Raw genomic sequence first — 230686 nt, 5'->3', positions numbered from 1 at the left:
GTTGCCGGCGTCCGACGTCGAGCGGATGTCCATGTGCAGCGGGATTTCACCAAGGAACGGCACGCCGAGCCGCTCGGCCTCGTGGCGCGCGCCGCCATGGCCGAAGATGTCGGACCGGGTGCCGCATTCCGGGCACTGGAAGTAGCTCATGTTCTCGATGATGCCGAGCACGGGCACGTTGACCTTGCGGAACATCGCAAGCCCGCGGCGGGCGTCGATCAGCGACAGGTCCTGCGGCGTCGACACGATCACGGCGCCCTTCAGCGGCACGTTCTGCGCCAGGGTCAGCTGGGCGTCGCCGGTGCCCGGCGGCATGTCGACGACGAGCACGTCGAGCGTTCCCCACGCGACGTCGCGCAGCATCTGGTTGATCGCCGACATCACCATCGGGCCGCGCCAGATCATCGGGCTGTCCTCGTCGACGAGAAAGCCGATGGACATGATCGACAGGCCGAACCGCGACAGCGGAATCATCTTCTTGTCGTCGGTGAGCTTGGGCTTTTCCTGCAGCCCGGTCAGCCGCGGCACCGACGGGCCGTAGATGTCGGCGTCGAGCAGCCCGACCTTGAGGCCGAGATCGCGCAAGCCCAGCGCGAGATTGATCGCGGTGGTCGACTTGCCGACACCGCCCTTGCCCGAGGCCACCGCGATGACGGCCGCGATACCCGGGATCGCGGCCTGCCGGGACATCGGCGAGTCCGCCGGATGCTGGTGCTGATGCGGACGATGCGCCGCGACCGGCTGCACGCCGCCCTGTCGCGGCGGCGGGGCGGCAGCGCCCGCCTTGCGCTCCGCGGTCAGCGCGATCATCGCCATGGTCACGCCGGGTATGGCGCGCACGGCGGCTTCGGCTTTCGCGCGGGTGTCTTCCCAGGCGCGGGCCTCGCTGGCCTCGACATTGATCGAGAAGAACACCTTGCCGTCATTGGCCGTGATCGGCGACAGCACGCCGGCGTCCGGCAGCGCCACGCCACGTGGCGAGCGGACCCGCTTGAGTGCCTCGATAACCTGCTGCTGCGTCACGCTCACGGCGCGTCTCCTGAAGAAGTTCAGAACGCGCCACATCGTCGCGCCCTATCCCGTTGGCCGGACATGATCTTCCGTCATCTGCGACGGTACCGCTCCGGCCCTGCGTTGCGCTGCTTCATAAGGCCGACCGGCTCAAAACGCCACCATGGTTCCGATGTCGGAGGCGGTCTCGACCGGCGCATCCTCGGCCCGCTCCTTCGCTGCCTCGTAATTGAGCTCGATCATCACGCCGTTGGGGTCGCGCACGAAGATCTGCCACAGCTCCCCGCCCGGCACCTGCCGCGCCTCGAACGGCATGCCCTTGGCGGCGAGCCGCGCCTTCATGCCGGCGAAGCCGCGGCTGACGAAGGCGACGTGGTGGACGACGCCGGAGTCCGGCTTCTGTGCCTCTGAGGTCGGCGAGATGTCGACGAGGTGCACCACCGGGCGGCCCTCGCTGTACATCCAGGCGCCAGGAAAGGCGAAGTTCGGCCGGGCGCCGTTCTCCAGCCCGAGCACGTCTTCATAGAAGCGGACCGTCTCGGCGAGGTTGCGGGTCCGGATGTTGAAATGATCGAGCACGCCGACGCTGACGCCCATGCGAGACACTCCCCTGGCTGGTTCGTTGGTTGACTGGATTTCGTTGCGCGATGACGGCTTTGCAAGCCGTCATGATGATGCCTCTTTAGCACGCGGCGCCGCTTTCGCATCCGTCACGAAGCCGTTGCCCCCGCCTCTCAAGCCGTTATGGTGCGGCGTCCAGCACCGCCGCGACCCGCGCCGGATGCTGATGTGTTCCTTTCAAGAACAGCCCGGCCCTCTCAAGGCTGTCGGCAGAACCCCAAGGTCAAGGTAGCTCATATGGCTAAAGTCGCTTTCATCGGTCTCGGCGTCATGGGTTTCCCCATGGCAGGACATCTCGTGAAGAAGGGCGGTCACGAGGTCACGGTCTACAACCGTACCGCGGCCAAGGCGAAGGAATGGGCCGACAAGTTCGGCGGCAAGGCAGCCCCCACGCCGAAGCAGGCCGCGGAAGGCCAGGACTTCGTGATGTGCTGCGTCGGCAACGACAACGACCTGCGCGCGGTCACGATCGGCCCGGACGGCGCATTTGCCGGCATGGCGAAGGGCGCGACCTTCGTCGACCACACCACCGCCTCGGCTGAAGTGGCACGTGAGCTCGACGCCGCAGCCACCAAGGCCGGCTTCAAATTCATCGACGCGCCAGTGTCCGGCGGCCAGGCCGGCGCCGAGAACGGCGTGCTGACGGTGATGTGCGGCGGCACCGCCGACGCCTATGCCGGCGCCGAGCCGGTGATCGCGGCCTATGCCCGGATGTGCAAGCTGCTGGGACCGGCCGGCAGCGGCCAGCTGACCAAGATGGTCAACCAGATCTGCATCGCCGGCCTCGTGCAGGGCCTGTCCGAGGGTATCCATTTCGCGAAGAAGTCCGGCCTCGACGTTCCCGCTGTCATCGAGACCATCTCCAAGGGCGCCGCCCAGTCCTGGCAGATGGAGAACCGCTACAAGACCATGAACGACGGCAAATACGACTTTGGTTTTGCGGTGGAATGGATGCGCAAGGACCTGTCGATCTGCCTCAGCGAAGCGCGCCGCAACGGCGCCCATCTGCCGGTGACCGCGCTGGTCGACCAGTTCTATTCCGAGGTCGAGAAGCTCGGCGGCAAGCGCTGGGACACGTCGAGCCTGCTGGCCCGGCTGGAGAAGTGATCCCGCCGCTCTCCGACTGATCGATCTGCCGCTGCGCGTGTGCTGCGGCGGCAGATTTCCGATCCGGGACCTTGGCAGGCCCCGGCTCATCTGCCTTCCCCCATGTATTGCCGCAGACACGCGGCGGGATACGTCCGCCGCGGACGGGCGCCATTGCGCCATCTGCGACTCGCTGATACCCCTTGCAATCGCTAATCGTTCGCATGTGTTGCCCGATCGAGACACCCACTCAGAGAAAGATGGATATGTAATGTTATAACATTACATATCCGTTGGGCTGGGCTAACTCTCGTCGTGGTGATCATGAACGTTGGCGGGGGGCGCAGATGGCCGGGAAGCCGGCTGCTGCGATGGGGGGCGGAATGAGCGTGCGCGACGTCTGGGGTTCGATATCGCTCGCGGGGCTGCTGGTGGCAGGCTGGTCGGCGGTGCCGGCGGCTTATGCCCAACAGACCTCCCCTCCGGACGGGAGGCAGGCCGCCGCAGACACCCTGCTGCCGGACGTGACGGTCGATTCGCCGCGGCAGCGCCCGGCGGCCGGCCGCGCGCCCTCCTCGACCCAAGCCGCCCGTCGGACCACACCTCCAGCGTCCCGGCGCATGGCCGCGCCCACGCCCGCAGCAGCGCCGACGCGGCCTTCGTCCAACACGGCGGCCACCACGCCGCTCAACAGCAATGCGACGCCCGCGAGCGGGAGCCGGCTCGGCCTCAACGTACGCGAGCTGCCGGTCTCGATCGAGGTGGTCGGCGCCGAGACGCTGCGTGAGCAGGGCTACCACACGACCGTCGACGCGGTGAAAGGCGCCGCCGGCGTCAGCGCGGGTGATGCCCCGAACGATGTCGGCTTCGCGATGCGCGGCTTCCAGGGCAATCAGGTCAACGTGCTCTACAACGGCATCAACATCGGCCCGACCGGCTTCACCGCGCTGACGATGGAGACGTTCAACCTCGACCGCGTCGAGTTTCTCAAGGGCCCCTCCTCGCTGATCTCGGGCCAGGGCGCGGTCGGCGGCACCGTCAATTTCGTGACCAAGACCCCGCACACCGGCCCGATCGAGAGCGAAGCCTTCGTCGGCTTCGACCAGCGCGGCACGTTCCGCAGCGGCTTCGGCTCGGGCGGCAGCACGACCGTCAAGGGCCTGGACTATCGCTTCGACATCAGCCGGACCAGGGAGGTCGGCTTCATCGACGACACCGAGTTCAAGAATATCCATGTCTCAGGCCAGCTCGACTACCGGCTGTCCGACAGCTTCAAGACCTTCTTTGCCGCCGAGTTCAAGGACTACAAGGCCAAGCCCTATGAGGGCACGCCGCTGGTGCCGGTCACCTTCAGCGGCGCCAACGCGACCAGCGGCATCGTCTCAGGCACCAAGGTGTCGGCCTACAACGGCACCGATCTCGGCGCCGTCACGATCGACGGCCGCACGCTGTCGACCAACTACAACGTGGTCGACGGCCACAAGACGATCAAGGAATCGTGGGTCCGCAGCGGGTTCGAATGGGACCTGAGCAACGACATCAGGCTGCGGAGCCAAGTCTACAACTACAACGCCAGCCGCGACTGGTACAACAACGAGGTCTCGGCGTTCAACGCGACCACCAACACCGTCGATCGCGAGCGGTTCTTCGTCCACCACAACCACAACATGGTCGGCAACACCACCGACCTCACCTGGAACGCCAACCTGTTCGGTCTGGCCAACCGGCTCGTGACAGCGGTGGAAAGCTCGCATACCGACTTCACGCGGCCTGGCGCGGCGATCTTCCCGGGTGACAGCGTTCCGCTGACCGGCTTCGACCGAGGCGTCTATGGTCCGCTCGGAACGCAGTTGCAGACCGCCACCATCGACAGCGTGGCACTCAATCTCGAAGACCGGCTGAAGCTCACCAACAATTTCGCGCTGGTCGGCGGCCTGCGCTACAACCCGTTCTCGCTCGACCGCAACTCGATCGACAAGAACGGCGTCGTGAAGAGCAGCTTCCCCTACTCGAAGAGCTGGCAGCCGGTCACGGGCCGCATCGGCTACACCTGGGAAGCGCTGCCGGGCACCACCTTCTACAGCCAATATGCGACCGCCACCGACATCTCCGCCGACAGCATCTTCCTGCTGAGTCCGACCCAGAACCTCACGCTCTCGGACTCCCGCAGCTATGAGACCGGCGTCAAGCAGCTCGCGTGGAACGGCCGTGCGGAGTGGACCTTCTCCGCCTTCGACATCGAACGCAACAACGTCTACAGCGCCCAGGCCGGCCAGCAGCTCAACCTGGCCGGCAAGGTGAAATCTCAGGGCATCGAGGTCGCAGCCGCCGTACGCCCGACACCCGAGAGCAGGCTCTGGGGCAACGTCGCCTATGTCCGCGCCCGCTATGCCGATTATGATCTCGCCGGCGGCGGCTCGTTCTCGGGCAACACGCCGCCCAACATTCCCGCCGTCATCGTCAATGGCGGCGGCTCCTACCGCTTCCTCAATCCCGGCTGGTGGCCGGTCGAGCTTGGTTTCTCCGTGCGCCACGTGGGCGATCGCTGGAGCACCGATGCCAACACGGTGAAACTGCTCGCCTACACCACCGCCGATCTGTTCGCGTTCGTCGACCTGCCGAGGGTGCCGCTGTTCGCCACCGCGACCAGCACGCGGCTCGCCTTCCGCGTCCGCAACGTTGCCGACAAACGTTATGCGGCTTGGAGCGATCCGTTCTATCCCGACCAGATCTTCCTCGGCGCGCCCCGCACCTACGAGGTCGAAGCCTCGTTCAAGTTCTGATGGCCGCATGATCCGGGCGCTGATCCTCACGCACCGCTGGCTGAGCATCCCGCTGGGTCCGCTGTTCGTGCTGTGGTTCGCGACCGGGATCGTGATGCACTACGTGCCGTTCCCGGCGCAGACCGAGAGCGAGCGCTTCGCCGCGCTGCCCGTGCTCGACACCGCCCTGTCGCTGCACGGTCCCGCGGAGGCCCTCGTCGCAGGTGGCATCGATCATCCCGACCGCATCCGGCTGATGCAGCGCGTGGATGGTCCGGTCTATGTCATCTCGGCCGCCGGCCGCAGCGCGGCCATTCGTGCAGACACGCTGGCCGCGGCCGATGTGAGCGCCCCCGACCTCGTGCTGTCGATCGCGCGCACGGCAGCCCGGCGGCGCGGGCTCGAGGCCGATGGCGCCACCATCGCCTCACTGGACCACCACGACCAATGGACGGTGCCGAACCGTTTCGACGTGCATCGTCCGCTGCACCGGATCGCGCTCAACGATCCCGATGGCACCGAACTCTACGTGTCCTCGATCACCGGCGAGGTCGTGCTCGACACGACACGGTCCGAACGCGCCTGGAACTACGTCGGCAGCGTCGTCCATTGGATCTATCCGACCGTCCTGCGCAAGGACTGGGCGGCCTGGAACGCCGTCGTGTGGTGGCTGTCGCTCGCGGCGGTCATCGCCGCCGTGAGCGGCGCGCTGCTCGGCCCGATGCGGCTGAGATATCGGAAGGCGCGGCTGTGCTCGCGCTACCACGGCTGGCACCTCTGGCATCATTGGGCCGGCCTGATCTGCATGCAGTTCGTGCTGACCTGGATGGTCAGCGGCTGGCTGTCGATGGACCATGGCAGGCTATTTGCGACCGGCCATCTGACGCCGTCCGAGCAAGCCATTCTCGTCGGCGCACCGGATTGGACCGGCCTGGCGACGGCGGCGCTCGCGGCGGTGCATGGCGAGGTCCGCGAGATCGAGTGGTTCGCCTTCGGCGGCCGCCTCTATCAGCGCATCCGGCGCGCGCCGAGCCAGCAGCAGATTTCGGTGCTGGACGGCGCATCAGCACGCATCGTCGGCCGTTTCCTGCAGCCGGCCGACGTCAATGCCGCGGTGTCGCGCCTGCGCGGCGATTGCGGGCGCTCGACCGAAGTCGAGCCGGGCGACGACTATCCGTTCGTCTCCGATGTGCCGGGCGCGCCGGTCCATCGCGTGATCTGCGGCGACACCTGGTATCATGTCGACGCCGCCTCCGGCGCGGTGCTCGAGAAGCTCGATCCGTCCCGACGCGCCTATCGGTGGCTCTATCAGGCGCTGCACACGCTCGACTTTCCGGCCCTGCTCGCCCATGCGGCGCTGCGCACGGTTTTCATCGTCGGCCTCTGCGCGATCGGCCTCGTCTTCAGCGTCACGGGCGTGGTGATCGGCTGGCGCCGCCTGCGAATGCAGCTCCGCTGAGCCTCGCCACAATCGTTAATTTAACGCGCGGTTAACGCAAATTTTTCGTTGTCTATAATCCGTCTTAAGGATTTGGGCCCAGTTATAGACAATGCAGAAAGCAGCCCGTGCCTCGCGGGCAGGATTTGTGTTGTTTGATGAGTAAACCCGCTGAAAAGCCTGAGGTCGTCGAGCTTCCGGCAGATCCGCCGGCGCTTGCACCAGCAAGCCAGCGCCGGGCCGCGCAGCAGCGGGTGCGCGAGGCGCGCGACCGGTTAACGTCGACGTCGGGAACACGTCCGGCCTTCGATCGCGAGCTGCTGCGCCAATACGCACAGACCCGCATCTCCGCCTCCTACATCGTCGTGCTGCTGGTGGTCGCAACCGGCCTGATGCTCAGCGTCTGGCTGCATACGATCGCGGCTGGCGCATGGACGCTCGGCGTGCTCTGCATTCATGCCGCGATCGTGCGCAACTGCTCGAACTTCCTCGCCGACCAGCCGTCGCTGGCGGCGACGCGGCGCTGGCGCACGCGCTTCGTGCTGCTCGACTTGCTCTACGGCGTTTGCTGGATGGCAATCCTGATCCATCCGGCGCTCGCGGCGGTGTCGGGCACGCTGATGATGTTCCTGATGCTGCTGGTGATCGCGGTCTCGAGCATGCTCGCCGCCAACCTGCCCGTCGCCGCCGTCGCCGTCACCGCACCGATGACGGTCGCCATCACCCTCAGCCTCGCGCTGTCGGGCACGTTCGACAACTACCTGCTCGCCGGGTTCGCCGTCGCCGCCGAAGGCTACTTCGTGCTGCTCGCCCATCAGCTGCATGCGACGACGCTGGCCACGCTCGAAGCGCGCGCCGAGAAGGACGCCTTGATCGGCGAACTCGAGCAGGCCAAGGCGATCTCCGACGAGGCACGCTACCGCGCGGAGGCCGCCAACGTCGCCAAGTCGCGCTTCCTTGCGCAGATGAGCCATGAGCTGCGGACGCCGCTGAACGCCATCCTCGGCTTTTCCGAGGTGATGAAGAGCGAGATCTTCGGCGTCCATGCGGTGCCGGTCTACAAGGAATATTCGGCAGACATCCACAATTCGGGCGTCCACCTGCTCAACCTCATCAACGAGATCCTCGATCTCTCGCGCATCGAGGCCGGCCGCTACGAGCTGAACGAGGAAGCCGTGGCGCTGGTGCACGTGATCGCCGACTGCCACCATTTGCTGAAGCTGCGCGCAACGAGCCGCGGCATCACCATTCACGAGGTGTTCGAGCAGAAGATGCCGCGGCTGTGGGCCGACGAGCGCGCGATCCGCCAGGTCGTGCTCAACCTGCTCTCCAACGCCATCAAGTTCACGCCGCAGGGTGGCGACATCTGGCTGAAGGCTGGCTGGACGGCCTCGGGCGGACAATATCTCAGCGTCAAGGACACCGGCTCGGGCATCCCCGAGAACGAGATTCCGATCGTGCTCGCGTCGTTCGGCCAGGGCTCCAACTCGATCAAGTCGGCCGAACAGGGCGCGGGACTAGGCTTGCCCATCGCCAAGAATCTGATCGAGATGCATGGTGGCACGTTCACGCTGAAATCGAAGGTCCGCATCGGCACCGAGGTGATCGTCACCTTCCCGCCGGAGCGGGTGATGTCGGCGCTCGCTCCGCTGTCGGACGAGGCACCGCCATTGCAGCCGGAGCATGCGATCGCCCCCGCTCAGGAGAAGCGCCGGGTGCGCAAGCCGATCATGAATGCCGGAACGGGACTGTGAGATGATTGCACTTGCACGACAGTGGCAGAACCTTTCAAACTCGCGCCATGAGCCAGGATACGCCCTGCATCGCCGTCTGCATGATCGACCCCAAGACGAAACTCTGCTTCGGCTGCGGACGCACGCTGCCGGAGATCGCCCGCTGGGGCCGCATGTCGACCGACGAGCGGCTCGCGCTGATGGACGGGCTGCCGTCCCGCATGCACGACGCCGGCCTGCCCGCGCTGGCGCGTCGGCGCGACTGAGCGCCTCCGTGCCGACGGGAGGCGCGGCATGAACAAGGTCGTGCTCGTTTTCGTCACCATGGTGCTCACCGCGGGCGCCGTGATCGTCTACAAGGATCCCGAGCAGGCGGCGCTCGCGAGCGACACAGTGTCGGAGGTTCTGCGCAGCCGCGCGCTCAGGGCCAAGGCGAGTCCTCCGACCAACGCGGTCGAGATCGAGCGCACCAGAGGCGGCGAGTTCGCGTTGCGCGCCAAGATCAACGGCGTCACCGCGCCGATGGTGGTCGACACCGGCGCCACATCGGTGGTTCTGACCTACGAGACCGCCAAGGCCGCAGGCCTGCCGCTCGAACTGCTCGCCTACGACGTCGACGTCGAGACCGCTGGCGGCCACACCAAGGCGGCGCGATTGACCTTGGACCGGCTCGCGATCGGCAAACTGGTGGAACGCTCGGTTCCGGCGCTGGTGGTACCGCACGGCCAGATGAAGACCAACTTGCTCGGCATGAGCTTCCTCGACCGGCTGGAGCGCTGGGAAGTGCGCTCCGACCGGCTGATGCTGCACGGCTTTCCCGATCGCAGCTGAGGGGCTGAGCCTCGTGGCAGCCTGCAATCCGGTCGCGCGACAGGCCGTTGTCGAACTGCCGCCGCTGGCCTGAGCCGCTCAGGCCAGCGCAGCAACCGCAGGGCGCTCCTCGACCATCGCGACCGCCTCGCGCAGCACCTCGATGCCGGCGCCCGGCTTGACGCCGCGCTCGGCGAGATGGCGGCGGAACGCGCGTGCGCCGGGCACCGCGTGATAGGCGCCGACGAGATGCCGCGTGATCGCGTGCAGCCGCGTGCCCTGCCCGAGCTGGCGCGCGATGTACGGCTCGAACGCCGCCAATGCGCCCTTCATGGTTCGATGCGGCGCGACGTCGCCGAACAGGACGGGATCGACATCGAGCAGCCGCCACGGCTCCTGATAGGCCGCTCGCCCGAGCATCACGCCATCGACATGCGCGAGATGACCTTGCGCAGCTTCGATGCTGCCGATGCCACCATTGATGATGACGGGCACGTGCGGCAGCCTCGCCTTCAGCCGGTACACCCTGTCGTAGTCGAGCGGCGGGACGTCACGGTTCTCCTTCGGCGACAAGCCGTCCAGCCACGCCTTGCGCGCGTGCACGATCAGCGCGTCTGCGCCGCTGTCGACGACCGCGTCCGCCAGCATATCGAGTGCGATTTCCGGATCCTGATCGTCGATGCCGATGCGGCACTTCACCGTGACGGGAATGCGAACGGCGTGCTTCATCGCGGCGACGCAGGCGCCGACGAGCGCAGGCTCGGCCATCAAACAGGCCCCGAAGCGGCCGTCCTTCACCCGGTCCGACGGGCAGCCGACATTGAGATTGATCTCATCGTAGCCGAACTCCTCGCCGATCTTGGCTGACGTCGCGAGATCGCCGGGATCGGAGCCGCCGAGCTGCAGCGCCACCGGATGCTCGCTTCGATCGAAGCCGAGCAGCCGCTGGCGGTCGCCATGTATCACGGCACCGGTCGTGACCATCTCGGTATAGAGCAGCGCCCGGCGCGACAGCAGCCGATGGAACACCCGGCAATGCCGGTCTGTCCAATCCATCATCGGCGCCACGGAGAAGCGCCAAGTCGTTGATTCCACTGTTTTATTCGAGACATCAGCCATTGGAAGTGTACCAGAGCCACCCGATCACCGCGCATTTACACCGGTTTCCACCGATTTCGACCCGTTTTTCGTGCGCAGCACAACAATGTCGGATCGGAGAGGATCGATGGTTTACCGAATTCAACCACAACGTTCCGCAGATCGCGGCTGCGTCTGGTCATCGCTCCCTGACGGGTCTCATGCGATACAACCATCTGCGCCGAGCCGCGTGCTCCCACAGCTTCTGTCAAACCACCGTCACGAAACACGAACACAAGGAAACGATCTCGACCTTGGCGGCCCATGCAGCCGAGCTTGATCCCGCGCCCGGAGCAGTATCCCGCACGGCGCGCTGCATCCGAAGACCGATCACGGGAATTGCAGGTACCAAATCTTGACCGAGGCACGCCACGCAGACCCGCGCGACAATGATCTGGTCGCGGAGAAGCAAGGCGCCCGGTCTTCCGGCGTCGATCTCGTCGCCCGCCAGAGCATGGCTCAGCTGAGAACGCTGAAGCTGCTGATTGCAGCATCCGGCCTCGCCGGGCTGGGCTATGAGATCGTCTGGACGCGCCAGCTCGCCCTCGCCTTGGGCACGGAGATGATGGCCGTGCTCGGCGCCATCGCAGGATTCTTCGCCGGGCTGGCGGTGGGCGCCTTCGTCCTCGATGGCCGGATCCGCCGCGCCGCCAATCCGCACCGGGTGTATGCCGTCCTCGAAACGGTCATCGGCGTGTGGGGGCTGTGTGCGGTCTGGCTGCTTCCCGCGTGCGCGCGCGCCCTCGCGCCGCTGCTCGGCACGGCGCCTTCCCCCGTCTTGTTGTGGAGCGCGAGCTTCCTGCTGCCGACGCTGGTGCTGTTGCCGGCGACGGTGGCGATGGGCGGGACGCTGACCGCGCTGGAACGCATGATGTCCGCGGCGCATGGCACGCGGCCGGTCAGCGCCGGCGTCTATGGCGCGAACACCGCCGGCGCCGTCGCCGGCACGCTGCTGTCCACCTTCGTGCTGATCCCCGCGCTCGGATTGTCGGCGACGCTGCTTTGCCTGGCAGCCGTCAACGCAGCCTGCGCGCTCGCAGCGCTTCGCCTCGACCGAGCCCCAAAGGTCGACGCTCGCGCGCGCGACGATCGCAGGCGTGCTGTCGCCGGCCTCCGCCTGACAGGAACCCTGTTCGTCACCGGCCTGCTCGGCATCGTGTTCGAAGTGCTGGTCGTGCGCCTGGCCGCGCAGATGATGCAGGACACGGTCTATAGCTTCGCCTGTCTGTTGGCCGCCTACCTGCTGGGCACTGCGATGGGCGGCATGATCTGGCAGCGCGTGGGGCACACGGTTGCGCGCGGCAGAACCGCGTTGATCAGCGGCACCGCGCTCGTCTGCCTCGGCACGGCGCTCGTGACGCCCTTGCTGGGCGGCCTCGCTGACAGCGCTGCGAGCCTCGGCGTCGTCGGCGAGCTCGGCATTGCGCTGGCGCTGTTCCTGTTGCCTGCGATGGCGATGGGCGCCTTGTTCGGCCAGCTCATGCAGGATGTCCGCAACGTCAGGGGATCGGTCGGCTGGGCCGTCGGCATCAACAGCCTCGGCGCAGCCATTGCGCCGCTGGTCGCGGCACAGCTGCTGATTCCCGCTTTCGGCACTTGGAGAGCATTGGTCCTCGTTGCCGTCGGATATCTTCTGCTGCTGCAGCCCCGACGCGCTGCGCTGCGCTGGGCGGCGGCGCCCGCTCTGCTTGCACTCGCGCTGTTGTGGCTTCCCGCCCCACTGCTCATCAGGGTCCCGCCGGGCGGCAAGCTTCTGGCCGTGCGCGAGGGATCGATGGCGACCGCGAGCGTCGTCGACGACGCCTCAGGAGCACGCTATCTCGAGGTGAACGGCCACTTTCGCATGGGCGGCACCAGCTCGGTCCGATCCGATTTCCGCCAAGCCATGCTGCCGCTGCTCTTGCATCCAGCGCCGCGCAAGGCCCTCTTCCTCGGTGTCGGCACCGGCGCGACCGTGCTCGGCGCCGCGCAGATGCCGGATCTCGACGTGCGCGCGGTCGAACTCTCTTCCGAAGTCGTCGCGCTGCTGCCCTGGTTCGACAACCCCGGGGCCGAGAAGGAAAGGCCGCCGATCTCCGTTGCCGATGCCCGGCGCTTCGTCATCGCCGATGACGGACGCTACGACGTGATCGTGGCCGACCTGTTCCACCCGGCGCTCGATGGCAGCGGCGCGCTGTACACGGTCGAACATTTCGCGGCCGTCAAGCGGCGACTGGCGGCCGAGGGCGTGTTCTGCCAGTGGCTGCCGCTCTATCAGCTCGATGCGCCGTCGCTGCGTGCGATCGTCAGGAGCTTTCTCGCAGTCTTTCCACAAGGGTCCGCCTGGCTGAACCATTACAGCGTGCGCACGCCGATGCTGGCTCTGATCGGATCAGGCGCCCCGAGCCCGATCGCCCCCGAACTCGTCGCCGCACGGTTCTCCGACCGGAAGCTTCACCCGATCATTCAACCTCTCGGCTTCGATCAGCCGATCGACCTTCTGGGCCAGTATGTCGCCGGCGCGAAAGCACTCGCGAGCTTCGCCGGTCCGGGACCGCGCAACACCGACGATTTCCCATTCGTCACGTTCGACGCGCGCAGCAACGTCCACGCTCTCTCGGCGGCCCCATGGCAATTGCTGCTGACGGTCCTGAGCCAGACAAAGACCGACGCGGCCGATTTGCTGGAAGACTCGAAACGCGGAATGTGGGAGCAACGACTCGGCGCCTATTGGCGGGCTCGCAACCAATTCATCCAGGTCGGCGCGGCGCTGACCGGCGAACCGCGCGGGCCAGCGCTCATCGCAGCCGCCGCGCCCGGTCTCCTCGATTCCATTCGCGCCAGCGCCGAGTTCGAGCCGGCCTATGCGCCGCTGATGAGCATGGCAAAAGCGCTGCTTGCATCGGATCGCGCGGCTGCTGAACGCCTGCTTCGGGCAATCGACTCCGCCGCGCCGTCGCGACGCGAAGCGCGCGACCTGCTGTCGCGCGAGTTCGAACGATAGAGCGTCAGGACGCGAAGCTGACGCGGTAGCCCCAGCAATCCAGATGATCAGGAATCGCGTTGAAAGCGATCGTGATACGTTGGTCGCCCTGATTGCGCGGCACCTCGTGGTAGAGATAGCTTGGGAACAGCACGAGATCGCCGGGCTCCGCCTCCGGCAGCACGTATTTGCCGGCATTGAACGGGCCGACCGCGGCGCTGCGCGTATGATGGCGGAACGAGAAGTCGCTGCCGCCGGGCGGCCGCACGAACACGGTGCGGCTGCCGGGGTGAGACGGCGTCAGATAGAAGATGCCGGAGATGAAGCTGTTGGCGTGGGCGTGCAGGGTCTGGTTGCCGCCGGTCTCCAGCATGTTCGTCCACATCTCCTTGACCGTCCAGCGCAGCTTCTCGCCGAACAGCAGCTCGCCGAAATCGATCAGCTTGGGCACGGCGAGCTCGGCGATGGTCTGAAACAGATTATTGGCGCGGGGATCGGCGACCTCGGTGTGGAACAGTTGTCCGGATCGCAGGTTGTTCTCGATCTTCGAATTGCGGATGGCTGCCACCGCCGCGTCCTTGAGCTCGGCGCTCAAGAGCCCAGGCGAACGCAACAACGGTATCGGAAAAAGAGCTTCGATCTGGTCCATGTCTCAAGGCCTTGCACGCGCCGCAACGGGACCGACAATTTGCCGACTTGCATGACAGCCGGATGACGAGAGTGGAGAAGCGGTGCGCGCCCGTCAGCGCGTCGGCATTTCGTCGGCACTGAGAATGTTGAGCCGCTCGCCGGGCCTCAGGCTGTGAGGCCGGTCGCGCACTTCCAGCACGGCCCTCTCGGCCTTCTCGACACAATCATCGAACTCGCCATTGCCGGCCTCGACCAGCGCCTGCTGAATGTCCCGCTCGGCGAAATAGCGCGACACGTCGTCCGTCGGCAGGGTCGCCGCCTGTGCGCGGGCCTCCGCCACTGCGGCGTCGCAGACCTCCTGCGTCGGCTCCTCGTCATGCGCCGATGCGACTGCGATCGTGAGGACTAGAACGGCGAGACTCACGGCGGACAAACGCGACATCACCTCGACGAACCCCAGGGAAAGGCAGGTTTCAAAGACGAAGCGCCGGTTCGCAAACTGGCGCTCGGAGTGAGCAGGATCCGACGGGACGATATGTCCCGCCGGATTGGTGCCGATCAATCAGTCGCGGTTGAACGCCCAGCGACCCCAGTGGCCCCAGTGACCCCAGTGGTCCCAATCGTGCCAGTGGTGATGCTCGTGAGCCAGCTTGCGGGCCAGCTCCTGATTCTTTTCGACCAGCAGCTTGGGCGTGCTGTAGGTTCGGACGAAGATCGGGTTCGCGTAGAACCAGACGTTCGACCAGGCCTGCACGTCGTTGGTCACCTTCTTAAGGCCGCCGACCGTGCCGAGGTGCGAGGGACATGCCGGATCTGTGCAACTGACGGTGGCGTTGTTGGCATCGAGCAGCGGATTGCCGGCGCTGTCGGACACGTTCGGAGTCGCCGGCGGGATGTTGGTGCCGCGGGCGCGGATGTAGAACGGTGTCTGGCCGGCGATGAAGGTGGTCGTGAAGCTGAGGCGGGTCGAACCGTCGCGCAGCTTGTGGCTCCGCATCTTGGTCGCCTGGATCTGCTTCGCGATCTTGGCCGACGGGTTGTAGACGATGGCCGCACCATCGACACCCTTGGCATTGGCCACCGCATAGCCAGGGGCGCCCGGCGCGATCGGACCGGTGATGTCGCCGGTAATCAGATCGACGTGGTCGAGATAGGGCTTGTTCAACGGCTGCTTGATGCCGACCGGCAGCAGCAGCGGGTTGTTGAAGCCGTACGGGCTGTTGTTGGAGGCCGGAACGGTCATCTCCATCTCGAGCGTGACCTTCTCGCCCGGGCGCACGACGAGCGTCTCGCCCATCGTCTTCCAGTCGTCGTCCCACTCACCCTTCGCACGGAACTCCATGTCGGAGCCGATGATGTCGGCGTTGACCGAGTAGGAATTACCCGAGCGCATGCCGTCGATGATCGACTGCTGGGAGAAGCGCCGCTCGTTCGGCACGTACAGCCTGGTGTACTCGCCGGGGATGAAGTCCGCCGTCGTGCCGGGATCGCGCGCGCCATAGACGCCGCGGCTGTGCCAGTCCGAACTCTGGAACAGGAAGAAGTTGCGGCCTTCGCCGAGCAGACCGTCCCACAGCCCGCCGACCTTGGCGGTGTAGACGCCCTGCATGCCGTAGGTGCCGCCGCCGACTGCGCCCGAGCCATAGGAGCCCGAGCCGCCGTTCACGCCGCCCTCGGCCATGTGACCCGGGGCTTCGATGCCGAACGCGACCGTCGGGCCGGCGTTGTTGAAGTCACGGAAGTGCTCGATGTTGTAGCCGGCCGAGCCGTTCGGATTGAACGGTCCCTGCCGCTCGGTATGGGTCGGCACAGCATAGGATTGCAGCGGGTGGTTCGCCTGCAGCCAGGCGATGCCGGCGACGGCCTTCTGGTGACCGGCCGTGCCGGAATTGTTGACATTGTCCTTGCCGGCCCAGACCGGGTTGTTGCTGGCATCGACCGGACCGATGGCGTCGGTGTCGGCGCGGTCGAAGCGATATTCGAACTCGGCCATCTTGTCGGCATTGCCGTAACCGCGCGGGTTCTGGCCGGCGATCACGGCGACGTCGCCATGCTCGTGACCGGGCAGGATCCACTCCAGGCCCTCGACCAGCACCTTGTTGTAGGTCGCGGTGCGATTGACGATGGTTGGGTACTCGATCTCTTTGATCGACTGCCAGCGCCACATCTTGGCGCCGGTATCGGTGCCGTTCGGCGTGCCCTTCAGGCTGGTGATCGTAATGCCGTCGATGGTCTTCCCGAGCGTCTGGCTCCAATACGTCGTCGTATTGTCGCCCGGGATGTTGGCGCTCGCATCGCTGAAGCGGCAATCGCGGTTGCCCGAACCGCCGTGGTTGCCGAGCGTGAACCAGTCGAGATCGAAATTGTTGCCGCCAGCCGCCGCGGTGCCCTTGCCGACCGAGCGGTCGATCGCATAGCCGGCAGCAACCGAACCGTCGGTGCAGGTGTTGTGGTTGTGCATGTCGCCCGCGACATACGGATTGTTCTTGGTCGTTTCCCCCCAACGCTCCCCAGCGTCGGCGCTCTGTGACAGGGCCAGCGAGACCGAGGCCGCTGTCAGCAGGATTGTCTTGGTAGATGGAACCATTATCGTCGCCCCTAAAGAATTCGATCGATCTCCAAACCGAGATGACAACGCGACCGATGCGCCGTCGTCATTCGCGGCGCGACCAAACCAAAACTCGGAGACAGTTTGTTGAAGGATTTATTTTTGCTGGCGTCTTCCCCACGAACATCGCGGTCGGCCGTCGTTGCGAAATTTTTGTGACACTGACGTTTGCCCGGTGACAACGGCAAGTGTGCCGTTGCATATACGCGCCGCGCAACGAGCGCGGTCCGAGTTGTAAAGAACGTATGTCAGCCCCTGCCATGTCGAATGCGGCGCAGACCTTCGAGAGCGCCTCTGCACGCTCCAATCAGCAAGATGGCAACAGCTCTTCCCCTGCGCGATCATCATCCGTGACCGCCCTGCGCGGGCTCAGCAGGGAGCCACTCCTGCACTTCCTCGTTCTCGGTGGCCTGATCTTCGCGGCCGATGCCATCATCCACCCGCCGGCGAAGGACGAGAAGGTCATCACCGTGACCAAGGCCCTGCGCCAGTCCTTCATCGACACGTTCGACGAGGACAAGCAGCGGACCCCGAGCGAGGCCGAGCTGCAGAAGATGGTCGAGGCCTGGGTCGCCAGCGAAATCCTCTATCGGGAAGGCAAGACGCTCGGCGTCGACCGCGGCGACGAGATGATCCGCGACCGTGTCGCGTTCAAGCTGCAATATCTGATCTTCGATCAGGTGCGCGTGCCACAGCCGAGCGAGGAGCAGTTGCGCGCCTGGTTCGCCGACAATCATGCCCGGTTCGACGAGCCCGAGCGTGTCAGCTTCTTCATGACGCCACCCAGCGACGAGGCGACGGCGCGGCGCTATCTGGACGACATTCGCGAGCAGCGCGAATCCGAGGAGCTGCGCGATCAGACGCGCGCGATTCTCGACCGACCGGTGCCGAGCCTGGCCGCCGGCTTCGGCGACGGCTTCAGCGACGGCCTGCTCAAGGCGCCCCTCCAGGAATGGACCCTGCTGCAGTCGAAGGACGGGTGGCACGTGGTTCGTCTCGACGCCCGGAAGCCGGGCGCTCCGGCGAAGCTCGAGGACATCCGCGCCGAGGCGGCCAAGATCTGGCACACCGAAGAGACACGGAAACGGGCCTGGGAGGCGGTGAGCCGGCTCAAGGCCAACTACACGATCAGGTACGAGCCGTGACCGGCGCGCGCGCCCTGATCGCCATCGTGCTCGCGCTCGCAGCGCTGCTGCCCGGGCGGCCGGCGGCTGCGCATCAGGCGACGATCGCCGTGCTCGAGTTTCGCGAGATGCGCCCCGGCGCGTATATCGGGCGATGGACGACCTTGCCGAAGGATGGCGTCAACCGCATCGATCTCAAGATGCCCCCGCATTGCTACCTGCGCCTGCCGGAGCTCAATTGCGGCGACAAGGGCCTCGTCGGGCAGATGACGATCGCCAATCTCGGCGAGGACATGTCGGCCGCCATCATCCGCGTGACGTCGCTCGCTGGAGAGACGCGCAGCTACACGATCTCTGCGGCCAATCCGGTCGTGACCGTGCTGGGCACCGATGCGCCGACGCTCGACACCTGGCTCGAGCTCGCCAAGACATACGTCAATCTCGGCATTGACCACATCCTGCTCGGCGCCGATCATCTGCTGTTCGTGCTCGGGCTGATCTGGATCGTCCAGGGCGGCTGGCGCCTGCTCAAGACGATCACGGCTTTCACGATCGGCCATAGCGCCTCGCTGGCCGCAACGGCGTTCGGATGGATCGGCGTCGCCGAAGGGCCGCTCAACGCCTGCATCGCGCTCAGCATCGTGTTTGTCGGCGTCGAGATCGTCAAACAGCAGCGCGGCGAGACCGGGCTGACCGCCCGCTACCCATGGGCTGTCGCTTTCAGCTTCGGTCTGGTGCACGGCATCGGCTTCGCCAGTGCGCTCGCAGGCCTCGGGCTCGAACGACGGATCCTGCCTGCGGCATTGCTCTTCTTCAATGTCGGCGTCGAGATCGGACAGGTCCTGTTCGTGCTGCTGGTGCTGGCGCTGATCTGGGCACATCGCCGCCTCGGCGCGGCGCTGCCGCGCTGGGGCGCCGAGCTGCCGGCCTATGCAATCGGCTCGGTATCGATGTTCTGGTTCCTGGGCCGCCTGGTGCGGGTTCTGGCGGCCGCATGATGACGAATGGGACGAACATGATCGCGCGCAAACTCCTGCACGCCGTGTTGGGTGCGGCGCTGCTCTCGCTGCTGACAGCGAATCCGAGCCTTGCCCACGAGCAGACGGGCGTCGGCGGCGGGCTGGCCAGCGGCCTGCTGCATCCCTTGACGGGGCTGGATCATCTGGTCGCGATGGTTGCAGTCGGCATATGGGGCGCGCAGCTCGGCGGCGCGGCGATCTGGATCCTGCCGGTCGTCTTCCCGCTGGTGATGGCGTTCGGGGCCATCCTAGGAATCCTCAAGGTCGGATTGCCCGTCCCGGAGCTCATCATCGCGCTGTCGGCGCTGGTGCTCGGGCTCGCGGTCGCGATCCGCATCCGTGTCCCGTTTGCAGTTGCGGCCATCATCGTTGCGATCTTCGCCATCTTTCACGGCCACGCGCACGGCGTCGAGCTTCCGACGGCGGCAAATCCCCTGGCCTATGGCTGCGGCTTCGTGGTCGCGACCGGTCTTCTCCACGCCTGCGGCATCACCATCGGCGCGCTCGCGCGCTGGCCCGGCGGCGAGCGCATCATCCAAGGCGTCGGAGCAGCCATCGCCGCGCTCGGCGGCTACTTCCTGGTCGCGAGCCTCGGAGTCGCGGCATGAGCACGTACCGCCGGACCGCCCTGCTCGCATCGGCGCTGCTGCTGACGCAAGCGCAGCTCGCCGATGCCCATATCGTGTCGGCCCGGCTCGGCGACTTCTACGCCGGCGCCCTGCACCCGCTGCTCGCGCTGCAGGACGTCGTGGTCTGGGTCGCCCTCGGGTTGCTGGCCGGCTCGCTCGGTACGGCGAGCGGACGCTGGCTCGTCGTGGTGTTCCCGCTCGGCTTGTGCACGGGGCTTGCACTCGCCGCCGGCTCTGGCGCAACGGCGGTGTCTCCACTCGGCGATGCCGCGACCATTCTGATTCTCGGGCTGCTGCTGGCGGCGGCCTTGCGCATTCCCGTGGTCCTGCTGAGCGTGATTGCATTCGTGCTCGGCGTGATGCGCGGCGCCGCCAATGCCGGCGAGCTCGTGCCGCAGACCGACCGCCTCCTCTACGCCGCCGGTCTCGCCAGTGCGGGCTACGTCACCATCACCCTCGTGATGGCGCTGGCGGTCACCTTCAGGCGTCCCGAGACCGAGCCGGTATCGAGCTGGCGCGGGATCGCGGTGCGCGCAGTCGGTGGCTGGGTCGCCGCAATCGGCCTGATGATGGCGGGACTATCGCTCGCAGCCTGAGCTGGCCTATGCTCGGGCGATCCGACCCCGCGAATTCCAGGGCTGCGTGACCGACGCCATCAACATCGTTACGATCGTCGTGCTGCTCCTGACCTGCGCCGGACTGATCTGGACAGATCTGCGCAGCGGGCTGCTGCCGGACTGGATGAATGCACTGGTCGCCGCCAGCGGCTTCGCAAGACTGGCGACGCTTGTCGATCTCCCCGAGGCACTGTGGAATTGCGCCGCAGCCCTCGCCCTCGGCTCGGCGCTGCTGCTGCTGCGGCTGCTCTACGCAATGGCCCGCGGCCGCCAAGGATTGGGCCTCGGCGACGTCAAGTTTCTGATGGCTGCGACGCTTTGGGCCGGCCTGCCAAATATGCCGATCCTGCTGCTCATCGCCGCGACGACGGCACTCGCCGCAGCGCTCGTCCTCTTCATCATGGGCCGCCGGCTGACAGGCCAAACGGCGCTGCCGTTCGGCCCGTTCCTCGTCCTCGGCCTGCTTGCCGTACTCGCTCTGCAGGCCACCGGGAGCGAATTGCTCGTGACCTTCTGAATGCGGTAAGCCGTGACCTCAACGCGCCCGCCGCGCCATCCGCTCGCGTCCGCCCGGCGGCGCAGGCGGGGTCATCGGTCCCGCCTGCACGTCGCCGCTGCCGGCTGTGCCGAGCTGCGGCATTTGCAGCGTGACGGTCTCCGGCGCCTTCAGCAGCGAGGCCTCACGCGGTCGCAGCGACTGCAGCACCCATCCCTCATGCGAGGCGCCGACCCGCAAGCGCAGCGACGCCTGCGACGAGGCATCGACGAAGATGCCGAAGCTCTCCTCGTCGCCGATCACCGTGCCGACGAGCTGCAGGTTTGGTCGTTCCGGCTCTTGCTGCGGCGGAGGCGGCGGCGCTCGCATGACCATGACGGGTGCGGCAACCGGTGGCGGCCGGCGCGAGGCCGAGAAGATCGGACGGTCGCGCGTCGCCGAGAGAGCACTGATCGGAACATCCCACAGCGGGTTGGCACTCCTGCGCCCCGGGACTTGCGCGCTGGGCGCCTCGGAAACGGCCGGCGGGTCGGAGGCGCCGGGCGCGGCCTGCGCGGGCGCAGCGGGCTCGAGACCATCCGCCGTCTCACCCCAGGCACGGCCGAGCGAAGCTGCAAGCACGCATACGGTCGCAACGGTGACGAGACCTGAACCGACGAACGATCGCATCACATTTTTCCCTGCCATTGGCCCGACACGGTGACCAGCACCGTCAGCCGCCCCACACCGCCGGCCGCGGCCGCCAGCGGTTGCTGCACGTGCAGCTGATCGACGAAGAGAAACGGCAATCCCGCTTCGAGATCATAGAGCAACTGCTGCAGCGCCGGCTGTTCGAGCTCGCAGCTGGCGACGACGCTGATCAGGTTCTCGTTGCCGCGCGCCGCCGGTAGCTCGACCTGGGTCGACAGCACGCTGCCGCCGGCCTTGCTGATCGCCTCCGTGAGGCGCTGCACCAGCGCCGCGCCCGCGATGGTGACCGTTCGTCCCTCGACGAACACCGATCCGCCCGGAGCCGTCGCGCTGTCCGAGGAGGAACTGCTGGCCGGCCGTTTGCGTCCCGAAAACTGCGCCAGTTGCGCGTTGGTGTCATTGAGCTGGTCGCGCTTGGCGACGAGATCGGCGACCGCTGCAGCACCAAGCCAGAGCAGCGCGACGATGGTCGCCGCATAGAGGATCGCAGAAGCGGCCGGCGAGTTCACGAAGATCCGGCGCAGCGATGTCGACCAGTTCATGCCCGGTCCCCGAAATAGGCGTTGATGCGCGCCTCGATATGGAAACGCTCGCCCGCTTCCCCGGCGGTGCGCGTCGTCGGCGCATAGAAGGTGGCGCGGCTGAACTGCGGCGACTGCTCGATCAGCCGGATCAGCGCGGGGGCGTCCTGGGTCAGGCCGGAGATCTGCAGCCGATCGTTCTCGACATGCATCTCGACGACATACGTCCCGTCGGGCAGAATCTTCGACAGCGTGTCGAGCACGATGACGCTGGCGGGACTGGTCTGCTTGCGCTTGGCGAGCAGCCCGTCGGCGGCGGTGGCGCCCATCGCGGGCCGCAGCGCCGCGCGCAGCCGCGTGACCTGCGCCTGCGCATCTTCGAGCTCGCCATCGAGATATCCGCCGATCAATGTCGTCGCGATCAGCAGCACGGCCGTGGTCGCAGCAACCGACAGCCAGCCGAGCTTGAGCACGCGCCCGAGATCGCGCCCGCCGGCAAGCGACGAGCGCAGCGACGTCTTGAAGATCTGGATCTGGCCGCCATCGGCTGAGTCGACATCGGCGGTGATGACGAGCCTGGCGGCGCCGACCTGATCGGCCAAGGCAAGCAAGGGCTGGACCAGAGCGCGCGGCGTCGCCGCGAGCGTCAGCGCGATCCGATCCCCGACTGCGCGCGGGGCGCTGCAACCGTAGAGGACCTGATCGAGATTCCACGGCGTCAACCTGCCGATCTGCGTCCGGATCATGCCGTCGAGAAACGGCTCGGCCTGCTTCGGAAAGTCGAGCGGGCGGACCAGGACGCTCTCGGCGGCCAGATGGATTTCCAGCGCGGCGCCGCGCAACGTTCGCAGCCACTCCGGCGAGAGCCCGGCCTGCGCAGCGCCGGCCGCCGGATTCACCCTTGCCGGCGCCGGCATCGGCTTCGCCTTCGGTCGCGCCTGAATCGTCAAGACGACGCTTTCTGTTCGGTCATGGCGGACCAGGACCTGCGGACGTCTGAGCTGCCGATCGGCCACGGCTTCGATCGCTGTCGCGACGCTGGCCGTCCACGCCGTCAGTCCGCGCTCGATCGCTTCGGTCAGCTTCATGGCATTCCCCGCGCCTGAAGCGCTCCCCTCGGTTGCGGCCCCTCGTCCTGGCGCGCCAGCACCCGATAAGGCTCCTCGCCTTCGCCGGGAACGATCACCGCCGTCGCCGCATGACGAAGCCCGCCCGCCGGACCGACGACGATGCGCAGCCGATAGGCCTTGCTCTTGCCCTTGGCGGCATCCTTCGCAACAGGACCGAGCGTCTTGGCCAGCGTATCGGCATCCTGTGACAGCGACGCCCTTGCGTTGAGGAAATCCTTCAAGATCAGCGGCGTCATTCCCGGCAACGCTGCAACGACCTCCGGCGCAGCGATCGTCGGATCGATTCCGGGAGAGCCGTTGAAGACGGTCACCAGCGGAAGGACCCGATCGACGAGCGATGCGGGAATGCCGAGGACGAGCGACAGCTCGCCGACATGCGCGAACGGCGCCAGGCGCGGGACACGCTTGAGACCGGCCGCCGCATAGCGCGCCTCCTCCGCCTGGGCCCTGGCTGCATCGGACGGCTTGGAGCGCCACGCGACCACCCGCTCAGCATGATCCTTGGCAGCATCCCGGTCGACGCCCAGCGTGACGAAGAGGTTTTCGAGCATGTCCTTCGAGGCCGTGTTGAGATCGATCCGCGCCGCTTCGTTGACGAACGAGACTGCGATGTCGTTGCCTGCAAGGGCCAGGCGGAAACCGCCCTGCCGCGGCCGCTCCTCATCCTTGGACAGCAGCAGACGATAGGCCGACAGTTCGATGGCCGCCGAGATCAGCGCATCGGCCTCGACCGCCTCGTCTTCGAGCCGCAGCAACCGCGCCGAGCTGCCCAGCTGCTGCGAGACGACCACGACGAGGGCCGCCAGCGCCGCGAGCATCCACAGCGCAGCGATCAGGATGAAGCCATCCTGCGCGCCGCGCCTGTCGGCAGAGCCATAGCTGAAGAAGCGAACGGGCATCAGTCGACCGGCTCGCTCTTGTTCGGTTGGGCCGGCTCGGCCACGGCTGGCTGGTTCGCGGTGCCGCCCGCTCCCGTATCGGCAAAACCGCCCCCCGGCGCATCGACCTGAATACGGACTGCGCTGACGAGTACGGCCGCGCCGCCACGGCTGTCGTCGTAGATCGTCATGCGGACGGCGGACGGCAGCTTGGTCGCATCGCGCCATTCCGTCGTCCAGGCCATCGTCCTGTCGGCATACGCGAACGACATCCGGAACGGCGCCGACAGCAGCACCACGGGATCGACGAATTTGAAATGCTCGGTCACGGGCTGGCCGACCGACACGGGCTCGAACGCGGCACGCGATCGCCGCAGAGCGCGCTCGCCCCTGCCCCCTTCCTCGCCGATGCGCACGATATCTAGGCCATGTCCCGCATTCGGACCAAACTCGGCGCGCACGAACATCGCCGAGACCTCGTCGCCCACGAACAGCGGTCCCTTCTGCTCGCGATTGGCCGAAACAAACTGCACGGCAGCGAAATCATCGCCGACCCGCCGCAGCGCGGCGGCCACCATCTCGGCGCGCTGCACGCGATCCAATCCGCGCTTCCATGCCGGCAGCCATTGCGACGTCACCGCAGCCAGCGCCGACAACACGATTCCGGCAATCGCGAGCGCGCCCAGCGCCTCGATCAGCGCAAAGCCCTGCTGTTTCGGTCGATCGGGTGGGACGCGCATCAGCGCGCTCCTCGCGCGAGGCGAACCGTCTGCACATCGGCGACGGCGCCCGAGCCGGTCTTCACACGCAAGGTCACTGCCTCCGGAATCCACCCGGTCTGCCCGGCCGGCTCATTCCAATCACCACCGAGCGGCCTGACTTGCAGCACCACCGCCCCAGAGCCGGAGCGCTGATCGATCCTGCCCGGCTGCAGCCGGCTGCGATCAGCCAGCACCGTTGCCAATGCCAGCCTCATGTCGGTGACCAGGGTGACATGCTGTTCGAGCTTGCGAACACTGGCCGCGTTGCGCGACACCACGGCGCCGATGGCGATGATCGACACGCTGACGATGGCAAGCGCGACGAGCACCTCGATCAGCGTGAAGCCTGCGTCACTCCGGTCGCCTATATCAACCATTGGCAAGCGCGCGCGAGACAATGTCGATCCTCCCCGTCAGCCAGTTCACCCTGATCTCCAGGCTCAGATCGGCGCGCGACAAGGTAATCGCGCCGCCGCAGGACAGGCCATCAGGAAAGAAGCTGATCGTCGCCAGCACCGGCCGATGCTGGCAGCTGCGCGGCAACGTCGCCAGGAACGCGACGTCGTCGGGCAGCTTCAACGCAGCCGCGCCGCTACCGGAGCGGATCAAGCGGCGCGACGTGTCGATCTCAGTGTCGACGCGCGTACCTGTCCGCATCGACGAGGCACGATCGGACTTCAGGAGTACCGCAGCTTGCAGCGCATAGGCCTGCAGCCGAGGCCGCGACGTCTGTCGCGGCAGATAAGGCAGCGCGACGGACGCCAGCAGCGCGACGATCGCGAGCACGCAGACCATCTCGAGCAGCGTGAAGCCGCGCTGGCCGTCGTCACTCACTGCGCGCGCTCGTCTGCGTCGGCGTTCCCAGGACGATGTCCGCCGCCGTTCCGCTGCCGCCCTCCTGGCCATCGGCACCGTAGGACAGGATGTCATACGGGCCGTGGTCGCCCGGCGCGCGGTAGACATAGGCCGTATTCCACGGATCCTTCGGCACGGCACCGCCCTTGAGATAGGGGCCGTTCCAGGCGCTCAGTCCGGCCGGCCGTTGCGCCAGCGCACCGAGACCTTCCGAGGTCGAGGGGTAGCGGCCGGCATCGAGATAGAACAGATCGAGCGCCGCCGAGAAGCTCTGCAGTTGGATCCGCGCCGCCTTGGTCTTGGATTCACTGAGATAGTTCAGAACGCGCGGACCGATCAGCCCCATGATCAGTCCGATGATCGTGATCACGACCAGCATCTCGACCAGCGTGAAGCCGCGCTCCTGCTCGCGCCCGGCCCTCGTGGCCGGCTCGATCTGCGTATCTGATCTCATATCGTTCTCCTTGATGTCGGTCAGCCGACCAGTTGCGTCACCGAAAGCAGGGCCGTCATGATCGAGACGATCAGGCCCCCGACGACCACGCTGATCAGCAGAATGGCGGCGGGACCGACGATGCCGACGACACGGTCGAGTCCCCGCTGCAGCTTGGCTTCGTAGAATTCGGCGATCCGAGTCGACAGCGTCGGCAACTGGCCGGTCTCCTCGCCGAGCCGCAGCATGCGCAGCGCCATCGGCGGCAGCATGTTGTCGGCCGACAGCGCCTGGGACAGCTTGCCGCCGTGACGGACGCGATCCGCCGCCGCCGACCATGGCGCGCGCGACGACGTCACCGCCATCACGTCAACGAGGATGCGCAGGGCGGCGCTCAGATTGACGCCGCAGCCGAGCAGCAGGCCGAGATTGCGGCAGAACAGGCTGGTCCGATAGAACAGCAGGAGGCTGCCGATGCCGGGCGTCACCGCCAGCACACTGGTCAGGCCGGCGCGAACCGCGGGCTGACGCAACAGCCACCAGCCTGCCGCAAGCAGCGCCGCACAGCCGAGCGTGATCGCAACTGCATTGGCGCGCAGCAGATCCGACATCGTCATGAAGAAGCCGAGCGCGGTATCGGCACGGCCGCCGAAGTCGCGCAGCACGGCGGAGAAGTTCGGCAGCACGGCCACGAGAAAGAACAGCATCACGCCGATCGCCGCGAGGAAGACGAAGGCGGGATATTGCATCGCGTCGGTCAGTTTGCGTCGCGTCGCCTCGGAACGCTCGCGTTCGCCGGCCAGCGCAGTCAGCACGTGGTCGAGCGTTCCCGACGCTTCGCCGACGCGCATCAGCGCGACATACATCGGCGAGAACAGCTGCGGCTGGGCAGCCGCCGCGTCGGCGAAGCTTTCGCCGGCCATGATCGCCGCGCGCAGCCGCGCCACCACGGGACGGAGGCGGCCGATGTCGGAGTCGCCGGACAGCAGGTCGAGCGCGTCGTCGAGCCGCGCGCCGGCCTTGAGCAGCAGGGCCAGGTCGCGCGTGAAAGTGGTCACTTCAGCCGCGGACGGAGCGCCGAACGAGAACCCGGACGCAGCCCCCGTCCGCTCCTTCTTTTCCTCCACGGTTTCGATCGGCAGCAGTTGCAGATACGAGATGCGCCGTTCGACCTCGCTGCGCGACGGCGCGACGAGAGATCCCACGACGATTTCACCGGACTGCGTCAACGCGCGATAGCGATAGCTCGGCACGATCCACCTCACCGCGCCACGAGGACACGAAGCAGCTCGGAGGCCGACGTGACACCCGCACGGCACTTGGCGACACCGTCATCGAGCATAGTCGTCATGCCTTCCCGGATCGCCAGCCGATCGATCGCGAGGCCGTCGGCACGATCCGCGATCAGCTCGCGCAGACCGCTGCTCAGCTCGAGCAGTTCGAACACACCAACCCGGCCTCGATAGCCGCTCTGGCCGCATCGCTCGCATCCCCTAGGGTGCCAGGTGATGTCGCCGGGGACGAGGCCAAGATGACCGAGGCGTGGGTCCTGGCGACAGGTGTCCTCATCGAGCGGCTTCGGCGTCTTGCAGTGATCGCAGAGCTGGCGCACCAACCGCTGCGCGATCACCGCGCGCAGGGTCGACCGCAACAAGAAGCCTTCGACGCCGAGGTCGAGCAGGCGCGGCACCGCCGCCGCGGCGGTTTCCGTGTGCAGCGTCGTCAGCACCAGATGGCCGGTCAGCGCAGCATGGACGGCGACATGCGCCGTCTCGCTGTCTCTGATTTCGCCGACCATGATGACGTCGGGATCCTGACGCACGAAGGAGCGCAGCGCGCTCGCAAATGTCAGCCCGATCGCCGGCTTGATCTGAGACTGATTGATGCCGGGGATCTCATATTCCACCGGATCCTCGACAGTGAGGATCTTGCGCTCCGGCGTGTTGAGCATGGACAGGATCGTCGCCAGGGTCGTGGTCTTGCCGCTGCCGGTGGGCCCCGTGATCACGATCATGCCGTGCGGCAGCGTGATCAGGCGCCGGAGTGCAGCGTCGTCGCGGGTCGCGAGGCCGAGGCGGCTCGCAACCAGCTGGGAGCGATCCTTCGGCAGGATGCGCAGCACCGCCGATTCCCCGTGCTGGGTCGGCATGACCGCGACGCGGACGTCGATTTCGGCCCGGCCGGCGCGAATGCGCGCCGCGCCGTCCTGCGGCAGGCGCCGCTCGGCGATGTTCAGACCGGCGACGATCTTGATGCGCGAGATCACTGCCTGCGGCAGCACGCCGGCCGGCGCCGCGATCGGACGCAACAGGCCGTCGACACGCAGCCTGACCACGAGGCCGGTCGAGAACGGCTCGATGTGGATGTCGCTGGCGCGCATCTCTACCGCCTTCTCGATCAGATCGTTCACCGCGCGGACGACCGGCGCGCCGCTGGCGAGATCGCGCAGACTTTCGATGTCGTCGTCACGGATCTCCTGCGCCGGCGAGATCTCGGCGTCGTCGGAATCGCCAAGCCGCTGGTCGAGGACGACGGCGATATCCTCGTGCGAGGCGACCTTGAAGAGAGTCTGCGGGCCGAGTACCAGTTCGGCGGCCCGGCGCACGGCCTGATCGGTCGGATCGGCCATCGCGAACACGGCGGCGCCGTCAGAATCTTTGTATGGATAGCCGAGCACCTCGCGGAGGAAGCGGTCGGAGAACTCGCTCACCGCGGGCAGTGCCGCCATCAGTTCGCGCAGCGCGACGCGCTCCAGTCCGGTGAAGCCGGCGACCTCCTCCGCGAAAACGTCAGCGGTCAGGCCGAACCTGTCCCAGAGCGCGATCTGCGTTTCGCCCGCAGCTCCGCCTTCGCCCGCCGCCTGGGGATGGCGCTCGCGAAGATAGGCATGAAATTGGGTCGACAGTGTACCGCTCATGGCGTGATCCGGGTGGCGCCCGTGCCGGCCCCAACGTCTCGGCACGCCGCTACTGGTGACCCACGTTATTGATCGCGAACATGACGGCTGTACGAATGCCGGAGGCGCCGACATTTCCGACACACATGCGGCGCAAAGGTCGGGCGGCAGCCGCCAATTATACATAAGTGTCATATTGGACCGCTATGCAGGCTGCGCGGTCTAAACGAGGCGCTGCTGCGTTTCGGCCGGTCAACACGAGTAGATCGGTAAGTCCATGTTTCGTATCGGCAATCGAAGCCAGTCCGCTGCGGTTGTCAGACCTGCCTCGCTGCTGGCGATTGCGGTGCTGCTCGCCTCCTGCAACATGGCAACGCTCAATTCCCAGGCGAGCGCGCCGGCCGATGTCGACGTCATCGACAAGGTGCGCTCGCTCGATATCCTGCCGCGCGACAGTGGACCGGTCGCATCGATCCAGGGACGCCCCGAGGTCGAGCGCGCGAGCGCTCGAACCTATCAGGGGACCACGGTTCAGGAGGTCGCCGAGGTCAGGCCGCTTCCGGCGGCCGATGGCAAGGGCTATGACCTCAATTTCGAGAACACGCCGATCGCAGTGGTCGCGAAGGTCGTGATCGGCGACATCCTCGGCGCGGGCTACGCGATCGATCCCCGCGTGCAGGGCAGCGTCAGCCTGGTGTCGGCGCGGCCGGTGCCGAAATCCGACATCCTGTTCGTGCTGGAGAGCGCGCTGCGCCTGTCCGGCGTCGTGCTGGTCCGCGAAGGCGGCGGCTACAAGCTGACCCCGCTCGGCGACGCCATCGGCGCCGGACGCGTCGACGGCGAGGCCGGCCGCGCCGAGCCCGGCTACGGCGTCTCCGTCGTGCCGCTGCAATATGTCGGTGCGCAGACGATCCTCAAGCTGATGGACAGCTTCGCGACCCGCGCCGGCAGCGTGCGCGCCGACACCACCCGGAACTTGCTTCTGATCCAGGGCACAGGAGCCGAGCGACGCTCCGCGATCGAAACGGTGATGAGCTTCGACGTCGACTGGATGCGCGGCCAGTCCGTCGGCATCTTCCCGGTCAGCAATTCGGCGCCAGAGCCTTTGATGGCGGAGCTGGAGAAGATCATGGACTCCGGTGAGAACGGATTGAGCCAGAATCTCGTCAAGCTGCAGGTCGTCAATCGCCTGAACGCGATCATGGTCGTGACGCGCAAGCCAGCGCTGCTGCAGAGCGCGGCAACCTGGATCCGCCGGCTCGATCAGGCCGACTCCGGGCGCACCAGCGTCCACGTCTACCGGGTCCGCTACGGCGATGCGCGCCAGCTCGCCAAGGTGCTCACCGACATGTTCGGCGGCGCCGGCTCGTCCTCCACCGACGGCGCCGACGGCCAGACCGCGCCGGGGTCCGACGGCACGACGACATCGGTCGCCGATCGGCTCTCCTTCAACACAAATGCAGCGGGATCATCGGGTTCGAGCGCCAATCCGACGAGCCGGTCCCAAGCCGGTGGTCTCTCGAGCATGTCATCTTCGAGCACATCGTCCTCCAGCAGTACGCCGTCCTCGACCGGGCTGGAGCCACGCAGCAGTGGTGCTGGCGGAGGCCAGGCCATCATGCCGAATGTCCGGATCACCCCGGACACGGTGAACAACTCGCTGCTCATCTATGCCGACCGCGAGAACTACCGCATCATCTCCAACACGCTGCAGCAGCTTGACCAGCCGGTGCTGCAGGTCGGGATCGACGCCACGATTGCCGAAGTGACGCTCACCAACGAGCTGTCCTACGGCGTGCAGGCCTATCTTTCGAGCAAGGTGCTCGGCCTCGGGACCGACAAAGGATCGATCACCAATACGCAAGCCACGTCGGTGGCCACAGCGACGACATCCGCGGCGACGACGGCCTTGATCAACCGCGCCCTGCCCGGCTTCAACTTCCTGATCGGACACGAAGCCTCGCCCAACATGATCCTCGACGCACTCCATACTGTCACCAGCGTCAAGGTGCTCTCCAATCCCTCGCTGGTCGTGATCAACAACCAGACCGCCACCCTGCAGGTCGGCGACGTCGTGCCGGTATCGACCGGCAGCGCGACCGTACTGTCGTCGAGCAATACTGTCGTCAACACCATCGACTATCGCAACACCGGCATCATCCTGCGCGTCGTGCCGCGCATCGCCGCCAACGGCAATGTGCGGCTCGAGGTCGAGCAGGAGATCAGCAACGTCGCGGCCCAGACCGCCACGAGTCTCACGCCGACGGTGTCGCAGCGCAAGGTCAAGAGCGCCATCTCGGTCGCCAACGGCCAGACCGTGCTGCTCGCGGGCCTGATCAGCGAGCAGCAGACCGGCAATCGCAACGGCATTCCGGGCTTCGACGAGATTCCGGTTCTTGGCGATGCGTTCTCGCATCAGGGGAAGAAGGGCACACGCACCGAGCTCATCATCTTCATCCGGCCGCAGATCATTCGCGACGGCAGCGATGCGCATCAGGTGGCAGAAGAACTCCGTTCCAAGCTCCGCGGATCAGTCGGAGCGAGCATCACGGATGATTTGCGTGTCCGCACCACCCGTTGACCCCAGCCAAGTGATCCGGCCGACGATGGGGCGCCTCACCATCGCCTGCACCGCAGCCATCCTGCTGCTGGGAGCACTCGCCTCGCCCGTTCGCGCCGATTCGGTCAGCACCGCACGCATCGCCTATGCGCGCGGCGACTTCGTCCGCGCCGTGCGCGTGCTGACCCCGCCTGCCTTGCGCGGCGATCCACGCGCTCAGGCGATGCTCGGCTTCATGTATGAAAACGGCTTTGGAACCCCGCAGGCCTACGAGGTCGCCAGCGATCTCTATTGCCGGGCCGCCGCAGCCGGCAATCCGTTCGGCCAAGCGATGCTCGGCCTGATGTACGACAAGGGTCATGGCGTTCCACAGGACGTCGTGCTCGCCTACAAATGGCTGAACCTTGCTGCCGGACATGCCAAGTCGACCCAGCGCAGCTACTTCCTGCGGCTTCGCAACGCCGTCGCATCCAAGATGTCGACCAGCCAGATCGCGCAAGGCCAGGCCCTCGCGCTGAGCTGGGTGCCCGGCCAGCTCTGACCAGTATCACCGGTCCATAGCCCGGCGAGCGCTGGCTCCCGACAACAACGGAGTCAAACCCCGGCGGCACACGCGCTGCCAAGCTGGTGCTGTGACGTGCGTGTCCAGTATCCGCGCTGCTCGGCGCATTTCACAAAACCGAAGCAAGACCGACACCACGTTGCAATTTGTTGCCGCGATAGATCGTCGCAGGCAAGCGGCCATCAGCATGCGCGCGCCACCACCCTCCTCCGTCCGGAGATCTCATGACCAGAACAGTCACACGGTCCAAGGCGCTCGCCCTTGCGACCACCGCCGTCTTCACCGCGACCAGCGTCGCGCCAGCCTTCGCCGGAGCGGCGACGAGCACGCCGATCGAGCATGTCATCATCATCGTCGGCGAGAATCACACCTTCGACAATCTGTTCGGCACCTACAAGCCGAAGGCGGGGCAGACGATCGACAATCTGCTAAGCAAGGGAATCGTCAACGAAGACGGCACGCCGGGCCGGCATTTCAGGAAGGCGGAGCAGCGGATCGGCCGCGACGAGGTTCGCTACACTGCCGAGACCGCGTCCACCGGCGCCTACGCAACGCTGCCGCAGCCATACACCACATATGGAATCGGCCTGCCGCAGAACGTCCTCGACACCCGCTTCCCGGCCAATCTTCCCAATGGCCCGTATCAGATTTCGAAATACGTCTCCTACGCCGCCTATACCGGCGATCCGGTGCACCGCTTCTTCCAGATGTGGCAGGACATCGACGGCGGCAAGCACGACAAGTTCGTGTGGGTCGAGCAGACCATCGGCACCGGCTCGAACGGACGGCCCTATCCGGCCGGCGGGTTCAACCCGATGGAAGGCGCCATCTCGATGGGCTTCTACAACATGAACCCGTTCACCGACGCCGCCGGCAAGGCCCAGCCCGGTGACGCAGCGTTCTTCAAGCAGCTGGCCGACGAGTATGCGATCAGCGACAACTATCATCAGGCGATCATGGGCGGCACCGGAGCCAACTTCCAGGCGCTCGTGACCGGCCACGCCGCGTTCTTCACCAATCCCGAGACGCTGAACGGCGCCCCCGCCGTGCCCTACGCCAACCAGATCGAGAACCCGGATCCGGTTCCCGGCACCAACAACTACTACAAGCAGGACGGTTATAGCGGCGGCTCCTACGTCAATTGCTCGGACCCCAGCGCGCCTGGCGTCGCCGCCGTCAACGAGCAGCTTTTCAAGAACGGCGTCTATAGCAACAACTGCGCGCCGAACCACTATTATCTCGTCAACAACTACAGCATGTTCTGGAACCAGACCAGCGCCAAGCCGAATGCCCTCGGCTCGGACAAGTTCGTGCTGCCGCCGCAGAGCGCGCCGACCATCGCCGACGTGATGACCGCAAAGGGCGTGTCCTGGAAATACTACAGCGCCGACCGTGGCGACGATGTCACCACCTTCGCCAGCAGCGTCGACGGCGTGCCGCTGCTGTTCCACTCCTATTGTGGCATTTGCGATCCGCTCACCGGCTTCAACAAGATCATGAAGAATCCGGCGGAGGAAGCCAAGCTGCAGAACTACGGCGCCTTCGTGAAGGACGTGCAGAACAATACGCTGCCCGCAGTTTCATTCGTGCGTCCGTTCGAGGCGCTCGCCGGGCATCCCGCCGATTCGACCACCGACCTCTACGAAAAATTCCTCGAGGCCCTGATCAATCGCGTCAAGGCCAACTCCCAGCTCTGGGCCAAGACTGCGATCTTCATCACGACGGACGAAGGCGGTGGCTACTACGACTCCGGCTATGTCCAGCCGGTCGACTTCCTCGGCGACGGCACCCGCATTCCCTTCGTCCTGGTCTCGCCGCTGGCCAAGAAGGGTCATGTCGACCACACCTATTACGATCACGTCTCGCTGCTGAAGTTCATCGAGCGCAACTGGCGGCTTCCCACGATCTCCGCCGTCAGCCGCGACCGGCTCCCCAATCCGATCCATGACCGGGACGACAACCGCTATGTGCCGAAGAACCGTCCCGCGATCGGCGACCTGATGAATCTGTTCGCCTTCGGCGATAACGATGGCGATCACGATCACGACGGCGGCTTGCATCATCACGACCACGGTGAGCACGGATACGGCGACGACCGCTGATCGACCGGGAGTCTGCCGCTGTCAAGAACAGCCCGCCGCACACGTTGCGGCGGGCCATCTGCGCATTGTGCGCGGCGACGACATTGATGGTGCACCGAATTGCAACATCGTGACGCCGTCAGCGGATTGTCAGCCCATCGTCACGCCCCGGTTATCGAGCCTCCGCATCGTCCCGCCGCCGCTTGAATGAAGCGGCGCGGTGCAACCGAGGTCTTGGGGGATCTTGCAGAATGTCACTTCGATCATCTTTCAAATCTGCCTTTCATGAATTGCTCGCATTGTCCGTCACGGTGTCTTTGCTGGCGTTGTCCGCTGCCGCGCCGAGCCTTGCGCACGACCATGGCTTCGACGACGATGACGACAGCTACGCCATCGGCCTGTGGGGCGACCTGCCCTACTCCACGCTGCAGGCCACCGTCGGCGTCCCCAACCTGATCGCCGACATGAACGCCCATCGGCTGAAATTCACGGCGCACGATGGCGACCTGAAGCAGGGCTCCAATTCCGCCTGCGACGCCGGCCTCTACGCCCAGGCGCTCGCCTTCTTCAACAGCCTCGAGGCGCCCGCGATGTTCACCCCGGGCGACAACGACTGGGTCGATTGCGATCGCCCCTCGAATGGCGGCTTCAACTCGCGCGACCGGCTCGATTACGAGCGCAAGGTGTTCTTCTCGACGCCGTTTTCGCTCGGCCAGCGCAAGCTGCGCCAGGAGGTGCAGACCGATCCGCTGTGTCTGAGCGCCAACGGCACCAAGGTCGGCTGCGTCGAGAATCGCCGCTGGACCGTTGGCCGGGTCACCTACGCGACCCTCAACATCCAGGGATCCTGCAACAATCTCTGCGACACAAATCCCGATCCGGACGAATACAACGCGCGCAACGCGGCCGTGATTCTGTGGATGCAACAGACCTTCGCGGAAGCCAAGAGGCGCAACTCCGCCGCGGTGATGTTCATCACCCAGGGCAACCCGGGCTGGGACCAGGCCGATCCGACGCGCGCGCCGCTGCGCGATCCCAGGACGCTCGCCGAAGCCGACGGGCAGCCCGATGGCTTCGTCAGCTTTCTGACCGCCTTGCGCACCGAAGTCGAGGCGTTCCGCAAGCCGGTCGCCTACGTCCACGGCGATTCCCATTACTTCCGGATCGACCAGCCCTTCCTCAACAGTGCCGGCCAGCGGCTTGAGAACTTCGTTCGCGTCGAAACGTTCGGCGACAATCAGGGCAACGGCAACAACGACGTGCGCTGGCTCAAGGTGACCGTCGATCCGCGCAGTCGCGACGTGTTCTCCTTCCAGCCCGTCACGGTGCCAGCGAACCGCACCGCCGTGCCGGCGCCGACCCGCAACTGAGCCTCATGATGATCGGGTCATCCAGCTTGGCTGGGCGACCCTTGTCTTTCGCCTCTTTCGCGGAGTTCTGGAGTCGGACTCAACCGAGCGACCGCAGCCAGGCCAGCCGGGCGATCGCCTGCGACGCCAGCCGCTGCATCAGATCGAGCCGGTCCGGTTCGGTCGCTCGCTCCGCATGCTCCAGATACGCGTCCGCGAGCGCCTCCGCCAGCACGGCCGCATCGGCTTGCGCGAGCCCAGCCGGCAGGCGCAACAGGTCCGCAACCTCCGATGCCATTGCCGCGGCTTCCTGCGCAAGCTCGCGCACGCGATCCGCCGGGCGGCCAGCGGCGCGCACAGCCATCGCGTCGAGCAACTCGGCGAGTCGACGCTCCAGCCGGCCGGCGTCGATCGTGCCGGCGTCCGACGCCACCGACGCCGCGCGCCTGGCGTCGGTCTCAAGATGATAGGCACGGCGCCGCTCCTTGCGCAGCGTCGCGACATGACCGAGTTCCTCTCGCGCCATCGCCTCGGACGCCCTCTTGACCTCGGGATCATCGGCAAATGCCGCAAGATAGGACCAGAACGCAAAGGCCCGCTCCTCGTTGCGCACCGCCATCGACAGCGCGCGGTACGGCGTCATCAGCCGCGAGTCCTGGATTTCGCGTGCCACGCCGGGCTCAAAGGTCTCCGGTGGTTGCCAGCGCACCAGCGACGCATCGGGGGCACGCCCCGTTCGCGCTTGCGACCATTGCGCGACACTGTCGACATGCTCGCGCTCGGCCGCGGCCAGCCTCGCGAAGACAGCGGCCAGATCGAGCCGGCCTTGACGCTGCATCTCTCCGGACAGCTCGTCGTAGCGATCGGCCGCCTCCTGCTCCATCGCATTGGCGAGCGCGAACAGCTCGTCGATCGAATGCAGGTTCCCGGCCGGTTCCGACTTGAGCGAGAGCGTGCGTGTCAACAACATATGATGGTCCGCCTGATTGTCCTGGCTTGTTTGATCCAGCGCAACGTCCGTCGGATTGCGACCCACTAGACAACCGGCACGATAAGGAGTCAATTTAACCCGACTCTATTTGCTCAGGGATTGTCAATGGCGACGATCCTTCCTTCCCCGAAACAGTCCTGACTGGAATACGGCCCCTTCGCGGGCCGTCCGTTCCGCTTGAGGTGATCATGGTTGCGAGTGATGTCGCCACCAATCGGTGGCGCATGCCTGCTATCCTGGTAGCAATCCTCATCGGGTTCTGCGCGATCGCGGCCCCGCGCGCAGCACATGCGGCCGGCGATCTCGCAACCTACCTCTCGAAGATCACGCCGGGTGAGCTGTTCCCGGATGCGGATCGTTTCGGCGAGCCGCAAGGCGAGCCGCCGATCATGCCGGTGTATCGCGGCGATCAGCTCAAGGGTTACGTCTATCTCAACTCCGATTTCGCCAATTCCGTCGGCTATTCGGGCAAGCCGATCCACATCCTCGTCGGCATCGATCCCAAGGGCGTCATCACCGGGCTGAAGCTGGTCGATCACAAAGAGCCCATCGTGCTGATCGGCATTCCCCAGCCACGCATCGTTGCCGCACTCAACGGCCTGCTCGGCAAGGACATGATGCCGATTGCGCAAGGCGCGGAACATGCGCCGCAGGCCGACATCGTCTCAGGTGCCACGGTCACCGTGCTGGTGATGCACGACAGCATCGTGCGCGCCGCCACGCGCCTGATCCGCAGCGGCCGCATCGGCGCCGGCTCAGCGGCGACCGCCGCCGCAGCGCAGCCCGGCGTGACCAAGACGGTCGATCCCGACAAGAGCGAGATCCGCGACTGGAGCAGTCTGCTCGGCGACGGCTCGGTGCGGCGCCTGCATCTCAGCATCGGCGACGTCAACGACGCGTTCGCCAAGTCGGGCAATGCGGCGGCCGCGCAGAATCCGGAGCCCGGCGATGCCGGCGACACCTTCATCGATCTCTATGTGGCCATGGCCAGCGTGCCCACGATCGGCCGCAGCCTGCTCGGCGACGAGGGCTATCAGCGACTCAAGCAGCGATTGCAGCCCGGACAGCAGGCGATCGTCGTCGCCGGCGACGGCGTCTACTCGTTCAAGGGCTCCGCTTATGTCCGAGGCGGCATCTTCGACCGTATCGAGGTGCTGCAGGAGGGCGGAAGCACTCGGTTCCGCGACAAGAACCACATGCGACTCGGTGCGCTGACCGCCGCCGGCGCCCCTGCCCTGCGCGAGATCGGACTGTTCATCACGCCGCCCGAATTCACGCTCGACCCGACCGAGCCATGGCAGCTCCAGCTCCTGGTGCAACGAAGCACAGGCAGCCACGACAAGGCGTTCCTGACATTCGATGTCGACTACACGGTGCCCGACGCCTACTTGAAGCAGCAGACGCGCCCCGCTGTGTCGGCAGCGAAGGCGACGTCCGCGCGTCCCGCCCCGACCACGGCGCAACCGGTCGCCGACGACACCGAGGAGCCGTTATGGATGCGCATCTGGCGCTCGCAGACGGTCTCCATCGGCATCACCGCGCTGGCGCTGGCCGCGCTCACAGGGATCTTCTTCTTCCAGAACGTTCTGGTGCGCCGTCCCCGGCTCTACACCTGGGTGCGCCGCGCCTATCTGCTGTTCGTGCTGGTCTGGCTCGGCTGGTACGCCAACGCCCAGCTCTCGGTCGTCAACGTCGTCACCTTCGTCAACGCGCTGCTGACCGGCTTCCATTGGGAGTTCTTCCTCGCGGCGCCCTTGATCTTCATCCTGTGGGCGGCAACGGCGGCTGGACTGCTGTTCTGGGGCCGCGGGCCGTTCTGCGGCTGGCTCTGTCCGTTCGGCGCGCTGCAGGAGCTGACCAACACAGTGGCAAAATGGCTCAAGGTGCCGCAGATCACGGTGCCCTGGGGGCTGCATGAGCGGCTGTGGCCGATCAAATACATCATCTTCCTCGGCCTGTTCGGGCTGTCGCTGTATTCGGTCGCGCTCGCCGAGCAGGTCGCGGAGGTCGAGCCGTTCAAGACCGCGATCATCCTGAAATTCTCGCGCAGCTGGCCGTTCGTGCTGTATGCCGCGGCGCTGCTCGGCATCGGCCTGTTCATCGAACGCTTCTTCTGCCGCTATCTCTGCCCGCTGGGCGCCGCGCTGGCGATTCCCGGACGCATCCGCACCTTCGAATGGCTGCGTCGCTGGAAGGAGTGCGGCTCGCCCTGCCAGCGCTGCGCCAAGGAATGTCCGGTGCAGTCGATCCATCCCGAGGGACACATCAATGTCAATGAATGCATCTACTGCATGCATTGCCAGGAGCTCTACTACGACGATCAGCGCTGTCCGCACATGATCCAGGTCCGGCTCAAGCGCGAGAAGTTCGAGGCGATGTCATCGCCGTCGATGCGCGCCGCCAAATCCGGTCCGAAGACCGTGATCACCCATGCCGGTCGGCCGACGACGGCGCCGGCTCAATCCAACGATCTCACTCATCCATCATAAGGAGACGACGATGGCGCACGACGACGACCAGACGAAACTCAGCCGCCGACAAATCGTCGGCACCGCCGCGCTCGGCGCGGCCGGCGTTGCCGGCAGCATCGGCCTCGGCAAGAGCGTCGAGACCACGCCGGCCGCCGCACAGTCGCGACCGGCGCAAGGCGCCGGCAAGGCGGAGGTCGCGCCCGGCCAGCTCGACGAGTACTATGTCTTCTTCTCCAGCGGCCAGACCGGCGAGTTGCGGATCGTTGGCATGCCCTCGATGCGCGAGCTGATGCGCATTCCGGTCTTCAACCGGTGCAGCGCCACCGGCTGGGGCCAGACCAACGAGAGCCGCAAGATCATGACCGAGGGGCTGCTGCCCGAGACGCGCGAACGGCTCAAGGACCGGCTCGGCATCTGGATGAACGGCGACTGCCACCATCCGCACATGTCGTTCACCAACGGCACATATGACGGCCGCTACATCTTCATCAACGACAAGGCCAACACCCGGCTCGCCCGCATTCGCACCGACGTGATGAAATGCGACAAGATCATCGAGCTGCCGAACCAGTACACCATCCACGGCATGCGTCCGCAGAAGTTCCCGCGCACCGGTTACGTTTTCTGCAACGGCGAATATGAGGTGCCGCTGCCGAACGACGGCAAGGTGCTCGACGACAAGTCGAAATACTGGTCGATGTTCTCGGCCGTCGACGGCGACACCATGAAGGTCGCCTGGCAGGTGATCGTCGACGGCAATCTCGACAACACCGACTGCGACTACCAGGGCAAATATGCGTTCTCGACCTGCTACAACTCGGAGAAGGGCGTCACCCTGGCCGAGATGACGGCAAGCGAACAGGACTGGGTCACGATCTTCAACATCAAGCGCATCGAGGAGGCCGTCAAGAAGGGCGACTTCAAGGAGATGAACGGCGTTCCCGTGATCGACGGCCGCAAAGGATCGCCTTACACGCGCTACGTGCCGGTCTCCAACAGTCCGCATGGCCTCAACACGGCCCCCGATGGCATCCACGTCGTCGCCAATGGCAAGCTGGCGCCGACGGTCACGGTGATCGACGTCCGCCTGATCGACAACCTGTTCGACGACAAGATCAAGCCGCGCGACGTCGTCGTGGCCGAGCCGGAGCTCGGCCTCGGGCCGCTGCACACCGCCTTCGACGGCCGGGGCAACGCCTACACTACGCTGTTCCTTGACAGCCAGGTCTGCAAATGGAGCCTCGATCTCGCCAAGCGCGCCTTCAAGGGCGAGAAGGTCAACCCCATCATCCAGAAGCTCGACGTCCACTATCAGCCGGGCCACAACCACGCCTCGATGGGCGAGACCAAGGAAGCCGACGGCAAATGGCTGCTGTCGCTGAACAAGTTCTCCAAGGATCGCTTCCTGAATGTCGGCCCGCTCAAGCCGGAGAACGACCAGCTGATCGACATCTCCGGCGACAAGATGGAGCTGGTGCATGACGGCCCGAGCTTCGCTGAGCCGCATGACGCCGTGATCGTGCACCGCTCCAAGCTCGAGGGCCGCGTGACCTCGATCTGGAAACGCGACGACCCGTTCTTCGCCGACGCCCGCAAGCAGGCCGCAGCCGACGGCGTCACGCTGGAGAGCGACGCCAAGGTGATCCGCGATGGCAACAAGGTGCGCGTCTACATGTGGTCCAGCGCGCCCGCCTACGCGCTCGAAAAGTTCGAGGTCAAGCAGGGCGACGAGGTGACGGTCTATGTCACCAACATCGACGACGTCGAGGATCTGGTGCACGGCTTCTGCATCGTCAACTACGGCGTCAACATGGAGATCGATCCGCAGCAGACCTCGTCGGTGACGTTCATCGCCGACAAGCCCGGCGTGTACTGGTATTTCTGCACATGGTTCTGCCACGCCATGCACATGGAAATGCGCGGACGCATGCTGGTCTCGCCGCGGAACGCGTGAGCGATGCGGCGCATGCGCCATATCAAGACTCTGGGGCTGGCGGCGCTCGTCGTCGCCGGCCTGCCCTTCCGCGCCCAGGCGGCGACTCTGCAGGTCGGAACTGACACCACCGACCTGCAGGCCCTGCTCGACCGCGCCGCCGACGGCGACGAGATCGCGCTCGCCACCGGCACCTATCGCGGACCGCTACGGATCAGCCACCGCTTGACGCTGGCTGGGGCTCCGGGCGCCGTGATCAGCGGTGGTGGCGAGGGCAGCGTCATCACCGTGGCGGCGCCGGGCACCGTCATTCGCGGCCTCGCCATCGACGGATCCGGCCGCGCGCTGGAGAAGATGGATTCCGGCATCTTCGTCGAGCAGGCCGCGCACGACGCAGTGATCGAGAACAACCGCATCGAGGGCAATCTGTTCGGCGTCTATCTGCACGGATCAGCCAACGCCATGGTCCGTCACAACAGCATCATCGGCCTGCGCGCGACGCGCGGCGGCGTCACCGGCAACGGCGTCTCGGTCTGGAACGCGCCGGGCGCCAAGGTGATCGACAACCAATTCCGGTACGGCCGCGATGGCGTGTTCGCCATCACCAGCCGCAACAACGTCTTCAGCGGCAATCGCTTCAGCGACCTGCGCTTCGCGGTCCACTTCATGTACACCAACGACAGCGAAATCTCCGGAAACGTCTCGACCCGCAACATCATCGGCTATGCGATGATGTTCTCCAAGGCGCTCGTCGTGAGGGATAACGTCTCGGATCACGACCGCGACCGCGGCTTGCTGTTCAACGCGGCCAACGGCTCGCAGATCGCCGGCAACAGCGTGATCGGCGGGTTGCAGCCGGCGGAGCGCTGGGCCACCGCGGAGAACCGCGGCACCGACGAAGGCGTGCCGCAGGCCGATGCGAGCACGGCCACGCCGACCGCCGGCGCCCGTCCCGGTCCCGAGAAATGCGTGTTCATCTACAACACCAACAACAACCATATCACCGACAACTGGTTCGAAGGGTGCGAGATCGGCGTTCACTTTACCGCCGGCTCCGAGGGCAACGACATCAGGGGCAATGCCTTCGTCAACAATGCTAGCCAGATCAAGTATGTCGGCACCCGCCATCTCGACTGGTCGAAAGACGGCCGCGGCAATTATTGGAGCGACAACCCGGGCTTCGACCTCAACGGCGACGGCATTGCCGACACCGCCTATCGGCCGAATGATCTGATCGACCGCGTATTGTGGACCGCGCCGGCCGCCAAGGTCCTGATCAACAGCCCGGCCGTGCAGGTGATCCGCTGGGCGCAGGCGCAGTTTCCCGCGATCCTGCCCGGCGGAGTCGTCGACCGCCATCCCCTGATATCGCCGCCGGCGCGCCGCGCCGCTGCAGAAAGCGGGCCCCGATGACCGCGACGATCCATGTCGCCGACGTGATCAAGCACTACGGCAAGGTCGAAGCCGTGAGGGGCGTCTCGTTCGATCTCGCCGCCGGCGAGATGGTGGCGCTGATCGGCCACAACGGCGCCGGCAAGACGACGCTGATGAAGATGATGCTCGGGCTGATCCGCCCCACCCGCGGCACCATTGCCGTACTCGGTGAAAATCCAGCCGCCGGCGAGTTCTCCTCGCGGCGCCGCCTCGGCTACCTGCCGGAGAACGTCGCCTTCGATGCCGCGCTCACCGGCCGCGAGACGCAGAGCTTCTACGCCCGCCTCAAGCGCGAGCCGGTGAACGGCGCGCTGGCGCTGCTCGATGTCGTCGGGCTGGGCGACGCTGCCGGACGCCGCGTCAATACCTACTCGAAGGGCATGCGCCAGCGCCTCGGCTTGGCACAGGCGCTGATCGGCCGGCCACGCGTGCTGCTGCTGGACGAGCCGACCACCGGTCTCGATCCCGAGCTGCGCCAGACGTTCTACGAGGTGATCCAGAAGCTCGCCGCCGAGGGCACGACGGTGCTGCTGTCATCGCATGCGCTGACCGAGCTGGAGGAGCGGGCCGGCCGTGTCATCATCATGAACAAGGGACTCAAGGTCGCCGACGGCACGCTCGACGAGTTGCGCCGCCTCGCGCGACTGCCGACCCGGATCCGGGTCAAGGTCGCTGAGCTGCCGCCATCCGGCCGGCCCTCGTGGCTGCCGGAGGCGACCTCCTATCGCCGGGTGAACGGCCACATCGTCGAGATCGACGCAGCGCCGGACGAGAAGATCGAGCTGCTGCGTCTGGCGACGGCCGACGCCACCGCCGTCCAGGATCTCGAGCTCATTCCACCCAATCTCGACGAGCTCTACGCGCATTTCCTGCGCCACGCGGAGCGTTCGCAATGAATGCCGTGATCACCATCGCCGCGAAGGAAATCCAGCAGGCGATCCGCAACCGCTGGGTGCTGGCGTCGACCCTGCTGCTGGCGGGGCTCGCGCTGTCGCTGACCTTTCTCGGCAGCGCACCGACCGGCACCGTGGGCGCGCGCGCGCTCGACGTCGTCATCGTCAGCCTGTCGAGCCTGACCATCTTCCTGATCCCGCTGATCGCGCTTCTGATCTCGCACGACGCCATCGTCGGAGACATGGAGCGCGGCACCATGCTGCTGCTGCTCAGCTATCCCGTGGCGCGCTGGCAGGTGCTGCTCGGCAAGTTCCTCGGTCATCTCGCGGTGCTCGCCTTCGCGACCTGCCTCGGCTATGGCGCCGCTGCCGTAGCGCTGCTGATCGCCGGCAGTCACTTCGACAGTGACGGGCTCGCGGCCTTCGCCGCGATGATCGGCTCCTCCGTTCTGCTTGGCGCGGTGTTCGTCGCGATCGGCTATCTCGTCAGTGCAGTGGTGCGCGACCGCGGCACCGCAGCGGGGGTCAGCATCGGCCTGTGGCTCGTGCTCGTCCTGATCTACGACATGGCGCTGCTCGGCCTTCTCGTGATCGATCAGGGCCGCAACGTTTCCGGCGGCGTGCTCAGCGCGCTGCTGCTGCTCAACCCGACCGACGCCTACCGGCTGTTCAACCTGACCGGCTTCGCCAATGTCAGCCTGTTCTCGGGCATGGCCGGGCTCGCCGGCAGCAGCACGCTGTCGGTGCAGGTGTTGCTCACAGCGCTGGTGCTTTGGACGTTGGTGCCGCTCGCCGGCGCCGCGCTGGCCTTCTCCCGGAGGGAGCTATGAAACGCCTCGCTTTCGCCGGCTTGCTCATCGCCGCCTTTGCGCTTGCCGCCTGCAACGACAGGCAGGCGGCCGCGCCGCCGCCGCCGATCAAGCTGACGGCGGAGGCGATCGGGCATTATTGCGGCATGAATCTGCTCGAGCATTCTGGCCCCAAGGCACAGATCTTCGCCGCCAGCCTGATCGAACCGGTGTGGTTCTCCTCCGCGCGTGACGCCATCGCCTTCACGATGCTGCCCGACGAGCCCAAGGACATCCAGGCGATCTACGTCTCCGACATGGGCAAAGCCGCGAGCTGGGACAATCCGGGCGCCGACAATTGGGTCGAGGCGCGCAAGGCGGTGTTCGTGATCGGCAGCCGGGTCAGGAGCGGCATGGGCAGCGACGAGGCGGTGCCGTTCTCGGATCGGACCGCGGCCGAGCGGTTCGCTGCCGAGCACGGCGGCCGCATCGTCGGCTTCACCGAGGTGCCCCGCGACTACGTGCTGAGCTCCGCCGACGACAACGCCGGTCTGGCCGAGCCGGGTTCGAAGCAAACCACGGGAGTCCAGCGATGACACTTCACCTCTCGCGCCGGCGCTTCATCCGCATCAGCGCCGCATTGGCGGGTCTCGCGGTTGCTCCTTCCTGGGCGCAGGCGGCCGACAGCACAAGCGGATCGGTCGAATGGCGCGGCACGCTGCTCGGCGCCGTCGCCACGATCAAGCTTCATCACCGCGACCGGCAGGAAGCCGAACGGCTGATCACGGTGTCGATCGGCGAAGCCCGGCGGCTCGAGCGCCTGTTCAGCCTGTATCTGGAGCAATCGGCGCTGGTGACGCTGAACCGCACCGGCGTGCTGGTGGACCCCGCGCCCGAGCTGGTCGACATCCTCACACGCTCGCAGCGCTACGCCGCGATGACCGACGGCCGCTTCGACCCGACGGTGCAACCGCTGTGGACGCTCTATGCCGATCATTTTTCGCGCCCGCATGCCAATCCCGACGGGCCGCCGCAAGCGGCCGTGCAAGAGGCGCTGGCGTGGGTCGGCCATCAGCGGCTGAGCGTCAGCCGCGATCGCATCGTCATGCCGCGCGGCATGGCGCTCACCCTCAATGGCATCGCGCAGGGCTATGTCACGGACCGGATCGTCGAGCTCCTGCGCAGCGAGGGCGTGCAGCACAGCCTGGTCGACATGGGCGAAGCCCGCGCCATCGGCGCACGGCCAGATGCACGGCCCTGGGAGATCGCAATCGCCGATCCGGACATTCCCGACCGGACCGCTGCACTGCTTCCGATCATCGATCGCGCCGTATCGACATCGGGCGCCTATGGCTTCCGCTTCGATCCGCGAGGCCGCTTCAATCATCTGTTCGATCCGCACGACGGCGGCTGTGCGCAGCGCTATCGCAGCGTGACCACGGTCGCCGGCAATGCAACGGCGGCAGACGCGCTCTCGACCGCCTTCAGCCTGATGTCGGAGCCTGAGATTCGCGCCCTGCTGCCCCGCACCGAGATCGAACGTGTCCACCTGATCGACGCGACCGGAGCGACAGTCGAGCTTGTCGCTTGAATTCGCGGCCGAATCAGTCGAGAGCGCGGCTAGAGGATAACGGTCGCCGGTCGAAGGCCGCACCGCTTGCTGCTAGGACCTGATGCGCGCCGCGCGGCTGCCTCGTCAAAATCGCGCGGCCATCTCGACGAGCCGCCTGTGCGCCCGCTCACGCGCCACGCCGGTGTGCGCCGCCGGCCCGCTGGTCGGCCCGATCGCCACGAAGTGCAGGTCGCGAAGGCCCATGAAGCGCAGCGCCTCGCGCAGATAGGGCGTCGCGAGGTCGGTACGCCCCCGGCTGATGCCGGTGGTGAAGTCGCCGCCGCTGGCGAGGATCACCAGCGTCGGACGATCCTTCAGAAGCGGCAGGTAGCCACGCGACGGATCGAAGCGAAAGGTGAGGCCCGGCTGATTGATGATGTCGAGCCAGTGCTTGAGTTTGTAGGGAATGCCGAAATTCCACATCGGCGTCGAGATCACGACGCGCTCGGCCAGATCGAGCCGCACCGCCATGCGCTCGGCCACAGCGAACGCCCGGCGCTGGCCGTCGGTGAAGGCGCGGCCGCCCATGCGGGCATATTTCGCCTGCAGGATCTCGCCGTCGAACTCGGGCAGACTCTCGCGCCACAGATTCATCTCGTCGACGTCCCAACCCGGCCGCGCCTGCCTGAAGCGGTCCAGGAAGGCGCGCGCGCCGGCGCTGGATTCCGAATCTGCCCGCGGCGAGGCGACGAGATGCAGCAGCTTTGGCATGCCTCACCCCAGCGCCCTGATCACCGCGTCGGCCGTGGTCACGACAGCAACATTCTGCATGGCGAAGTTGATCGACGCATTGTGCCAGTCCGCGTTCATGGTCGAGCAGCAATCCTCCGGCACCACGATGAAATAGCCCTTGTCGGCCCCGGTGCGCGCGGTGTGCTCCACCGACATGTTCGTCCAGGCGCCGGTATTGATGAGGACGTCGCGCCCGGTGGCCTTGAGAATCGTCTCGAGCCGCGTGCCTTCCCACGCGCTCATGCGCATCTTCTCGACCACGAAGTCGCCGCTGCGCGGCTCCAGGCCGGCGACAGGCGCCGCGCCCCAGCTGCCGCGCACCATCGCCTTGCTGTCGACCAGCCCCTCGAACAGCGGTGCGTTCAAGGTCACGCCGGGCGCGCCCGGCTCGACCACGAACCAGACATGAATGATGACGACGCCGCGCGCACGCGCGACCTCGGCGAGCCGCCGGACATTGTCGACCACGCGCTGCTGCTTGGCATGACCGGGCGCGCCGGAATCCGCGAAGGCGCCACCGTCCATGATGACGTCATTCTGCACATCCTGGATGATCATCGCGCAGCGGCGCGGATCGAGCTGCATGTCGCCAGATGCCAGCTGCGGCGCCGATGGCGCGGACGTCGCGCTGGACATCGCCAGACCTGCCGTTGACGCCCCTCGACTTCGCGCGCTCATATACGGCTCGTGGCGCGGACCGACCTTGGTCGCGATCGCATAGACCGAATGGGTCGCGGTGAGATAGAGCGTGCGAAACTCGGGACCGCCCCAGGCGAGATTGGCGACGAGCTCCGGCACGCGCACCTTGCCGAGCAGTTCGCCCGTAGGCGCATGGACCCAGACGCCGCCGGGTGCGGTGACCCAGACATTGCCGCGCTGGTCGCATTTCATGCCGTCGGGCACGCCTGGCTCGAGCTCGGAGCGGATACCGCTGGCAAAGACGCGCCCGTTCGCCAGCGCACCATCGCCGCCGACGTCGAACACGCGGATCACCGCCTGCACCGTATCGTTGACGTAAAGCAGCTTCTCGTCCGGGGAAAAGCACAGCCCGTTGGGCTGGTCGAACAGACGGCGGTCAACTAGCAGCCGCGGCGGACCGCCGCCCGGCGGCACCCGGTACACGCCCTGGAAGCCGAGCTGGCGCGGCCGCTCCACGCCATAGACCGGCATGCGGCCATACCACGGGTCGGAGAAGTAGATCGCCCCGCTGGAGTGGACGCACACGTCGTTGGGGCTGTTCAGCTCCTGGTTCTCGAAATGCGATGACAGGATCTCGCGGCGGCCGTCGGGGCGCTCGCGCACCAGCGACGACGTCGCGTGTTCGCAGACGATCAGATTGAGCTCGGCATCATAGGTCATGCCGTTGCACTTGTTCGACGGCCGCCGCATCTCCACCACGCCACGCTTGGCGTCCCAGCGGCGGCGGACATCAGCCGGCATGTCGGAGAACAGCAGGAACTGCTCGACGGGATGCCAGATCGGCCCCTCGGTGAACTCGAAGCCGGTCGCGACCTGCGCCACCGGCGCATACGGATCGATCAGAGTTTCGAACTCAGTGCGCAACGTCACGTGGGTCATGGGGGCACCTTGTGCTGCTCACGCCGGAAACCAGTGCCGCTGCGGCAGCGACTGCACCAGCGGCCCCGGCACCTGGTCGTGCAGCCGTCCCACCACCACACCGCCTTCGATCTTGGCGGGACGATCGTGCACCGGCAGCAGATAGCGCGAACTCGACAGCAGCTTCTTGATCGCTGCCTTCTCGGCGCGTTTTGTCGTGCCGTGATTGCCGGTGGTGCGCGGCTCGCCATCCTGGATCTCGTTGAACGGCGTCACGATCTGGTCGTTGAAGTCGTAGATGACGTCACCGCAGATGGTAGCGATGCCATCGGCAGTGTGGACGTGGATGTTCATCGAGCCTTCGGTATGGGCATTCGCAGCGTCGCAATAGACGCCCGGCATCAGCTCGACCGGGCCGGTGAGCTCGAGGTCGAGGAAACGCAGCGCACTCTTGGTGTGCAGCCGGTCGATCAGATGCTTGATGTCGGGCGCCGGATATTGCGGATGCATCAGGCCGGACACCGAGTATTCCAGCTCGCGGCGGTTGAGCACGACCGTCGTGTTCATCGGGAACAGATCGTCCTTCCCGGCATGATCGATGTGCAGATGGGTGTGGCAGACGTAGCGGACATCGCCCATGCGCACGCCGTGCCGCGCCAATTGGTTCTCGATCATGTTCTCATGGTACTGCAGCCCGCGCATGCCCAGCGTCTCCATGATCTGGTTGGAGCGGTAGCCGGTATCGACCACGACCGGATACGGCCCGCCCAGGATCAGGAAGCCGAGCGTCAGCACCCGGCGGGTGCGGCCGCAATCACGGCCGAGCACAAGGAAGCTCGATTCCAATTCGATGTCACCATAGTCGAGAACCTTGATTTCCAGCGCCATGAGCGTTCCCTGTTGCTTTTGTTGTCGTTGCAGGCGGTATCATCCCAGCCGATAGACGCGCTGCGCCGTCCCTCCCATGACCTGCGCGCGCGCATGCTCGTCGAGGTCTCGGATGGCAGCCTCATAGGCCCCCACCAGTACGCGATAGTCGGTCCAGAGCTTCTCGATCGGAAAGTTCGAGCCGAACAGGCAGCGCTCGGGGCCGAACATTCCGACCGTCTCCCGCACCACGTCGGCGACATGCGCCGGATCGTTGCGGCGAATGAAGGTGCCGAGGCCCGAGAGCTTGCTGACGACATTGCTGCAGCTCGCCAGCCGCTGCATGCCGGCTCGCCATCGATCGCGACCGCGCGTGGACAGATCCTCCAGCATGCCGGCATGCTGGAGGATGAAGGTCACGGACGGACAGCTCTCGGCGAGCGCTGCGGCGCCCGCCATCTGCGGCGCGAAGACCTGCAGGTCGAAGGACCAGCCGTAGTCGGCGAGCCGCGCGATGTTGGCGCAGATATGGGTATCGCTGCAAAGGTCTGGGGACGAAGCGAAACGATAGAGCGGGTTCTCATGCCAGTGCAGCTGCATCCGGACCCCGCGCAGCAGGGGGTAGCGCGCCAGCCGGTTGAGCTGCGGCCGCGCATCTTCGACGCTCAGATCGGCATAGGCGACGATCGCGTGCGGAAAGCCGTGCTGCTCAGAAGTTCGCTGCACCCAGGCGGCTTCGTCCTCGAAGCCGTCCTTGGCCCAGTTGGTCTGGACGTAGACCGATTGCGTGACGCCGCTGCCGGCGATGTCGTCGAGATACTCCTCGATCGTGTAGTCGCGCCTGATCGGCTCATAGGGGCCGAAAATCCGCGGCTGCATCGGCCCGACCAGCCAGGGCAGATCGGCCTGACGCCAGATGTGGTGATGCGCATCGACATAACCGGTCATGCCGCCCTCCTCTGTGCCAGCGACAGAACATGCGCGACGATGGTCTCGTCCGACCCGCCGGCTGCGATGTCGTCGACGAATGGCGCGATCGCCTGCAACGCCTCGGTCTGCGGCTTGAAGCCGGGCCCCGTCGCGAGCGGCGTCAGCCAGCTCAGACGCCAGGCGCGCAGCGACAGCCTCCACACGGCGTCACGGAGCACGTGATGGTCACCACGCTCGAGCCCATCCGAGATGACCAGCACGACGGCGCCCCGCGCGTAGGTCGAGAACCGCGGCACCGCGAGGAAGGCCTGCAGCGCCTCGCCGATACGCGTGCCACCGTCCCAGTCGCTGACGAGATGCGAGGCAGCGAGCAGCGCCTGTTCGCGCCGCTTCAGCCGCAAGGGCCGCGTCACGCGTGTCAGCCGTGTGCCAAGCGTGAACACCTCGGCCTGGGGTACGGCCTGCACCAGCACGTGGGCGAGCCGCATGTTGTCCTCGGTCCGCGCCTGCATCGAGCCGGAGACATCGATCAGCAGCAGCAATCGTCGCAATCGAGGTCGCCGCTTCAACCGCCGCAGCGACAGCACCTCACCGTCGCGCCTTATGCTCTCGCGCAGGGTCCGGCGCAGGTCCACGAAGCTGCCGCGCCGCGCGCGCATGCGCCGGTGGCCACGCCGTTTCGGCAGTTTTGCACGCGCCTGACGCGCGAGGCGCTGCAGGGCATGGCCGCCCGTCGTCGCAGCCAAGCGGCGGGCGACCAGCGCTTCAACGCGCGTCGCAGCCAGACCTGACTCGTTCTGCTCCTCGGCGAGATCGGGACCGACAGCGCCGTCCCCTTCCTCCTGGAGACGCACGACATCGTCCTGCCTGTCGCTCTCGCTGAAGGCCGTTGCCTCGGCGACACCAAAATGGACGTCGAACAGCAGATTGTAGGTCGCGAGCCGCTCGGGAGGCGGCGCGAGGGTCGCCGTCCCGGCACGACGGATATCCTCGATGCTGACAGGCCCCAGCAGTTCGATCGCAGCGAGGAAGGCGGTGGTCTGCTCCGGCGCAATTGCGAAGCCGTTTCGCCGCAACAGCGCAGCGAATGTCACGAAGATCTCGGTCGCCTGCGGCAGGCGGGGCTCGCTCATGTCATCGCCTCCGCGAGCAGCGCGTCGAGCCGCGGCGCGATGAAGGACAGATCCTCCTCATCCTTCAGCGCGACGCCAATCGCGCGCTTGAACGCATCGGGCCAGCGCGCGCCGGTCTGGTTGAGCAGCGTCGCCGCCTCCGCCCAATCGACCGCCTCGGCAATCCCGGGCGCCTTGCTCAGCGGCTCGCGCCGCAGCTTCGCCACTGCAGCCACCACGGCCCGCGCGGTCGCTTCGGCAACACTGGAGGCCCGCATCATCACGATGCGCGCCTCGCGCTCCGCATCGGGATAGTCGATCCAATGATAGACACAGCGGCGGCGCAGCGCTTCGTGAAGGTCACGGGTCCGATTCGAGGTCAGCACCACGATCGGCCGCTCCGCGGCGCGCACCGTGCCGCGCTCGGGGATCGATATCTGGAAATCAGAGAGAAATTCGAGCAGGAACGCCTCGAACTCCTGGTCGGCCCGATCGATCTCGTCGATCAGCAGCACGGTCGCATCGGGCGCGCGCAGGCAGGCCAGCATCGGCCGCTCGATCAGAAAGCTCTCGCCATAGATGTCGATGCTCTCCTCGCCGGCTTGGCGGATCGCGAGCATCTGGCGCGGATAGTTCCACTCGTAGAGCGCCGCAGCAGCGTCGATACCTTCGTAGCATTGCAGGCGGATCAGCTTGCGGCCGAGCACCGCGGCGATTGCCTTCGCCGCCTCGGTCTTGCCGACGCCGGGCGCGCCTTCCAAGAGCAATGGCTTGCCCAGCGCGAGCGCGAGATAGGCCGCGGTGGAGAGCCCGTCATCGGCGAGGTAGTACGCCGCGCGCAGTGCCTTTTCCAGCGCCTGCGGCGAGTCGATGCCGACGATGTTGCTGCGGACCACCATGCTGCGTCACCGCCGCGTCTGCGGCCGGGCGCCGCCCTGGGCCTTGATCGCGCGCAGCACTTTCTCTGGCGTGATCGGCAGTTCGTCGAGGCGCACGCCGACGGCGTTGAAGATCGCATTCGCGATGGCAGGAAGCACGGGATTGGCGCACATCTCGCCAGGGCCCTTGCCGCCGAACGGTCCGTCGGGCGCCGGCCGCTCCAGCACGGCGATGTCGTGCGGACAGATGTCGCCAGGTCCCGGCATCAGGTATTCCACGAAGTCGCGCGGTCCTTGCTTCGGGTCCGGGTAGTACGGCTCCGTCGTCTCGTAGAGCGCGTGGCTCATGCCCATCCAGGCGCCGCCGACCAGCTGCTGCTCGACGAGGCGGGGATTGAGCGCGCGTCCCAGCTCATAGGCGCTGTCCATCCTGACCACGCCGACCTCACCGGTCTCGTCATCGACCTCGACCTCGGCGACGAGACAGGCATGCGCGTAGCAGGTCGCCGGGGACATTTCGCCAGTCTCGGGATCCACCTCCGACAGCGGCACCAGGAAGATGCCACGGCCGGAGATGGTCTTGCCCTGGCGGAACTGCGCGGCGATGGCGACGTCCTTCACCGAGATCGAGCGATGCGGCGCGCCCTTGACGTGGATGTTGCCGCGACCATCCGTTTCGAGATCGCTGGCGTTGACCTCGAGCTCCTCGGCCGCGGCCTCCATCATGACGCCACGCGCCTCCTTGGCCGCCGCCATCACGGCATTGCCGACGCGATGGGTGCCGCGCGAAGCGAACGAGCCCATGCAATGCGGTCCGGTGTCGGAATCGGCGGTGTCGACATAGACGTCCTCGACCGGCACGCCGAGCGTCTCGGCACAGATCTGCCGCGTCACCGACTTCATGCCCTGCCCGAGATCGATCGACGACAGCGCCACCGTGAACTTGCCGCTGGGGTTGGAATGCACCAGCGCCTGGCTCGGATCGCCGCCGAGATTCATGCCGATGGGATAGTTGATCGCCGCCATGCCGCGGCCGCGGTGCCTCGTCATGTCAGCGCCTCCTCGTGCCGAACACCGACGAGAACCGCGTCGCGCCGTGCCCCGGCGAAGGCGCCGGGCTCGTTGGCGGAGGTGGTGGCGGCTCGAGCTGTGGCGGCGCCGAGAGACCACGATCGTAGCTGGTGCGTTGCTGCGCCGGCGCAGGCCGCGCGCTCACCGGCTCTCGTGGCGTGGAGGGAACAGCCGCCCGCGCCCCGCCGCCATCCTTGCGCGAGGACATGCGCCGGAACTCCTCGCGGATCGGCCATTTGGCCTTCTCGGCCGCGACCTGGACGCATTCGATCAGCGCGGTGTTCTTGGCCTCGCGGCGATGCGCCTTCATGTCGCCGTCGCGATAGGCGTTGAGGATACGAAACTCCATCGGGTCCATGCCGATCAGATGCGCGAGCTTGTCCATCTGGCATTCGAGCGCGAAGTCCATGCCGGTGATGCCGAAGCCGCGCATCGCGGTGGCCGGCGTGCGGTTGGTGAAGATGCAGTAGATTTCGCCATGGACGTTCGGGATCGTGTAGGGCCCCGGCAGGTGCGCGGCGCATTTGACCACCGCGTAGCTCGACAGCCGCGTATAAGCGCCAGAGTCGAAATAGCCGCGGATCTGGCGCGCCACGATGCGGCCGTCGCGCATGACTCCGTCCTTGATGTAGATGCGCTCGGCGCCGCGGGGCGGCCCGAACTGCATCTCTTCCTCTCGTCCGAGCACGTAGCGCACCGGGCGCCCCGTCAACATCGCAGCGAGAATGGCGAGCGGCTCGGTCAGCGTGTCGACCTTGCCGCCGAAGCCGCCGCCGACCGTGCCGCCGATGAAGTGGAATGTGTTCGACGGCAGATCGAGGATCTTGGCGCAGGTGTCGAGCGAGAAGAACAGCGCCTGGGTCGAGGTATAGACCACGTAGCGGCCGTTGGTGTCGGGCGCGGCGATCGAGCCGTTGGTCTCGACCGGCGCGTGCTCGATCGGCGACATCTGGTAGCGCTGTTCCAAGACATGATCGGCGCCGGCAAAGCCGCGCTCGACGTCGCCGAAACGCAGCTTCTGATGATCGTAACGGTCGTGATAGGTGAATGTGTTCTTTGGATAGGTCTCGTTGACGGTGGGCGCGCCCGGCTTCAGCGCCTCCTCGACGTCGAACACCGCCGGCAAGATCTCATAGTCGACGCGTACCCTGGCCGCCGCCTCGGCCGCCGCGCGCGGCGTCTCGGCGACGACGGCGACGATCGGCTCGCCGCGGTAGCGTACCTTGTCGACGGCAAGCGTCGGCTCATCGTCCTTGCCAAAATTGATCAGGCTGAGCAGCGTGTTGAGATTGCGCGGCACGTCGCTGCCGCGGATGATCCGCCGCACGCCCTCGCTCCGTTCGGCCTCGCTGGTCTCGATGCGGCGCAGCCGCGCATGCGGCTGCGTGGATCTGACGACCTTCAGATGCAGCATGCCCTGCAGCTTGTGATCGTTGAAATAGGTCGAGGTCCCCGTGACATGGCCGAGCATGTCCTGGCGTTGGGTGCCCTTGCCGACCTCGTTGAGATTGTCGTCGCGCTCGTCGGCGAAGATGTCCTTGCGCAGTTCCAGCATGGCGATCTCTCCTCACGCACTCGCGCGCAGCGACGCGGCCGCCGCCAGCACCGCATTGATGATCGGCTCGTAGCCGGTACACCGGCAGATGTTGCCCGAAATCGCCTCTACCACCTGCTCGCGGCTTGGCTGCGGGATCTTGTCGAGCAGCGCCTTCGCCGCCATCAGCATGCCCGGCGTGCAATAGCCGCATTGCGCGGCAAAACCCTCGGCGAAGGCGCGCTGCAGCGGATGCAAATTCGGACCGCTCTTGATGCCGTCGAGGGTCTCGACCGCGCGGCCCTCGACGGCTTCGGCGAGCGTCAGACAAGACAGGTGCGCGTCGCCATCGATGAGGACCGTGCAGGCGCCGCAGCCGCCCTGGCCGCAACCGAATTTCGGCGTGAGGTCGCCGATCATCTCGCGCAGCACGACCAGCAGATTGGTGCCGCCGTCAACGAACAGCGCGACATCGCGACCATTGTGCCGGAACTGAAGTGGGGTCTTGGCCATGCTCTAGCTCTCCTGTCCCGACAACAGCCGCCGCAGATGGACGCCGACCACTTCGCGGCGATACCACGCGCTGGCAAGCGAATTGTCGGTGGGTGCCGTTCCCTCGGCTGCCGCAGCAGCGGCGGCACTGATCGCGCCGGCGTCGAACGGCCGCCCTTCGAGCGCGCGCTCGGCCGCCTTGGCGCGGATGGCGGTCGGGGCCATCGATCCCAGCGCGATCCGCGCGCCGGTCACGCGGCCGCCACTCTGTGGAAGATGCGCCGCAAGCGTGATCACCGATCCGCCCTTCGGCTTGATGCGGGCGATCTTGCGATAGCGGAACGCATCCGCCGACGCAGGACGGATGCACGACACGCCGACCACCAGCGCACCGGCCTGGCGGTCGCGCGATTGCAGGAACTCCTCGATCGGCATGTCCCTGACGCCGAAGCCGCCCTGCAGCGAGACGATGCCGTCGAGCGCCAGCAGCGCCACCGTGAAGTCGCCGAACGGCGCCGGCGCGAACAGATTGCCACCGACGGTCCCCATGTTGCGCACCGCCGGGGCGCCGATCGAGCGCGCCGCCGGATGCAGGAAGGCGAGATCGCGTTCGGCCAGCACGCGGGCGAAGGTGACGCCGGCGCCGATCCTGATGCGTGCGCCTGCCGCATCGATGCCCTGCAAGGTCCGGTCGGTGGCGCGGATGACCGTCGCAATCGAGACGTCGCCCTCGTTGAGATCGCGCATGACCAGCGTGCCGCCGCCCAGGTAGCGCGCGGCGCGGTCCGACGACAGCGCAGACGCTGCTTCGCTCGCGGCCTGAAACGTCTTCACCGTGACCGGCATCGATTCACCTCGTCCTCATGCCGCCTGCTTCAGATGCGATCGGATCGCCTCGAAGCCGGCCTGGTAGATGTCTTCTGCCACCATGCGCGACAGCGCCTCGGCCAGCTCGGGCCGCGTCGTGAAGCGGCTCTCCCAGTGCCAGAAGGTGCGATCACCATCGGTGACCGGCAGCAGCCGGACATGGGCGACGTAGTTGAACAGCTGGACCGGCGTATCGAGCAGACAGTAGCTGAAGCTCTGCTCGAGATCGGACAGCGCCAGCAACTGCTCGCGCAGCTCGGAGCCGTCCTTCAGACGAAAGCGCCTGACACAGCCGATCTTGTCGGACGTCTGCGAACGCTCGATCGCAGAGGTCGCCACCGCCGGGTGCCAGCGATCATGACCGTTGAAGTCGCGCAGCACCTCCCACACGGCCTCGGTCGGCGCATCGATGATGGTGCTCTTGACCACGTGCGGCACGGCGTCAGCCCCCGAACGCGCGCTTAAGCGCATCGAAGCCGCCCTGGAACACGCCGCCGCCGATCGAAGCCACCAGATCAGCCTCGCGCTCCGGCGCGCAGTCGAACTCGGCGGTCCACTCCAGAAACGTCTTGTCGCCGTCCGTGACCGGTGTCAGCCTGAGGGTCGCGACGTAGTTCGATACGCCCATCGGCGATTCCAGGATCGAGTAGGTGCAGAACATGTCGTAGTCCGACAGGCCGAGCAGCTTCTCGCGAATGCGGTCGCCGTTGCGAAGCCGGAAATCCCTGACGCAGCCGATCTTGTCGGCGGGCTCGCCGCCCTCGATCCGGCTTTCGGCGATCGCCGGATGCCAGTTCGGCAGGCCGTTGAAGTCGCGGACGCGCGCCCACACCCGATCGTTGCGGGCACTCACGACGGTGGAGACGTAAACCCTCGCCATCTCGCATCAACCCTTCTTGCGCGGACCGCGATCGGTCGGCGGCTCGGACGGGCTGCCCTCGCCCGATCCGGCGCCGCCGCCTGTCTCCTTGCGCGCTGAGGTTTCTTTCCGGATGCCCTGCATGTCCCGGGCCTCGCGGATCAGGCCCGGCATCTTGGCAAGGCTGCCGCCCTCGACGCCGATATCGGAGAGGATCGAGTCGATCAGCGGCGCCTGGACGCGGTAGCGCAGCGCGGAATCGATCACCTCGTCGGTCGCGCTGCGGCCGCCATTGCCGTTGCCGCCATTTCCGTTCAAGCCGTCGACCTGCAGGATGCGGATGCCCTCGATCTTCTCCATCGGCTTGACGCTCTCGCGCACGATGCCCTCGATGCGGTCGAGCAGCTTGCGCCGGAACAGCGAGTAGCGTGCCTGGTCGGTCAGGACGTTCTCGGCCTCGTTGAGCAGCTTCTGCGCCTCCGCTTCGACCGCGGCACGAACCCGCTCGGCCTCTGCGGCGATCCGCGTCTCCTCGGCCTGCTTCTCGGCCAGCAGCACCTCGACCGTCTTACGGCGGCGGGCAATCTCGCTCTCGCGCGCCGTGACGACTTTCTCCGCCGCTTCCGTTGCACGCGAGCGCGCCTCTTCGGCCGCGACCTTGGCCGCGGATTCCTCCAGCGATTTTTGATACAGCGCGATGGCCTTCTCCATCAGCGCCGTCTCGACGTCCTTCTCGCGGTTCACTTCGAGCTTGCGCAGCTCGCGCTCGCGGCCGATGCGGGCCTCGTCGAGACCACGATCCGAGGCGATGCGGGCGCGTTCGACCTCCTCACGGGCCGCGATCTCGGCCTCCTGCAGCGACTGGACGCGCGCGACCTCGAGCTGCTCGATCGCCCGGCGACGCTCCAACCGGACGGCCTCCAGCGCCTGCTCGCGCGAGACATCGGCGGTCTCGACCTGCCTGCGCGCGACGATCTCGGCTTCCTTGACCTGGCGATCCGCATCGATGCGCTCGGCTCGCTTGGCGGCGAGCTCGATGACGCGGGTTTCGTCGGCGAGCTCGATCGCCTTCTTCTGGTCGATGTTGAGCACCTCGCGCGTCCGCGACGAGGCAATGCGCTCGGCCTCCAGCGCCAGCTCGACTTCGATGCGACGCCGCTCGACCGCCTCCCGACGCTTGAGATCGGCGGCCTCGACGGCCTCCGTGCGCTCGATCTCCAGGCTGCGCGTCTCCTTCTCCGACTGGATCCGCTTGGCTGTTACAGCCAGCTCCTGGGCGATGCGGGCCGCTTCGATCGCCTCGCGCGAGGCGATGTCGGCCTCCTCGATGGTCCTGACGCGCGCGATCTCCAGCGCACGCACCCGCTCCTCCTGCGCGATACGGCTGGCCTCCGTCGCCTCGCGCGCGGCGATGCCGGCGATCTCGATGCCCTGGTTGCGCTCGATCTCCAGCCTGCGCGTGGCGTGCTCGGCGGCGATCCGTTCCGCAGACAATGCCTGCTCGCGCGCGATCCGGGCGGCCTCGACCGCTTTCTGCGCCTCGATCTCAGCCTCCTGGATGTTGCGCACTTGGGCAATCTCGGTGGCGCGGGTGCGCTCGTCGGAGCTGATGCGCTCCAGATTGACGATCATGGTCTGCGCGATGCGCGCCTTCTCTGTCGCCTCGCGCGCGGCGATCTCCGCCTGCTCGATCGCGCGGGTGCGTTCGATCTCGCGGCGGCGTGTCTCCTCGTCATTGGCGATGCGCGCATCGGAGACGACGCGGTCCTGCTGAATCCTGGCCTTCTCCACCGCCTCGCGCGCGGCGATCTCGGCTTCCTCGATGGTGCGGGTCCGCTCGATATCGCGTTGGCGCACCTCGCGCTCAGATTCGATGCGCGCGGCGTCGATCGCGCGCTGGTTGGCGATCCGCGCCTTCTCGATGTCCTCGCGCGCCAGCAGCTCCCTCTCTTCGACGGCACGCGTCCGCTCGATCTCGCGCTGCCGCGTGTCGCGCTCGGCCGCGATTCGGGCCTCGGCAATCGTCAGCTCGTTGGCGATGCGCGCCTTCTCGATCGTCTCGCGCGCCTGGATCTGCGCCTGCTCGGCCTCGGTCTCGCGCAGCGCCCGTTCGCGCGCGACTTCGGTCCGCTGCAGCGCACGGCGCATCTCGATGTCGCGCTCCTGCTCCAGCCGCGCCGTCTCGCTCTCGCGCTCGATTTCGAGCGCCTCGCGCTCGGCTTCGAGGTTGCGGGTGCGGATCTTGATCATCGAGTCCTGCTCGATGTCGTTGCGCAGCTTGCGCTTGCTCTCGATGTCCTCCATCAGCCGCGTCAGGCCCTCGGCATCGAACCGGTTCGACGGATTGAAGAATTCGAGATCTGTCTGGTCCAAATCGGTGATCGCCACCGATTCCAGCTCCAGGCCGTTCTGGGCCAGCGCCTCGGCCGCGGCCGCCTTGAGACGGGACACGTAGTCACCGCGCTGCTCGTGCATCTGCTCCATGGTCATTTCAGCGGCAACCGAGCGCATGGCCGAGATGAACTTGCCGGACAGCAGCGCATGCAGCCGCTCCGGCTCGAGGGTGCGACGGCCGAGCGTCGCCGCCGCGATCGACACCGCCTCGCGCGTCGGCTGGACACGAACGTAGAAGTCGGCCTCGACGTCGACCCGCATGCGGTCGCGCGTGATGACGGCGTCCTGCCGCGCGCGCGTGATACCCATCGGCAGCACGTTCATGTTCACCGGCGTATAGTCGTGAATGAAGGGCAGCACGAAGGCGCCGCCATTGATCACGACGCGCTCCCCGAGGAAGCCCGTGCGGACGAAGGACACCTCCTTCGAGGAGCGGTGATACAGCCAGTTGACGATGTAGACCGCGACCACGATGACGATGATCGCAATGATCAGCCAAAGAATCAGCTCACCGATCAGAGCCCCGGACATCTCATTTCTCCCTCAGTCTCTCGTCCGGCGAATGCGGCGCCTCAGCGCCGCTGCTGCCGGATCTCGTGTTGTCGCCTCAGACGCGGCGTGGCCGCGCGCTGATTGCCTTGAAATGTCGTACCTGCTCCGTCAGTGCGCGCTCCACCGGCAGCCGCTCCATCGAGGAGGCGCCGTAGAAGCCATGGCAGTTCTTGGTGTGCTTCATGATGAAGTCGGCGTCGGACGGCTCCGCGATCGGGCCGCCATGCGCCAGAACTAGAATCTCGGGGTTGACACTGAGCGCGGCCGAGGCCCAGCTGTCGATCAGGCCGGGACAGTCTTCGAGCTTGGGCGCGGTCTGCGCGCCGATCGAGCCGCCGGTTGTCAGACCGAGATGGCAGACGATGATGTCCGCACCCGCGATCGCCATGCCCGCGGCCTGGGCTTCATTGAAGACGTAAGGCGTCGTCAGCAGGTCCTTGTCATGCGCGCGCCCGATCATGTCGATCTCCAGCGCGTAGGAAATGCCCGTCTCCTCGAGATTGGCGCGGAAAGTGCCGTCGATCAGGCCGACGGTCGGGAAGTTCTGCACACCGGAGAAGCCGAGCGCCTTCAGCTCATCGAGGAACACATCCATGTCGCGGAACGGGTCGGTGCCGTTGACGCCCGCGAGCACCGGGGTCGACTTCACCACCGGCAGCACCTCGCTGGCCATCTCGACCACGATGGCATTGGCGTCGCCATAGGCCATCAGTCCGGCGAGCGAGCCGCGGCCGGCCATGCGATAACGGCCGGAATTGTAGATCACGATCAGGTCGATGCCGCCGGCCTCCTCGCATTTGGCCGACAGGCCGGTGCCGGCGCCGCCGCCGATGATCGGCACGCCACGGCGCACCATGTCGCGAAACTTCTTCAGCAGCGGTGCGCGCTCATATCTCGGCATGACCATCACCTCGCCTGTCTGCGCCGCGCCGGCAGCCGCCCGAGCATCGGCCGGATGGCGCCGACGACCACTGCTGCGAACTCATTGTCGTTGATGTGATGCGGCACGCGGATCAGGCGCCGGCTCGAGGTCTGCCGTACGGTCTGCTCGAGACTGCGGAACAGCGCCTCATCCGCCTCGCGATCGAAGAACGGCTGCCCGGGCGCATCGAGCGCGGAGACGCCCTTTTCCGGCAGGAGAAACCGGACCGATCCATCCATGCGATTGAGCCGCTCGCCGATCCAGCGCCCCATCTGCGCGTTCTCCGCGGCCGTCGTCCGCATCAGCGTGACCTGCGGATTGTGCACGTGGAATTTGCGGCCGCGGTAGCGCTCGGGAATGGTCTCGGGCGCGCCGAAATTCACCATGTCGAGCGCGCCGACCGAGCCGACATAGGGCACGCGGCTGCGGATGATCGCGCCGAAGCGATCCTCGGTTGCCGGAAACACACCGCCCATCAGCAGGTCGCAGACCTCGGTCGTGGTGAGATCGATCACGCCGGCGAGCATGCCGGAATCGACCAGCTTCTCCATCGAACGGCCGCCGACGCCGGTGGCGTGGAAGACGAGGCACTCGTAGTCATCGCGCAGCTCGGCCGTGAGCTTCTGCACCGCCGGCGTGGTCACGCCGAACATGGTGATGCCGATCGCGGGACGTTGCGGTCGGGTGCTGTCAGCGACAGCGGACTGCCGCTCGCGGGCCATCACCATGCCGGCTAGCGCATGCGCGCCATTGCTCAGCACCGCGCGCGAAATCGAATTGAGACCCTGAACGTCGGTGACCGAGTACATCATCGCGATGTCGGCCGGCCCGACATAGGCGCCGACGTCACCGGATGCGACAGAGGAGATGATCAGCTTGGGCACACCGACGGGGAGCTCGCGCATGCCCGGCGCGACCAGCGACGTTCCGCCGGAGCCGCCCGCCGAGATGATACCTGCGACATTGTCCTGCCGGCGCAGCCAGCGCCCGAACGCATCCGCCATCGCGGTGACGGATGCGCCGCGATCGGCACCGAACACGGCGGGACCGCCGCGCGGATGATTGAGTGCGATCTCCTGGGCCGAGACGTCGCAGCTCGTATGGCGTCCGCTGGTGGAGACGTCGACCAGCCGGGTGCGCAGCCCGTGGCTCGCGACGAGATCGCGGATGAAGCGCAGTTCGTCACCCTTGGTGTCGAGCGTGCCGGCGACGATCACCGCGGGCGGACCTGACGTGATCGGCGCGGCGCGCTCACGGCCCTGGCGCGCGGCCTCGTCAAGTCGGCTGACGCTGGTGGAGAGCGTGCGCGCCTTGGCCTCGATCTGCGCGATCGGCACCGGCTGCGACCAGCGCGTCGGCAGCACGGGATTAGAGACGTAAACCTTTACGGGCGCAGCTTTCGGCGTCGTTGATGCCGCCGCACGTGCGGCGGGCCTCTCCTGAACTTCGCCCGTCCCGAGATCGGTCTCGTCGCCGGCATGCTGGCCGACACCGAGCAGGCGCTGCTGCAGTTCGCGGTCGGCGGCGAGCCGGGCCGAGTCGATGATACGGTTGATGCGGCCATTGACCATGATCGCGACGCGGGACGAGATCGCGGTCGCAACGCCGATGTTCTGCTCGATCACGAGCACCGCCATGTCGCCGTCCTGGCTGAGCCGGATCAGCATCTCCTCGACCTGGGCGACGATGACCGGCGCCAAGCCCTCTGTCGGCTCATCCATGATCAGGAGCTGCGGATTGGTCAGCAGCGCGCGCGAGATCGCCAGCATCTGCTGCTCGCCGCCCGACAACTGGCCGCCGCCATTGTTGCGGCGCTCGGCGAGCCGCGGAAATGTTTCGTAGACGCGCTCGACGGTCCAGGCGCCGCGGCGCAGGCCGGCGGCGAGTCGCAGATGCTCGTCGACGCTGAGCGAGCGCCACAGACGCCGCCCCTGCGGCACATAGCCGACGCCGAGCCGCGCGATGCGCGCCGGATTGAGCCCGGTGATATCATTGCCGCGCAGACGCACCGTGCCGGCGGACGGCCGCAGCAGGCCCATGATGGCCTTGCACAGCGTCGTCTTGCCCATGCCGTTGCGGCCGACCAGCGAGAAGACGCCGCTGTCGAGCCGGAGATCGACGCCCTGCAGCGCATGCGAATGGCCGTAGTACACGTCGAGGCCGCGGACCTCGAGCGCAGGCGCGGAGCGGCGGACGTCATTCATGGCCGCCTCCGAGATAGAGCTCCTGCACCTCCGGATCGGATTCGATCTCCTGCGGTGCGCCTTCCTTGAAGATGCGGCCGTTGTGCATCATCGTCACGCTCTCGACGACGCGCAGCGCCACGTCCATGTCGTGCTCGATGATGATGTAACCGATGTGCGGCGGCAGCGACGTCAGGATCTCGACCAGCTCGCGCCGCTCGGTCGGCGACAGACCCGCCGCCGGCTCGTCGAACAGGATGAATCGGGGCGCGCCGGCCAGCGCCAGCGCGATCTCGAGCTGCCGCTGCTGGCCATGGGCGAGCTCCGAAACCAGTTGATCACGCACGGACGTCAGATGCACGGCCTCGATCAGGCGCTCGGCCGCCTGCATCAGGGCGTCATTGGCGCTGGGACGCAGCATCGAGAAGCGCGCTCGCGAGACGCCACGGCATGCCAGATAGACATTGTCGCGCACCGACAGGCCGAGGAACAGCGCCGAGATCTGGTAGGTGCGGCGCAGCCCGCGGCGGATCCGCTCGTAGGGCGGAAAGGCGGTGATGTCCTCGCCGAAGAAGCGGATCGTGCCTGAGGTCGGCAGGAAGTCGCCGGTCACGCAGTTGAACAGGGTGGTCTTGCCGGCGCCGTTCGAGCCGAGCACCGCGCGCCGCTCGCCGGGCCGCACCGTGATCGTGATGTCGGTCAGCGCGGCGAGCGCACCGAACATCCGCGTGACACCGCGCAATTCGAGGGCTGCAGTCGAGCCGAGCGCCGAGAGCCGGTCAGCGACCCTATCCATGGCCGTGACCTCCGGGGCGCGACCTCGGCTCCGATGCCCCGCTGCGACGGCGCCACCGCTCATAGAGCCCGATGACGCCGTCGGAGGACCAGAACACGATAGCGAGAAAGCCGAGCCCGATCAGCAGCCGGAACCGGTTGCCGTCGAGCCCGACCTTCACCAGGAAGTCGAGCGCGAAGGTGCGCAGGATGACGAAGATGAAGGCGCCGATATAGGGCCCAACCGGCCGGGTAATGCCGCCGACGACGGCGACGATGAGAATGTCGATGCAGCGCTCGACCGCGACAGATCCGGGCGAGATCTGCCGATAGTTCCAGACCTGCAGCACGCCACCCATGCCGGCGATCAGGGCCGCGAACGCATAGGCGGCGATGCGATGTGCATTGACGTTGAAGCCGAGCGCGGCCATGCGTCTGGGATTGTCGCGCACACCCTGCAGCGCCAGGCCGAACGGCGCGCGCGACAGATAGAGCACAGCGAAATAGCCCAGTGCGGCCACCGCCAGCGTCAGGTAATAGAACGCGACGTCCATGCGCCAATCGACGCCGAGAAAATGCGGCGTGGCGATCGTGTTGATGCCGGTGTGGCCGTTGAATATCGCCCAGTTCTGATTGGTGAAATAATAGAACGCCGCGCCGATCGCGAGCGTGATCATGATGGTGTAGATGCCCTCGGTGCGTACCGCCAGCGCGCCGCCCAGCGTGCCGAACAGCACCGCGAGCACCAGGGCCATCGGCGTCGCCAACCACCACGGCCATCCGAGGCTGATATTGGCGTTGCCGCTGACGCCGAACACGGCGACCATGTAGCCGGCAAAGCCCGCGATCGTCAGCTGCATCAGGCTGACCATGCCGCCATAGCCGGCGAGGAACATCAGGCTCAACGCGATGGTGCCGAGGATCAGGGTCGTGCCGAAGATCTCGATCAGGAAGAAGCCGTTGGCGATCAGCGGCATGATCAGCAGCAGCGCGGAGACCGCCCAGGCCCAGGGCTGCTCGGTGGCCGACCATGCGGCCGGCTGCCGTGCGGCGCCGCCTGCCAGCATGCTCTCCCGCGCACGTGCCTCCTGGATCAGCGACATCTCATCGCCTCGCCAGGAGGCCCTGGGGCCGCAGCGCGAGCACCAGCACCATGATCAGGAAGGTCACGACGATCGCATAGGTCGGGATGTAGACCGAGCCGAGCTGCTCGGCGAGCCCAATGATCAGCGCGCCGAGCGCGGCTCCCGGGATCGATCCCATGCCGCCGACGATGACGACGACCAGCGAGGCCAGCAAAAAGCGCGTGTCCTCGCCGGGTGAGATCGACTGGAAGGTTCCGCCGACCACGCCGGCAATGCCGGCCAGCCCCGCGCCCAGTGCGAACACCAGCACGAAGACGAGCTGAATCTGCACACCGGTCGCCGCCAGGATCTCGCGATCATCCACGCCGGCGCGCACGATCATGCCGACGCGGGTGCGGTTGAGCGCGAGCCACATCGCGACGCCGATCACGACGGAGCCGCAGAAGATCACCAGCCGCACCAGCGGATACTGCAGGAACACAGCCTCGCCCGACGATTTCATCGCCGTCATCAGCGGCAGCTGTACCGGCCCGATCAGCCAGGCTGGCGTCTGGATCTGATAGAAGTCGCCGCCGAACGCCCACAGCATCAGATCGGCGAACACGATCGAGAGGCCGATCGTCACCATGGTCTGGCGCAGGTCCTGGCCCTCCATGCGACGAAAGACGAGCAGCTGCAGGAGAACGCCGATGGCCGCGACGAGGATGAAGGCGGCGACGAAGGCGAGGATCCATGACCCGGTCGCGGCGGACACGCCGTAGCCCACATAGCCGCCGAGCAGATAGAGCGAGCCGTGCGCAAGGTTGACGTTTCGCATCAAGCCGAAGATCAACGTGAACCCGCTCGCGACCAGGAAATACAGTCCGCCCAGCGTGATGCCATTGAACACCGCACTCAGGAACACCTTCTTGCGGCCGATCGCCTCCTCGAGCCCCGGCGGCCAGACGGCGAAGATCAGCCACGCCAGCAGCGCCAAGGCGAGAAGAACAATGAGGGACCAGATCGGGTGACGCTCGATGAAGCGGCTCATCAGCCCGCCCTCACGACAAGAGGGACGGATCCGTCGTCACAGCGGAAAGGTGCATTCAGCCGAAGATCGCCGGGTCTGCCGGCCATCGCTCGTCCTCCCTCGTCGGATCCTTTTGCGGATCACGTTGCCCAGAGTGTAGCGGCAGACGAGAGTGCGCACTTGATCGACAGTCTCTTTTCGCGCGACGCGCAGCAGCACGTCAGGCGCGCAGCACCTTTGCAGCGCGGCGATAGTCGGTCGGCGCCATGCCGACATTGCCGGCGAAGAAGCGCGTGAAGCCGCTCTGGGAGGTGAATCCGAGATCGAAGCCGATGTCGGCAATCGGTGCTTCCGTTGCCACGACGGCATCGAGCGCCCGCTCCATCAGCAGCGTATTCAGATAGAGATTGGGCGTCACTCCGGTCTGGCTGCGGAACAGCCGATAGAAATGCGGCCGCGATAGTCCGGATTCGCGGGCGATGTGATCGAGCTCGATCTCGGCGCACGGACTGTCCGACATCAGCTTGATGCACTTGCGAACACGAAAATCCGTCACTTCCGCGCATGGCCGCTCGGGCATCTGCTCCGAAACGCGCCAGCTTTCCTCGTAGCAACTGTCGATCAGCTGCCGCAGCTCGCCGTCGAGGCAACCGAGCGATGGCGCGCCACATACCAACGCTGCGGCGCGGCGAATGCAGCGGTCGAGCGCGGCGGTCCGCCGGAAGCAGGTACGACCAAACCGCAGGCCCTGCTCGCGCGCGGCCGACGGCATGAACCACTCCGCATTGACGTAGAGCACGAAGAAGATGGCGCCGTTGCCGACATCGTTCGGCAGGAAGTTGTGCGGTTCCCACGGATTGACCGCGACGATCCAGTTCTCGCCGATCTGATAATGCTGATCGCAGACGTCAATATCGGCCGGCGTGCCGCCAACGTGAAAGATCAGATGTCCCTCTCGATGGGCATGCACATTGAATGGCCGATTGAGCTGATAAACCGTCGCACGGCCGAAGCGAGCATGAAAGACGGCGAGCGCCCTACTCATCACTTCCTCACCGAAATGGTTCTTATTGTTCGTCAGCGTCGATCATTGCTTGGCAGAACGCAAGGGACGCGACGACGCGGCCCGAGCCCGCTCGAGCCGCGTCGCCCTCTGCAGAAAGGTCAGTACTTCTTACATTCAGGCACGGTGCGGCTCGGCAGGCCGATCTTGGCGAAGGTGGCGGCATCATATCCCAGCGTCTGGTTGACGTCGGGAATCACCTTCACCACCTTGCTGAACAGCGCGCCCTTGCCGTCGTCGACGACCTCGGTGACGAAGTTGGTGCCGATGGCCTGGCGGTTGGCGTCGAGCTTGATCTTGCCGTTGGGGGCATCGATCTCGATCTTCGCCAGCGCCGCCTTGAGCTTGGCCTGGTTGTTCGACAGATCGCCATTGACCTCGCGCAGCGCCAGGATCAACGCCATGGTCGAGCCATAGTAGTTGGTGGCAAGCAGCGACGGGCTCGGGAAGCGCTTCTCCGGCGGGAACGAGTCCTGATAGGCCTTCACGAACTTCTGCCAGCGCGGATCCTCCCAGGTATCGGCCTGACCCGACGCCGCAATCGTACCGATCAGGGCGTTCTTGGCATTTCCCTTGGACGACAGGATGGTCTGGTCGATCATGATCGAGCCGCCCATCAGGTGCGCCTTGCCGCCGGCCTGCTGATACTGGTTGAGGAAGTTGACGGCATCGGCGCCGCCGAGACCGAGATAGATCGCATCGACATCATCGGGCAGCGCCGCAATCACCGACGCGAAATCCTTGGTGCCGAGCGGGACCCATTGCCGGCTGGTGATCTTGCCGCCCAGGCCGCAGAACTCCAGCGCCAGGCCGAACACCTGGGTGTAGATGAAGGAATAGTCTTCGCCGACGGTCGCGATCTTGCGATAGCCCTTGGTCTCGTAGGCATATTTGCCGAGGCCGACCTGCCATTGGGCGCCGTCCATGTTGAAGCGGAAGAAGTTCGGCGCGGGATCGACATAGGTCGTCTCCTGCGCACCGGACGCCGCGTTCACGAAGGTCAGCTCAGGGTGCGTCTTGGCGAAGTTCTTGACGGCGATGCCCTCGTCGCCCGACAGCGGCGACAGCAGGATCTGTACCTTGTCCTGCTCGATCAGCTTGCGCACGGCACGGACGGCCGAGTCCGGCGTGGCGTCGGTCGACGCGACGACGAATTCCAGCTCCTTGTCGCCGACCTTCTTGCCGAGCACGTTCAACGCGGTGACATGTCCGCGCATCCCGTCCTCACCGAGCACGGTATAGGTGCCCTCCAGCGTCGCCGTGACGCCGACCTTGATCTTTTCCTGCGCGAATGCCGTGCCGGACAGCAAAAGCGCCGTGAACACGGCGATACCTACACTTCGCATGTGCATCGAACTCCTCCCTTGTCGCCCATTGCCGGGGCACACGAGCGTGTGCCGGCCACTGTTTTTCTGGCCATGTTGGCAGCGGACCTTCCCGGCGCCTCGCGTCATCTCTGACGAGCGACGGTCAGTCCCCATCGACCGCGGAGGCTACCGGATGAGCCGAGCGCGCGTGCAACCCGCCTGGCCTCGACCTTGACGACGAGTCTCATTTTCCATGATGCGACGCGATAAGGGCGTGATGCATTCCGCGTGCGTCGCGGTCCCGTCAGGCCCCGGTAGGCGTGGTCGGCGACCTCGCCCCGCTGCAGAGCCCGAGCAACTCAACTGCCTCGGCCCGGCTCCCTCGGATTCGTCTTGGCGTTCAGTCGTCGCGATCGTACCGTCACCCGGGAGCGACGGATGCGCCGCTTCCGGAATTCCAACCCGCACATGACGATATCGATGCTTTCATTCGGGCGCCGAACGCGGCGCCCGTGGAACGCGAGCCATTTCTCGACCTGCCGCACGACCACGCGGCCGAGGTCCAGCCGCCGCACCAGCTCTTCACGCGTATGCAGCGAGGCGATGTCGACGATGTAGTCGAGCCGCTCCGACATGGTCCGGCCGACGAGCCGCGCGTATTCACTCGATACCAGCAAGGTTACGACCCGCTCAGGCAGATGCGGCTCACCCATTTCCAATCCTGCACTCCACCGTGCCCGCCGGCCGACCCGAAAGGTCGGCAATCCGGCAAATGCAGGCACGGCGCCCCCCGATCACAATTCGACCGAGACACGCCAGGGACGGCCCGGTCGCCGCGACGATACCCTTTCGCCTCATTCCACGACGCCGCGCGCGGCGCGCTCATCGTCGCTCTGCACTCGACTTTCCATCACGAGTACACGCGCTCCGCCCGGTCGTGAGACGCCGCTGCATCCTGCTCTCTCGCCGTTGTCGACACGAGCGACTTCGTGATCTCTTGAGCCCGCATCGGCAGCACCGAGAGCAGCGTGTCGCTCAGGCCGTGCGAGGTTTCGGCACAGCCTTGGACATAGACTTGTGGACAAAACGCCGGGCTCGTCTGCAGACGATAGTCGCGATCGAGCGACGCCGACTCGATGTAGCGGCTGATCGGATCGAGACACGCCGGGACCGGAGATCGCTCGTAGCCGGTGGCGAGCACGACGGCATCGTACACTGCCCGGCGGCGGACCTCCTCGTCCTTGTTGACGAACTCGAGCTCTATCCCCTCCGGGACGGCATGAGCTGCGACGATCTCGCTACGCGGATGGAGCGTCAGCTTCCGAGCCCCGGCGACACGCTGTTGGTACGTCATCCGGTAGAGCTGATCGAGCAGGTCGGGGTCGACCACCGCATAATTGGTATTGCGGAAGCTGCGGACGATTTTCTCGCGCTGGCTGTCGGACCGCGAATGGAAATAATCGGTGTAGTCCGGGTTGAAGATCTCGTTCACGAACGGGCTGCTATCGGCCGGCTTGAGGGCGTGCCCGCGGAAGACCAGATCGATGTGGGCGTCGGGAACCCGTTCGCTGAGATCGAGCGTGACTTCAGCCGCACTTTGCCCGCCGCCGACGACCGCCACCCGCGGCGACCGGCCGTTCGATCCTGTCGCGAGCGACGAGCCGAGATAGCCGCTGGTGTGCACGACCCGCGGATCCATCGCGACCGCTCGAAATACCGACGGGATATGCGGCACGCCGCCGACGGCGGCCACGAGGTGCCGCGTGACGCGTGACCGTTCTTTCCCGTCAACCATGCGCGTGAGCACGCGAAGCGCGGTGACGGACTGGCCGGCGTGCACGGGCTCGACAGCCTCGACCGTCTCTCCATACGCAACCATGCCGCTGAACTGACCGGCGGCCCAACGGAGGTAGTCGTTGAACTCGATCCGGCTCGGATAGAACGTCTTGCAGTTGGTGAAGTCGAGCAGCCGCCCGGATTTGTGCAGGTAGTTGACGAAGGTGAACGGACTGGTCGGATCGCGAAGCGATACGAGGTCCTTGAGGAAGGATATCTGCATGTTGCTGCCGGGCAGCAGCATGCCGCCATGCCACTTGAAGTCCTGCTGCTTCTCCAGGAAAAGGGACCGGCATTTCAAGCGCTGCTGTCTCGCGCAATCGTCGAGCGCGATCGCCAGTGCGAGGTTCGATGGCCCGAAGCCAATGCCGACGACATCATAGTCAGGGGCAGGATGATACGACATGGTGATGCTCCGTCCGCGCTAGGCTTCTGTGGGTGCTTCATTGGTCGCCGGCTGCCACAGCCGGTCGCCGAAGAAGCGCTCGCGCAGCAACATGACCAGGGTTGCCCGCTTGTGTGGGAAATCGAAGTTCTTGAGCCGGGCAAACCCAGCCAGATCCAGGTTGCGCAGCTGCTGCGAATGCGCCGCCGCCGGCTCGCCGACGATACGCTCGGTGCGGCAATCGTCGAGGAACATGTAGTGCATGAGCGAGGGAAGCCAGGCCGTGATGAAGCGGCGGCCCCGGAAGCCGTCCTCGCCAACGATCACGTGCCAGCCGCGATCATAGTCCGCCGCATCGTAGAACGGCGCGATGCGATTTTCCTTCGCCCAATAGAGCTCGAAATAGCCGAACGGCTGATCACCGAAGGAGCCGATCAGCGGCACCATGTGCGGGTCCGACATGATCCGCGACAGATACTGTCGGTGCTTGTCGATGTTCCCCGCTTCGTTCCAGAACGAGTCCACCCGCGGATCGTTGAGCCAGCGGTGGACCAGCGGGAGATCGTGAGCGATGTCGACGACGCGAAAACTGACGACGTCGGACAGCCAGGGGATGAAGCGGGCGTAGACGGTGCCGACCGGCTTGGGCGGCCGCCGCGGATGGCGCCTGCCGTCGGTCATCGCGTAGGACAGTGGAAACGCCGGGCTTGCGGCGTCCGTCAGCCAGTTATCGCGAAGCTGCATCACCATGTCCGGATACAACGCCAGCCTGCCGTCGGTCACGACCGCAACGCCGTGTTTCGCCAAGGCCGATGCTGCTGCCGGGTTGTCGTCAAGCGTGATGACGAGCCTCTCGAGCGACGGCGCCCAGCCGAAGACCGCTTCGGCCATTGCCACCACTCCGCGCGACACCCGGCGCCAATCATCGATCCCGTCGTGCACGATCAGACGCGTCAGTTCGCCATCCGGCCGAAGCGACAGCAATGGCGCGCCGTCCGCGATCACCCGGAGCCCGTCATCGTCGCGAACGACCGACATTGTCGCATCGGTTGCGACAGGGAATGTCCGGACACTACCCCTAACGCTCGCAGTCGCGCTCATGCGAACTCCTTCCCTCTCATTGATCTGCACGGGCGCCATCTCTGTCCACTCCCGCTCAGGATGTAGATCGGCCGGCATGAAGAAGACAACAAAGTCTGTAGCGCTGCCTTTAGATTAACTACAGAGATGCCGCTCACGGATTCGATGCTCCAAGCGACGGAGCGGGCTCCTGCATAACGGTCGTGAGCGTGCGTTGCCTTTGTGCCGGCTCGCGGCGTTCAGCGGCGTCGCTGGCGTCAATCCGACCGTCGCGCAGGCGCACGATCCGATCGGCGCAGTGGAAGTAGCGATCGTCGTGTGAGATCACGATGATCGTCTTGCCCAGACGTTTGAGGTCGGCGAGCAGCTCGGTGTAGAAGATTTGACGGAACGCCGGGTCCTGGTCGGCCGCCCATTCGTCGAACACCAGCACCGGCCGTCCCTCGATCCAGGCATTGATCAGGGCGAGCCGCTTGCGCTGGCCCGTCGACAGGTCGGTGGTGGAGAATGCGCCGCCATCGATCGAAACCTTGTGGGCGAGCTCGAGACGGTCGAGATAGCGCTGCGCGAGCTCCGGCCGCTGACTGCTCTGCTGCGCCAAGGTGTCGAACAGGAAATAGTCCGAGAATATTGTGGTGAAGAGCTGCCGATAATCGTCGCGGGTCTCGTTGACGACCGGGCTGCCGTCGCGCAGCAGCACGCCGCGGTCGGGCACATAGAGTCCAAGCAGCAGCTTGATCAGCGTCGTCTTGCCGCTGCCGTTTTCACCGACGATGAAGACGATCTCGCCGCGGCGAATGCGAAGGTCGATCGGTCCGATGGTGAAGGGGCGTTCGGACGACGACGCCGGGAAGGCGTAGGAGACGCCGCGCAGTTCGATCGATTCGATCTGGTCGGCGGTTCGATCCTGCGGATCATCGAGCAGTTCCGCCTCTGCGGCGGTGAAACGGTCCGACAGCTCGGCGATCCGGCGCATCGCGACCTGCGCGCGGCCGAGCGACGGCAGCATGCCAATCAACTGGTCGATCGGTCCGCGCATGAACAGCAGCACCAGAACGAAGCCGCTGGACACCGAGGCCGGGCTGTCGGGCCACAGCAGTGGACGCAGCACCAGAGCGGTCCCGATCACCAGGAACAGGAGAACCGTCCCGAGCGCACGCGCCGTCACGAGCAGATTGATGGCCTTGATCTGCACGTTGCCGATCCGGTCGACCGTCCGCCCGATCAGATCGACATGGACGTGGCGCCGGCGCGGGCGATGCAGGCGCAACTCCTTGGCGCCTTCGGAGATCGCGCGGTAATGCTTCTGCAGGTCGTCTTCGTATTGGCGCGCGAGAGTGAAGCCCATCATTCCGCGCTTGCGGGCGAGATAATGGACGAACGACCCGAGCGCGATCAAGGCTGCCGTGACCAGGAACAGCGGCCACGATAGCACCGCCAAGTAGATCAGGCAGCCGGCGACGATGACGCCCGACACCAGGAAGGCCGGAAAGAAGAACGCGAAATCGCTGATGGCGTCGACATCCTTGGTCAGGACCGGGATGAGGCGGTGCGACCGATAGGATTCGAGCTGGTCGATCGGCGCCATCAGGATCTTGGCGGCCAGCGACTTGCGCAACGAGGCCACGATCCGCTGGCCGACGACATTCGCGCTGATGTCAGAGCCGACCGACCCGATCACGATCAGAATGCAGAGACCCGCGAACGAGGCGACGAGGCCACCGACGTCGCCTGCCCCTGCGTAGAGGCCGCGGTTCGCCACGGCGAGCAGGCCCGCAACGCTGGCGCCGCCGAGGAGACCGAGCAGAATGGCTGCGGCGAGCAGCAGCCAATAGGGCCGCAGCAGGCTTCCGACGCTGGCAACGCCTGGATTGGATGGCGTCATCATGGATTGCCGGCTCCCATTCGCGTGGCGAAGACAGCGGCGAGCTTGGCGCCGATGTCGGCGCGGGCGTGCAAAGCGTCCGGAACCACGTTGCCCATGCGCAGGAACTCGTGGATCATGCCGGGATAGACCTTCAGATCCACGGCGGCGCCGGCCGCGCGCAAGCGTGCGGCATAGGCCCTTCCCTCGTCCGCCAGCGGATCGAACTCGGGGAGCACGATCAGCGCGGGCGCGACGCGCGTGAGATCGGACGCGGCCAGCGGCGCAAATCGCCAGTCGTGGCGATCGGCGTCATGGCGGAGATAGTGGTCGAAGAACCAGTCCACGGTCTCGCGCTCAAGCAGATAACCCGAACCGTATTTCTCGTAGGAGTCCGAGACCTGCTGCGGGCTGAGCCCGGGATAGGCGAGGACCTGAAGGACAGGCTGCGGTAAGGCCCGGTCGTCGCGCGCGGCGATCGCCAGCGCCGCGGCCAGCGTGCCCCCCGCACTGTCGCCGCCGATCGCGACCCGCCGCGGGTCGAGGCCAAGTGCAGGCCCCTCGCGCCCGATCCAGGCGAGGGCATCGACGCAGTCCTCGAATGCCGTCGGAAACCGGTGCTCCGGCGCCAGCCGGTAGGCGATCGACAGCACTGCCGCGCCGCTGTCATCGGCAAGGCCCCGGCACAACGGCTGGTGCGAGTCGAGGCTGCCGACGACGAAGCCGCCGCCATGCATGTAGAGCAGCACGGGCATCGGATCGGCGACGTCCAACGGCCGCGCTGCATAGAGGCGCCCGGCGATCTCCGTCGCGTCGCGCATCGGCAGCGCAAGCTGCCTCTCGAAGGCGAGCGGCGGCGGATCGACATCCAGCAGCGGCGAGGAGGCGTCGAAATCGGCACGCGCCTGCGCTGGCGTCAGTTGCGGAAACGGAATGCGCGCGCCCGATTCCGTTCCGAGCTGGATCATCTCGAGCAGTGCCGCGATATCAGGATGAAGGCCCATGGTCACCTCATTCAGCCGGTTCCGGCTGCAGAGCCGGTGATGTCTGCGCCGCCTGGTCCGGCTCCAGCCACACGCCGAGCGCCGCCAGGAAGGATTCGTTGCCAAGGATCGAGAAGTGGTCGTCGCCGACCACGCCCAAATCTGCCGCCTGCGGCAGTCCCGCCGCGAGCCGATCGCGCTGTCGAAGCCGGCCGGAGGTCCACCAGCAGCCGGGCGCTGCAACGAGATCGGCCGGCCATTCGGCCGCCCGAGCCAGTTGCGCGAGGTGGCGCCCGACCCTGAAGGCCGAGACGATGTCGTCGACGCCGAGAAGACCGTCGCGCGGCTGCAGCGGCGCCGTGCCGATTGCATCGACGACCAGGCGCCGGATCACCTCGTCCGTCACCGGCGCATCGCAGGAACGAATCGCCGTCACCTGCGACGCAATGGCTGAAGGCTGCACGCCCGGCGCCGCGACCGGCAGCAGCGTCAGCAAGTCGTCGGTCCAATGCCGCCCGGGCGACGGCTGCTCGTCACCATGCGGAACGAAGCTGTCGATCAGCGCCAGGCGCTCGACCCGCTCGCCGCGCCGCTCAAGTTCGGCAGCAACCAGGCACGCGACCAGTCCGCCAAGCGACCAGCCAATCAGATGATAGGGTCCCTTGCTTTGCTTCCGCGCGATCTCATCGACATAGTCCACGGCCATTGCCGCCAGCGACTCGTCGGTGAAGGACGGTTCGATCAGCATCCGGCACTGCAGTCCGATCAGTTGCCTCCGTCCCTCCAGGCGCCGCGCCAGCGGCGCGTAGTCGAACACCGTGCCGAAGCCGCCGTGAAGACAGAACACCGGCGGCGTGCCATCGATCGGCGAACTCAAGGGCAGCAGCGCCGACGGCCGCATGGATGATGCTGCGGGCGTGCCGAGCAAGGCGCGAATGGTCGGCTTCTGGAGAAGATCCCGCAGCTTGATCTCGCCATCGAGGATCGGGGCACGGCGAAGGCGCGCGATCACATTGAGGCTCAGGATCGAGTTGCCGCCGAGCTCGAAGAAGTTGTCGGTGACGCCGACTTGCGCAACACCGAGGATCTCCGCCCACAGCTTCGCCATCGCGACCTCGGCGGGACTTTCCGGGGCGATGAACGCGCGCCCGGCTGCGATATCAGGCGCGGGCAACGCCTTGCGATCGACCTTGCCGCTCGACAGCGTCGGCAGACGCTCGAGCACGATGATGCGGGATGGAATCATGTAGGCCGGCAAAGTCCGGCGCAGCGCGGCAGTCAGCGTTGCAGACAGCCGCTCGGCCGCAGCCGCGGCGGCGTCGCCTGGCGCCCGTGGCGCCACATAGGCCACGAGCTGATTTCCTCCCGCACCCACCACGGCGAGCACGGCAGCCTGCGCGACCGCTAGGTCGCTCAGCAGAGCCGATTGGATTTCGCCAAGCTCGATCCGGAAGCCGCTGACCTTGACCTGATCGTCGCTGCGTCCGAGATATTCGATCGTGCCGCTCGCATCCCATCGCGCAAGGTCGCCGGTGCGGTAGAGGCGTGCGCCCTCGTCCGCCGAAAATGGATCCGGCACGAAGCGTTCCGCCGTCATGCCTGGCTTGGCGTGGTACCCGCGCGCGAGCCCGAACCCGCCGATGTAGAGCTCGCCGGCTGCGCCTGCCGGAACGAGATTCAGCGAGCCATCGAGGATGTAGGCGGTGCGGCGGCCGACGGGAATGCCGATCGGCGCATAGGCCTTGTCGCACGCCGTGTTGCCGTCGACCTTCCACACGAGCGGTGTCACGACGGTCTCGGTCGGACCATAGCCGTTGATCAGGATCTGCGGCTTCAGCGTCCGCCTGACCTTGTCGAAGCCGGCCTTGGGCATCGCCTCGCCGCCGAACGAATACAGCCTCACGGGCGGCGGATTGCCGGCCTGCTCCACCCACTCTGCGACCTGCTGCAGATAGGCCGGCGGCAGGCCGATATGCGTGATCCGCTGCGCATGAAGCTCAGCGACGGTCTGTTCGGGCGTCCACAGCTCCGCATCGCGCATGACCAGCCGAGCGCCCTGCGACAGCACCGTGAGCCACCGCTCATGCGCGCCGTCGAAGGCCAGCGACAGGAAATGCAGCTCGCTTGCGTGCTCGTCGAGCTCGTAGAGCGCAGCGGTCGCTCGGCAATGCATCGCCAGCGGTCCATGCGCGACGGCGACGCCTTTCGGCCGCCCGGTCGAGCCGGACGTGTAGATCACGTAAGCGAGACTCTCCGGATGCAGGCGTGGATCCGGCACATGGTTCGGACCGCTGGCGGAATCGAACGAGGCCAGATCGATCGCCTGGACGCCTTCGATAACGGAGATGTCACGCGCGCCGGACAGCAGCATCCTCATCCCGGAGTCGCGCATCACATGAGCGATGCGGTCCGGCGGCAGCTCGGGATCGAGCGGGACATAGGCTCCGCCGGCCTTCAGCACGGCAAGCAGCGCGGCCATCGTCGCTTCGTTGCGCTCGACGACGACGCCGACGCGCTGGTCGGGCCCGAGCCCGGCCTCGACGAGGTGGAGCGCGATCCGGTTGGCGCGACGATCGAGCTCACCGTAGGACAGGTTCCGGCCGCCGATCGTCAGGGCGACACGTTCCGGATCGCGCTGTGCATGATCGCGGATCATCTCGTGGACGAATGGACGCATCGCGGCAGACGCCGCCCGGCCATTGCAGGCATCTGCGCGCTGCACATCCTGAGCGGTGGACGCATCGATCGCGCCAAGCCTGGCTTCCGGACCTCGTAGCATGGCCGCGAGCAGATGTTCGAATTGCGCCCTCACCTGCTCCGCCTGTTCCGGCGTGAAGTGGCTCGGCATATATGTGAATTCGACCTGCAGCGTATCCTCGACCATGACGGACAGGTCCATCGGATAGTTCGTGACGTCGACGTTGCGCAGCTCGCCGAATTGAAGCGAGCCGTCACCCTGCAGCAGGCCTCGGTCGACGGGATAGTTCTCGAACACGATGATGCTGTCGAACATTGTCTCGCCGGCACGTCCGGCCCAGCTCTGGATGTCGTAGAGCGGCGTTTGCTCGAAGTTGCGCATCGCCGCGTTGCGGTCCTGCATGGCGCGCAGCCAGTCACCGATCGTTGCGGCCGGCGAAGGCGTCTCGATCACGGGCAGCGTATTGATGAACAGGCCGATCATCTGCTCGGCCCCGTCGAGACCAGCCGGACGGCCGGCGACGGTGACCCCAAATGTAACGGTCTGCTGGCCGGTGTAGCGTTGCAGCAGCAGCGCCCAGACGCCCTGGATGAGCGTGTTCAGGGTGATGCGCTCGTGCCGGGCGAACGCCTTCAATGCCGCGGTCGCATCCTTGTCGAGCCGGGTGTAGCAGCGCCGGTGTCCGTGCGCGTCGTAGCGCCGCGCGCCGAAGGCATCGGCCAGTTGCGTCGGCTGGTCGAAGGCCGTGAGTTGTCCTCGCCAGAAGCGCTCGGCGGCCTGCGCGTCCTGGGCCAGCAGCCAGGCAACATAATCGCGATAGTGCGCCGATTGAGAGACGAGCGCACGCCCGGCATAGCGCTGCAGGATTTCACCGATGAAGCGGGCCGAGCTCCAGCCATCCATCAGGATATGATGGTAGGTCCAGATCAGGCGATGACGATCGTGGTCGAGCTGCAACAAGCGGACACGCTGCAGTGGCGGCACCGCGAGATCGAACTCGGCATCACGCTCCGCGGCCAGCGCTGACGACAGCCGCGCCTCATCGACAGATTGCCCACACCAGTCTTCCGTTGCGAACGGCACGCTGGCCGCGCGATGGACGGCCTGCAGCGGTGCGCCGGACAGCTCGCGCCAGAGAAATCCGGTACGCAGCATCGGATGACAGGCAGAGACCTCCTGCCACGCGGTGCGCAGCCGCTCGACGTCCAGCCCGCGGATCTCGACGCTGACTTGGTTGACATAGACGCCACTTCCGGCATCGCGCAGGCTATGGAACAGCATGCCCTGCTGCATCGGCGAGAGCGGGTAGACGTCCTCGATGCGGTCCCAGTCGACACCGAGCTGCGCGAGCTCCTCGCTCGTCAGCCCGGACAATGCGCCGCGCGCGCGAGTGATCGCGGGCTGGTCTTTCCGCGCCGCCACGCAGGCCGGCGCGAGCAGCTCGATCGTCTGCAGCCGGAACACGTCTCTCGGCTCCAGCTCGAGACCAGCCCGGCGTGCGCGACTGACCATCTGCAGCGAGATGATGGAGTCGCCGCCGAGCTCGAAGAAATTGTCGGTGACGCCGACGTCCGGCTGGTGCAGCAGCTCGGCCCAGATCGCAGCAAGTGCGGCCTCGGTCGGATTGCGTGGCGCGACGCGCTGTCCCTGCCCAAGCCGCGTATCGGGCAACGGCAACGCCTTGCGATCGATCTTGCCGTTCGGTGTCAGCGGCAGCCGCGGCAGCACCATCACGCGCGACGGCACCATGTAGTCCGGCAGCGTTGACGCGAGAGTCGCGCGCAGCTCGGCTCCGTCGAGCGCATCGTCGCCGCTGACATAGCCGACGAGCTGCCGGCCGCCGCCGAGCTCCTGCGCCACCACGACGCTGTCGCGCACGCCGGTCTGCGTGCGCAGCCGCGCCTCGATCTCGCCGAGCTCGATGCGGTGGCCGCGGATCTTCACCTGATGGTCGGCACGGCCGACATAGTCGAGCAAACCGTCGGCGCGCCACCGCGCCAGATCGCCGGTGCGGTACAGCCGCGCACCGGGATCGCCGAATGGATCGGGAATGAAGCGCTCGGCGCTGAGCGCCGCTCGCCGCCAATAGCCGCGGGCCAGGCCCTCGCCGCCGATGAAGAGCTCGCCTGTCACGCCGACGGGGGCGGGGTTGAGATCGCCGTCGAGCACGTGCAGCGTGGTGCTGCCGATCGGGCCGCCGAGGACAGGTGCGGGATCGCGTGCGTCGAGCCGATGGCGCGCCGACCACACCGTGGTTTCGGTCGGCCCGAACAGGTTCCAGGCCTCGCCTCCGAGCGCGAGCAGCCGAAGCGCCAGGTCGGGCGCCAGCGCCTCGCCGCCGCTCAGCAAGCGGCAGCCTTGAGGCAGCCAGCCGCGCGCACCATCGTCATGATCGAGCAGCATGCGCCAGCTCGACGGCGTGGCCTGGATCATGGTCACGCCATGACGGGCGACGATCGCCTTCAATCTCGCCGGATCATGGGCCGAGGCGCGATCCGCCAGCACGATCCGCGCGCCATGAATGAGCGGTAGCCAGAGCTCAAGCACCGCGATGTCGAATGACAGCGAGGTCAAAGCGAGCACGCGGTCATCGCGCGCGATGCCCGGTTGCTCAGCCATCGTCGCCAGGAAATTCGTCACGGCGCCATGGCGCACCATCACGCCCTTGGGAAGGCCGGTGGAACCGGAGGTGTAGATGACGTAAGCCAGGTTGTCTGGATGGATGGCGACGTCGAGATTGCCGACGCCGACCGAATCTTCTCTAAACTCCTCGTCCAGCAGCCAGGCCTGGGCGTGGCCGTCCGCCAGCACAGGCGCGAGCTGGTCGTGGAGCGTCGCCTGCGTCAGCAGCAGCTTCGCGCCGCTGTCGGACAGCATGTGCGCGAGACGCTCGGCCGGATAGTCCGGATCGAGCGGCAGATAGGCTCCGCCCGCCTTGAGCACCGCGAGCAGCGCCACCATCATCGTGACACTGCGCTCCAGCGCCAGTCCCACCACCACATCGGGACCGACGCCGTGCTCCCTGAGCCTATGGCCCAGCCGGTTCGCGCGCGCATTCAGAGCGCCGTAGCTGATCGTCTCCTCATTGTGCACGAGCGCAATCGCATCGGGCGCGCGCCCTGCTTGGGCCTCGAACTGAGCGACGACACCCGGCGCTATCACGGCCCCGGCCGTTGCGTTGACCCGCGCCAGCAGCGCGATGTCCGCGGGATCATCAGCCGCAAGGCAGCCGACCGCCTGCTCGGCATCGCCAGTGATGGCCGCGAGCAGTTGCACGAACGCCTTGTGCAGCCGGCGAATCTGGGTCTCGTCGAAATGTTGCTGCTGGAAATTGAATACCAGCCGCAGCTCTGCTTCGAGACCGACGCTCACGAACAGCGGGTAGTTGCTCGTTTCGAGGATCCTCGTCCGGCCGACGCTCATGCGGCCGTCTCGGGTCTTCAAGGCCTCGTCCACCGGATAGTTCTCGAACACCAGGATGCTGTCGAACAGCGGACGCCCTGCCTGGCCCGCGATCCGCTGAATGTCGGCCAGCGGCATCCAGCCATGATCCCGCAAGGCGAGATTGCGATCCTGCAGGTCGCGCAGCCACGCACCGACCCGCCGCTGCGGATCCTCGGCATCGACCACGGGCAAGGTGTTGATGAACAGGCCGACCATCTCCTCGGCGCCAGCGAGCCCAGCGGGCCGGTCCGACACCGTCACGCCGAAGCAGACCGTATCCTGGCCGGTGAACCGACGGAGCAATTGCGCCCATGCCGCCTGCACCACCGTATTCAGCGTGACCCGTTCGCGGGTCGCGAAGCGTTGCAGCCGCTCGCTGAGATCGGCGTCCACCGCCATGGTGAGCGAGCCATGGCCGACGCGAGCGTCGACCGCAGGCCGCGACAGCAGGCTCGGCTCGTCGAGGCGGGCCAACGCCGCTCGCCAGAACTCGGCCGCAGCACCGTGGTCCTGCGCCTGCAGCCATGCGATGTAGTCGCGGTAGCGCGGCGGCTGTCCTTGCAGCGCCCCCTGCCCCTCGTGCTGCATCACCTCGGCGATGAATCGGGCCGAGCTCCAGCCGTCCATCAGAATGTGATGATGAGTCCAGATCAGCCAATGCCGGTCGTCGGCGATCCGGATCAGCCTCACGCGCTGCAGCGGCGGCCGCGAGAGATCGAAGCCGTCGGCGCGCTCGCGGTCTGCCGCCGCCATGAGCGCAGCATCCAAAGCGGCCGGAGCGAGCTGCGCCGCACGTTCCCGCCAATCCTCCGCGACGAAGGGAACGTCGGCATTGCGATGCACGACCTGCTGCGGTGGTCCCGGCAATTCGCGCCACAGGAAACCGGTGCGAAGCACGGTATGGCGTTTGCTGACCGCCTGCCACGCGGCTTGCAGCTTGCCGGCGTCGAGACCGCGGGTCTCGGCGGCAACCTGGTTGACGTAGACCCCGGTGCCGTCGTCGTGCAACGCGTGGAACAGCATGCCCTGCTGCATCGGCGACAGCGGATAGATGTCCTCGACCTCGCGCCAATCCAGCGCCAGCGCATCGAGCTCGGCCTGGCTCAGCTTCGACAACGGCACATCGGACGGCGTCACGCCATGGACGCCGCTCGTGCAGTGATCTACCAGCTCACGCAGCGCCGCCTCAAAACAGTCCGCCAGGCGCGCAATCGTTTCGCGGCGTTGACGCTTCCCGCTGAAGCCGAACGACAGCTCCAGACGACCGTCGAGCACCCTCGCATTGATCGCGATATGGTGGCGCAACGGGCTCGATGCGGCGCGCGACGGGCCGGCGCTCTCGGGCGCGATCGAGAACAGCGCCGTCTCGTCCGCGCTGCCATCGACCTGTCCGAGATAATTGAACCCGATGCGCGGCTGCACGCCCGTCGTCAGCGCCGCGCGCTGGGCATCAGAACCCAGGTAGCGCAGGACACCGTAGCCAAGTCCCCGGCTGGGGACGGACCGCAGCATCTCCTTGGTCGCCTTGATCAGCACCGCGGGCGGCTGCGATCCAGCCGCCAGTCGTACCGGGAACGCGGTCGTGAACCAGCCGATGGTTCGCGACAGGTCGAGCCCGCCGCCGAGATCCTCGCGGCCGTGACCCTCGAGTTCGATCGCCATGATCTCCCGGCCCGACCACAGCCACAGCGCACGCGCGAGCGCCGACAGCAGCAGATCATTGACCTGGGTTCTGTACGCCCCGTGCGCCGTGCCCAGCAGACGCGCGGTCAGCTCAGCGTCGATCGCGAGCGGCACGTCGTCGGCGTCTGCAATCGTATCCCGATCCGCATGATCGAAATCGCTCGGCACGTCCTCCGTCTGCCGGAGACCGGACCAATGATCCCACTCTGCAGCCGGCACATCCGAGGCCGCGTGCGCGCGCAGCGCTGCGCCCCATTGGGCATAGGCGTGCGTCTTGGGCGGCAGCGTCGCCTCTTGTCTACGCATGAGCTGCTCATAGGCAGCCGCGAGATCCTCCAGCAGCACACGCCACGACACGCCGTCGGTCACGAGGTGATGAATCACGATCAGGAGGCGCTGCCCGCCCTCCGGCAGATCGATGCCGACCAGCCGCACCAGACGTCCCTCCGCGAGCGAAAGGCTCGCCTGGACCTCAGCGGCGAGCGCGGTGACCGCCTCGCCATCGGCCAGCTCGCACGACCGAAACAGGTCGGAGACCGCCGGCGCCGGCCCGTGCTCGGCGCGCCAGATGCCGTCGATGCGTTCGAAGCGCAGTCTCAGCGCATCGTGATGAGTGACGACGGCCACTGCCGCGCGCCGCAGCACGTCCCAGTCGAGCCGCTGCTGCGGCCGCAGCAGCAAGGCCTGGTTCCAGTGATCGGGCGCCTCCAGCTCCTGCTCGAAGAAACGGAGCTGAATCGGCAGCAACGGGAGTGGCCCGGAGACGAGACCCTGCTCCGCCGTCGTCTCCAACCGGACGACCTGCCGCGCGTCGCGCGCCAGGGCTTCCAGCGTCTGATGCTTGAAGACGTCTCGTGGCTCGATCAGAAGGCCGGCCCGCCGCGCACGACTGACCATCTGCAGCGAGATGATCGAATCGCCGCCGAGCTCGAAGAAATTGCCGGTCATGCCGACATCGGGCTGATGCAGCAGCTCGGCCCAGATGGTTGCCAACGCAGCCTCGGCCGGCGTCCGCGGCGCAATCCGCATCGCTGCAGCGGGCGCCTCCGGCGCCGGCAGCGCGTTGCGATCGACCTTGCCATTCACCATCAGCGGCAGGCGGTCGAGGACCACGATCCGCGCCGGCACCATGTAGTCCGGCAACGTCGCGGACAATGCGTCGCGCAGCACCTCGCCATCGAGCGCGCCGTCACCGCAGACATAGCCGACCAGTTGCCGGCCAGCCCCGAACTCCCTCGCGATGACGACGGCCGCAGTGACCGATGGCTGCTGCAGCAGCCGCGCCTCGATCTCGCCGAGCTCGATGCGGAAGCCGCGAACCTTTACCTGGTGATCGGCCCGGCCGACATAGTCGATGGCGCCGTCGCTGCGCCAGCGCGCCAGATCGCCGCTTCGATAGAGCCGCGCGCCGGGAGGTCCGAAAGGATCGGGAATGAAGCGCTCGGCCGTCAGCGCCGCGCGCCCGAGATAGCCGCGCGCCAGCCCGTCTCCGCCGATATGGAGCTCGCCCGTCGTGCCCTCGGCGACCGGATTGAGGTCGGTGTCGAGAATGCGCAGGATCGTGCCTGGAATCGGAAAGCCGATCGGCACGCGCGCCCCGCTCGCCGCGCGGCAGTTCCAGAAGCTGGCATTGATCAGCGCTTCGGTGGGCCCATAGCGGTTGTCGAACCGGATTGCTGGGAATACCGCGTAGACTTGGTCCTTCAGCGGGACCGGCAAGGCCTCGCCACCGGAGAACAGCCGCTTCAAGCTCACGCATCGGCGAGCCTCCGGCTCAGCCACGAATTGCGCGAGCATCTGCGGCACGAAATGCAGCGTGGTCACACCATGCGCGGTGACCGCATCGACCAGCCGCTTCGGCTCGCGATGGGCCCCCGGCGCCGCGATCGCAAGCCGCGCACCGACCGTCAACGGCCACAGGATTTCCCACACCGCGACGTCGAAGCTGAACGGCGTCTTCTGCAACAGCGTTTCGCCGGGATCGAGCCCGTACTCCCGCTGCATCCAGGCGAGCCGCGCTGCCAGCGCACCACGCGTGCAGGCCACGCCCTTCGGCACGCCGGTCGAGCCGGACGTGTAGATCACATAGGCGAGGCTCTCGGCGTGGGTCGGACTCTGGAGATCCAAGCTGCCGGTGTCCGTGTCCTGCGAGGCGCGTCTGTCGCCGACGGCGATCAACTCGGCGCCCGCCCCTGCCGTGATCTCCATCAGCCGATCACGCAACTGCGGCTGCGTCAGCACCAGCCGCGTGCCGCTGTCGCCCAGCATCGCCGCGAGCCGCTGGCTGGGATAATCCGGATCGAGCGGCAGGTAGCCGGCCCCGGCCTTCAGAACGGCCAACACAGCCACAACCAGGTCGGCGCTGCGCTCGAATGCCAAGCCGACCGGAGCATCCAGAGCGATGCCGGCCTGCATGATCTGTCGCGCCAGGCGGTTCGCCTGCGCATTCAGTTCCACGTAGCTGATCCCCTCCTGATCGGAGATCAAGGCCATGGCCGCAGGCGCCCGTGCGACCTGCTGTTCGATCTGCGTCACGACGTCGACGAAGCCGTCTTTCACCGTCGGCGCGGCGGGTCCCGAGCTCCAGCCGAGCACCCGTTGCAAAGCGGCGGCGTCCAAGCCATGCAGCTCCGCGACCGGGCGGCTGCTGTCGTCGGCGATGCGCCCGAGCAGGCAGGCGAACGCCGCCTGTATCCGCTCGATCTGCACCTGGTCGAACCGGCTGCGATCGTAACGGAAGCCGAGCCGGATGCCGGCGTCGGTCACGAACACCGCGACCGTCAGCGCATAGTTGGTGATCGAGATCTGCTCGGCGCGGCTGGCGCGCGGCCCCCCGCCGGCCTGATCGCGCAGCGCCGCGTCGACCGGATAGTTCTCGAACACGAAGATGGTGTCGAACAGCGGCCGGCCGGCGCGGCCGGCAAGGCGCTGGATCTCGTGCAGCGGCATCCAGCCCTGCTCGCGCAGGTCGACGTTGCGATCCTGCAAGCTGCGCAGCCACTCGCCGACCGGCGTTTGAGGTCTCGCGTCCTCGAGCGCGGGCACGGTGTTGATGAACAGGCCGACCGCCTCTTCCACGCCCGCGATCTCGGGCGGCCGGCCGGAGATCGTGGCGCCGAAGCAGACGACATCCTGGCCGGTCAAGCGCCGCAGCAACTGGCCCCACGCCCCCTGCAGAAGCGTGTTCAACGTCACCCGCTCGCGCCGTGCCGCGACCTGCAGCCGCTCGGTCTTCACCGCATCGATCACGAGATCGATCGACGCATGGCCGTCGGCAGGTGCGGCCGGCCCGCCCAGCGCATCGGCCAGCAGGCTCGGCTCGCCGAGCGTCGAGAGCGAGCGCGACCAGAACATGCTCGACGCCTCTCGATCCTGCCGCTGCAGCCAGGCAATGTAATCGCGATAGCGGCCGCGCGGTGCGCCCAGCGAGGCGCCGCCGACATGCTGCATGATCTCGCCGATGAGCCTTGCTGCGCTCCAGCCGTCGAGCAGGATGTGATGATGGGTCCAGATCAGGCGGAAAACGCCGCCGTCGAGATCGATGAGACGGACCCGCTGCAGCGGCAGCCGTGACAGGTCGAAACCGGCGCGCCATTCGGCTGCCGCCACCTCGGCCAGCGCCGCGTCACGCGCGGGCTGATCCATCGAGTCCACACGGTCGCGCCAATCCTCCTCGACGAAGGGAACAGGAGCCTGCCGATGGACGACCTGCTGCGGTGCGCCCGACAATTCTTTCCACACGAACGCGGTCCGCAGCACCGCGTGTCTCGCGGTCACCGCCTGCCACGCCGCGCGTAAACGCGCCGCATCGGCGCCGCTGACGTCGACGGCGATCTGACTGACATAGTTGCCGCTGTCGCCGTCGCGCAGCGCGTGGAACAGCATGCCCTGCTGCATCGGCGACAGCGGATAGATGTCCTCGATATCGCGCCAATCGCGCGAGGCTCCGAGCAGGTCGAGCTCCGGCTGGCTGAGGCCCGACAGCGGAACGTCCGACGGCGTGAGGCCATGTACGCCGCTCGTGCAATGCGCGACGAGTTCGCGCAGGGCCGCGGAATAGCACGCGGCCAGCCGCTCGATCGTCGCGCGGCGATAGCGTCGGCGGCCGAAGCTGAATGTCAGCCTCAGCTGGCCGTCGAGCACCTGGCCGTTGATGCTGAGCCAGCGCCCGAGCGGCGCGCCGGCGCTGCGTGACGGCCCCGCGCCTTCCGGCGCGAGCGCGAAGGCAGGGTCAGGGCCGGCGCCGAACTGGCCGAGATAGTTGAACACGATCCGCGGCTCGGCTCCGCCCGCCAGGGCGGCGCGCTGCTCAGGGCTGCCGCAGTAGCGCAGCACGCCATAGCCGAGCCCACGCGCCGGGATGGCCCGTAATTCCTCCTTGATCGACTTGATGAGCGTGGCATCGTCGCCCGCGCCACCGGAGAGGCGAAGCGGAAATGCGGTCGTGAACCAGCCGACCGTGCGCGACAGGTCGATGCCTTCGAACAGATCCTCACGGCCATGGCCTTCGAGCTCGACCAGGCATTCATCGAGTCCGCACCAGCGGTTGACGGCGCGGGCCAGCGCCGCCAACAGCAGATCATTGACCTGGGTCCTGTAGGCAGCGGGCGCCTGCTTGAGCAGTTGCCCGGTCATGTCGGCATCGAACGACACGGCGACGTCTTCGCCGTCGGCGACGCGATCGGTCTCACCGTGATCGTCGTCGCATGGCAGGTCGCCGGCGGCACTGCGCTGTTTCCAATAATCGAGCTGATCGGCCAGCTCCTCGCTCGCCGCGTAGTCTTCAAGCCTCCTGCTCCACGACGCCATGGACTGGCTCTTGGGGGGCAACGCAATCGCAACCGCGCCCTGCGCCGCCTGTCGATGCGCCGACATGATGTCTTCGAGCAGCACACGCCAGGATACGCCGTCGACGACGAGGTGATGCACGACGATGAGAAGCCTCTGGCTGCCGTCCGCGACGTCCATGCCGACGAAGCGCAGCAACGGCCCCTGCAGGGACAGGCTTGCCTGCGCGGCGGCGGCAACCGAGGTGATCTCCGCCGCATCCTGAACAGCGCGGGTCCAGAGCAGATCGGCGCTCGCCGGCATCGCGCCATATCTCGCCTGCCACGCGCCGTCGCTCTGGAGGAATTGCAGTCGCAGGGACTCGTGATGCGCCACCACGGCCTCGACCGCCGGCGCCAACACCCGCCAGTCGAGCCGTGCCGACGGCACCAGCATCAACGCCTGATTCCAGTGATGCCGTTCGCCGGCGTCCTCGGCAAAGAAGCGGCGCTGGATCGGCAACAGCGGCACCGGATCGCCATCGCGCGCGAGCGGCTCGGCGAAGACGACCGCCGCCCGATCGCGGCGCGCGACCCGCGCCAGCCCTTGCAGCGTCTGATGCCGGAACAGGTCGCGCGGCTCGATGGCAAGCCCGCGCTGGCGCGCACGTCCGACCACCTGCAATGAAATGATGGAATCGCCGCCGAGCTCGAAGAAGTTGTCGGTCAGCCCGACCCGCGAATGGCCGAGCAATTCAGCCCAGATCGCCGCCAGCTCCAGTTCAGCCGGGGATTGCGGTGCGACGTAGTCGGCCTCAGCAGACAACTGCTCGGGCGCCGGCAAGGCGTCGCGATCGACCTTGCCATGCGCCGTGAGCGGCATCCGCGACATCAGTACGATGCGGGCCGGAACCATGTAGTCCGGCAGTTCCTCGGACAACGCCGCGCGCAGCCCGGTCTCGTCGAGGCCATCCTCGCCGCAGGCGTAGCCGATGAGCTGCTGGCGTCCGCCGATCTCGCGTGCCACCACCACCGCCGACTGAACACCCGCCTGCCGCGTCAGCCGTGCCTCGACCTCGCCCGGCTCGATGCGGAAGCCGCGGATCTTGAGCTGGTGGTCGGACCGGCCGACATAGTCGATGACGCCATCGGCGCGCCAGCGCGCCAGATCGCCGGTGCGATACAGTCGCGTGCCCGGTGCGCCGAACGGATCGGGGATGAAGCGCTCCGCCGTCAACGCCGGCCGATTCCGATAGCCGGCCGCGAGCCCCTCGCCGCCGATATGAAGCTCGCCGGTGACGCCGACCGGAACGATGTTGAGATCGCCGTCGAGAACATAGGCCGAGCGCCGGCCGACCGGACGGCCGATCGGCGCATAGGCGCAGTCGATCTCGGCATCGACGTCGACCTTCCAGACCAGCGGCGTGACCACTGTCTCCGTCGGACCATAGCCGTTGATCAGCTTGCGCGGCCGCAGCGCCTGCCTGACCTTGTCGAAGCCCGATTTGGGCATGGCCTCGCCGCCGAACGAATACAGCGACACGGGCGGCGGATCGCCGCGCCACGCCGCGAAGTCGGCAAGTTGCTGCAGATAGGCCGGCGGAAAGCCGGCATTGGTCACGCGCTCCGCGCCCATCACGTCGAGCGTCTTCTCCGCCGACCAGAGATCGGCGTCACGCATCACCAAGGTCGCGCCGCAGCTCAGCGCGGTCCACAACCGCTCATGCGCGCCGTCGAAGGTGAAGGAGAGGAAGTGCAGCTCGCGCGACTGCCGGTCCATCTCGTAGAGACCGGCGGTGGCGTCGCAATGCATCGCGAACGGTCCATGCGCGACCGCGACGCCCTTCGGCACGCCGGTGGAGCCGGACGTATAGATCACGTAGGCGAGGCTCGAGGGATGGACATCGACCGCCGGGTCGCTCTCCGTCGTCTCGGCCGCCATCGCGCCGGGATCGACGACCGCGATGCCCGGCATCGGCGGCCATTGCGATCGTCCCGCCGCATCGACCAGCACGACGCGCGCGCCGGCATCCCGAACGGTGGCGGCGAGCCGCGCCGGCGGATGATCGGGATCGAGCGGCAGATAGGCCGCGCCGGCCTTCAGGACGGCAACAAGACTTGCGACGAGATCGGGCGAGCGCTGCATCGAGAGCCCGACGAGCTCGCCGGGTCGCACGCCGAGCGCCAACAGATGCTGCGCGATGGCATTGGCGCGGCGATCGAGCGCCTGATAGCTGATCGTCTCGGCCCCGAACACCAGGGCTGTCGCGCCCGGCCTCTCCTTTGCGTGCCGCGCGAGCATCCGGTGCACCGGCTGGAACCCCGCGAGTGCGGGCGCACAGGCATTCCACTGCCTGACGTCGTCGCGCTGCCGGTCCGACAACAGCTCCAGCGCCGCGATCCGCTGCGTGGGATCCGCGACCGTTGCCCGCAGGATCGTCAGCCAATGCCCCGCGAGCCGTGCGATGGTCGACCGGTCGAACAGCGCGGCGGCAAAGGAGAACAGCGCCGAGACGTCTCCCGACGGCGCTTCCTCGCTGTCGAGAGCGAGGTCGAATTTCACCGTCTCGATCTCGGCCGCGATCGTCTCGATCTGCAATTCGGACCCAGCCGGCGCATGTGCCGCCTCGCGCCGATGCTGATGGTTGTAGAGCACCTGGAACAGGGGCGTCTGGCTCTGGCTGCGCTGCGGCTGCAGCACGTCCAGCAGCCGCTCGAACGGAAGATCCTGGTGATCCCTGGCCTCGAGCGAGGCCTCGCGCAGGGCGTGAATGACGTCGGCGATCGTGCTCCGGCTGTCGATGCGCGTGCGCAGCACCTGGGTGTTGACCAGCAGCCCGATCAGCCGCCGCGTTTCCGACCGGTCGCGATTGGCGAGCGGAACGCCGACGCAGATGTCGCCCTGCCCACCGTAGCGATAGAGCACCAGCTTGAGCGCCGCGAGCAGCACGACGAACAGCGTCGTGTGATGCTGTCGGGCGAGCCCGCGCAGACGATCGGAAAGCTCGGCGCCGAGCGACAGGCGTATGGCATCGCCGGATTGGTCGGTCTGGGCCGATCGGGGGCGATCGAGCGGCAGTTGCAGCATGGCCGTGCCGTGCAGCCGGTCGGTCCAGTACCGGAGCTGCCGCTCCTCCTCCACGGCACCGAGCCACAGTCGCTGCCAGGCGGCGAAATCGGCGTAGTCGATCTCGAGCGCCGGCAGTGAGGCGGTTTCGCCGCGGACGGCAGCGCGATAGAGCTGCCAGAACTCCTCGGTAAGGACCTGCATCGACCAGCCATCGGCGACGATGTGGTGCAGCGTGACCGAGAGGATATGCTCGTGCTCGCCGAGCCCGAGCAGCGCCGCGCGCAGCAGCGGTCCGGATTCGAGATCGAACGGCAGCGCCGCTTCCTCACGCAGCAGCCGGCGCGCCTGCTGCTCGCGATCGTCGCCCGCAATCTCGATACGGCGAAGCGCGACCGGCGCCGGCTTGCCTACGATCTGCTCCGGCTCGCCGCCGTCCTGCCGGAACGTGGTGCGGAGCGCGGCATGGCGCATGACGAGTCCGTCGAGCGCCTTCTGAAGCGCAGCGGCGTCGAGACGACCCCGCAGGCGGATCGCGACCGGCATGTTGTAGGCGGAGCCGCCCGGATCCATCCGCCACAGGAACCAGAGGCGGGCCTGCGCGAACGACAACGGCGCGCGCTGCAGATGCTGGCGCGCGATCGGCAAAATCGACAGATCGATGCCCTTGGCCGCCAACTGCGTGAGGAAGGCCCGCTGCTTCGGCGCATCGAGACGCGCCAACCGGCGCGCGATCTCGCTGAGCTGCTGGGTCTGAAGTCCCGACTGATCATTCATTGGCGAACTCGACTTCCTCAAGCAGATCGAACATGGCGGCGATGTCGTCGCTGCGCCTGCTCGTCGGCGGGTCCGCGGCGAGCGCGGACGCCATGGCCTCGACCGTGGTCAGCTCGAACAACCGCTTCAGCGGCAGCTCCCGCGCAAGATCGCGCTTGATGCGGCCGACGAGCTGGACGGCCACCAGCGAGTCGCCGCCGAGCTCGAAGAAGTTGTCGGTGACGCCGACCTCCGGCCTGTGCAGCAGCTCGGCCCAGATCGTCGCGAGCGCCGCCTCGGTCGGATTGCGCGGGCCGACTCTGTGCGCCCCCGGCGGCTTCGCGTCCGGCCGCGGCAGCGCCTTGCGGTCGATCTTGCCGTTCGGGGTCAGCGGCAGCTCCGGCAGCACGATCACGCGCGACGGCACCATGTAGTCCGGCAGCGCCGTTGCGAGCGCGGCGCGGAGGTCACTGCCATCGAGCGAGGCCTCGCCGCTGACATAACCGACCAACTGACGGCCGCCGCCGAGCTCCTGCGCGACGACGACGCTGTCGCGCACGCCCGGCAGCTCCCGCAGCCGCACCTCGATCTCGCCGAGCTCGATCCGATGTCCGCGGATCTTCACCTGATGATCGGCGCGGCCGACATAGTCGAGCACGCCGTCGGCTCGCCAGCGCGCGAGGTCGCCGGTCCGGTACAGCCGCGCACCGTCGCTGCCGAACGGATCCGGAATGAAGCGCTCGGCACTCAGCGCCGCGCGTTTCCAATAGCCGCGCGCGAGTCCGTCACCGCCGACGAAGAGCTCGCCAGTGACGCCCATCGGCGCAAGGTTGAGATCGCCGTCGAGCACGTACAACCGGGTGCTGCCGATCGGGCTGCCGAGCAACGGCACCGGATTCGTCGCATCGAGGCGGTGACGCGCCGACCATACCGTGGTCTCGGTCGGCCCATACAGGTTCCAGACCTCGCTGCTCAGCGCGCTGAGCCGCCGCGCCAGATCCGAGGCCAGCGCCTCCCCGCCGCTCAGCAGGCGGCAGGCTTTCGGCAGCCATGGAGCGGTTTCGCTGGTATTGGCCGCATCGTGATCGAGCAGCATGCGCCAGCTCGACGGCGTCGCCTGGATCATGGTCACGCCGTGCCGTGCGACCAACACCTTGAGAGCCGCCGGATCATGGGCCGCGGCGCGGTCGGCGAGCACGATCCGGGCGCCATGGGCCAGCGGCAGCCACAGCTCCAGCACGGCGATGTCGAAGGACAACGAGGTCAGCGCCAGCACGCGGTCGTCGGCCGCGATGCCCGGCTGTTCGGCCATCGTCGCCAGGAAGTTCGTCACCGCGGCGTGGCGCACCATCACGCCCTTGGGCAGCCCGGTCGAGCCGGAAGTGTAGATGACGTAGGCGAGGCTCTCCGCATGCCCATCGACGGAAAGATCATCGGTCTGGCCGAGGCCATCGCCGGCCGCCACGTCGAGCAGCCAGGCCTCGGCATCGCTCCGGGCCAGCACCGGCGCGAACCGGTCATGCAGCGTGGCCTGTGTCAGCAGCAGTTTGGCGCCGCTGTCGTTCAGCATGTGCGCGAGACGCTCGGACGGATAGTCCGGATCGAGCGGCAGATAGGCCGCGCCCGCCTTGAGCACCGCAAGCAGCGCCACCATCATCGTGACGCCGCGCTCCAGCGCCAGCCCGACCACCACATCCGGCCCGACGCCGCGATCCCGGAGCCGCCGCGCCAGCCGGTTCGCCCGCGCATTGAGCGCGCCGTAGCTGATCATCTCCTGCCCATGCACCAGTGCGACCGCATCGGGAGCTCGCGCCGCATGGGCCTCGAACTGCCGGTGCACGCAGAGCGCATTTGCATCGTTGGTCGCCGTCGCGCTCCAGGCCTGCAGCAGCCGCGCGCGATCTTCGTCCGGAACGACGTCGATCCTGCGCACCGGCGTATGCGGCGCCGCTTCCAGCGCCAGCGCCAGCTGCTCGAGCGAGTGCTGCATCATCGCGCCGACCCGCTCGGGCGCGACCGGCGCCACGGCCTGGACCGTCAGGTGAAGCCCATGGCCGTCGTCGTCTACCGCCAGCATCAGCGGATAATTGGTGCGCTCCTCGCCACCGAGCCATTCGACGCCTTGCAGGGACTGTGCGTCTGCCAGCGCATCCTGTCTCCTGCCGTGCCGATAGTTCAGGATCGCGGAGAACAGCGGCGTCGGCGGCGCGACGCCGCTGCAGCGCTGGGCCATTGCCAGCGAGGCATGCTCATGCGCCATCAGCTCCGCCAGCCGCCCATGCGCTGCGCGAACGCTGTCCTCAACCGACGTGCCGTCGAGATCGAGCCGCAACGGCAGCGTGTTGATGAACAGGCCCAGGCTGCGGCCGGTATCGTGGCCGGCCTGCATGCGGCCGAGCAGCACGGTGCCGAACACGACCTGCTCACGTCCGCTGCTGCGCGCCAGCACCTGGCCCCAGGCGACATGACAGAGGCTGGCGAGGCTCGCGCCAAGGCGCCGCGCCTGCGCGCGCAGCCGCGCGTCGAGCGTAGCCGGCACGGGCAGCTTTGCCTCGCGCGCGCCGTCGCCGTTGCTGCGCACCTCCATCAATCCGAATGGTGCCGTCGGCGCATCGATGTCGGCGAGCATGCTGCGGAAGAAGCGCTGCTGCGCATCCTGCCCGCCGGCCTTGCGGGTCTCGGCCACGAGGTTACGGAACGGAATCGGTGGAGGGAGAGCGCTGCGGCGGCCCGCCAGGATCAGTTGCACTTCCTCGTGCAGCGCCTGCAGAGTGGTATGGTCGCCGACCATGTGATGCAGCAGGACCAGCAGCAGCAGGCGATCATTTCGTGGGTCGCGGGCGACAACGAGACGCAGCAATGGCGCCTGGGTCAGGTCGAGCCGGCAGGACCTCGGATCGAAGCGGCGCGCCAGCTCGACCTGGGCCGGCTCGTTGCCTTCGAGCTCAACTTCGGTGACGCCTAGCGGTGCCTGGCGCCAGACCACCTGCGCCGGCACCGACAGCCCATCCCAGAGGAACGACGTCCGCAGGACGTCATGCCGGTCGATCACGTCCTGAACGGCCGCAAGATAGCGATCCAGCAGATCACGGCCCGCAAATGCCATCTGCGCGACCAGCACGTAGGGGTCGCCCTCCGTCGCGAGCAGATGATGGAACAGGATTCCCTCCTGCAACGGCGACAGCGCGTAGATGTCCTGGACGTTGGCGACGCCGCCCGGCACACGGCCCACCACGCGGTCGATCTCGTCCTGGCTCAGCGCGATCAGCGGCAGCATGTCCGGCGTGATGACCGGGCTCTGCGCCGTGATCGGGTTGTCAGGAATTGCGGTCTCCTCGCTTTGCCGCAGGCTGGCCGCGAGATCGCGCAGCACCGGCTTGGCGAACACCATCTGCGCATCGATCGTCAGCGCACGGCGCTTCAGCCGGTCCAGCATGCGGACGACGAGCAGCGAATGGCCGCCGAGCTCGAAGAAATGATCGTTGCGACCGACGCGCTCGATGCCCAGCAGCTCGCGCCAGATAGCAGCGAGGGCCTGCTCGATTTCGCCGTGGGGCGGATCATAGGCGCCACGGCCGAACGCCTCGTCGTCCGGCGCCGGCAGTGCCTGCCGGTCGACCTTGCCGTTGGGTGTCAGCGGAAACGCATCGAGGCGAACGATCGCCGAGGGAACCATGTAGTCCGGAAGACACGCCTGCAAATGCGTGCGCAGGCGCGCAGCCCATGCGCTGGGATCACCTGCATCGTCCGCCGGCACCACATAGGCGACGAGCGTGAGATCGCCCTGCGCATCGCGCCGCGCCAGCACCGCCGAGTCCCGCACTCCGGCCTGCGCATTCAGCCGATGCTCGATCTCGCCGAGCTCGATGCGGAAGCCGCGGATCTTCACCTGATGGTCGTTGCGGCCCAGGAATTCGATGTTGCCGTCGGCGAGATGGCGGCCGAGGTCACCGGTTCGATACATCCGCGCGTCGGACGACAGCCCGAACGGATCCACGGCAAAACGCTGCGCCGACAAATCGGGACGGTTGAGATAGCCGCGGGCAACCCCTGCCCCGCCGATCCAGATCTCGCCGACGGCACCGCGCGGCACCGGCATGCCCTGGGCGTCGAGCAGATAGATCCGCGCGTTGGCGATCGGGCGACCGATTGGGACGACACCGCCGGCGAAGCCGGGCGGACGGCGCCATGCGGTGGCGCAGACGGTTGTTTCCGTCGGGCCGTAGGCGTTGAAGACTGCGATGTCCGACGGCAGGGCCTCGAACAGCTCCGGCTTTGGCAACTCGCCAGCGAGAACGAGCACGTCGAGCCCGGAGAGCCGCGCGAGGTCCGAGCGGCCCTGCAGCATCGCCGGCGGCAACGTGGCATGGGTGATGCGATGTTCGGCGAGATAGTTCACCAGCTCCGCCGCATCGCGGTGCTCGCGGCTTCCGAGCAGATGCAGTTCGGCGCCGGCGCAAAGCGCCATGACGATGTCCCACACGCTCGCATCGAAGCTGAAGGAGGCGAATTGCGCGATCCGGCTGTGCGGACCGGTGTCGAACAGCCCGATCTGGGCCTGCGCGAGATTGACCAGGCCGTGGTGCTCGATCATCACGCCCTTCGGCTGTCCGGTCGAGCCCGACGTGTAGATGACATAGGCGAGGTTGCGCGGCGTCAGGCCACGGGCAACAACATCCGGTGCGCCCTCCGGCAGCCCGCTCCAGGCCGGCGCATCGCTCTCCACATCCACGACCGGACATGCCACGCTGCCGAGCGTACTGGCGCTCGCGCCGTCACAGAGCAGCAGCGTCGGCCGGGCATCGGCCACGGTCTCGCGCAGCCGCTGCGGCGGATAGGTGGGATCCAGCGGCAGATAGGCCGCTCCCGCTTTGAGGACCGCGAGCACGCTGACGATCGCATCGATGCCGCGCTGCTGGCAGATCGCGATCAGCCGGTCCGGACCAGCGCCCAGCGCGACGAGATGATGCGCGAGGCGATTGGCGCGCAGCTCGAGCTCGCGATAGGTCAGGTTGACCTCGTCATGGACCAGCGCCACCGCCGACGGCCGGCGGCGCGCCTGCTCGGCAACGAGATCCTGAATGCAGCAGTCAGGCGGCGTGAACGAGCGCGTGCGATTCCAGTCATCCAGCAGCAGCGCACGTTCCTCGGCTGGCAGCAGCTCGATGCGATCGACCGGCTGGCTGGTGTCGGCGACCATGGCGCGCAGCACCGCCAGCAGATAGGTGCGATAGCGCTGCACGGTCTCGGCGTCGAACAGCGCCGTCGCGTAGTTGATCTTGCCGGAGATGCGTCCACCGCTCTCACTGAGATCGAGCTCGAGATCGAACTTGATCTTGTGCTGCTCGGTCGCAAGGCGCTCGACCGCCAGGCCGGGCAGCGCCAATGAGCCGATATCATTGCTCTGCCATGCGAACACCACCTGGAACACGGGCGTGTATTCCGGATGCCGCGGGGGCTGGAGCGCCTCGACAAGATGCTCGAACGGCAGGTCCTGATGATCCTGCGCCGCAAGGACGGCCGTCTTCACCCGCTCGATCAACTCGGCCACAGCTAGACCGCCCGAGAGGTCGAGCCGCAGCGCCAGCATGTTGACGAAGAAGCCGGCCAGGCCTTCGAGCTCCGAACGCATCCGATTGGCGGTCGGCGTGCCGATGACGAGATCCTGCTGGCCGGCCAACCGCGACAGCACGAGGGCCCAGGCGGCCAGCACGATGACGAACGGGGTGGCGCCGAGCGCGATGCTCAATTGCCTGATATCGGCCGAAAGACCGTCGTCGATCTCGACAGGCACCGCGGCGCCGGCGTTGGATCGCGGTGCAGATCGCGCCCGGTCCGTCGGCAGTGCCAGCAAGGACGGCGCGTCGCGCAGCACGGCGGTCCAATGATCGAGCTGCCGCTGCAGCCGATCTGCCGTCAGCGAATGGCGCTGCCATGCTGCATAGTCCGGATACTGAATCGCCAGCGGCGGCAACGGATCATTGCCGCCTGCAACGAAGGCGGCATACAGCGCCGAGAGCTCGCGGACGATGACGCCCATCGACCATCCGTCGGAGATGATGTGATGCTGGCTGAGCAGAAGGACATGATCATCATCGCCCAGGTCGATCAAATGGCTGCGGATCAATGGACCCCGCGCAAGATCGAACGGCGCGCGCGTACACTCATTCAGCAGATCGGCCAGCCGCGTTTCGCGGTCCGGCCGCCCGCGAAGATCGTGCACCTCCAGCGGCAGGCTGGTGTCCGGCGGCAACAGCGCGACCCGCGGCTCGCCCTGCTCGGCGACGAAGACCGTCCGCAGCGCCTCGTGGCGGGAGAACAGCCGGTCGAGGCTGCGGCGCCATGCGCCGATGTCGAGCCGGCCGCGCAGCCGCAGCGCCACATCAATGTGATAGTTGGTACTTCCATTCTCGAGCTGGGCCAGCAGCCAGAGCTGCTGCTGCGCGAAGGAGAGCGGCAGCGAGCCCCCGCGATCGGCGATCGGGATCGTGTTTGTATCGCGTCTGGGGACATTGCGGCCGCGCTGTCGCGCGCGCGATGCCAACCGGCGCAGCGCCTCCGGATCGAGGTTGTGCAGAAGAGGCTGTCCTGATTGTCCGCTCATGATAGCTCCGCTGTCATCAGGTCCTCAAGTTCACCTTCGGCGAACTGCTGCTCGATCAGTCTGATGGAGAGGACGCGCGCGAACTCCGCCAATTCCGGATGAGCGAACAGCTCGGACAATCGCATCGATGTGCCGAACTCCTGCGCGACACGGCTGAGCAGCCGTACCGCCAGCAGAGAGTGGCCGCCGAGATTGAAGAAGTGATCGCCCCGCCCGACGCGGTCGAGGCCGAGCAGCTCCGCCCAGATGCCGGCCAGCGTGATCTCGATCTCGCCGACCGGAGCTTGATAGTGGGCCCCCGCTTCGCCTTGTGAGGCCAGCGGCAGCGCCTTGCGGTCGACCTTGCCGTTCGGCGTCAGCGGCAGCCGCGGCAGCACGATGACGCGCAACGGCACCATGTAGTCCGGCAGCGCCGTCGCGAGCGCCGCGCGCAGCTCGCCGCCATCGAGCGCGCACTCACTGCCGACATAGCCGATCAGGTTGCTACCGCCACCGACATCCTGCGCGACCACGACGCTGTCGCGGACGCCGGGCAGCGCGCGCAGCCGCGCCTCGATCTCGCCGAGCTCGATGCGATGCCCCCGTATCTTGACCTGGTGATCGGCGCGGCCGACATAGTCGAGCGCGCCATCGGCACGCCAGCGCGCCAGGTCGCCGGTCCGGTACAGCCGTGCACCGGGGCCGCCGAACGGATCCGGAATGAACCGTTCCGCGCTGAGCCCGGGCCGCTTCCAATAGCCGCGCGCCAGTCCCTCGCCGCCGATGAACAGTTCGCCGGCCACGCCGGGCGGCGCCAGATTGAGATTGGCGTCGAGCACGTAGAGCGTGGTATTGCCGATCGGACCGCCGAGCACCGGCATGGGATCATTGGCATCGAGCCGGTGGCGCGCAGACCACACCGTGGTCTCGGTCGGCCCATACATGTTCCAGGCCTCGCCGCTCAGCGCGACGAGCCGCCGTGCCAGATCGGGAGCCAGCGCCTCGCCGCCGCTGAGCACGCGACAGCGACGAGGCAGCGCGGCGGCCTCGTCATGATCGAGCAGCATGCGCCAGCTCGACGGTGTCGCCTGGATCAAGGTCACGCCGTGCCTGGCCACGATCGCCTTCAGCGCCGTCGGATCGTGCGCGGAGGCGCGGTCGGCCAGCACGATCCGGCCTCCCCGGGTCAGCGGCAGCCACAGCTCCAGCACCGCGATGTCGAACGACAGCGAGGTCAATGCCAGCACGCGGTCGTCCGATGCGATCCCCGGCTGCTCGGCCATCGTCGCCAGGAAATTCGTCACTGCGCCGTGACGCACCATCACGCCCTTGGGCAGGCCGGTCGAGCCCGAGGTATAGATGACGTAGGCGAGGCTCTCCGGATGAATGGCGAGGTCGAGGTTGCCGGCGTCGCCTCCATCGTCGATGCGATCGAGCAGCCAGGCTTCGGCTCCGCTGTCGGCCAGCGCGGGCGTGAACCGATCTTGCAGCTCGGCTTGCGTGAGCAGCAGTCTTGCGCCGCTGTCGCCGAGCATGTGGGCAAGACGCTCGGCCGGATAGTCCGGATCGAGCGGCAGGTAGGCGGCGCCGGCCTTCAGCACGGCGAGCAGCGCCACAATCATCTCGGCATCGCGCTCCAGCGCCAGTCCAACCACGACATCGGCGCCGATCCCGCGCGCGCGCAGTCGCCGCGCCAGCCGGTTTGCCCGCGCGTTCAGTTCGCCGTAGCTGATCCGGCGGTCGCCGCAGACGATCGCAACCGCGTCCGGGACGGCCTTCGCCCGCGCCTCGATCTGCGCCACGAGGCCAGGCGCCGCGCCGATCGACGACGGTCGGGGTGACGTCTCGCCGATCGCAGCTCCGCTCCAGCGCAGGACGCACGCCAGCGCCTCTCCGTCGACCGTGCGAAGGCTGCCGGTCGGACGGGTGGCATCCGCCGAAATCTGCGTCAGCCAGTCTCGCAACGACGCGCTCACCCGGCGAACCGCATGGTCGTCCAGTTGCGCGCGATCGTAGTTGAAGTCGAGGCGCAGGCCCTCGGGTCCATCGAACACGATGACCGCGATCGGATAGTTGGTCGGCGTCACGTGTTCGACCCGCCCGATCTGCGGCCCGGCACCGTCGCGCGCGGTGAGCGACTGATCGATCGGATAGTTCTCGAATACCATCAGGCTGTCGAACAGCGGCTGCCCGGCCCTGCCGGCCAGACGCTGGATCTCGTGCAGCGGCAGCCACTCATAGTCGCGCGCCGCGACGCTCTGCGCCTGAAGGGCGCGCAGCCAGTCGCCGGTCGCGGTCTGCGGATGCGCGCGATCGATCAGCGGCAGCGTGTTGATGAAGAGGCCGACCATGTTCTCGGCGCCGGCAAGCTCGGCCGGACGGCCCGAGACCGTGACGCCAAAGCAGACCGCGCTTTGCCCGGTATATTGCCGCAGCAATTGGGCCCAGGTACCCTGCAGCAGCGTATTCATCGTGATGCGCTGCTGCGTCGCGAACCGCCGCAGGCGAGCCGCGAGATCACCGTCCACGCGCAGCGTCAGCCGGCGATGGCCGCTCGCAGCGTCGATCGCGCGGCTCGCACGCAAGGCGTCGGCGAGCGGCGTGGGCTCGAAATCGCGCAGCGTCTCGCGCCAGAAATCAGCGGCTGCCGCCTGGTCGCGCGTCTGCAGCCAGGCGATGTAGTCGCGGTAGCCGCCTTGCGCCGCCGACGGCGCGGCGCCGCCGATCTGCTGCAGCACATCGGCGAGCAGCCGCGCCGAGCTCCAGCCATCGATCACGATGTGATGATGCGTCCAGATCAGCCACAGCCTGTCTTCGCCGAGCCGGATCAGCCGCAGCCGCTGCAGCGGCGGACGGGTAATGTCGAAGCCGAGTTCGCGCTCGCGCCGTGCCGCCTCCGCAAGCGCCGCATCGATCTCCGCCGCCGCAGCCCCATCAGCGATACGACTGCGCCAATCCTCGTCGACGACGGGCACGTCGAGCTGCCGGTAGACGATCTGCTGGGCTGCTCCGGACAATTGCTGCCAGGCGAACCCGGTCCGCAGCACCGCATGCCGCGCACTCGCCGTCTGCCATGCCGCACGCAACCGCGCCGGCGTCACGCCCCGAAGCTCGACCGAGAGCTGGTTGACATAGACGTCATCAGCGCCATCGCGCAGCGCATGGAACAGCAAGCCCTGCTGCATCGGCGACAGCGGGTAGATGTCCTCGACGGAGCGACAGTCAACGGTCGCGCAGAGCCGGTCGAGCGCCGCCTGATCGAGCCCCGCGAGCGGAACGTCGGACGGCGTGAGACCGCCGGCGCCGCGGAGGCAATGATCGACGAGACCATGCAGCGCCGCGCGATAGAGCTCGGCGAGCCGTTCCACGGTCGCGCGCCGATACCGCCGGCTTCCATAGCGGAAGCCGAGCCGCAGCCGCCCGTCACGCACCTCGCCGTTGATGCTGAGCCAGGCCCGCAACGGCGTGTCGGCGGCCCGCATCGATCCCGGATTCTCCGCCGCGATCCGGTACGGCGCGGCCGCACCGAGCTGGCCGTCGAAGCGGCCGAGATAGTTGAAGACGATACGCGGGTTCGGCGTCGCCGCCAGCGCGTCGCGATGCTCTTTCGCGCCGAGATAACGCAGGACGCCATAGCCGAGCCCGCGATCGGGCATGGCGCGCAGCGTCTCCTTGACGCGGGTGATGAGCGCGCGGTCGGTCTCGCTGCCGCCGTCGAGACGCACCGGGAACGCGCTCGTGAACCAGCCCACCGTCCGCGTGAGATCGACGTCCGCGAAGACATCCTCGCGGCCGTGGCCCTCCAGCTCGATCACGACGCCTTCGATCCCGCTCCAGCTCCAGAGCGCGCGTGCCAGCGCGGCCAGCAGCAGGTCGTTGACCTGCGTGCGATAGGCCGCAGGCGCGGCATCGAGCAGCCGTTCAGTCAGCTCCGCCTCGAGGTTCAGCACGACCTCCTCGGCGTCGGCCTCGACGTCGGTGCCACCATGAGCATCGTCACAGGGCAACTCACTGCCGCGGGAGGGCGCGAGCCAGAACGGCAGTCCGCCTGCGAGCCGATCGGAGGCCGCATGCGCGCGCAGTCGCTGCGCCCAGGAAGACGGCGCGGAGCTCGTGGGCGGCAGGCTGACGGCGGCCGCCTGCCCCGCCACCTGTTCGTAGGCCGACGCGATGTCCTCGAGCAGGATCCGCCATGACACGCCATCGACGGCGAGATGATGGATGGCGACCAGCAGCCGCTGGCTGCCGTCGCGCATGTCGAATCCGACGGCGCGCAGCAGAGATCCCGATGCCAATGACAGGCTCGCCTGCGCCGCCGACGCGATCGCGCTGACGTCGGCCGGCTCGACTGCCGTGCGGAGCCAAAGCAGCTCAGGCGCAGCAGGCAGGTCGGCCGGCACCGCCTGCCATTCACCCGCGATCCGCCGATACGTCATGCGAAGCGCATCGTGATGCCTCACGACGGCAGCGAGCGCCCGCTGCAGCACGCTCCAGTCGATCCGGTCCCGCGGGATCAGCAGCACCGCCTGGTTGAAGTGATCGCGGTTGGAGATTTCCTCGGCAAAGAAGCGCAATTGGATCGGCAGCAGCTCCGCAGCGCAGGCGTTCATTGCGTTGCGTGCTGCTGCCGGCGGCGTCATGGCCGGCGCGGAGGTGGTCGCAACCACGCCGGCCAGCGCCGCTATCGTCTGCTGCGCGAACATCTGCTTCGGCGTCAGCATGACGCCGCGCTTGCGCAGCCGTGCAGTGATCTGCAGGCTGAGGATGGAGTCGCCGCCGAGCTCGAAGAAATTGTCATTGCGGCCGATCCGCTCGCGGCCCAGCACGTCCTGCCAGACGGCGGCGATGGCCTGCTCCACCGCGCCGACCGGGGCGACATACGACAGCACGGCGTCCTCGTCCGGCTGCGGCAGCGCCGCGCGGTCGAGCTTGCCATTGGCGGTCAGCGGCAGCCGCTCGAGCACGACGATGCGCGACGGCACCATGTAGTCCGGCAGCATCGCCGAGAGTTGCTGCCGCAGCGCCTCCGGCTGCAACACGACGCCGGCCGCGGCGACGCAATAAGCCACGAGCTCCTGGCGTTCCTGCTCGGCGTCGACGGCGCGGGCCACGACGGCGGCATCGGCGACGCCGTTCAACGAGGAGACGGCGCGGCTGATCTCGGCGGGTTCGACGCGGTAGCCGCGCAGCTTCACCTGATCATCGCGCCGGCCCAGGAACACGATCCGGCCCGCTCGATCACAGCGCACCAAATCGCCGGTCCGGTAGAGGCGTTCGCCTGCAGGTCCGAACGGATCGGGAATGAAGCGCTCGGCCGTCTGTCCAGGCGCACCGCGATAGCCGCGCGCCAGCCCGGCGCCGCCCACATAGAGTTCACCGGCGACTCCGGCCGGGACGATATTCAACGCATCGTCGAGAACGTAGGCGCGCAGGTTCGCAAGCGGCAATCCGACCGGCAGCACGCCTTTGGCTTCGGCGTCCGTCCACTCATGGGTCGTCACGCCGACCGTCGTCTCGGTCGGGCCGTAGTGATTGACGATCCGGCAGTGCGGCCGCAGCCGGCGGACCTCTTCGATCAAGCCGGGATCGCAGGCCTCGCCGCCAAGGATCAGCACGTCGCGCGGCAGAACGTCGGCCGAGCGCCGCGCCCGCAACAGGCCGCGCAGATGGCTCGGCACGATCTTGAGGACGCCGATCTCGCCGTCGCGCATCGCTTGCGCAAACGCATCCGCATCGAAGGCGGCATCGGCCGGCAGCAGATTCAAGGTCACGCCGCTCGCAAGCGCGCCAAACAGCACGGTATGGCCGAGATCGGCGGCGACCGTCGAGACCATCGCCATGCCGGCGCCGGCGCGCGGTTGCAGCCGGGACAACAGCGCCTGAACGTAGTTGGCGAGCGCGCCGTGCGACACGGCGACGCCCTTGGGCGCACCGGTCGAGCCCGACGTGTAGATGATGTAGGCGGTCTGCGCCGGATGCGGCCGCGGGGCATCGAACGCGCCGGAGGACGCATCGCCGCGCAGTTCACCGTCGAGCGTATGACACTCCAGCGCCCTCGCCGCAGCCAAGTGCTCGCCGGTTGCGACCAGCGTGCCGATGCCGCCGCCACGAAGGATGCGATCGACGCGCGCCACCGGCCATGCCGGATCGAGCGGCACTGCGGAGCCGCCCGCCTTGAGGACGCCGAGCAGCGCCGCGACGAAGGCCGGCGACCGCTCGATCCACAGCGCCACCGGCGCCTCGCGCGTGATGCCGGCCGCGACGAGCACACCCGCGATGTGGTCCGACCAGCGCACGAGCTCGGCTGCGCTGACGGTGTCCCGTCCCTGGCGCAGCGCGATCCGATCATCGCGGCGCGCGAGCGCAACACCGATCAGATCGAGGATGTCGGTCGCGGGGAAGCTCGTCGCCTCCGCCACGACGGTCTGCTCGACGCCGCGCGCGATCGCGAAGTCGCGCAGCGGCCGGTCGGTGGCGGCCGCGATCTGCCGCAGGAAATCGACGAGCTGGTTCCCGATCCGCTCGACCGTCGTCACGTCGAACAGATCGGTTGCGAAATTCAGGCTCGCATTCATGCCCGTCGGGCCGTCGACGATGTCGAGCGCGAGATCGAAATGCGAGCCGGCGAGATCGACGATGCGCGGCTGGGCGTGCAGGCCGTCGCCGAGCGCAAGTCCGGCAGGCGCGGCCATGTAGTTGAACTTGACCTGGAACAGCGGATTGTGGCCGCCGGAGCGAGTCGGCTTCAGCGCGTCGACGAGACGGTCGAACGGCAGATCCTGATGCGCCAGCCCGGAAATGACCTCCTCCTTCGCCCGCGCCAGCAGCTCGGCGAAGCTCATGCCGTCGGTCACGTCGGCGCGCAGCACCAGCGTATTGACGAAGCAGCCGATCAGCGACGCCAGCTCGGCCTGGCGGCGCCCGGCGACGGGCACACCGACGCGCAGGTCGGAGCGGCCGGAGTAGCGGAACAGCAGCAGCTGATAGGCGGCGAGCAGCAGCATGAACATGCTGACGCGATGCTCCCTGGCGAGCGCGCGGAGCCTCAGCACCAGATCTGGCGCGATCTCCACGTGGATGGTGTCGCCGCGATAGCTCTGTACGGGCGGCCGCGGCCGGTCGAACGGCAATGCAAGCGGCGTATCCGCATCACCGAGCCGCTCGCGCCAGTAGGAGAGCTGCTGCGCGGCCTCGGGGCCGGAGAGCCAATCCCGCTGCCATGCGGCGTAGTCGGCATATTGGATCGCGGACGGCGGCAGCGCCCCTGCCCCGCGCCGGAGCCCGTCATAGAGCGCGGCGATCTCGGCCAGCAGCACGTCGAGCGAGAGCCCGTCGGCGACGATGTGATGCGCCGACAGCAGCAGTTCGTGGCGGTCGTCCGCGAGCTGCATCAGCACGGCGCGCAGCAGCGGGCCATTGACGAGATCGAACGGCCGCGCCAGCTCCTCGCGTGTTCGCGCCGCGACGCGCGACGCGCGCTCCGCCGCCGGGCTGCGCCGCAGATCCTCGACCGCGACGGGAATGTCCGGCGACGCATGGATGACCTGCACGACGCGGCCATCCGGGGCAGAGAAGGTGGTGCGCAGCGTCTCGTGGCGGGCGACGATTTCGGTCAGCGCCTGCACCAGCCGTGCTTGATCGAGCGGGCCGTCGAAATGAACCGTGCAAGCGATGGTGTAGGCCGTGCCGGCCGGATCCATGCTCCAGAGAAACCACAGCCGCTCCTGCGCGGGTGACAGCAGCTCGCGCAGCCCCGCCGGTGCGGGCTGCAGCGGCGGGAGCACTTTCGCGTCCGCGCCGGCCGCATCGATGAGCGCTGCGAGCGCGACGAGCGTCGGCGCATCGAAGAAGCCGCGCAGCGCGAGCTCGACCCCGAACTGCTCGCGCACCATCGCCGCGATCTGAGCGGCCGCGACCGAATTGCCGCCGAGCATGAAAAAGTCGTCGTTGCGGCCGACGGTCGCGCGCCGCAGCACATCCCGCCAGATCAGCGCAAGACGGCGTTCGGTCGCCGTCGCAAGCTCCGGTGACGGCGAGGGGTCCGTCGCCTCGCGTCGCCGTTCGAACACCATGAAGCTGTCGAGCGTGCCCTGCGCCCACCTGGCGCGGCAGGCGGACCGCTGCAGCTTGCCGCTGGTGGTCAGCGGCATGCCTTGCGGGTTCAGCAGCACGACCACCGCCGGATATTCCTGCGTCTGCCGCATGACCGAATCGCCGATCGCCTTGATCAACACGTCGGCCGGCGTTCGCCGCAGTACCGCCCTGCCGAACTCGGCGGCGACGCCGATGCCTTCGACGCCATCGATCTCGACCGGGAAGGCCGCGACACGTCCCTTCCGCACCGAGGCCACCTCGGTCTCGACGGCCTGCTCCAGATCGAACGGATAGATGTTCTGGCCGCGGACGATCAGCAGATCCTTGAGCCTGCCGGTGACGACGAGATCGCCGTCGCGGACGAAGCCGAGATCGCCCGTCCGCAGCCAGCGCGCGCCATCGCGAAGGACGAATGTCTGCTGCGTCGCCTCGGGATTGTTCCAATAGCCCTGCGCGACGCTCGGACCTGCGACCCAGATTTCGCCGACCTCATTCGTCCCGGCGTCGGCGGACGCATCGACCCTCATGATGCGCACGGCATGGCCGTCTGCCACGGCGCCGCACGCCATCAGGTCCGTGCCCTCGCCGGCCTCCGCAACGCGGCCACCCGCGAGCGCCGCGGGATCGAGCGTGTGACAAACCGCCCGGCTCGCGCGGTCGCCCGCCGTCACCAGCAAGGTCGCCTCGGCCAGGCCGTAGCACGGCGTCAGCGCGCGAGGATCGAGGCCCGCCGGCCGGAAGCGCGCGGCAAATCGATCCAGCGTCGCGCGGCGCACGAACTCCGAGCCGGAGAACGCGAACCGCCATCGGCTGAGGTCCAGGCGCGCGATCGCTTCGTCCGAGATCCGGTCCGCACAGAGCGCGAACGCGAAGTCCGGCCCGCCGCTGCAGGTGCCGCCGTGGCGGTGGATGGCGTCGAGCCAGCGTCGCGGCTGCTCGAGGAAATTGCGCGGCGACATCAGCACCGCCGTGAAGCCCGTGAACAGCGGATTCAGCAATCCGCCCATCAATCCCATGTCGTGATAGAGCGGCAGCCAGCTGACGAAGACGTCGTCCCTGGTCCCGCCGAGCGCCGCTTCGATTGCGATCTCATTGGCGACCAGGTTCCGGTGAGTGACGCAGACTCCCTTCGGCTGCGACGTCGAACCCGACGTATATTGGAGGAAGGCGATCGCATCGCCGTGCAAGTCCGTCTCGCGCCAGGATGCGGCGGCATCGACCGGCACCTCGTCGACGGCAACAACATGAGCATCGGTCTCGCCGACCGAAGCGACGACGACGTCGCGAAGCCGCGCCTGGGTGAGAATGAGTCGTGGCGCCGCATCGCGCAGGATGCCATCGAGGCGGCTGGCGTAGCGCTCCTTGCCGGTCTCCGGCGGATAGGCCGGCACGGCAATGACCCCGGCATAGAGGCAGGCGTAGAATGCGACGGCATAATCCGGACCGTTCGGCAGCAGAATCACGGCGCGCTCGCCGGCACGCGCGAGCTCCTGCAGATGCGCCGCAAGCGCGCGGATGCGCCGGTCCAGCGCAGCGAATGTCAGCTCGTGGACGACATCGTCGCCTTCAATGAAGCGCAGCGCCGGATGGTCAGCACGCGAGGCGGCATGCTCGCGGAGTCGTTCGACGAGGGTCTGTGTCGGCATTTTCCAAAGGTCCGATGACAACGTGAGGATCGATGCCGCAGGCTCAATTGACGCGATGGGCTCGCGCCATCGCGACGATCACCCTGCGCGGCCCCTTGAATGGCTCGCGCGCGTGCGCCGTCAGCATGTTGTCGAGCATGACGACGTCGCCGGTCTGCCAGGGAAAGACGATCTTGTGCCGGTCGAGCACGGCTCTGACCGTGGCCAGCGTCTCGTCCTCGATCGGCGCGCCGTCGCCGTAGAACGCATTGCGCGGCAGCTCGAGCGGATCGCCGACGATGTCGAGAAGACTTTCCCGAACCTCGGGCGCGAGGCTGGAGACGTGGAACAGATGCGCCTGATTGAACCACACCATGTCCCCGGTCACGGGATGCACCGCCGTCCCCTGGCAGACCTGCCGCGTCCGTAGCTCGTCGCCATCCTTCCATTCGCAGGCGATTGCATGGGAGGCGCAATAGGCCTCGACCTCGGCCTTCGACTCCGTGCCGAACACCTGTCGCCAGTCGACATCGAGTCCACTGCCGTAGTTGCGGACATACATGACGCCCCGCTCGGCGAAGCGGTTACGGATCGCGGCCGGCATGTCGCGATGGATCGACCGGCTGTCGGCGACCGGCGTCTCACCGCCCTGCTGTGCCGCCTGCTCGCAATAGAACCAGATCTTCATCGGCCAGTCGCGCGTATAGGCCTGCTCGTTGTGCAGCGGGATGCTCTGGTGCGGCGGATATTCGGTCGAGGTGTAGACGCCGGCGCTGACCTGCGATCGGGGCGTCGAGCCGAATTCATAGGACAGCAGCGGATGGCCGAAGCTCGCGGCGAAGCTCCTGAACGCCTCGGCGCCGTCGAGATGGAAGCCACGGAAGAGAATTCCGCCGCACGCATAGAGCTGGCGCTCGATCATGTCGCGGACCTCCCTGACGGCCTCCATCAGCGGCTGCTGCGTGCGGCTGGCCCGCAGAAGGAACGGTAGCGATTCTTGTTCTATTTTAGATTGTATTGCGAACATGACTTCTCCCCGTCTCCCGTCGATTTCAGCATCGAAGTTTCTTCACCGGCCGGCTTTTCCGGCTGGGTCGTGCTTTCGGCACGCCGCTCAAGGCCCCGCGCGAGCAACGGCGAGTCCCGGCCATGCCCGACGTGCCAGCAATGCGGCAACGAGCTTCAGCAGATCCGCCTGTCGGCTATGGATGAAGAAGTGGTCGCCCGGCAGCATGTCGCGACCGAACGCGCCGGAGGTCTCGGCCCGCCACGCCTCCAGTGCCTCGGCACGCGTCTCGTCGAGATCTCCGCCGAACACGTGCAGCGGACACGGCAAGGGCCGGCGCCGCCGATAGACGTAGTTCCCGCACATCAGGAAATCGGCTCGCAGGATCGGCAGCGTGCCGCGCATGATCTCCATGCTCTGCAACGCCTCCGGCGGCGTGCCGTTCAGCCTGAGAAGCTCCTCGCGCAATGCGTCGTCACCGAGCGGCTCGCGCCAGCGGCTGCCGTCGCGCACGGCCGGCGCCTCCGTTCCGGACACGAGCAGCATCTGCGGCTTTGGCGCGCCGAGCGCGAGCAGCCTGTGCGCCAGCTCGAAGGCGAGCAAGCCGCCGAGGCTGTGCCCGAACAGGACGTAAGGCTCCGCCAACGGCGTCCCGATCAGTTCGGACGCGAGCTGATCGGCCAATGCTGCCGCGTCCGTTTGCAGCGGCTCGTCCATCCGCGCGCCCCGTCCGGGCAGCTCCAGCGGCACGATTTCGATCCAGGACGGAAGAGCTCTCCTCCAGCGCGCATAGACCATGGCGCTGCCGCCGGCATAGGGCAAACAGATCAGCCGCATGGCAGCCAGCCTCCTTCGCTTCAGGATTCGGCAGAGGCCTGGGCGTTCTCCTGCATGAATTTCCGCAGCGAGAGCGGCCGCATGTCGGTCCACACCTGTTCGATATGGTCCAGACACTCCTTCTTGCTCCCGGTCACGCCGACGGCCGTCCACCCGTTCGGGATGTCCTTGAACGTCGGCCAGATCGAATATTGTTCTTCGTGATTCACGACGACGGTGAAGGTGACGTCCTCTCTGTCGAAGACCATCATGCCCGGCTACTCCTACTAACAAACGACGTTGATGAACTACGAGTAATGCAGTTGATAATGACAGTCAAAAGGATACCGCCGATCGAAGTTTTTAATCTCTCCAAGGTGACACGTAGGTGACGATTCAACATCAGGATGCATCGGCTCCAACGAGATGATTTGCTGACCCGATCGCGTTGTCACCGCGGAGATGATCACGCCTCAACGCGATCGATGAGCTACGCAAATTTTTATCAGATTGTAATTGAACGCCGTCCGCATCGCTCAGACTAACAAGGCCGCCGCACAATGGCCGTGCGGCGGCCTCATCATCGCCAACGCGTATCGACGTCCTAGAAATTGAACGTCGTGGAAACGAGATAGGTGCGCGGCGCCCCCAGGGTGATCACACCGCTATAGGCCGACGCCCAATACGCCTTGTCGAATACATTCTCGACGCTCGCCCGCAGCACGATCGGCTTGCCGTTCCAGGGCGAGGTGAAGGTGTAGCGGGCGCCCAGGTCGACGCGTGTCCAATCCGGCAGCGAGAGTTTGTTGGCCGCGTCGACATATTGTGCACCGGTGTAGACGACCCGCCCCGTGAGCGTCAGATCCCGCACAAACGGTGTATCCCACTCGGCGCCGAGATTCACGGTGAGCTCGGGCACGCCGATCGCCCGCTTGCCGTCCGTCAGGCCGCCCGAAGTCTTCTCCTGCACGCCGTGAATATACGCCACGCCCCCCAACAGCCGCAGCGTCGGCGTGACCTCACCGAATACGTTGAACTCGGCGCCCGTATTTCGCTGCCGGCCATTCAGCTCTTGAGTCAGCACTCCCCCTGAACTCGTGGTAATCACGCTCGGGCGTGAGATATCGAATGCGCTGACCGTGGTCGTGATTCGGCCGAAGTCGACCTTGATGCCGGTCTCGACCTGCTTGGTCTGCCCTGGCGGGAAGACCGTGCCGCTGTTGGCATAGCCGGCGGCAACGACGGTCGGGGTCTGCAGGCCCTCGATGTAATTGGCATACAGCGACACAAACTCGACGGGCTTGACCACGAGCGCATAGGCTGGCGTCCACACCGAGGTGTCCTCGAACGGGCGGCTCGATGCTGGAGTAACGAGATTCGTGACTTCCGTTCCCGCCGTTTGTCTGCGCACACCGACGGTCAGTTGAATCCGCTTGTTCAGCAGCGACATCGTGTCGGAGACGCCGATGCTCCAGAGATTTGCGCCGACGGTCTGATTGGCCTGGAGCGTCGGAAAGCTTGGCAACGCGATGTTGGTCGGCTCGCTGTAAAGGCTCCAGTTGGGCATCTTGCCGGAGACCACCTGCTGGGTATAGGTGCGGTCGGTGATGGAGTAGCCGACATTGACGGCATGGTTGATCGGGCCGGTATCGGCGGTCATGCGCAGGCCAGCCTCCCCGGCGTACGTCTTGTACGTCTCGCTTCCCGTTCCAGGAGTCCCGGACAACAGGCCAGCGTTGCTCGAGAGCACCGGCGACGGATAACGGTAGTTGATGTTGCTGTCGTGATAGCCGAATCCGGCATAGGCGGTGATACGATCGTTGAGATCGACCTCGCCTTTCACCGTCGAGAAGAAATCGGTCGGCGCATAATACGCCCACGGCACCTGGAAATTGGTGCCGGACGACGGTGGCGACGGAATGCTGGTGACAGCAGTACCCACGCCGAAGAATCGCAGCGGCGGATTCAGCTTGTCCGCCTGATAGCCGACATCGGCATCGATTCGGACATTCTCGCCATGATAGTCGACGGCGAGGTGGGCGTTGCCGAACTCGTCGGTCTGCCGGTTCCAGGGGGTATCGCCGTTCGAATACTTGCTGTTCAGCCGTACGCCCCACTCCTTGTGCTCGCCATAGCGGCGGCCGACGTCGATCTGCTCGCCGAATTGCGTCTTGGACGCATAGGTCGCCGTTAGCTGCGTGATGTCGGTGTCGAGCGCGTGCTTGGTGACGAGATTGACGCTACCGCCGACCGCGCCGCCGCTTGAGGCGCCAGTGCCGCCGACCGTCATGCCGTTGAGCAGAGCCGCCGGCCCCTTCAGCAATTCGACCCGCTCGATGAAATTGGCGCCCGTCGAATAATATGGCGCGATGCCGGCGAGGCCATTCAGGGCGTAGTCGCCGCTGTCGTAGTAGAAGCCGCGGATGAACAGGCTGTCGGCGCCGCCGCCGGCGGCTTGGATCGTGCGCACCGAGGGATCATTGATCAGCACGTCGCGGATCGTGCGCGCCTGCTGGTTCTGGATCAGCTGCGAGGTGAAGCTCGTCTGGTTGAAGGGCGTGTTCATGACGCCGCGGTTGCCCAGCAGCCCGAGGCCGCCGCCGCTCGCGACCTGGCCGCCGGCATAGGGCGACGGCGGCGCGCCGACCGTTCCTGTCGACGGCGTCACATAGGCCACCGGGGCGGTCGGCGGCAGGTTGCGCGGAGCGACGCGGCGCTGCTGAGCGGTCCGCGTCGCGGTCGTCTGCGGTCTCGAGGCGGTCTGCCGGACTTTCGGCTTCGGCGCGTCGACGGTCACATCGGGGAGCTTGGTCTGCGCAAAGGCCGATTGAACGCCTCCGACATTCAGCGTGAGCGCCAATGAGCTCACAAGTCCCAACGACATCGTCAATCCAATGTCTTTATCCCAAATGCGACAGACCATCCTGACACCCCGATCATTCCAAGTTCCAACTCGGCTCGTCGGTGGTCCTAACACACAGGTATTTGAGGATGGCGTCGCGCGACGTAGAACTCGTCTAACGAGCGACAGCTTCGCCGAATCGATCAGCTCAATAGGTTGTCGCTACTACGAGATTCTTTTCCCTCCGCTTCTTTGAAGCCTTCAAAAGAAGCGCATGTCGCGGGGAAGAGCGATGCGATCGCGTCGGCTGATACAACTCACGACACCGATCGTCTCGAACTCATCGAAATAATTTCGATCAATCGTACGATGATAACTAATCACATTGCCACTTTTGAATCAATCTTTGCTTTCAAATGCGCCACATCTCCGCCGCGCCACGCGCAGATCGGAGAAGGCATCGAGACATTTGTATCTGCTTGTTTCCAGGCCGGAGCGACGCCGCTCGCGTCGGCGCTCGCTGCGCGAGATCGATCGCGCGCAGCCGACGCAGCGTGCTGCCATCGCGATGACGCGTCGCGCGAGAGAAGACACGTAAGACAAGAGATGCGTGGGATCGTTGGCTGGCCGAGCGCGTCGTTGCCATCGAGCCGCGCGCATAGTCCCGCGGCGCGGATCGAGATCAATGATGCGGGCTATCTTCCGCCGACCGGCGGCGGACGTCAGCGCTCAGAGCGGCCTATCCTGCGTCCCGGCCCGAGCGCCTTGCGCTTCGGCCTTCGCGCCGCGGCTCCGTCTCGTGCCGTAGGCGAGCGACAGCAGAATCGGAATCGACAGTCCGAGCCAGCACAGCGCGTCCCAGAGCCCGTCGCCGAACAGTCCGAAGGCGAGCCCGGCTGCGGCAACCAGACCGATCAGCAGCGGCGCACGAAACACCTGCCAGGTCGAGAGTTGCGCGGCGCGGGCAGATGGCGTCGCCGATGCGGCCGAGGAGCTCATGGCGACACCACCGCAGGCGCTGCCGATGTCACGACGCCGGACACCTTCCTGCGGAAGCCCCGCCGCTTGGCGGCCCACAGATAGAGTCCGCTGCACAGCACGACGATCGTGATGAGATCGAGAACGGCCCAGATGATCTTCAGCGGCAACCCGCCATAGTCACCGAAATGCAGCGGCCGCGATACCTGCAACGCGGTGAGATACCAGGCGAGCTCGGGCGCGACCATCTTGCTGCTGTCCTGGGCATCGACCAGGACCGGCTTGAACATGCGCGCAGTAAACGGCGTGCGGCCCTTGGTCCAGATCATCAGATGCTGCGGGCTGCCGAACCGCGTCGTCGTCGGCAAGGTGATGGACGTCACCAGCCGGTCCGGAAACGCGGTGCGGACGGCGCCAACGGCGGCCTCGACCGATTTCGCTTCCGCCAGCGGCTTGCCCTGATAGGGCGCGAGCAGTGCCGGCATGGTCTTCGCGCGCCAGAGGTCGAACAGCGGCACCGCCAGCGTGTTGATGGTGCCGGTCAAGCCGACCGCGAGCGCCCAGCTCACCGTGACGATACCGAGCAGATTGTGCAGGTCGAGCCATTTGAGCCGCGCCGAGCGATCCCGCACCGTGCCGAACTGCAGGCGACGCATGAACGGCCAGTATACGACGACGCCCGAGACGATGGACGCTGAGAACACCAGTCCCATCAGTCCGAGAAAGAGCTCGCCCGGCAGGCCGGTGAACATGTCGCGGTGGATGCGCAGGATCACGTCCATGACGTCCTGATGCGGCGCTTCCTCGCCGAGAACGACGCCGGTGCGCGCATCCACGGTGAGCCGATGAAACTGCCCAGGCACCAGAATGGCGGTCGGCGACATCGCGACCACGATCAGCGGCTCCGCCTGCTTCAGGCTCACGAACAGCGCATGCTGCTCCGGCAACTGCTGCTTGGCCGCCGCGATCAGGCGGTCGAGCGGCAACAGCGGCGTGTCGGCCGGCATCGCCGGCGCAGCGATCTCATCCTCGAAGAGATGATCGATCTCCTCATGGAAGATCAGCGGAAGCCCGGTCAGGCACAGCATCAGCAGAAAGATCATGCTGATCAGCGACGTCCACGTGTGAACCTGAACCCACAGCCGCATGCGCCCGAACCCACCCTTCGTCATCGACGTTGCACGTGATGAGCCGAACGTCCGGCAAGAGAAGGGCCGCAGCAAACTGAATCGGTCTAAAGCCGTTGGAATTTCTTTAAGGTAGCGCGCCTGTCCGCCGCAACCAGCGGAGCTGCAACGTGAATTTCGATCGCACCTCGCACCGTCGGTGCTCACGGACGGCGCGTGTCGCTGCCGTGAGGGCGCGCGCCGAAGTCGCCCTTGCGCGATGCCCGGATACATATGGAATCGCTTCCGCGTGGCCGCGCGGAATACGACCGGCTCTGGCTGCATCCGACGATGCGCCAGGGCCGGGCCGCAAACGCCGTCTCAGAATGGATAGTGCCGTTCGCCGGTCTGCACCGTGATCCAGCGCAGCTCGGTGAACTCGTCGATCGCGGCCTTGCCGCCGAAGCGGCCATAGCCCGAGGCCTTGACGCCGCCGAACGGCATCTGCGGCTCATCATGCACCGTCGGCGCGTTGACGTGGCAGATGCCGGACTCGATTCGCTTGGCGACAGCGAGCGCGCGGGCGATGTCGCGGCCGAACACCGCCGACGACAGGCCATATTCGGTGTCGTTGGCGACGCGCACGGCCTCGTCGACGCCGCTGACGCGCACGATGGTGACGACGGGACCGAAGCTCTCCTCGCCATAGATGCGCATCGCCGGCGTGACGTGATCGACGATGGTCGCGGGCATGATCGTCCCGCTGCCGCGGCCGCCGGCGGCCAACACGGCACCCTTGGCCACCGCGTCCTCGATCAGGCCGCCGACACGGTCGCAGGCGGCGGCGCTGACCAGCGAGCCCAGCACCACATCGCCCTTGCGCGGATCTCCGTAAGGCAGGCTGTTGGCCTTGGCGGCGAACTTTGCGACGAATTCATCCGCCACCTTGTCGTCGACCACGATGCGCTCGGTCGACATGCAGATCTGGCCCTGGTTCATGAAGGCGCCGAACGCGGCGGCATTCACCGCGGCGTCGAGATCGGCATCGTCGAGAATGACCAGCGGCGCCTTGCCGCCGAGCTCGAGCAGCGCGCGCTTCAATTGCCTGGCACAGGCCATGGCGATGAGACGGCCGACGCGGGTCGAGCCGGTGAAGTTGACGCGCCGGATCGCGGGATGGGCGATCAGCGCCTCGACCACGGCCTGCGCATCCTCGGGCGCGTTGGTCACGACATTGACGACGCCGTCACCGAGACCGCCTTCGGCCAGGCACGCGCCGATCAGCCGGTGCACGCCCGGGCTCATCTCCGAGGCCTTCAGCACCACGGTGTTGCCGCAGGCGAGCGGCATCGCCACCGAGCGGACACCGAGGATGACCGGCGCATTCCACGGCGCGATGCCGAGCACGACGCCGACCGGCTGGCGATGCGCCAGTGCAATGTTGTCGGGCACGTCGGTCGGGATCACCTCGCCCGCGATCTGCGTCGTCATCGCCGCGGCCTCGCGCAGCATGCCCTCGGCGAGATGCACGTTGAAGCCGGCCCAGCCCGCGGTGGCGCCGGTCTCGGCCATCATCAGCGCGATGAACTCCGGGGCGTTGCGCGCCAGCGCATCCGCAGCCGCATTGAGCCGCTTGCGGCGCTCGCCCGGACCGAGCCGGGACCACGCCGGAAACGCCGCCGCGGCGGCATCGGCGGCGCGCAGCGCGTCATCGATCGACGCCGCCGCAACGATGGTTGCGATCTCGCCGCTGATCGGATTGAGCCGCTGGAAGGTGCGCTGATTGGTGGCGGACTGGTCCTTGCCGCCAATCAGGAGATTGATCGCGTTCATGGGGCGCTCCTAGGTCGATGGGGTTGTTGCGGTTGCGGAAGCCGGCGCGCGCGACTGGCCGAGATAGGCGCGCTGGATGTCGGGATTGTTCTTCATCTCGGGCGCCGGCCCCTCGCCGGCATTGCGTCCCTGCTCGATCAGGTAGACGCGGTCGGCGATGTCGAGGCTGGCGCGGGCGTTCTGCTCGACCATGAGGATGCCGACGCCGTCGCCGCGGATCGTTCTCAGCGCCCGGAACACCTCGCGGCTCAAGAGCGGCGACAGGCCGAGCGACGGCTCGTCGAGCAGCAGCAGGTCGGGCCGCGACATCAGCGCGCGGCCGATCGCGACCATCTGCTGCTCGCCGCCGCTCATGGTGCGCACCGCCTGCCCCATGCGCTCGGTAAGACGCGGAAACAGCGCGAGCACGTGCGCCAGCCGCGCGGCCTCGCCGTCGCGGGCGCGCGAAGGATAAGCGCCGAGCTGGAGGTTCTCGGCGACGGTGAGATCGCCGAACACGCCGCGGCCTTCCGGCACCAGCGCGATGCCGCGCTCGACGATCAGATGCGGCGCGAGCGAGCCGATGTCCGTCCCGCCGAGCCGGATCACGGCTCCGGGCGACGGCTGGATCAGTCCCGCGATCGCCTTCAGCAACGTCGACTTGCCGGCGCCATTGGCGCCGAGGATGGCGACGATCTCGCCGCGCGCGACCTCGAGCGCGACATCGGTGAGCGCCTGGTGCTTGCCATAGGCGTGCGACAGCCGCTTGATCTCAAGCATCGGGCTCTCCGAGATAGGCTGTGATCACCGCGGGATCGGCGAGCACCTCGTCCGGCGTGCCGCGCGCGATCACGACGCCCGCGCTCATGACGACGCAGCGGTCGCACAGCGCGCGGATCGCATCCATCACATGCTCGACCATCACGATGGTGATGCCGCGGTCGCGCAGCGAGGCGATCAGCCTGATGCCGGTCTCCAGCTCGGTCGGATTGAGCCCAGCCAGCCATTCGTCGAGCAGCACAAGCCGCGGATGCAGCGCCAGCGCGCGGGCGAGCTCCAGCCGCTTCTGGTCGATGTAAGTGAGATCGCCCGCCGGCATCTCCGCCATGCCATCGAGGCCGACCAGGGCGAGCAGCTCATGGATCGATTCTGCGGCCGCACCGGTCTGGCGCGTGCGGAACAACGCCGCCGCCGCGACATTCTCGGCGACCGTCAGGTCCGGCATCACCCGCACCAACTGGAAGGTGCGGGCAAGCCCGAGCCGCGCGATCCGGTGCGCCGCGAGGCCGCTGATGACGGTGCCGCCGAAGCGGATCGTGCCGGCCGAGGGCACGAGCGCGCCCGAGAGCATGTTGAGCAGCGTCGTCTTGCCCGAGCCGTTGGGGCCGATGACGCCGAGGATCTCGCCGGCGCGGACGTCCAGGCTGACCTGGTCGACGGCGCGCAGGCCGCCGAAGGATTTGCCGACAGTCTCGGCCGTGAGCAGCGTTCCGCCCTGCTCCGGTTTGGCGCCGACCACCTTGGGCTCGCGCCGCCAGACCCGATCGACCAACCCGATCACGCCCCTCGGCAGCACCATCACGATGCCGATGAAGATGAGGCCGAGCACGATGCTGAAATGGTTGGGCAGCGCGGCTGTCAGCACCTCGAACAGCAGCACAAGCGGGATGACGCCGAGCACCGGGCCGATCAGCGAGCCGGCACCGCCGAGCAGCGCCATGATCACGACCTGGAACGAGATCATCGGGTTGAACGCGATCGCCGGATCGATATAGGTCCAGCGCGGCGCCATGATCGCGCCGGTCACCGACATGAACACCGCGCTGAGGATGAAGACCCCGAGCTTCACCGCGGTCGCATCGATGCCGGAATGGCGCGCGGCGGTCTCGTCGGCGCCGATCGCGCGCAGCGCGAGGCCATAGCGCGAGCGCGTCAGCAGAAAGCCGGCGAGGAAGACCAGCGCCGTCAGCGCGCAGAGTTGCCAGTACAGCATCTCCTGGGTGATGTCGCTGAACAGATAGCGGCCGACCGATTTGTGGATGTTGACCTCGTACCAGATCACGAGCTGGCGGATCAGCTCGGCCAGGCCGAACGAGAAGATGATGAAGTAGATGCCGGACAGCCGCAGCGTCGACAGGCCGGTGATGGCCGCGACGACAGCGCCGACACCCGCGGCGGTCATCAGTTGCAGCGGCCAGCTCAGCGTCTCGCCGGTCACCGCCGCCGTATAGGCGCCGATGCCGAAGAACGCAGCGGTCGCCAGCGAGACGTAGCGGGTCGGCCCGGAGAACATGGCCCAGGCGGTTGCCAGCACGGTGAAATAGAGAATGCTGATGCCGAGCGCGAGATAGTAGCCGTTGGCATAGAGCGGCAGCGTGACCGCCGCGGCAACGCCGACGAGCCCGATGCACCAGGCCAGAATCTTGCCGGGGCTGATCACGACGCCGCCTTTCCGAACAGTCCGGTCGGCCGGATCAGCAGCACGGCGAGAAACATCGCAAACGTCGCGGCCAAGGTCAGCCCGGGATCGACCAGCCGCGCCACCGCGGTCTCGACGACGCCGAGCAGCAGCCCTGCGGCCAGCGCGCCCATGACGTTGCCGACGCCGCCCATGATCACGACCACCAGCGCCTTCATCGTGAATACGACGCCCATCGAGGCGTTGAAGGTGAGGAACATGCTGACCAGCACGCCGCCGGCCGCGACCAGTCCGCCGCCGAACGCAAACGCCAGTCCTGCGAGCCAAGCGACATCGATGCCGACCAGCCGCGCGGCATTGGCATCGACCGCGACGGCGCGCACGGCCGTGCCGATCCTTGTCCGCGTCAGCGCGAGATAGACGCCGGTGCCGATCAGTGCGGCGAAACCAAGCGCGACCAGCCGGTTCACCGCGAGCGTCGAGCCGAGCACTGTCACGGGAATGGAGAGATAGCTGTAGCTGTAATACTGCCCGCCGAAAGCGACCAGCATGATGCCCTGGATCACGAACAGCACGCCGAAGGTGACGAGGATGCTGTCGACCTCCTGGGCACCGGCGTCCTTGCCGCGGCGGATCAGCCGCTGCAGCAACAGCCTGTAGAGCAGCCAGTTCAGCAGTCCCGCGGCGGGCATCGCGAGCAGCAGCGCCAGCAGCGGACTCAGTTGCAGCCCGGAATAGAGCGACAGCGTGCCGAACGCGGCCGCGACCAGCGACTCGCCATAGGACAGGTTCATGATGCGCGCCACGCCATATTGCAGCGTCAGGCCGAGCGCGATCAGGGCATACATGCCCCCCAGCACCAGACCGGGCAGCAGGATGTCGAACAGCAACATGGGATGGTGCCTCTTGCGCGAGGCCCGCGGACGCGCGCGCCTTGACGCGCGTCCGCAAGCTCACGACCTCGTTCCGGCTATTTCCACTCGGGCTTCGGCACGACCGCGGCGCGTGCGCCGGGCAGCGAGGCCGGCGCCACGGCGTAGAACTCGCCGTTCTGCCACTGGCCGACGCTCCAGACCTCCTGCAGCAGGCCGTCCTTCAGCTTCACCTTGCCGATGATGGTGTCGAAAGAGCCCTCGCGGATCTCCTTGGCGACCGCGGCACGGTCGACCTTGCCGACCTTTTCGATCGCCTGCTGCAGCACCTGCAGGCTGGCATAGGTGATCGGGCTCGCCCAGCGATCCGGCTCCTGCCCGGTCGCCGCCTTGTGGCGGGCGAGATAGTCCTTGAGCGCGGGCGAGTCGGCGTTCCAGCCGCCGATGCCCATCACGCCGTCGCTGCCTGCCCCGAACTTGCCCTTGAACAGCGGGAACGCCGTGCCGACGCCGACATAGAAGACCTTCGGATTGTACTTGAGCAGTTGCGCCTGCTCGGTCAGCCCGATCGTATCCGGCGGATAGCTGAAGGCGACGAAGGCATCGGCTTTGCTCGCGATCGCATCCTTGAGCAGCGGCTGCAGGTCCTGCGAGCCCATCGGATAGGTCTTGTCGTAGGCGACGGTCAGTCCGGCCTTCTTGAAGGCCTCGCGCCCGGCGGCGGCCAGCTCGATGCCGAACTGGTCGGCCACGCTGACCATCGCGACGGTGCCGCCGATCTTGCCTTCGCTCTTCAGCTTGCCGAGCAGTTCGGCGAGCCCATTGGAGATCTGCGCCGACGTGCCGAGCCAGAAGGTGGCATTGGCCCAGCGCTTGGCGAGTTCTGGCGCCTTGTCGGTCACCGACGTCACCGCGAGATGCGGATAGCCGAGCCGGTTCAAGGTCGGACCGACCGCAAGGTTGAGACCGGTGCCCCAGGGCGGCAGGATGAAGTCGACCTTGTCCTGGTTGGCGAGGCGCTCGATCGCCTTCACCGCCTCTTCCGACGAGCTGCGGTCGTCATATTCGACGATCTCGATCGGCAGCCGCTTGTCGCCGAGCTTGATGCCGCCGGCCGCGTTCACGTCCTTCACCCAGAGCTGATAGTTGGGCAGCGTGGTGATGCCGGCGCCGCCGGCATAGGGGCCGGTCTTCGAGATCGCATAACCGATGCGGATCTTGTCCTGCTGGGCCTGGGCGGCCGATACGGCAAAGCCGGCTGCGATCGCCGCCCCCGCGATCCGCAACACCTGACGACGGTTGGTCGAAGTCATCTCTCTGTCCTCCTCCCATGTTCACGCGCGCGGACCGCGCGGGTGAATCGGTGACGTTCCTCTGCCCCGGCGTCGTCCGCGGTTTTTTGTTTGCGGTCGTCGGGACTTGACGAGGGAAACACCGCAGGCTTGGGTGGCGCAATGGACAGTTCCGGTAAAAGAGTGCACTTTTCTGGGGCGACGACCGCGCGTAACGCCGCGCCTCGGACGCTGCCGCCGGCGGCCCGTGGCACCCCGGCAGCGCTCGGGGCCGAAGCCATCCCCTCGCATTTCGAGGCACGGCGCTGGGCCCTGCGCTCGGATGCCGCGCGGCCGTTCGTCCACCTGCTCTGCCTGACCGCCGGAACGGCCTCGGTGCGCTTCGCCGAAGAAGAAATCCAGATCTGGGCCGGTGCGGCGCTGGTCTGGGTACCGGCGGGAGGGGCCGAGCATCTCGACGTCGCGGCAGGTTCCGCCGGGCATCTCCTGCGGCTGCGCTCCGGGCTCTGGCACCGCCACCTGCCCTCCTCGGCCGAGCCCGCCTATCTCGACCTCGCAGGCACCGAGGCCGTCCTGGCCTTCTCCGTCACGGCTGAGTTCGCCGCGGTCATCGCGCGCTCGATGGCGGCGATTGCAGCGGAGATCGAAAATCCCTCACGGCGCGGCGCGGCCTCGATCATGTCATCGGAGCTGACCCTGTGCGTGCTGCGCTTCTGGCGGCTGTTTGCCGACGAGAGCGCCGGCGAGGCACAAGGCTCCAGCGCCGAGATCCTGAGCCGCTTTCGCCGGCTCGTCGAGGAACGCTTTCATCAGCAGTTGCGGGTCGCCGACTACGCTGCGCTGCTCGGCGTCACGCCGGATCGCCTGCACGCGCTGTGCACCCGGGTGCTGCAGCGGTCACCGAGCGCGCTGATTCAGCAGCGCGTCATTCAGGAGGCGGCGACCCGGCTCGAAACCACCACCGCGACGATCAAGCAGATCGCCTTCGCGCTCGGCTTCAAGGACAGCGCCTATTTCAACCGCTTCTTCGTCAGGCACACCGGTCAATCACCGGGCGCCTGGCGCAAGGGTGTTTCGTCGCAGCGGACCAAAGGCCAGTCACGGACCATGCTCAACTTCGCCGACTGGCCGTGACGGTGCGGCGCGGCCAAGCGCCTCGGTCATCCTCTTTGTCAGTCCAGGACGACGTGTCAGCGTCGGACCAGCAAATCCCGAGTTCGGACGGGCGGCGCAACCGCTGGATGCTCAGTGCGCCGGGAAACTGATTTCCGCTGCGCGATCAAGCTGATTTGGCCTGTCCAGTCCCCGCGCCGAAAATATTTCTCTTTCGTTTTTCCGGAAATCATGGTTCTATTCCCGCATCCCGTCTCGAGCTGAGGGGCGTATCGCGGTCGTCACGAGACGCGAGGCGGGGAGCGGTGGGCGTGGTGGATTGCAGCGCGGGTTGCTCGCGCCGACGAACAATTCGCCACGCACGGTCAAGTCGCGCGGTCCTGATATCCCGATGCTGATATCAACTCACGTTGAGGCTTCGCTTCGCGTGGGGATGGTGGCCAGAAAGCCCGGCGCACCAGGGAGAACGCGAAGCAGCCGTTCAGCCATCGCGCAGGGAGGGCCGGGTTTCCGGCTGACCTGTGGTACCTGCCGCCTGCATTTTTTTCGCAGGCGGGCCACGGGCCTCAGTCGAGGTCCGGCCTTCCCTGCGCCCTCACGCGTCGCGAGGGCTTCACGATGCATCACCCGGACGGGTCGCCCGCCGCGGGATCGCGCGATCACGCGCGCCTGTCCGCAAGGGAGGCGACCTGATGTTTCACATTGATGTCAAATCGTCGCAGGCTTGAACGGTCCCGCCAGCATCGAGGACACCCGGGGGAGCCGTCCGATATCGTCCCCGCTCCCCGGAGCCATCGCGAGTATGGCGGCACCGTTGCTACCCTGCCACGAATGCGCTATGAGTTGAATATGATCAGCCGGTCCTGGTCGCACGCGAAATGCCAGTACCGCAAACCGATGCTTCGCGCTCGGCGCGCGACGTCGGTCGATACGGGCGCCGCGATCGCGCCCGCATCGCCAGCTCCGCGCTTCGCGCTCATTCGCATTCCGTAGCCGTGTCCGGGAGCCCGAACGCAGATGGATTGTGAAACCTGTGGCCGGCCCAATCCACCGGGCTCGGATGTCTGCGGCGGGTGTGGCGGGGTGTTGCGACAGCCGTCATCCGATACGACGACGAGTTCGCGCCTGCTCGGCATGCATCGCGCCGAGCGGCGGCAGGTGACGGCGCTGATCTGCGATCTCGTCGGCTCCGTCTCGCTCACCGTCAGGCTCGATCCGGAAGATATGACCAGCGTCATCGACGCCTTCCTGACGACCTGCGAAAACGTCATCGGCCGCCATGGCGGCGCCATCACGCAATATGCCGGCGACGGCGTGCTCGCTTATTTCGGCTATCCGCGTGCGGGGGAAGACGATGCGGCCACCGCGATCCGCGCCGCCATCGCGCTGCGCGACGCCGTCGGCCGGCTCGATGCCGCGCAAGGCCAACCACTGCGTCTGCGCATCGGCATTGCCACCGGCCTCGTCGTGGTCAGCGACCTCATGCCCCGCGCCGACGGCCGCCCGGTCGACATCGTCGGCGAGACGCCGAATCTCGCGGCGCGGCTGCAATCGATCGCCGCCCCCGACAGCATCGTCGTGGCCCGGACGACCGAGCGCATCGCGCGCGGCATGTTCGACTTCCGCGATCTCGGCACGTTCGCGCTGAAGGGATTCGCCGCACCGGTCGAGGCGTTCGAGGTGCTGGAAGAAGCCGCCGTCGCGAGCCGTTTTCACGCCCGCATTCGCGGCGAAAGCTCCCCCCTGGTCGGGCGCGACCAGGAGCTGGCGCGTCTGTTCGATTGCTGGGCGGCGGCGCGGTTCGGCAGCGGACAGGTGGTGCTGCTCCATGGCGAGCCGGGCATCGGCAAGTCGCGGCTGGTCGAGGAGCTGCGGCGGCGCGTGGCCGACGTCTCCCAGCTGCAGATGATCTGGCACTGCAGCCCCACCCGTTGTGACAGCGTGCTGTATCCGATCTCGGAACAGCTCGCGCTCATCGCCGGCTTCGACCGCACCGACGGCGCAGCGACGCGTCGCGACAAGCTCGATCGCTTCATGAACGCGCACGGCGTCACCGACACCACCGCGCGCGCCGTGCTCGCCGACGTCCTTGGCGTCGCGCCCGAACCGGACAATCCGCTGCAGACGATGACCGTCGAGAAGCGCTCGGAGGTCACGCGGGAGACGCTGCTCCGGCTGATCGACATGATGGTGCCGACCGGGCCTGCGCTGCTGGTGCTGGAAGACGCGCATTGGAGCGACACGACCACGCTCGAGCTGCTCGATCGGGCGATCCAGCGCGCCGCACAACGCCGCTGGCTGATCGTGGTCACGGCCCGGCTCGAATATGAGCCGCCCTGGGCCGCGAGCCCGAAGGTCACGCGGCTCCCGCTCGGGCGATTGAGTCACGGCGACGCCGAGCGGATCTGCACCCATGTGGCCGCTTCGGCCGCGCTGCCGGCAGCGACGCTACGCCAGATCGTCAACCGTGGCGAAGGCATTCCGCTGTTCCTGGAGGAGCTGGCGAAGTACGTCGTCGAAGCCTCCGCGGCGCCCGCACGGGACGGCCATGCGAGCGTGGCCATTCCCGCCTCGCTGCAGGACTCCCTGGTTGCGCGGCTCGACCGATTGGGGCCGGCGCGCCGGATTGCCAATCTCGGTGCCGCCATCGGCCGCCGCTTCAGCTACGATCTGTTGTCGGCCATCGTGGCGGAGCCCGAAGCCAGGCTCGGCGAGAGCCTGGATCAGCTCGTCAAGTCCGGCCTCGTGGAGAGCAGCGGCGCGCCGCCCGACAGCCTCTACACGTTCAAGCACGCGTTGATCCGCGACGCCGCCTACGAGTCCCTGCTCCGGCGCGAACGCCAGACATTGCACGGCAGGATCGCCGCGGTGCTGCGCGATCGCTTTCCCGAGACGCGGGACACCGAGCCGGAGTTGCTGGCCTATCATTTCACCGAGAGTGGCGCGATCGCCGAAGCCATCCCGCTATGGGCGGACGCGGGCCGGCGCGCCGCCTCGCGCGCCGCGCATGTCGAAGCGGCGCGACATCTGCAAACGGCGCTCGACCTGCTGCGTCATCAATCCGCCGACGGCGAGCGCGCCGACTTGGAGCTCGAGCTCCTGATCGGGCTTGCCGTCAGCCTCGCTGCCTCGCGCGGCTACACCGTGCCCGAGGTCGGCAAGGCGCTGTCCGAAGCACGGGCGATTTGCGACGCACTCGGCAACACCGCCGGCCTGTTCGCCGTGCTGCGCGGCATCTGCAGTTTCCTGATCATCGCGGGCGATCTCGATGGCGCCGAGGAGATGGCACATCTGTGCCTGGGAATCGGCGAGCAGACCGGCCTTCCCGAGCATCGCATCGAGAGCGGCGTTGCGTTGGGCTACATTCTCTTCGCCAGAGGCGACCTCCCCGCCGCGCGCCGGCTGCTGGCCGCCGCGGTGCAGCTCTATCAGGCATCGGACGGCGCGCGGCTGCCGCAACTGTCCTCCCAGGATCCGCTGGTCGCCGGCCAGGCCTCGCTGCTGCAGGTGCTGCATGCGATGGGCGACGATGCCGGCGCGGCCGCCGTCGCCAGCGATCTCATCGCGCATGCGCGCCGGCTCGGACGTCCGTTCGACCTCGCCTGGGCGCTGTCGTGGCTCGCCTTCTATCAGCTCGCACGCGGCGACTACGAGGATGTCCTCCTCGCCACCGAGGAGGCCCTGCGCATCTGCCGTGACCATGGCTATCCGCTCTATCAGCTGGTGGCGGGCAGCCTGCAGGCGCATGCCCGCGGCCATCTCGGCAGGACTCCAGACGAGGCGCTGGCGGCGGCATCTGAGGCGTTGCCGGCGTTCCAGACGCTCGGCATGATGCATTTCTCCTGCTTCTATCTCGGCGAGGTCGCCGGTCTGCAACTGATCGTCGGCAAGACGGCCGAGGCGATGCAGACGATCGACGCGGCGATCGACGCCGCGCGGCGCTATGGCGACGGCTATTTCCTGTCGCCGCTGCATCGGCGGCGCGCCGAGATCCTGGCCGCCCTCCCCGACACCGCACCCGGCCAGGTGACGGCCGCGCTACGCGAGGCCGTCGCGGTCGCCGAGGCGCAGGGCGCGTCGGCGTTCCTGCGCCGGGCGGCGGCGCGGCTCGCCGCCATCGACGATGACGCGCCGAGGCGACAATCGGCGTGACGACCTGCTCAGGCCACGGGGCTGGCCCTGGCGACGGTGAAATCGATCTCGGCCCAGATGCGCGTGGTCGCGGTCAGGACGAGCTTGCCGTCGACGGGCGTGCCGAGCCCGAGATCGCGAATGAACGGCAGGCTATCGAGCGCGCTCATCTCGATCGACCAGTTGCCCGACTGCAATTGCCAGCTGCGCAGCCCCGTCAGGTCAAGCGCGCCGTTCAACAGCGTCTTGTAGCTCGCCGCGGTGAGACTGTCCGCCGACCGCGCCTGCTTGAGATAGAATACGGGGATCGGCAGGCCCCAGACGCCGCCCAGGAACGACGCCATGCCCGGCCCGGTCGTGAGCTGCTTCATTCGCTCTTGGTCGGCCCCGGCACAGAGCTGCCGGAATGCATCCGCCGGAGAGCCCGCCGCGGTCGGGGTCGATCCCGCCGTGCCTTCGATTCGGATGATGCGCTGCTGGGAGGCATGGGCCTCGGGCCCGTAGCTGGCAATCGCCAGTCCCGAGACGTCGAACGGATCGTTCGATGGTGCGCTGATCGGCTGAACGATGGTCGCGTGATATTTGGGAAAGCCCCAGACCTCCTGCCCCGCAACGACCGACCAGGCATTGTCGACGAACAGATAGGCCGGCACGAAGCCGATCGCTTTCGGCAGCACCGCGCCGCGCTCATAGCTGCCGACCAGGAGCCACAGCCCGACATCGGTCTCGGACATCGTGCCCTGCTCCGCGAAGGGCGGCGTGGCCGCCTGGCTCTTGCGCACCTGGATGACGTTGACGAAGGCCATGTCCAGCATCACGCGGAACTGGTCGCGGCCCGCGACGCGGTTGAAGGAGCGGTCGAGGAACCGCTGGCAGGCGCCGAGGTCGGCCGGTACGGCGAAGCCGTAGAAGGTCGAGTCGTTGCAGATATAGGGCGCCGGCGGAAGCGTGATCCATCCGGCGTAGTTGACGTAGGCGTTGGTGATGTAGGGTTCCGGACTGGTCGAGACGATCGGAATGTAGACGCCGGACAGCGCCGAGGCGGCGGCGAGGCCGGACATCGCCGCGACCTCCACGCATCCGGCGTTGATCTCGGGCACACGGGTCCAGTCGCCGGCGAGGAAGAGATTGTCGTAGCCGGACTTGCCGGGCTCCATGCGATGCCGCAGCGTGCCCGGCAGGCTCAGCACATAGCGCTCGCTCGGATTGATGTTGGCACGCCAGAACTGGAAGTCGAGCCGCGCCGATCCGCTGATGTCGCTCGGCGCGTGCAGGAGATCCCAGCGGAACGTGCTGCCGCTGCCGATGTTGGTCCACAGCGTATCGAGCCAGGACGTCATCCAGTCCTTGGATGCGTTCTTCACATAGTCCGCGGCAAGCTGCTCGTCGTTCGGCGCGCTGTCGTCACTCATGATGGCGCAGTAATAAGCGATCGAACGTGGCCCCGGCGCCGGCCAGTCCTCGGCCGGCAGCAATTGCGACATGTCGGAATAGGTGTCGAGCGGCGGCTTGCAGGTGGTGACGATCGGTCCCATCGTCTCGAGCGACGGTCCAGGCGCCACATAGGGACCTCCGAGATCTCCGACCGCGCAGTCGAGCCAGAGCTGCAGCGCCATCGTGCGCACGGTGGGGAGATTGCCGACCATGTCGGCCCAGGCCGGCTTCTGCTGCATCAATGGCCGGCAGATCTCATCGAGCGCGCCGACCGAGATGCCGAGGACCACCTGGTCGAAATCCTCGCCGAGCTGCAGGCTGAGCCGGGCCGCCGGGGGCGGCTGCGGCGGGTTGGGGGGACCATAGGCGTTCTCGAAATTGTAGCCCTTCAGCGCGTAGTACTCGCCGTTCTCGATCTCCTGCCATTTGGGCTCGGACGGCCAGCACCAGTAGTCCTTCACCAGGACCAGCGGATCATATCTGCCATCGACGAACTCGACCTGCTTGTCGATGTGGATGGTCGCGATGTTGCTACCGTCCTTGGTCGGCTCGAGACTCGTGACCTTGTGAAAGAACTTGAAGTTCACGCCGCGCCGCGCCAGGAGCTGGTAGATCGGCGTGCAGATCGTATCCCCCATTCCGACGACGGATTTATAGAAGAACGCCCCCTTGTAGGTGAAGAACAGCCGCAGCAGTCCCTGAACGGCCGAGCAGGCCGACACCTGCTGCTGCGACGGCTCGCGGGAGCCGTTGCGAAAGGCGAAGATGTATTCGTAGAGAGCGGTCACGATGGCGTTGTTGGCGGCCTCTTCATCCTGCTGCGCCAGAAAGCTGCGGAATTCGTATCTGTCGAGAACCTCCAGCCCGTCCGTCAGGCAGTCGTTCTCGATGATGCCGAGCAGCATGCAGATGCCGAGATTGGCGAGGATCAACAGCCGGCGCAGGCCTTCCTCGAGGCCGTCGATCGTCTGGTGCTCCTTGACGATGCCGCGGAACGCATGGAGCAGCGCCGCCATGTCGCCCTGGGCATCGCGGCGGATCGCTTCGACGTCACTGTGCAGCTTCTCGCCGACGCGGTGGGCCAGCAGCAGCAGCGGATGGCCCTTGCCATCAGGCGAGACGGCCGCCAGCCGGACCTGCCGCTCGGCGGGCATGGCGGCGATCGCCTTCGCCAGCTCGGCATTCTGGTCGCCCGGCCAGTCCTCGAGATAGTAGTTCAGGTTGAAGATGATGCTCGCGATGGTCCGCAGCAGCAGGGTCGAGAGCGGTGGCACGATGTTGTCGGCGGGCGCCCACAGGCTATCCCTGCCGGGATAGACCGATTCATCGACATCCGGCTGAAACCAGAACGGCCAGGGCAGCCATTGGCCGTCGGTGTACTCGGCGTAGAAGATCTCGTTCTGCCGCTTGAACGCATCATCGATCGTCCTGATCGGATCGCTCGGCGGTGCATCGAGTGCCTTCAGCGCGGCACGCAGGATGGTGAAGGCATTCTCGTAGAAGCCGGCCCAGATATGCAGTCCGTGCTCCTCGATGCGCTGGCCCTGCTTGGCGTTGCGTCCGCTGGCGGTCTTGCCCCCGAGACGCCAACCGAGCTGATAGAGAGTGATCTCGTAGCGCTCGCCGCGCGGATCGATCTCGCTCAAGGCGAAGGCCGCGCTCAACGCGCCGATGCCGCCGCCCAATATCGCCACGCGGGTCTTTGTTGCTGCCATGTCGATGATCCCCTGACCTCGGACGTTCTCGCCCGGGCGAGCCGGAACGACGTCGTCCATCGGCGCACGGGTCCGCGATCCGCGCGGCCCGTGCGGTTGAATGACATTCGGTACTATGGGTTTACAAAATCGGCGCCACGCCCAGTTCAATCCGCGTGGCGATGCAATGAGGATGCATCGAATACCTATCACAATCTCCACGCGATCATCAAGCGGGCGCATCGTCGACATCGCGTCAGGCGAAGACGAGGCCGCCGCATCGTTCCCACCGGCTACGTCGTCGTCTCAACTTTTACGAGAAGAACGACGGGCTGCCAGCGCTTAAAGACAGCGCCCCGATCGCGACGCTGCCGTCGATCACGTCAGATCGGAATGCACGTCGCCGGGCCCGTCGAGAAACAGCGGCAGCCGCACGACGATGCGGGCGCCGCGCGGCGCGTCGGTGATCGCGATGCTGCCGCGATGGGCCTCCACCAGCGTCCGCACCACCGCCAGTCCGAGCCCGGCTCCGCCGGTGCCGCGATTGCGCGACGTGTCCAGGCGCGTGAACGGCTCCAGCATGGCCTTGCGCTGGTCGCGGGGAATCCCCGGCCCTTCGTCGTCGACCGTCAGCACGGCGTGCTCCGGCTGGCGTTGCAGCGAGACATGCGCCGCCTCGCCATATTTGAGCGCGTTGTCGATGATGTTGGCGACGATACGACGCAGCGCGACGCGGTCGCCCAGCATCAGCTGCTCGCGCCCGTCGCCTGCATGGTCGAAGCGCACCCGCGCCTGATGCGCGCGGCGATCCTCGACCTCCGCGCGCACCAGTTCGTCGAAGGCAACGAGCTCCTGCGGCAGTTCGCCGGCACCCGCCCGGCTCGCAAGCAGCGCGTCGTCGAGCAGGCGGATCATGTCGGAGATATCGATCACGGCGCGCTGCCGCTCGGCGTCATCCGGGATCTGGTCGACGCGCAGCCGCAGCCGCGTGGCAAAGGTGCGAACGTCGTGAGCAATGCCGCCGACCAGCGCCATGCGCGCCTGCATCAGATCGGCAAGCCGGTCCTGCAGTCGCCCGAACGCCGTCACCACGGCGCGAACCTCGGGCGCATTGCGGCGAACGTCCGGCAGCGGCACCGCCGCCCCGCCGGGGTCGACCCGGTCGACGGCGGCCGCCAAGCGCGCCAGCGGCCGCGTCTCACGCTGCATGATCAGGAGCGCAAACAGCGCGACCAGCGTACCGAACAGGCCCGCGCCGAAGCCGATCGGCAGCCCCTGCTGGGTCAGCACCAGCGACGCGCGCGAGTCCACGACGAGAACATCGCCGCCGTTCAGGCCAATGCGAAACTCCAGGGCATTCTGCGGCGTCCGCGCGAGCCTGGGCAACCACCGTCCCTCCGGCTCCGGCACGAAGGTGATTGTCAGCGGGCGCGCACCGAGCGCACCGGCATAGGCGTCGCGCAATCCGGACCGGACCGGCGCGGGCTCGGTGCGCGGAAGGCGGACCGCCGCGTCGGGTCCGACCAGCCGGACCTCGAAGCGGTCAGAGGACACGGCATCGACGACCCTGCCCCGCTCAGCCCCGGGTGTTCGTTCGATCAGTTCGGCGAGCGCGGCCAGCCGCGTCGGCGGCGGCGTCGCGCCTTCGAGGTCCGCGGTCCGGGCGCGGTAGAATCGCGCCAGGGTGACGATCCAGATCGCGAGCAGACCAATGATGACGATGAGGCCGATACGCATCGCAAGCGTCAGCCGCATCATCACGCCACCGGCCTCACCGTCGCCGTGAACAGGTATCCGCCGTTGCGGACGGTGGTGATCAGGTTCGTTCCCGGGCTTGCGGCATCGAGCTTGCGCCGCAGCCGCGAGATCAGCATGTCGACGGTGCGGTCGAACGGCTCGGCGGAGCGGCCGCGCGTCCAGTCCAGGATCTGGTCGCGGCTCAACACCCGCCGTGGCCGCTGCACGAAGCAGGCGAGCAGGTCGAACTCCGCCGAGGTCAGCTGGATCGGCGCGGCCTGCGCATCCACGATCTCGATGCTGCGGGCATCGACGTCGAGTACGAACCGGTCGAAACCGAAACGCCGGCTCGCGTCACGCGGTGGGCTCGCCTGGGTGCGCCGCAGCAGCGCCCGAACGCGGGCCAATAGCTCGCGCGGCCCGAACGGCTTGACCATGTAATCATCGGCGCCGAGCTCCAGCCCGACCACGCGATCGATCTCGTCGCTCTTGGCCGACAGCATCAGGATGGGAATGTCGTCGCTCTGCCGCAGCCGGCGGCAGATCGAAAGACCGTCCTCTCCCGGCAGCATCAGGTCGAGAATGATGAGATCGGGCCGCAGCCGCCGCAGCACGGCATCCATCGCCGGCGCCGTGGCGGCGACCTCGATCTCGAACCCTTCCCGGCGCATGAAATCGCTGACGAGCCGGCTGATCTCCGGGTCGTCCTCCACCATCAAAAGCGTGGCCGCAGGCATGCTCATCGCCAGGACTGATGCCCAAAACCCGTAGCTTGGCAATGGGCCGGGAGCGACTGTTACAAGCCGTTACGCGGCAGCCAAATACCGGTATGCGGCCGACCGCGACGCCGGCATTGGCCGGCCGAGAAGGCCGCCGCAGGCGCAAGGCATGTCCTGCACGCCGGCGACATTTAATTTTGCAGAGCCACTTGCTGAGCAAAATCATATTTAATATAAATTAAATCGCGCGGCACTCCCAGATCATTTAATGGTTATAAAACAAGATCCTCGTTCTCGCAGGCAAACCGGGCGGCTCTGACGTCCGAAGCGCAACTGAAAAGCCCCACAAACATGCTGCACAATCCCAACGCGAGCACGGTTACCTACCCCTCCCCACAGGAGCAAGGTTGGGAACGTAGCGGACCCGGACCGTTCGACATGGCGCTGGGATTCCTGCGCCGGCACTATCTGGTGATTGCGATCACCACCGTGCTTTCGCTCCTGGCGAGCTTCGCCCTGCTGAAAATCCTGCCGCCCACCTACTCGGCCGACGTCAAGATCATGCTGGGCACCACCTCGAAGGCCGCAGTCGTCCAGCCGCAACCGCCCGTTCAGGACGAGCCGCCGCTCGACATGGAATCGCAGATCGAGATTCTCAAATCGAAGTCGATCGCGACAGCGGTCATCGACAAGCTCAATCTGGCGGACGATCCCGACTTCAACGGCAAAGCCAGCCCGCTGCATGGTGCGGTTGATGCGGTTCGCCGCCTCGTGGGTTCGGCGCCGCAGCCGAACGCGCCCTCGATGGACGATCTCCTCGACGAATTCCAGCGCAGAATGAACGCCTTCCGAATTGGCACGAGCACGGTCGTCGAGGTCGATTTCAGCGCCAGCGACCCCAATCGGGCGGCGATGATCGCCAACGCCATCGTCAAGGAGTATTTCGATCAGCAGTTGAAGGCCGACGCGAACGAGCACCGCACAATCACCGCCTGGCTTCACGACCGCCTGCAGGATCTCGGCAACGACGCGACCGCGACCGAACGTTCCGTGAACGAGCTGAAAAGCCGGTACAACATCGTCTCGGCCGACGGCAGGTTCATGGACCAGCAGCAGGTCACCGAGCTCACCAACCGTCTGGTGGCAGTGCGCACGCGTACCGCCTCGCTGATGACCCGGCTCAATCGGTTCGACGACATGCTCGCGACGAGCAGTGCCGATATGACGATCGACCGCGTAGCCGCGGTCTCCGACTTCTCCCCGGCAGAGCTCAGCGGCAATGTCAATCCGCCCGACGGTCTCTCCTTGAGCAATTCGAACAGCACGCTCATCATCAACAGCTTGCGTCAGCAATACCTCGATAACGCCAAGCGCGAGTACGAGTATTCCGCCAAATATGGCAAGGACCATATCGCGGTCGTCAATATTCGCGCGACGATGAAGAGCATCCGCCAGGCCATCGTCGACGAGGTGCGGCGCCTTGCCGACGTCGCCAAGCACGATTACGAGGAGTCCAAGCAGCAGCAGCAGGAGATCGAGAAGCAGCTGGCGCAGGCCGTTGTCCGGTCGCAGGATACCAGGGCGGCCGAGCTCAGCCTCCGCGAGCTGGAGACCAGCGCCAAGAGCTATCGCACGCTCTACGACACCTTTCTTCAGCGCTACATGGGCTCAGTCCAGCAGGGCTCCTTCCCGATTGCGAAGGCGCGGGTGATCTCAGCGGCCACGCCGCCGAAGAAGAAGATCAAGCCGAAGTCCATCGTGCTGATGGCGCTCGGCCTGTTCGGGGGCCTGGCGCTCGGCGGCGGCCTCGGCCTGCTCGCAGAAGTCAAGGACCGCAGCTTTCGGACGACCGACCAGGTCGAGGATCGCCTGCGCCTGCCCTGCCTCTCGGTCGTCCCTCTGCTCAAACGAGGCGAGGTCGACCGGTTCACCAAGAAGGCGACAGTCAACGCCGTTTCCAAGGTCGAACCCGATTCCAGCCCGCGAATGGTGACGAGAGGCCCCGGAACCTGCTGGGCCGCATCCGCCATGCCCACATCGCGCTTCGCCGAATCCATCCGCTCGTTGAAAGTCGCCATCGACCAGGATCCAAGCCCGACGTCGCGGAAGGTCTTCGGACTGACGTCCGCCCTGCCCAACGAAGGCAAGTCGATCATCGCCGCGTCGCTGGCTCAGCTCATCGCAAATTCAGGCAAGCGTGTGATCGTGGTCGATTGCGACCTCAGGAATCCGTCGCTTTCCGCCATGCTGGCCCCCGATGCCAGCACTGGGATCGCCGACATCGTCCTGGGAGGATGCCAGCTCGCAGACGCAGTCTGGACCGACCCGCTGACGCGCCTGGATTTCCTGCCGGGAACGGGTGCCATGCAGCGCGACACCAGCGACATCCTCGGCAACGAGCAGATGCGCAAGCTGTTCGAGCAGCTGCGGGCAGCCTATGACTACGTCATCGTCGATCTTCCGCCGCTCGCGCCCGTTGTCGACGCGCGCGCCATCTCCGCGCTGCTCGACAGCTTCGTCCTCGTCGTGGAATGGGGGCGCACGCCGGCCGAGGTGGTCGAGCACGCGCTGAACACGGCTCCCAACGTCTACGATGCTCTGTTCGGCGTCGTGCTCAACAAGACGAACATGAAGGCGCTGAAGCGCTACGCCAATCATTTCGGCGACTACTACAACCACAAATATTACGCCCGTTACGGGAGCGTGATGGCCGAGTAGGTCGATCAGCGCGCGCCGGCCGGTGCGCGCCATGGGCCGCGGCCGGCAACGGAAATCGATCGACGGTCAGCGCTGGTGCTCGGGGCGAATGGAGGGATGGGCGATGCCGGCACGCTCCAGAGCGCTGCGGACATAGACGCCCGAGAGATAGCCCACCTGGACTGCAATCAGACCGGCGCCGGCATAGAGCACGGCCGGCAGCCCGCTGATGATCGACGCCGCGATGCACTCCATGAAGACGATCGCGGCGAGCGCCAGCAGCGTGCGAACCGTGAACATCGTCCCGGCAACCACCCCGGCTGTAAAATGAAGCGCGATCACCCACATCAGTTCATGCCTCCTCGGGCGTTTCGAGAGGCTAGCGGCCATTGGTTAGCGATGAGCTAAGCCGCCCGGGAGGATTCGAACAAGCGCATCAGGGCAACACTTTCAGGCGAAAGATGCGGCTACGGCCCGCTGAGCGGGTGCAGCATTGTCTGGCGGTTCAGCCAGTGCGCCCGGTAGAGCCAAAGCACCGCGGTGACCAGGACGACATCGAACAGGCCCATCACGGTCTGGCCGTAAACCTGCGGGTGGACGCCGCCCAGGAGGAGCGCGAGCTTGACCGATTGCCGCACCACCTCCGACCCGAGGAACGCGATCAGCGAGTTCTGGCCGACGTTGAGGATGAGCGAGACCGCCGGCGATCGCCGGGTGCGCGCGAACACCGCCCACAGCAGCGCCAACAGCAGCGGCAATGTCCAAAGCAGGTTGAGGAGCTTGTCGAACCGATAGGGGTATTTTTCGCCGTTGCTGGGAAAGCCGAGGCTGTAATCGAGCAGCAGCCCGAAGGTGAAGATCCCCGCCAGCGCCGTATAGAACGCGGGTCCGATCAAGCGGTTGGACCGATGGAGATCTCCGAGCCAGATACCGATCACGAAGAACATCTGCGCCTGGAGCGAGAACAGCAACAGAATGATGGCGGGACTCTCGAGCTTGGCTGCCGTGCTCGTGTTGCTGAACCAGGTGGAGGCCACGAAGATCGCAGCCGACGACGCGAGCACCAGGAGCCTGCCGCGCTTGAACATCGGCAGGATCACCGGCAGCAGCAGGAACATCAGCCCGTAGAACTTGAGGATTGTGATGGCGGTCGGCTCGGACTGAAACGTCAGCACGTCGAAAATCGCCTGCCCCACCGGCTCTCGCTTGTTCCCCAGAACAGCCATGCCGACCGCGACCGGCACCGAGATGACGAAATAGGCGGCGAGCACCTTCAAGCCGCGGGCGAGGAGCTCTCCGTGCCTCTCCTTGTGCAGATAGACGTACCCGACCATGAACCCCGAGATCACGACGAACAGTTCGGCGAAGGGGTTGAATTTCGTGAACAGATCGACGGAGTCCGGAAAGACGTTGGCCGTGTGATGATAGAATACGAACAACATCGCGCAGCTTCGATAGAAGTCGATCAGAAGCTCGCGCCTCTTCTGGCCTGCTGCGCTCACCGCTCAATCTCCGAATACACGTCGCTCCATGGGCGACGGTCAGCCGATGGGCGCCGGTCGGACTGACGGCTCAGGCAATCCTTCGCAACGCGGGCAAGCGTCGCGGCGGCGATCATCGAACCACCGACTGCTGAAGCCGTGATGCGACCGATGACAGGCCTCCCCCTCTCATTGCTGGTCCAGACCGCCGAAGCGGAAGATGCGGGCCATCAGCGGCGAAACGCCCACGAAGGTCGCGGTACAGCCCTGGGCTTCCAATTGCTTCCTCAGCATCAGCAGCAATCCGAGGAAGCGCGCATCCATGGCGCAGACGTTCGAGAAATCGATCGTGACCGGCTTGCGGGACGCCGAAGCGGCGCGGAACACCGGAATGGCCCGGTCTACGTGGCGCGCATCGGCGGGCCCCGACAGGCTGAGCGTGACCGCGCGCGTCCCATAGTCCTGCGTGATGGTCAGCGCCTCACCCCGCTCATGCGTGCGGCGCATCCACCAGGTCCACACCACGAACGGCAACACGTGGGTGAGCATGAGGCCGAGCATCGCCGTGCCATCGTTCCAATAGCGGCGCCAGAGATAGGGCTCCTCCTTGATGCGCCACAGCCACTCGAAGCCTGATTGGCGCAGGATCGCCGGTGCGCGCTTCACCGTCCCGGCCTGGAAGTTGAGCGCGGCGCCGAGGTGGGCGCGAACTGGAATCTCGAGGCACTCATGATTGCGCTGCAGCCATGATTGTCCCTTCACGCTGCTGAGCGAGGCAACCAGGAAGTCCGCCCCGCTGGCATTGATCTCGTCGATGATGTGATCCCGGCTCAACTCCTCGGCCGACAAATAGCCGGGGTTCAACCAGCCCACGCACTGCAATCCCGCCGACTGGCCGTTCAGCGTCCGGGCGGCCCGTTCGGCGGCCCCCTCCGGGCCACCGAAAAGAAAGAGCTTCAGCGCGTTTGCCGGCGCGGCCTCCGACTTCAGCGCGTCGAAGATATCGGCGCCGGCCGTCCGGCTCTTGATCGGAATCCCAAGCAGCCTAGCGATCCAGACCACCGGCATGCCGTCCACCGTGCAAAGATCGCTCAGGATCAGCGACTCCCTGAAGCTCCTGTTCGACTGGCTGGCGACCAGGAAGTTGAGATTGGGAGTCGAGATGAGAAGCCGGGTCCTGCGTCGGGCAGCGTCGCGGATGCGGCGCAGTACGCCGCGCATGCCGATGGCATCGACCGGTATTCCGAGGACGCAATAGACGTCGCGCGCGAGGTCGTCGGGAATCGCGGCGTCGGCCAGGGCGGCAGCATCGACCTCCGGCCGATCGCGACCCGCCCCGGAGCGCCCCACGCGATAAAGGGGGGATCCCGGCTCCTGCAATTCATGCGTGGTCAGCATCCGCCGCTCTCCCTCAATCTGCCCGCCGCACGAGGATTCCGGGTTGCGGATCCCTGCCGCACCTCCCCGACCGAATAACGTGCGACCCAAAAGCCACTATTTAATTTTAAATCATACCATTTATTTAATACGGTTTATTTGTAAATGCCAGGGCAGATTTGCGGCGCGGCTGCAGCAATATCTTCCCGGCGCACGTCGAAGTCCTTTTATTTAATTGCATCTCCGGATAATGTTCACGGACGGTATTCCCGGCGGCTGCCGGGGCCGCGCCGTTCGAATATCCTGGTGAGATCGATGCCGAGAATTTCAGCGACGACGTCGATGTCGGCCGGGCCGCGCGCCTCCGCGGGGACGTTCGATGTCTGTGCGCTGATTCCGGTCCTCGCCTTCGCCTACTCGTCCCTCATTCAGCCGCTGATCTATTTTGGCTTCCCGCCGTCGCCCGGGCTCCAGGGCCTGCTCGAGAGCCGGATCGAGAACCGGATCTTCTGGCCTGTCCTCGCGGCCATCGCCATCGTCGTTGCGATGCAACGCCTCGCCCGCGGCGAGCGGCTTGCCGCTGCGCCCAACATCATCAGTCTCTGCGTCTATTTTGGATTGGCCGGCGCCAGCATCGCGTGGGCATTCAAACCCGAATTCGCCTTCGTCCGTTTCGTCCAGGAAGCGATGGTCCTCACCGCCATCGTGCTGCCCGCCCTGCTATCGAGGCCGAGCGCCGACATCCTGCGCGGCGTGTTCCTCTGCTTTGCAGCAGGGGTGATCCTCAATGTTCTGCTGATCCCCGGCGGTTACGCGACCTACGCGCAGTACGGCAACGCGCTGGTCGACATCGGTTACCAGGGCTACTTCTCGGGCAAGAACCTGCTGGGCGAGTTTGCCGCCATTGCGTTCCTGCTCTCGGTTCACGAGTTGCTCTATCCCGGAACGCGCCGCGCGCTCGGGATCGTCGTTGCCGTCGGTGCCATCGTCCTGATCTTCTTCTCGAGCTCGAAGACCGCGCTCGGCCTCGCTCTGGTCGCCCCGATCCTGGCCATCCTGACGCTGGCGCTTGCGAGAACGCTGCGGGTTGCACCGCTTCTGATCCTGGTGGCGATCATCCTCGGCTACTTCGTGGTCGGCGAGCTCGCGGGCTTCACGACCAGCCGCATCGCCTATCTGCTGACGGGTGATTCCAGCTTCACCGGCCGAACCACCATATGGGCCTTCTCTAACTTGGAGATCGCGAAGAGGCCGCTCCTGGGATGGGGCTATCAGAGCTTCTGGCTGGTCGGTGCCGACGCACCAAGCATCACCGATGCACCCGGCTGGGTGAAGGCCATGCCGAACTCCCACAACGGCTACTACGATGCGATGCTGGAACTGGGCTATGTCGGTTTTGCCTTTCTCCTCGTGTTTCTGGCGGCCACCGTTCACGTCATCGGCCGCGTGATGAAGCACGACTACAAGCGGGCGTGGATCCTGCTATCCGTCGCGCTGTTCGTCATGCTCTATAACCTGCTCGAAACCCTGTGGCTGCGCGCGTTCGACGTGACCTGGGTGGTATTCGTGCTCGTCACGGTCGAGGCCGCGCGATACTGGCGGAGGTCGCAACAGAGCATGCCCGCCGCTCAGCCGGCGAACAGGCGGTCGGCTCGTTGGAGCCGTACACGGCCGGCTTGGCGGCCACGGCTCGGCGTCCGCACCTGACGGGAGGCCCGTTGAAGCGTCACGCCAGCGCTATTGCGTTGATCCCGGCGCCGCCGCGAATGGCGCGCCCGCATCGAATCTCGCCTTGGCCGGTAACGTATGCAGCTTGGTATCCCCGGTTGGGTCCACCCAGGGCCACGGATGACTGCCGAAAAAGCCGGGCTTGGCTCTCAGATACAGCGACGCCGGCAGCGGCTGCGCCGCGAGAGCGTCCGTCCAGACCACCTTGCCGGTGAGATAGTCGAAATTGCCGCCGCGGATCACCGTGGTCAGCGTCTTCGGATCAGGCGCCATGGTCCATCGCTCCGGGTCGTAGCCAAGCACCCAGACGTTGCCGACACCGCCCTGCCCCCAAACCGCCGTTCCGGCCCGCATCGATGGATCGTCGTAGCTCCAACCGCTCATGCGTCCAGGTCGGCCCAGCACATTGCCGGCGAACGAATCCCACCACGAGCCATAGGCGAGACCGACGGCTCGAACGCCCGAACGATCGACGAAGCGCTGGCGTTGGCCGGTGAGATGGTTGCGGAAGAAGGTCAGATAGATCGCGTTGCCATGGGTGTAGTCGCTGTCGGCATTGTGGGACAGATTGCCTTCGAACAGGACGTGATGGGCGCCGGCCATGTGCGACGCGTTGATGCCGACCTCGACCCAGCCGGGATTGTCGAAATCGAACGAGTCGTCGGCATAGTTATAGCCGACGACGCTGCCGGCGCCGGACGACCGGAACACCATGTTCTTGCAGACGTCGACGAGGATGTTGTTCTCGATCAGGACCTCCGAGGAGCCCGTCGCCAGGCTGATCGCGTATCCGGCGCCGCCCGGCTGCGGCCACGAGCCGGCGTGGATGTAGGAGTCGCGGAGCTCGACCCGGAACGAATTGTCGATCGCCACGCCCTCGCCGAGCCATTGCGTCACCTCGACGGATCTGGCCCAGGAATAAGCAGCGGCTTCGAACCGCAACGCGCCGTCCGCCCCGCCGACGATGCTCAGATCTTCGACGCCCACCTTGGCAACGTGGATGTCGCGATTGTTGGCGGCGTGGCGACCGCTGTTCGGGTCGGTGCTATAAGGCGTGAGCTGCGCTTGGTGATCCCGGCGATAGCTGATCGTGAGCGGCGAGGTGAATGTCACCGTGCTGCCGGTCACCGAGGCGATCTCCTTGATCTCGGCGGTCGCCCGGTCGGTCCGGGCAAACCACGACATCGACTTCGGCAACACGCCGGGAGCCTGGTCATAGGGACCTCCGGCATTGGCACCGGCATTGTCGTCGCCCGGCTGAACCGGATAGTGCATGTTCCAGGCGACGCGGTCGCCTTGCCAGACCTTCGCTCCCGCTGGAAAACCCGCCGGCGTCGCCTGCCACGATGCGCCTGAGACCTCGTCGAGCAGAACGAAATCGCCCGGCTTCAAGGCCGCGGCACTGGCGAGGGCGACGGTCGACGTCCCCTGATCGCCGTCCGCCAACAGGTCCTGCGACGCGCTGCTGTCGGGGCCATTGTTCCAGCGCGAAGGTCCGACGATGATGACAGGCTTGGCGTCGTAGCTGTACGAGCTCGGGTCGACCGGCGTCAGGATTCCCTTGGTGCCGGCAATCACGACCGGCGTTCGTGCCCGCGCACCGTTGGTTTTCACCAGCCTGGTCGCGCCTGCGCCGGCGCCGCGCAGCGTCACTGGCCGGCTGATCAGGAGCGGCTCGTTGACGATGAACGTCCCGGGGCCGAGCATCACCACCTGGCCGGCGGGTGCAGCGGTCAAGGCAGCCTGAATCGCGCTGCTGTCGTCTCTCCCACTCGGAGACAGCGTGCGGTAAATGATGGTCCGGTTCGGAATACCGCCGGCTGACATCAGCCCGGGATTCCAGGCGGCGAGACGCTCCACCGGCAGCAGATTGCCGGCCAGTGACGGCCCGGTGGACGCGGTCGGCTCGGCGGCCGCGGCAACGCCGCGAAGGAACAGCAGGGCAAGCGCTGCCGTGAACAGCGCCCGGATGCAGGCGGCGTCGATCCGGCGCGTCACGCGCGCGACCGGCCGGGACGAAGCCTGGGTGCAGCCGGGGATCACGAGGCCGATGTCATCCATGGGAACCTCTCGCAGGACCGGTCACACAGCCAAAACGGGCGCCGATTTAAAAACACCATGACTTTGACACGCGCCATGACATAATATTAATTCACGATTTAATTTATTGAAAGGCGGCCGGCGACGCCCTGCTCGGCAGAGCTTCGTCCCAATCTTCCGCCTTCGGCAAGGGATTTGATACGTGACGCCATCGCGCCGCTACCTGCTCATCTCGCCCTGCCGGGACGAGGCCCAATATCTCCGCCGGACTCTCGACAGCGTCGCTGCGCAATCGGCGCCGCCGGCGCTGTGGATCGTGGTGGATGACGGATCGACCGATGACACCCCGGCCATTCTCGACGAGTACGCCCAGCGCCTGCCCTATCTGCGCGTGATCCGCCGCGCCGACCGCGGCGGACGCAAGGTCGGACCCGGCGTGATCGAGGCATTCTATGCCGGCCTGGAGAGCGTGCGGCTGGAGGATTTCGACTATCTCTGCAAGCTCGACATGGACCTCGATCTGCCTGCGCGCTACTTCGAGCTGCTGATGGAGCGGATGGAGAGCGATCCGCGGGTCGGGACCACCTCGGGCAAGCCGTGGTTCGTCCACCCGCAGACCGGCGCCTTGGAGCCGGAGGTCTGCGGCGACGAGATGTCGGTCGGGATGACCAAGTTCTACCGCGTCGCCTGCTTCCAGGAGATCGGCGGCTTCGTGCGCCAGGTCATGTGGGACGGCATCGACTGCCACCGCTGCCGCATGCTCGGCTGGATCGCCGAGAGCATCGACACCGAAGCGCTGCGCTTCATCCATCTGCGGCCGCAGGGCGCCAGTCACAAGGGCATCTGGACCGGACGGCTGCGCAAGGGTTTCGGCCAGTACTTCATGGGAACGTCGCCGCTGTATCAGCTCGCGGTGGCGGTCTATCACCTGCCGGCCTATCCCGCCCTGATCGGCAGCACCGCGATGCTGTGGGGCTATTTCCGGAGCTGGCTGACGGGCCTGCCGCGCTACGACGATCTCGAATTCCGCCGCTTCCTCCGCGCCTATCAGCATGCCTGCCTGCGCCTGGGCAAGCGCGCCGCCACGGCCCGGATCAACGCGGAGCGGGCGCAACTCTGGCGGGCCAGCCACGCCGCGGCAGACACGCGATGACGCTCGGCGGCCGATCGCCGCGGCACTGACACGACGACGACGAAGCTACGTGTTTCTCCGACCCCGTCTGGACAGCATGGCCAAGATTCTCGAGCTCAGCCGCCTTCGTGCCGCTTCCGCCGTGCCGCCGATAACGGCGCCTGGCGGCGAGGCGACCGCGCCAGCAGCGTCCCGCAGCACGAACGCCCCGGGCAGCGCATCCCCGCTCATTCCATCACTCGACGGCATCCGCGCGCTGTCGGTGCTGATCGTGGTCCTGGGTCATTCCGGACTTCAGGCCCTGGTCCCCGGCGGCTTCGGCGTCACCATCTTCTTTTTCCTGAGCGGCTTCCTGATCTCCACGCTGATGCTGGCCGAGCATCAGCGCACCGGCGCGCTCGACGTTCCCAGCTTCTATGCGCGGCGCGTGTTCCGGCTGATGCCGCCTCTGCTGCTGTCGTTGGCGATCGCCTACGGCCTCACCGCCGCCGGCCTGCTGGACGGCGGGATGACCGTCAAGGGCCTGGCGGCCCAGGTGCTGTATTTCGCCAACTATTACGGTCTGTTCTTCGATCCCGGCAATACGGTGCCCGACGGCACCGGCATTCTCTGGTCGCTCGCGGTCGAGGAGCACTTCTACATCGTCTATCCCCTGCTGATGACGCTGCTGCTCGGATCGGCGCTGCGGCCGCGCACCATCGGCGCGCTGCTCGGGCTCGTCTGCCTCGGCGTCCTCGCCTGGCGCATCCATCTCGTGCATGCGCCTGGGTTCTTCTCCGACCGCACCTATTACGCCTCGGACACCCGCATCGACTCGATCGCCTATGGCTGCATTCTGGCGCTGGTCATGAACCCGGTGCGGCAGCGCTCTGCCTCGGGGCGGATGTCGGCGGCGCAATGGGCGCTGCTGGCCGTCGCCGCGGCGGCGCTGCTGGTCTCGCTGGTCTACCGTGATGCGGTGTTCCGGGAGACCGCCCGCTACAGCCTTCAGGGGCTGGCGCTGATGCCGTTGTTCTACTTCGCAGTCCGCTTCGCCGACGCGCCGCTGTTTCGTCATCTCAACCGCTCCTGGGTGATGACGCTCGGCACCTATTCCTATGCGATCTATCTGGTCCACAACGTCGTGATCCGGACGATCGACAAGAACCTGCCCGCGATCGCTGCCAAGCCCTATCTGCTGTTTCCGCTCGCGCTCCTGATCTCCGTCATCTACGCGGCGGCGATCGAGCGCTTCATCGAGCCGTATTTCAGACAGCTCCGGCGCAAGTTCAGGCCGGCGCCTGCTGCGAGAGCAGCGCAGGACGCGTCCGGCGCAGACTGGCGGCTCGGCAACCGTCTCGCCGAGAGTCCGACGCCGCGCGCATCCTGAGCGCATCGGCACCGCTCCATCGCCTGCTGCACAAATGCGTCAAATTGTGCAGTTTAAATAATTAGTCCCGCATTTAATACTGCGACCCCGACCAATGAATACTTTCGGGGACGGGTGGATGCGGATCGCGAGCGCAGTTGCACGACGAATTCGACGACATACGCTCGGTCCCCTGCCGGACGATCCGGCACTGCGACCGTTGAGGTCCCCGCTCCAGATCAATCTCTCGGGCAAGGTCGCGCTGGTCACGGGAGCGGCGGGAGAGCTCGGCCGCCCGATCGCCCGGACACTGGCGGCCTGTGGTGCAAAGGTCGCCATCCATTATCTGACGGCGCGCGCTGCTGCGGAGAGGCTGTGCGAGGAGCTGAACGAGCTCCAGCCGCAGCACGCCTGCACCATTTCGGGTGACGTTGCCGAGCTCGAGGATGTGCAGGCCATGCGCCGCGTCACCGAGGGTGTGCTCGGCCCTGTCGACATCGTCGTGAACAATGCGGTGACATGGTACGACGAACGTCCCGTCGTCGAGCAGACGCCCGACCAGTTCGACAAGGTGTTTCGCTCCTCGGTCCTGCAGGCCTGGGCGACCGCGCGGGTGTTTTCCGGCCCGATGATCGAGCGAAAATGGGGACGTCTGATTTCTCTCGGCACGGAGATGACGAGCCTGGCCTTGCCCAATCGCGCGCCCTACACGGCGGCCAAATGCGCCATGGACGGCATGCTGCGGTCCCTGGCGCGGGAGCTCGGACCGCATGGCATCACGGTCAATCAGGTCGCCCCGGGCTGGGTCGTCTCCGACAAGGACCGTCGTGACCGTGACGAGGTGGAGCCGCTCTACGAGCGGTCCGTGCCGCTCGGACGGCGCGGCTACGATCAGGACGTCGCCAACATGATCGCGTTTCTGGCCTCGGACCTCGCCGGTTTCGTGACCGGCGTTCGCGTGCCGGTGTGCGGCGGAGTCGTCATGCCGGAGGCCTGAGCACGCGCGCCTCGATGCGGCCGATTCTCGTGATGTCGATCGCGCGTCAGCGGAAGACGCGGTGACGGTGGCACCAGCGCACGAACACGTAGATCGACCATATGCGCGACCAATAGATCCCCGGCGCCCCATTGAGGAAGGCGCGCCAGAGGCGCTCCACGGCCGTGGGGTCCAGCCCCGCCGGCGCAACGGCCTGCGGGTCCCGCAGGGTCCGGTCCATTGCATCCTGCAGGCCGCGCCGAATCCAGCGATCGAGCGGCAGCACGAAGCCGCTCTTCGGCCGGTCGAACAGCGACGGATCGAGGCCACGCAGGCCGATCCGCCTGAGCATCGCCTTGCTTCGCAGCGGCGCGTAGCGCGTCGCATCGGGCAGCCGGTCGACGCTTTCGAACAGCACCTGATCGACCAGCGGCACCCGCTGCTCCAGCGAGGCCGCCATGCTCGCCACGTCATTGTCGCGCAGCAGGCGCTCGCCGAGAAACAGGCGCTGCTCCATGACGCTGATCGCCGACAGCGGAGTGCGCGCGCGCGTCTCCGCGGTGATCTTCGCTCTCATCGCGGCCGGCAGCCCATCTGTCAGCGTATCGACGAGATCAGGCGCGAGCAGCTCGCGCTGAAAACCGGGCAGGAACAGCGCATAGGCCATCTGGTAGAGCGCCAGAAGATCGTCGCCGCGTCGAACCATCTCCGGGAGCTTGGCCCAGCGTGTCTGCGGCGCCACCGTGCCGCGCGACGGCGACAGCATCTGCACGGCCAGCTTCGCCGCAGCGGCTTTGACGCCGGCCGGCACCCAGGCCGTGCGCTCCGACCATCGCTGCAGGATCGGCAGGTCGCGAAACGACGTATAGCCGCCGAACAGCTCGTCGCCGCCGGTCCCCGACAGTGCCACCGTGAAGCCTGCGCCGCGGATGGCGTGCGACATGAAGTATGAGTTCAGGCCGTCGAAGGTCGGCTGGTCCAGGCTGTCGAGCGCGGCATCGAGGTTGTCGACGAAGTGCTGCTCCGTCAGCACCACCTCGTGATGCTCGGTGCCGATGGCGGCGGCGATCTGGCGCGCGATCGGCCCCTCGTTCAGCTCCTGCTCCTCGAAAGCCAGCGTGAAGGTGTGGATCGGACCCGTAGCCGCGCGCTGCGCCAGATTGGCCATGACCGAGGAATCGATGCCGCCCGAGAGAAACACTGCGAGCGGCACGTCGCTGGCGAGATGCAGCCTCAGCCCCTCCTCGAGGATCTCGGCAAGCTGATCCTCGTCCATCGTCGGGTCCGGAGCCCGCTCCGGGATCGACCAGAAATCCTCATCGCGGATGATGTTGCCGACGCCGTCGAACGTGGTGAGATGGCCTGGAGGCAGCAGTTCGACGCCCTTCACCGCCGTGCCGGGACCGACCACGAAGCCGTTCCAGACGCCGCTGGCGACGGCCTGTGGATCGAGCTGGGCCCTGCCCAGAAGGCCGGATGCCAGGAGAGCACGCAGCTCGGATGCGAAGGCCACCGACCAGCCCGCGTCGGGTTTCGACGCGCGGGCGACGTACAGCGGCTTGATACCGAGGGGATCGCGCGCCAGCAGCAGCCGGCGCTCCTTCGGATCCCAGCAGGCGAACGCGAACATGCCGCGCAACCACGCCACCGCCTCCGGCCCATGCAGGCCGAGCGCGCGCAGCATCACCGCGGTATCGCCGGTCGAGCTGAACTGCTGGCCGCCGGCGACCAGCCGCTGCCGCAGGTCGGCAAAATTGTAGATCTCGCCGTTGAAGACGATGACATGCCCGGTGACCGGATCGGTCATCGGCTGCACACCGGCGGGCGACAGATCGAGGATCGCGAGCCGGCGGTGCGCCAGCAGCGCGCCCCAGCCACGCTCGTCCGCGGGCGAGGTCCAGACTCCCCCGGCATCCGGACCGCGATGGAGCATGGCATCGTTCATCCGCCGCAGCGCTGCGCGGTTGTGGTCGTCAACCCGTCCGATGATCCCAGCGATGCCACACATCAGAACATTCCGTTTGAGACGCGCGACGTCAAAACGACCGACGACACGGAACGGCCTCGCGCGCGAGATCGCGTGCGACCAGACCTCGGGCATCGCAGGACCATCTCGGCCCTCAAATGGAAGCAGCCGTTCCGGACGACCAGGACGCCGGCGCTGGCGCCGCAGCCGGCAGCGGACCGTAGGTCCGCGCCAGGCATTGTTCGTAGTCGAGCGGCGGCGTCCAGCCAAGCGTCTCCCTCAGCTTGCGGTTGTCGAAGCGCAGCGGCTTGAGCATCGCGTCGAACTTCTTGGGCGTCAGGATCGCCGGCACTTTGGTCGCCCGCCTGAACACGGTCGCAAACGCCAGCCGTACGATGCTGCTGGCGAGCCAATGCGGGATGGGCAACCGGAGGCCGCGCTCGCCGGTGCCGCGCATGTAGTCCGACAGATAAGTCCAGACCCGCTCGCCGGGACCGTCGACGATGTTCAGCGTCTGGCCGATCGCCCGCGAATCCGTCGCCGCCAGCGCGAAGACGTCGGCGCAGTTCTCGACATGGGTCATGGGGATGCGGGTCAGCGGCCCGATGACGACGTGGTGGCGTCCGATCTGCTGGCCGAGCGCGGCGAGATAGCCGTGGCCGCGTCCCCAGATGAAGCCGGGACGCAGCACGGTGAGATCCCAGCCGTTCTTCTCGACGTAGCGGCGCGTCACCCGCTCCTGCCACCATTTGGCGACGGTGTAGCCGCCACGGGTGTAGACGTCGGGCGTCTGCTGCAGCGGCGCGCTTTCGTCGAGGATGTCGCGGGTCGCCGTGTAGTCGTAGACCGAGAAGCTGCTGCACAGCACGAGCCTGCGACAGGCGCTGCCCGCCATCGCCTCGAGCAGCCGCTCGGTGCCGCCTACCGTGCCGGCGAACTGCGCGTCCTCGCCGCCGGCGACCACGGCCGCCAGATGGATCAGCACATCCACATTCTCGAACGCGCGAACAAGGTCGCGCGAGGTGCGCAGGTCGGCCCTGACGATGTCGACCGACGACGGCCAGCCAAGTGCGTCAACGCGCGTCGCCGGACGCACCATGGCGCGAACCTCGATGCCGCGGGCCAGCAGCGCATCGACGACATGCCGGCCGAGAAACCCGTTGGCGCCAGTGACCAGGGCTTTCATATCGCCAGCTTCCTCATGTCCGCCTGCTCCGTCGGCTTCATCGCTTCGACCATCCGATTGACGGCCAGGACGTCCTCGATCGTGATCGGCAAGGCCGTTCCCGAGCCTAGCGCCTGATAGGTGCGCGCCAGGCACTCCCACAGCCCCTCATAGGCACCTGGGCCCTTGAACTTGCGCAGCAAGGTCGAAAGCGCCGCGCGGCGGATGTCGCGGCCCTCCTCCAGTCCGCTGAAGAACGGGCGCAGCGGCTTCGGCACGTTGCGCGGGCCATCGAAGGTCAACCGCGCTTCGAACAGATTGGCGGTCGCCTGCATCCGCTCGCCATAGACCCGCAGCCAGAACGCATCGGGCTGCGCGCTCGCGCTGAAGCCGAGCGTCGCCGTGCCGCGCTCGGCCTCGACCACACAGCGAAACTCGTCGAACGGCAGCGGCGAGGCCTTGCGCTTGCTCCAGACCGTCTCCGCCTTGCGGTGTGGGCCGACGAAGGCATGCGACAGCGAGGCGAGATGCGGCAGGAAGTCGGCGATCGCACCACCCGCCAATTTGAGCGCCGGATGCGGCGAATTCGGATCGGCAAAGCCGTCGGGGCCGAGGATGTCGAGGCAGATCAGCACGTCGACATGGGTCACGGCACCGAACTCGCCGGTCTCGATGCGACGGAGTATCTCCTGCGGCGCCCGGTTGAAGACGTAGTTGTAGTCCTCGACGACATGGCGGCCGGTCTGCTTGGCGCGCAAGGTCAGGGTCTGCAGCTCGTCGAAGGTCGAGGTCGCGGGCTTCTCGACGATCACATGCGCGCCGGCCTCGAGCGCGTCCATCGCGAGCCGAAAATGCGAGGTCGGTGGCGTCGTCACGTGCACCACATCGGGCCGCACCGTCTGCAGCATCGTGCGATGATCGGTGAACCAGGACGGGATGGCGTAACGCTCGGCCGCGGCCTCCGCCGTTGCCGGCGACAGGTCGCAGATGCCGGCCAGTTGAACGCCCGGCAAGGTGTTGAGGCAGGCGAGATGCTGGCGGGCGATCTGCCCTGCCCCGATGAGCACGGCCTTCATCACGAACGGGTCTCCAGGATCTCGCAATAGAAGTCTTCGAGCGCCTGTGCGGCCGCGCTCCAGGCATATTTCTCGACCGCGACCTGCCGCGCCGCGCCGCCGATCCGCACCGCAAGATCGGGCTCGGCGAGCAGCCCGTTGACCGCATCTGCAAAGGCGTCGGGCTCGTCTGCGATGAGGATGTCGCGTCCGGGCATCGCCTCGATGCCCTCGGCACCCAGGCTGGTCGAGACGATCGCCTTGCCCATCGCCATGGCCTCGACGATCTTCAGCCGCGTGCCGCCACCGAGCCGCAGCGGGACGATCACCGCCGCTGCCGCGGCGAGGTGCGGCCGCAGGTCCGGCACGAAGCCGGTCAGTTCGATCCGCGGCCCGGCCAGCGCCGTCAACGCCGGCGGCGGCCGGCCGCCGATGATCTTGCAGCGCGCATCCGGGTGCCGGGCGGCGATACGAGGCCAGATGTCGTGCACGAAATGCGTGACCGCATCGATGTTGGGCACCGTCGACAGCAAGCCGAAATAGACCAGCGTACGGCCGTCGGGCGCGGGGTCGGTGCTGCGCGGCTGATAGAACTCGACATCGGCGGCGTTGGGGATGACCGCAGTGCGGGCGTTCGGAATGTCGTCATGCAGACGCTTCTCGTCGTCCGCGCTGCAGAGATAGACGCCATCGGCTTCGCGATAGGCCGCGATCTCCTCGCGGCGCAGCTTGCGCCAGTTCGCACCGGCGTAGAGACGACGGCCCAGGCTCGCGCCCGTGGCGGCGAACTGCCGCGCCAGATCGTAGGCGATCTCATGCGAGTCGATGATCAGCCGCGGCGGCGGCGCGCCGGCCGGCGCCTGACGGAACAGGCAGTGGCCCAGATAGGGAAATTCGAGATTGACGACGTCGAACCGCGTGGTCCGCAGCACCCGATCCAGCACCCGCTGCAATTCCGGCAGGGCCACGCGCAGCCGGTCGAAGCTCCGCACCGAGACCAGCGAGCGCAGTTGCAGCAGCCGCTTCGCAAGACCGTCGCGGCCGTAAGGGTTCGGCACCAGCACCACGTCGCGGCAATAGGCCTGCATGGCCCGCCGGCACTCCTCGATGTCGAAGGCGTCATCGACCATCATCACCGCCGTGAGGTCGTGGCGGCGCGCGAGCTGGGTCATCAGCCCGTGCATGCGCGCCTGTGCCCCGAACCGCGGCGGGCTCGCCGGCATGTGCGAGACGCTGAGGATGCTGAGCCGCCGGCGATCGGCGAAACCGTACGCGGACCATTCGGGGTCGCGCTGCGCCGACGGCGCAGGCTCCGCCTCCATCACATCCAAGCCTGGGTGGTTGTCGCTGGTCATGACCATTTAAAACATTTAAATCACGGGATATTTTATATGTGGCATTTAACGATTGCGATATTTAATCGCGGCACGAGGGCGGGGTTCCGGGCTCCTTTCGCTCCCTCTCAACGCTTGCCGATGAAGTCCCGGACGATCGTACCTGCGATCCTGAGCGGCTCGCGGACTCGGAACACGCCGACAACGATCGCGAGATAGAGACAGCCGCAGAAGCAGCCGGACAGGATCATGCGCACGAGCGCGGGATAGGCTCCGAGAAACGTCGCTTGCAGCCACCAGCCGGTCGCTGCGGTTGCGACGGCGCCGATGGTCTGCGCTCCGACGGCCCGGACCACGAGCTCGGCACCGATCCCGATCGGACGTCCGGCATACATCACCGACGGCAAAGCGATCAGCGAGTATCCGGCCACGACGCCCCAGGCCACGCCGACCGGACCAAACGGCAGCCCGGCCAGCACCGCGACGACCTGCGCGACCAGAGAGATGATGCCCCAGGTCTGCCAGCGGTCCGCCCTCCCGAGCGACAGATGCAGCCAGCCCTGCGAGCCCTCGACGACGTGCGAAATGCCGCGCAGCGCGATGATGCTGAGCAGCGCTCCCGCAGCCTGCCACTTCTGCCCCAACAGCACGACGGTGAGGTCCTCCGCCGTGACGGAGAGGATCGCCGCCGCCGGCATCAGGAAGAAGGCCAGGATCGACAGTGCCGCCTCATACTTCTGCCGAAGCGCGGCCGGATTTGCCTGGAACTTGCTCAGCGCCGAGCTTCCCACCGCATGCGTCTGATTGAGCGCCGCATAGATCGAGTTGTCGTACAGGTTCATCGCATTCTGGTAGTACCCGACCTGATCGGGCCGGTAGAGCAGACCGAGCGCGATCCGGTCCACCGCCCGCGACAACGTATAGGCCACCGTGAATCCGACGACGTGGAGGCCAAAACGCACCATCGATCGCACCTCGGCGTCGAACACCGGCGCGCTGGGCCGCCAACGGCAGGCCGACCACGCGGCGACCACGACGCAAATCGATGTCACGACGGGGCGAATGACCAGCGCCCAATAGCCGTAGCCCTCGAACGCCATGGCGACGGCGGCAACCGTCCCTGCCAGCGTGCCGAACAGCTGGATCCGGCCGATGCGGCCGAACTGCAGCGTGCGCCGGAGCAGCGCCATGTGCTGGTTGGTCAGCCCGGACAGCACGAAGGTGATCGCGACGCAGAGCGCGATCGGCTCCAGTCGCGGATCACCGTAGATCCAGGCAATCAGTGGGCTGGATGCCGCGACGACGATCGCCACCGCAACGCCGATGCCGGTGCTGACCCAGAACAGACCGCTGACCTGGGCCGGAGTGATCCTGCTGCGCTGGGCGGTGGCATCGAGCAGGCCGAAGTCGATCAGCAGCGGCGCGAAGCTCGTCAGCACGGTGACGATGGCGACGAGCCCGAAATCCTCTGGCGCAAGCAGCCGGGCCAGAACGATGGCCGCTCCGATCTGAAGCACGGAATTGCCGTATTGGATGACGATGGAAATCAGGCCGCCGCGCAGCGCGCGGCGTCCGAGATCGCTCGACTCCCGATGTTCCTCGAAATAGGCGGCGACGGCTTCTGACATCTCCGTTCAATCGCTTTCAATCATCGTAACCAACCTTCCGATTCCCAGTCACGGGCCAAACAGATCCGTCCAGGGCCATGAAAATCCGACCATCGAAAATGCAGCCGGTATAGAATCGTTCGCGGCCGAGATCGGAGGCCGCGGGGAGCGATGACGTCTCCTTGTGGCGGAGAAAAGGATTGAAACGTCACTGCGCCAACAATACCGGCTTGCGATTTAACTCCTGCTCGCGCGTGATCGCCGGACCGGCCGCCATCGCGGCCAGCCTCTTCAGCCGATCCTTGCGGGCAGCGAGGCCCGGCATCGGCTGCAGACCCGTGGCCTCCAGGATCGTCTCCCACCGATACACCCAGTCATGCCGCATCAACGTCTGGACCATGCCGGTTCGCCGCATCCGGTCCTGGCGGACCGGATCGTCGTCCAGTTCCCTGATGACCCGGTCGATGTCGGGCGATGTATGCGGCACGTCGATCATCACCTCGGGCCAATCGAACAGCCGCGGAAACAGCTCGTTGTCGGGACGCTCGCCGAGCATGATGGCTCCCGCCGCCGCGCCCTCGAAATACCGATAGCCGAACTCGACCTGCCGCCCGGTCTCCTGCGGCTCGTCGAACTTGCCGGGATTGACCAGAAAATACCTGCTCCTCTTGGCGAGGTTTGCCATCTGCGTCCGGTGCTCCCGGAGATCGATGGCCTGGCTGCCGCCGATCGTGTCGTGGAGATAGAACAGGCCGCTGTCCCGCGCCATCGCGAGCAGTGATTGGTGCGTGACACGGGAGCGGCGTCCCATGCTAAAGACGTCGATGACCCTTGCGGGCGGATCGGGATAGGGACAAAACCGGATCGCATCGATGGCGAGCGGAAGATGCGCGCATGCCTTGCCGATCTCCTCGCTGAGCGGCTTCACCGTACTGATCTGGAACGGCATCACGACGTCGAACTTGGCGAGGATCTTCAGGAAATGCCGGTGCTTGGCGATCTCCTTCACCCAGAGCTCATCCAGCAGACACACCGAGGTCCTGCACGCGCCTCTCAGATCCTCGATCGCATCGAACATGATCAGGTCCTGCGGGAATCCGCAGATCGCGAACAGAACGTCGTATTGCTGTTGCGGCTCGATCCGCGCCAGCCCGGGATTCAACAGCACGGGCGCGTGGTAGCCCAGCCGGGTGGCGAAGCTCGCCCGTCGGCTCGACGGGTCGAGCACGGGCGCAAACATCTCGGCTGAATCGACCTCGCAGATGATGTCCTCGAACTCGACGTGAGGACCGCGATTGAGGGCTTTGCCGAAGATGTTTCGAAGTGAGAAGACGGCGATGCGGGGCTTGCCCGGCTGCGAACTCATGACGCCTCACTCTGGTGTTGTTGGATCACTTGCACGGTGCTGTGCGGAGAAGGCGGCGACGTCACGACGATGAAACCGGCGTTTGGATGAGACCCGCGTCCAGCGCGATCCGTGCGGCGGCATCGATGCGCGCGAACGGAACGTCGGCCCGGACCGCCATGTCGAGCAGGCTGTGCTTGCCATCCGCAAGGTTGAGGACCCACAGGAGGTCCATCTGCGTCGCACCGCCTGCCTCGCGCTGGCCGGCAATCGCGCGATACAGGCCGCGCCGTCCCAGTTGCGGCTCCCCTCGCCCATCGACGCGCTCATAGATGCAGTCGCGATCGAGCAGATCCAGCACCTCCTCGATGACCGCGTAGGATTGGTCGAGACAGTCCGGCTTGACGAAATTCAGATTGTCGGCCGAGGTGTGATATTCGGGGAACGTGCCGTGCACGCCGCGCATCAGGCACCCGACCGGCAGATCGAATCCCGGTGAGCAGAACTGCCGCTCGTCGTATCCATAGGGACTGAATGGCAGAATCTCATGCGGATGGCCGGCGTGCTTCAGGACATGGGCGACGGCGCGATCGATGCTCGCTCCGCTCCGGCTCTGCTTGTAGTGAAATCCACTGGGATCGCCGAGACAGGTGAGGACGAGGCCGTGTTCGACATGGCCGAGATTCCGCTCGTTGCGGTCGAGCCATGCGAGCGCGCCGATCGTTGCCGGCAGGAACAGAAATCGGTACCCGAGCCGGCGGGTCCGCTGCGCCTGCCGCATCGCCAGCGCCGTCATGACGGCAATCCCTGAGAGATTGTCGTTGGCGAGACTCGGGTGACAGATGTGACAGGTGATCAGGACTTCCTTGTCCGTCTGTCCAGGGACGAAGAATTCGCCATAGGTCAACGATCCCTGCGAGAGCTCGCTCTCGATCTCGACGCGGTAGCTGTCCTCCGTCATTTCCCGCCACAGACGGTCCGGCAGGCAGAAGCCCCAATCGTCGGCATAGTAGCCGGTCCGGTATGGAATGAGATCAGGCTGATCCGGCAAGCTATGGACGTGCTTGGCAAGCTCAGCACGGCTGAGCACTGCCTGGACCGGCTTGCTGTAGCCCATCACGTGCAGATTGTTGTCGGCGAAGTCGACGAGAACGCGGCCCGACAGGGTCGAGATCGTCGCGCGACGAATGTTCCACTCCGCCGGCACGTGCCAGTCCAGGACGGGCGTCCCGGAGGGTACCTCGTGAATCGTAAGACCCACATGACGCGCGACAATGCCGAGCGTCTGCCGGACACCCGCCCCGGTGAGGCTGCGATTGATCGGAAACAGCTCAGCGACCAGATCGTGGAGATCGATCGCCGGCATTCTCGGACCAGCCGTGGATTTGAGGATGTCCAACATGGCGCGTCGACCCTACACCATCATTCAGGCCGACGCCTGCGCGGCATCGGCTGCGAGATCGCCGGTCGGCAGCGGCACGATCGTCGGCTGGTAGACCAGATACTCCGCGGGAGCTTCCACCTGATCGTATGGCGCGACGACCTCCTCAGGCAGCCGCGCAAGATCGGTCACCCGCAGGAAGTCGCGCAGGCTCGTGCCTGTCGACTCCGAATCGACGTTGATGGCGCCGCGCCGGCCGCTGACGTCGGCAAAATGCACGGTGCGGAAATCGATGCTGAACCGCGTCACGCCCGAGGTGTTCGGCACCGACGAATGCAGATGCGCTCCGGAGAAGATCGTGACGCCGCCGCTCGGCGCGATCACCCGTATCTGTGGATCCAGTGCAATCTCCTGCTCCGGCTTCGGCTGCACCCGTGTATCAGTCTTGATGTGCCGCGCCGCCGATGCGCGTGAGGTCCGGTTCCACTCGTAATAGTTATAGTTTCTGGAGCCGTTCTTGATCGCTTCGTCGAAATAGCGCGGGTGGAATGCAAGGCCGTTGTCCGGCGCAATGTCATACACCGGCAGCCACCAATTGAGCTGGCACGGCGGCGCCGAGTACCAGGTGTCGCGATGAGGGTGGAATGCGAATGCGATCCCGGTGGTGAGATAGTCGTCGCTCGTTGCCGACCGCAGCCGCGGCACGTCGAAATAGGTCAGCTCGGGATCGCAGCCAAGCTCGCGGAGCGCTCCCTGCACCAGCTCCTTCGACCGGGCGTGATGAATGAAGAATGGCTTCAGCCTGACGAGAATCTCGACGTAGCGCTCGACAGGAAGCTCGAATTGCGCCGTCCGCGGATCGTAAGGATGAAACGCCTCCTCGATCAGCTCCCTGGCGAACGCCACCAGCGCATCGAGCGAAGGCGTCGGCGAGTACAGGAACAGCGCACCCTCGTACAGTTTCTGGCGCCGCTCGTCATCGGGCATGATGGCATCAACGAAAATGTTCGTCATTCCGTGATCCTCCTCGACAAATCGTCAGAACCTTCGAGGCGATCGGGCCGCTCCGGAGCCGCCAGATTCCTCCCCCAAGACACCTCGCTGCCGCCGTGCTGCTTCACCACAGCCCCCGTTCGGCAAGCGAGGGCCAGGCAGCATCCTTGGCCGACAACACCGTCACCGGCTGCGGCCATCGGATGCCGATCATCGGATCGTCGTGCCGGAAACCGTCCGAGAGCTCCTCGACATAATCCTCGCCCATCAGATACTCGACCGTCACGTCGTCGGTCAGCGTCTGGAATCCATGGGCAAAGCCCGCGGGGACGTAGAGCATCCGCGCCGTCGAGGGACCGAGCTCACAAGCATAGACCTCGCCGCGCGTCGCAGACTCCGGCCTGATGTCGACGATGACGTCGTGGATCAAGCCGGCGCTGCAGCGGACGATCTTGGCGTCAGGCTTCGGCGCACGCTGGAAATGCATTCCGCGGACGGTGCCGCGGCGTCGGGTCACCGAGCTGTTGCCCTGCACCGGGACAAACGCGATGCCCTGCTCCGCAAAGGTCTTCGCGCACCAGGTTCGCGTGAAGCTGCCGCGCTCGTCGGACCGAACGGTCAGCTCGATCAGCCGCGCATCCGAACGTCCCAGCTGGACAAACCTCATGGCTCAAAACTCTTCGCGCAATCGTGCGGCAATGCCTTGCTCTACTCCTCGATGGTGGCCTTGGGGACCGGCACGATGAAGCGGCCGCCCCAATCGCGAATGGCCGCCATCTGCGCCTTGATCTCGCTCTTGATGTTCCACGGCAGGATCAGGACGTAGTCGGGCCTGGCTTCGAAGATCGCTTCCGGCGGCAGAATCGGAATGCGCACGCCCGGCATGTAGCGGCCCTGCTTGGACGGGGCGCGATCGACCGTGAAGTCGAGAAAATCGGTGCGGATCCCGCAATAATTGAGCAGCGTCACGCCCTTCGCCGGGGCTCCGTAGCCGACGATCTTCTTGTTGTCGCGCTTCAGCGCCGTCAGCAGCTCGAGCAGCGCCCGCTTCGTCTCTTTGACCTGCTCGTTCCAGGCCATGTAGATCGCGTCGTCATGCAGCCCATAGGCCCGCTCTCGTGCCAGAACATCGGCGACGTTCGGGCTCTCCGCATGAGCGGCGCCCGCGTGGCAGACGAAGAACCGGATCGAGCCGCCATGCGTTTCCGGGAGCTCGACGTCGAACACCCGCAAGCCCGCTTGGGCGAAGATGCGCAGGCCCGCGATCAGCGACAGATAGGAGAAATGCTCGTGATAGATGGTGTCGAACTGATGCCGCTGCATCAAGGTCAGCAGGTGCTGAACCTCGAAGGTCGCGACGCCCTCGGGGGCCAGCAGGATTTTGACGCCGCCGACGAAGTCGTTGATGTCGGGAACGTGCGCGAGCACGTTGTTGGCCGTGAGGAGATCGGCCGACCAGCCCTCCTCCCGGAGGCGGGCCGCATAGTCGCGGCCGAAGAACTCGACCCGGGTCTCGATGCCCTTGGCGCGCGCGGCCAGCGCAACGCTTTCGCAGGGTTCGACGCCGAGGCAGTCGATCCCCTTCTGGAGGGAGTATTGCAGCAGATACCCGTCATTTGACGCGATCTCGACATGCCGCGAGGCCGGACCGAGCTTGAAGCGATCGGCCATGGCTTCGACGTAGCACCGCGCGTGCTCGAGCCACGAGGTGGAGTGCGAGGAGAAATAGGCATAGTCGGCGCGGAAGATCTCGGACGCGGCCAGGAGGTCGCGTGTCTGCGCCAGACGGCACTCGCGGCAGACGAAGGTCTCCAGCGGATAGAACGGCTCCGCGCGCATGTAGTTGGCCGGATCGATGTAGTCGTTCGCAACCGGCGAGGCGCCGAGGTCGATCAGCTTGAGGGTCAGGTCGTCGCCGCAGTGCCGGCACTTGGGCGCGACGCCGACGGCGGTGGGAAGGGTCAGTTCCATGATGTCTCCGTCACTACTGTCTTTGCCGGCTGAGGCGAAGCGTCCGCCCCGGCGCGATCACGTCCATTGCAACCTGTCGTTGATCCTGGCCGTCTCCATGTGGTCCTGCAGGACCTTGAGACGGATCAGATCGGACGAGCGAAACTCGGCATCCTTGAACTGCATTCTCTTGAGACCATCGACCAGGTTCTGGATCGACTGGTCCAGGGTGACCTGCGGCTGATGATCGGGGGCGAGGGAGCGGTACAGGCCGAAATCGACCTTGTAGGAGCGGCTGTCCACCGGCGCGGAGGTGTTGATCGACACGCTGGTCCCCGGCACGCGCGCAGCCACCGCGTTGGCGAGATCCTTGACCTGGTAGTTGCGGTCGTCCGAGCCGGCATTGACGGTGAGGAAACGGCCGCCCGTCGCCGCCGGCCTGTCGATGGCCCAGTCGATCGCCCGCGCCATGTCGGCGACGTCGATCAGAGGACGCCACGGGGTGCCGTCGGAGAGCACGCTGATCTGGCGACGGGTGAGCGCGCAGGCCACGAAATCGTTGAGGACGAGGTCGAGCCGCAGCCGATCCGACATGCCGCAGGCCGTCGCAAAGCGCAGACAGGTGATGGTCATGCCGGTGTCGATCGCGGCGAGCTCCTGCTCCGATCCGATCTTCGACTTGGCGTAGGCCGTGATGGGATTGAGCGGATCGCTCTCCTTGCGCGGCGGTCCGTCGGCGATGCCGTAGACGCTGCAGCTCGACGCGAACACGAAATTCTTCACGCCGGCCGCCGCAGCCCTCCTGGCGAGCGATACGGTGGCATTCTGGTTGACGTCGAGCGTCACATCCTGGAAGCGATTGCCCATCGGATCGTTGGAGATCGCCGCCAACTGGACCACGGCGTCATAACCGCGGAGGTCGAGCGACATGTCGCGGACGTCGCCATGGATCTGCTCGTCGAGACATCGCTCCGGAACAACCGGCGCTCCGGTCAGGCAGTGCGCGAAATAGGCGTTGTCGAAGCCGTGCAGCGTCGCATCCGGGCGCTGCGCCCGCAGATGCCGCGCGACGACCGGACCCACATAGCCCATGTTTCCGGTGATCAGTACCTTCAAAATCGCACCCTCTATGCCACAAGCCAAAACAAGAATTTAAATCATCCTGTAGTGGATTATAATTTAATATTCTAGCCAGCGTCCAGTGAATCCGTCGGCAAGCGACGCCGCCCGCCGATTTCTCCGGCACGGCGCACAAAACTCCGGGAAAACCCGTGTATTTACCCCGACCCGCCTGATGTTACGATCATCCGGCCGGCGCGGCATCAGGCCCCCTCTTGATTTAATTAATTCGCTCAATTAAATAATGCCGCAAAAGGAACAAATGTTGATCGCAGACCTCGGCAGCTTTAATTCGATCCCTGCAAATGAGGCGTCCCGCGCGGGATGCCCCGCCCGCCTCGATGACGCATTGATTGAAGCATTGAAAGACAGAGCATGACACTATCCGCCGGCGACTGGGTCGAAGTGCGCAGCAAGGAAGAGATCCTGGCGACGCTCGATGCCAACGGGCGCCTCGAAGGGTTGCCGTTCATGCCGCAGATGTTCAAATGGTGCGGCCAGCGCTTCCAGGTCTACAAGCGCGCCCACAAGACCTGCGACACGGTCACCGGATACAACACCGGAGAGTGGCTCGGACGGCGCCTCCCCAACGCGGTGCATCTCGAGCATCGCTGCGACGGCGAGGCCTATGGCGGCTGCCAGGCAGCCTGCCTGATCTTCTGGAAGGAGGCGTGGCTCACCCCGGTCGATCCGGCCAAACCAGCGTCGGCCGGCCCGGATCGCGCGGCTCCCCTTCCGCCGCCCGGCGGCTGCACGGTGCGCGCGGTGTGGGATGCGACCAAGTCGCCGGACCAGCAGCCGGGAAAGGGCCCGCGCTACGCCTGCCAGGCGACCGAGCTGCCGACCTACACCCAGCCGCTCAAATGGTGGGACGCCCGGCAATACGCCGAGGACATCGCGTCCGGCAATGTCTCGCTCGCGAAGATGTTCCGGGGCTTCCTCTACTTCGCCTATGTCGGCGCCACCATGGCGCGTCGTCCCCGGCTCGGCCGGCCCGCGCGCTGGATCTACGACCGCGTCCAGTCGCTGTGGGGCGGCGTACCGTTTCCGCGCAAGCGCGGCGATCTCCTGACGGACAAGGACGCGCCGATCGCCGATCTCGGGCTGCAGCCCGGTGATCTTGTCCGCGTGCGCCCGCACCAGGACATCCTGGCCACCATCGACAAACAGACCAACAACCGCGGCATGGGCTTCGACGCCGAGATGGTGCCCTATTGCGGCAAGGTGTTCCGGGTGCGAACGCGGGTCGAGAAGTTCATCGACGAACGCACCGGCTACATCCGGCGGATGAAGACGCCGGCCGTCATCCTCGACGGCGTCTATTGCCAGTCGCGCTACAGCGAGAACCGGTTGTTCTGCCCACGCGGCATCTATGCGTGGTGGCGCGAGGTCTGGCTGGAGAAGGTGCCGGCCACCGCAATCGAGCGCCCGCCGGCAGAGGAGATCATCGAACTTCCCCGACGGGCGGCCGGCTGACCGCCGGGCGCAGCGACGCATCGCGGTCAAGCGCCGATCATCTCCTCGCCGATCGGATATCGATGCGCCCTTCGCGGCGAGCGCCTTCGGCCGCCGTTCACCCCAGTGACAGCTTGCGCGCGACGAATGCCTCGGCATAGCGCTCGGCGGCGCGGCATTCCATGCCCCGCAGTCGCGCCAGTCCCATGAACGTTTCCGGGTCGAACCATTGCTTGGAGCGCTGGCTGCCGAAATGCGCCATCAGCAGCGCGACCTTCCGCTTCATGATCCGCTCGGAGACGGGCATGTAGACATTGGGCCGTCCGAGATCGCCATCCCATTTCGGAATCTCGTACTCCAGGACGAGATGATCGCGGAACGTGTTCCAGACCAGGCGGTTGACCTGCCGATGGTCCTGATGGGCGTCGTCGCGGCGGTGGGCGAGGATGACGTCGGGATTGATGCGGCCCTTGAGCTGCTCGAACCAGGCCTTGATCTCCTCGCCCTGCTCGGGGAAGAAGCCGTCGCGGAACTGCATGATCTCGAGATTGCGGCCGGCGGCCTCGGCGAGGAAATCGTCGGCAGACGCCCGCGCCTCGACGCCGCGCTCGCCATTGCCGCTGAGCACGCACCAATGAACATCCAGGCGGATGCCCTGATCGAGCCAGGACAGCAGCGTGCCTCCGGCGCCGATCTCGATGTCGTCGGAATGCGCACCGAGGCACAGGACCGACAGCCGGTCGCCGCGACCGGCGAGCTGCAGCGCCCTCATCCGTTCACCACAGCCGGAAGGCTGGAGCCGAGATGCCAAGGCGTGTCGCCGCGCTCGATCATCTCCTCAAGCACCTGGCGGTCGCGGAGCGTGTCCATGGCCCGCCAGAACCCTTCGTAGCGGTAGGCCATCAGCTCGCCGCGGTCGATCAGCCGCTTGAACGGCTGCACGACCAGCTCATCCCCCTCCTCGATATAGTCGAAGATCTCCTTGCGGAAGATGAAGTAGCCGCCGTTGATCCAGATGTTGGAATCATTGCTCGCCGCCATGCGGCCCACGGTGCCGTCGGCGTCGAATTCGGCGAGGTGGAAGCTGATCGGCGGATGGATGGCGATGAAGCAGCCGATCTTCCCGCTGCGCTTGAAACGATCGATCATCTCCGGCAGCGGCGCGTCCGTCAGGCCGTCGCTGTAGTTGGCGAGAAAGAACTCCTCGCCCTCGACCATGTGCCGGACGGCCCGCAGTCGCTGGCCGATGTTGCGCCAGATGCCGGTGTCCACCAGCGAGACCCGCCAATCCGGTGGGCGATCGCCCAGCAGCTCGACCTTCCTGCCGAACTGCGAGATCGTACAGTCGGTGGTGGACGCCTGATTGTAGTTCAGGAAATACTCCTTCACCACATTGGCCTTGTAGCCCAGGCACAGAACGAAATCCCGGTGCCCGTACTGGCTGTAATACTGCATGACATGCCAGAGGATCGGCTGATGGCCGATCGGGATCATCGGCTTCGGAATGCTGTCGGAATATTCCCGGATCCGCGTCCCGAGTCCTCCACAGAACAATACGACCTTCATGGCGCGACGTCCTTCGGGTTCTCGATCGTTGAAATGAGCATCATTATCTTCCAATCTCGCCGGCCGGCCTCGGAGACGGCTCGCCGTGCCCTCGTTTCGCCCTCCCGACTGCGCGAGGAAAACCTCCCCTGCATTCGGTCCGCTGCGAACGTCACCCGCGTCGCGGGCTCCCGGCTCCGGATTAATAATCCAAATATATTTCTTTTTAAATGCCGTTCTTGGCGGCCGACATTAAAATACTCGCTTCACGAACATTAAATCGCCACGCCGGCATTGCCAGGACCGCCTTGGAGGGGCGCGAGCGGCCTCGTTTCCGTCCTTCAGAACCGGCATTCCGGTGTCACCGGCCTCGCCGCGGTATCGGGAGATGATCCGGCGGCGCGAATAAATCCCAATGGCAATTTTTAACTGTTTAAATTAAATAGCAAAACATATAATGACGGCTAACCGCTATTTAACCGAGTTTCGAACACCGACATCCCATGCATTACGTGGATCAGCCCGAGACTCTCGACCGAAACGGAATGCCGACCGTCCTCGTGGAACGGCAATTCCAAGGGCGCAAATGGCCCGTCCACTACGACTCGGTGGAGCCCTTCGCGATCGTGGCGGACATCGCAACGATCACCATGTCGAGCGTCCTGTCCGGGTTTCTGTATCACCTGCAGGATGCGGCGGGCGCCAACGACGTCAGCAAATCGCTCGGCCTGGCGATCCTCGTGTCGGCACTGTTCGTCTCGCTGATGAAGATCCGCGGGATGTACCGGCCGGCCGAGCTGTTGATCCTGCCGCGCCAGATCCGCGCGGCCTGCCTGACCTGGGTCACGGCGTTCCTCGTGTTGGCCGGCGCGCTGTTCGCGCTCAAGATCGGGAGCGAATTCTCCCGCGGCAGCAGCATCGTATTCGCGATGCTCGGGCTCGCGGCGCTGATCCTGCATCGCCGGACCACCGCCTATCTGCTGGCAAAGGGGCTGGCGGAGAGACGGTTTTCGGGCCGCAACATCGTTCTGATCACCGATGAAGCCAGCAAGGACAACCCCGGACTGACCCAGGTGCTCACCGACACCGGCTTTCGCGTCCAGCGACACTTCCTGCTTCCCGAGCCCGACGCGGATCCGGATCAGCGACAGAGGATCGTCTCCAGCGTGATCGACTATGTGCGCGGCTCCGACATCGAAGAGATCGTCGTCGGCGCCAATCCCGAACCCTTGTCCGACCTGCGCACGCTCGGCGCCGAGCTGAGAGTCCTGCCGTTTCCAGTGAGTTTCGTGCCGCTCGGAACGGCGGCGGACCTCTTCAAGCGGCCGTGCCGCGAGCTCGGCAATGCGGTCTGCATCGAGCTGCAGCGCGGCCTGCTGAGTCCGCTCGAACACGCCACCAAGCGGCTCATGGATGTCATGCTGGCGGGCATCGCGCTGGCATTGATGTCGCCGCTGCTCCTGCTGGTGGCGATCGCCATCAAGCTCGACTCGGCCGGGCCGGTGCTGTTCCGGCAGCAGCGCTGCGGATTCAACGGCCGATCTTTTCAGATCTACAAGTTTCGCACGATGTCCGTTCTTGAGGACGGGCCTTCGATCGTCCAGGCCCAGATCGGCGACAGCCGGTTCACCCGGCTCGGGACCTGGCTGCGCCGGACCAGCATCGATGAACTGCCGCAGTTGCTCAACGTCCTGGACGGCAGCATGTCCCTGGTCGGTCCCCGCCCCCACGCATTGGCGCACGACAACGAATTCGACAAGCTCGTGCGCAACTACGCGTTCCGTCGCCGCGTCAAGCCCGGACTGACCGGCTGGGCGCAGGTGCATGGCTGCCGCGGCCCGACGCCCACGCGTGCGTCGATCGAACAGCGCGTCGAATTCGATCTCTGGTACATCGACAATTGGAGCCTGTCGCTCGACATCGCGATCCTGCTGAGGACGCCGATCGAGCTGATCCGCGGCAACAATGCCTATTAGGCGCATTCGCAACGGATGATGATCGCGAGCCCATCGGCGGAGCCGTGCGGGCAGATCGGACCGATTTCAGGGTTTTGGCCGGCGGATCGCAACATGGGCGTCAGACCGCTCACATGTCGCTCCCCAATCCAGACAGCGCGAATCAGGCGCCGCATCGACGCGGCACGTCGCTCAAACTAGGAACGGGCTTGACTGAAGCTACCTCGATCAGGCGCGCTGACGGCGACTTTTCGAAGCGGCAGCCCCATTGATCGCAAACTCCTCGATCCGATGCCCGGTCTTGATCGCCGCCACCAGCCAACGCGGCTGCTTGCCTCGGCCGGACCAAGTCTCGGAGGTCTGCGGATTGCGATACTTCGGCAGCACGCGGGGATATTTGCGCCGCGCCTTGCCGCTCGTGGTGTAGGACTGCCCACTCTCGCTGCCGGCACCTTCGATGGCACCGCGGCTGCGGTTGAGAACCGCCAGTCGACGTTCGAGCTCGCGCTTCTCCGACGTGATCCTCACGGCGAGGATCTGACTGATCTGCTCGTGGAGAGACCAGAGGTCATCGAAGGACATCGCCTCGAAATCGATCTTCTTGGTGGACATACAGCGACCTTTGTCTGTGATCTCTATCCTGCCGGATTAACGTCATATAATTCGGTATTTCGTTCCGCAAGTGGCTCGTGGTCGGAAAAACTGAATATTTGAGTTATACCACCCCGGCCAAGCCAAATGGTTGTAACTCAAATAAAGCGCAACCTGCAACCCCGTTTCCGAAACGATGTCGCGCCGCCTTCGAGATTGCGGCAGCATTCGTCTGCACGCCGGAAGAAGCCGCCGAATCAACACGATTCTGCGACGAATTCGCAGCATATTACGGCAAGGCCGCGTCAAAGTGACGTAGTTTCGATGATCGAACTTGCGCGTATTTGATAGCTGATATTCTCCCCACGCCATGGTTTTCAAAGCTGCCGCGGCGGACTTACAACCTATTCGAGCGAGCACCCTGATAACCCGGACCGAGATATTTTTGCATGCGCACAAAATGTCGCGAGCGAGTTTAATTGAGCACGCCATCGTGAATATGCCGCAAAGCCGCCGACATTGTTCCGGCGAATCAAACGCCTTCCCCAAATATTGAACCCTTCAGGAGCGTTCGCGCGAATCAGACTCGCTCACGTCGCGCCGACAGCATCCGGGGGGGCGCGCGGCGTCAGACAGGCACACCATCGGCAGCGGAACTAACTGCCGCTGCGATCGGCCGTGAGGTTGAGGACGGCTGCGGACACCCGGCGGCCGATCCCGGCACCCGTTGTCCAAAGTCATCGCTCGTGGGGGCTACGTCAGAGGCCCGTGCGCCAGGTGAAGCGGCAGCATCGCATGGTTCGCCGCGATATGGTTTCCGGCCCGTCTCGGAGCGCCGTCTTGCGGGACACGACGGCTGAAGAACGTCCAGATGACATCCGGCCGTCGAGCGCCACCGACAGCAGCACTGGGCAACCTGATGCGTCATCAGGGGTCAATGCCGAGCGGCTGTCGCCTCGCGCCGGCAACCGGCGCGGCCATAACGGCCGGCCGGCGCGGCGATCAAATTCCGATGCGATTATTTCTGCTGCCTGGTTCGACCCGGCACCGCCGGCCGGGGCGGAATCAAGTGAGCCGTCCCGCGGCCGTGCCGCGTGGCCATCGGGCGACGCCTGGAAGCCGTGGACTTCTTCGCGCGTTTGCCGAGGCTGCTGCTGATGGATTGGATCTCATCGAGCAAGGCATCACAAAGCTCGATCTGCGACCGCAGCGCGGATTGCTGCGAACGGCCCGACGTTGGCCGGCCGAAACGTAATTTGGCAAGGCGTATTTTATTCAGCGATTTCAGGACGGCCTTCAAAGCGCTACCGCCGCCACCCATCTCAATATCCTCAATCAACGCGGCACCAAGCTCGTCACACAAGGACGGACCCCACTCGTTGGCGAGTTTCGAGGGCTTCTTCGCCGAATGCCGCCGAACCGTCATCGCAACGATGCACGAATTCGATTTTCGGCATTAAATTAACCACTCGCGACAAGTTAATTTACCATTTGACATCAAGACATTAAATACTTCTAGCGCTCGCTGCGGTTTGCAGTAAAATGCTACCGCATTGCCAGAAAGGTATTTTTAAGTACCTTTCGTCCGGTACAATTGAAGCTTTAGTTTGTTCAGTCTACCCTTTTATGTCTCCGACCGTGCAGAATCGTCTCTACACAATTAATTTAATTCTAGATTACGTAAGAATACGGTGCGGAGCTGCCCATTTAATCGTCTGCGCGATGATCGACGCTCCCCGAACGCGGCGGGACCGGCCGAGCACCGCCCTGATCGGCCATCGCGGCCGCCATCTTGCGCCGAGCTTGACCATGACTCGGCCGAGCGGAGCGTCCAGCACCGTTCGGAGACGTCGAGGAAGGGGCCCAGGTTACCACAACATGGGCCGCGCCGGCGCCCCGCACACCAGCGCGCGGCGGTACAGCACGCCCCGGGGCGTCTCGACGGCGACGCGCCGAATGCATCCGGGATGAATCGCGAGATTGTAATGAAACGGAGTGGCCTCGAATGCCCCGTGCAGCCGGCAGAGTCGGCTGAGATCCGGCCCGCACTCCGTCAGCGGATAGAGGCCGCGCGCCGACGCGGGATCGGATAGGCCCGTGAGGGCGATCGCGAAAGCGCCTGCGGCGATCCTGATCACGTTCGACAATTGCGTGCTCCGTTGCAAACAGCCTCAAAGGCTGGCGCAGCAGCATAGACTTGATCGGCGGCCTAGGACAACCGGCCGCCCGCATGCGGTCCCGCCGCCCGCACGGCCTTCGAATCTCGCCGATTACAGAGGCGCCTGGGCGGCGCGGGTTCGCCTCCCTCGGCTGTCCGGCTGCCTCGGCTCACCGACGCGCTGCGCGGACTGCGAGGTCGTCGGCCCCTGCCCGAGCGAAGCGACTCGGGCTAACCGTTGCGCAACGGCTTTGTGCTTAAAATTGCTCGGGTTCTGTTAGGTCGAATGGTTCATCCCTCCACCGCGGGACCCTCCGGCGGCGTTGACAGCCTTGAGTGGTAATATGGTAATGTCAGACTGTGGCCTAATTGGCACGGCCGGGCAAAAGCGGACCAACCGGAATGGCGGTGCGCTTTCGTCCGGTATGGCCGCCGGGTAGGTTGAAACAAGTGGGACGTTCTCCCTTCTTGGTGAGGGAGCAGCGTGGGGAACGTATTTTTGCTGTATTTGGGGAAGCGTTTGAAAGCCTTGCTCAAGCCGCCCGGGTCGACCGGTGGCGGGGCTGCTGTGCGCAAGAGCGCAGCGGGCCCGAAGGGCTTTCGTGGCCTTCGCCGTGGCTCGCGCGCGCTCTTGACTCTGGCGATCCTGGCGCTTCTGCCAGCCTGCTCCCTGCTTCCCGGGACGGGGCCGACCAGCGACGCAGTGAGCGACAATGCCACGGCCAGCGTGCGGTCGAATACGGCGCTCCCCTATGCGCTGGTCGACGTCAGCCCCGAGACGATCGGCTTCCTGTCGCAGCCCAACATGGTCACGTTCCAGGGCGTGTTTCCCGACAAGCGGCCGAAGCCGGTGCAGCTCGCCGGCATCGGTGACGTGCTGAACGTGTCCATTTTCGAAGCCGCCCCAGGCGGGCTGTTCACGCCGGCCACGGCCGCCGGCGCCCGACCTGGCAACTTCGTGGATCTGCCGGCGCAGGCGGTGGACCAGCAAGGCAATATCCGCGTTCCCTATGCGGGCGAGATCGCCGCCGCCGGCCGGACGCTGCCGCAGATCGAGCAGGAGATCGTCCTCCGGCTGCAGAAGCGCGCCCTCGAGCCGCAGGTCGTGGTCAGCCTGAACCAGCAGCATTCCAGCGTGGTCAGCGTGCTCGGCGACGTCAACACGCCGGGCGTGCTGGCCCTCAACAGCGTGGGTGAACGCCTGCTGGCGGTGATCGCGCGTGCGGGCGGCCCGAGGCACGAGGCGATCGAAAGCTACGTGACCCTGCAGCGGGACGGCAAGCGCGTGCGCGTGCTGCTCAGCCGCGTGGTGCAGGATCCGCGCGAGAACATCTTCATCCGCCCGAACGACGTCATCTACATCACGCGGGAATCCCCGACGTTTACGGCCCTCGGCGCCCTCAACCAGAACGTCTTCGGCTTCAATTCCGAGATTGCGTTCGATACGGAGACGCTGACGCTGGCCCAGGCGATCGGCAAGGCGGGCGGCCTGAACGACCAGCAATCGGATCCCGCCGAGGTCTTCCTCTATCGCTACGAGGAGCGCCCGCTACTGCAGAAGCTCGGCATCGATACCAGCCGCTTCATCTACGACCGCATTCCGACCATCTACCACGTCAACCTGCGCGATCCCTCCGGCATGCTGCTGGCTTCGGGCTTCCAGATGCGCAGCAAGGACGTGATGTACGTCGCCAATGCCAAGGTCGTCGACTACTACAAGCTTCTGACCCTGATCAACAACACGGCAACGACGACGTCCAACACGGCCACCGCGGTGATCAACGTCAACACGGCGACGAAGACCCGGTGGTGAAGCGCAACGGCGGGCCGGTAGCGGCCTGAACGGGAGCGGCGGGCCGGAGTCCGCCCCGCTCAAGGTTGCGGCATCGGACGGCCGTCGTGTGACAAGCCGTGACAATCCAGCCAATCGCCGCGACCAAACGACACCGGCGGTGCATCCGGCCGCGACATCGAACGCGCAGTATCCCTCTGCAGGCGACACGATCGCCCGCGCGAACGAATTGGGAGACTGACGTGAAGACATCCATCGCGACATTTCTGCTCGTGGCAGTCCTTTCGGCGGCAGCGGCGGTCGACGCGAATGCCTGGACCCGCAGCGGCTCGGTCACCGGACCGCGCGGCACCACCTCATTTGGCGGCTCCGGCAGTTGCTCCGGGGGTGCCTGCGCCTGGCAGGGTGGCGGCACGGGTCCCGCCGGCCGCAGCTGGTCGCGCTCCGGCTCCGCGAGCTGCAGCGACGGCAGCTGCACCCGGCAGGGCCAGGGCACGGGACCGCGCGGCAATTCCTACAGCTACAGCCGCACCGTCACGCGCTGAACGGACGCCGCGGCGCCGCTGGCTGTGGTCCTCCCGAAGCATTTGACATCGCCGGTCCGCTTGCTGTTCCGGAGCGGGCCGGCACGCCGTCTCCATCCGATGACGCCGGACACGCACCATGCCCATCCTCCCTTCCTTGCCCCCGTCGACGCGCATGATCGTGCTGCTGACGGCGGTCGGCTTCATGACGCTGGAATATGGGCTCGGCCGGCTCGCCGGCCGCGAGACTCACGACCTGCGCGAGACCGCAGCCTCGTTCGCCATCGCGGTCGGACAGCACCTCATCCGCGCAATGGTCGCGCTCGTCGCAGCCGTTCCCCTCATCATCGCCTATCGCCACAGGATGTTCGATTTCGATCCGAGCCGGCCGCTGGCCCTGCTCGCATTGTTTCTCGCCAGTGAGTTCGTCTATTATTGGCACCATCGCGCCTCGCATCGGGTTCGCTGGCTGTGGGCCACGCATGCCGTGCATCACTCTTCGACGCATCTGAACCTGACGGCGGCCATTCGTCTCGGCTGGACAAGCGAGATCTCCGGACATTTTCTGTTCTATCTGCCGCTGGCGCTGCTCGGCTTCCATCCGCTCGCGATCATCGCCATGCTCGGCGTCAATCTGCTCTACCAATTCTTCATCCATACCGAGCTCGCACCGCGTCTCGGTCCGCTCGAATATGTGCTGAACACGCCGCGACATCACCGCGTTCACCACGCGGCCAACGCGTCCTGTCTCGATCGCAATTATGGCGGCATGCTCATCATTTTCGACCGGCTGTTCGGTAGTTTCGCCGAGGCCCCGGCCGGCGAGACCTTGCGCTACGGCCTCGTCGGCGTTGCGCCGAGCGTCAATCCGTTGCGGATCGCATTTGGCGAATGGCTTGCGATCGCCCGCGATCTCGCGGCAGCCCGGAGCTGGGCCATGCGGCTGCGCGTGCTCACCGCCGCGCCCGGAGAGAAGCTCCACCAAGGGGAGTCCCCCGCCAGCCGAGAAGGATGCTCATGATGTCACATCGCCGATCGTTCATGGCCGCCATGGCGGCCGCTCTGCTCGTGTCGACCACGGCGCTCGCCGCCGAGCGCGGCATCATCCTCGATACAAGCGACGGTCCGCGTCATGCGCTGGTGATGACCACGGGCAGGACGCCACAGCCGACCGTGATCGTGCTCCATGGCGCGCTCGGCAGCGGCGCCGGCACCGCCCGCACGACAGGCTTTGCCGAAGCCGCGAGAGCCCATGGCTTCGCCGCGGTCTTTCCCGACGGCGTCGACCGGCAATGGAATGACGGCCGCGACGGCCGCTCCGGCGGTCCCGATGATGTCGGCTTCATCCGCAACTTGGTCCGGCAGCTCGTCGCCGACGGCACGGCCGATTCCCGGCGCATCTATCTCGCCGGCATCTCGAATGGCGGCATGATGAGCTTCACCCTGGCCTGCAAGGCGCCGGAGCTGTTTGCCGGCATCGGCACGGTGATCGCCAACATGCCTGAAGGCATCGAGCCCTGCACCGCGCGGCCGGTGCCGGTGGTGATGATCAACGGCACGGCTGATCCCATGGTGCCCTATCGCGGCGGCGAGGTCGGGCTGCGCGGCGGGCGCGGCCGGGTGTGGAGCGCTGAAAAGACGGCGGAGTTCTTTGCGCGGCGCGACGGTTGCAGCGCACGCCAGGCCGTGGCGCTGCCGCATCGGGATCTCGCCGGCGACACCTCCGTCACGCAACTCAGCTGGCGCGATTGTCAGGTGATCGGCGGCGTGTCGCTGTATCGCGTCGAAGGTGGCGGACATGCCCTGCCCGGCCGCCGCCCGCTGGCGCCGCGCCTGCTCGGCCCGAGCAATTTCGACATCGATGCCGCCGAGGTCATTCTCCGCGCGTTCGATCTCGCGCGCACGCTGTAGTCCGGCAAGTCTGAAGGCTCCGAGCGTGCCGAGACGGAGCGGTCACCAGTGGGCACGCGAGCTCAGGCGGCGATCGTCGGCGTGGTGTTCGGTTCGCGCGGCAGCTCTGCCTCGCCGTGCGAAGGAAGATTCTCACCGCGGATGCCGAGCGGCGGTCCGATCCACAACGCGTGCGCGGTGTGATCGGCCAACGGCTCCGTCGTATTCGGATGCACGAGCACGCTGAGGCGGCCATGATTGAGCATCAGCCATGGCACCAGCGCTGGAAACACGTCGACCGCGAAGGCAACTTGATACATCGGCCGCTCGTGAGGCCCGACCAGCGCGTCATGCCAACGCCCGAGCGTCACGAGGAAGCGGTCGGCCATCCACTGCCGCAGCTGTGCCGCTTCGGCTCGAGTGGCATCATCGAAATAGATGTGGGCATGAAAGCTCGCAATTGCGCTCAGGCGATGCGGCTGCGCTGCCGAGGTCGTTTCCATCCGCGCCTCTCGATCGATTCAACCGCGTTCGATCAATTCAATCACGTTGGCCGCACAGGCGAACCGATGCGGCGTGGTCATCCTAGCATCGCAGCCTGCCCTCGGTCGCGCCGCGAGTCATCGCCGGCGGACGCTGGCCTCGAGATCTCGGCGGGGCTCGAGCTTCGACCCCGGTGACCTTGCCCCTGGGGCTTAATCCAGTTTGAAGTTCGTTCTGGCCCAACGAGGACCAGAGCATGAAGCGCAGCCGCTTTACGGAAGAGCAGATCATCGGGATTTTGAAGGAGCACGAGGCTGGCGTTCCGGTCGCCGATCTCTGCCGCAAGCATGGCGTGAGCGACGCCAGCATTTACAAGTGGAAGGCCAAGTTCGGCGGAATGGACGTCTCGGAGGCCAAGCGTCTGAAGACGCTGGAGGACGAGAACACGCGGCTCAAGCGGCTGCTGGCGGACGCCATGCTGGACAATGCCGCCCTGAAGGATCTCCTGGGAAAGAAGTGGTGACGCCTGCGGCGAAGCGGAGAGCTGTCGCACATCTCGTGCGCGTTCACGGGATGAGCGAACGGCGGGCGTGTAAAGCCATCGGCTGTTGCCGCATGACGGTCAGATATCGGACGAGCCGGGCCGGTGATGCCGGGCTGCGGGAGCGCATGAGGGCGATCGCCCATGAGCGTCGCCGCTTCGGCTATCGTCGCCTGCACGTCCTGCTCAAGCGGGAGGGCTACCTGGTCAATCACAAGAAGCTGTTCCGGCTGTACCGGGAGGAACGGCTCACGGTGCGCCGCAGAGGTGGCCGCAAGCGCGCTATCGGGACGCGAGCGCCGATGACGGTGCCGCTGCTCCCGAATGATCGCTGGTCACTCGACTTTGTGTCGGATCAGATGACCGATGGCCGGCGCTTCCGCATCCTGACCGTGGTCGACGACTGCACCCGCGAGTGCCTGGCGCTGGTGGCCGACACTTCACTCTCGGGCGCCCGGGTCGCCCGGGAGCTGGACCGGCTGGTCGCCGAGCGCGGCAAGCCCAAGATGGTGGTGAGCGACAACGGCAGCGAGCTCACGAGCAATGCCATCCTGACATGGACCGATCAGAGCCGTGTCGCCTGGCACTACATCGCGCCGGGCAAACCCATGCAGAACGCCTTCATCGAGAGCTTCAACGGTCGCCTGCGGGATGAACTGCTGAACGAGACGCTGTTCACCTCGCTTGCTCAGGCCCGCGTCGCGCTCCGATGCTGGCGGACCGACTATAACGACGCTCGGCCGCACTCCCAGCTCGGATGGAAGACGCCATCCGAGTTCGCCGCCACCTGCAATCCGCGTCGGGATCTGGCGCTGCGCTATGCCGAGAGCTCCGCGCCAGCTCCCGCCGCTACGACCGCCCGGATGGGCACATCAAACCGCCCGAACGAACTCAGATCTGGATAAAACTTGGGGGCAAGGTCAGCCCAATTTAAGGGGAGATTCTAACTCAAATCGAGGGACAGCTGAAGGGGCGGTAGGGCGAATGATGGTCAGCGATGAGAGGCGATGGCAGGCGAGAGTGCACGAAGCGATAATGTGCTGACTCAACAGCGTTTATTTGCGCTGTTGATGATCGTCGGCGATGAGGGGCAATGGTCGGCGAAGACGGCCCTGGCGCGCTCGGAGAGATTCGAACTCCCGACCCTCGGAATCGAAATCCGATGCTCTATCCAGCTGAGCTACGAGCGCGCGATGCGGGCCAAATCTCCCGCGTCACCGGGATACCAGACTTGGATGGCCAAGGCCAGCCTCCGCAGGACATGAACGGTCGTTCGCCGAAGCTGGCGGGGCGTCCATGGATGGCGTCAGAAGCAGGGATGCCGGCGTCGGTCCTGGCCGATATAGGCCGCCGAGCTCTGGTAGCAGTGGTTGGTGGAAGGACCGTCATAGAACGCAAAGCTACCGGGCAGCGGGCCGGGGCCATAATTGTGCAGGAAGCTGATGGCGTAGGGCAGCCCGTAGTGGTGGCGATGATGCCGATGATGGCTGCGCGCCTCGGACGTGGCCGGCACCAGGGCGGCAATTGACACGATCAAGGCGGCGGCGAGGGATGCGAGCTTGCTCATGACTTTTCTTCTCCGGAAAACGACGTCAAGGCCGGCCGTCTGGCTGATAGCCTAACGCGGAAGTGGCGGAAAGGGTGCGCAAAAGGCGATAACCCGTCAAAATTTTGGCCTTTTCCGCGTGCTTAAGAAGATCATGACAAGGTCCGGCAAGTGCCGTCGTGCATTGGGCCCGAGGCGTTGTCGCGACAGCGCCAGAAAAGACCGGGTTTGCCGTCCGATCCATGAATCGCCTGATCCCAAGCGTCGTGCTCCTGCTGGTCGCCGCTAGCCCGGCGCGTGCGGATTTGCACATTACGCGTGACCATGGTGGCTACATCGAAGAGTACAAGGCCAAGTACAGGCACGTCAGGGAAACGCGTCAGCGCGTCATCATCGACGGCATCTGCAATTCCGCCTGCACGCTCGTCTTCGGCTTCGTGCCGCTCAACAGGATCTGCGTCACGCCGAGGGCCAGCCTCGGCTTCCACCAGGCCTATTACGACAAGGCATTCACGTTCGGCATCAAGGTCACCAGCGTGGAGGGGACGTCCGAGCTGATGTCCTATTACCCCGATTCGGTGAAGGACTGGATCCGGCGCAACGGCGGGCTCACCACCGAGATGAAGCGGATCAAGAACGGCATCGAGCTCTGGAAGATCGTCGACCCCTGTCCCGACGTCTGGTGACGGCACCGCCCGCACTGAATCTCTGTCCCAGCAGACCTCTGCCGGCAATCCGATCGCAAGCCAGTCCGGCGTCCGCGCGGCATCACCGGTCGCTGCGTAGCGCCGCGGATGCCAGGTCCCGGCTCCCAACCGCACGGCGACAAACGAAACAATCCAGCGCCAGATCGTCCCCACTACCGGGCACTGGATTGTTTCGCCAAGACCATCAGCGAAGGTGACGAGTCGCCTTCGGTCCCGAGCCAGGCAGAATCAGCGCTTGGCCTTCTTCGTCTTCTTGGCCGCTTTCTTGGTGGCCTTCTTGGCCGTCTTCTTCGCAGCTTTCTTGGCCGCCTTCTTCACGGTCTTCTTGGCGGACTTCTTGGTCGCGACCTTCTTGGCCTTGGCGGCGGCCCGCTTGGGTGCAGCCTTCTTGGAGGTCTTCTTCGCGGTCTTCTTGGCCGCTCGTCGGGCCTTAGGCGCCGTCGTGATCACCGGATCCTTCGGCGCCTCGGAGGGCATGCTGGTCTCGGTCACGGTCGGATCAGAGAGTGGAGTGTCGTCCATATCGGGTCCCCCGATTTGTTGGAAACCCTGCGACGATAGCTGGATTCTCTGTGCTGTCAAAGCGCACCCCAACTAATCACTTGTGCGCAAGCTCGCGTAGGCTGCCAGCGCGCGCTCCCGCCCGGGCTTGTGATCCACGATCGGCGCCGGGTAGGTGCGGCCGAGTTCAACCCCGGCCTCGGCGAGCTCGAGCGGCTTCGCCGCCCAGGGCTGGTGGATCAGCGTGGCCGGCAGGCGCGCCAGCTCCGGCACCCAGCGGCGGACATAGGTCCCGCGAGAATCGAATTTTTCGCCCTGCAGCACGGGATTGAAGACGCGGAAGTAGGGCGCGGCGTCGGCGCCCGATCCCGCAACCCATTGCCAACTTGCCGGATTGCTGCCCGGGTCGGCGTCGACCAGCGTGTCCCAGAACCACTGTTCGCCGAGCCGCCAGTCGATCAGAAGGTGCTTCACGAGCAGCGAGGCGACCACCATACGGACGCGGTTGTGCATGCTCCCGGTATGCCAGAGCTCGCGCATCCCGGCATCAACGATCGGATAACCGGTTCGCCCGCGCTGCCAGGCCTGCAGCGCTGAATGATCCTGGGCCCAGGGAAAGGCATCGAAGGCCGGCTGCAGATTGCGGGTCGCGAGGTCGGGATTGTTGTAGAGCAGGTGGCGGCTGAACTCGCGCCAGCCGAGCTCACTCAGGAACTTGTCGATGCCGGCGGCGGAAGCTGGACGCTCGGCGGCGGCAAATCGCGCCGCATGCCAGACTTGGCGCGGGCTGATCTCGCCGAAGCGCAGATGCGGCGACAGCCGGGAGGTCGCCTCGATGTCGGGCCGGTCGCGATCGGCGGCATAGGTCTGCACGGCCGTTTCGAGAAAGCTGGCGAGGCGCGCCTGTGCCGCGCGCTCGCCGACTTGCCATGACGCTCGCAGGCCGCCGGCCCAGTCGGGCTTGCGCGGCTCGAGCGCGAGCTCACCGATCGGCAAGCTTGCGCCGCCGGGGGCGTGCGACAGCCGGGCCGGCCGCGGCAGCGGCTTCGGCGGATCACCCAGAGCGAGCACACGCTTCCAGAACGGTGTGAACACGCGCGGGCCGCGCCCATCCTTGCCGCGCAACTCGGCCGGATCGACCAGAAGGTCATCGGGAAACACGCGTGAAGAGACGCCGATCTCGGCGAGTGCTGCTTCGACGCCGGCAGCCACGGCGCGGGGGCCGGCCTGCGCGACATCGTTCCAATACACCGCGCTGGCCCTGGTTTGGCGCGCCAGCTCGCCGAGCACCTTGGCCGCGGAGCCGCGCCGGATCACGAGCTCGGCGCCGAGCGCATGTAGTTCGGCCTCGAGTGCACGCAACGATTGCGCGAGCCACCAGCGCGCCGCGCCGCCGAGCGGACGCAACCCAGGGCTTTCCTGATCGTGGACGTAACTACAAACGATCCGAGTGCCCGACTTCGCTGCTTCATGCAACGCGGGGTGGTCAGACAGCCGCAGGCTCTCGCGAAACCATACGATGATGGGGGAGGAGGACATGATCGGGGTATCTTATTGCCGTTTTTATCGAGAGTTCCGGTATTCTACGCTCCGGAAAATAACCGCTTTGAAACCAACTACGGGCAGTTTGAGATTCAGTTGCAGTTCCCCTGGAAGGTTTATCTCGTGTCCGTCAAATTGAAGCTCGGCACCAAGGCGCTGATCGGCGCCGTTGTCGTGATCGCTCTGAACACAGCTCTCGTGGTCGGCGCGGCGTACTGGTCGCTGTCCTCCGATTTCACGGATCGTGCCAAACGCGACATCGAAGGCAATCTGCGCACCTTCGCGCTGACGTTCACCGAAACGTTCGGCGACGCGAAAGTCAGCGTGCAGAACGGCGTCGTTACGCGCATCGAGATTCCGGCGATTCCCGAGATCAAGGATCACGCGATCGTCGATCGCGCGGTGTCCTATGTCGGCGGCAGCGCCACGCTGTTCGTGGTTGATGACAGCGGCCAGTTCGTCCGCCGTTCGACCAATGTGAAGAAGGAGAATGGCGACCGCGCCGTGGGCACCCAGCTTGCCGCGGATCATCCGGCGCAGGCGCTGCTGCGCCGCGGCGAGGCCTACAAGGGCCCCGCGACGCTGTTCGGCAAGTCGTTCATGACCGCTTATTTTCCTGTCACCAATCCGGCTGGAAAGGTGATCGGCATTCTCTATGTCGGCGTGCCCATGGCCGAGCTCGACGCCATGCTGTCGCAGGCGATGCGGACCATGGTCGTCGCGGCTGCGATCGCCGCGCTGCTGGTGCTCGGCTTGACCATGCTGGCGGTACGCCGCGTCACCAAGCCTCTCGCCGCGGTGACCGATGCGCTCACCGCCATCGCCGAGGGCCGCGAGGACGTTGCGATCAAGTCCGATGACCGCAGCGACGAGATCGGTGAGATCGCCCGCAGCCTGGTCGTGTTCCGCAGTGCCGCGAGCGAGCGGCGCCGGATGCGCGAGGAGCAGACGGCTGCGGCCGCCGCGGCCGTCGAGCAGCGCAAGGCCGAGCTGCAGCGTTTCGTCGATTCGTTCCAGGCCAGCATCGGCGGCATCATCGAGAACGTCTTGACCTCGTCGGGCGAGTTCGAGCGCGAGGCGCGCCAGCTCACCCAGACGGCGCGCACCACCGCCGACCTGTCCGGCCACTCGGCCGGCGCGTCGGAAACCGCATCCGAGCACGTCCGCACTGCGGCTGCTGCATCGGACGAGCTGTCCGGCTCGATCGCCGAGATCATCCGTCGCGTGCAGGAGTCCAACGCCATCGCCGCCGAGGCGGTCAACCAGGCGACCGCGACCGACCAGCGCATCAAGGAGCTGTCCGACGCCGGCAACCGCATCGGCGACGTCGTCAAGCTGATCACCTCGATCGCCGAGCAGACCAACCTGCTGGCGCTCAACGCCACCATCGAGGCCGCCCGTGCCGGTGATGCCGGCCGCGGCTTCGCGGTGGTCGCTCAGGAGGTCAAGACCCTGGCCGGCCAGACTGCCAAGGCGACGGAGGAGATCTCCAGCCAGATCGCCAACATGCAGACCGTGACCCAGGAATCGGTCGACGCCATCAAGGCGATCGGCTCGACCATCGAGCGCATCAACGGGATCGCCGCCTCGATCTCCGCCGCCGTCGAACAGCAGCGCGCCGCTACGCAGAACATCACCCAGAGCGTCCGCTCGGCCGCAACCGGCACCGCAGAGGTCGTCGAGAACATCCGCAGCGCGGCGCGCGGGGCAGGCGAGACCGGCGAAAGCTCCAACCGGATGTTCGCCTCGGCCCAGGCGCTGTCCGGCGAGAGCCTGCGGCTGAAGGCCGAGGTGCAGAAGTTCCTCGACGGCATGCGCGCGGCCTGACACGGCTGCTCACCCGTAGAGCAATCGTGGCAGGATGGTCACGATGCCCGGAAACAGCGTGAGCAGAAGCACGAAGCCGATCATGATGACGAGGTAGGGGGCGGTCCCGCGCGCGATGTAGCCGAGACCGTCCTCCGTCAGGCCCAGGATCACGAACAGTGCCCGGGACGACAACAGAGATCTGCGCAAGCGTCTCAAGACATGACCTCGCATTCCCGCGGCATGAGCAGCCCGAGTTCTGCGGCCTGTTTACCCTCCGCAAAACGAGAGGGCGCAGGGAATGCCGGGTGAAGGCCTCACCCATGGCCCGCCTGCGAAAAAAATGCAGGCGGCAGGTACCACAGGCAAAGCCGATCAACCGGCATTCCCTGCGCGATGTCTTCACGCTTATACGCAGTCTCCCTGGTGCGCCGAGCGTGTTGGCCACCATGATCCGCGCGGCGCGTTAGCGCCGTCGCGAACGTGACACCAGCTTCGGGGTGTCAGGACGCTGCGACTTCACGTCCGCGATCATGCCGGTCGTCTGCGCGAAACGCGCGTCCGGCATGGTTCGCGGCCACCGCATCCCGCACCGACGTTCGTGACGACGCGTACGTCCCTCTGCATGGGGCAGGACGACGCGGATCATACACGATTTACGAGAAAACGAAAGAGAAGAATTCGGCCTTTTCGAAATTGGCCGGGCGACCTCCCGGCGACGGTCAGGCGTGATTGCTGTCTCCGCGGCCAGGCTCGATCTTCTGATCCGGTCTCTGCAGGGCCGCATACACGGCGCCCAGCACGACGCTATACGCCTCGACCATCGCCAGCGAAAACAGCGCCGGGCCGGCGCCCAGGCCGAGCGACGTTGCGAACGGTCCAAGGCCGATGGCGGGAAACAACCCGATTCCGAGCAGCAGCCAGCCGGCAAGCCCGAGCAGGAAGCCTTTGGCGACACCGCTGCCGCCGGGCAGGCGGTGGAAGAAGCGCCCGAACAGCAGGCCGATCAGGAAGGCTCCGTTGAGCTGCGAGAGCAACCACAGCGGCGCCCCATCATGCATCGCTCGGGCGAACAGGGGCGAGAGCGTGTCGAGAAGCGCCGTGGCGGGATCGAACTGCGGCAACAGGTGAAGCCCGCTCTTGAGCTCCATCAGGCCGATATGCGCCAGCGTCCCGCAGCCCGATGCGACCGTCGATGTCCATATCCAGCGATAGCTGCGTATCGTTGTCATCTCCTCAGTTCGCCATGGCTCTGCAGTGATCCGTTGATCTCGCTCAAGCACGAAAGCTCGCCGCGCGCTTAGTTTGCGCAAACTCATCGGTGCCACGTCAAGGAGTTCTGCCATGCGATTAGATCCACGCGCGCTGGTCTTCGCGGCCGCAATCGTGACCGTCACCGCCGCACCGGCCTTTGCCCAGCCGGGCGCGGGCGGACCAGGGTGGGGCCCGGGCATGATGATGGGGCCGGGGATGATGGGCGGTCGGGGCTTCGGCTTCCTGTGCAATCCCCGCATGGCCGGATTTGCCGAATGGCGGATGTCGCAGATCGAGGCCGCCATCAAGCCGAACGACACGCAGCGGGCGCGGCTCGATGATCTCAAGGCGGCATCGGCCAAGGCCGCGGAGCTGATCACGAAGGACTGCCCGGCGACGCCGCCGGTCAAGGCGACCGACCGCCTCGCACTGGCGGAACAGCGCCTCGACACGATGCAGCAGGCGATCAAGATCGTCCGCCCGGCGTTTCAGGCGCTGTACGACTCGCTCGATGACAAGCAGAAGGCGGCCATGGACGCCAGCGGTCCGCGCAACTGGGGCTGGCATCACTGGCATTGGCCGTGGAGCGACGAGTAGCCGAGACCTGGCGCGGCAGTGGCCGCGCGTCTCGCCGTCCCGGCCGCGCGGCCGTCGACCATCGGTGTCGTCCGGGCGGGCTGGGCGCACTGAGCAGGACGGCATTTGACCGTTCACGGCCCTCGTGTTCCGGCGCGGCATGGCGTAAAGCAGCCGGATCGAAACGAGGTTTCCCGTCACTTGTCCTTTCCCACGACGAATCCGCCGCTCGCCCGCGCCCTGGCCGAGCGCAATTATGAGACTCCGACGCCCGTACAGCTCGCCGTGCTTGCACATGACGCCGTCGACCGTGACCTGTTGGTTTCGGCGCAGACCGGCTCGGGCAAGACCGTGGCCTATGGGCTGGCGCTTGCGAAGAACCTGCTCGGCGAGACCGAGCGGTTTGCGCGGGCGACCGCGCCGCTGGCGCTGATCGTGGCGCCGACGCGCGAGCTTGCCTTGCAGGTGCAGCGCGAGCTCGCATGGCTCTATCAGCACGCCGGCGCGCGCGTCGTCTCCTGCGTCGGCGGAATGGATCCGCGCCGCGAGCAGCGCGAGCTCGAGGCGGGCGCCCATATCGTGGTCGGCACGCCCGGGCGGCTGTGCGACCATCTGCGGCGCGGGCGTCTCGACATCTCGGAATTGAAGGCCGTGGTGCTCGACGAGGCCGACGAGATGCTCAATCTCGGCTTTCGCGAGGACCTCGAGTTCATCCTCGAGACCACGCCGGAAACGCGCCGGACCCTGCTGTTCTCGGCGACCTTCCCGCGCGGCATCGTGGCGCTGGCCAAGCAGTATCAGGACGACGCGTTCCGGATCGAGGTCGAGGGCGACGAAGGCGGGCATGCCGACATCGAGTACCGCGCCATCCGCATCGCCGCCGACGATGTCGAGCACGCGGTCGTCAACGTGCTGCGCTTCTACGAGTCGCCGAGCGCGATCGTATTCTGCAACACCCGCGAGAAGGTGCGCCATCTGCAGGCGGCGTTGCTGGAACGCGGCTTTTCCGTCGTCGCGCTGTCGGGTGAGCTGACCCAGAACGAGCGGACCACGGCGCTGCAGTCGCTGCGCGACGGGCGCGCGCGGGTGTGCGTGGCAACCGACGTCGCAGCACGCGGCATCGATCTCGCCAAGCTCGACCTCGTGGTCCACGCCGAGCTGCCGAACGATCCCGAGGTGATGCAGCATCGCTCCGGCCGCACCGGCCGCGCCGGCCGCAAGGGCGTGAGCGTGCTGCTGGTGCCGCCGGCGCGGCGGCGGCGGGCGGAAACGCTGCTGAACCTCGCCGGCATCGAGGCCGCGTGGGGCGCGGCGCCGCAAGCTGATGAGATCCGCAAGCTCGATCAGGAGCGCATGCTCCACGACCAGGTGTTCACCGAGGAGACGACGGCGGAGGATCTGGCGCTCGCGCAGGCGCTGCTGGCGGAGCGGTCGGCCGAGGACATCGCCGCCGCATTGGCGCGGCTCTATCGCGCGCGGCTGCCGTCACCCGAGGACATTCTCGATCCGGGCCAGGATCGCGGCCGTGCGCGGGAGGATCGCGGTCGCGACACCGCCAGGCCGCTGCGCGGCGAGGAGCGGCCGCCGGCGCCCCGAACGAAGACAGGAAAGCCGTCGGCGCGCCACGGCATGGGCGAGCCGAGCGTCTGGTTCCGGGCGGCGATCGGGCGCAGGAAGAATGCGGAAGCGCGCTGGCTGCTGCCGATGATCTGCCGCCGCGGCGGCATCGACAAGCACGACATCGGCGCCATCAAGATCCAGGACACGACGACCGAGTTCGAGATCGCCGCGCGCGTCGCCGACGCTTTCACTGCGAACATCCGCCGTCCCGACAAGGAGGACAATATCCGGATCGAGCCGCTGGCGGGCGCGCCCTCGGGGCAGGCGTCGCCGGACAAGCCGCGCGCCGACAAGCGGCCGCCGCGCCGCGAGGCGGACGAGACGGCCTACCATCCGCTGCAGCACGATGAGCCGCGCGGGGGCAGGGACGCCAAGCCGCGCGGCAAGCCGCATCGCGAGGGGCCGGCGAAACCCGGCCAACAGCCGGCGTTCGCGAACAAAAAGCAGCATCGCGACAAGTCCAGCCACGGCGGACAGACGTATTCAGACAGACCCTCGCGGGCCAAGGCGCCGGGTGGAAAGAAGGCCAAGGCCAAGCGCCGCGGCTGATCGGCCCGGCCCGGGCGGGGGGGCTGCCGTCGCTCCGCGTTATCGGCAGGTGAGCCACCAGGGAGGAGCCGCGCATGAGCCGGTACGCCGTTCTGTATTTCGCGACACTGGCCGTGCTGCTCGGCTTCGACATCCCGTTCCTGAGCGTCGTCGCCAGGGGCTTCTTCCAGTCGCAGGTCGGCGAGATGCTGGGCGAGATCCGCCCCGTGCCGGCGGTGCTGTTCTATCTGCTCTATGTCGTGGGCGTGCTGATCTTCGTCAGCGGGACGGCCGACGCGACATGGCGCTCGACCTTGCTCTACGGCGCGCTGTTCGGGCTGTTCTGCTACGCGACCTTCGAGCTGACGTCGCTGGCGATGCTCAGGCAATGGACCTGGGCGGTCGTGGCGGTCGACATCAGCTGGGGCGTGTTCGTCACTGCGGTGTCGGCGACGCTCGGCCTGCTGATCGCGGACTGGGCGACGCCACGGGGCTGAAGTGGCGTTGGCCCGAAGCGCTCAGAGTTCGAGCCCAGTCTATCGAGATCCCGGGTCCGCCTCTGCGAGGCGTCCCGGGATGACGTCGTTAAACGTCGTTTGCCGCCGTCACTTCGGCTGCGGCACCACGCGCAGATACGGCTTCGGCGCCTTCCAGCCATTCGGATAGATCGTCTTGGCCTCGTCGTCGGACACCGAGCCGGCGATGATGACGTCCTCACCCTGCTTCCAGTCGGCGGGGGTGGCGACGCGATGCTTGGAGGTGAGCTGCAGCGAGTCGATGACGCGGAGAATTTCCTGGAAGTTGCGCCCGGTCGTCATCGGGTAGACCAGGATCAGCTTGATCTTCTTGTCGGGCCCGATGATGAAGACGTTGCGGACGGTCTGGTTGTCGGCCGCGCTGCGCTTGGACGGATCCCCGGAGATCGCCGCCGGCAGCATGTCGTAGAGCTTGGAGACGTTGTAGTCGGTGTCGCCGATCATCGGGTAGTTCGGCGCGGCACCCTGCGTCTCGCGAATGTCCTCGGACCACTTGGCGTGGTTCTCCACCGGGTCGACCGACAGGCCCATCAGCTTGACGCCGCGCTTGTCGAACTCCGGTTTCAGCCGCGCCAGCGCGCCGAGCTCGGTGGTGCAGACCGGGGTGAAATCCTTCGGATGCGAGAACAAGAGGGCCCAGCTGTCGCCGATCCAGTCGTGGAATTTGATCTTGCCTTCGGTGGTTTGCGCCTCGAAGTCCGGGGCAGTGGAGCCGATCTGGAGAGCCATGGCAGTCCTCAATTCATTGCAGTGGCGGAAATAAATTCTTCTAAACACTATAGGAAATACTGCTCCTCAAGGGAACTGTCTCACGAGAAAGAGAAAAAGATTTCTCTGGAACTCACGGAGCCAACAACTTCTTTTGAGTTCCCGGGCTGCGACGAAACATCCGTGAGACGACCGGTTGCCCAGATTTCGCCATCTGGCGGTCGCAACACGCCGCCCCCTGACGCCCCTCGGCATTGAACCGTGATCGAGGTCACTGCGGCAAATCGGCAACCGATACAAAAACCCACAGCAGCGTTTCGAACCGTTAACCACTCGTTCAGACGCGCGCCGACAAGGTGGGTCAACACAGCAACTGAGAAGAGAACATGGCTACCTCTGCACCAAAAACCATCGGCATCGATGGTCTCGAACCGTCCTCCTGTGAGACCGCTGCTTTCGCGCTCGGCATCGTGCGCGACGGCGTGATCACCGGTGAGGGTCCGACCACCGCGGGACGCGTGCATTTCTCCCGGGTGCTCGATGCCGATGACGCGGCCTGGTGCGTGCGCATCCTCACCGCCGCTGCGGTGAACGATGCCCCGGTGAGCCGTGCCGAAGCCGAGGCCCTGTTCGCGATCGACCAGGCCGCGACCGAACGCAACGATAACGGCCGGTTCGAGGACCTGCTCGCCAAGGCGATTGCGCATCACACCGCCTCCGCATCCGGCCTGCCGGTGCCGCCGCGCAGCGTCGCGCTGGCCGCCGAGACCGACATCGCGAGCTGGGCGCCGGCCAATGCGCGCGGCGTCCGCACCGACGTGCTGGAATGGGTCGCCAAGCAGATGCGCGGCAAGCGCCAGGGCAACCGCGTCCTGAGAGCCATGGTCGCGACGCTCGTCGGCGTCACCGTGCTGCCGCTGGCGCAACTGCCGTCGATGATCGACATCGGGATGTAAGCGCAGCACGCCTCATCCACGAGACCGAGTTCGAGGAGCGCGATGACATCATCGCGCTCTTTTCGTTTTGACCGGCGGCGGTCGCATCACGGCTCTTGATGGCGCCGCCCGGCCGGTGAATCAATCGGCGGTGATGCGACCGAACACGGAGATGTCGAAGATGAGCCGATGGAGTTTCGCCGCGCGTCTGTTCGCGGTGGCGGCGACGGCGCTGCTGCTCATGATGGCCTGGCAGACCTTTCCGCTGATCCAGGCCGAGCTGCTCGGCCTCCGCGCCAAGCCGCGCGAGATCACGCCGCGCGGCGATCTCGCCGCCGACGAGAAGAGTACGATCGCACTGTTCGAGAGCCGCAGCGGCTCGGTCGTGTTCATCACGACCGTTCAACAATCGGTCAACCCGTGGACCGGCAACGCGCAGCAGGAGCGCTCCGGCACCGGCTCGGGTTTCGTGTGGGACGACCTCGGTCACGTCGTCACCAACTATCACGTCATCGAGGGCGCCACCGAGGCGCTGGTCAGCCTGACCGATGGACGCTCGTTCCGCGCAGCGCTGGTCGGCGCCAGTCCGGAGAACGATCTGGCGGTGCTGGTGATCGGCGTCGGCGTCGACCGGCCTAAGCCGCTGCCGATCGGCACCAGCGCCGACCTCAAGGTCGGGCAGAAGGTGTTCGCGATCGGCAATCCCTTCGGACTCAGCAGCACGCTGACCACAGGCATCGTCTCGGCGCTCAATCGCAACCTGCAGGTCACACAGGACCGGGTCTTGAATGGACTGATCCAGACCGATGCCGCGATCAATCCCGGCAATTCCGGCGGGCCGCTGCTCGACAGCGCGGGGCGGCTGATCGGCGTCAACACCGCGATCTACAGCCCCTCGGGCGCCTCCGCCGGCATCGGCTTCGCGGTGCCCGTCGACAAGGTCAACCGCATCGTGCCGCGCCTGATCGCCAGCGGCCGCTACGTCACGCCGAGCCTGGGCATCCGCACCGATCCGAAGGCCAACGAGGCGCTGTCTACGCGTCTCGGCCTGTCCGGCGTGTTCGTGCTCGACGTCGAACAGGATTCCGCGGCCGACAAGGCCGGGCTGGTCCCGGCGCGGCTGACCCGCGACGGCGGCTTTGCGCTCGGCGACGTCGTGCTGGCGATCGATGGGCAGGCGGTGGAGTCGCCTGAGGACATGACGCGCGCGCTGGAGAACAAGAACCCAGGCGATCGGGTGGTGCTGCGCGTGCTCCGCGGCGGCAAGACGATCGAGGTCAAGGTGACGCTCGATGTCGCGCGATGAGGTGGTCGTGAAGCAGCGGGATGTTTCCACGCGTCATTGCGAGCGCAGCGAAGCAATCCAGAGTGGTGGGCGGGACTCTGGATTGCTTCGCTGCTGTTCAGCCCGGAGACATAGATTACACCTGTTCGGGGACATAGTTGACAGTTTTGGGGTCGCGCAGATCAATCGCTGCGATCTGATGTGCGGCAAAGAAAATTCCGAACTTTCCGTCGGCACTGAGTGGCCGGATAGCCAGCCGCTCACCTCGGAAGGCTTGCGGGACTTTCCAGAGCCGCCCCTCGAAACTGACGTAGGCCTTCGTGCTCGACACGGAACGGATGCTCTCACCCTCGTCGTATTCGACGATCGGAAGCCGGTCGGGCATCGCACATTGGCTCGGTTGATAGCGGCTTGCCGGCACGTCGAAGTTCAAGGCCTCGTGCGGCCGGTCGAGATTGTAGACAGAGCGCCATCCGTCGAGTGCCCGCTGGACATCGGGAAGATCACGGTAGCGCCTGAAGGCAAACACCTCGGCCTTCAGACTACGGTGGAAGCGTTCGTTCTTGCCGCGGCTCTGAGGATGGTAGGGCCGGCTGTGGATCGTTCGAACGCCGAGCTTCAGAAGCCAGACCGTCAACGCGGTCCAGGGGTCTTCGAGGGTAAATCCCCAGGGGCCACCATTGTCGACGAACATCGCATCCGGCAGTCCATAACGGCGGAACGTCGTCTCCAAATGTCCTTTGACCGTAGAGCCGCGCTCGTTGTCACAAGCCGCCAGGCACAACGAGAAGCGGGAGTGATCGTCCAACGCTGTCAGCGGATGACAGGACACACCGTTCTCCAGCGCACTGTGCCCCTTGAAGTCCATCTGCCACAGCTGATTGGGCGCATCCTTCTCGAACCGCGTGTAGGGCTGTCCGGGCGCGCCTGCAGGCTCGACCACTCGATCGTAGCGGCGCAGGATGGTGTGCACGGTGGATATCGCCGGGACAGCTTGACCATCACGCTCAAGACACCGTGCGAGCTTGCGCGCGCCCCAGGCCGGGTGAGCATCGCGCAATGCGACAATCTGCTGCTCGGTCGCAGCCGCGGTGCGCTCCGGACTTCGATGAGGCCGCCGCGACCGATCCGCCAGCGCCGTGTCCCCAGCGTCATGCCGCTGGATCCATTTGTAGCCCGTCTGAGGGCTGATGCCGAACCGCCGACACAGCTCCCGCCGGTTCGCCCCTTCCTGCTTGGCAAGCATCACAAACTCTCGTCGCTGGTCCATGACAGACACCTCTCGCCACGGCATCGCTCGCCCCTCTGCTTGACGAATCGAGCCGATTTTGAAGTGTCAACCATCTCCCCGAACACCCGTCAGCTATGTCCCCGGGCTGAACACTGCGCTCGCAATGACGTGGAGAAAGTAGTGGCTCGCAAGGCGAAACAGTATGCGGGACGACGTCCCCGGGTTTGCTTCCGCTCGCCCGGGGAGGAATGTATTCGCGTTGTCTGACTACCTCATCACCGCCTTCTGCTTCGGCGCTTCCTTGTCCAGGCCCACGGTGCGGCCGGGGAAGCCGGCGACGTCGAAATAGCGCTGGGTGCCGACGCGCTGCAGCTTCAGCACGGTGCGCAGGCCGCCGGCGGCCGGGTCCGACTTGATGACGTCCGACGTCGCCTTGGGCGTTGTGCCGTTCGGCATCGCCTCGGTCATGATGCGGCCGATCAGCTTGCCCTTCGGCGCGACCTTGAGGTCGAGCAGCCTGGCCGCGGTGATGCCGACATCGGCATTGCTGACGGGCAGGGGATCGACGAAGCCGGCCTTGAAGTCGGGTCCGATGGCCGCCATGAAGTTGTAGGTGTCGCCGCGGCCGAACGAGCCATGCATGCCCTGGCCCTGGCGCAGCACGGTGTCGGCGACCTCGACCTGGCAGTTGGACGGCTGGTCGCAGTCCGGCGCGACGTAGGAGCGGAAATTGACCACGATCGCCGGGTGCGGCGTCACCGCCTTGCCCTGCAGGTTGATCCGCGACAGCGGCAGCGTGCCGGGAATCTCGCCGAGCTTGTCGTCGACGAAGATGCCGGAGACGTAGTCCTGCGCCAGCAGCGCCTTGACGGTGCGGCGGGCGAGCTTCCTGTCGTTGTTGGGCAGATAGATCAGGTCGGAGCCGCCATTGGTGGCGACGACGAGGTCTGGCTTGGCAGGATCCTTGCCGAGCACGCCGTTGCCGGCCTTCGGGTGCTTGCCGTCGGGCACCGCCGCGTTCTTGTCGTTGGGATCGAACAGCGGCAGGTCGAGCGCCTTGGCGAGGTCGATCGCCAGGAAGCCCATCGGCAGGAAATCCTTCGGCGTGTCGTCGTAGCTGACCTTGGCCGATGGCGAGGTCTTGCTCTCCTTGGAGATGGTCGAGAAGCCGTGGTCGGCCTGGACCATGATGTTGGTCGAGGCGGCGAGCCCGAGATCGTCGAGCGCCTTGCGCAGCGCCGCCAGATTGTCGTCGGCATTCCTGATGCCGGCCATCGAGGTCGGGCCATTGATGCCCGGCGTGATGGTGTTGAGGCTGTCGCCGTGATTGTGCTGGCTGCCGTCCGGGTCGCGCGACCAGAACACCAGAACGAACGGCTTGTTGCGGGCCTTGAACATCGGCAGTACCGCCTTGGTGGCGACGTCGACCATGTAGGCCTGCTGCGCGACGTTGGCCGAGGTCGTGCCCGGCGTCTTGGCGTCGCCCGCCTTTCCGTTGTCGCCGCGCGACGGCGTCGCCAGCGGCAGGCCGGCCTTGGTCATGGCGTCCTTGACCTCGTCGGTCACCGGCACGCCATTCTTGTTGCCGGTGGAGTCGTCGATCACGATCGAGGAGGTCGCGCCGGGCTTGCAAGGGCAGCCGGTGTGGTCGAACAGATAGGTCGGGCCGAGCTTGCCGATCGCGGCGGTCGAATAACCGGCCTTGCGGGCAAGCTTCAGGATCGTGTCCTCGTTGAGGTAGTCGCCGTTGAAATGCTCGTCGATGTCGCCGAGCACGGCGTCGTTCTCGATGAAGGGCACGACGGTATCGCCGGCCGGCGCCGAGGTGTAGCCCGTGAAGATCGTGTTCGAGAATGTGCCGGTGTCGCCGAGATAGTGGCCGGTCGCCATGGCCGAGCCGTTGGCCATCGTGAAGGTCGGAAACAGCGAGTGCGAATTCTTGAAGTTGACGCCCTTGTCGCGGACGGCGGCCATGGCCGGGGCGGTCTCCGGCGTCACCTTGAGCGCACGCAGGCCGTCGGGAATGAACAGGATGAGATTATGGGGGGTGGCATTCTGCGCAAATGCGGCTCCGGACGACAGCAAGGTCAGTCCGGCGCACAGCAGCACGAGCGGGCGGCGCATTGAAAACTCCTGAAGGCAATCGGCGGAATCGCGGCGTCTCGCCGCAGGGAAGAGCTTTAGTTTTGCCGGGTGACAGTTTTGTTACAAGAGGCTCGGAGGCCGCCGACAGCGCTCCGGGCAGGATTTTCTTGCGGCGGGCTCGTCGGTGGCAGGAACTAGGGTATGGCTTTCTGGTTGTCGGCTCACAATCAACAGGAGCACACCATGCCTGCCGACAAAGACCTCAACGAGCTCTTCCTCGATACCCTCAAGGACATCTACTACGCCGAGAAGCAGATCCTGAAGACGCTGCCGAAAATGGCCAAGGCGGCGCAGTCGGAGAAGCTGGCGGCGGCGTTCGAGAAGCACCAGGAGGAGACCGAAGGCCAGATCGAGCGGCTCGAGCAGATTTTCGAGCTGATCGGCAAGCCCGCCCGCGGCAAGAAGTGCGATGCGATCGAGGGCATCATCGACGAGGGCAAGGAGATCATGGACGAGTACAAGGGGACCCAGGCGCTCGACGCCGGCCTTCTTGCTGCAGCGCAGGCGGTCGAGCACTACGAGATGTCGCGCTATGGCACCCTGAAGGCCTGGGCCCTCAAGCTCAACCTGCCGAAAGCCGCCAAGCTGCTCGACCAGACGCTGAATGAAGAGCGGAAGACCGACGAGACGCTGACCAAGATCGCTGAGACCGCGGTCAACTACGAAGCTGCGGCCTGATCGTCAGGTCGATCGTGACCCCAACGCCGCCGCCAGCGTGCCACCAGCGCCGGCGGCGTCGTCACGAGTCGCACCGTTGGTGGCTGGTTGGAGCCTGCCAAGGTGCCGACCTCGATCTTCTCCCGCCGGTTGCGTCTTTCCCTGCGTTCTGACGAAGCAGGGGCTGCAGGTCGGTCGCTGCCTATCGGATGGTCCCGATCCCGGCCAGGATGAGGTCGATGCCGGCAAGAAACTGCTCGCGGTCGTCGTGCTCGCGCAGGTCCGTCGCCACGCGATGGGCGAACGGGTACTCCGCGGAATCGAGCTGCGCCCATTGCGCGGCGACCGATCCGAGGAACGCCGCGCGGTCTGTCTCGCGCGGCAGCAGGCGGGCGTTCGCGGCGTTCTGCCCGGCCACGCCGAGGATGTAGTTCACGAGCGCAGACGCGGCATCGAACAGGGCTCTTTCGGGGACACCGAGCGTCTGGAGCCGTCCGCCGACGCTTTCGACGATCTGCAGCATCGCGGGCCGCCACGGTTCACGGAAAAGCTGGGCGCCGACCCACGGGTGGGCGTCGATCGCATCGAACACCCCGAGCGCAACGGCACGGATTGCCTGTCGCGGCTCGGCATCGCCGCCGACACCGGTCATGACGCGGGCAATGACGTCATCGGTGGCCGCTGCGAGCAAGTCGCTCTTGTTGGCGACGTGCCAGTAGATCGCCCCGCTCCCGGTTGCCAGCCGAGCCGCGAGCGCGCGGAAGGTCAGAGCGCTTTCGCCGCCGGCGTCCAGGATCTCGATCGCCGCCTCGACGATCTTCTCCTTCGAGAGCGCGTCCGCGCGCCGTTCCGTCCGTATTGATCTGGTCGCCATGACCATCATCTTGACATGATTGGAACGTTGTTCCAATCAACTTTCATGGAACGGTGTTCCAGGCCGGTTGAAAGGCAGATGATGACGACACCCGTCACGATCGTCGGTGCGGGCCTCGGTGGCCTCACGCTCGCACGCGTCCTCCATGTCCACGGCGTCCCGGCGACGATCTATGAGGCGGAGCCGTCCGCGGAAGCTCGGACGCAAGGCGGCCAGCTCGATATTCACGAGCACGACGGACAACGTGCCCTCGCAGACGCCGGCCTCATCGACGCGTTCCGTGCGATCATCCATGACGGTGGCGCGGCTTCGCGCGTGCTCGACCCGCATGGCACGGTGCTGCTCGCACAGGCCGATGACGGTCGACGCCCTGAGGTGTTGCGGGGTGATCTGCGGCGGATTCTTCTCGAGTCCTTGCCAGCTGAGACGATCCAGTGGGGCAAGAAGCTGACCGGCGTCGTGCGCCTCGGCGACCACAGGCATGAACTGAGATTCGCGGACGGGTCGAGCGTGGTCACGAGCCTCCTGGTCGGCGCCGACGGCGCCTGGTCGAAGGTTCGGCCGCTGTTGTCGGCCGCCAAGCCGGAATATGTCGGCACGACGTTCATTGAGACCTACCTGCATGACGCCGACGAGCGGCACACCGCGGCGGCCGAGGCGGTCGGCGGCGGCGCATTGTTCGCGCTCGCTCCGGGACAGGGGATCTTCGCCCACCGTGAGACGCGAAGCGTTCTTCACGCCTACGTCGCGCTGAACCGCTCCGCCGCGTGGATCGCGGGCATCGACTTCACGGACGCTGCCGCTGCGACCGCCCGGATCGCGGCCGAGTTCGACGGATGGGCGCCCGCGCTCACCGCGCTGATCACCGACGGCGAAACCCCGCCGGTCCCGCGTATGATCCACACGCTTCCGAACGATCATCGATGGGACCGTGTGCCCGGAGTGACGCTTCTCGGTGATGCCGCGCACCTGGCGCCGCCGGCGGGCGAGGGCGCGAACCTGGCGATGTTCGACGGCGCCGAGCTCGGCAAGGCAATTGCCGCCCACCCCGGCGACATCGAAGCGGCACTCACCGTCTACGAAGAGGCGTTATTCCCGCGCAGCGAATCGGCGGCCGCGGGCGCGCACATGATCCTCAAACTCTGCCTCGGCGACAGCGCGCCATTCGGGCTCGTCGACTTCTTCAACGGAGCCCTGGAGCGGTAGGGGCTCCCACACTCATCAACGTGCCCATCGCGAATCAATCGATGTCAGATCGCTGCCGCCAGCGCCGCGATCAGCGCCGGCGGCGTTGCGACGAGTCCGATCTTGAGAAACTGCCAGGCGGTCACCTCGATCTTCTCGCGCCGCAACGCCGTCAGCCAAAGGATGGTGGCAAGCGAGCCTGTGACCGAGATGTTCGGGCCGAGATCGACCCCGATCAGGATGGCCCGGATGACCTCATGCGGCAGGTGGTCGCTGGCGGCGACGGAGCCCGCAACCAAGCCGACCGGCAGGTTGTTGGCGATGTTGTCGGCCACTGCGGTGATCAGGCCCGCGGCCCACGCCGTGCCGTGCGGCGACGACGTCACGCCCTGGTGCAACCAGGCGCTGAGCTGTCCGATCGCGCCGGCGCGGCTTAGACCCTCCACCATCACGAACAGGCCGCCGACCAGTGGCAGCACACCCCATGAGATGCCGCGGATCACCGGCCAAGGCGATTGCCGGCTGACCAGCAGGATCGCGGTCGCCGTGACGACGCCACAGACGAAGGTCGGCAGGCCGAGTTGCACGTCGAGCGCCGAGGCAGTCAGAAGCACCGCTGCGATGGCGCCGATCCCGAACGCGGCGAGCCGGCCCTCGCGGCTCAGGTGCGGTTTCTCGACATCGGTGCGCAGCGTTTCCTCACGGAGCGCGCGGCGCTGGGTCAGCCACAGCGCGACATAGGTCAGGGCGATCGCGACCATCGAGGGCAGGGTGAACTGGCGCAGCCATTCGGTGAGATGCGGCATGCGTTCGCCGAACACGACCAGATTGGCCGGATTGGAGATCGGCAGCACGAAGCTCGCGGCATTGGCGATGAAGGCGCAGACGTACAGATAGGGCAGCGGCGAGGCGCCGGCGGCGCGGGTGGCGGCATAGACGGCCGGCGTCAGCACGATCGCGGTCGCATCGTTGGAGAGCAGCACGGTGACCAGGGTGCCGACCGCATAGACCAGCAGGAACAGGAGCTGCGGCGAGCCGCGCGCATGCTCCACCGCATAGGCCGCCAGATAGTCGAACAGGCCCTCGCGGCGCGCCAGCTCGGCAATCAGCATCATGCCGATCAGGAACAGATAGACGTCGACGCCCTTGCGGATGCCGGTGAGCGCTTCAGCGACAGGCAGCAGGCCGAGCGCGACCAGCAGGATCGCGCCGGCGACGGCCCACACGGCCTCGGGCAGCCGGAAGGGGCGGATGATGACGCCAGCGGTGGCGGGAATGATGATGGCGTAGGCGAGCCAGGTATCGTGCAGGGACATGATCAGGGATCGATAGAGCAAATCATTCGGCGGGGATAGCGGGCGAGGGCGCCGCATTCGGGTGCGCGGCCTCTGCTCCACCGGTCTCGGGAAGCAGCAGCCAGCATACGATCACGGCGAGCGCGGCCGCCGCGCCGAGCACCAGGAATGCGGCGCTGTAGCCGCCATGGACGACGACCAGGCCCGCCAGCGCGGTCGACAGCGCCGCGCCAATGCTCTGCGCTGTGATCACAGCGCCCTGCGCGATGTTGAAGCGTCCGGTGCCGCGCATCAGGTCCGCGACGATCACCGGCATGATCGCGCCGAAGATGCCGGCGCCGACGCCGTCCAGCAGCTGCACGCCGACCAGCCACGCCTTGTCGTCCGATAGCGTATAGAGCACCGCGCGCAGCGGCAGGATCAGCAGCGCCGCCAGGAAGAACCGCTTGTGGCCCCAGCGGTCGGCGCGGGCGCCGACCAGCAGCGCCATCGGTACCATCACGAGCTGGGCCGCGGCGATGCAGGCCGACATCAGGCTGGTGCCGAGATTCTTGTCCTGCAGCGCCAGCTTCTGGCCGACCAGCGGCAGCATGGCGGCGTTGGCGAGGTGAAACAGCGCGACGCAGACCGCGAAGATCAGCAGCGGACGGCAGGTCAGGAGAATGCTGAGGCCCGAGGGCTGCTCGCCCCGCTTCGGGCGATTGCCCTCCGCCTGATGCGCCAGTCCGCGCGCGACGTCATGGTCGATGGCGCGCTCGGGGATGGCGAGCACGCTGATGAGGCTGCCGGCCGACGTCACCGCCATCAGATAGAACACCGCCGACGGTCCGAGCGCGTAGGCGGCAGCGCCGGCGATGACGGCGCCGACCGTGTTGCCGGCATGGTTGAAGGTCTCGTTGCGGCCGACCCGCGCGGTGAAGGCTTTGGCGCCGACGATCCCGAGCGACACCGCCGCGATCGCCGGCGCGAAGATCACGCCGGCGGCATTGGCGATGCTCTGCGAGATCGCGACCGGCCAGAAGCTGGTCATGAGAGGTAACAGCAGCGAAGCGGCCGTGACGACGATCGCGGCTGATATCATGACCAGCCGTTTTGCCCTGGTGGCGTCGACCAGCGCGCCCGCGGGCGTCTGCGCGACGATGCCCGCGATCGTCGCGAGCGACATCACGACGCCGATCGAGGCCTCGTCCCATTTCTGCTCGGTCAGGAGATAGATCGCGAGATAAGGGCCGAGCCCGTCACGCACATCGGCCAGGAAGAAATTGGTGGCGTCGAGTGCATGGCCGGCGCGGGCCAGGTCCTTGCCGCTATCGAAGTCCGCCATGCCGCCTCGTTGCGCGTGATCCATCGCAACAGCGGTGTACGCCATTTGGTTCCGCAGGGCCCTCGGTGTGACCCACTCCGTCCACGTGGCATTCCGGGGCGCGGAGCGCGCACTACTCAGCGCGGCAGCGGCGCCTTTTCGGCCATTGCCTTGCGCAGGATGCGCGACAGCGACTCCACCGAATAGGGCTTCTTGATCAGCTCGAAGCCGTGATGGGCATTCTCCGCGAGCACGTGGCTGTAGCCGGATGTCAGCACCACCGGCAGGCCGGGATAGCGGTCGCGGATGATGCCGGCAAGCTCCAGGCCGTTGATGCCGGGCATGATGACGTCGGAGAACACGAGGTCGACCGCGAATTCGTCGTTCGCCAGGATTGCCAGCGCATCGGCGGCATTGGCGACGCGGCGCGTCACATAGCCGAGATCCTCGAGCAGCTCGGTCGAGAACTGCCCCACCTCGTCATTGTCCTCGACCACGAGCACGCGGTAGCCGCGCCCGATGGTCGCCGGCTCGATGCGCGCGGAGCCGGCTTCCGTGCCGGATTGCGGAGCCGTGGCCTGCGGCAGATAGATCGTGAAGGTCGCGCCGTCGCCGATGCGGCTGTCGACCGCGATGTCGCCTTCGGACTGCTTGGCGAAGCCGAACGCCTGGCTGAGGCCGAGACCCGTGCCCTTGCCGACCTCCTTGGTGGTGAAGAAGGGTTCGAAGATTGCGTTGAGATGTTGAGGCGCGATGCCGCCCCCCGTGTCGGCGACCGAAATCGCGATGAAGGCACCGGGCCGGGTGCTCTGGCCACGCAAGGCCGGGATGCTCTCGGTCCGCTGCACGCCGATCTTCAGATGTCCTTCACCGTTCATGGCGTCGCGCGCATTGACGGCGAGATTGATGAGCGCGTTCTGGAATTGCGCGACGTCGGCGAGGGTGAACAGCCCGCTGTCCGTGACCGCGAGCTCGATCTGGATGCGGCTGCCGACGAGAGGACGGATCAGTTGCACGACGCTCTCGACCTGCTCGCCAACATTGAACACCTGCGGCGTCAAGGGTTGTCGCCGCGCGAAGGCCAGGAGCTGCGCGGTCAGCTTCGAGGCGCGCTCCACCGTCTCCGAGATCGCATCGACATAGCGCCGGCGCCGCTCCTCGGGAAGATCGCGGCGGCGCAGGAAGTCGGTGGCCGAGCGGATGATGGTGAGCAGGTTGTTGAAGTCGTGTGCGACGCCGCCGGTGAGCTGGCCGATCGCCTCCATCTTCTGCGACTGCCGCAACAGCTCCTCACCCTGGATGCGCTCGGTCACGTCGATCGCCTCGGCGACCGCGCCGGTCACGACATCATGCTGGTCGAACAGCGGCCGCATCGAAAGCTCGAAATGCCGCTGGCCGCTGGCGAAGTCGAGCCGCATCTCGGTCCGAAAGCTCTCGCCGGCGAGCACGCGGGCGAACGCCTTGCGCAGCATCTCGGTCACGCCCGGCGTATGGGTGAACCAGGGCGCATCCCAGAGCGGCTGGCCGATGACGTTCACTTCACCGGCGCGCATGCCGGCGACCGCGATGCGGTTGGCATGCATCACGCGGCCCTCGACGTCGAGGATGGCCTGATACTGATTGCTGGTGTCGAAGATCGCGCGCATGCGCGCTTCATTGGCCTCGAGCTGGGCGGTGCGCTCCCTGATCCGCTCTTCGAGGGTCTCGTTGATGCGGCGCAGCTCGATCTCGGCCTGCTTGGCGGCCGTGACGTCGTGAGCGACGCCGATGAAACCGACATGTTTGCCGTTCGCATCCCAGCGCGGCTGCGATTCCGATCGCAGCCAGCGCCATTCCCCGTCGGCGCGCCGGTAGCGTGCCTCGAGGAAGAACGGCTTCAGCGAGCGCTCTCCCGACTGCTGCTGCTCGAGGATACGCGGAAGGTCCTCGGGATGCAGCACCTTGCGCCAGTCGAAGGCCAGCGCCTCGTCAGGCGGCATGCCGAGGAAATCGATATAGGCGCGATTGACGAAGGAGCGGGTGCGGTCGAGCTTCGTCACCCAGATCGGCACCGGCGCGCTGTCGGCGATCAGCCGGAAGCGTTCCTCGCTCTCGCGCAGCTTGGCTTGCGCCAGCATCTGGTCGGTGACATCGATATGCGCGCCGACCAGACGGATCGCGCGGCCGTTCCAGTCACGCTCGATGCGGGCGATGACGCGGACCCAGCGGATCTCGCCGTCGCTGGGACGGATGATGCGGTATTCGGTGGTGTAGTCCTCCTGCTTACTCTTGACTGCAGCAATGAAGTCCTGCTCGGCCTTGACGCGGTCGTCGGGATGCACGCGTCTGACCCAGTCTTCGTGAGTCTCGTGGACAGCCTCCGGCGGCAGGCCGTGAATGATCAGGTATTCGGGGGAGCGGCGGTTGCGGTAGCCTTCGCGCAGGTCGACCTCGACGCCGCCGACCCGGGCGATCCGCTGGATGCGCGCGAGCTCCGCCTCGCGTTCCTGCAGCGCGCGATAGGCCTCATCGCGATCGCGCGCAATCTCCTCGATATGCTGGCGCAGCGCATCGGCGGCAGCCTCCGGCCTCACTTCGTCTCTGGGCGCATCCGCGCTGTTCATGCTGACCTGCACTGATGTGGCGAGCAGTCGCCCGAGCATTCCATCGCGGGTGTTCGGAAGCGTGGCGACATTGGGACCAAGGAAAGCAAACTGACCAGAGATTATGGCGGGCAAACGCCGGCATGACGTGAACGTGAGGGCAGATAAAAAGTTCCGTGCTCCCGGAACGGACTGTTACTGTCGTGCGTCGTCAGGCCCTGAACACCGCAACACGAAGGTCCACGCTGTGAAGCTCTTCGTCTGTCAGGCCTGCAAGAACATCCTGTATTTCGAGAATCGCAGCTGCGGGCGCTGCGGCCACCGGCTCGCCTTCATGCCGGAGCGCCAGATCCTGTCGGCGATCGAGCCGGCGGAGGAGGGCTTTCGGACGCTCGCCGACCACGGGACGGGGCGCTTCTTCTGCGCCAATGCCGAGCACGACGCCTGCAACTGGCTGCTCGAGATCGGCGAGACTTCGGGCTTCTGCCGCGCCTGCCGGCACAACGGTACGATTCCCAATCTGTCTGATCCCGCGCAACTCGCCGGATGGCGAGAGCTGGAGGTGGCCAAGCACCGGCTGTTCTATTCGCTGATCCGCTGGAAACTCCCTGTGAAGACACGGATCGAGGATCCCGGGCACGGGTTGATCTTCAACTTCCTTGCCGATGACCCCGCCGGTCAGCAGAAGGTCCTGACCGGCCACGACAACGGCCTCATCACCATCGCTCTGGCCGAGGCCGACGATTTCGAGCGCGAGCGGCGCCGGCTCGAAATGGGCGAGCCGTACCGGACCTTGCTCGGTCATTTTCGCCACGAGGTCGGGCACTACTTCTGGGACGTGCTGGTGCGCGATGCCGGCAGGCTCGAGGAATGCCGGGCCATGTTCGGCGACGATACCCAGGACTACGGCGCGGCGCTGAGGCGGCATTACGATCAGGGGCCGCCGGTGGACTGGCAGGACAATTTCGTTTCGGCCTACGCCACCACACATCCGTGGGAGGATTTTGCCGAGACCTGGGCGCACTACCTCCACATCGTCGATACGCTGGAGATGGCCTCCGAGTTCGGTATCGAGATCGATCCGCCCGCCGACCAGATCGGCGGGCTGACGGCGCGCGTCACCTTCGATCCGTACGTCGCGGAGGACTTCGACACCATCGTCAACGCTTGGCTGCCGTTCACCTTTGCGATGAACAGCGTCGCGCGAGCGATGGGCGCGCGGGATCTCTATCCTTTCATCCTGACGCCGCCGGTCATCGGCAAGCTGGGCTTCATCCACCGCCTGGTGCGGCAGGGTGCACAGCAAGAGTCTGTCGCTCTGGCTCCCGAAAAGCCACAGGCCGAGCCGCAGCAGGAAGAGATCGGGGCGGCGTGATCCGCCTTGACTCCTGAGAACATAAAGTGAACATGAAGGCGTGACCGGAGCGAGGACCGTCATCGCGCATGCAGCCCAGATCGCAATCCAAGACCAATGCTCAAGCCGCGGACAGCGAAGACCTCGCGCTGGAGGCCGCCGTGGACGAGGCCATCGCTGCCTGCGAAGGCGATCCGCGGGCGGCCATTCGTGCCCTGATCGTTGCGAACGATTTCCTCGAGACCGAGGTCGGCGAGCTGATGAAGGCGGTGTCGCACGCCTATGCCCGCGGACGTTTCCACAGCTATTCCGGCTGACGGCAGGGGACACGGCTGGCATGCCTCGCCGGACGGCAGGGGCGGAACGAGAGGCGGGTTGCGCGCGGGCGATTTTGGTATAGACGAACCGGTCAAGCTCGCGGTGTTACGCCTGTGCCACGAGCGGGGAGCCCGCCCAAAGGTATCAAGCAAGAAATGTTCAAAACCATTCTGATCGCGAACCGCGGCGAGATCGCCTGCCGGGTCATCAAGACCGCCCGCCGCATGGGAATCCGAACCGTTGCGGTCTATTCGGAAGCCGACCGCGATGCGCTTCATGTCGAGATGGCCGATGACGCCGTGCTGATCGGCCCGCCCGCCGCCGCCGAGAGCTATCTCCTGATCGACCGCATCGTCGAGGCCTGCCGCAAGACCGGCGCCGAGGCGGTGCATCCGGGCTACGGCTTCCTGTCCGAGCGCGAGGCTTTCCCGCGGGCATTGGCCGAGGCCGGCATCGTCTTCATCGGCCCCAATCCCGGCGCCATAGCCGCCATGGGCGACAAGATCGAATCCAAGAAGGCGGCCGCCAAGGCCAAGGTCTCGACCGTGCCCGGCTTCCTCGGCGTCATCGAGGACGACAAGCACGCCGTGCGCATCGCCGACGAGATCGGCTACCCCGTGATGATCAAGGCCTCCGCCGGCGGCGGCGGCAAGGGCATGCGCATCGCGCGTTCGACTGCCGAGGTCGCCGAGGGTTTCAATCTCGCCAAGGCCGAGGCCAAGGCTTCGTTCGGCGACGATCGCGTCTTCATCGAGAAGTTCATCGTCGATCCCCGCCACATCGAGATCCAGGTGCTCGGCGACAAGCATGGCAACGTGATCTATCTCGGCGAGCGCGAATGCTCGATCCAGCGCCGCAACCAGAAGGTCATCGAGGAGGCGCCGTCGCCGCTGCTCGATGAGGAGACGCGGCGCAAGATGGGCGAGCAGGCGGTCGCGCTTGCCAAGGCCGTGAACTACGACTCCGCCGGCACCGTCGAGTTCGTCGCCGGCCAGGACAAGAGCTTCTACTTCCTCGAGATGAACACCCGCCTGCAGGTCGAGCATCCCGTGACCGAGCTCGTCACCGGTATCGATCTCGTCGAGCAGATGATCCGCGTCGCCGCCGGCGAGAAGCTTTCGCTTGCGCAGAAGGACGTGACGCTGACCGGCTGGGCGGTGGAATCGCGCGTCTATGCGGAAGATCCGTTCCGCAGCTTCCTGCCGTCGATCGGCCGCCTCGTGAAGTATCGCCCGCCGGCCGAGAGCAAGGCTGACGGCATCACCGTGCGCAACGACACCGGCGTGCAGGAGGGCGGCGAGATCTCGATCTACTACGATCCGATGATCGCCAAGCTCGTCACCCATGCGGAGTCGCGGGCTGCCGCGATCGAGGCGCAGTCGACCGCGCTCGATGCGTTCTATGTCGATGGCATCCGCCACAACATCCCGTTCCTGTCGGCGCTGATGAACCATCCGCGCTGGCGCGAGGGCCGGCTGTCGACCGGCTTCATCGCCGAGGAGTTTCCCAAGGGCTTTGCCGCGCGTGCGCCGGAAGGCGAGATCGCGCGCCGGCTGGCGGCGGTGGGTGCTGCGATCGACCACGTGCTCGGCGAGCGCAAGCGGCAGATCTCGCAGCAGATGATCGGCCGGCCGGTGAAGCGCCAGGGCCGCCGCGCGGTGTGGCTCGGGCGTGACGAGATCCTGCTCGACATCACCAGGGAGAACGGCGCGATCACAGTCCGCTTCGTCGGGGCCGACGGCAAGGTCGGTCCGGCGCATCAGTTGGTGTCGGACTGGAAACCGGGCGATGCGGTCTGGCACGGCACCATCGATGGCGCGGCCATCGCAGTTCAGACGCGCCTCATTGCGAACGGTGTGCGGCTCGCGCATCAGGGCGTCGAAGCGCCGGTCTACGTCTACACGGAAGCCGAGGCGACCGCGGCGCGGCTGATGCCGGTCGTCACCGCAGGTGATAGCGGCAAGAAGCTCCTGTGCCCGATGCCCGGCCTCGTGGTCTCGATCGCCGTGACCGAAGGGCAGGAGGTCAAGGCCGGCGAGACGCTCGCCGTGGTCGAAGCCATGAAGATGCAAAACGTGCTGCGCGCCGAGCAGGACGGTACGGTGAAGAAGATCCACGCGACAGCCGGCGCTACGCTCGCGGTGGACGCGCTGATCCTGGAGTTTGCGTAAGCTCAGAAGTCGACGTCGTTGCGAACGAAGCGACTTTGTCCGCCGAAGCCTGTAGGCGAAGGCGGAAGCAATCCGGGGCTCGGGAGACGACTCCGGATTGCCTGGTCGCGGAGCCTGTCATCGGGCCGCGCTTTGTGCGGACCCGTTGGCTCCTCGCAATGACGGGAGAGAGGAGGCGAGGATGACTTTCCGTGCACGTCGAGAGGCGCTCCGTGCGATCCTCGCCGGCGATCGCTGCATCCATCCGGGATCGGTATACGACGCGATTTCGATCCGGATCGCCGAGGACCTCGGCTTCGAGCTCGGCATGTTCGGCGGCTCGGCTGCTTCGCTCGCCGTGCTCGGCGACCCCGACATCGCGCTGATCACGCTGACGGAGTTGGCCGAGCAGATGCGGCGAATGTCGCGCGCTGCCGCGCTGCCGGTGCTGGTCGATGCCGATCATGGCTACGGCAACGCGATGAACGTGCGCCGCACGGTGCAGGAACTGGAAGCGGCCGGTGCCGCGGGTCTCACCATCGAGGATACCCTGCTGCCGCAGGCTTTCGGCGAAGCGAAGCCGCAACTGATCTCGCTTGCCGAAGGGGTCGGCAAGGTGAAGGCCGCGCTCGATCGCCGCGACGATCCCGCGCTGGCCATCCTGGGACGGACGGGCGCCGTTTCCATCACCTCGCTCGACGACGCGATCGCGCGAGCCAGGGCGTATGAGGCCTGCGGCGTCGACGGCCTGTTCTTCACCGGCATTACCGCGCGCGACCAACTCGATGCGGTCGCGGCGGCGACGACGCTGCCGATCGTGCTCGGCGGCGCGCCGGAGGAGATGTCCGATCTCGGCTATCTCGCCTCGCGCCGTGTCCGCGTCGCGCTACAGGGCCATGCGCCGATCGCCGCGGCGACGCAGGCGGTGTATGAGACGCTGAAGGCGCTCCGCGACGGCGCCTCGCCGAAGCAGCTCAAGGGGCTGCCGTCGGCGGAGCTGACGGCACGCGTGATGCGCGAGGCGGATGTGAAGAAGCGCCTGCGCGATTTTCTGGGGCTCGGATCATGATCGATCGCGCCATCGTCCACGTCTTGGTGCGCGGCCGCGTCCAGGGAGTGGGTTATCGTGCCTGGGTCGAGGACCAGGCCATCCTGAACGGCCTCGAAGGCTGGGTCCGCAACCGCACCGATGGCAGTGTCGAGGCGTTGTTCGCGGGTCCCTCGGACGACGTTGCCGCCGTGTTGGCAGCCTGCCGCGAGGGACCGCCAGCAGCGCATGTCGATGCCGTGATGGAAAACCCGGCGACGGCCGATCAGCTCAAACCGCGCCGGCCGGGCGAGGCGTTCTCCGTGTTGCCGACGCTCTAACGACACGGCGCGCGAGCCCGCCGCTCACCCCGCCGAGATCACCAGCGCCTGGATGCGGCCCTCGATCGGTCCGTTGCCGAACCGGCGCGCCAGCGCGTCCGCGGTCGCCTGCGTCACGGCGGCGAGGCCGGGCGTGCCGCGTGCTTCGATCTCGCCGCGCATCGGTGTGCCCTGGCAAAATGCCGTGGCCGGGTCCTGAGGCGACGCCGCGCGGCTGCGATGCGTCACCGTCTCGATCGCGATGTCGGTGAAGCCCGCTGCGGTCAGATCGGCCTCGATCCGCCCGGCATCGAAATAGCCGTGCGGAGTCCGGGTGAAGAACTGCGGCGGGCTTTCGGGGAAGACCTGCTGCAACGTCTCGTGAACGACGTGAGGGATTTCATTCTCCTCGATCCGATCCCAGACGTTGAAGACGAAACGTCCGCCGGGCCTGAGCACGCGGCGGGCCTCCGCATAGCCCTTGACGCGATCGGGGAAGAACATCGCGCCGAACTGACATGCGACGGCATCGAAGCTCGCGTCGGCAAAGGGCAGGGCCAGCGCATCGGCTTGATGAAATGCGATGCGGTCCGCAGCGGCGAGATGGGTCTTCGCCTGCGCGAGCATCGGCTCGTTGAGGTCGGTGGCGGTGATCCGGACCTCCGGCGGCAGTTGAGCATGCAGGGCCCGCGTAACCACGCCGGTGCCCGCCGCCGTCTCCAGCACGTCGCGCGGCAGGTACGCCGCGATGCGCCGCGCGAGGTCCAGCGCATAGGGCACGAAGATCAAGGGGACCATCAGTTGATCGTAGATCTGTGGGATCGATCCAGTGAACGCCTTGTCGGATGCCGTCATGGCTTGCTCCTGTTGCAGAGGGGGCAGGCGGGGAACCGGGCGGGTCGGCAGGCGCAAAATGTGCGCCGTAACATCCGTCGGGCCAGCCCCCAGCCCGGTTCAAGAGCGGGTCTCTTGACATTCATCCTCGCACGTCAGATATTTCTGTCATGACAGAAATTACAGGTCATCGAAAACTTCCGCCCGCCGTCGAGCGTTTCATCCTCAACTGGGGCGACATGGGCGACCGGTGGGGCGTGAACCGCTCGGTGAGCCAGATTCACGGGCTGCTGTACCTCGCCGAGAAGCCGATGACGGCGGAGGACATCGCCGACACGCTCGGCATGGCTCGCTCCAATGTCTCGAACTCGCTGAAGGAGCTGCTCGCCTGGGGCTTGATCCGCCGCGTGCCGATCCTCGGCGACCGCCGCGATCATTTCGAGGCCGAGACCGACATCTGGGAGGTCGCACAGCGGATCGCGGCCGGCCGCAAGGAGCGCGAGATCGATCCCGCGATCGCTGCGTTGCGCGCCTGCGTCGCGGAAGCGACCGGCGATCCCGCGATCAGCACGGTCGCAGCCAGGCGGCTGAAAGACATGCTGGCGTTCACTGAGCTGGTCGACCGCTGGTACGTGCAGATGCTGAAGGTGCCGCGGCCGCGTCTCGTCGCGCTGATCAAGCTCGGCGAGAAGATCGCAAATCTGCTGCCGTCGGGAAGATCAAGGTCGTAGATGAGCGGAGGGCGTCATGGTGACCATGGGACATCTCGGACTTTCAACGCCCTCCAACGCCCGGCTTCATGACGATCACAGGTTTCGTGCGCTGTTGTCCGCCGAGGATTGGGGACGGCTGCCGGTATCGATCTGGCGCCGCTTCTCCAAGAAACTCGCCGACGGCGCGACCGTCGTCTATGTCGGCGAGGTCGATCAGGCCGAGATCAGTCGTGCCGGCTTCTGGTTCGCGCATCTGGCGCGGCTGATCGGCGGGCCGCTGCCGACGCACGCAGACATCGGTGTGCCGATGATCGTCGCGGTGACGGAGGACGCGGCGAGAGGCGGCCAGATCTGGACGCGCATCTGCGGACGCCCGCATGGCTTCCCGCAGGTGATCCATTCCGCCAAGCGCTTCGCCGGTCCGACGGGGCTCGAGGAATATCTCGGCTGGGGCCTTAGCATGAGCCTGCGCGTCGGCGTCGCCGATGGCGCGCTTCATTTCCATAGCGCCGGCTACACGTTCGACTTCGCGGGCCGGCGCTGGGCGCTGCCGGCATGGCTCACGCCCGGCGACCTCACCGTCACCCATTCCGATCTCGGCAGCGGCGTCTTTCGCTTCTCGCTCGAGATCATCCATCCGCGCTTCGGGCGCATCATCCGCCAGAGCGCAATGTTCCGGGAGTCCGCACCATGACGCCGCTGCTCTGGTCCCTGATTGCGCTTCAGATCGTGATGGGCGTGTTCGACACCGTCTATCACCATGAGTTCACCGAGCGCCTGGCCTGGCGCCCGTCACAGCAGGGCGAGCTCAAGCTGCACGGCGTCCGCAATATGCTCTATGCGCTGCTGTTCGCCGTCATCGGCTGGTGCGAGGTGCATGGATTGTTCGCAATCCTCGTGCTCGCGGTGCTCGTGGCCGAGATCGGCATCACCTTGACCGATTTCGTCGAGGAGGATCTGACGCGCAAGCTGCCGCCGAGCGAACGCGTGAATCACACGCTGCTCGCCATCAACTACGGCGCGATCCTCATGCTGCTGGTGCCGCTGCTGATCGGCTGGGCGATGCAGCCCTCGGCGATCGTGCCGGCCTTTGCCGGCCTGCTGAGCTGGATTGCGGCTGCCGCCGCGGTTGGCGCTGCCCTGTGCGGCCTGCGCGACTTCACCGCGGCACGGCGCCTTGCGCGAATGTCGCAGCCGGATGCGGCCGTGCTGGTCGCGGCGCTGCCGCCGGCGCAGACCATCCTCATCACCGGCGCGACCGGCTTCATCGGCGCGCGGCTGACGGCCGGTCTCACCGCGGCCGGCCATCACGTCGTCGCCCTGGTCCGCGACCCGGCCAAGGCCGCCATGTTACCGGCGCCGCTGACCTTGATCACCAATCTCGATCAGCTCGCGTCCGACACCCGTGTCGACGCGATCGTCAATCTTGCCGGTGAACCGATCGGCAATGCGCCGTGGACCGCGGCCAGGCGCGCGACGATCCTGCAGTCCCGGCTGGCTACGACGGAAGCCGTCTTATCCCTGATTGCGCGGCTCGACCGTAAGCCGAAGGTCTTGGTCAACGGTTCGGCGATCGGCTGGTACGGCCTGTGGCAGGACCAGCCGCTGACCGAATCCGCCAATTCGCATGCCTGCTTTAGCCATGACCTCTGCGACGCCTGGGAGCAAGCGGCTCGCGGTGCCGAAGCGCACGGCGTCCGCGTCGCACTGCTGAGGATCGGGCTCGTGGTCGGCCGCGACGGTGGCTTCCTGGCGCGGATGCTGACGCCGTTCGAATTCGGCCTCGGCGGGCCATTCGGCTCCGGTCTGCAATGGATGTCCTGGATCGAGCGCGACGATCTCGTTCGGCTGATCGCGCATGTGATCGCGACCGACGCCATCACCGGGCCGGTCAATGCGACGGCGCCGCTGCCGGTGCGCAATCTCGCCTTCACCGCCGAACTCGCGCGCTGCCTGCGGCGTCCGGCGCTGCTGCGCGTCCCCGCCGGCCTGCTGCGCCGGATCGGCGGCGACTTCGCCGAGGAGCTTTTGCTCGGCGGCCAGCGCGTGGTGCCGAACAAGGCGCTGTCGAGCGGCTTCGTGTTCCGGCATCAGAGCCTGCGTAGCGCGCTCGAAGCCATCCTGTGAGCGGTCGAAAAAAGCGTCACGATTGCTCGGCGCGTGCCATCGTCGCCGATGGCAGCTCGCCGAACGTGGCGCGGTAGTAGCGGGCGAAGTGCCCGGCATTGGCAAATTTGCAGGCGGCAGCGGCCGCTGCCACCGTGACGTCGGGATCGCCGGAGCGCAGCATCTCGCGGGCGCGCCGCAGGCGCACCGATTTGGCAAAGGCCATGGGCGAATAGCCGCGCACGCGCTCGAACAGACGGAAGATCGAGCGGGCGCTGACGCCGGCTTCGCGCGCCAGGCGCTCGATCGTGATCGGCTCGCGCCAGTTCGCCTCGATATAGTCCTCGAGCCGCTTGACCAGGCCGAAGTCCGGCATCGGGGAGGGATCCAGGAGCGTGTCGCGGAAACGATGACGGCTGGCGCAGAGGAAGGCGACATGCACCGCATCCTCCAGCTCGCGATAGACCGCGGCGGGGAACGCCGCATCCTGCTCGTTGAGCTGGGTCGTCAGGAAATCCAGCAGCCGCATCAGGTTGCGGGCCTGCGGATCGGCGGCCGGAACGGCAGGGTCGATCGTAAAGTCGGCGCGCGGCTGCACGCCGACCAGCGCCGTCAGGCGCCGTCGCAGCGCCTGCGGATCGAGCCGCAGAGTCAGTCGTCGATGGCCACCCTGGCACGCCATCTGCCATAGCACGCCGGCCGGCGCGACCGCGAACTGATGCTCATTGACGTCGGTCGCCTCGCCGCGGGCGCAACTGACCGCGCGTCCCTTCAGGGCGATCTGCACTCTCATGAAATCGGCGGCGCGATGGTCGCAGACCATGTCGCAGGTCGTGGTGCCGAACGCGAGGCCGATGGTCTCGAGCTCGATCAGGTTGACGATCGCCTCGAAGCGCTCGGCGTTCCTGAAGTCGACGCGCTCGGCGCCGAGCCGGCGCCCCGCGAGGTCGCGCAGCACGTCGGCGTTCGAGGTTCGGATCAGCGCGTGGCGATGCAATGGTTCGAGGCCGGTCGCGCCGGTCGAGGCCGGGCTCGGCTTTGCTGGGGCGCTGACGAGGTCAGCTGCGGTCAAGAGACGGTTCAAGCCGCTGCTCCTGAACTCCGATTATTAATCCATGCTACATCAGGCTCCGCGGGCGTCAATTACTTCGAGATCGCGGCGCTTCGGAATGCTGCGGCCAGTGTGCGCAAGGCCGCGCGCTTGGCCGCATCGCCCGCCTTCGCATGCAGCATCACCTTGGAGCGGCCGAGCTTGGGCAGGCCGAGATCCGTTCCGACATCGATCAGTCCGCTGGGTGCGATCCGGCGGGCCAGCGGCGCAATCGCAAGACCGGCCCGCGCGGCGGCCGTAACGGCCGTCACTCCGCCGCCGACGAACGTCTCGCTGAAGCTGATTCGGGCGCGCTCGAGCGCGCGGACCGCGATGCTGCGCACGCCACAGGGCGGCGCGAGCGTGGCGAGCGGCAGCGTGCCGGCCGCCGGCAGACGAAATCTGGGAGCTGCGAACCAGCCGAACTCGTCCGTGATCAACGCCTCGTCACCGCGGCGGCTCGCCTCCTGGCGGACGATCACGGCGTCGAGCTTGCCGGCATCGTAGCGGTCGAGCAGGTCGCGCGAGAAGCCGATGCTGACCGACAGGACGAGGTCCGCCATGGCAGCATGCAACTGCTCGAGCATCGGCACCAGCTCGGGGCCGGCGACGTGATCGCTGATCCCCAGCGACAACAGCGGCCGGGCACGAGGAGCGCCGGTCAGCGCGAGGTCATGTGCGGCAACCAGCGCGCGGGCGTTCTCGGCGAAGGCCGCGCCGTCGGCGGTGAGCCGGACCGCGCGCGGCGAACGCTCGACCAGCCGCTTTCCGAGCAGCGCTTCCAGGCGCTGCAACTTCAGGCTGACCGCGGCCTGCGTGGTGCCGAGCGTCTCGGCCGCCCGGGTGAAGCTGTGCAGCTCGCTCACCAGCAGAAAGGCGCGGACGGTCGCGATGTCGAGCGTGGCTGTCATATGCGATCGTTATCATTGATATCCATCCCGATAAGATACCAAAATGACAGGCGCGCGGCTAGCTTTGCTGTCGAGGCGCAGTCACGCGCTGGATACCGGGAGCCAAACATGCCGTTGATCAACATCGTCTATGCCAGCCAGCGCCGCTCGCCGTCGCTGAAAAAGGCCATCGCGGACGCCGTCACCGAATTGACGGCGCGGATCCTGCGCAAGGATCCCAAGGTCACCGCCGTCATCGTCTCGGAAGCGGATGCCGCGGACTGGTTCGCCGGCGGCGCCTCGCTGGCGGAGCAGGGGCTTGCCAGCTACTGGATCGACGTTCACGTCAGCGAGGGCACCAACACCAAGGACGAGAAGGCCGCCTATCTGGCCGCGGTGTTCGCGCGCATGGCCGAGCTGATCGGCCCGCTGCATCACGAGACCTACCTTCATGTCGACGAGGTCAAGGCGGATGCCTACGGCTTCGGTGGCTTGAGCCAGGAGCGCCGCTATGTCGCGGCGAAGCTCGACGTGCCGCCGCAGCAGGGCGCCGCGTGAGCTCATGCCGTCTCCGGCTGCGCGACGCTGACGGCGCCGAAGACGCTCTCGAACGCCTGCCGGAACGCGATGTCGACATCGGCGAGCGTCACCGGCAGGCCGAGATCGACCAGGCTGGTGACGCCGTAACGCGGATCGGTCACGCCGCAGGGCACGATGGCCTGAAAGTGCGACAGGTCCGGCTCGACATTGATGGCGATGCCGTGAAAGGTGACCCAGCGCTTCAGCCGCACGCCGATCGCGGCGATCTTGTCCTCGTGGCCCTCGCCCTTGTCGGGCCGTTTGACCCAGACGCCGACGCGATCCTCGCGTCGCTCGCCGCGCACGTTGAAGGCATCGAGGGTGCGGATGATGGTCTCCTCGAGCGCCGCGACATAGGCTCGCACATCCGGCCGGCGCCGCTTGAGGTCGAGCATGACATAGGCCACCCGCTGGCCGGGCCCATGATAGGTGACCTGGCCGCCGCGCCCGGTCGGCACCAGCGGAAAGCGCGGATCGCGCAGGTCTTCGGCCTTGCCCGACGTACCGGAGGTGTAGACCGGCGGGTGCTCGAGCAGCCAGACCATCTCCGCGGCCTCGTGGGCGGCGATCGCGGCCGCCCGCGCCTCCATGAACTCGGTGGCCTGGGCGTAGTCGATCAGCGAATCGGAGATGCGCCACGCCACGGCGTTGCCGGGGGGGCCAGCAAAGGTGGTCAGGTCGAGCGTTTCGCGGCTGTTAACCATTGGCTAACCACAACATGGTGATGTCTGGGCAACGAAAATCCAGTCGTGACTTCGGTGGTCCTGCAGTGTCAACCCTCGATAAAGTGACAGTCGACCTGATGGTCGTTCTCGGCACCTGCTCCATGCCCATCCACCAGGTTCTGCGCCTGTCCCGCGGCGCCATCATCGAGCTGGACGCCACCGAGGCCGACGACGTCAAGGTGCTCGCCAACAATCTGCCGATCGCAAATGGGGTGGTGCTGGTCGACCGCAACCGCATCGCGGTCGAGGTCAAGCAGATGCTGCCGCGCTCGCCGACGCCGACGTCGCGATAGCGCGCCCCGGCCAAGCCAAAACCGTCCACAATCCGGTATTTTAGGGCAGGGCGGGCCTTGTCCCCCCGACATCGATTTGATACACGGGCGCCACTGATCCGGTGCCGCCCTTCCTCTGGCTCCGGCTTCTTCTTCGCGCTCGTGGCGGAATTGGTAGACGCGCTGCCTTGAGGTGGCAGTGGGTAACACCGTGGGGGTTCGAGTCCCTCCGAGCGCACCATCCCTCTCTCCCCAAAACTTCAAATCTGTTTGCGGTTTGTTCCGGCCTCGCGCCTTTCGTTCGGGCGATGGGCTGCGGTCCCGCGGCGCGATGGCGTCCGAGTTGTGCCGGTCGTTCCGCCCTCGAGAATGAGAGGGCGCGGGGAATGCCGGGCGCTGGCCGCACCCATGGCCCGCCTGCGAAAAAAATGCAGGCGGCAGGAACCACAGGTTCAGCCGAGACATCCCGGCATTCCCCGCGCGATGGTTTTCACGCTTATGTCGCGATCTCCCCGGTGTCCGGCTCTTTAGCCACCGTCGCCCTCGGGATCATCGCCCGACGACTTGGCGCCAGCATCGGGGCGCCAGGACCACGCGTCTTCACGTCCGCAAACCTGCCGTTCGTCGGCGAGCCTGTGAGCCCGCTGCAGCACGCCTGCGGCCACCGCATCCCCAGACCCCACGTCTCGTGACGATCGCGAAGCGCCCCTCTCGGCGGGTCCAGGATGGCGATACACAAACACGTATTCGGAAAAATAGCAACAAGATTATTTTCTTCAGAAGGTCTGGACGGGGCCAAATCAGCTTGATGACGCTGACGGAGTCCGTCGCGCCGTGCACCCCGACTCCGCCGCACGTGACGCTGCCATGGGACGGCAAAGCGACGCCGAAGGCGACGCGTGCCACCATTGGCGCCAGTGGGGCGGGCGGTGGGCACGGCTCGTGCGAGATCGTGCACGACACCATCGTTGTTGGCGCGCCTTTGCCCGCCCTGCGGCGCCTGCGTGGCGTCATCGCTCAACCATGATCACCAGATGAGCGGGGGCGTGCCGCGATGCGTTCGCCGAACTAAACGATGCCGCCGTTCGGTCCGGGTTGTTCAAGGCGTCATCTCGAGAGCGACGGCTTCCCTCGCTGTGGCGACCGCGAGGACGCCGGGCGGCCACGAGACCGCACAGCAGAAGCGCGCCTCGTTCATCATGGCGATAACGATCCTTCCGCCCGCAGGTCATGGAATTCCGGTAAGTCGCTGAAAGGGCGCGATAATCGGCGTTCAACCCCGATCCCCTGCGCCTACTACCTTCCGCCTATGAGAGCCGGGCGGAGCTGATGCTGTAATCGCCCCGTTGCTTGCAGCGCGACTGCTCATCTTGGGGCTGGCGCACGCGCCATACGACCACAACAAAGACATAAGCGGAGGGAACTGATGAACTTCACAAGCAGGAGATTCTTGGCTGGCATCTCGACGGTTGCCTTCCTTGTCGCCGGCACGTTAGGCGTCCGCGCCAACGACTCGGCGCTGAAGGCCGCCAGCGAGCCCGGCGCCTGGGCGATGGCCGGGCATGACTACGGCAACACCCGGTTCAGCCCGCTCAAGGAGATCAACACCGAGAACGCCAGCAAGCTGTCGCTGGTCTATTCGTTCTCGCTGGCCTCGCTACGCTCGAACGAGGCCTCGCCGATCGTGATCGGCAACACGCTCTACGTCTCGACGTCGTGGGGGCCGAAATACGTCTATGCGCTGGATGCCGCGACCGGCGCGCGCAAATGGACCTATGAGCCGGACATTCCGGACGATACGCTGCAATATGCCTGCTGCGACGTGAACAGCCGCGGCATCTCCTACGCCGACGGCAAGCTGTTCGTCGGCCGGCTCGACGGCAAGCTGACCGCGCTCGATGCCGCCACCGGCAAGGAGCTGTGGACGTCCAAGGTGGTGGACTACAAGCAGGGCTCGGTGATCACCTCGCCGCCGCTGGTCGTGCGCGACAAGGTCATCACCGGATTCGGCGGCGGCGAGTACGGCGTGCGCGGCTCGCTGCAGGCCTACGACATCAACTCCGGCAAGATGGTCTGGCAGACCTATACCGTGCCTGCGCCCGGCGAGCCCGGCAGCGAGACCTGGAAGGGTGACACCGGCCTGCATGGTGGCGGCGCGGCCTGGCTGGTCGGCTCCTACGATCCGAAGAGCGACACGGTCTATTGGGGCACCAGCAATCCAGGTCCCTGGAACACCGCCGTGCGCTCGACCGGCAATGGCGATTTCGGCAAGCTGACCAATCTGTATACGGCATCCACGCTGGCGCTCGATCCGAACACCGGCAAGATCAAGTGGCACATCCAGACCACGCCTGCCGATGCCTGGGACTATGACGGCGTCAACGAGGCTATTCTCGCCGATCTCAAGGTTGGCGGTGCGGCTGTCCCGACGCTGATGAAGGCCGATCGCAATGGCTTCTTCTTCGTGGCCAACCGCGAGACCGGCAAGGTGATCTCGGCCGAGAAATACGTCTTCGCCAACTGGGCGCAGAAATGGGACACCTCGACGTTGCGCGCGGTCGAGGATCCGGACAAACGGCCGGGCCCCGGACATCCCGTCAAGGACGTCTGCCCGAACCTGATCGGCGGCAAGAACTGGCAGCCGATGTCGTACAATCCGGACACCGGCCTGGTCTACATCCCGGCGAACAATGTCTGCATGGACTGGTCGGTCAGCGACGTCTCGTACAAGCGCGGCGTGTTCTATCTCGGTGCGGAATTCCCGACCAAGGAAGGCCCCGGCGGGTTTCTCGGTGAGCTCATCGCCTGGGATCCCGTGAACAACAAGAAGGTCTGGTCGATCCAGGAAGACCTTCCGTTCAACGGCGGCACGCTGAGCACCGCCGGCGGCTTGGTGTTCTCCGGCAATCTTCACGGCGACTTCCGCGCCATCGACGCCAAGACCGGCAAGATTCTGTGGAAGAAGAATCTCGGCTCCGGCATCGGCGCCGGTCCGGTGACCTATTCGGTCGACGGCAAGCAGTACGTCGCCGTCGTCGTCGGCCGCACCGCCTCGATCCCGGCGTTCCTGGGCGAGATCGGCAAGAAGATGACAAACGCTGCTCCCGAGGGCGGCGCCCTGTTCGTGTTCGCGGTCCAATAACCGCAACGCTCGCGACGGCTGCGCGTGGCCCCGGCCGCGGGGACACGCGCGGCGTTCAGCCAATCCGCTTCAAGCGGACGAAGACGGCCGGCCGCGAGACCGAGCCGTACAAACAGATAAACAAGACCTGAGGGATCGAGGATGCGCCTGAATCGCCGTCAGACTGGCTCGAATTGGCGGGCCGCCGCCGAACTGGCAGCAAGCGCGACGGCTCTCGTCGCCTTGGTGGCCTCCACCGTGCTGGCCGCGTCGGCGGCGAGCCTGGCCAACGAGGCGGAGCCGCTGCGGCTTTGTGCGGATCCGACCAATCTTCCGTTTTCGAGCGACAATCCAACGCAGCCGGGATTCTATCTCGAGGTTGGCCAGGCGCTGTCGCGTGAGCTCGGCCGCCCCGTGACGTATGATTGGTACAAATCCTATTTCGGCAAGCGAACCGTGCGCGTGACGCTGCTGGGCAAGCAGTGCGACGCGATGATCGGCCTGCCGCTGTCAGCGGACTTCATGGGACCGGCCGTGATCTTCTCGCAGAAGATCGCGACCGAGACCTACGCGCTCGTCAGCCGCGGAACGTTGGTGGTCCATGGCATCGACGACCTTCGAGGCAAGCGCGTCGCGGTGCAATACCAGACCACGCCGCAAAATCTGCTGGCCCAGCGCGACGACATCGAGAAGGTGACGGTGCTGACACCGGACGAAGGCTTGGCGGCGCTGGCCCACGGCAAGGCCGACATCGCCTTCATCTGGGGGCCGGTTGCAGGCTGGCTGAACAAGACGATCTACCAGAGCAGCTTCCGGATCCAGCCGGTCGAGGGCGACGGTCTGTCCTGGGATGCCGCGATCGGCCTTGCCAAAAGCTCCACGCAATTGCGCGATCAGATCGACGCCGCGCTGCCGCAGCTCGCACCGCGGATCGCCGAGCTGGCGGTCAAATACGGGCTGCCGGGCGAGCCGTCGATCAGGCTCGGCGCCGTGCCGCGCCCGATCAGGCTGGCGTCGACGACTGACCCTGCTCAGCTTCTCCGCCAGCCGGTCGCCGAGGCCGCCGTGATGAGGGTTTCGGACTCGACTGCGAGCGAGTCGAAGACCGAGGCGGTGACGCTGGGCAAAGAGATCTTCAACGGCACCTGCGCGCATTGTCACGGACCCGACGCCGTGCAGGCGGAACGGCGCATCGACCTGCGACGGCTGCGGACCCGCTACGGCGAGGACATGCGCGACAAATTTTGGACCACCGTGCATGAAGGCCGTCCCTCCAAGGGCATGCCCGCCTGGAAGGAGGTCTTTACCGACGACCAGTTCGAGAGCATCTATACGTTCCTGCTGACCGTGCAGTCGTCAGAAACGGCAAATTGAAGGAGGGGCACCGGCCGACACGATCTGCCGGATCCACCCGGCACGTGCTGGCGGCGAGTGAAGGTCGGACATGACGCGCTTTCTGATCATCGACGATCATCCGCTGTTTCGCGAAGCTCTCGGCAATGCGGTGCGTCTGGCGCATCCCGACGCCGAGATCTTCGAGGCGCTGTCGATTGCCGATGCGCTCACCACCCTCGCAATGAAACCCGACATCGACCTGGCGCTGCTCGACCTGACGCTGCCCGATGCCATGGGCTTCTCGGGATTCCAGCGGCTTCGCGCCGCGTATCCGCGGCTTCCAGTCGCGATCGTCTCGAGTGAAGAGGACCAGAACGTCGTGCGCGAGGCGCTTTCGCTCGGCGCGGCCGGCTATCTGCCGAAGTCGACCTCGAAGCGTGAGCTGACGTCCGCGATCGAGCGCGTGCTCAGCGGCTCGATCTCGGTTCCGAAAGACTTCGTGCCCGTCGTCGAGCGCCACGGGAAGGGGTCATCTCGCGCGCTGCAGGCGCGTCTCGAGGAGCTGACGCCACAACAGCTTCGCGTCCTCGACCTGATCAGGCGTGGCTATCAGAACCGGGAAATCGCCAGCGAGCTTCAGCTTGCGGAGTCGACCGTCAAGGCGCACATCACCGAGATCCTGAGAAAACTCCGTCTGTTCAGCCGCAACAAGGCCGTCATCGAGATCGGCAAGATCGCGCTGAACGTGCCGGCCGACCGGCAGGGATCGCGCACCGCTTCGGGTCGAAAGCACCCGTAGCGAATTGTTGCGCCGCACGACTCCACGGCCACCGCAGGCGTGGCGACGTCGATGGCGTCGTGGTCGTTGATTGATGCCAACCAACGCGGTATCGCTGATGCTCCGGTTCTGACGTTCCTTCGAAGACGCAGCCCGCACGCTGGTTGAATGTCGGATCCGCGACACTGAATGATCCGGATCTTCGATCCGGCCGGGGGAGGCAGGCACGTGGCTCGATTGCTCATCGTCGAGGACCATCCGCTGTTTCGGGAGGCGCTGGAGAGCGCGATCCGCGCCGCTCTGGCTGATGCCGAGATGTGCGAGGCGACGTCCGTCGACATGGCCGTCGGGCTTCTTTCATCTCCGCCGAGATTCGACCTGATCCTGCTCGACCTCTCGACACCCGGAACGACCGGACTCTCCGGCGTCATCCGCATCCGCAAGACCGCGCCGCGCACACCGATCCTGGTGGTTTCCGCGCATCGGGACCCGGACCTCGTCGCCCATGTTCTCGCGCTGGGTGTCTCCGGCTACATCTCGAAGTCGACTTCGAAGCAGCAACTTGCCGACGCGATCAAGGCCGTGCTGCGGGGCGAGGTCCATGTTGAAGGCGGCTCCCTCTGCGCCAGTGCGCGCCGTGGCCGACTTCCTGCTCAGGACCTCCTGAAGCGTCTTCACGAGCTGACGCCGCAGCAACTGCGCGTGCTCGACCTGATCCGCCGCGGACTGCAGAACAAGCAGATCGCCTATGAGCTCGGGATCTGCGAGACGACGGTGAAGGTCCACGTCTCGGAGATCCTGCGCAAGCTTCGCGTCATGAGCAGGACCAAGGCCATCATCGAGATGGAAAAGATCGACTTCGTGAACCTCATCGGCGAGCCGCGCACGCCGGCTCGGGCAAACGGCGCTGAGGCGCTCAAGACAGCAAGAACGACAACAGCGCGCGAAGCTCCGCAGGCCTGACCGGCTTGGTCAAGATCTCGAGCCCGTATTGGCTTGCTTCCCTGGCTGCGTCTTCGGAATAGTCGGCCGTCACGATCATGGCCGCAACATCTCGGCCGAGGAATTGCCTGATGTCCCGGATGGCGGCAAGCCCGCTCTCGTCGCCATCCAGGTGGAGATCCGCGATGATCGTCTCGGGGACCGCCCCGAGCGCACTCAAACGCTGCAAAGCGTCATTCAGCGACGCCGTCGCCACGACGTCGCAGCCCCATTTTTCCAACAGACTGACCATGGCCTCGGCGGTGGCCAGGTCGTTTTCGATCAGCAGGATCTTGGCGCCTTCGAGCCCGCCATAGTCGTGGTCGACGTGATCCGCAGGATGCGGATCCGGCAGTACGGCTGCCGGGTCGGCGCGGTCGAGCTCGAGCTTGAATGTGGACCCATGTCCAACCCGCGAAGCCAGCCCGACCTCATGGTCCAATGCCTTGGCGAAGCGGCGGACGATCGACAGGCCCAGCCCGAAGCCGGCTTGATCCTCGGCGCTCGGCTGACCGCGCTGGAATTCGAGAAAGATCGCTTCTTGTTGCGGTTTGGGAATGCCCGGGCCGGTGTCGTGGACCTCGATGCGAACCCGGCCTGCTCCCGGCCCCGGCCGGCATCCCATGACGACGCCGCCTCGCCGCGTGTAGCGCAGAGAGTTGGCGAGGAGGTTCTGCAAGATGCGCCGCAGCATCATGGCATCCGAGACCACGGCGATCGAGCACGGACAAATGCGCAGGGACAACCCGCGTTTGGCCGCGATCGGGGCGAATTCGCGTTCGAGCGGCTCGAACAGGGTCGAAAGCAGAACGGGCCTGACATCGGGGCGCAGGGCTCCGGCATCGAGCTTGGCAATCTCCAGCAGGGATCGCAGCAGATCCTCGAGCATGGCCAGCGAATGGTCGACCTGGCCGACCATGGCCGTTCCGCGATCGGACGAGACTTCGTCCGCCAAGGTCGAGAGCGTGAGCCGCGCGGCGTTGAGCGGCTGAAGCAGATCATGCGTCACGGAGATGAGAACCGAGGATTTCAGGGAGCTGGCCGCTTCAGCCTGCTGCTTGGCCCGAAAGAGGTCCTTGTTGGCGGTTTCGATCGAACGCAGCGCATCACGCAGCTGGCGCGTCCGCTCGCGCACCTGCTGATCGAGCGCGATCGCCGTTTCGAACAGCGAGAACGCATTGAACTGCTGGTCCATCGAGCGTTCGACCCGGGACATCAGCGCGGCGTTGATCTTCCTGAGCTTGGCCGCCTCGCGCTGCAGGTCTTCCGGAGACCCCGCGGCGGTCATGGCTGCGCCGCTCCACGTTTGCCGATCGCGACCCCGGTCAGCGTCTGATTGACGTGCATTGAACCGTACTGCTCGCCATAGGTATGGAATCCGACGATCCGGTTGTCGCGATAGAGATCGGACATTTCCCGCGCAAACTGATGCTGCTCTGCGTCAAGACGCCTGAGGATGCACTCGAAACCGATGAAGATCGAGACCTCGCCGATCTCGTCGCGGACCTCGGCCAGCATCTCGCGGGCGGCCGCCACGGAGTTGCGTGACCTCGCCGCCGTCAGCACCATTCCTTCGTCGATCGCGCAGAAGAACCGGAGCGAGCCGTCAGGGCTGACGCGCTGAATCGAGCGCGCGAAATAGGAGCCTCCCACGCGCACCAGGACCGGATGGGCCGCAAACAGGAACGGGTCGAGCTCGGAATCGGCTATTCCGATCGCGCGACAATATTCCTCCGCCGCCGGCTCGGCATTGAGCTGCTTGACGATACGCTGCTCGAGATCGGCCTCCGTCACCACCATCTTGGTCGAGGTCGGCTCGAAATTGTCGCATTTGAACAGCCGGAACGGCAATGACGTCCCGATCAGGATCAGCACGGCCATGTCCGTGTGGGCCTTGCCGTCGTGAAAGACCCAGGTGCGCTCGAACCGCAGACCGTCGCCGGCCGACCCGCCAACCAGGGGAATATTGTCGAGCGAGGCGTAGATCGCCGACATGATCGCCTCTTCGCGCTGGCACATGCCGTCGATCAGGACGAGCCCGAATACGCCGTCGTCGTCGCGACCACCGTGCCGCGAGAGGTCCTGCCTCATCTGGTTGCCGAGGCGACGTCCTTCATCGACGCGAAAGCCCGACAACCCGAAGATGGGCTGTGCGAATACCGTGAAATCCTCGGCGGCAAATCCGAGAGCGACGACGCTGTTGTCGTCCCAGCCATCGGGCGACAGCTCTCCGGCCGTCGTACAGCCGTATACGGGGACGTCCGCAAGACGGGTCGTCACCTCCACCATGAACTCGTTTGGATCGTAGTGGGGCGACAGGAAGATCAGCACCATCGCCAACCCCTCGGCCGGCAACTGGCCGCAGATGTCGGCCGCCGCAGCGGCCTCCGTCGCAGCCTTGGACTTTGCAGCAGTCACGCCAGACGGACGCGGGGGCCGAGGATCGGCGTCTCCCATCGGGCACCTCCCAGAACGACACTTTGGTTTGTTGGCGATCGTTCGTTTTTTTAGAAGATTAAGCCAATTGAGCAGCAACGGCAACCGCGCGGCTTGATCCAGGACAAGGACTTGGGCCGGGCTGTCGTCCGATCATCTGCGCGGATCTGCTCACCGGCATGGCCCGGGGGCTGGCCCGCGCCCGCTCCGGATCGAATAGGGAAAGATTTCGCATGCTCCGCCGCATCGCTCTTGTCGCCGTTCTCGCCAGCCTGGCACCGAGCGCCCGCGCGCTCGACGGAAATCCGGTCGCCGGGAAGAGCATCTTCCAGCGCATCTGCCAGAACTGCCACTCTGCCGAGATCGGCGTCAACAAGGTCGGCCCGAGCCTCTGGAACATCGTTGGACGGCAGCCAGCGGCTGTGCCGGACTACGCCTATTCGGAGAGCATGAAAAAGAACAATGCGCCTTGGACCGCGACGGCACTGGATGCCTATATCGCCGATCCTCGCGGGAACGTTCACGGCGTCAAGATGTATTTCAAAGGATTGGCGGACGCGAAGGAGCGGGCCGACGTCGTCGCCTATCTGTCGACTCTGAAATAGCGTAGCCGGGGAAGCTGGCGACTTTGCCGACGCTGCAGGCCGCGCCGTTGGAAAAGAGCCGCTCACCGATTACGACTGGCATCGTTGGCGCGCTGGCCCAGGGCATCATCGCTATGAGCGGGTTGGGTGTCGGGCCGGCGTTTCTGCAAGCGGTTGTGAGGCTGCGGGTACCAGGCATGTCACGATGAGCTTGGATCACCCTTCTTTCGAAGCGAAAGCTTCAGGGCGACGCCCCCAATTCTCGAATCCTCGATCCACAGTCGGCCATCATAGAGGCTGGTCAGGTCGCGGGCGATCGCCAGACCGAGCCCAGTGCCGGGCTTCGCGTCGTCAAGTCTCGTGCCCACGTCGAACACGCGCATTCGATGCTCGACTGGAATGCCGGGCCCGTCGTCCTCAACCGTGATCAAGACGGTGCTGTCGAGATCCTCGATCGAAATCACGACGCGGTCACGTGCCCATTTAGCCGCATTGTCGAGCAGGTTGCCGATGAGTTCGGTCAGATCGTTGGTGTCGCAGGCAACGACGACGTCGGCTGCTCCTTCGACTTCGAATCGCCGGTCGTGCCCTGGGCTGAATCGCGAATAGGTATTGATGACGCTCCTCAAGACGTCTGCGACGACCGCAAACGCACCTGCATTCGCGATCGTGGAGGCCTTTGCGCGCGCCGTCTGGTAGTCGATGAGCAGCGCCATTCGCGAGCACTGCTCCGACAGAATCTGAGCGTGGATCTCCTGACCGGACGCTTTCAGCCGTGCTGCCTCCTCGTCGAGAATTGCCAGAGGTGTCTTCAGCGCGTGTGCAAAACTTCCTGCGAGTACGCGAGCGCGATCGACCATGTTGAGATTTGCCGCAATCATTCCGTTCAGCTCGGTGACGAGCGGCATGATTTCCTCCGGCAGGTCCTCAGGCAGCCTTGAGGTCTTGCCGCTACGCACGTCCACGATGGCGCGACTCATGCGCTGGAGCGGCCGCAGGCCGTAAGCGACCTGAGCGTAGGCGGTGCCAACCATGGCGAGGGCCATGATACCAAGCGTCGCTATCAGCGTCAGATTGAGGTGCTGCATCTCGTCACTAATCAGTCGCTCGTCTGCACCGACACGGATTTCGACGGGTTGCCCGAGGCGAGACGGCTCGCTGATGTTTCGGACCATGCGCATCGGCCCGGTCGGTCCCTCCACACTAAGCGCCGTGGAGGAGGGCAGGGAACCCTCGCGACTCTGGTCGGGCGTGAATGAAAGGAAAAGGTCATCCTGCAACGACGGCGAGCGCGCGCTTTCGCCGTTCTGCAGGATGACCTGCCAATACATTCCGGACCGGGCAGGGGAGAAACGCGGATCGCTCAGATCGCGGGCGATGAACAGCCGCTGCGTGGCGTCGAGTTCCACGAGATCGGCGAGCTCGCGGGCGTGATCCAGCAGGTCATGATCGAAGTGGGCCTCGACGACACGGCGAATGACGATCGAGAGCCCGAGCCCGCTGGCGAACAAGACGATGGAAATCCAGATCGCGGCGACCGCGAGCATCCGGGCTCGGAAGTTGCGGCTGAACATTGCTCTACCCGAAGCGATATCCCATGCCTCTGACGGTGCGAATGCAGTCACGCCCCAGCTTTCTCCTGAGCCGGGCAATGTAGACTTCGACCGTATTGGAGTCGCGATGGTCGCTGCTCGGATAGATGTGCTCCAGCAGCTCGGTCTGCGACACGATATGATCGGCGCGGCGCATGAGGAGTTCGAGAACGCGCAACTCGAGTGCAGTCAGGTCGACGATCTCCCCGTCCTTCTTGACCAGGCCGGCCGCCGCGTTGAATTCGATCTGCCGGAGGCGGAGCACGGCGTCCGGTCTGCTGGAGACCCGACGGAGCAGCGATTTGACCCGCGCGACGAGCTCCTGCGCCTTGAAGGGCTTTTCGAGATAGTCGTCCGCGCCCGCGTTCAGGCCGTTGACACGCTCGACCCAGCCGCTGCGGGCGGACAGGATCAGCACCGGCAGCGTGTGCCCGGTATGACGCCAGCGTTGCAGCACGTCGAGGCCCGAAATGCACGGCAGTCCGAGGTCGAGCACCGCGGCATCATAGGGCTGGCTGTTGCCCAGCATCCAGCCCTGCTTGCCATCGGTGGCGAGATCCGCCTCGAAACCGGCATCGGCCAGGCTTTCCCTGATGCGCTCCGCGTAGATGGGCTCGTCCTCTATGAGCAGAATGCGCATTGCCATTCCTCCGGTTGCCGAACGGGTTCCGACGATGCGGACACGCTGATCGGGCCTCGAACGCTATGGATTGATCCCGAGCTCTCTGGCTGCGTCAGCGATGCGCGTGCGCTCCGGGACGTCCTCCGCAAAGACCGACAATGCGCGTTGCAGCGACTGTTTCGCCGCCTCGACATCGCCCAGTACCACCCGCGAGCGGATCAACTTGATCCAGCCTTCTGCATCGCGCGGTGATTGCTCGAGTCGGCTCGCAAGGCCATCCACCATGCCCCGGATCATGAGGTTGCGGTCCTGTGTGGACATGCTTTCCGCCTTGCGAATGTCCTCGGCGCGGGGGCCGCGCGGCTCCGCCGGCTCGGTCGCGGAGGTCTTGCCGGAGCGCAGGAGTTCCTGCATGCGCTCGGCGGACAGGTTCGGTCGGGCAGGCGATGGCGAGCCGTCATCCTCTCCGAGCTCGCGACGAAGCGCGCCGAGCCGCTGCTTGAGATCGGGCAGCCACGGCTCGTTCGGATCGGCCTCCGATACGATCGCCGTCCAGTCGGCCATCGCACCCCGTTTGTCTCCCTCCTGTTCTTTCACGACGCCGATGAAGAAGCGGGCGCGCGCGTCCTTGGGATCCAGTTTGAGTGCTTCGTCGAAGTCCGCGCGGGCTGCGGACGTGACGGTGCCGTCCGCGGCCCGCACCAGCGCTTCGCCGCGTGCGCTGCGGTATTCTGCCGAGCCTGGCCGCAGCTCCATTGCGCGCGCATAGGCCTGTGCCGCCTCTGCAAAGCGCTCGATGTTGAACAGCGACCAGCCCAGCAGCCGCCATCCGTCGGCATCCTTGGGATTCCGCTCCAGTCTGGTCTGGACACGCTGGATCATCTCTTCGACCGGCGGCAGTCCGCTGCTCTGCTGCGGTCGGTCGCGACCGTCCTGGCCGGTCATCTGCTCCAGCGAGGCAATGGCCTGGGTGCCGGCGTCGGATCGCGCCTCGCCAACCGACCTCGCCGTGGTGCTGCTGGCGGTCTGGCCCGGTCCGGCCGCGGGGACATCCGGATTTCCGACGACCGCATACAGACCGACGGAGCCGAACACCACCGTCAGCGTGACGACACTGAGCGCAAATTTTCGTTCGGAGCTGGTGAGGGAGGGCGCCGATGGCTGTTCGGCGGCGGCTGCGGCGAGAATGCGCCGCTTGATCTCGCTGGCCGCGTTCTCGCCATCCGACTTGTCGATCAGGCCGCGTGCGGTTTCGTTCTCGATCTCGCGGAGCTGGTCGTGGTGGACGGCAAGTCCCTGAGCCGAAGCCAACCGTCTCCGCTCGTAGCTGCGGATGAATGGCGTCGATATGAGCACGGCGGCCACGGAAATCATCGCCGTCAGGATCAGCCACAGCATCATGAAAGGCTCCGTCGATCGAGGATCGCCTCGATGGCTTCGAGTTCGTCGGCGCTGAGCGGAGCGACGTGCTCCGCCTCGGGCGCACTCGCATTGGCTGCCGCCCGGCGCACGTAGCGGCCGAAGCCGACGATGGCCGTGAGCAGGGCGAGCAGGGGACCGATCCACAGCGCGATGGTATTCCACTGCAAGGGAGGCTTGAGCAGGACGAAGTTGCCGTAGCGTGCGACCAGGAAGTCCACCGCCTGCCGGTCGCTGTCGCCGGCCTGCAGGCGATCGCGCAGCAGCACCCTCAGATCATGCGCCAATGGAGCGTTCGAGTCGTCAATGCTCTGATTTTGACAAACGACGCAGCGCAGCTCCTGGCCCAGCGCGCGCGCGCGCGCCTCCAGTCCCTCGTCGCGCAACATTTCGTCGGGAAGCACCGCACGAGATGGCGACCATGTCGCCGTCAGCACGAGCGAGCTGACGAGCAGCGCTTCGGCCGCGCGCTTGATCCGCCGGCAGTTCATGACTCGCTCCTGAGTGCCTTCAGCAGAGGTTCGAAATCGTCACGCCATACATCTTCGGTCAGCGGGCCGGGATAGCGGAAGCGGATGCGGCCGGCCCGATCGATCACGAAGGTTTCGGGAACGCCGGTCACGCCAAGATCGATGCCGGCCCGGCCGGACTCATCGGAGCCGACACGGGCATAGGGACTGCCATGCTTGGCAAGCCAACGTTTGCCGTCGTTCCGATCGTCCTTCCAGTTCAGCCCATAGATCGGGATCGCGGAGCTCTCTGCGAGCTTGAGCAGCATGGGATGCTCGACGCGGCATCCGGGGCACCAGGATGCGAAAACGTTGAGCAGGACCACGTCGCCCTGCAGGTCGGTATTGGCAAGACCGCCGCTCTTGCCGTCGAGCGACGCGAGCTGGAAACGCGGCGTCGGCTTGTCGATCAGGGTCGAGGGCATTCGCTGCGGATCGTTGGTCAGGCTGAAAGCCAGTCCAGCGGCCAGTGCGGCGAAAGCCACGAGAGGTATGAGATAGGGGAGGCGCGGCATATCTCGTCCTATTCAGCAGGAACGGCAGTCGGTACGGCCCGCATCGCCCGTCGCGGAGCACCGACACGAAATCTCCGGTCGGCCAGCGAGATGAAGCCGCCGAAAGCCATCATCAGTGCGCCGATCCAGACCAGCGGCACCAGAGGGTGATAGTAGCAGCGCACCGCCCACGCGCCCTTGTCGTCGGGATCACCGAGCGTCACGTAGACGTTCCAGATCAGGTTGGTTCGAATGCCGGCGGCGGTCGTCTGCTGCTGTCTGACGGGATAGAAGCGGCGCTCGCTGGAAAGCTGCGTGAACGGCTTGCCGTTCCGCGTGATGTCGAACGTGCCACGCTCGGCTTCGTAGTTGGGGCCTGGAAATTTTCCGATCGAGCGCAGCTTGATGTCGTAGCCCGCGAGCTGCAGGCTCTGGCCCGGCCGCAGCATCTGCACCTTCTCGCTGGCCCACGCGGTCATCCCGGTAATGCCTGCGACGGTGACGCCCATTCCCGCATGGGCCAGCACCAGGCCGTAGACCGCGAGCGGGGTGGTGCGCGCGAGGTTGAGCGAGGTCGCCAAGGGAGTCGTCATGCCGAGGCGGACGCGATGAGCCAGCACCATCAGCGAGCCGATCACGAGCCAGACGGCGATGCCGAAGAAGAACGCAACCAGGAAACGCTGTCCGAACGTCGCGACGAGGATCGCGACGGCAATGAATGCCGCAAGTCCCCCGGCCAGGCGGAGTCGTTGCAGGGCCGCAACGAGGAGATCGCGCTTCCATTTCAGAACCGGGCCGATCACCATGGCAAGCAGCAGCGGAACCATGATCGGAACGAACGTCAAGTTGTAGTAGGGAGGACCGACGGAGATCTTGTCGTTTCCGAGCATGTCGACGAGGAGCGGGTAGAACGTGCCGAGAAACACGGTGGCCACGGCTGCCGTGAGCAGCACATTGTTGAGGACGAGGCCGCTCTCGCGGCTGACGGCTGCGAACAGCGCACCGTGCTTCAGGCTTGGGGCCCTGATCGCATACAGCGTCAACGCCCCGCCGGTCGCCACCAGGATGAGCGCCAGGATGAATGCGCCACGCGACGGGTCCTGTGCGAAGGCATGAACGCTGGTGAGCACGCCGGACCTCACCAGGAAAGTCCCGATCAGGCTCAATGAGAAGGTCACGATCCCCAGCAGGATCGTCCAGCTCTGGAGGGCGCTCCGTCGTTCGACCACCAGGGCGGAATGCAGGAGCGCAGTCCCCGCAAGCCACGGCATGAAGGAGGCGTTCTCGACGGGGTCCCAGAACCACCAGCCGCCCCAGCCGAGCGTGTAGTACGCCCATGCGCTGCCCAGCGTGATTCCAATCGTGAGAAAGCACCAGGCCGCGAGCACCCACGGTCGGACCCAGCGGGCCCAGCTGGCATCGACCTTTCCCTCGATCAGCGCGGCGACCGAGAACGAGAACGCCATCGAGAAGCCGACGTAACCCAGATACAGAAACGGTGGATGAAAGGCGAGGCCAGGATCCTGCAAAATCGGATTCAGTCCGTTGCCTTCGAGGGGAGCATCGACCAGCCGCGCGAACGGATTCGACGTCGAGACGATGAACGCCAGAAAGCCGAGGCCGATCATGCCGTGCACGCCGAGAACGTTGCTCTGCAGCCGCTCCGGAAGGTTCGTTCCGAACAATGCAACTGCCGCGCCGAACAAGGAGAGGATCAGGACCCACAGCAGCATGGATCCCTCATGGTTTCCCCAGACTCCGGAGACCTTGTAGAGCAGCGGCTTCAGCGTGTGCGAATTCGCTGCGACGACCTGGACTGAAAAGTCGGAGTGGACGAACAGCGACGTCAGGCATGCGAATGCGATCGCGACGAACAGAAACTGAGTCAAGGCAGCGTGACGAACGAAGCCGGCGATCATCGCGGATTGGCGGCGCAGCGCTGCGAACGGAACGATCGACTGCACCAGCGATACGAGGAGCGCGAGAATGAGCGCAAACGATCCGACCTCCGCTGTCATGTGGTATCTCCGACTGCAGCGGATATTCCTGCAGCTAACTATCAAGTGTCTGTGATGCGCCGACAATCAATGCGCCGAATGAGGCATCATTCGTACGGAATGATGATGATCCATCGACGTGCATCGTAGTGTAACTGCAACTCATTCGCACTCACGGCCGGAGAACGGTATCATCGGGGCGTCTTGGTACTTAGTGTTATATTCGTTGAGATATAGCGTGCGAATCATCTGCCGCGCCGTCGAGCAGCGAACGCGACGTCGACCGCATGATAGGCAGGGTGGCGAAACGAAATCGTCCGCTATTCCAGAAGCTTGGCGATATCGCCGTGACCGCTGGCAGCGGCGATGTCCGTGGCACGTTCGCGGCGCTTGTTCCTCAACTGCTTTTCGGCACCGGCGGCGAGAAGGCTGTGCGCAATGCCGATATTCCCCTCATGGGCCGCCATCATCAGCGCGCTCATGCCCTGGCCGTTGCGCATGTTCGGGTCGGCCTTGCGCCTGAGAAGCTCACTGACGACATCCGCAAGCCCGGCGCGCGCGGCGAGGATGAGAGCGGTATTTCCGCCTCTTGTCGCGCGTTTCGGGTCGGCCCCATGGTCCAACAGAAGCAGCGAGGCCGCGGCGCTGCGGCCCTCGATGGCATTCAGCAACGGCGTCTTGTCGTCGGTGTCCGCGCGGTTGACGTCCGCACCTGCGCGGATCAGTTGTCCGATCGCGTGCGTATTGCCATTGCCGGCCGCGTGCCAGAGTGCGGTGCGGCCCTGCCCATCGGCGGCGTTGAGGTCGGATCTCTGAACGAGTTGCCGATCGAGCGGGCCATTTGGGCACGACGCGACCGCGATCATGAGTGGGGTCCGGCCGTCTGCCAACGCGGGCAGACTGCCGGAGGCGCCGTCGAGGAGCGCGGCGATAGCGGCGCCGTTGCAGCGGCTGAGCGCCATCAGTAGTGCGGTCGCGCCATCTGCACGCGCTGCAGAGGGGTCGGTCGCCTTGGTCAGCAGCAGTCTGATGATGTCTCCATGATCCTTGTCCGCTGCCAGCATCAATGGCGTGTCGCCGCGCCGGTTGCTGGTGTTCGGATTGGCTCCCGAGGCGAGCAGGAGCTCCACCAGCCGAAGATGCCCGGCGGCCGCGGCGATCGCCAGAGGCGTATCGCCGTCCTCGTTGACCGCGTTGACGTCAGCCTTCGCAGCGATGAGCTGGCGCATCGGATCGAACTGGCCGCGCAGGGCGGCGTCGATGATGGCCGGATGGCCGTTTCGCATGGCGGCCTGCGCATCGAGCGTCGGGGGCGGCCTGCGCGCAGCTTCGCGCGCCGGCTCCCCGGCGCGCGGGCGCGCATTTCGGTTGACCATGTCGGCCAGTAACTGCTCGGCGGGCTGATAGCCGGCCGCCGCCGACTTGCGTAGCCAGTCCCGCGCCCGGTCGGGATCGGCCGGCGTTCCGCGGCCCGCAAGCCACATCGCTGCGACATTATACTGCGCCTTGACGTGTCCCTTCCTTGCGCTTGCCTCCATCCATTTGAACGCCAGCGTGTCGTCTGCTCTGGTGCCGAGACCGGCGCGGTAAAGTGATGCAAGCCGGTACTGCGCCTCCGGATTGCCGGCGTTGGCGGCGCGCTCGAGCAGCTTCAGTGCGTCCTCGGGATGTCCGGCGCGGATCGCGGCATCGGCCGCCTGGCTCGCGGATGCTTCGGAGCTCACGCCGGCCGGCGTTTCGCCGGCCGGGGCGACCGACGGCACGGTCGAGCCGACGAGACAGATCAGGGGGATGATGACGTAAGAGGACTTAAGCCGTGCCATATTTCGTCTCGACCTCGATACCCATGCTCTTCAGGAATGCGGTGGGCAGAATGCCGCCGACGCACACGATGACGGCATCGTTTGGGATCGTGCTCGTGCTGCCATTGGCATCGATCTCGACGTCGTCACCGCCGATCCGTTTGACTGACGAATTGTAGATGACGCGGAGCCGGCCCGATTGGGCGGCTGCTTCCGTCCGTTGACGGTTCTTCAGCTTGGCGCGACCGAACGACTCGCTGCGATGCGACAGCGTCACCGTCGTTCCAGGCTCATCGGCGATGGAGCAAGCGGCTTCCAATGCAGCGTCGCCGCCGCCGACGACGAGCACGTGCTGGCCGCGATACTGCTCGGGGTCGACCAGTCGATAGACGACCTTGGTCTGCTCTTCGCCTGGAGCCTCCAGCTTGCGCGGCGTTCCGCGGCGCCCGATCGCCAGGAGCACGGCATGCGTTCTGTAGCTGCCGCGGTTCGTCCTGACGTCGAAGTCTTCTCCGACTCGCGTGACGGCCTCGACGCGTTCGCCGACGTTCACCTTGAGGCGGGATTTGCGCACAATGCTCATGAAGAAGGCGATCAACTGCTCCTTGCTGAGCTCTCTGAAGTTGAACTTGCCCGCGAGCGGCAGCGTGAAAGGTGCCGTCATCACCAGCTTGCCGCGGGGAAAGTGCGCGACGGTGCCGCCGAGCGAGTCCTGCTCGAGCGTGACGAAGCGCAGCCGATGCTGCAGGCAGGCGAGACTGGCGGAGAGACCGGCCGGACCGCAGCCGACGACCACGACGTCGAGCATATCGGACTTGCCGATGTTCTTGACCTTGCGGACGGAGTCGATCGCCTGGCGTCCCTGCTCGATGGCGTTGCGGACCAGCCCCATCCCGCCGAGCTCTCCGGCGATGAAGATGCCGGGCACGTTGGTCTGGAACGCCTCGTCCACGTTCGGAATGTCGATGCCGCGCGTTTCGGTGCCGAACACCAGCGTGATGGCGTTCACGGGGCACACTGCCTTGCAGGCGCCGTGTCCGATGCAATGCGAAGGCTCGACCAGCGACGCCTTGCCGCCGATCAGGCCGAGAATGTCACCCTCCGGACACGCCCTGACGCATGAGCCACAGCCGATGCACAAGGCAGGATCGATGATGGGATGGAGCGATGCCGGCTCGAGAAGACCAGCGTCCTTGGCGGCCGAGAGCTTCGCGACGCTCTTTATTTCCTTCCGCTTGCGCACGGCCATGTAAGTGGCCCAGACGCCGAGCATTGGCGCGGCGTAGACAATCAGGAGATCGATCGCCATGTCGTCTCTCTCTTTCTTACGAACTAACAGCGGAAGATAGAGAGTCGCCGACCGCGAACTCCGCGTGAAAAGGTCGGATGCGGTGCTAGATGCAAATTCCTCTCAAGAGATGCCGACATAGAAATTCCAGAATGATCTGACGTCTTGGAGACCAGGATTGGATCATTCGTTGAACAGATGCCGTCGGCGGAAATATGGCTCGCACTGATTTCGGACTAATGACGTCGGTGTCGGAAGACGGAGAGGGTTGTTGCAAGTGGTTATCACTAAGTTCTCTCTCGACTGAGATCCGGGGCTCCGCGAACGGGTCTGGCTTCCGCCGATCCGGCATTCGGGATTCACAGGAAACGTCGAGGTCATGAGCAGAGCAGCGGTCGCTCGCGCGAGCGGCAATCCTCTTCGAGGAACCATTCCGGTCGTCATCACGGTCATCGTCCTCGGAGCGATTGCCGTCGGGTGGCTGCAGAAGGAGGAGGAGTATATTACGCCGGGCTCCGGCACCGGATACTGGCTCGGGATCTACGGCAGCGTCGCCATGCTGTCGCTGCTGGCCTATTCGATGCGTAAGCGCTTCAAGTCGCTGCGCGGCATCGGCTCGGTGCCGTTCTGGTTCAGGACCCACATGCTGCTCGGCGTCGTTGGTCCCGTGCTCATCCTATTCCATGCGAATTTCCAACTGGGGGCGCTCAACAGCAACGTGGCATTCTTCACCATGCTGATCGTGGCGATCAGCGGCGTGATCGGCCGTTACATCTATGGCAAGATCCATATGGGCCTCCATGGCGGGAGGGCGCGTGTCAAGGAGCTGCTCGCCGAGGCCGAGGCAATGCGAACGGAGCTCGGTGAGGAGATGCAGGCCGTCTCGTTCGTGTCGCGGGAGCTGGCTGCCTTCAGCAAGGGGCTCGACAACAAGGTGCCGCGAACTGCGCTGGGCAGCCTGCGGACCGGCGCGGTCATCGCAGCGCGGACGAGACGGCTGCGCGCCAATGTGGTTGCGGAAGCGCGCCGGCTCATTCGCGCCGAAGCCAAGCGCGCGCGATGGTCGTGGTCCGAGCGACGGCGTCGCGAGAAGCGAATCGAGGAGGTGGTGCGGCGTTACGCCGCCGCAGTGCGCAAGGCCGCTGAGCTGACGTTCTTCGAACGATTGTTTTCGCTGTGGCATGTGCTTCATCTGCCGCTGTTTTTTCTCATGCTGCTGGCGGGCGTCGTTCATGTCTGGGCCGTCCATCACTATTGACGGAGTTGCGTGATGCGGTGGCGTGTTGCGGTCGTTGTCGCCGTCCTGGCCGGCGTTGCCATGCTATCGGCCGGAGTTCGAGCACAGACGTTGCTGGAAAAGCTGGTCATGCCCGGCCCGCTGGCCGAGAAGCATGCCAAGCTCGAGAGCGAGTGCGGAAAGTGCCACGAAGCCTATACCCGGAAGGCACAGTCGGGCCTCTGCCTCGATTGCCACAAGGAGATTGCCGTCGATCGCAGGCAGCGTGAGCGCCTGCACGGACGCGACCAGGCGGCGCTGAGCCAGGAGTGCAGGCAGTGTCACACCGACCACAAGGGGCGTGGAACCGACATCGTCCAACTCGACAAGGAAACCTTCGACCACGACGTGACGAACTACCGGCTGGTCGATGCGCACAAGACCGTGCCTTGTGCGGGATGTCACGTCGCGAAGGTGAAGTTCCGCAACACGCCCTCGACCTGCTTCGAGTGTCACAAGGCGCTCGATCCGCATCGCGGCCGGCTTGGTGAACGCTGCGAGAACTGCCACACGGCGGTGAAATGGCGCGCGACCAAGGAGTTCGACCACACGAAGACCCGGTTTCCCCTCGTGGGCGCCCACAAGTCGGTCGCTTGTGCGACGTGCCACTCCGGCGAGCAATACAAGGATCTGCAGACGTCGTGCGGCTCATGCCACCGTCTTCAGGACGTCCATGGCGGCCGCTTCGGCGACAAGTGCGAGACGTGTCACGATCAGGAGAAATGGAAGACGGTCCGCTTCAATCACGACAAGACCCGCTTCCCGCTGCGAAATGCGCATGCCAAGGTGAAGTGTGAGAGCTGCCATACGGGTGATCTCTATCGGGACAAACTCGCGACGTCATGCGTGTCCTGTCACCGCAAGCAGGATCCGCATCAGGGCAAGCTCGGCGAACGCTGCGAGACGTGCCACAGCGATGCGGGCTGGCGGAAGAAGCTCACCTTCGATCACGAGATTACGCGTTTTCCGTTGATAGGTCTGCACAAGTCGGTGCCTTGCGAGGAGTGCCACCGGACGCCGACCTACAAGAATACGCCGATGGCCTGCGAAAGCTGCCACAAGGATTTCCACCAGGGGAAGCTTGGAGGGCGGTGCGCCAGCTGTCACAATCCGAATGGGTGGCGGCTTTGGCGTTTCGATCACGCGCGGCAGACACGATTCCCGCTGGTCGGTGTCCACCAGAAGATCACGTGCGAGGCCTGTCACAAGGCCAAGTCGCCGCCGGATCTGAAGTTGCCGATGGATTGCTTCAGCTGTCATCGCAGCTCGGACGTGCATAATGGCACCTTCGGTCAGACGTGCGAGCGCTGCCATGTCGCAACGGGATGGCGCAACGTTCAGATCAGGAACTGATTCGAACGGCTGCGTTGGCCGCACACGGCGTCTGAGATCGTGTCGAGCTGACATCGGCTCGCAGCGGCTATCAGTTCGCATGCAGATCAATGGCTTGCGTGATGAGCTTGCGGGACCATTGCGCGCGCGCGACGTCAGAAACCTTAACCTCCATTCAGCTTGAGTTCAGCTTGGCCCAGTTTTGGGCCAGCTTTGCGCGTCTCTGGAAGCCCTGTCGTAGGCGTAGCGAAGGCTGCGTGATCTGGCCGATGACTCCGTCGTCGCCCGATCGATGCAGCGCTCGATCAAGGGAGCACGGAGCGTTCCGAGTATTCGGTGGCTGGGGAAGACGTGCCGCCGGGCCGTAGGGGAAATCCGCAAGGGTGTCTTGGATTTGTCGGGGCGACCGCCGAGCAGCGGACGCTCAACGGTCTCGGCTGGATTGGGGTCGGCCGGTCTCCGTCGGATGTCCGGCTGGCGATCGAGTCGAGAGTGAAGAGCGGAGTTGGAGTTGAGCAGCTGCTACAGCAAGCTGGGGCTGGTGGCGCGAGCCTCGCACCGTATGGTGCAGTGGCTGCTCGCCTGTATGCTGCTCGCTCTCGTGTTGGCAGGGCATGCTGCCGCGCAGAGCTCATTCGACCATGCCTCGACAGGTTTTCCGCTGACCGGAAGCCATGTCGGGGTGGAGTGCTCGTCCTGTCACGTCGGCGGGCGGTTCAAGGGCACGCAGACGCAGTGCGCCAGTTGCCACAACGGCGCGCAGACGGCGGGCATGTCGGTCAACCACCCGATGTCCACGAGGCGATGTGAGAGCTGCCACCAGACCTCGACATGGAAGGACGTTCGGGCGATTGATCATACCCAGGCGAAGGCGTCATGTACGACCTGCCATAACGGCGTGATGGCACGAGGCAAGTCGAAGAATCACATCACGACGACGGCGCCATGCGATGTGTGCCACGGGTCGACGGCGAGCTTTCGCATCAGAATGAAGATGGACCACGCCGGCATTGTCGCCGGTTGCGCCAACTGCCACAACGGGACGACGGCGCGCGGCAAGTCCAGCAACCATCTCCAGACCAATCTGCCGTGCGAGTCCTGTCACACCAGCACGGCGAGCTTCGGCGGCGCGGCGTTCAAGCACGCGGCGACCGACACCAATTGCGCCACCTGCCACAACGGCAAGACCGCGATGGGCATGACGACGCCGCCGCACATCCCGACCGGGACGCTGCAGTGCTCGAACTGCCACAGCAACACCGCGGCGAGCTTTGCCACCTACACCATGAACCATGCTGCGGTGGCGACGGCGCGCTGCGACAGCTGCCACAACGGCTCCTTCACCGGCCAGGGCACCAAGGGCGCCATGGGCACGGCGTCGTACCCGAACCACGTCGCCACCGGCGGCGCCGACTGCGTCAGCTGCCACGCCAAGGCGGCCTCGGGCGGCTTCACCAGCTGGGGCGGCGCGGCGTTCAAGCACGCGGCGACCGACACCAATTGCGCGACCTGCCACAACGGCAAGACCGCGATGGGCATGACGACGCCGCCGCACATCCCGACCGGGACGCTGCAGTGCTCGAACTGCCACAGCAACACCGCGGCGAGCTTTGCCACCTACACCATGAACCACGCCGCGGTATCGACCGCGCGCTGCGACAGCTGCCACAACGGCAGCTACACCGGCCAGGGCACCAAGGGCGCCATGGGCACCGCGTCGTACCCGAACCACGTCGCCACCGGCGGCGCCGACT

The 230686-nt window shown here is 66.1% G+C and carries 170 protein-coding genes, 2 tRNA genes and 1 pseudogene (1 of these 173 cut by a window edge); 66 read left to right on the top strand and 107 right to left on the bottom strand.

The window, feature by feature from the left end:
- On the bottom strand, positions 1-1029 hold the 5' portion of the coding sequence (locus QW861_RS26855) for an Mrp/NBP35 family ATP-binding protein (protein ID WP_316164999.1). The gene continues 102 nt to the left of window position 1, outside the view; 1029 of the gene's 1131 nt are visible here — the first part of the coding sequence; it begins with the start codon at positions 1027-1029; its stop codon lies off the left edge, out of view.
- A 132-nt stretch (positions 1030-1161) separates the two neighbouring features.
- Positions 1162-1608, bottom strand: a complete 447-nt coding sequence (locus tag QW861_RS26850) for a VOC family protein (RefSeq protein ID WP_315827817.1) — start codon at positions 1606-1608, stop codon at positions 1162-1164.
- A 261-nt stretch (positions 1609-1869) separates the two neighbouring features.
- Between QW861_RS26850 and QW861_RS26845 the strand changes: the two genes are divergently transcribed.
- From QW861_RS26845 to QW861_RS26820, 6 genes are all read left to right on the top strand, one after another.
- Positions 1870-2739, top strand: a complete 870-nt coding sequence (locus tag QW861_RS26845) for an NAD(P)-dependent oxidoreductase (RefSeq protein WP_315717630.1) — start codon at positions 1870-1872, stop codon at positions 2737-2739.
- Positions 2740-3101: 362 nt separating this feature from the next.
- Entirely contained in the window at positions 3102-5501 is a 2400-nt protein-coding gene (locus QW861_RS26840; protein WP_316193703.1) for a TonB-dependent receptor domain-containing protein, read from the top strand.
- A 7-nt stretch (positions 5502-5508) separates the two neighbouring features.
- Positions 5509-6939, top strand: a complete 1431-nt coding sequence (locus QW861_RS26835) for a PepSY domain-containing protein (protein ID WP_316193702.1) — start codon at positions 5509-5511, stop codon at positions 6937-6939.
- 137 nt (positions 6940-7076) lie between these two features.
- Entirely contained in the window at positions 7077-8672 is a 1596-nt protein-coding gene (locus QW861_RS26830; protein ID WP_315717627.1) for a HAMP domain-containing sensor histidine kinase, read from the top strand.
- 47 nt (positions 8673-8719) lie between these two features.
- Positions 8720-8917: a DUF1289 domain-containing protein gene (locus tag QW861_RS26825; RefSeq protein WP_315717626.1), complete on the top strand. Its 198-nt coding sequence runs from the start codon at positions 8720-8722 to the stop codon at positions 8915-8917.
- A gap of 28 nt (positions 8918-8945) precedes the next feature.
- The gene (locus QW861_RS26820; protein ID WP_315717625.1) at positions 8946-9482 is read left to right on the top strand and encodes a TIGR02281 family clan AA aspartic protease; all 537 of its coding nucleotides are present in this window, start codon (positions 8946-8948) and stop codon (positions 9480-9482) included.
- A 78-nt stretch (positions 9483-9560) separates the two neighbouring features.
- Here QW861_RS26820 and dusA read toward each other — a convergent pair whose 3' ends face one another.
- A complete protein-coding gene (gene dusA / locus QW861_RS26815) occupies positions 9561-10580 on the bottom strand; it encodes a tRNA dihydrouridine(20/20a) synthase DusA (RefSeq protein WP_316193701.1) in 1020 nt (339 codons plus the stop codon).
- 373 nt (positions 10581-10953) lie between these two features.
- Between dusA and QW861_RS26810 the strand changes: the two genes are divergently transcribed.
- Positions 10954-13581 (top strand): spermidine synthase, encoded by a 2628-nt coding sequence (locus tag QW861_RS26810; protein ID WP_316193700.1) that lies wholly within the window; start codon positions 10954-10956, stop codon positions 13579-13581.
- A 4-nt stretch (positions 13582-13585) separates the two neighbouring features.
- Here the strand turns inward: QW861_RS26810 and QW861_RS26805 are convergent, their stop codons facing one another.
- The 3 genes from QW861_RS26805 to QW861_RS26795 form a co-directional block, all read right to left on the bottom strand.
- On the bottom strand, positions 13586-14209 hold the full coding sequence (locus QW861_RS26805; RefSeq protein ID WP_315752560.1) for a 2OG-Fe(II) oxygenase family protein: 624 nt from the start codon (positions 14207-14209) through the stop codon (positions 13586-13588).
- 93 nt (positions 14210-14302) lie between these two features.
- Positions 14303-14632 (bottom strand): hypothetical protein, encoded by a 330-nt coding sequence (locus tag QW861_RS26800; RefSeq protein ID WP_315752603.1) that lies wholly within the window; start codon positions 14630-14632, stop codon positions 14303-14305.
- A gap of 120 nt (positions 14633-14752) precedes the next feature.
- Positions 14753-16777 carry a hypothetical protein gene (locus tag QW861_RS26795; protein WP_315752559.1) on the bottom strand — a complete coding sequence of 675 codons (2025 nt, stop codon included), beginning with the start codon at positions 16775-16777 and terminating at the stop codon, positions 14753-14755.
- Between the two features lie 281 nt (positions 16778-17058).
- Between QW861_RS26795 and QW861_RS26790 the strand changes: the two genes are divergently transcribed.
- The 5 genes from QW861_RS26790 to QW861_RS26770 are packed head-to-tail and all read left to right on the top strand — an operon-like array spanning position 17059 to position 20704.
- Positions 17059-17943: a peptidylprolyl isomerase gene (locus tag QW861_RS26790; RefSeq protein ID WP_315717486.1), complete on the top strand. Its 885-nt coding sequence runs from the start codon at positions 17059-17061 to the stop codon at positions 17941-17943.
- A complete protein-coding gene (locus QW861_RS26785; RefSeq protein WP_315752558.1) occupies positions 17940-18920 on the top strand; it encodes a HupE/UreJ family protein in 981 nt (326 codons plus the stop codon). Before QW861_RS26790 ends, QW861_RS26785 begins: the two co-directional genes overlap by 4 nt.
- Before the next feature lie 17 nt (positions 18921-18937).
- Entirely contained in the window at positions 18938-19549 is a 612-nt protein-coding gene (locus tag QW861_RS26780) for a HupE/UreJ family protein (RefSeq protein ID WP_315752557.1), read from the top strand.
- A complete protein-coding gene (locus tag QW861_RS26775) occupies positions 19546-20166 on the top strand; it encodes a HupE/UreJ family protein (RefSeq protein ID WP_315752556.1) in 621 nt (206 codons plus the stop codon). The genes QW861_RS26780 and QW861_RS26775 overlap by 4 nt, the downstream gene beginning before the upstream one ends.
- Before the next feature lie 46 nt (positions 20167-20212).
- Positions 20213-20704, top strand: a complete 492-nt coding sequence (locus tag QW861_RS26770) for a prepilin peptidase (RefSeq protein ID WP_315717476.1) — start codon at positions 20213-20215, stop codon at positions 20702-20704.
- An 18-nt stretch (positions 20705-20722) separates the two neighbouring features.
- Here QW861_RS26770 and QW861_RS26765 read toward each other — a convergent pair whose 3' ends face one another.
- The 10 genes from QW861_RS26765 to QW861_RS26720 are packed head-to-tail and all read right to left on the bottom strand — an operon-like array spanning position 20723 to position 28868.
- Positions 20723-21352, bottom strand: coding sequence for a hypothetical protein (locus QW861_RS26765; RefSeq protein ID WP_315717475.1), 630 nt, complete (start codon positions 21350-21352; stop codon positions 20723-20725).
- A complete protein-coding gene (gspM, locus tag QW861_RS26760) occupies positions 21352-21915 on the bottom strand; it encodes a type II secretion system protein GspM (protein WP_316193699.1) in 564 nt (187 codons plus the stop codon). The genes QW861_RS26765 and gspM overlap by 1 nt, the downstream gene beginning before the upstream one ends.
- On the bottom strand, positions 21912-22982 hold the full coding sequence (locus tag QW861_RS26755) for a PilN domain-containing protein (RefSeq protein WP_316193698.1): 1071 nt from the start codon (positions 22980-22982) through the stop codon (positions 21912-21914). The genes gspM and QW861_RS26755 overlap by 4 nt, the downstream gene beginning before the upstream one ends.
- Positions 22979-23923 (bottom strand): type II secretion system protein GspK, encoded by a 945-nt coding sequence (locus tag QW861_RS26750; RefSeq protein ID WP_316193697.1) that lies wholly within the window; start codon positions 23921-23923, stop codon positions 22979-22981. The genes QW861_RS26755 and QW861_RS26750 overlap by 4 nt, the downstream gene beginning before the upstream one ends.
- The gene (locus QW861_RS26745; protein ID WP_315717471.1) at positions 23923-24642 is read right to left on the bottom strand and encodes a type II secretion system protein; all 720 of its coding nucleotides are present in this window, start codon (positions 24640-24642) and stop codon (positions 23923-23925) included. The genes QW861_RS26750 and QW861_RS26745 overlap by 1 nt, the downstream gene beginning before the upstream one ends.
- Positions 24642-25040: a type II secretion system protein J gene (locus tag QW861_RS26740; RefSeq protein ID WP_315717470.1), complete on the bottom strand. Its 399-nt coding sequence runs from the start codon at positions 25038-25040 to the stop codon at positions 24642-24644. Before QW861_RS26740 ends, QW861_RS26745 begins: the two co-directional genes overlap by 1 nt.
- Positions 25033-25497, bottom strand: coding sequence for a prepilin-type N-terminal cleavage/methylation domain-containing protein (locus QW861_RS26735; protein WP_315827806.1), 465 nt, complete (start codon positions 25495-25497; stop codon positions 25033-25035). Before QW861_RS26735 ends, QW861_RS26740 begins: the two co-directional genes overlap by 8 nt.
- On the bottom strand, positions 25490-25972 hold the full coding sequence (gspG, locus tag QW861_RS26730) for a type II secretion system major pseudopilin GspG (protein ID WP_315717468.1): 483 nt from the start codon (positions 25970-25972) through the stop codon (positions 25490-25492). Before gspG ends, QW861_RS26735 begins: the two co-directional genes overlap by 8 nt.
- 20 nt (positions 25973-25992) lie before the next feature.
- Positions 25993-27204, bottom strand: coding sequence for a type II secretion system F family protein (locus tag QW861_RS26725; RefSeq protein ID WP_315827804.1), 1212 nt, complete (start codon positions 27202-27204; stop codon positions 25993-25995).
- Between the two features lie 8 nt (positions 27205-27212).
- Positions 27213-28868 carry a GspE/PulE family protein gene (locus QW861_RS26720; RefSeq protein WP_316193696.1) on the bottom strand — a complete coding sequence of 552 codons (1656 nt, stop codon included), beginning with the start codon at positions 28866-28868 and terminating at the stop codon, positions 27213-27215.
- A gap of 256 nt (positions 28869-29124) precedes the next feature.
- Between QW861_RS26720 and gspD the strand changes: the two genes are divergently transcribed.
- From gspD to QW861_RS26700, 4 genes are all read left to right on the top strand, one after another.
- Positions 29125-31428, top strand: coding sequence for a type II secretion system secretin GspD (gene gspD / locus QW861_RS26715; protein WP_316193695.1), 2304 nt, complete (start codon positions 29125-29127; stop codon positions 31426-31428).
- Complete coding sequence (locus tag QW861_RS26710; protein ID WP_316193694.1) at positions 31400-31948, top strand: tetratricopeptide repeat protein; 549 nt, start codon at positions 31400-31402, stop codon at positions 31946-31948. The genes gspD and QW861_RS26710 overlap by 29 nt, the downstream gene beginning before the upstream one ends.
- Before the next feature lie 245 nt (positions 31949-32193).
- Positions 32194-34071, top strand: coding sequence for an alkaline phosphatase family protein (locus tag QW861_RS26705; RefSeq protein ID WP_316193693.1), 1878 nt, complete (start codon positions 32194-32196; stop codon positions 34069-34071).
- A 230-nt stretch (positions 34072-34301) separates the two neighbouring features.
- Entirely contained in the window at positions 34302-35420 is a 1119-nt protein-coding gene (locus QW861_RS26700; RefSeq protein WP_316193692.1) for a hypothetical protein, read from the top strand.
- Positions 35421-35499: 79 nt separating this feature from the next.
- On the opposite strand, the gene QW861_RS26695 is transcribed toward QW861_RS26700, so the two are convergent.
- The gene (locus tag QW861_RS26695) at positions 35500-36369 is read right to left on the bottom strand and encodes a ferritin family protein (protein WP_315717461.1); all 870 of its coding nucleotides are present in this window, start codon (positions 36367-36369) and stop codon (positions 35500-35502) included.
- A gap of 209 nt (positions 36370-36578) precedes the next feature.
- Between QW861_RS26695 and QW861_RS26690 the strand changes: the two genes are divergently transcribed.
- The 7 genes from QW861_RS26690 to QW861_RS26660 are packed head-to-tail and all read left to right on the top strand — an operon-like array spanning position 36579 to position 45500.
- The gene (locus QW861_RS26690; RefSeq protein WP_410052336.1) at positions 36579-38879 is read left to right on the top strand and encodes a 4Fe-4S binding protein; all 2301 of its coding nucleotides are present in this window, start codon (positions 36579-36581) and stop codon (positions 38877-38879) included.
- A 10-nt stretch (positions 38880-38889) separates the two neighbouring features.
- Entirely contained in the window at positions 38890-40815 is a 1926-nt protein-coding gene (gene nosZ / locus QW861_RS26685) for a TAT-dependent nitrous-oxide reductase (RefSeq protein ID WP_315717460.1), read from the top strand.
- 3 nt (positions 40816-40818) lie between these two features.
- On the top strand, positions 40819-42207 hold the full coding sequence (locus tag QW861_RS26680; protein ID WP_315752544.1) for a nitrous oxide reductase family maturation protein NosD: 1389 nt from the start codon (positions 40819-40821) through the stop codon (positions 42205-42207).
- Positions 42204-43124 carry an ABC transporter ATP-binding protein gene (locus tag QW861_RS26675; RefSeq protein ID WP_315752543.1) on the top strand — a complete coding sequence of 307 codons (921 nt, stop codon included), beginning with the start codon at positions 42204-42206 and terminating at the stop codon, positions 43122-43124. Before QW861_RS26680 ends, QW861_RS26675 begins: the two co-directional genes overlap by 4 nt.
- Positions 43121-43951, top strand: coding sequence for an ABC transporter permease (locus QW861_RS26670; RefSeq protein ID WP_315717455.1), 831 nt, complete (start codon positions 43121-43123; stop codon positions 43949-43951). Before QW861_RS26675 ends, QW861_RS26670 begins: the two co-directional genes overlap by 4 nt.
- Positions 43948-44505: a nitrous oxide reductase accessory protein NosL gene (locus tag QW861_RS26665; RefSeq protein ID WP_315752542.1), complete on the top strand. Its 558-nt coding sequence runs from the start codon at positions 43948-43950 to the stop codon at positions 44503-44505. The genes QW861_RS26670 and QW861_RS26665 overlap by 4 nt, the downstream gene beginning before the upstream one ends.
- Positions 44502-45500 carry an FAD:protein FMN transferase gene (locus QW861_RS26660; RefSeq protein WP_315752541.1) on the top strand — a complete coding sequence of 333 codons (999 nt, stop codon included), beginning with the start codon at positions 44502-44504 and terminating at the stop codon, positions 45498-45500. Before QW861_RS26665 ends, QW861_RS26660 begins: the two co-directional genes overlap by 4 nt.
- 105 nt (positions 45501-45605) lie before the next feature.
- On the opposite strand, the gene QW861_RS26655 is transcribed toward QW861_RS26660, so the two are convergent.
- The 39 genes from QW861_RS26655 to QW861_RS26465 all read right to left on the bottom strand — a co-directional run bounded on the left by QW861_RS26655 (position 45606) and on the right by QW861_RS26465 (position 119737).
- A complete protein-coding gene (locus QW861_RS26655; RefSeq protein WP_315752539.1) occupies positions 45606-46232 on the bottom strand; it encodes an NAD(P)H-dependent oxidoreductase in 627 nt (208 codons plus the stop codon).
- A gap of 3 nt (positions 46233-46235) precedes the next feature.
- On the bottom strand, positions 46236-47831 hold the full coding sequence (locus QW861_RS26650) for an isochorismatase family protein (RefSeq protein WP_315752538.1): 1596 nt from the start codon (positions 47829-47831) through the stop codon (positions 46236-46238).
- Positions 47832-47849: 18 nt separating this feature from the next.
- Positions 47850-48698 (bottom strand): MBL fold metallo-hydrolase, encoded by an 849-nt coding sequence (locus tag QW861_RS26645; RefSeq protein ID WP_315717450.1) that lies wholly within the window; start codon positions 48696-48698, stop codon positions 47850-47852.
- Between the two features lie 39 nt (positions 48699-48737).
- Complete coding sequence (locus QW861_RS26640; protein ID WP_315752537.1) at positions 48738-49625, bottom strand: amidohydrolase family protein; 888 nt, start codon at positions 49623-49625, stop codon at positions 48738-48740.
- Positions 49622-50740 carry a VWA domain-containing protein gene (locus QW861_RS26635; RefSeq protein WP_316193691.1) on the bottom strand — a complete coding sequence of 373 codons (1119 nt, stop codon included), beginning with the start codon at positions 50738-50740 and terminating at the stop codon, positions 49622-49624. The genes QW861_RS26640 and QW861_RS26635 overlap by 4 nt, the downstream gene beginning before the upstream one ends.
- Positions 50737-51618 (bottom strand): MoxR family ATPase, encoded by an 882-nt coding sequence (locus QW861_RS26630; protein WP_315717447.1) that lies wholly within the window; start codon positions 51616-51618, stop codon positions 50737-50739. Before QW861_RS26630 ends, QW861_RS26635 begins: the two co-directional genes overlap by 4 nt.
- Positions 51619-51624: 6 nt before the next feature.
- Complete coding sequence (locus QW861_RS26625) at positions 51625-52647, bottom strand: xanthine dehydrogenase family protein molybdopterin-binding subunit (RefSeq protein WP_315717446.1); 1023 nt, start codon at positions 52645-52647, stop codon at positions 51625-51627.
- A 1-nt stretch (position 52648) separates the two neighbouring features.
- Positions 52649-54223 (bottom strand): xanthine dehydrogenase family protein molybdopterin-binding subunit, encoded by a 1575-nt coding sequence (locus QW861_RS26620; RefSeq protein WP_316193690.1) that lies wholly within the window; start codon positions 54221-54223, stop codon positions 52649-52651.
- Positions 54224-54235: 12 nt separating this feature from the next.
- Positions 54236-54715 (bottom strand): (2Fe-2S)-binding protein, encoded by a 480-nt coding sequence (locus tag QW861_RS26615; protein ID WP_315717444.1) that lies wholly within the window; start codon positions 54713-54715, stop codon positions 54236-54238.
- Positions 54716-54718: 3 nt separating this feature from the next.
- Positions 54719-55540 carry an FAD binding domain-containing protein gene (locus tag QW861_RS26610; protein ID WP_315752533.1) on the bottom strand — a complete coding sequence of 274 codons (822 nt, stop codon included), beginning with the start codon at positions 55538-55540 and terminating at the stop codon, positions 54719-54721.
- Between the two features lie 15 nt (positions 55541-55555).
- Positions 55556-55999 carry an SRPBCC family protein gene (locus QW861_RS26605; protein WP_315717442.1) on the bottom strand — a complete coding sequence of 148 codons (444 nt, stop codon included), beginning with the start codon at positions 55997-55999 and terminating at the stop codon, positions 55556-55558.
- 4 nt (positions 56000-56003) lie between these two features.
- Positions 56004-56441, bottom strand: coding sequence for an SRPBCC family protein (locus QW861_RS26600; protein ID WP_315717441.1), 438 nt, complete (start codon positions 56439-56441; stop codon positions 56004-56006).
- 6 nt (positions 56442-56447) lie between these two features.
- Positions 56448-59345, bottom strand: coding sequence for a flotillin family protein (locus QW861_RS26595; protein WP_316193689.1), 2898 nt, complete (start codon positions 59343-59345; stop codon positions 56448-56450).
- A 76-nt stretch (positions 59346-59421) separates the two neighbouring features.
- Positions 59422-60267, bottom strand: a complete 846-nt coding sequence (locus QW861_RS26590; RefSeq protein ID WP_315717439.1) for a phosphoenolpyruvate hydrolase family protein — start codon at positions 60265-60267, stop codon at positions 59422-59424.
- A 5-nt stretch (positions 60268-60272) separates the two neighbouring features.
- A complete protein-coding gene (locus tag QW861_RS26585; protein WP_316193688.1) occupies positions 60273-62492 on the bottom strand; it encodes an ABC transporter permease in 2220 nt (739 codons plus the stop codon).
- Positions 62485-63267, bottom strand: a complete 783-nt coding sequence (locus QW861_RS26580; protein WP_315717437.1) for an ABC transporter ATP-binding protein — start codon at positions 63265-63267, stop codon at positions 62485-62487. The genes QW861_RS26585 and QW861_RS26580 overlap by 8 nt, the downstream gene beginning before the upstream one ends.
- Positions 63260-64348 carry a branched-chain amino acid ABC transporter permease gene (locus QW861_RS26575; RefSeq protein ID WP_316193687.1) on the bottom strand — a complete coding sequence of 363 codons (1089 nt, stop codon included), beginning with the start codon at positions 64346-64348 and terminating at the stop codon, positions 63260-63262. Before QW861_RS26575 ends, QW861_RS26580 begins: the two co-directional genes overlap by 8 nt.
- Position 64349: 1 nt before the next feature.
- Complete coding sequence (locus QW861_RS26570) at positions 64350-65360, bottom strand: branched-chain amino acid ABC transporter permease (protein WP_315752526.1); 1011 nt, start codon at positions 65358-65360, stop codon at positions 64350-64352.
- Between the two features lie 199 nt (positions 65361-65559).
- Complete coding sequence (locus QW861_RS26565) at positions 65560-66384, bottom strand: AraC family transcriptional regulator (RefSeq protein WP_315752525.1); 825 nt, start codon at positions 66382-66384, stop codon at positions 65560-65562.
- A 119-nt stretch (positions 66385-66503) separates the two neighbouring features.
- Positions 66504-67754, bottom strand: a complete 1251-nt coding sequence (locus QW861_RS26560) for an ABC transporter substrate-binding protein (protein WP_315752524.1) — start codon at positions 67752-67754, stop codon at positions 66504-66506.
- A 314-nt stretch (positions 67755-68068) separates the two neighbouring features.
- On the bottom strand, positions 68069-68422 hold the full coding sequence (locus QW861_RS26555) for a hypothetical protein (protein ID WP_315752523.1): 354 nt from the start codon (positions 68420-68422) through the stop codon (positions 68069-68071).
- Between the two features lie 197 nt (positions 68423-68619).
- A complete protein-coding gene (locus QW861_RS26550; RefSeq protein WP_315752522.1) occupies positions 68620-69951 on the bottom strand; it encodes a lysine N(6)-hydroxylase/L-ornithine N(5)-oxygenase family protein in 1332 nt (443 codons plus the stop codon).
- 18 nt (positions 69952-69969) lie between these two features.
- On the bottom strand, positions 69970-70968 hold the full coding sequence (locus tag QW861_RS26545; RefSeq protein ID WP_316193685.1) for a GNAT family N-acetyltransferase: 999 nt from the start codon (positions 70966-70968) through the stop codon (positions 69970-69972).
- A 196-nt stretch (positions 70969-71164) separates the two neighbouring features.
- A complete protein-coding gene (locus QW861_RS26540; protein WP_316193684.1) occupies positions 71165-72898 on the bottom strand; it encodes a cyclic peptide export ABC transporter in 1734 nt (577 codons plus the stop codon).
- Positions 72895-73878 (bottom strand): alpha/beta hydrolase, encoded by a 984-nt coding sequence (locus QW861_RS26535; RefSeq protein WP_316164880.1) that lies wholly within the window; start codon positions 73876-73878, stop codon positions 72895-72897. The genes QW861_RS26540 and QW861_RS26535 overlap by 4 nt, the downstream gene beginning before the upstream one ends.
- A 7-nt stretch (positions 73879-73885) precedes the next feature.
- Complete coding sequence (locus QW861_RS26530) at positions 73886-90292, bottom strand: non-ribosomal peptide synthase/polyketide synthase (RefSeq protein WP_316193683.1); 16407 nt, start codon at positions 90290-90292, stop codon at positions 73886-73888.
- Positions 90285-96875 (bottom strand): non-ribosomal peptide synthetase, encoded by a 6591-nt coding sequence (locus QW861_RS26525; protein ID WP_316172829.1) that lies wholly within the window; start codon positions 96873-96875, stop codon positions 90285-90287. Before QW861_RS26525 ends, QW861_RS26530 begins: the two co-directional genes overlap by 8 nt.
- Entirely contained in the window at positions 96872-106594 is a 9723-nt protein-coding gene (locus QW861_RS26520) for a non-ribosomal peptide synthetase (RefSeq protein ID WP_315752517.1), read from the bottom strand. Before QW861_RS26520 ends, QW861_RS26525 begins: the two co-directional genes overlap by 4 nt.
- A 43-nt stretch (positions 106595-106637) precedes the next feature.
- Positions 106638-107522, bottom strand: a complete 885-nt coding sequence (locus tag QW861_RS26515) for a TauD/TfdA family dioxygenase (protein WP_315752516.1) — start codon at positions 107520-107522, stop codon at positions 106638-106640.
- 165 nt (positions 107523-107687) lie between these two features.
- The gene (locus QW861_RS26510; RefSeq protein WP_315752515.1) at positions 107688-108416 is read right to left on the bottom strand and encodes a thioesterase II family protein; all 729 of its coding nucleotides are present in this window, start codon (positions 108414-108416) and stop codon (positions 107688-107690) included.
- A gap of 20 nt (positions 108417-108436) precedes the next feature.
- Complete coding sequence (locus QW861_RS26505; RefSeq protein ID WP_315752514.1) at positions 108437-108667, bottom strand: MbtH family protein; 231 nt, start codon at positions 108665-108667, stop codon at positions 108437-108439.
- 332 nt (positions 108668-108999) lie between these two features.
- Entirely contained in the window at positions 109000-111279 is a 2280-nt protein-coding gene (locus QW861_RS26500) for a TonB-dependent receptor (protein ID WP_315717421.1), read from the bottom strand.
- Between the two features lie 687 nt (positions 111280-111966).
- Positions 111967-112236 carry a hypothetical protein gene (locus QW861_RS26495; protein WP_315717420.1) on the bottom strand — a complete coding sequence of 90 codons (270 nt, stop codon included), beginning with the start codon at positions 112234-112236 and terminating at the stop codon, positions 111967-111969.
- Positions 112233-113363, bottom strand: a complete 1131-nt coding sequence (locus QW861_RS26490; RefSeq protein WP_315752602.1) for a PepSY-associated TM helix domain-containing protein — start codon at positions 113361-113363, stop codon at positions 112233-112235. Before QW861_RS26490 ends, QW861_RS26495 begins: the two co-directional genes overlap by 4 nt.
- 339 nt (positions 113364-113702) lie before the next feature.
- On the bottom strand, positions 113703-115154 hold the full coding sequence (locus QW861_RS26485; protein WP_316164874.1) for an aldehyde dehydrogenase: 1452 nt from the start codon (positions 115152-115154) through the stop codon (positions 113703-113705).
- Positions 115155-115163: 9 nt separating this feature from the next.
- A complete protein-coding gene (locus tag QW861_RS26480; RefSeq protein WP_315717418.1) occupies positions 115164-115913 on the bottom strand; it encodes an ABC transporter ATP-binding protein in 750 nt (249 codons plus the stop codon).
- Complete coding sequence (locus QW861_RS26475; RefSeq protein WP_315752512.1) at positions 115906-117573, bottom strand: branched-chain amino acid ABC transporter ATP-binding protein/permease; 1668 nt, start codon at positions 117571-117573, stop codon at positions 115906-115908. Before QW861_RS26475 ends, QW861_RS26480 begins: the two co-directional genes overlap by 8 nt.
- Positions 117570-118445 (bottom strand): branched-chain amino acid ABC transporter permease, encoded by an 876-nt coding sequence (locus QW861_RS26470; protein WP_315752511.1) that lies wholly within the window; start codon positions 118443-118445, stop codon positions 117570-117572. The genes QW861_RS26475 and QW861_RS26470 overlap by 4 nt, the downstream gene beginning before the upstream one ends.
- Positions 118446-118522: 77 nt before the next feature.
- A complete protein-coding gene (locus tag QW861_RS26465; RefSeq protein WP_315752510.1) occupies positions 118523-119737 on the bottom strand; it encodes an amino acid ABC transporter substrate-binding protein in 1215 nt (404 codons plus the stop codon).
- 129 nt (positions 119738-119866) lie between these two features.
- On the opposite strand from QW861_RS26465, the gene QW861_RS26460 reads away from it, so the two are divergent.
- Complete coding sequence (locus tag QW861_RS26460; protein WP_316172828.1) at positions 119867-120850, top strand: helix-turn-helix domain-containing protein; 984 nt, start codon at positions 119867-119869, stop codon at positions 120848-120850.
- Between the two features lie 1062 nt (positions 120851-121912).
- Entirely contained in the window at positions 121913-124981 is a 3069-nt protein-coding gene (locus tag QW861_RS26455; protein ID WP_316193682.1) for an ATP-binding protein, read from the top strand.
- An 8-nt stretch (positions 124982-124989) separates the two neighbouring features.
- Here the strand turns inward: QW861_RS26455 and QW861_RS26450 are convergent, their stop codons facing one another.
- The 3 genes from QW861_RS26450 to QW861_RS26440 all read right to left on the bottom strand — a co-directional run bounded on the left by QW861_RS26450 (position 124990) and on the right by QW861_RS26440 (position 130568).
- Positions 124990-128109, bottom strand: coding sequence for an NAD(P)-binding protein (locus tag QW861_RS26450; protein ID WP_316193681.1), 3120 nt, complete (start codon positions 128107-128109; stop codon positions 124990-124992).
- 357 nt (positions 128110-128466) lie between these two features.
- A complete protein-coding gene (locus tag QW861_RS26445) occupies positions 128467-129846 on the bottom strand; it encodes an ATP-binding protein (protein ID WP_315752601.1) in 1380 nt (459 codons plus the stop codon).
- The gene (locus QW861_RS26440) at positions 129846-130568 is read right to left on the bottom strand and encodes a response regulator transcription factor (protein WP_315752505.1); all 723 of its coding nucleotides are present in this window, start codon (positions 130566-130568) and stop codon (positions 129846-129848) included. Before QW861_RS26440 ends, QW861_RS26445 begins: the two co-directional genes overlap by 1 nt.
- A gap of 414 nt (positions 130569-130982) precedes the next feature.
- Here QW861_RS26440 and QW861_RS26435 point away from each other — a divergent pair, with 414 nt between their 5' ends.
- On the top strand, positions 130983-133262 hold the full coding sequence (locus QW861_RS26435; RefSeq protein ID WP_315717409.1) for a polysaccharide biosynthesis tyrosine autokinase: 2280 nt from the start codon (positions 130983-130985) through the stop codon (positions 133260-133262).
- A 66-nt stretch (positions 133263-133328) separates the two neighbouring features.
- On the opposite strand, the gene QW861_RS26430 is transcribed toward QW861_RS26435, so the two are convergent.
- The 3 genes from QW861_RS26430 to QW861_RS26420 form a co-directional block, all read right to left on the bottom strand.
- Positions 133329-133589, bottom strand: a complete 261-nt coding sequence (locus tag QW861_RS26430) for a hypothetical protein (RefSeq protein ID WP_315717408.1) — start codon at positions 133587-133589, stop codon at positions 133329-133331.
- A gap of 119 nt (positions 133590-133708) precedes the next feature.
- The gene (opgC, locus tag QW861_RS26425) at positions 133709-134743 is read right to left on the bottom strand and encodes an OpgC domain-containing protein (protein WP_315717407.1); all 1035 of its coding nucleotides are present in this window, start codon (positions 134741-134743) and stop codon (positions 133709-133711) included.
- 168 nt (positions 134744-134911) lie between these two features.
- Positions 134912-136120 (bottom strand): WecB/TagA/CpsF family glycosyltransferase, encoded by a 1209-nt coding sequence (locus tag QW861_RS26420; RefSeq protein ID WP_315752503.1) that lies wholly within the window; start codon positions 136118-136120, stop codon positions 134912-134914.
- 144 nt (positions 136121-136264) lie between these two features.
- Between QW861_RS26420 and QW861_RS26415 the strand changes: the two genes are divergently transcribed.
- A complete protein-coding gene (locus tag QW861_RS26415) occupies positions 136265-137806 on the top strand; it encodes an O-antigen ligase family protein (RefSeq protein WP_315717405.1) in 1542 nt (513 codons plus the stop codon).
- A 30-nt stretch (positions 137807-137836) separates the two neighbouring features.
- Here QW861_RS26415 and QW861_RS26410 read toward each other — a convergent pair whose 3' ends face one another.
- Positions 137837-139888: a glycosyl hydrolase family 28-related protein gene (locus tag QW861_RS26410; protein WP_316193680.1), complete on the bottom strand. Its 2052-nt coding sequence runs from the start codon at positions 139886-139888 to the stop codon at positions 137837-137839.
- 181 nt (positions 139889-140069) lie between these two features.
- Here QW861_RS26410 and QW861_RS26405 point away from each other — a divergent pair, with 181 nt between their 5' ends.
- The 3 genes from QW861_RS26405 to QW861_RS26395 all read left to right on the top strand — a co-directional run bounded on the left by QW861_RS26405 (position 140070) and on the right by QW861_RS26395 (position 143344).
- Positions 140070-141020: a glycosyltransferase gene (locus QW861_RS26405; protein ID WP_316170935.1), complete on the top strand. Its 951-nt coding sequence runs from the start codon at positions 140070-140072 to the stop codon at positions 141018-141020.
- 76 nt (positions 141021-141096) lie between these two features.
- The gene (locus QW861_RS26400; RefSeq protein ID WP_316170936.1) at positions 141097-142368 is read left to right on the top strand and encodes an acyltransferase; all 1272 of its coding nucleotides are present in this window, start codon (positions 141097-141099) and stop codon (positions 142366-142368) included.
- A 199-nt stretch (positions 142369-142567) separates the two neighbouring features.
- Positions 142568-143344: an SDR family NAD(P)-dependent oxidoreductase gene (locus tag QW861_RS26395; RefSeq protein ID WP_316170937.1), complete on the top strand. Its 777-nt coding sequence runs from the start codon at positions 142568-142570 to the stop codon at positions 143342-143344.
- 46 nt (positions 143345-143390) lie between these two features.
- Here QW861_RS26395 and asnB read toward each other — a convergent pair whose 3' ends face one another.
- From asnB to QW861_RS26340, 11 genes are all read right to left on the bottom strand, one after another.
- Positions 143391-145331 (bottom strand): asparagine synthase (glutamine-hydrolyzing), encoded by a 1941-nt coding sequence (gene asnB / locus QW861_RS26390; protein ID WP_315827759.1) that lies wholly within the window; start codon positions 145329-145331, stop codon positions 143391-143393.
- Positions 145332-145443: 112 nt separating this feature from the next.
- Positions 145444-146475 (bottom strand): NAD(P)-dependent oxidoreductase, encoded by a 1032-nt coding sequence (locus QW861_RS26385; protein ID WP_315752500.1) that lies wholly within the window; start codon positions 146473-146475, stop codon positions 145444-145446.
- Positions 146472-147530 (bottom strand): Gfo/Idh/MocA family oxidoreductase, encoded by a 1059-nt coding sequence (locus QW861_RS26380; protein WP_315752499.1) that lies wholly within the window; start codon positions 147528-147530, stop codon positions 146472-146474. Before QW861_RS26380 ends, QW861_RS26385 begins: the two co-directional genes overlap by 4 nt.
- Positions 147530-148864 carry a glycosyltransferase family 4 protein gene (locus QW861_RS26375; protein WP_316164862.1) on the bottom strand — a complete coding sequence of 445 codons (1335 nt, stop codon included), beginning with the start codon at positions 148862-148864 and terminating at the stop codon, positions 147530-147532. Before QW861_RS26375 ends, QW861_RS26380 begins: the two co-directional genes overlap by 1 nt.
- A 107-nt stretch (positions 148865-148971) precedes the next feature.
- Positions 148972-150471: a lipopolysaccharide biosynthesis protein gene (locus QW861_RS26370; RefSeq protein WP_315752497.1), complete on the bottom strand. Its 1500-nt coding sequence runs from the start codon at positions 150469-150471 to the stop codon at positions 148972-148974.
- A 187-nt stretch (positions 150472-150658) separates the two neighbouring features.
- Positions 150659-151816: a glycosyltransferase gene (locus QW861_RS26365; RefSeq protein ID WP_316164861.1), complete on the bottom strand. Its 1158-nt coding sequence runs from the start codon at positions 151814-151816 to the stop codon at positions 150659-150661.
- A 61-nt stretch (positions 151817-151877) separates the two neighbouring features.
- Positions 151878-153197, bottom strand: coding sequence for a DUF4910 domain-containing protein (locus QW861_RS26360; RefSeq protein WP_316164860.1), 1320 nt, complete (start codon positions 153195-153197; stop codon positions 151878-151880).
- Between the two features lie 24 nt (positions 153198-153221).
- On the bottom strand, positions 153222-154190 hold the full coding sequence (locus QW861_RS26355; protein ID WP_315752494.1) for a phytanoyl-CoA dioxygenase family protein: 969 nt from the start codon (positions 154188-154190) through the stop codon (positions 153222-153224).
- A 103-nt stretch (positions 154191-154293) separates the two neighbouring features.
- Positions 154294-154836 (bottom strand): dTDP-4-dehydrorhamnose 3,5-epimerase, encoded by a 543-nt coding sequence (locus QW861_RS26350; protein ID WP_315752493.1) that lies wholly within the window; start codon positions 154834-154836, stop codon positions 154294-154296.
- Positions 154837-154877: 41 nt separating this feature from the next.
- Entirely contained in the window at positions 154878-156140 is a 1263-nt protein-coding gene (locus QW861_RS26345; RefSeq protein WP_315752492.1) for a class I SAM-dependent methyltransferase, read from the bottom strand.
- Between the two features lie 57 nt (positions 156141-156197).
- Positions 156198-157235 carry an SDR family oxidoreductase gene (locus tag QW861_RS26340; protein WP_315717391.1) on the bottom strand — a complete coding sequence of 346 codons (1038 nt, stop codon included), beginning with the start codon at positions 157233-157235 and terminating at the stop codon, positions 156198-156200.
- Positions 157236-157613: 378 nt separating this feature from the next.
- Here QW861_RS26340 and QW861_RS26335 point away from each other — a divergent pair, with 378 nt between their 5' ends.
- Entirely contained in the window at positions 157614-158714 is a 1101-nt protein-coding gene (locus QW861_RS26335; RefSeq protein WP_316193678.1) for a hypothetical protein, read from the top strand.
- A 97-nt stretch (positions 158715-158811) separates the two neighbouring features.
- Here QW861_RS26335 and QW861_RS26330 read toward each other — a convergent pair whose 3' ends face one another.
- Together QW861_RS26330 and QW861_RS26325 are read right to left on the bottom strand one after the other, a co-directional pair.
- Positions 158812-159465 (bottom strand): PIG-L deacetylase family protein, encoded by a 654-nt coding sequence (locus QW861_RS26330; protein ID WP_315717389.1) that lies wholly within the window; start codon positions 159463-159465, stop codon positions 158812-158814.
- Positions 159462-160259 (bottom strand): glucose-1-phosphate cytidylyltransferase, encoded by a 798-nt coding sequence (locus QW861_RS26325; protein ID WP_315752489.1) that lies wholly within the window; start codon positions 160257-160259, stop codon positions 159462-159464. The genes QW861_RS26330 and QW861_RS26325 overlap by 4 nt, the downstream gene beginning before the upstream one ends.
- Before the next feature lie 482 nt (positions 160260-160741).
- Here QW861_RS26325 and QW861_RS26320 point away from each other — a divergent pair, with 482 nt between their 5' ends.
- On the top strand, positions 160742-162214 hold the full coding sequence (locus tag QW861_RS26320) for an undecaprenyl-phosphate glucose phosphotransferase (RefSeq protein ID WP_316193677.1): 1473 nt from the start codon (positions 160742-160744) through the stop codon (positions 162212-162214).
- Between the two features lie 207 nt (positions 162215-162421).
- Here the strand turns inward: QW861_RS26320 and QW861_RS26315 are convergent, their stop codons facing one another.
- On the bottom strand, positions 162422-162805 hold the full coding sequence (locus tag QW861_RS26315; RefSeq protein WP_315717385.1) for an H-NS histone family protein: 384 nt from the start codon (positions 162803-162805) through the stop codon (positions 162422-162424).
- A 98-nt stretch (positions 162806-162903) separates the two neighbouring features.
- On the opposite strand from QW861_RS26315, the gene QW861_RS26310 reads away from it, so the two are divergent.
- Entirely contained in the window at positions 162904-163098 is a 195-nt protein-coding gene (locus QW861_RS26310) for a hypothetical protein (protein WP_316193676.1), read from the top strand.
- 704 nt (positions 163099-163802) lie between these two features.
- Here QW861_RS26310 and QW861_RS26305 read toward each other — a convergent pair.
- Entirely contained in the window at positions 163803-164210 is a 408-nt protein-coding gene (locus tag QW861_RS26305; RefSeq protein WP_315717384.1) for a hypothetical protein, read from the bottom strand.
- Positions 164211-164652: 442 nt separating this feature from the next.
- Positions 164653-164922, bottom strand: a complete 270-nt coding sequence (locus tag QW861_RS26300) for a hypothetical protein (RefSeq protein ID WP_409977967.1) — start codon at positions 164920-164922, stop codon at positions 164653-164655.
- 723 nt (positions 164923-165645) lie between these two features.
- Here QW861_RS26300 and QW861_RS26295 point away from each other — a divergent pair.
- From QW861_RS26295 to QW861_RS26280, 4 genes are all read left to right on the top strand, one after another.
- Entirely contained in the window at positions 165646-166755 is a 1110-nt protein-coding gene (locus QW861_RS26295) for a polysaccharide biosynthesis/export family protein (RefSeq protein ID WP_315717382.1), read from the top strand.
- Between the two features lie 221 nt (positions 166756-166976).
- On the top strand, positions 166977-167279 hold the full coding sequence (locus QW861_RS26290; RefSeq protein ID WP_315717381.1) for a hypothetical protein: 303 nt from the start codon (positions 166977-166979) through the stop codon (positions 167277-167279).
- A gap of 118 nt (positions 167280-167397) precedes the next feature.
- Entirely contained in the window at positions 167398-168279 is an 882-nt protein-coding gene (locus QW861_RS26285; RefSeq protein ID WP_315752487.1) for a sterol desaturase family protein, read from the top strand.
- Positions 168279-169169 (top strand): alpha/beta hydrolase family esterase, encoded by an 891-nt coding sequence (locus tag QW861_RS26280; RefSeq protein WP_315717379.1) that lies wholly within the window; start codon positions 168279-168281, stop codon positions 169167-169169. Before QW861_RS26285 ends, QW861_RS26280 begins: the two co-directional genes overlap by 1 nt.
- 62 nt (positions 169170-169231) lie before the next feature.
- Here QW861_RS26280 and QW861_RS26275 read toward each other — a convergent pair whose 3' ends face one another.
- Positions 169232-169651, bottom strand: a complete 420-nt coding sequence (locus tag QW861_RS26275) for a DOPA 4,5-dioxygenase family protein (RefSeq protein ID WP_315717378.1) — start codon at positions 169649-169651, stop codon at positions 169232-169234.
- A 236-nt stretch (positions 169652-169887) separates the two neighbouring features.
- Here QW861_RS26275 and QW861_RS26270 point away from each other — a divergent pair.
- Positions 169888-171077 (top strand): IS3 family transposase gene (locus tag QW861_RS26270; RefSeq protein ID WP_316193675.1). Its coding sequence is split into 2 segments (ribosomal slippage): positions 169888-170137 and positions 170137-171077, totalling 1191 coding nucleotides; the frame shifts between segments, so codons are not numbered across the junction.
- Positions 171078-171285: 208 nt separating this feature from the next.
- Here the strand turns inward: QW861_RS26270 and QW861_RS26265 are convergent.
- Both QW861_RS26265 and QW861_RS26260 read right to left on the bottom strand, forming a co-directional pair.
- A tRNA-Arg gene (locus tag QW861_RS26265) sits at positions 171286-171362 on the bottom strand.
- A gap of 116 nt (positions 171363-171478) precedes the next feature.
- Positions 171479-171739 (bottom strand): hypothetical protein, encoded by a 261-nt coding sequence (locus QW861_RS26260; protein WP_315717684.1) that lies wholly within the window; start codon positions 171737-171739, stop codon positions 171479-171481.
- A gap of 221 nt (positions 171740-171960) precedes the next feature.
- On the opposite strand from QW861_RS26260, the gene QW861_RS26255 reads away from it, so the two are divergent.
- Positions 171961-172404 carry a hypothetical protein gene (locus tag QW861_RS26255; protein ID WP_316165043.1) on the top strand — a complete coding sequence of 148 codons (444 nt, stop codon included), beginning with the start codon at positions 171961-171963 and terminating at the stop codon, positions 172402-172404.
- A 249-nt stretch (positions 172405-172653) separates the two neighbouring features.
- On the opposite strand, the gene QW861_RS26250 is transcribed toward QW861_RS26255, so the two are convergent.
- Together QW861_RS26250 and QW861_RS26245 are read right to left on the bottom strand one after the other, a co-directional pair.
- Positions 172654-172947, bottom strand: coding sequence for a histone (locus tag QW861_RS26250; RefSeq protein WP_315754804.1), 294 nt, complete (start codon positions 172945-172947; stop codon positions 172654-172656).
- A 72-nt stretch (positions 172948-173019) separates the two neighbouring features.
- On the bottom strand, positions 173020-174465 hold the full coding sequence (locus tag QW861_RS26245) for a deoxyribodipyrimidine photo-lyase (RefSeq protein ID WP_315754802.1): 1446 nt from the start codon (positions 174463-174465) through the stop codon (positions 173020-173022).
- A gap of 126 nt (positions 174466-174591) precedes the next feature.
- On the opposite strand from QW861_RS26245, the gene QW861_RS26240 reads away from it, so the two are divergent.
- Positions 174592-176295, top strand: coding sequence for a methyl-accepting chemotaxis protein (locus QW861_RS26240; RefSeq protein ID WP_315717688.1), 1704 nt, complete (start codon positions 174592-174594; stop codon positions 176293-176295).
- Between the two features lie 9 nt (positions 176296-176304).
- Here QW861_RS26240 and QW861_RS26235 read toward each other — a convergent pair.
- Together QW861_RS26235 and QW861_RS26230 are read right to left on the bottom strand one after the other, a co-directional pair.
- A pseudogene (locus QW861_RS26235) lies at positions 176305-176454 on the bottom strand (C4-dicarboxylate ABC transporter permease); the annotation flags it as partial.
- A gap of 542 nt (positions 176455-176996) precedes the next feature.
- Entirely contained in the window at positions 176997-177620 is a 624-nt protein-coding gene (locus QW861_RS26230; RefSeq protein WP_316193674.1) for a hypothetical protein, read from the bottom strand.
- Between QW861_RS26230 and QW861_RS26225 the strand changes: the two genes are divergently transcribed.
- From QW861_RS26225 to QW861_RS26215, 3 genes are all read left to right on the top strand, one after another.
- On the top strand, positions 177619-178125 hold the full coding sequence (locus tag QW861_RS26225) for a Spy/CpxP family protein refolding chaperone (protein WP_315754798.1): 507 nt from the start codon (positions 177619-177621) through the stop codon (positions 178123-178125). The genes QW861_RS26230 and QW861_RS26225 overlap by 2 nt on opposite strands.
- 180 nt (positions 178126-178305) lie before the next feature.
- Positions 178306-180273, top strand: a complete 1968-nt coding sequence (locus QW861_RS26220; protein WP_315754796.1) for a DEAD/DEAH box helicase — start codon at positions 178306-178308, stop codon at positions 180271-180273.
- A 74-nt stretch (positions 180274-180347) separates the two neighbouring features.
- Positions 180348-180749, top strand: a complete 402-nt coding sequence (locus QW861_RS26215; RefSeq protein WP_315754795.1) for a DUF2177 family protein — start codon at positions 180348-180350, stop codon at positions 180747-180749.
- A 108-nt stretch (positions 180750-180857) separates the two neighbouring features.
- Here the strand turns inward: QW861_RS26215 and QW861_RS26210 are convergent, their stop codons facing one another.
- Complete coding sequence (locus QW861_RS26210; RefSeq protein WP_315717694.1) at positions 180858-181517, bottom strand: peroxiredoxin; 660 nt, start codon at positions 181515-181517, stop codon at positions 180858-180860.
- A gap of 365 nt (positions 181518-181882) precedes the next feature.
- Between QW861_RS26210 and QW861_RS26205 the strand changes: the two genes are divergently transcribed.
- Entirely contained in the window at positions 181883-182452 is a 570-nt protein-coding gene (locus tag QW861_RS26205) for a hypothetical protein (RefSeq protein ID WP_316193673.1), read from the top strand.
- A 160-nt stretch (positions 182453-182612) separates the two neighbouring features.
- Positions 182613-183737, top strand: coding sequence for a S1C family serine protease (locus tag QW861_RS26200; RefSeq protein WP_315717696.1), 1125 nt, complete (start codon positions 182613-182615; stop codon positions 183735-183737).
- A 115-nt stretch (positions 183738-183852) separates the two neighbouring features.
- Here QW861_RS26200 and QW861_RS26195 read toward each other — a convergent pair whose 3' ends face one another.
- Both QW861_RS26195 and QW861_RS26190 read right to left on the bottom strand, forming a co-directional pair.
- Complete coding sequence (locus QW861_RS26195) at positions 183853-185010, bottom strand: IS481 family transposase (RefSeq protein ID WP_316193672.1); 1158 nt, start codon at positions 185008-185010, stop codon at positions 183853-183855.
- 204 nt (positions 185011-185214) lie between these two features.
- A complete protein-coding gene (locus QW861_RS26190; protein WP_316193671.1) occupies positions 185215-187071 on the bottom strand; it encodes an alkaline phosphatase family protein in 1857 nt (618 codons plus the stop codon).
- A 204-nt stretch (positions 187072-187275) separates the two neighbouring features.
- On the opposite strand from QW861_RS26190, the gene QW861_RS26185 reads away from it, so the two are divergent.
- Entirely contained in the window at positions 187276-187770 is a 495-nt protein-coding gene (locus QW861_RS26185) for a ferritin-like domain-containing protein (RefSeq protein WP_315776574.1), read from the top strand.
- 181 nt (positions 187771-187951) lie between these two features.
- Here the strand turns inward: QW861_RS26185 and QW861_RS26180 are convergent, their stop codons facing one another.
- Complete coding sequence (locus QW861_RS26180; RefSeq protein WP_315754786.1) at positions 187952-188623, bottom strand: TetR/AcrR family transcriptional regulator; 672 nt, start codon at positions 188621-188623, stop codon at positions 187952-187954.
- A gap of 81 nt (positions 188624-188704) precedes the next feature.
- Here QW861_RS26180 and QW861_RS26175 point away from each other — a divergent pair, with 81 nt between their 5' ends.
- Entirely contained in the window at positions 188705-189829 is a 1125-nt protein-coding gene (locus tag QW861_RS26175) for an NAD(P)/FAD-dependent oxidoreductase (protein ID WP_316193707.1), read from the top strand.
- A gap of 44 nt (positions 189830-189873) precedes the next feature.
- Here the strand turns inward: QW861_RS26175 and QW861_RS26170 are convergent, their stop codons facing one another.
- From QW861_RS26170 to QW861_RS26160, 3 genes are all read right to left on the bottom strand, one after another.
- Entirely contained in the window at positions 189874-191124 is a 1251-nt protein-coding gene (locus tag QW861_RS26170; protein ID WP_316193670.1) for an arsenic transporter, read from the bottom strand.
- A gap of 22 nt (positions 191125-191146) precedes the next feature.
- Positions 191147-192427 (bottom strand): MFS transporter, encoded by a 1281-nt coding sequence (locus tag QW861_RS26165; RefSeq protein ID WP_316193669.1) that lies wholly within the window; start codon positions 192425-192427, stop codon positions 191147-191149.
- Positions 192428-192543: 116 nt separating this feature from the next.
- A complete protein-coding gene (locus tag QW861_RS26160) occupies positions 192544-195009 on the bottom strand; it encodes a PAS domain-containing protein (RefSeq protein WP_316193668.1) in 2466 nt (821 codons plus the stop codon).
- A gap of 226 nt (positions 195010-195235) precedes the next feature.
- Here QW861_RS26160 and QW861_RS26155 point away from each other — a divergent pair, with 226 nt between their 5' ends.
- The 5 genes from QW861_RS26155 (at position 195236) to QW861_RS26135 (ending at position 200178) form a co-directional block, all read left to right on the top strand.
- Positions 195236-196363: a putative zinc-binding peptidase gene (locus tag QW861_RS26155; RefSeq protein ID WP_316175952.1), complete on the top strand. Its 1128-nt coding sequence runs from the start codon at positions 195236-195238 to the stop codon at positions 196361-196363.
- Positions 196364-196431: 68 nt separating this feature from the next.
- Positions 196432-196659, top strand: coding sequence for a hypothetical protein (locus QW861_RS26150; RefSeq protein ID WP_315754780.1), 228 nt, complete (start codon positions 196432-196434; stop codon positions 196657-196659).
- Between the two features lie 156 nt (positions 196660-196815).
- On the top strand, positions 196816-198831 hold the full coding sequence (locus QW861_RS26145) for an acetyl/propionyl/methylcrotonyl-CoA carboxylase subunit alpha (protein WP_315717707.1): 2016 nt from the start codon (positions 196816-196818) through the stop codon (positions 198829-198831).
- A gap of 181 nt (positions 198832-199012) precedes the next feature.
- Positions 199013-199879, top strand: coding sequence for an isocitrate lyase/PEP mutase family protein (locus QW861_RS26140; protein WP_315754776.1), 867 nt, complete (start codon positions 199013-199015; stop codon positions 199877-199879).
- The gene (locus QW861_RS26135; protein WP_315717709.1) at positions 199876-200178 is read left to right on the top strand and encodes an acylphosphatase; all 303 of its coding nucleotides are present in this window, start codon (positions 199876-199878) and stop codon (positions 200176-200178) included. The genes QW861_RS26140 and QW861_RS26135 overlap by 4 nt, the downstream gene beginning before the upstream one ends.
- A 24-nt stretch (positions 200179-200202) precedes the next feature.
- On the opposite strand, the gene QW861_RS26130 is transcribed toward QW861_RS26135, so the two are convergent.
- Positions 200203-201012 (bottom strand): class I SAM-dependent methyltransferase, encoded by an 810-nt coding sequence (locus tag QW861_RS26130; protein ID WP_315717710.1) that lies wholly within the window; start codon positions 201010-201012, stop codon positions 200203-200205.
- A 149-nt stretch (positions 201013-201161) separates the two neighbouring features.
- Between QW861_RS26130 and QW861_RS26125 the strand changes: the two genes are divergently transcribed.
- The 3 genes from QW861_RS26125 to QW861_RS26115 are packed head-to-tail and all read left to right on the top strand — an operon-like array spanning position 201162 to position 203831.
- The gene (locus QW861_RS26125; protein WP_315717711.1) at positions 201162-201722 is read left to right on the top strand and encodes a GbsR/MarR family transcriptional regulator; all 561 of its coding nucleotides are present in this window, start codon (positions 201162-201164) and stop codon (positions 201720-201722) included.
- 16 nt (positions 201723-201738) lie between these two features.
- The gene (locus QW861_RS26120; RefSeq protein WP_315827875.1) at positions 201739-202398 is read left to right on the top strand and encodes a DUF4166 domain-containing protein; all 660 of its coding nucleotides are present in this window, start codon (positions 201739-201741) and stop codon (positions 202396-202398) included.
- Positions 202395-203831, top strand: a complete 1437-nt coding sequence (locus QW861_RS26115; RefSeq protein WP_316193667.1) for a TIGR01777 family oxidoreductase — start codon at positions 202395-202397, stop codon at positions 203829-203831. Before QW861_RS26120 ends, QW861_RS26115 begins: the two co-directional genes overlap by 4 nt.
- Positions 203832-203847: 16 nt before the next feature.
- Here QW861_RS26115 and QW861_RS26110 read toward each other — a convergent pair whose 3' ends face one another.
- On the bottom strand, positions 203848-204894 hold the full coding sequence (locus QW861_RS26110) for an AraC family transcriptional regulator (RefSeq protein ID WP_316193666.1): 1047 nt from the start codon (positions 204892-204894) through the stop codon (positions 203848-203850).
- A gap of 59 nt (positions 204895-204953) precedes the next feature.
- Complete coding sequence (locus QW861_RS26105) at positions 204954-205811, bottom strand: LysR family transcriptional regulator (RefSeq protein ID WP_316193665.1); 858 nt, start codon at positions 205809-205811, stop codon at positions 204954-204956.
- Between the two features lie 108 nt (positions 205812-205919).
- Here QW861_RS26105 and QW861_RS26100 point away from each other — a divergent pair, with 108 nt between their 5' ends.
- Positions 205920-206348, top strand: coding sequence for a 4-oxalocrotonate tautomerase family protein (locus QW861_RS26100; protein WP_315717716.1), 429 nt, complete (start codon positions 205920-205922; stop codon positions 206346-206348).
- A 2-nt stretch (positions 206349-206350) separates the two neighbouring features.
- Here the strand turns inward: QW861_RS26100 and lipB are convergent, their stop codons facing one another.
- Positions 206351-207073 (bottom strand): lipoyl(octanoyl) transferase LipB, encoded by a 723-nt coding sequence (gene lipB / locus QW861_RS26095; RefSeq protein WP_315754767.1) that lies wholly within the window; start codon positions 207071-207073, stop codon positions 206351-206353.
- A gap of 65 nt (positions 207074-207138) precedes the next feature.
- Here lipB and QW861_RS26090 point away from each other — a divergent pair, with 65 nt between their 5' ends.
- The 6 genes from QW861_RS26090 to QW861_RS26065 all read left to right on the top strand — a co-directional run bounded on the left by QW861_RS26090 (position 207139) and on the right by QW861_RS26065 (position 213563).
- Positions 207139-207387, top strand: coding sequence for a FliM/FliN family flagellar motor switch protein (locus QW861_RS26090; RefSeq protein ID WP_315717718.1), 249 nt, complete (start codon positions 207139-207141; stop codon positions 207385-207387).
- A 135-nt stretch (positions 207388-207522) separates the two neighbouring features.
- Positions 207523-207607: transfer RNA gene (locus tag QW861_RS26085), tRNA-Leu, on the top strand.
- Positions 207608-208816: 1209 nt separating this feature from the next.
- On the top strand, positions 208817-210508 hold the full coding sequence (locus QW861_RS26080; RefSeq protein WP_316204566.1) for a PQQ-dependent methanol/ethanol family dehydrogenase: 1692 nt from the start codon (positions 208817-208819) through the stop codon (positions 210506-210508).
- A gap of 141 nt (positions 210509-210649) precedes the next feature.
- The gene (locus QW861_RS26075) at positions 210650-211861 is read left to right on the top strand and encodes a c-type cytochrome (RefSeq protein ID WP_315754764.1); all 1212 of its coding nucleotides are present in this window, start codon (positions 210650-210652) and stop codon (positions 211859-211861) included.
- A 70-nt stretch (positions 211862-211931) separates the two neighbouring features.
- Positions 211932-212621: a response regulator transcription factor gene (locus QW861_RS26070; RefSeq protein WP_315754761.1), complete on the top strand. Its 690-nt coding sequence runs from the start codon at positions 211932-211934 to the stop codon at positions 212619-212621.
- A gap of 207 nt (positions 212622-212828) precedes the next feature.
- Positions 212829-213563: a response regulator transcription factor gene (locus QW861_RS26065; RefSeq protein WP_315717727.1), complete on the top strand. Its 735-nt coding sequence runs from the start codon at positions 212829-212831 to the stop codon at positions 213561-213563.
- Here the strand turns inward: QW861_RS26065 and QW861_RS26060 are convergent.
- Positions 213517-214869 (bottom strand): hybrid sensor histidine kinase/response regulator, encoded by a 1353-nt coding sequence (locus QW861_RS26060; RefSeq protein ID WP_315717728.1) that lies wholly within the window; start codon positions 214867-214869, stop codon positions 213517-213519. The genes QW861_RS26065 and QW861_RS26060 overlap by 47 nt on opposite strands.
- Positions 214866-216038, bottom strand: a complete 1173-nt coding sequence (locus QW861_RS26055; protein ID WP_315754759.1) for an FIST N-terminal domain-containing protein — start codon at positions 216036-216038, stop codon at positions 214866-214868. Before QW861_RS26055 ends, QW861_RS26060 begins: the two co-directional genes overlap by 4 nt.
- Positions 216039-216250: 212 nt before the next feature.
- On the opposite strand from QW861_RS26055, the gene QW861_RS26050 reads away from it, so the two are divergent.
- Positions 216251-216622: a c-type cytochrome gene (locus QW861_RS26050; RefSeq protein ID WP_315754757.1), complete on the top strand. Its 372-nt coding sequence runs from the start codon at positions 216251-216253 to the stop codon at positions 216620-216622.
- Positions 216623-216801: 179 nt separating this feature from the next.
- On the opposite strand, the gene QW861_RS26045 is transcribed toward QW861_RS26050, so the two are convergent.
- From QW861_RS26045 to QW861_RS26010, 8 genes are all read right to left on the bottom strand, one after another.
- Complete coding sequence (locus QW861_RS26045; protein WP_316170824.1) at positions 216802-218175, bottom strand: HAMP domain-containing sensor histidine kinase; 1374 nt, start codon at positions 218173-218175, stop codon at positions 216802-216804.
- A gap of 4 nt (positions 218176-218179) precedes the next feature.
- Positions 218180-218833: a response regulator transcription factor gene (locus tag QW861_RS26040; RefSeq protein ID WP_315717732.1), complete on the bottom strand. Its 654-nt coding sequence runs from the start codon at positions 218831-218833 to the stop codon at positions 218180-218182.
- 63 nt (positions 218834-218896) lie between these two features.
- Positions 218897-220216, bottom strand: coding sequence for a c-type cytochrome biogenesis protein CcmI (ccmI, locus tag QW861_RS26035; RefSeq protein ID WP_316165074.1), 1320 nt, complete (start codon positions 220214-220216; stop codon positions 218897-218899).
- Positions 220213-220725, bottom strand: a complete 513-nt coding sequence (locus QW861_RS26030) for a cytochrome c-type biogenesis protein (protein ID WP_315717734.1) — start codon at positions 220723-220725, stop codon at positions 220213-220215. Before QW861_RS26030 ends, ccmI begins: the two co-directional genes overlap by 4 nt.
- Positions 220722-221258, bottom strand: coding sequence for a DsbE family thiol:disulfide interchange protein (locus tag QW861_RS26025; RefSeq protein ID WP_315754748.1), 537 nt, complete (start codon positions 221256-221258; stop codon positions 220722-220724). The genes QW861_RS26030 and QW861_RS26025 overlap by 4 nt, the downstream gene beginning before the upstream one ends.
- An 8-nt stretch (positions 221259-221266) precedes the next feature.
- Positions 221267-223255, bottom strand: coding sequence for a heme lyase CcmF/NrfE family subunit (locus QW861_RS26020; RefSeq protein ID WP_315717736.1), 1989 nt, complete (start codon positions 223253-223255; stop codon positions 221267-221269).
- A 299-nt stretch (positions 223256-223554) separates the two neighbouring features.
- Positions 223555-224997: an ankyrin repeat domain-containing protein gene (locus QW861_RS26015; RefSeq protein ID WP_316193664.1), complete on the bottom strand. Its 1443-nt coding sequence runs from the start codon at positions 224995-224997 to the stop codon at positions 223555-223557.
- Positions 224998-225043: 46 nt separating this feature from the next.
- On the bottom strand, positions 225044-226345 hold the full coding sequence (locus QW861_RS26010; protein ID WP_316193663.1) for an NAD(P)-binding domain-containing protein: 1302 nt from the start codon (positions 226343-226345) through the stop codon (positions 225044-225046).
- Positions 226346-226703: 358 nt separating this feature from the next.
- Here QW861_RS26010 and QW861_RS26005 point away from each other — a divergent pair, with 358 nt between their 5' ends.
- The 3 genes from QW861_RS26005 to QW861_RS25995 all read left to right on the top strand — a co-directional run.
- On the top strand, positions 226704-227582 hold the full coding sequence (locus QW861_RS26005; RefSeq protein WP_315717740.1) for a pyridine nucleotide-disulfide oxidoreductase: 879 nt from the start codon (positions 226704-226706) through the stop codon (positions 227580-227582).
- A gap of 12 nt (positions 227583-227594) precedes the next feature.
- Entirely contained in the window at positions 227595-228953 is a 1359-nt protein-coding gene (locus QW861_RS26000) for a cytochrome c3 family protein (protein WP_316193662.1), read from the top strand.
- Positions 228954-229443: 490 nt separating this feature from the next.
- Positions 229444-230686, top strand: a 1243-nt coding sequence (locus tag QW861_RS25995) for a hypothetical protein (protein ID WP_410052335.1), incomplete at its 3' end; no start/stop codon positions are given.

The organism is Bradyrhizobium sp. SZCCHNRI1029 (genome assembly GCF_032487555.1).
Lineage (GTDB): Bacteria > Pseudomonadota > Alphaproteobacteria > Rhizobiales > Xanthobacteraceae > Bradyrhizobium.
The sequence above is the reverse complement of the archived record's forward strand: the minus strand, read 5'-3'. Positions and strand labels throughout refer to the sequence as shown.

What these genes read in the sequence shown, in the direction of transcription:
- QW861_RS26555 (WP_315752523.1), bottom strand. Translation starts at nt 68,422, where the DNA reads ATGGGTGAGCCGCATCTGCCTGAGCGGGTCGTAACCTTGCTGGTATCG.
- QW861_RS26000 (WP_316193662.1), top strand. Translation starts at nt 227,595, where the DNA reads ATGCGGTGGCGTGTTGCGGTCGTTGTCGCCGTCCTGGCCGGCGTTGCC.
- QW861_RS26775 (WP_315752556.1), top strand. Translation starts at nt 19,546, where the DNA reads ATGAGCACGTACCGCCGGACCGCCCTGCTCGCATCGGCGCTGCTGCTG.
- asnB (WP_315827759.1), bottom strand. Translation starts at nt 145,331, where the DNA reads ATGTGTGGCATCGCTGGGATCATCGGACGGGTTGACGACCACAACCGC.
- QW861_RS26305 (WP_315717384.1), bottom strand. Translation starts at nt 164,210, where the DNA reads ATGACGGTTCGGCGGCATTCGGCGAAGAAGCCCTCGAAACTCGCCAAC.
- QW861_RS26285 (WP_315752487.1), top strand. Translation starts at nt 167,398, where the DNA reads ATGCCCATCCTCCCTTCCTTGCCCCCGTCGACGCGCATGATCGTGCTG.
- QW861_RS26205 (WP_316193673.1), top strand. Translation starts at nt 181,883, where the DNA reads ATGGCTACCTCTGCACCAAAAACCATCGGCATCGATGGTCTCGAACCG.
- ccmI (WP_316165074.1), bottom strand. Translation starts at nt 220,216, where the DNA reads ATGATGCTGTGGCTGATCCTGACGGCGATGATTTCCGTGGCCGCCGTG.
- QW861_RS26650 (WP_315752538.1), bottom strand. Translation starts at nt 47,831, where the DNA reads ATGACCCACGTGACGTTGCGCACTGAGTTCGAAACTCTGATCGATCCG.
- QW861_RS26370 (WP_315752497.1), bottom strand. Translation starts at nt 150,471, where the DNA reads ATGTCAGAAGCCGTCGCCGCCTATTTCGAGGAACATCGGGAGTCGAGC.
- QW861_RS26045 (WP_316170824.1), bottom strand. Translation starts at nt 218,175, where the DNA reads ATGTTCAGCCGCAACTTCCGAGCCCGGATGCTCGCGGTCGCCGCGATC.
- QW861_RS26330 (WP_315717389.1), bottom strand. Translation starts at nt 159,465, where the DNA reads ATGAGGGCGCTGCAGCTCGCCGGTCGCGGCGACCGGCTGTCGGTCCTG.
- QW861_RS26150 (WP_315754780.1), top strand. Translation starts at nt 196,432, where the DNA reads ATGCAGCCCAGATCGCAATCCAAGACCAATGCTCAAGCCGCGGACAGC.
- QW861_RS26415 (WP_315717405.1), top strand. Translation starts at nt 136,265, where the DNA reads ATGCCAGGGCAGATTTGCGGCGCGGCTGCAGCAATATCTTCCCGGCGC.
- QW861_RS26745 (WP_315717471.1), bottom strand. Translation starts at nt 24,642, where the DNA reads ATGCGCGTCCCACCCGATCGACCGAAACAGCAGGGCTTTGCGCTGATC.
- QW861_RS26845 (WP_315717630.1), top strand. Translation starts at nt 1,870, where the DNA reads ATGGCTAAAGTCGCTTTCATCGGTCTCGGCGTCATGGGTTTCCCCATG.
- QW861_RS26125 (WP_315717711.1), top strand. Translation starts at nt 201,162, where the DNA reads ATGACAGAAATTACAGGTCATCGAAAACTTCCGCCCGCCGTCGAGCGT.
- QW861_RS26495 (WP_315717420.1), bottom strand. Translation starts at nt 112,236, where the DNA reads ATGAGCTCCTCGGCCGCATCGGCGACGCCATCTGCCCGCGCCGCGCAA.
- QW861_RS26535 (WP_316164880.1), bottom strand. Translation starts at nt 73,878, where the DNA reads ATGGGCCTTCATCCTGATATCGCGGCACTGCTCGAGATGATCCAGCTC.
- QW861_RS26630 (WP_315717447.1), bottom strand. Translation starts at nt 51,618, where the DNA reads ATGGTGGTCCGCAGCAACATCGTCGGCATCGACTCGCCGCAGGCGCTG.
- QW861_RS26275 (WP_315717378.1), bottom strand. Translation starts at nt 169,651, where the DNA reads ATGGAAACGACCTCGGCAGCGCAGCCGCATCGCCTGAGCGCAATTGCG.
- QW861_RS26675 (WP_315752543.1), top strand. Translation starts at nt 42,204, where the DNA reads ATGACCGCGACGATCCATGTCGCCGACGTGATCAAGCACTACGGCAAG.
- QW861_RS26840 (WP_316193703.1), top strand. Translation starts at nt 3,102, where the DNA reads ATGAGCGTGCGCGACGTCTGGGGTTCGATATCGCTCGCGGGGCTGCTG.
- QW861_RS26360 (WP_316164860.1), bottom strand. Translation starts at nt 153,197, where the DNA reads ATGTTGGACATCCTCAAATCCACGGCTGGTCCGAGAATGCCGGCGATC.
- QW861_RS26255 (WP_316165043.1), top strand. Translation starts at nt 171,961, where the DNA reads ATGAATCGCCTGATCCCAAGCGTCGTGCTCCTGCTGGTCGCCGCTAGC.
- QW861_RS26520 (WP_315752517.1), bottom strand. Translation starts at nt 106,594, where the DNA reads ATGCCGACACAGACCCTCGTCGAACGACTCCGCGAGCATGCCGCCTCG.
- QW861_RS26670 (WP_315717455.1), top strand. Translation starts at nt 43,121, where the DNA reads ATGAATGCCGTGATCACCATCGCCGCGAAGGAAATCCAGCAGGCGATC.
- QW861_RS26695 (WP_315717461.1), bottom strand. Translation starts at nt 36,369, where the DNA reads ATGTTGTTGACACGCACGCTCTCGCTCAAGTCGGAACCGGCCGGGAAC.
- QW861_RS26505 (WP_315752514.1), bottom strand. Translation starts at nt 108,667, where the DNA reads ATGATGGTCTTCGACAGAGAGGACGTCACCTTCACCGTCGTCGTGAAT.
- QW861_RS26490 (WP_315752602.1), bottom strand. Translation starts at nt 113,363, where the DNA reads ATGCGGCTGTGGGTTCAGGTTCACACGTGGACGTCGCTGATCAGCATG.
- QW861_RS26580 (WP_315717437.1), bottom strand. Translation starts at nt 63,267, where the DNA reads ATGGATAGGGTCGCTGACCGGCTCTCGGCGCTCGGCTCGACTGCAGCC.
- QW861_RS26130 (WP_315717710.1), bottom strand. Translation starts at nt 201,012, where the DNA reads ATGACGGCATCCGACAAGGCGTTCACTGGATCGATCCCACAGATCTAC.
- QW861_RS26420 (WP_315752503.1), bottom strand. Translation starts at nt 136,120, where the DNA reads ATGCTGACCACGCATGAATTGCAGGAGCCGGGATCCCCCCTTTATCGC.
- QW861_RS26740 (WP_315717470.1), bottom strand. Translation starts at nt 25,040, where the DNA reads ATGGTTGATATAGGCGACCGGAGTGACGCAGGCTTCACGCTGATCGAG.
- QW861_RS26225 (WP_315754798.1), top strand. Translation starts at nt 177,619, where the DNA reads ATGCGATTAGATCCACGCGCGCTGGTCTTCGCGGCCGCAATCGTGACC.
- QW861_RS26480 (WP_315717418.1), bottom strand. Translation starts at nt 115,913, where the DNA reads ATGCTTGAGATCAAGCGGCTGTCGCACGCCTATGGCAAGCACCAGGCG.
- QW861_RS26795 (WP_315752559.1), bottom strand. Translation starts at nt 16,777, where the DNA reads ATGGTTCCATCTACCAAGACAATCCTGCTGACAGCGGCCTCGGTCTCG.
- QW861_RS26140 (WP_315754776.1), top strand. Translation starts at nt 199,013, where the DNA reads ATGACTTTCCGTGCACGTCGAGAGGCGCTCCGTGCGATCCTCGCCGGC.
- QW861_RS26570 (WP_315752526.1), bottom strand. Translation starts at nt 65,360, where the DNA reads ATGAGCCGCTTCATCGAGCGTCACCCGATCTGGTCCCTCATTGTTCTT.
- QW861_RS26385 (WP_315752500.1), bottom strand. Translation starts at nt 146,475, where the DNA reads ATGAAAGCCCTGGTCACTGGCGCCAACGGGTTTCTCGGCCGGCATGTC.
- QW861_RS26615 (WP_315717444.1), bottom strand. Translation starts at nt 54,715, where the DNA reads ATGGCCAAGACCCCACTTCAGTTCCGGCACAATGGTCGCGATGTCGCG.
- QW861_RS26145 (WP_315717707.1), top strand. Translation starts at nt 196,816, where the DNA reads ATGTTCAAAACCATTCTGATCGCGAACCGCGGCGAGATCGCCTGCCGG.
- QW861_RS26230 (WP_316193674.1), bottom strand. Translation starts at nt 177,620, where the DNA reads ATGGCAGAACTCCTTGACGTGGCACCGATGAGTTTGCGCAAACTAAGC.
- QW861_RS26700 (WP_316193692.1), top strand. Translation starts at nt 34,302, where the DNA reads ATGTCACTTCGATCATCTTTCAAATCTGCCTTTCATGAATTGCTCGCA.
- QW861_RS26355 (WP_315752494.1), bottom strand. Translation starts at nt 154,190, where the DNA reads ATGACGAACATTTTCGTTGATGCCATCATGCCCGATGACGAGCGGCGC.
- QW861_RS26645 (WP_315717450.1), bottom strand. Translation starts at nt 48,698, where the DNA reads ATGGCGCTGGAAATCAAGGTTCTCGACTATGGTGACATCGAATTGGAA.
- QW861_RS26590 (WP_315717439.1), bottom strand. Translation starts at nt 60,267, where the DNA reads ATGCCGAGATATGAGCGCGCACCGCTGCTGAAGAAGTTTCGCGACATG.
- QW861_RS26040 (WP_315717732.1), bottom strand. Translation starts at nt 218,833, where the DNA reads ATGCGCATTCTGCTCATAGAGGACGAGCCCATCTACGCGGAGCGCATC.
- QW861_RS26120 (WP_315827875.1), top strand. Translation starts at nt 201,739, where the DNA reads ATGGTGACCATGGGACATCTCGGACTTTCAACGCCCTCCAACGCCCGG.
- QW861_RS26180 (WP_315754786.1), bottom strand. Translation starts at nt 188,623, where the DNA reads ATGGCGACCAGATCAATACGGACGGAACGGCGCGCGGACGCGCTCTCG.
- QW861_RS26245 (WP_315754802.1), bottom strand. Translation starts at nt 174,465, where the DNA reads ATGTCCTCCTCCCCCATCATCGTATGGTTTCGCGAGAGCCTGCGGCTG.
- QW861_RS26625 (WP_315717446.1), bottom strand. Translation starts at nt 52,647, where the DNA reads ATGACGAGGCACCGCGGCCGCGGCATGGCGGCGATCAACTATCCCATC.
- QW861_RS26435 (WP_315717409.1), top strand. Translation starts at nt 130,983, where the DNA reads ATGGCGCTGGGATTCCTGCGCCGGCACTATCTGGTGATTGCGATCACC.
- QW861_RS26185 (WP_315776574.1), top strand. Translation starts at nt 187,276, where the DNA reads ATGCCTGCCGACAAAGACCTCAACGAGCTCTTCCTCGATACCCTCAAG.
- QW861_RS26350 (WP_315752493.1), bottom strand. Translation starts at nt 154,836, where the DNA reads ATGAGGTTTGTCCAGCTGGGACGTTCGGATGCGCGGCTGATCGAGCTG.
- QW861_RS26710 (WP_316193694.1), top strand. Translation starts at nt 31,400, where the DNA reads ATGATTTGCGTGTCCGCACCACCCGTTGACCCCAGCCAAGTGATCCGG.
- QW861_RS26320 (WP_316193677.1), top strand. Translation starts at nt 160,742, where the DNA reads ATGCATTACGTGGATCAGCCCGAGACTCTCGACCGAAACGGAATGCCG.
- QW861_RS26690 (WP_410052336.1), top strand. Translation starts at nt 36,579, where the DNA reads ATGGTTGCGAGTGATGTCGCCACCAATCGGTGGCGCATGCCTGCTATC.
- QW861_RS26635 (WP_316193691.1), bottom strand. Translation starts at nt 50,740, where the DNA reads ATGAGCGAGCCCCGCCTGCCGCAGGCGACCGAGATCTTCGTGACATTC.
- QW861_RS26055 (WP_315754759.1), bottom strand. Translation starts at nt 216,038, where the DNA reads ATGGGAGACGCCGATCCTCGGCCCCCGCGTCCGTCTGGCGTGACTGCT.
- QW861_RS26195 (WP_316193672.1), bottom strand. Translation starts at nt 185,010, where the DNA reads ATGCCGTGGCGAGAGGTGTCTGTCATGGACCAGCGACGAGAGTTTGTG.
- QW861_RS26280 (WP_315717379.1), top strand. Translation starts at nt 168,279, where the DNA reads ATGTCACATCGCCGATCGTTCATGGCCGCCATGGCGGCCGCTCTGCTC.
- QW861_RS26790 (WP_315717486.1), top strand. Translation starts at nt 17,059, where the DNA reads ATGTCGAATGCGGCGCAGACCTTCGAGAGCGCCTCTGCACGCTCCAAT.
- QW861_RS26850 (WP_315827817.1), bottom strand. Translation starts at nt 1,608, where the DNA reads ATGGGCGTCAGCGTCGGCGTGCTCGATCATTTCAACATCCGGACCCGC.
- QW861_RS26465 (WP_315752510.1), bottom strand. Translation starts at nt 119,737, where the DNA reads ATGACTTCGACCAACCGTCGTCAGGTGTTGCGGATCGCGGGGGCGGCG.
- QW861_RS26765 (WP_315717475.1), bottom strand. Translation starts at nt 21,352, where the DNA reads ATGCGATCGTTCGTCGGTTCAGGTCTCGTCACCGTTGCGACCGTATGC.
- QW861_RS26215 (WP_315754795.1), top strand. Translation starts at nt 180,348, where the DNA reads ATGAGCCGGTACGCCGTTCTGTATTTCGCGACACTGGCCGTGCTGCTC.
- QW861_RS26070 (WP_315754761.1), top strand. Translation starts at nt 211,932, where the DNA reads ATGACGCGCTTTCTGATCATCGACGATCATCCGCTGTTTCGCGAAGCT.
- QW861_RS26005 (WP_315717740.1), top strand. Translation starts at nt 226,704, where the DNA reads ATGAGCAGAGCAGCGGTCGCTCGCGCGAGCGGCAATCCTCTTCGAGGA.
- QW861_RS26115 (WP_316193667.1), top strand. Translation starts at nt 202,395, where the DNA reads ATGACGCCGCTGCTCTGGTCCCTGATTGCGCTTCAGATCGTGATGGGC.
- QW861_RS26250 (WP_315754804.1), bottom strand. Translation starts at nt 172,947, where the DNA reads ATGGACGACACTCCACTCTCTGATCCGACCGTGACCGAGACCAGCATG.
- QW861_RS26430 (WP_315717408.1), bottom strand. Translation starts at nt 133,589, where the DNA reads ATGTGGGTGATCGCGCTTCATTTTACAGCCGGGGTGGTTGCCGGGACG.
- QW861_RS26010 (WP_316193663.1), bottom strand. Translation starts at nt 226,345, where the DNA reads ATGGCGATCGATCTCCTGATTGTCTACGCCGCGCCAATGCTCGGCGTC.
- QW861_RS26260 (WP_315717684.1), bottom strand. Translation starts at nt 171,739, where the DNA reads ATGAGCAAGCTCGCATCCCTCGCCGCCGCCTTGATCGTGTCAATTGCC.
- QW861_RS26835 (WP_316193702.1), top strand. Translation starts at nt 5,509, where the DNA reads ATGATCCGGGCGCTGATCCTCACGCACCGCTGGCTGAGCATCCCGCTG.
- QW861_RS26100 (WP_315717716.1), top strand. Translation starts at nt 205,920, where the DNA reads ATGCCGTTGATCAACATCGTCTATGCCAGCCAGCGCCGCTCGCCGTCG.
- dusA (WP_316193701.1), bottom strand. Translation starts at nt 10,580, where the DNA reads ATGGCTGATGTCTCGAATAAAACAGTGGAATCAACGACTTGGCGCTTC.
- QW861_RS26160 (WP_316193668.1), bottom strand. Translation starts at nt 195,009, where the DNA reads ATGAACAGCGCGGATGCGCCCAGAGACGAAGTGAGGCCGGAGGCTGCC.
- QW861_RS26030 (WP_315717734.1), bottom strand. Translation starts at nt 220,725, where the DNA reads ATGAACTGCCGGCGGATCAAGCGCGCGGCCGAAGCGCTGCTCGTCAGC.
- QW861_RS26470 (WP_315752511.1), bottom strand. Translation starts at nt 118,445, where the DNA reads ATGTTGCTGTTCGACATCCTGCTGCCCGGTCTGGTGCTGGGGGGCATG.
- QW861_RS26325 (WP_315752489.1), bottom strand. Translation starts at nt 160,259, where the DNA reads ATGAAGGTCGTATTGTTCTGTGGAGGACTCGGGACGCGGATCCGGGAA.
- QW861_RS26025 (WP_315754748.1), bottom strand. Translation starts at nt 221,258, where the DNA reads ATGCCGCGCCTCCCCTATCTCATACCTCTCGTGGCTTTCGCCGCACTG.
- QW861_RS26720 (WP_316193696.1), bottom strand. Translation starts at nt 28,868, where the DNA reads ATGAGCGGTACACTGTCGACCCAATTTCATGCCTATCTTCGCGAGCGC.
- QW861_RS26640 (WP_315752537.1), bottom strand. Translation starts at nt 49,625, where the DNA reads ATGACCGGTTATGTCGATGCGCATCACCACATCTGGCGTCAGGCCGAT.
- QW861_RS26705 (WP_316193693.1), top strand. Translation starts at nt 32,194, where the DNA reads ATGACCAGAACAGTCACACGGTCCAAGGCGCTCGCCCTTGCGACCACC.
- QW861_RS26780 (WP_315752557.1), top strand. Translation starts at nt 18,938, where the DNA reads ATGATCGCGCGCAAACTCCTGCACGCCGTGTTGGGTGCGGCGCTGCTC.
- QW861_RS26200 (WP_315717696.1), top strand. Translation starts at nt 182,613, where the DNA reads ATGAGCCGATGGAGTTTCGCCGCGCGTCTGTTCGCGGTGGCGGCGACG.
- QW861_RS26565 (WP_315752525.1), bottom strand. Translation starts at nt 66,384, where the DNA reads ATGAGTAGGGCGCTCGCCGTCTTTCATGCTCGCTTCGGCCGTGCGACG.
- QW861_RS26165 (WP_316193669.1), bottom strand. Translation starts at nt 192,427, where the DNA reads ATGGCGGACTTCGATAGCGGCAAGGACCTGGCCCGCGCCGGCCATGCA.
- QW861_RS26175 (WP_316193707.1), top strand. Translation starts at nt 188,705, where the DNA reads ATGACGACACCCGTCACGATCGTCGGTGCGGGCCTCGGTGGCCTCACG.
- QW861_RS26515 (WP_315752516.1), bottom strand. Translation starts at nt 107,522, where the DNA reads ATGGAGGCCGTCAGGGAGGTCCGCGACATGATCGAGCGCCAGCTCTAT.
- QW861_RS26830 (WP_315717627.1), top strand. Translation starts at nt 7,077, where the DNA reads ATGAGTAAACCCGCTGAAAAGCCTGAGGTCGTCGAGCTTCCGGCAGAT.
- QW861_RS26655 (WP_315752539.1), bottom strand. Translation starts at nt 46,232, where the DNA reads ATGCCAAAGCTGCTGCATCTCGTCGCCTCGCCGCGGGCAGATTCGGAA.
- QW861_RS26825 (WP_315717626.1), top strand. Translation starts at nt 8,720, where the DNA reads ATGAGCCAGGATACGCCCTGCATCGCCGTCTGCATGATCGACCCCAAG.
- QW861_RS26800 (WP_315752603.1), bottom strand. Translation starts at nt 14,632, where the DNA reads ATGTCGCGTTTGTCCGCCGTGAGTCTCGCCGTTCTAGTCCTCACGATC.
- QW861_RS26380 (WP_315752499.1), bottom strand. Translation starts at nt 147,530, where the DNA reads ATGAAGGCCGTGCTCATCGGGGCAGGGCAGATCGCCCGCCAGCATCTC.
- QW861_RS26750 (WP_316193697.1), bottom strand. Translation starts at nt 23,923, where the DNA reads ATGCCCGTTCGCTTCTTCAGCTATGGCTCTGCCGACAGGCGCGGCGCG.
- QW861_RS26450 (WP_316193681.1), bottom strand. Translation starts at nt 128,109, where the DNA reads ATGGCAGCAACAAAGACCCGCGTGGCGATATTGGGCGGCGGCATCGGC.
- QW861_RS26600 (WP_315717441.1), bottom strand. Translation starts at nt 56,441, where the DNA reads ATGGCGAGGGTTTACGTCTCCACCGTCGTGAGTGCCCGCAACGATCGG.
- QW861_RS26400 (WP_316170936.1), top strand. Translation starts at nt 141,097, where the DNA reads ATGGCCAAGATTCTCGAGCTCAGCCGCCTTCGTGCCGCTTCCGCCGTG.
- QW861_RS26510 (WP_315752515.1), bottom strand. Translation starts at nt 108,416, where the DNA reads ATGCGGCTGATCTGTTTGCCCTATGCCGGCGGCAGCGCCATGGTCTAT.
- QW861_RS26345 (WP_315752492.1), bottom strand. Translation starts at nt 156,140, where the DNA reads ATGGAACTGACCCTTCCCACCGCCGTCGGCGTCGCGCCCAAGTGCCGG.
- QW861_RS26190 (WP_316193671.1), bottom strand. Translation starts at nt 187,071, where the DNA reads ATGCGCCGCCCGCTCGTGCTGCTGTGCGCCGGACTGACCTTGCTGTCG.
- QW861_RS26620 (WP_316193690.1), bottom strand. Translation starts at nt 54,223, where the DNA reads ATGCTGGAACTGCGCAAGGACATCTTCGCCGACGAGCGCGACGACAAT.
- QW861_RS26545 (WP_316193685.1), bottom strand. Translation starts at nt 70,968, where the DNA reads ATGTCGGTCGTTCGCGACGATGACGGGCTCCGGGTGATCGCGGACGGC.
- QW861_RS26170 (WP_316193670.1), bottom strand. Translation starts at nt 191,124, where the DNA reads ATGTCCCTGCACGATACCTGGCTCGCCTACGCCATCATCATTCCCGCC.
- lipB (WP_315754767.1), bottom strand. Translation starts at nt 207,073, where the DNA reads ATGGTTAACAGCCGCGAAACGCTCGACCTGACCACCTTTGCTGGCCCC.
- QW861_RS26665 (WP_315752542.1), top strand. Translation starts at nt 43,948, where the DNA reads ATGAAACGCCTCGCTTTCGCCGGCTTGCTCATCGCCGCCTTTGCGCTT.
- gspM (WP_316193699.1), bottom strand. Translation starts at nt 21,915, where the DNA reads ATGAACTGGTCGACATCGCTGCGCCGGATCTTCGTGAACTCGCCGGCC.
- QW861_RS26440 (WP_315752505.1), bottom strand. Translation starts at nt 130,568, where the DNA reads ATGAGCATGCCTGCGGCCACGCTTTTGATGGTGGAGGACGACCCGGAG.
- QW861_RS26210 (WP_315717694.1), bottom strand. Translation starts at nt 181,517, where the DNA reads ATGGCTCTCCAGATCGGCTCCACTGCCCCGGACTTCGAGGCGCAAACC.
- QW861_RS26060 (WP_315717728.1), bottom strand. Translation starts at nt 214,869, where the DNA reads ATGACCGCCGCGGGGTCTCCGGAAGACCTGCAGCGCGAGGCGGCCAAG.
- QW861_RS26500 (WP_315717421.1), bottom strand. Translation starts at nt 111,279, where the DNA reads ATGTCGTTGGGACTTGTGAGCTCATTGGCGCTCACGCTGAATGTCGGA.
- QW861_RS26660 (WP_315752541.1), top strand. Translation starts at nt 44,502, where the DNA reads ATGACACTTCACCTCTCGCGCCGGCGCTTCATCCGCATCAGCGCCGCA.
- QW861_RS26375 (WP_316164862.1), bottom strand. Translation starts at nt 148,864, where the DNA reads ATGACCAGCGACAACCACCCAGGCTTGGATGTGATGGAGGCGGAGCCT.
- QW861_RS26755 (WP_316193698.1), bottom strand. Translation starts at nt 22,982, where the DNA reads ATGAAGCTGACCGAAGCGATCGAGCGCGGACTGACGGCGTGGACGGCC.
- QW861_RS26585 (WP_316193688.1), bottom strand. Translation starts at nt 62,492, where the DNA reads ATGAATGACGTCCGCCGCTCCGCGCCTGCGCTCGAGGTCCGCGGCCTC.
- QW861_RS26315 (WP_315717385.1), bottom strand. Translation starts at nt 162,805, where the DNA reads ATGTCCACCAAGAAGATCGATTTCGAGGCGATGTCCTTCGATGACCTC.
- nosZ (WP_315717460.1), top strand. Translation starts at nt 38,890, where the DNA reads ATGGCGCACGACGACGACCAGACGAAACTCAGCCGCCGACAAATCGTC.
- QW861_RS26410 (WP_316193680.1), bottom strand. Translation starts at nt 139,888, where the DNA reads ATGGATGACATCGGCCTCGTGATCCCCGGCTGCACCCAGGCTTCGTCC.
- QW861_RS26680 (WP_315752544.1), top strand. Translation starts at nt 40,819, where the DNA reads ATGCGGCGCATGCGCCATATCAAGACTCTGGGGCTGGCGGCGCTCGTC.
- QW861_RS26105 (WP_316193665.1), bottom strand. Translation starts at nt 205,811, where the DNA reads ATGACAGCCACGCTCGACATCGCGACCGTCCGCGCCTTTCTGCTGGTG.
- QW861_RS26445 (WP_315752601.1), bottom strand. Translation starts at nt 129,846, where the DNA reads ATGATGCGGCTGACGCTTGCGATGCGTATCGGCCTCATCGTCATCATT.
- QW861_RS26610 (WP_315752533.1), bottom strand. Translation starts at nt 55,540, where the DNA reads ATGCCGGTCACGGTGAAGACGTTTCAGGCCGCGAGCGAAGCAGCGTCT.
- gspG (WP_315717468.1), bottom strand. Translation starts at nt 25,972, where the DNA reads ATGAGATCAGATACGCAGATCGAGCCGGCCACGAGGGCCGGGCGCGAG.
- QW861_RS26550 (WP_315752522.1), bottom strand. Translation starts at nt 69,951, where the DNA reads ATGTCGTATCATCCTGCCCCTGACTATGATGTCGTCGGCATTGGCTTC.
- QW861_RS26560 (WP_315752524.1), bottom strand. Translation starts at nt 67,754, where the DNA reads ATGCACATGCGAAGTGTAGGTATCGCCGTGTTCACGGCGCTTTTGCTG.
- QW861_RS26530 (WP_316193683.1), bottom strand. Translation starts at nt 90,292, where the DNA reads ATGAATGATCAGTCGGGACTTCAGACCCAGCAGCTCAGCGAGATCGCG.
- QW861_RS26595 (WP_316193689.1), bottom strand. Translation starts at nt 59,345, where the DNA reads ATGTCCGGGGCTCTGATCGGTGAGCTGATTCTTTGGCTGATCATTGCG.
- QW861_RS26075 (WP_315754764.1), top strand. Translation starts at nt 210,650, where the DNA reads ATGCGCCTGAATCGCCGTCAGACTGGCTCGAATTGGCGGGCCGCCGCC.
- QW861_RS26820 (WP_315717625.1), top strand. Translation starts at nt 8,946, where the DNA reads ATGAACAAGGTCGTGCTCGTTTTCGTCACCATGGTGCTCACCGCGGGC.
- QW861_RS26365 (WP_316164861.1), bottom strand. Translation starts at nt 151,816, where the DNA reads ATGAGTTCGCAGCCGGGCAAGCCCCGCATCGCCGTCTTCTCACTTCGA.
- QW861_RS26485 (WP_316164874.1), bottom strand. Translation starts at nt 115,154, where the DNA reads ATGAACGCGATCAATCTCCTGATTGGCGGCAAGGACCAGTCCGCCACC.
- QW861_RS26525 (WP_316172829.1), bottom strand. Translation starts at nt 96,875, where the DNA reads ATGAGCGGACAATCAGGACAGCCTCTTCTGCACAACCTCGATCCGGAG.
- QW861_RS26540 (WP_316193684.1), bottom strand. Translation starts at nt 72,898, where the DNA reads ATGATGACGCCATCCAATCCAGGCGTTGCCAGCGTCGGAAGCCTGCTG.
- gspD (WP_316193695.1), top strand. Translation starts at nt 29,125, where the DNA reads ATGTTTCGTATCGGCAATCGAAGCCAGTCCGCTGCGGTTGTCAGACCT.
- QW861_RS26335 (WP_316193678.1), top strand. Translation starts at nt 157,614, where the DNA reads ATGACACTATCCGCCGGCGACTGGGTCGAAGTGCGCAGCAAGGAAGAG.
- QW861_RS26020 (WP_315717736.1), bottom strand. Translation starts at nt 223,255, where the DNA reads ATGACAGCGGAGGTCGGATCGTTTGCGCTCATTCTCGCGCTCCTCGTA.
- QW861_RS26050 (WP_315754757.1), top strand. Translation starts at nt 216,251, where the DNA reads ATGCTCCGCCGCATCGCTCTTGTCGCCGTTCTCGCCAGCCTGGCACCG.
- QW861_RS26805 (WP_315752560.1), bottom strand. Translation starts at nt 14,209, where the DNA reads ATGGACCAGATCGAAGCTCTTTTTCCGATACCGTTGTTGCGTTCGCCT.
- QW861_RS26575 (WP_316193687.1), bottom strand. Translation starts at nt 64,348, where the DNA reads ATGTCGCTGATCCAGGAGGCACGTGCGCGGGAGAGCATGCTGGCAGGC.
- QW861_RS26135 (WP_315717709.1), top strand. Translation starts at nt 199,876, where the DNA reads ATGATCGATCGCGCCATCGTCCACGTCTTGGTGCGCGGCCGCGTCCAG.